Origin of the sequence: Shimia sediminis (genome assembly GCF_003990645.1) — a bacterium.
Taxonomy (GTDB): domain Bacteria; phylum Pseudomonadota; class Alphaproteobacteria; order Rhodobacterales; family Rhodobacteraceae; genus Shimia; species Shimia sediminis.
On sequence record NZ_RYZK01000001.1, the window covers coordinates 1 to 226,169 of the forward strand.

Sequence of the window (226,169 nt, forward strand, 5' to 3'; positions counted from 1 at the left end):
GCGGGGGTGAATCGTCTCTTCGTCATAGGGCTCATCCTTTGAGTGTTTTACTCTCCGGTAAACCCGGGGCGGTTCATAGAGAGCTACATTCAGAGCTTTTCCACCGACGCCCGTGAAATCTTTGAACACTTCAAGTTTGGAGAATTCATCACCCAGCTTGATGACGCAAACCTACTCTATAAGGCGGTGCAGCAAGTAAAAGGAGCCGATCTACGCCCGGAGGTCATTTCTAATCACGACATGGGCTTAGTGTTTGAAGAGCTAATTCGGCGTTTCGCAGAAGGTTCCAATGAAACCGCAGGTGAGCACTTCACACCAAGAGACATCGTCGATTTGACCACCTCCCTTGTTTTCATGGAAGACGATGAAGCCCTTACCAAGGAAGGCATCATCCGCACCATATACGACCCCACTGCGGGCACAGGGGGCTTTCTGTCTGCGGGTATGGAATATGTCCTCAAACTCAATCCCGCAGCCGTCATGCGGGCCTTTGGGCAGGAGTTAAACCCGGAAAGCTATGCCATCTGTAAGGCAGATATGCTGATCAAAGGGCAGGATGTCAGTAACATCAAACTGGGCAACACCCTGTCTCAGGACCAACTGGTCAATGATCGCTTCGATTATATGCTCTCCAACCCGCCATTTGGGGTGGATTGGAAAAAGATCGAAAAAGACATCAAAGACGAACACGCCATCAAGGGCTTCGATGGTCGGTTCGGGCCAGGTTTACCTCGTGTGTCTGACGGCTCGTTGCTGTTCCTGATGCACCTGATTTCCAAACTTCGTGACACCGACGAAGGGGGAGGGCGCATTGGCATCATTCTGAACGGCTCTCCACTATTCACAGGTGGGGCAGGGTCGGGCGAAAGCTAGATCCGTCGGCATATTCTGGAATCCGATTTGCTTGAGGCGATCATCGCCTTGCCAACGGACATGTTCTACAACACGGGCATTGCCACCTATGTCTGGGTGCTGACCAACAAGAAAGATCCGACGCGCAAGGGCAAGGTGCAGCTGATCAACGGCGTCGATTTGTTTGGCAAGATGCGGAAATCCCTTGGCTCTAAACGCAAACGCCTTGAGGACGATCACATTGCTACGATCACCCGATGCTTTGGAGCGTTTCAGGAGGTTTCGGCGGACGAGGGTGACACTTTTGCCTCCAAGATCTTTGACACACATGAATTTGGCTATCGCCGCCTGACCATCGAACGGCCTTTGCGCGAGAGCTACCAGTTCGGTGATGAGAGGATCGAAACCTTACGGTTTGCGCCCAAACCGCTGAACGCGATCACCCGATGGATCTATGACACCTATGGCAAAAACTGGGATGAAGAGGGCACGGAGTACGGCGTTCTTGATGCCCATGTGGATGAGATCCGCACCCATATCAAGGCCGAGTTCACTGAGCTAAAGGAAAATCAGATCAAGGATGCGTTGGATCCGGCCACATGGCGCCAGCAATTGGAGATCTTGAAAACTGCTCGGGCGTTGCAGGCCAAAATCGGGACGGACCAGCATGATGACATGAACCTCTATGATAAGGCGCTCAAGGTAACAGGGGTGAAAATGGATGCGCCGACCAAGAAACAGATCACTGCGGCGGTCAGCCGGAAAAACCCCAAGGCTGAGAAGGTCATCAAGAAAGTGCACAAAGACACCGCGCCGAACCCGACCTATGGTCTGTTTGACGTGAACGGTCAGACCGTTGAGTACAAACCCGATGGCGATCTGCGGGATAATGAGAACGTGCCGCTCGATCCCTCGCAAAGCGTGAATGCCGTGAATGAGGCCTATTTCGCGGCCGAGGTGACACCTCATGTGCCGGAAGCCTGGATTGATGGCAGCAAGGTCGATGCGATTGACGAAGAGATCGGGATTGTTGGCTATGAAATCCCGTTCAACCGCCATTTCTATACCTACACCCCGCCGCGTGAACTGGCCGAGATTGATGCCGATCTGGATGCAGTTAGCGCCGAGATCATGGCCTTGCTGCAAGAGGTGCACGAGTGATGCTAGGAGCCGTTAAGGGGTTTGAACCCTATCCTAACTACAAGTCGTCGAATGTTGAATGGATACCAACCTTGCCCGCCGGTTGGACGATCAAGCGGCTCAAACAAATTGTCGATACCGCTAGGCAGATCACTTACGGCATTGTTCAAGCCGGGCCAAATCTAGAGAAAGGTATTCCCTACATTCGCCCGGCCGATATGGAAGACGAAAAGGGTGTAAAAGACTTTGACAACTTGATGAAAACATCACCAGCTATCGCCTCCGACTACGAGAGGAGTGCGATCAAGGAAGGTGACATTGTCTGCTCTATTGGTCCAAGTTTCGGCAAGCTTATGATCGTGCCCAAAGAACTTGAGGGCGGAAACCTTACACAGGGTACTGCAAGGGTTGCAATCGATAGTGAAAACAATACCCGTTTTGTATTCTGGCTGCTGCGGTCATCCGAGAGTTTTCAGCAATGGGAAAGCAGCGTTGGTGGTGCGACCTTCAGAGCACTAAACTTGGGTCCCCTCTCAGAGACCTTTTTGCCAGTTCCACCTCTCCCAGAACAAACCCAAATCGCGGCCTTTCTCGATCACGAAACGGCCAGGATTGATGACTTGATTGCCAAGCAGCAGCGGTTGATTGCGCTTTTGGAGGAGAAACGTCAGGCGGTGATCAGCCATGCGGTGACCAAGGGCCTGAACCCCGACGCGCCCATGCGCCCCTCGGGCATAGACTGGCTCGGCGACGTGCCGGCGCATTGGGAAACACGCAAAATATCCAAGTTGACCAACAAAATCACCAACGGCTACGTCGGACCTACTCGTGACATATTGGTTGATGAAGGGTTGCCGTACATCCAAGCTACCCACGTCAAGAAGGGCAAAGTGAATTTTGATAACGCTTACTTTGTGCGCCGCAAATGGAGTGATGCCCATGCAAAATCTATTCTTGCTGAAGGTGACGTATTAGTCGTCCAAACTGGTGCGGGAACAGGTGACGTAGCATGTGTTTCAAAAGCTGAAGAAGGTTACAACTGTCACGCCTTGATAATTTTGAGCGCCATCAAGGAAGTCATTCAGGGACAGTTTCTTTCTTTGGCTCTCAGGTCAACTTTCGGTCAAGCGGTACTCTATTCAATCCGTACAGGAGGCATGCACCCTCACTTGAATTGCAGTGAAGTAAAGTTTGTCGACCTTCCCGTGCCACCACTCAACGAACAGTCTGAAATCGTAGACTACGTAAGGAACCAAACAGACAAGTTCGATGACTTAGACCAAAAAGCCCAATCGGCCATCCTTCTCCTCCAAGAACGTCGCACTGCTCTGATCTCTGCCGCCGTCACCGGCAAAATCGATGTGCGTGACTGGCGGTCACCAACCGACACCACCCATGGAGAAGCCGCATGAGTATCTCAACCGGCACCTCCAGAGAAATCGTGTTTCAGGACGAGATGATCCAGCAGCTGATTGCAGCAGGGTGGCAGTTGGGATCGCCTGCCAACTATGATCGTGAACGGGCGCAATATCCCGAAGACCTGCTGGGCTTTGTCAAAGATACGCAGGATGCCGAATGGCAGAAGCATGCGAAGAACTATCCTACGGATCCTGAGGGCAAACTGCTCGACCGGGTGGTCAGCCAGTTGCAAAGGGCCGATCCAAATGCGCTTAACACCCAACTGCGCACCTTTGGCACCCTCGGTGTGCTGCGCCACGGCATCAAAGACCGTAACGCTAAGTTCAAACTGTGCCAGTTCAAACCCGAACACGACCTCAACCCAGATACGCTCGCCCGCTATAAACAAAACCGCCTGCGCGTGGTGCCGGAACTGGTGTATTCCCCCTATGCGACCGACGAACATCTGGAAGAGACCGGCACGCAAGCCAAGAAGTGGCGCATTGATCTGGTGCTGTTTGTGAACGGCTTGCCGATTGCCACACTGGAACTGAAATCCGAGTTCAAACAATCGGTTCAGAACGCCATCAGTCAGTATAAGAAGACCCGCCTACCTGTTGATCCTGCTACGAAAAAGCCAGAACCGCTATTGACCTTCAAACGTGGTGCCTTGGTGCATTTCGCGGTTAGCCAGTACGAGGTCTATATGACCACCCGTCTGGATGGCTCTGACACCTTCTTTCTGCCCTTCAACAAAGGCACCAAAGAGGGGGGCGCCGGCAATGACGTTCCCGAGGATCAGAATGAATATTCCACCGGTTATCTGTGGCAAGAGGTGCTGCAACCCGACAATCTGCTGAACATCCTCGCCCGTTTTATGCATTTGCAGATCGAAGAAAAAGAGGACTGGCAGGGGAAGAAGTACAAGAAGGAAACCATGATCTTCCCGCGGTATCATCAGTGGGATGTTGTTGGGAAACTGATTGGGGCCGCCAAGAATGAGGGGCCGGGGAACAAGTACCTGATCCAGCATAGTGCGGGCTCGGGCAAGTCCAACTCGATTGCCTGGACAGCGCACCAGCTTGCGTCGCTTTATGACGAGAAGGGCAACAAGACCTTCAACTCGGTTATCATCGTGACGGATCGGACTGTGCTGGACGACCAGTTGCAGGAAACAATCTATCAGTTTGAACATGCGGACGGTGTGGTTGGCCGGATCAATCGCCAGGAAGGGGACGGGTCAAAGTCCGAAAAGCTCGCGAAGGCGCTTGAGGCGTCGCAACCCATCATAATCGTGACGATCCAGACGTTTCCTTATGTTCTGAAGGCGATTGAGAACAGCACGAGCCTGAAAGAGCGCCGCTATGCCATCATCGCCGACGAGGCGCATTCTTCGCAGTCAGGATCAACAGCAAGACAGTTGAAAGAGGTATTGTCGGTTGAAGCGAAGGAAGATGGTGAGGAGATGACCTCTGAGGACATTCTGGACGCGGCCGTGGCATCGCGTCGTGCATCGCCCAACTTGAGCTATTTCGCATTCACTGCGACACCAAAGACGAAAACCCTTGAGCTATTTGGCCGTGTGCCCAATCCTGCGGAACCTCCGTCGAAAACGAACTTGCCTCAGGCCTATCACGTTTATTCTATGCGCCAGGCCATCGAGGAAGAGTTCATCCTCGATGTTCTGAAGAATTACACCAGCTACAAGGTGGCCTATAACCTCGCGCTGAAGATGCAGAAGGCCGATGAGGAGGTCGATGCCAAGAAGGCCAAGGTCAAGCTAAACCAATGGGTGCGCCTGCATGACTACAACATCGCCCAGAAAGTTCGGGTGATCGTAGAACACTTCAAAGCCAACATCATGGGCCTGTTGGGTGGACAAGCGAAGGCGATGGTTGTCACAAGCTCACGCAAGGAAGCTGTGCGCTATAAGTTATTGTTCGACAAGTATATTCAGGACAAGGGCTACGACAAAATACACGCAATGGTCGCGTTTTCGGGTGAGGTAGAGTTTAAGTCAAGTGATCCGAACACATCTGGCTTGCTTGGTGAGAAATTCACTGAGCAAAGCATGAACCCCGGCCTGAAGGGCCGCGACATGCGTAAAGCCTTTGACACAGACGAATACCAGGTGATGATCGTTGCCAATAAATTTCAGACGGGTTTTGACCAACCAAAGCTTTGCGCGATGTATGTCGACAAGAAGTTGGCCGGCGTGGAGTGTGTGCAAACCCTGTCGAGGCTCAACCGTATTTATCCTGGTAAAAAGGTCAGTGGAACCTACGTGCTGGACTTTTTTAATGAACCGGAAGACATCTTGAGCGCTTTCCAGGAGTATTATCAGACCGCCGAACTCATAGACGTATCCAATCCTAATCTGGTTTACGACCTGTCGGACAAGCTTCGAGCGTTCGGAATTTTCAAATGGTCCGAAGTCGAACAGTTTTGCGAGGCGTACTTGCAGCAAAACAAGAGCAATGCTGCCATATCGAACATTTGCAAACCAGCGGTCGAGAGATGGACGAGCAGATACAAGTCTGCGGTCGAGGCCCATAAAACCGCCTATGAGACATTCGAACGGGCCAAGAAATCTGGCGATGCCGTTCTCATCGCGAACACAGAGAAAACCTTTAAAGAATGCAAAGAAGAAAAGGACGCTCTGGAACTCTTCAAGAAGGATCTGGGGACATTTGTCCGGTTCTACGAATTTATCTCACAGATCGTAGATTATGACGATAAGGAGCTAGAAAAACTAAGTCTTTTCGCTCGCAATCTGGCGCCACTTTTGCGTGAGGCGAGTGTCAATGACGATTTCATCGATCTGGAGGATGTGGCCTTAAGTCATTACCGATTGTCAAAATTGAAACAGCAAAATCTGTCCTTGTCCGTTGGCGGGCACGAGGGGTTAGAACCAGGATCTGGGCTTGGTAGCGGTGTGGCCAAGGATAAGTCTGAAGAGTTCCTTTCACAGATCATTGCGCGTTTGAACGATCTATTTGCAGGCGATGGGCTCACTGATGAAGACATGGTCAATTATGCTCAGACAATCAGCGACAAGGTTCGCGAAAACAGTCGAGTGATGACGCAGATTGCGAACAATACAAAAGAACAAGCAATGCTCGGGGATTTCCAGAAGGCAGTCGAAGACGCAATTCTGGACAGTAGTGTGGTTCATCAGAAGCAGATGACAAAACTTTTGTCGATGCCAGACAAAGGCGGTGTTTTTGCGGACATTATTTACGAGTTGTTGAATCGGTCACGGTAATGAGACCAGACGAAGACAATTGATTGGTTCCGTTAGAATTTCGAAGGCAGGAACTTTGATTTTTCCAACCGACCACTCCTATTGGTTGAAGGTTGTGTTTGAATCCAATTTTTTGAAATTTTTTTCATCTGCCTTGAATGAAAATACAGGCACGCTGAGTGCACTTACGTTTTTAACGCGTACGGTGGCCCTAGGATTTTCAGTTGGGATGCTCTCAGAGGCGTTCTAGACCGTTTTAAGGGCGTTCCATTTCTCTTTGTGCCCATTTTTCAATCTCTGCGAGAGTCCGTTTTTGTCTGCGTTGATCGGGGTTGTTTCGAACCGTGCTCTACGTAAGTTTAGTATTAAGCAGAGGCTGAAATCACAAAGATGGAAGCCAAAAGCGTCAAGAAAAACAAAAAGGAAGAGCGCATGCAGACAATTTTCATGCTTATGAGCAGATACGACACCCGTGTCATGGTTCCACTCGAGTTAGTTCGTAAAGACTTCTTTCCCGAATTAAGCCTAAACTTGCTTAAGACAAAGACGGAAAGCGGTGAGATACCACTGGTCGTAACCAGGTTGGGCCCGTCGCAAAAATCAAGCCGCATGGTGCATGTCAAAGACTTGGCTGATTTCATAGATGATCAAGCGAAGAGAGCCCGAACAGAGGCGCGAAGAAAGGTCGCGTGAGAACGCTTGTAAGCCAAGCTAGAGATAGGCGTCGAATTGCTCTTTTTTAAAAAACGCATTCGGTCTCAAAGAAATTGGTTAAGCTCTAAACCCTGTCCAACTTTCGGTGGGCAGGGTCTTTTTCTCATTGGAGCAATTTCCTTTATTAGGGTTCTCCGTTGTTTTTCCGACTTCACACTCCGATTTTAGCGAGCCAGCTCCAGTTTTCATACTTGTCACCAACTGACTTAAGGTGGGAGTAGCGCTGCAAGCTAGACCAGCTTTTGTGCCCCGTTACAGACATTGCTTGAGGTAGGGTACGGCCGGTTTCGATCAGCCATGATGCTGCTTCATGGCGCAAATCATGAAAGCAAAGATTTCGAATTTCCAAGAACTTGCAAGTTCCCGTGAATTGACGCCCAACGACGTCTTTATGGTATGGAAAAATTCGGTCGCAAACGCGAGGCATACTTTCAATAATTCGAATTGCTTGCGGGGGGAGTTCGCAAACAACATCGTTGCCTACCTTCTCGCCAGGATCTTTCATATCTCGAACTAGAATAGTCGAATGCTCTTTTGAGTAGTCGTCCCACAGAATGCGTGTGATCTCAGATTGGCGCCGGGCCGAAAAGAATGCGAAAGGAACAATTTTGCTCATCGGGATTGCTCTGCTGTCACGTTCTTCACGGTCAACAAAGGCTTCCATAATTGAATCCAATTCGGCAACGCTGGGGCGCCGTGTTCGCTTTTTGGATTTACCGGTGATCCCTAGGATTGTTGTGGTTTCTCGAGCTTGTTGCATGACCTGTTTGTCAAAGGGCACGTCGAAGGCAGGACGGGCGAGATTGAGACATCCAGACAGGTGGCTCATGTAGTTAGCGGTTGTTGCAGGTGACCGGTTGGCAGGGCCGTGTTGGCCTTCAGCCACTTGAGTGGCAAACTCAACAAGGTCAGATGGACGAAGCGAAGCAACTTCGAAGTCCGCCACCTCAAAATGTTTGATTGTCTTTAGAACTTGGGTTTTGGTCTTACCCATGTCTTTGTGATGCTTTTCAACTACCCTATCGATTAGCTCGCCGACTGTTGTACGTTCACGATCACTAGTTAACGTCCCTTTGTCATACGCGGCTTCAATGCGCTTGATCCAAGCTGTGGCTGCTGTCTTTCTGGAGAATGTGGCCGAGTTCCTGTAGACCACTTTTCCATCTTTCTTTTTGATGACTTGTGCTCGATGTTTGATACCCGATTTGGTGTTGCGTTCGACGATAGTGCCCATTATTTCTCACTTCTTATTTTTGGCATACCGGAGACATAAGGATGCGGTATGCCAAGCGCCAAGTGGGTATGCCAAAAGGTATGCCAAAAACTCAAAACGTTGCAAAACCCAGCAAAATAAGGCCAAAAAAGAACTGTAGGAATTCCATAAATGGTAGCCAAAATGACAGATAAGCCCTTAATTTCAAAGGCCGCGAGGCTGTCAGTTGCCCCTATGATGGACTGGACTGACCGCCATTGCCGGTATCTGCACCGGCTGCTGTCGCGCGAAACGCTGCTTTATACCGAGATGGTCACCGCACCGGCGCTGGTGCGTGGTGGGGCTGTGCATCTTCTCGACTTCAACACCGAAGAACATCCCGTGGCGCTGCAACTGGGCGGGTCTGATCCACAAGAGCTGGCGGAAGCAACCCGCATTGGTGCGGCCCATGGCTATGATGAGATCAACCTCAATGTCGGCTGCCCCTCGGACCGGGTGCAATCGGGAACCTTTGGTGCGGTGTTGATGAAAACCCCCGACTTGGTGGCCGAGTGCCTTTCGGCCATGCGCGCGGCCAGCCCGGTTGAAGTCACCGTCAAATGCCGCATCGGTGTTGACGATCAGGACCCTCACGAGGTTTTGCCGGCGTTTCTGGACCGTGTTGCCGCGACCGGTGTGCGGCGTATCACCATTCATGCCCGCAAAGCCTGGCTGCAAGGTCTCAGCCCCAAGGAAAACCGCGAGATCCCGCCGCTGGACTATCCCTTGGTGCACGAGATGAAGGCCGCCTTTCCCCATCTGCACATTTCGGTCAACGGCGGTATCTCGTCGTTGGATCAGGCCAAAGCGTTCCTGGATGCCGGTCTGGACGGTGTGATGATCGGGCGCGCGGCTTATCACAACCCGGCGGATATCCTGCTTGGGGCGGATACGCAGATCTTTGGCGCGGGCCATATGACGACAGCGGAACAGGCGGTACTGGACATGTTGCCCTATATCGATCGGCACCTTGCCAATGGGGGCAAAGTGCACCAGATCACCCGCCATATGCTGGGTCTCTTCACGGGGCGTCCCGGCGCGCGCATGTGGCGCCGCGTGCTCTCCGAAGGGGCGTCGCGCCCCGGAGCGGGCACCCGCCTGGTGCTGGACGCGCTGGCACATGTGAGTGATATTGCCGCCTGATGGCTGAAACGGGGAAGGGGCACCATGCCTGAAATGTCTGTACTGCTGCCGCTGGTGGCCATGTTGATGGTGATCGGTGCTTTTGCCGGTGTGCTGGCCGGGCTTCTTGGTGTGGGTGGAGGGATCATCCTGGTGCCTGCATTCTTCTATGCCTTTCAGGTGCTTGGCTATGGCGGCGATCAGCTCATGCAGGTCTGCCTCGCCACCTCTCTGGCGACGATCATCGTGACCTCGGTGCGTTCGGTCCTGAGCCACAACAAGAAAGACGCGGTGGATTGGGACGTCCTGCGGACATGGGCGCCGGGCATTGCTGTCGGCGCCATTCTTGGCGTGCTGGTCGCGGCCTCTCTGCGCTCGGTCACCCTGCAGGCCATTTTTGGCTGTCTTGGTATTGTCATCGGCCTTTATCTTGGGTTTGGCAAACAGGAATGGCGGCTGGCTGATGACATGCCCAAAGGCATCAAACGCGCGCTTTACAGCCCTGCGGTCGGCTTCATGTCGGTCCTCATGGGGATCGGAGGCGGCAGCTTTGGCGTGCCGCTCATGGCGCTGCATAACGTGGCCATTCACCGGGCCGTCGCCACTGCCGCGGGCTTTGGGGTCCTGATTGCGGTGCCCTCGGTCGCAGGCTTCCTTTTGCTTGAGATATCAGAGCCTTCTCGCCCGCCTTTCACAGTCGGCGCGGTCAATGTCCCGGCCTTCCTGCTGATCATCGCCATGACTCTTTTGACGGCGCCCCTGGGCGTGAAAATCGCCCATGCGATGGATCCGAAACCCCTGAAACGGGTCTTTGCCTTTTTCCTGATCCTTGTTGCCCTCAACATGCTGCGCAAGGCTTTTGGATGGTAAATGACCTCGCCAATCGGGGGTGGATCCGCTTTCCTTACGACCCAGAGGTCGAAGCCTGGTCCCGGGCGACAAACCACCTTGCCGAGGCCGCCATGGCAGACCCGGCGCTGGCCCATTGGTGGGTCTGCGAGGACACATGGTTCGTCGGGGTCGATGCGCTGGACAACGACGCCCATGGGCACTTGCCTGACGGAACCCCACTGCCGGACGGCCTCATGGCGCCACTCCATGACAGCTTTGGCCGCTATCCTCTTCACAAGGCACAGGTTTCTGTCATCCGGCCCGGCTATCCCAGACCGCGCGAGACCGAATCCGCAGCAGGGTATCGCTATCGCCTCAAGCGCGACGCCGCCCATGTGGACGGGCTGAAACCCGAAGGCCCGGACCGTCAGCGCATGGTCAAGGAACCACATGCCTACATCCTCGGTCTGCCATTGAACGACACAGCCCCCGAGGCCGCGCCGCTGGTGATCTGGGAGGGCAGCCACGAGATCATCCGCCGCGCCCTGCAGCGCGCCTTTGCGCCCCACCCACCTGACACGTGGGATTGCGTTGACGTGACCGGGATTTATCAGGCCGCCCGGCGCGAGGTGTTCGACACCTGCAAGCGTGTGACCCTCCACGCCCGTCCGGGCGAAGCCTATCTCTTGCACCGCCTGTCTTTGCACGGGGTTGCGCCCTGGGCGGGCCCAGACCAAGGCGACCGTCGCATCGCCTATTTCCGCCCCGACATGGGGTCGGTGCAAAAGTGGTTAGAAATGCCCTGACGATGCGCAGTCAATAGAGACGGCCGAAACGAAAGCTTACCGCGCCACCCGCGATGCCCGCCCGCCGCGCCGTTTGCGCAACTTTGGTGCTCGGGTCGGCAGCTCGTCCAGGATCGCGCTGCGTTCGTCGTTGTCCATCTTGGACCACCGGGTGATTTCGTCGATGGACCGGTAGCAGCCTGTGCAGATCCGTTCTTCGGGATGCACCACGCAGATCTGGATACAGGGGCTCTCGACCTCCTGCCGTTTCCAGACCTGATCCTTTTGTGCTTTTTCGCTCACGTCGCGCTCCTCAGATGCCCAAAACGATCCAATGCTCCCTGCAGGATATAAGAGGCTGCAACGTGATCGATTACCTCTGAGCGACGCTTGCGAGTCGTATCCGCCTCCAAAAGCGCTCTTTCGGCGGCCACGGTGGACAATCGTTCGTCCCAGAACCCGATGGGAATCGCCGTCAGAGTCGCCAGATTGCGGGCAAAGGCACGGGTCGATTGTGCGCGCGGGCCTTCCGTGCCGTCCATGTTGCGGGGCAACCCGAGGATGATGCCGCCTATGCTGCGCTTGTCGATGATATCCAGCAGCCGCGCGGCATCGACGCCAAACTTCTTGCGCTTGATGGTCTCAAGCGGGGTCGCGACGGACTGAAAACTGTCTGACACCGCCACCCCGATGGTCTTGGTCCCAAGATCCAGACCGATCAGGGCCTGCGTCCGCGGCAGGGCCTCGGCCAGCGCCTCGATCTCTTCGTAGATGTGGATCATTTGATCAGGCCAGCCTGCTCAGCCGCTGCGCGCACCACGGCCAGTGCCTCGGCATCTGCGTCAAAGACCTGCTGTGCCTCGGCCCAGATCGCCGCGGCCTGCTCGCCTTCGCCAAGAACACCATAGGCCCCGATCAGCCGCGCCCATTCGTTGGGGGTGCCACCTTCGGTCGCCAGGCGGTCGCTCAGGTTTGCCACCATGCCGCGGATCATTTCGTCGCGATCTTCGGCACTCATGTCTCCGGCGGCTTCCATGTCTTCCGCCGTTGGCCCGGACAGGGCAGGGGCCTCAACAGCGGGCATCTGGAACTTCACTCCGGCTTCCCAGGCCAGCCGCTCGATATTGGCGCGGATCGGGCCCAACCAAGGCGCGTCATGCGGCCCTTCGTACAACAGTTGCTCCCACAGCCGGAACGCCAGATCCTGACGGTCGTTCTGGATCAGCATCAAGCCCCAGTAATAGCGCGCGACCGGGTGGTTGGGCTGAATTTCGATCGCTTGGCGCAAGGAGGCCTCGGCCTCTGGCGACACATAGCCCTGGGCCGAGGAAATCATCAACTCGGCGTGGAACACGTAGTCACCCGGCGTGGCCTCAGCGGCTTTCAGGCGCAGCACGTGCCCCTGCGCCTCATAGGCAGCCTTGTCATTGCCCAGGTTCGCCTCGTTGCGCGCCAACAGCTGATGGCCCTGCAAATCGTCGGGCCGCTCGGCCACTGTCGTGCGCAGCTTTTGGATCAGCTCGGCATAGTCGCCTTCTGCCGCCAGCGGAGTCTGCACCGGCAAAGTTGCCTCATACTCGGACTGGCTGGCGCGATTGGCGTGCTTTTCCTTGGCCGCGTCGATCCGCACCTCAAGCGGGAAATCCGCGTAGCCCGGCGCGCCGATCTTCCAGTAAATCCCCAGACCGCCCCCAATCAGGATCAGCGCCATGAACGCCGCCATGACCAGACCAACCTGACGCGGTTGCCCGCCGGTGTCGCCGCCTTCTTTCAACTGTGCGTCCGCCGCCAGAATGCGGCGCGACACCTCGGCGCGCAGCCGTTCGGCGTCTTCCTTGCCAATGACACCGCGCGCCAGATCACGGTCCACATCCTTCAACTGATCGCGATACACCCGCAGGTCATAAGCCGCCGGAGGCTCTTCTTCCGGGCGGACCCGCAACAGGGCCAGAACCAAAAGGCCGGTGATGGCCAATGCGATCACGGTGACGACGACCCAGAATGTCATGTTGCCTCCTGCAAAACTTGCCCACCATGTATATCGAGTGAGGCCCGGGCAAAAGGGCAAATGATCGTGAGCGACATACATGTCGCAACCAGTCCGCAAAGGGACGGTTTAAACCGGACCCACGCCAGCGCATCCGGTAAACACTTTCCAGACCTTTTCCGCATCAGGAATCACGGACATGAGACGCTATTCTGCTTTTGCCATCGCCCGCGAAGCCGCCCGGTACCACACCGGCTGGGAGCGCGCCTGGCGTTCGCCGCAACCAAAAAAGAAATACGATGTGATCATCGTGGGCGCCGGGGGGCATGGGCTTGCCACCGCGTTTTACCTGGGCAAGAACTTTGGGATCACCAATGTGGCGATCATCGAAAAGGGCTGGCTGGGCGGCGGCAACACCGGTCGCAACACCACGATCATCCGCTCGAACTATCTTCAGGATCCCTCGGCGGCGATCTATGAAAAGGCCCGCTCGCTTTACGAGACCATGTCTCAGGACCTGAACTACAACGTCATGTTCTCCCCCCGCGGCGTCATCATGCTGGCCCAGACCCAGTCCGAAATTCGCGGCTACGAACGCACCGCCCACGCCAACGCGCTGCAGGGCGTCAAGACCGAATTCATCGGCCCCGAGCGGGTCAAGGAACTGGTGCCGATCATCAACATCGACGGACCACGCTATCCGGTTCTGGGCGGTCTCTGGCAGGAACGCGGCGGCACCGGACGTCACGATGCCGTGGCCTGGGGCTATGCGCGGGCATGCTCGGACATGGGCATGGACATCATCCAGAAATGCGAAGTCACCGGCGTGCGTCAGGCGGACGGCAAGGTCACCGGCGTCGACACCACTAAAGGGCCAATCGACTGTGACAAGCTGGGCCTCGTGGTTGCGGGCAACTCGGGCGATCTGGCCAATATGGCGGGCTTCCGTCTGCCGATGGAAAGCGTCGCGCTGCAAGCTTTGGTCTCAGAGCCGATCAAACCCTGCATGGACGTGGTCGTCATGGCCAACACCGTGCACGGCTACATGTCGCAATCAGACAAGGGCGAGATGGTCATCGGTGGCGGCACCGACGGGTTCAACAACTACACCCAGCGTGGATCGTTCCACCACATTGAGGAAACCGTGCGCGCCCTCTGCGAAACCTTCCCCATCGTGTCGCGCCTGAAAATGCTGCGCCAATGGGGTGGCATCGTCGATGTGACCGGCGACCGCTCGCCCGTCATCGGCAAAACACCCTTGGGCAACTGCTTTATCAACGCAGGCTGGGGCACCGGCGGCTTCAAGGCCATCCCCGGCGGCGGCTGGGCCACAGCCGAACTGATCGCCAAAGGCGAACCCGGCCCCTTGAGCGCCGAGTTCGGCATGGACCGCTTTATCGAAGGCCGCTTCATCGACGAAAGCGTGGCTGCGGGAGTGGCTCACTGATGGATCGGCGCCAATACCTAATTTACGGGAAATCAGGCAATCGGTTGATTCTGGCAATTTCGGCGCTCATTTTTTTCGTTGCATTCACTGCCGAATTTATGTCCAAAGCTGCTGATGAATTGGACACATTTCAGCGAAGTGGTGCGTTAGTTCTTGCATTGTCTTTCGCTTGGTTGGCTAAGACTTCTGACGCCCTTGTAGAAGCAAGAATCAAAGTCCAAACAGACAAGGTAAGAATTGAATACCGTGAAACGCTACATGGTTTGATCGAAGGCCTATATGCTAAGAGAGTCGGCCAAGATCACATTGATAAGCTTGCTGAAATTCTGAAAATTATGCCTCTCCAACAGGATGCCGAGTCCAGAGAAGAAAGCCTAGCCAAGTTGACACCGCGAAATGCTCGATCGGTTGTCATGATTTCAGTGGCGGCGACAGGCGTTTGGGGTTTCGGCGATACAGCGACAAATCTTGCAAAGTGCTGGAGTGTAATATGCTAACCCTTCAATGCCCCTACTGCGGCGTTCACGCCGAGGAAACCGAACTGCATGCCGAAGGCGAAGCGCACCTCAAACGCTTCGGCCCCGGCTCGTCGGATGACGAGTTCGAGACCTACCTCTTCATGCGCGAGAACCCCAAGGGCGTGCATTTTGAGCGCTGGCGCCATGCCTCGGGCTGCGGCAAGTTCTTTCACGCCGCCCGCTCGACCACCACACTCGAAGTCTTTGGCACTTATAGCGCGCAGACGCTGGAGCCGCCGCAAGACATCAAAGACAAGATTTCGGCCAAATACCCCGGCTGGTCCTGGAGGGACTTCTCATGAGCACACGTCTCGCCACAGGTGGCCGTTTGCTGAACAAAGGCAAACAGCTGCATTTCACCTTTAACGGCAAGCGCTTCACTGGCTTTGAGGGCGACACGCTTGCCTCGGCGCTTCTGGCCAATGACCAGATGATGATGGGCCGCTCGTTCAAATACCACCGCCCGCGTGGCGTGGTCGCGTCTGGCGCCGAAGAACCCAACGCCCTGATGAACATGGGCGAGGGCGGCAAGTTTGAACCCAACCAGCGCGCCACCACGACCGAGCTGTTCGACGGGCTGACCTGCGCCAGCCAGAACCACTGGCCCAGCCTCGAATTCGACGTTGGCGCGGTCAACAACTACATGACCCGCTTCTTCCCGGCGGGGTTCTACTACAAAACCTTCATGTTCCCGAAATTTGCGTGGAAACATGTCTTTGAACCCATCGTGCGTCAGTCGGCGGGCCTCGGCAAAGTGCCCAAAGACCGCGATGTCGACACCTACGAACACTTCTACGCCTATGTCGACGTGGTGGTGATCGGCGGCGGTGTTGCCGGTCTTGAGGCCGCGCATAAGGCCGGTAAATCCGGCGCCAAGGTGCTGTTGATGGAGCAGACCCCCCATTGGGGCGGTCGCGCGGCTGTCGATGGCGGCGAGGTCAACGGCGCACCCGTGGCAGACTATATCGCCACGCTGCTGGCGGAACTGGACGCCATGGACAACGTCACCATACGCACCCGCATGATGGGGGCAGGGGTCTATGACCACGGCTACGTGCTGGGCTACGAGCGTGTGAACGACCATACGCCGCTGAGCACCGGCCCACGTCACCGCCTGTGGCGTATCCGCACCAAGCAGATCGTGACCGCCACCGGTGCGATCGAACGCCCCTTGTCCTTTGCGGGCAACGACATTCCCGGCGTCATGCTGGCCTCGGCCGTGCGCGACTATGCGGTGGATTATGGCGTGTCCTCGGGCGACCGCACCGTGGTTGTGACCAACAACGACGACGCCTATCGCACGGCGATTGCGCTCAAGAACGCCGGTCTCGAAGTGCCGGTGATCCTTGATGCCCGCGCCTCTGGCGGCGGCGCTCTGGCCGACGAGGCCCGTGCGCTGGGTATCCGCGTTGAGAACGGCAAAGCCATCGCCAAGGTCAAAGGCGGCAAGCGCGTCACCGGCGTTGCGATCTGTGCCCAGGCCGGCGAAGGCGCTGTGCTGGAAGAGATCAAATGCGACGCCGTTGCCATGTCCGGCGGTTGGTCGCCTGTTGTGCACCTCTGGTCGCACTGTGGTGGCAAACTGACCTGGGACGAGACCCAGTCGCATTTCCGCCCCGATCCCGAGCGCGCACCAACCAATCAGGACGGTGTTGGCTTTGTGGTGACCGCAGGCGTTGCCAGCGGCCCGCTGACGCTGGATGGCGTTCTGGCAGACGCGGCCAATGCCGGGGCGAAAGCCGCTGAGGCCGCAGGTTTCAAGGCAGCTGACACAGCGGCCCCCACCGTCACAGCAACAGCCGAAGCAGCGATGGAACCGGTCTGGATGATGCCACAGGGGGCGGGTCCTGCTCTCCGCATCAAGTCATGGCTGGACTATCAGAACGACGTCAAGGTGTCCGACGTGCGGCTGGCCGCCCAAGAAGGCTATGAGAGCGTTGAGCATACCAAGCGTTACACCACGCTCGGCATGGCGACGGATCAGGGAAAGCTCAGCAACATCAACGGACTGGCAACACTTGCCGGTCAACTGAACGCGCCCATTCCCGCCGTTGGCACCACCACCTTTCGCCCGCCTTATACGCCGATTTCTTTCGGCGCGATTGCAGGCGAAGCGCGTGACGCCGTGTTCCAGCCCCTGCGCCGGACCACCATTCACCAGTACCACGAGGACCAAAAGGCCTTTTTTGAGCCCGTCGGCCAATGGCGCCGCCCTTATTGCTTCCCGCAAGCTGGTGAAAGCCATGCGGACGCCGTGAAACGCGAGATCAATCAGACCCGCGCCAGCGTTGGCCTGCTCGATGCCTCGACCCTCGGCAAGATCATCGTCAAGGGCCCCGACGCGGGTAAGTTCCTGGACATGCTCTACACCAACATGATGTCCACCCTGAAACCCGGCAAATGCCGCTATGGGCTGATGTGTTCCGAGAATGGCTTCCTCAGCGATGACGGCGTGGTTGCCCGCATCGACGAAGACACCTTCCTCTGCCACACCACGACCGGCGGCGCAGATCGTATCCACGGCTGGATGGAAGACTGGCTGCAATGCGAATGGTGGGACTGGAAGGTCTACACCGCCAACGTCACCGAGCAATATGCCCAGGTCGCCGTTGTCGGCCCCAACGCCCGCAAGGTGATCGAAAAGCTTGGCGGTGACATGGATGTCTCCAAAGAGGGCCTCGCCTTTATGGAATGGAAAGACGGTAAGATCGGCGAGTTTGACGCCCGTGCCTACCGGATCTCCTTCTCTGGCGAGCTGTCTTACGAAATCGCCGTACCTGCCAGCCAGGGCCGTGCCTTTTGGGATGCGTTGATGGAGGCAGGTGCCGAATTCAACATCATGCCCTACGGCACCGAAGCGCTGCACGTGATGCGCGCCGAAAAGGGCTTCATCATGATCGGGGACGAGACTGACGGGACCATCATCCCGCAGGATCTGGGCCTCAACTGGGCGATCTCCAAGAAGAAAGAGGATTTCCTGGGCAAACGCGCCCAGCAGCGCGCCCACATGACCGATCCCAACCGTTGGAAACTGGTCGGCCTGAAAACCGTTGACGGCTCGGTGATCCCGGATGGCTCATACGCCATTGCCGAGGGCACCAATGCCAACGGTCAGCGCAACACCCAAGGCCGGGTCACCTCGACCTACTACTCGCCAACGCTCGATTGCGGCATTGCCATGGGGCTGGTGCACAATGGCCCCGACCGCATGGGTGAAGTGATCGAATTCAACAAGGTCGACGGCACAACCGTCAAAGCCGAGATCTGTGATCCGGTTTTCTATGACAAGGATGGGGAGAAGCAGAATGTCTAATGCAGTCAGCGCCCTGAACGCGGCAAGCTTTGAAGGGTTTGCCAAGGTTTCGGAAACCGGCCTGCGCGGCATGGTCACCCTGCGCGGTGACCTGTCCGGCAAGGGTGTCAAGCAGGCGGTCAAGGCGGCCACCGGCGCAGATGTCCCGGACGCGCGCCGTGTCACCCGTGGGACCTCGGGCGATGTGGCCTGGATGTCGCCGGATGAACTGCTGATCATCTGCGATTATCAGGCGGCCAATGACGTGGTTGCGGCCCTAACCGGTAAGCTGTCCGGTGAACATGCTCTGGCCGTCAACGTGTCTGACGCCCGTGCCGTGTTCCGCATCGAAGGGAACGCAGCCCGCGAAGTGCTGGCCAAGGTTGCACCTGTCGATCTCTCTGCGGATGCCTTTCAGGCCGGTGATTTCCGCCGCTCCCGCATCGCGCAGGTCGCCGCGGCCTTTTGGCTGAACGATGATGGCAGTTTTGAGCTGGTCTGCTTCCGATCCGTGGCGCAATACGTCTTTGACGTCTTGAAAGTCTCGGCAGAAAACGGCGGCGAAGTCGGCTTCCTCTGATCGGGATCGGATCGCGACATATTTGCAAATTGTCGCGATCAACACACTTATCGGTTGTGACGCTATTAAGTGTCATCTAGAAAGCTCCCAAGATGGACCTTGGGGGCTTTTTCGTGTTTGTTCGTTCCTTTTTAATGGCTTGTACTCTTTTTGCGGCAACTGCAGCACTGTCCGACCAGACCTTTGATTGCAAAATCACCGACACAGGGCGCGGCGGCTGGGTGACGGAACGCTATATATTTAAGGTTGATCTGGCCAAGGGCAAAGCGACGGCATTGGATGGGTTGATCCATTATGTCTATGAGAACCCGATAGCGGCCAAGATTTCAGACACCAACGACCGCACAACACGGCTCAAATGGCACGTCAAAGGCGTGCCTTCCGTGAATCGGGCAACCGGATCAAGTTCGGGCAACATCAACCTGACCTACACGGCAGTTCTCAACACCAAAACCCAAGAGGTCAACGTGCGAGGGACTGTCACTTCGGGGGGCGGTGCGGGCAGCAGCGGCACCAGCGGTCGCGGCACGTGCAACGTCAGTGATCGTTAGGATTACTTGGATACCAGCAGCCCGGGCAAGTCAGAACCCGCTCCGGAAAGGTCGAAAAAAAACGATGAAAACCAGCGCAACCTTTGCCCCCTCAAGGCGCCATGACCGTCGCGAAAAACCGCAGCCCCTTGTCCTTTCCAACGGTCAAAAGCACGAAAGAGGATATCAATAAATGAAGTTTCCCGGTTTTGTTCTTGCAGCCCTTATCGTCGTGTACCCCGCCGCCCCCCGGGCAGAAACTCTCCTTTGTCAGGTTCGCAAACACGGCCCATACTTTGTGATCGCTGACAAGATCGTTCTGGATGTCGATGCAAAATCCAAGCGGGTCATGGTGGCCGATGGGGTCCTCGCCCACTATGGGCAAATGCCGACCACCGGTAGACTCAAGCGCAACACCGGCTCGCAGATGATCACAACCTGGACGTTGCAGCGGGTCAGCGCCACCGAACATCACGATGGGTTGTCTGAAAACGTCCATTACAAGGCCATCCTGAACCGAAAAACCATGAATGTGTCGGTCTCGGCCTGGATTGACCCGGTTCTCACCATAACGGGCTCGGGTAAATGCATGGAAACCACGCTCAAAGACATCCGGGCCAAGGGGGCAGCCAATATCAACCTGATCCCCAAGTGGAAATGGACGCCAGAGACCAAAGAGGAAGAGCAAGCCCGGAAAGAGAAATGCCAGTCTCACAGTGCACCGCCGGCGACGTGGAACTGTTATGGGGAGTGATGCGGCGCGAGATTCTTTTGCTGCTATACAACAGTTGAATTGCGCTTCGGGCAGGCTCGACTAGATTGGAACAGACGCAGAATTGCCCGCGTCGCGCCAACAATGGAAAATACCCATGACACGCCTCGCCACCATCTTCGCCTTGACTTTGCTTCCGGTCACCTCGGCATTTGCCGAGAACTGGCTCTGCACCTTTCCAAATCAGTCGGTTGACGGCTGGCTGCGCGGGCAGGTTTTCATCAACGTCACCGGCCAGAACGCCACGGTGTTCGATTCGCTGATCAATCAGGAACATGGTGGCCCCATTGCCGCCACGGTTGCCACCAACAATGACAAACGCCTCACCCTGCGCTGGGATCTCAAACGGGTCGAGTTGCGCCATGGCTATGCGCCGCGCATCCGCTATACGCTGAGCTACATCAAGGACACCAAACGCGCCAACTTCACCGCGCTTGCCGCCGAACTGCAGGATTATCGCAACTCGGACCGGGCGGGCGGAAACTTTAACGCCGGTGGGACTTGCACCAGAAAGTAACGATTTTTCGGTGATTCTGAGGGAATTCGTCGGGTTTGCACTTGACCTTACCCGTCGGCTTGCCACATCTCTGAAACAGACAACCGCACGAACATGATAAAAAGGAGCCCGATCATGGCTTTCGAACTTCCCGATCTTCCCTATGCCCACGACGCCCTTGCCGCCAAAGGCATGAGCGCCGAGACACTGGAATTCCACCACGACCTGCACCACAACGCCTATGTCACCAACGGCAACGCGGCGATTGCGGGCACCGAGTGGGACGGCAAGTCGCTGGAAGACATCATCACCGGCACCTATGACGCCAATGCCGTGGCTCAAAACGGCATCTTCAACAACATCTCGCAGCTGTGGAACCACAACCAGTTCTGGGAGATGATGGGCCCGGGCGACAATGCCATGCCGGGCGAACTGGAAAAGGCTCTGGTTGAAAACTTTGGCTCGGTTGACGAGTTCAAATCGCAGTTTTCCGCGGCTGGTGCGGGTCAATTCGGCTCGGGCTGGTGCTGGCTGGTGAAAAACGCCGACGGTTCGCTGGCTGTGACCAAGACCGAAAACGGCGTGAACCCCCTGTGCTTCGGCCAGACCGCTCTGCTGGGTTGCGATGTGTGGGAACACTCCTACTACATCGATTTCCGCAACAAGCGCCCTGTGTATCTCACCAACTTCCTCGACAACCTGGTGAACTGGGAAAACGTCGCCTCGCGCATGTAAGTGCATTTTGCGCCGCAAATTTCTCTGGGATGCCGGGCCTGAAGGGTCCGGCATTCTTGTTTCTTAGGAACGTCATGGACGATCGCAAATCCATTCTGGCCGAGTTCATCCAAAAGACCTGGAATGACGGGGACGTCTCAGCTGTTCCCGATTTCCTGGCTCGCCGCTATACCATCCACTCGGATCCCGGTGACCCCTGGGAGGGACAAACCCTGGACATTCCCGGGTTTCAGGACCGTCTGGTCAAATCCCGCGCAGCGGCTCCTGATCAACGGTTTGAGTGTGTCGACATGATTGCCGAAGGTGATCGCATTGCCATGACGTGGCGCTGGAGCGGCACACATCTGGGGGATTTGCCGGGGCTACCAGCCAGTGGCGCGCCGATCCGCATGACAGGCATCACCGTCTACTATTTCCAGGGCAACCGGCTTTGCGGGCATTGGCAAAATGCCGATCGTCTCAGCGTCTACCAGCAGATCCTCGCGGCCGGGCAGGGCGCATGACCCGGCGCGGCTTCTTGCGCGGCCTTCTGGCGGTTGTTGTCACGGCACTGCTCTCCGGCATCTACACTTTTTTCATCGAACCGGCCCTGCGTCTGCGCGTCAAACGCTGGCGCATTCGCCGCAGCGACTGGACCGCGCCGCCCCTGAAAATTGCCGTGCTCGCAGACCTGCATGTTGGCGAGCCGCACGTTGGTCTTGATCGCATCCGTCGTATCGTGGAACGCACCAATGCGCTGGGGGCGGACGTGATCCTGTTGCTCGGGGACTTTGCCGCGGGTCACCGGTTTATCAGCACCCCGGTCAGGATCGCCGATCTCGCGCCGGTGCTTGGCGAGTTGGCGGCACCAAACGGGGTTTTCGGCGTTCTGGGCAATCACGACTGGTGGGACGATCTCTCTGCGCAAAGACGCGGCGGCGGACCAAACCTCTATGCCAAGGCGCTGGAAGCGCACGGCATCCCGATTTTGTCCAACAGCGCCCTGAAACTGCATCAGGCTGGCATCTGGCTCGCCGGTCTCGAGGATCAACTGGCCCTGAGCAAAGGGGCAGGGCGCTTTACCGGGCTGGACGATCTGCCCGCCACATTGGCCCAGATCACCGACGATGCGCCGGTTGTCCTGATGGCCCACGAACCCGACATCTTTCCGCAGGTGCCTGCCCGCGTGGCGCTGACCCTCTCGGGCCACACCCACGGCGGACAGGTGCGGTTGTTTGGATGGTCCCCCATCGTGCCCTCGCGCTTTGGCAACCGCTTTGCCTATGGCCATGTGCACGAAGAGGGGCGCGACCTTGTTGTCTCGGGCGGCATCGGCTGCTCGATCATGCCCGTACGGCTCGGCGTGGTGCCCGAGATCACCGTGATCGAGATTTCGGCCTGACACAGGCCGTTTGACAGCGCGAAACAGGCCCGACACAGTTGACCCTCAAGTTCATGGAACGGGTGATCTGGTGCAGTTTCGCGTGGTTGGTTTTGCTTTCTTGGGTCTGGCCGCTGGTCTGATACTCTGGCTGGCGTGGCAGTTTGCCCTTGTTGTCCCAAAGCAAGAGATCGCAACACGGCTTCAGGTGTCCCATTACGATGTTGATGGTCGCACGCTGCAAGAGATCCGCGACCAGCTGCGCGCCCGCGGGCCCGCTGGGTTTGCGGCGCGGACAGACTGGCAAATCACCACGGGACTTACATGCAGGGTCACCCTCGAGACGCAGATACGCCTGCCGCGCCACACCGATGTCGCGTCCCTTGCGCGTGCACTCAAAGGCCGGTGGCTGTCATTCGAGCGTAGCCTGCGGCTGCACGAACACACGCACCAGTTCCACGGGCTTTCCGCCGCGCGCGACATTGCGAAACACCGATGTTTTGGAACTGGGCGCATCATCGCGGACTGGGCGCAACAAGACCGGCTCCTGGATGAAAGTACCGGGCACGGCTGGTCAGAGGGCGTGCGCTTTTAGGCTGCCCGGCGCTGCATGTCCCGCAACGACACGGGTTTTACGCGACGTTCCCGCACGCCAACGCGCGCCAAAATGACAATGCCGACATCTTTTGATTGCCTGCCTGGGAAGGGTTGGCCAATGTCCTGACGAGGAGGAGACCACCATGACCGAAGCGCTAGTCACCGAAACCCTCGACGCGGGCGTACTGACGCTGACCCTTGGTGCGGGCAAGGCCCATGCGCTCTCCAGCGCCATGCTGGGGGCGCTGAACGATGCCCTGCGGCGCGCGGGCGAGGACGATGCGACCAAGGTCATCGTGATCCACGGCCCCGGCCATATCTTTTGCGCCGGACACGACCTCAAGGAAATCGCGCAGCATCGCGGGGATGCCGATGATGGCGAGGCTTACCTGCGCCAGCTCTTTGACGATTGCGCGGAGATGATGCAGCGCCTGACCACCGGTCCCAAACCCACCATCGCCATGGTCGACGGCATCGCCACCGCCGCCGGGGCCCAGATCGTCGCCGCCTGCGACCTCGCCTTTGCCTCGGAACGGGCCACCTTCAGCCTGCCGGGGGTCAACAACGGCGGCTTCTGCTCCACGCCGCTGGTTGCCGTGGGCCGCGCGCTTTCGCGCAAACACGCCATGGAGATGGCCCTTTCGGGCGGGACCTATGATGCCTCTTGGGCGCTGGGTGCCGGCCTTATCAATCGCATCGTGCCCTCCAACAGCCTGGCGGATGAGGTACACGCCTTTGCCGCCACCCTGGCCACCCGCCATGCCCCTGCCATCAGCAGCGGCAAGGCGACGTTCTATGAGCAGATCGAACAGCCCCTTGCCACGGCCTACCAAAGCGCCGGTGAGACCATGCTCGGCCACTTCATGGACCCGTTCCGCATCGACGAAGAACGTGCCACCTGGGCCAAGAAGTAACGCATCGGATCAAACAGTATGAGAGAGTCCACCAAAGGTATTCTGGCGATGGTCATCGCCTGCACCATCTGGGGTGTCGCGCCGCTGTATTGGGTGCATCTTTCGCATGTGCCCGCGCTCGAGATCATTGCCCACCGCACGCTGTGGTCTGCCGTGACCTTTCTTGTTGTGCTGGCGCTCCAGGGGCGATTGCGGGACCTCATCGCCGCCCTGTCCCGCCTGCGCAACATCGCCATCCTGCTGCTGGCCGCGCTCATGGTGTCGCTCAACTGGCTAACCTTTGTCTGGGCCGTCGGGCAGGGGCAGGCGACCGAGGCCTCCCTTGGGTACTTCCTCTTCCCGCTGGTCGCCGTGCTGGCGGGCCGCGTGATCTACAAGGAACGCCTCGGGGCGCTGCAATGGGGCGCTGTGGCGCTCGCGGCCGGGGCCGTGGTGCTGCTTACCTATGGATTGGGTGTTGCGCCCTGGATCGCGCTGATCCTTGCCGGAAGCTTTGGTCTCTATGGCGTTATCAAAAAGGCGCTCGATCTGGGCCCGGTGATTTCCGTCATCGCCGAAGTTGTGCTGATCGCGCCCGCAGCACTTGTGCTGATCCTGAACGCCTCGCATCCCGCCACGCAACTTGTGGGCAGCGCCTTGGAAACCGGCCTGCTGATGTTTTCCGGTGTGCTGACAGCCGTACCGCTGATCCTGTTTTCCTATGCCGCCCGCCGCGCACCGCTGTCGACCGTGGGTCTCGTGCAATACCTGAACCCCACGCTACAGTTCTTTTGCGCCGTGGTGATCCTGTCCGAACCCTTCAGCCTCTGGCACGGGCTCAGCTTCCCGCTGATCTGGATCGCACTGGCGCTTTATACCTTTGCCAGCTGGCGTCAGGACAGGGCGTCGACAAGGGCGGCCTCCAGCGCCGCCTCATCGTCCACAACCTGAACAAAAGCCTTTACCGAAGCATCTGCAAAGCCCTCGGCGATCACGTGATCCAAAAGCCCGATCAACGGGTCCCAATAGCCGTCGATATTGGCCAGAAGGATGGGTTTCTCGTGCAGCTGCAACTGCCGCCATGTCAGCACTTCAAAGAACTCGTCCAGAGACCCGGCACCCCCCGGCAGCACCACGATGGCATGCGAGTTCATGAACATCACCTTCTTGCGCTCGTGCATGTTCTCGGTCACCACGTAGCTCGTCAGGTCCGTCTTGCCGACCTCCCAGCGCACCAGATGTTCGGGAATGACACCAAAGGTATCGCCCCCCGCATCCTGCGTGGCATTGGCCACAGCCCCCATCAACCCGACATCGCCCGCGCCGTAAACCAGCTGCCAGCCCCGCTCGGCGATCATGGTCCCCAACCACTTGGCAACGGCCTCATATTTCGGATTTTGACCCGAACGTGAGCCGCAAAAGACACAGATTGAATGTTGTGGCATGGAATTTCCCAATATTGTCAGAGCAGTTTTGACCAGTGTTAGACAGGTTGATATGGTCGCTCAACCGTTAAGACGGGCGGAATTTGGGGAAATGCTGCCATGAGTAAATTTGCGTCTTTCCTAAGTGGAAACGCGGTGGTTGTTGGCGGCGGTGCCGCAGCGGTCGTTGCCGTTGTGGCTGTTGTCGCCACCGGCGTCTTCCGCACGCCCGAGCCCAGCCCACAACCCGAGCCCACTCCGGTCGCGCAACCCGTACCAGAGCCCGAGGCGACCCCGGCTCCGGTCGACTCCACCCCCGAAACAACGGCTGAGGTCGCGCCTGAAACAACGACCGAGGTCGCGCCCGAAACCGGCGAAGAGACCCAAGCACCGGCTCCCACACCCGCAGGCCCCGCCTTTGACATTGTGCGCGTGGAACCCAATGGCAGCACGCTGATTGCCGGAAGCGGCGCGCAGGGCGCTGAAATCATTGTGCTTCTTGATAACGACGTGGTGGCCAACACCAGCACGGATCAGGCTGGCAAGTTTGCTGTTTTCCTCGACATTCCCTCCGCAGATCAGGCCCGTGTGCTCAGCCTCGTGCAGCGTCTGGATGGTCAGGAGTATGCCTCGGACGCCACGGTCATCCTCGCGCCCACCCCGGTTGTTGTGGCTGAATCGGCTGTTGAACCCACGGAATCGCCTGACGCGACTGACACTCCCGAAACAACTGTTGCCGAGGCACCGGCTTCGTCTGCCGAGACGTCCGAAGACACCACTCCGGCCGAAACCACCGCAACCGAGGCCCCTGCCGAAGAAACCGCGCCCACCGTCCTCATGGCGGATGAACAGGGCGTCACCGTTCTGCAGGGCCCCTGGGAACAATCACCCGAGGTCATGTCCTCTGTCGCGCTGGACGCCATCACCTATTCCCCCGAAGGCGACGTGGAACTGTCGGGCCGCTCGGGTCAGGAGGGCTTCGTTCGGGTCTATCTCGACAACGCGCCCATCACCACGTCGCGCATCACCGAGGATGGCAACTGGCGCACCGAATTGCCGGATGTGGACACGGGCGTCTATACCCTGCGCGTCGACGAGGTGAACCAGGACGGCGATGTGGTCAGCCGCGTTGAAACCCCGTTCAAGAAAGAAGAACAAGAGGTTCTCGAAGCCTCGCGTGCCACCGACAGCGCGGCCACGGTCGTGACCGTGCAACCGGGGTCAACCCTCTGGGCGATTGCCACAGACCGCTACGGCGAGGGCGTTCTCTACGTGCGCGTTTTTGAGGCCAACCGCGACCGTATCCGTGATCCCGACCTGATCTATCCCGGCCAGATCTTCAACCTGCCACAAGACTGATCCCGTCTTCTCCGTCAGGCGTTGTCGCCCGTGACCCAGGACGCCATGTCTGCCCCGATCTGGATCAATCCTGCACCGCCGCACTGCTAATTGGCCGACCCCTCTGGTCATTCCCGTTGTCCGTGCTTAATTCATAAGCCGACGAACGGGACAGCATCATGGCAAAATGGCACACGGCCTCGGAAGAGGAATTGGCACGCAACGAACAGCGCTCGGGCTGGCGCACGGTGCGCAGGGTCGCGCCCTACCTGTGGCCTGCGGACAAGCCTTGGGTGAAAATCCGCGTGGTGTTGGCGATGCTGGCGCTTCTGGCGTCCAAGCTGGTCGCCGTCGGCACGCCGCTCCTCTACAAGGCCGCCGTGGATTCGCTGGCTGGCGAAGGAGTGCCCCCTCTGGCCCTTGGCGCCATTGGCCTGACCGTGGCCTACGGCATGGCCCGCCTGATGGCCAACGGCTTTCAGCAGCTGCGCGATGCGGTCTTTGCCAAGGTCGCCCAACGGGCGCTGCGGACACTGGCGCTGGAGACGTTTGAACACATCCACCGCCTGTCCATGCGTTACCACATCACCCGCAAGACCGGGGGCCTTAGCCGCATCATCGAACGCGGCGTCAAGGGGGTCGAGTTTCTGCTGCGCTTCATGCTGTTCTCGATCGGCCCCCTGATGCTGGAACTTCTGATGATCGCTGCCGTGCTGTTCTGGCTGTTTGACATCTGGTACCTCTCCGTGGTCGCGCTCACCATCGCCGTCTATATCTGGTTCACCTTCAAGGTCACCGAATGGCGTGTGAAACTGCGCCGCGTGATGAACGATCAGGACACCGACGCCAACCAAAAGGCCATCGACAGCCTGTTGAATTTTGAGACGGTCAAGTACTTCGGCGCCGAACAACGCGAGGCCGCGCGTTATGACGGCGCCATGAAGGGCTACGAGGCCGCGGCCCTCAAGACATCCTATTCGCTGGCGTTTCTCAACTTTGGTCAGTCCTTCCTGATCACCTCGGGCCTTGTCGGGGTCATGGTTCTGGCCGCCATCGGTGTGCAGAACGGCACGCTCACCGTGGGCGATTTCGTCATGGTCAACGCCTATATGATCCAGATCACCATGCCTTTGAATTTCCTTGGCACGGTCTATCGCGAAATCCGCCAAAGCCTTGTGGACATGGGGGAAATGTTTGATCTGCTCGAACAACCACCCGAGGTGTCCGACAAACCCAAAGCACCGGCTCTGACGGTGACGGGTGGTGAGATTTCGCTCGAAGATGTGCACTTTGGCTACGAACCCGAACGCCCGATCCTGCAGGGCGTCAGCCTGACGGTGCCCGCGGGCCACAACATCGCCATCGTTGGCGCGTCCGGCTCGGGCAAATCCACCATCGGGCGGCTGCTGTTCCGGTTTTACGACGTGCAGAAAGGGGCGCTGAAAATCGACGGCCAGGACCTGCGCGACGTGACGCAAACCAGCCTGCATGACGCCATCGGCGTGGTGCCGCAGGACACGGTGCTGTTCAACGACACCATCCGCTACAACATCGCCTATGGCCGCGACGGTGCCACGATGACCGAGATCGAGGATGCCGCCCGCGCCGCCCAGATCCACGACTTCATCATTTCCCTTCCCGACGGCTATGAAACCGCGGTGGGCGAACGTGGGCTGAAATTGTCGGGCGGTGAGAAACAGCGCGTCGGTATCGCCCGCACGCTCCTGAAGAACCCGCCGATCCTGCTTCTGGACGAGGCCACCTCGGCGCTCGACACCGAAACCGAACAGGGCATCAAGGATGCGCTGTCGCGGGCGGGTGAGGGGCGCACGGTGATCACCATCGCCCACCGCCTCTCGACCATTGCCGAGGCCGACCGCATCATCGTTCTGGAAAAGGGCCAGATTGTCGAGGAGGGCACCCATGCGGCCCTGCTGGAAAAAGAAGGCCGCTATGCGCAGCTTTGGAGCAAACAACAGTCCGAGGATGATCTGGCCGCCTGACCGCGTAGGCCGAACAATTTGACCTGAGACGCGATACCGTCGACACTGGCCGTCTTTGCATCGGGGATAGCTGGTCATGACTGAGATGGTTACCTGTACGCGTCTTTACGCGGACGAGGCTGGCGAAAGCCATTTTGAGGATGTTAAGATTCCGATGTCCTCGGTGCAATATGCGCCCCCGGCGCCCGCACTGGACATCTCCGCACCTCAGGAAGCCGACGCCTATTTCTGGTTTCGATTCCCGCAAGGATGGGAAGACGCGGCGCACCCATCTCCCCGGCGACAATTGTTCGTCTTGCTCGAAGGTCAGGTCGAAGGCTGGACCAGCCTCGGTGAAACACGAGTGTTTTCAGTAGGAGACCGGCTGTTAATGGAAGACACCTCCGGCAAGGGGCACGGCGCACGCCCCATTGGCGGCGAGGCACTGGCCGTTGTGATTGCCCTCGCGGATTAACCGGTAGGTCGGACAATCTTGTCCGACCTACGACTGCGGCGTGCGGCCTGCCTCAATCTCAATCTAAAACCTCAGTTTGCCACTTGGCCGGACACGCAGCCATCTTTCGGATCAAAGGCGGTTCGGACATTGTCCATTTGCTTGCGTGTCACCAATCGCTCCGCGTCATGAAACGTCGCGCAGATCAGATACTTCCGGTTCCCAAGCCTTTTGTAGGTATGAGGCTGACCAGTCTCATTGTCGATCAATGCGTCTTCCTGAATGAACACTTTTTCGCAACGGTTGTTTAGCGTCGCGACGTCCAAGGTGACTGGCAAGTCGGCGCTGACGCCCATTAGCTTGTCTTTGCATCGCAGCGAACTCACGACCTGTAAAAGGTCCTTGGCGCGCAGGTCATCGAAACGATCTTCACGTGCTGTCCGGGGACTCCCCACTATGGAAATTCCCACAGCGATGGCGGCACCAACCCCAATCACGATGGCAATTGAAACAACTCTAGTGCTCATCGGAATCCGCCTCGGCATCGCGCAAGTATACTGCAATTACGCCACTTGATACGCAGGCCACCACGAGCGCTTTGAGAAGGAAACGGAACGTCGCCTCGCCTTCTAAAAAACTGTAAATCACATAAACTGCGTCACCAAAGAGAAACAACGCCGCCACAAAAAGGGCGAGATACGTCAACCACTTCCGCATGAGAGAGCGGCGTTGTCCTGGGTCCTGAGCAATCCTTTGGCGTGTAGATCGGGACATCCAAAGAAAAACCGGCGTGGCGACCAGCAGAACGGCAATAGACCACCGGGCGCTGTTTGTGGCCTGGCGTTCGCGCCAGTTGTGATCGTCAGACATTGGGATAGAAAGATCAAGAATGCTGTGCATCAAGGTGACAAAGTAAACTGAAACAAAGGTCAGTGTCGTGAAATAGACAATGTAGAAAAAAGCGTCGCGCGCCGTCAATTGCGGGCGCGGCTTGGGAACGGGAGGGCTGAATTCGATTGTAGAAAAGGCCTTCAACGCGCTTGAGGTCTCTTGGGGAGACCATCCGGCAGCGCCAAGCGCATTGGTGATCTCGTCACGTGTGTGGCCTGCAGATAACGCGTCGCGCACAAATTGGTTCAGGGTTTCGTTGTTGTTCATGGCCCGTTTCTTCCTGTATTCGTGTGCTGGCACCGTTGTAGTGTACGATTGCAAACAGGCAAGTGGAATTCAACCCACCGGTGTGTCCGATCTGAATTTATTCGCCTAGAGGACCAGTCATGACATCCAAGAAAACCCTCCTCAAGACCCTTCTTAAGGGCATCGAAACCGGCGATCCGGCCTCGGCGGCCGTGGTCAACGAAGACAAGTACATCCAGCACAACCCCCAGACCCACGAAGGCAGCGAAGGGCTGGCTGTGCTGTTTGCCCGACTGGCCAAGACCAACCCCAAGGTCACCTTCGTGCGGGTCTTTGAAGACGGGGACTTTGCCTTTGCCCATAACGAATATGACTTTTCATCCCTGCGCGTGGCCTTTGAAGTCTTTCGTTTCGAGAACGGGCAGGCGGTTGAGCATTGGGATAACATTCAACCCATGAAAGGCCCCAACCCCTCGGGGCGTACCATGCTGGGTGGTATGACAGACATCACCGACACGGACAGGACAGAAGACAACCGGCAGACCGTGCGCGATTATGTCGACACCGTGCTGATACCCCGTGATTTCAGCCGCTTGCAGGATTTCGTTGATGCGGATCTGATACAGCACAGCCCCGAGATTGCAGACGGCATTGTCCCTTTGCGTGCGGCTCTGGAAGAGCCGTCAGGCGATGGGCCGCGCATCGGCTACACCCATCTCCACCGGGTGCTGGCAGAGGGCAACTTCGTGCTCGCCATGTGCGAAGGTGAAAAGGATAGGGCCCACACCAGTTTCTACGATCTCTACCGTCTTCAGGATGGCAAAATCGTGGAACATTGGGACACGGTGGAAACCATTGCGCCCCGCAGTGAGTGGAAAAACGCCAACGGCAAGTTCTGAGACGGTCGGGGTAGGTCGGACAATCTTGTCCGACCTACGCGCCGATCTGCAGGGTGCGCGCTACTCTGCGGCGCGCAATCCGCTATCGTCAGGGTCCGCCGCTGCAGGCGTGTCCTCGACCTCAACCACAATCGGGTCTTCGGGGGCTTCTGGCTCATCCCACAGCAACACAGGTGAGGTGACCTTCTTTGCGGCCCGGCGCAAGGCCCAGTCGCGCGCGGCACGGCTGCTGCGTCCCATCGACAGCGCCGCCATCGCGCGCGCCATCCACAACACATAGGTCGAGAACCAGACCCGCAGCGCCAGGAGCGACGGGGTAAAGACCAGCGTCAGCACTGTCGCAATTCCCAGGCCAAAGACCACCGCCGTCGCCAGCTGTTTCCACCACAGCGAGGTCGGCGAGTCGATAGAGTAGCCGCCATTCACAAAGTCCAGGCTCAGTCCGAACATCATCGGCGCCAGACCCGCCATCGTGGTGATCGTGGTCAGCAGAACCGGGCGAATCCGGCTTTGCGCCGTGCGCACGATGGCCTCGATCCGCGGCATGTATTTTGAATACTCCTGATAGGTGTCGATCAGAACAATGTTGTTGTTCACCACAATCCCTGCCAGCGCCACGATGCCGGTGCCGGTCATGATGATCGAAAACGCCTGATCCATCACCAGCATGCCAATCAGCACACCCGCTGTCGACAACACCACCGCCAGCAGAACCAGGATCGAGTTGTAGAACGAGTTGAACTGCGCCAGCAGAATGATGAACATCAGGAAAAGCGCCCCGGTAAAGGCCGAGGCGAGAAAGGCCTGACTCTCCGCCTCTTCCTCGGCATCCCCGGTCCAGACCCATTCCACGCCAGCAGGCAGCGGATCGGTCTCGAGCCATTCCGTCAGCGCCGCAATGCGTTCGTTGGCGTTCAGAACCGAAGCCGTGAAACCACGCTCGGTATAGTCCGCCCGTATCAGGTCATCTGCCGCCCAGACGTCGCTGTCGATCACGTCGCGCTCGCCGGTCTCGGCATTGGTCAGCACCGTCAGGCCACTGTCCACACCCGCCTTGATGTCAAACACCCGTTTCCGGTCGATCCGGTTGATCTCGGCCAGTTTCTTGACCGGCTCGCGGGTGATGAAATTCGACAGGGGCACCAGACCGTCGCGGGTGCGCACCTTGAGCGTGTCCAGAGTTGACAGCACCCGGTCCGCATCGGGCAGGCGCACGCGAATCTCGATCTCTTCGTCCGAGGTGACAACCCGCATGGTGTCGAGCAGGATACCGCGTGTCACCAACTGCACCATGCCGCCAACCGTGGCAACATCGGCGCCATACCGGCCTGCCTTGGCCACGTCCACATTGATCTGCCAGTCGATGCCGGGCAGGGGGCGCGTGTCCTCGATCAGGGTCAGACCGGGGGTGATGTCAAATTGCTCGCGCGCAATGGTGGTGGCCTCGATCAGCGTTTCCCAGTCCTCACCGTTCAACTGCAGATGCACCGGCTTGGCCGAGGCCGGACCACGGTCGGCGGACAGGATCTCGATCTGCGCGCCGGGAATGCGCTCCAGGTCCACCTCAAGCTCTTTCAGCACGGTGTCGCCGTCAAAGGCTTCGTCCTTCACCGTGCGGGTCAGCTCGTAGTTGATGAGCGGCACGGTAAACAGCGTTTCCCTGCGGTTGGGTCGATCCTCCCACGGGATGGTTTCCAACTGGATCTGACCAATGGTGTCCTTCGGAGCCTGCGCCCCGCCCGTGTTCTGGTCCAACCCGCCTTCACCGGCAAAGGCAAAGGCCGTCTGCACGCCGGGATGCGCCAGCACGATCTCTTCGGCCTGCATCAGCAGCTGGTCTTTTTGCTCCAGCGACAGGTTGCCCCGCGCCTTGACATAGACAATCGCCTGCTCCGGTTCGGAATCCACAAAGAACTCCACACCGTTGTTGTTGGCGCCGAAATAGGTGAACACGGACACCACAAAGGCCAGCACCGCGGCGATGGTCACGATCGGCATGATCGGGTTGCCGGCGATAAACTTGATGAACCAGCCAAAGGCCGACAGCGGGCGTCCTGCCTTGATCCGCTTCTTGCGGCGTTCAAAAGTGGCGGCACCCATGGTGACCGAGGCCGCAAAGGCCCCGAGGATGAACAGCACAAAGCCGATGATAAAGCCGACATTGCCTTCGCCGGGGGCTTCGCCGCCAAACAGATAACCGGGGTTCAGGCTCTGCATCGCGCCGATGAACATGATCCACAGCGCCACCGGCACCAGGGCCACACGCACAGCCCAATGGGCATGGGCCTTCAGCCAATCCGACATGGTGTTGAACATCCGGCTCAACCGGCCGGTCACACCGCCCATCACCGGCAGGTAGATCAGCGCCACCACCAACGAGGCCGACAGAACAAAGATCAGCGTGACGGGCAGCATGCCCATGAACTGCCCCGGCACACCCGGCCAGAACAGCATCGGCAGGAATGCACAAAGCGTTGTCGCCGTTGACGACACAATCGGCCAGAACATGCGCTTGGCCGCCTCGACATAGGCGTGCATCGGGCCGGTGCCCTCTTTGATGCGCTTGTCGGCGTATTCCACGACCACGATGGCCCCATCCACCAGCATCCCCACGGCCAGGATCAACCCGAACATTACGATGTTCGAAATCGTCACCTCCATCGCCGCCAGCAATGCAAAGCACAGCAGGAACGAGGTCGGAATGGCAAAACCCACCAACAGCGCGGCACGCGATCCCAGCGCAGCCAGAACCACGATCATCACCAGCGCGATGGCGGTCAGAACCGAGCCCTCAAGCTGGCTCACCATCGAGCCGACAATGCGCGACTGGTCGTTCGAGGTGCCCACCTCAACTGCGGCGCGCAGCTCTGGCGGCCAGTCGGCGCTGGCCTTTTCGACCTCTTGCTTGACCAGTTCCGCAGTGCCGATCAGGTTAAAGCCTTTGCGCTTGACGACCTGCAGGGCCACGGTGTTTTCGCCGTTGAACCGCGCGGTTCCTACACGGTCTTCAAAGGTCAGGTTGATTTCTGCCAGATCACCCAGCGTGACAATACGGTCACCATTGGTCTTGACCGGCAGGTTGTAGATGTCGCGTGGCTCGTCAAAAGACGAGGGGATCTTGACCGAGAACGTGCCCTGGGCACTTTCGATTTCACCGGCCGCGATCAGCTGGTTGTTGTTGACCACAACGTTGATCAACTCACCTGCGGTCACGTTGTAACTCTCCAGACGCAGCGGATCGATGATCACCTCGACCATCTCGTCGCGCCCACCGGCCAGACCGGCCTCGAGAACCGCATCCAGCCCTTCCAGCCGGTCCTGCAGACGGTTGGCCACCTGTGACATGGTCCGTTCCGGAACGTCTCCGGTCAGGTTGACGATGATGATCGGGAATTCGGAAAAGTTGATCTCGTGGATCGAGTATTTTTCTGCACCCTCAGGGAACTGCCCCTCGGCAGTGTTCATCGCATCGCGCACCTCGGCGAGCGTTTCGGCCTTGTTCCAGCCGAAGTCGAACTCCAGGAAAATCCCCGCATAGTTTTCAGCCGCTGTGGCCGACATCTTGTCCAGCCCGTCGAGATCCGACAATTCGGTCTCCATCGGCTTGATCAGCAGCGCCTCGCTGTCCGAGGCGGAAATGCCGGGGAATTGCACCGACACGAACAGGCCCGGAATCTGGATGTCCGGCTCGCCCTCTTTCGGCAGGGTGGAATAGGCATAGCCGCCCACGATGAGCGACAATGCGATAAAGGCCATGATCATGCGGGCGCGCGAGGCGGCCCAGTCGACGACTCCCGTCATTGGTCAAGCTCCTGGAACACCGGGTCGACCTTGACGCCCTCGATCACATATTCTTGGCCGATGATGATGACATTCGCCTCTTTGGGCAGGCCGGTGACCCAGATGCCCTTGGTCGAATCGCGCAGGATCTTGATCGGAATGAACTTCACGATGTTGCCTTCGCCAGCCACCCGGACACCAAGGGTTCCATGGTCATTCAGCGTCAGTGACGATTGCGGAATCAGATGTGCATCCGCGCCGTAGCTGGCAATCACGATTTCAGCGGTCTGTCCGTCGCGAATGCTGAGATCCCCGTTCGGCACGTCGATTTCCACCCGAAAGGTGCGGGTGGTTTCATCTGCGGACCGCGACAGGAAGGTCACAAGGCCGGTGACCTCTTGCCCGGTGGTCAGCCGCGCCCCGGCCAATGCGCCCGGCTGGATACGCGCGACGGCGGTCTCCGGCACAAAACCGACAAACTTGATCGGATCCAGACGGATCACGGTGCCGCACAGGGCGCCGGGCTGCAACAGGGTGCCCAGCTCGGCGGTGTCGGATTCCAACAGGCCCGAGAAGGGCGCGCTGATGGTCAGTCGCTCGATCTCGCGTTCGGCGGCAGCCACGGCGGCTTCGGCCGACTGGATGCCGGCCTGGGTTGTTTCCAGCCCCGACTTGGCCGATTGCACACCGGCTTCGGCGGCGCGTACCGAGGCTTCGGCGGACGCCACGCGGGTTTCCGAGGCAAAGCCGCCCTCGATCAGTTTCGACGCGGCGTTAAAGGTGATCTGCGCCTCTATCAGGCGGGCTTCGGCCTCACTCAGGCGGGCCTGGGTTTCGGGCACACGGGCGTGGGCTTCGGTCAGCCGCGCCCGGGCCTCTGCCAGGCTGGCTTCGCGGGTGCCGGGATCAAGCTGACACAGGGTGTCGCCTTCTTCTACATGGGCACCGCGCCGCAGGGGGGCTGACACGACCTGCGCCGAGGTTTCGGCACGCACCTCAACCTGGCGATCTGCTTCGGTCTGACCGCGCAGGATCACGGCGCTGTCCACCTCGGCGGCCTTGGACCGTATGGCCACAACCCGCACCAGCTGCGTCTCATCGGTCTCGCCCGAGACCTCTTCGACCTGCGCGGCTTCGGTGTTCTCGCCCGCGTCGTCCGACGGACCCGCCCCGGCAAAAGCCAGCAGCGCCTCTCGTTCCACGACGATGAAAAAAAGAAAGGCAACCACCAAGACGGCGGTGATCATGGGCACGATACGCATCGGATAGGTCCCTGTTCTAGTCCTGTTTTGACGCGACATAATGGCATTAACCGCAATTGCAAGCGCGCAATGCAAGTCTCTGAACTGATCGGTTCAGTTTAGCCGCACCCCTCTGGTGTTACAAGCATGCCATTGCCGCCGCGTCCGGCGGGCCTTGGCACTGTAGCAGCAACGCTGTAAGAGGGGGCAAATCAGGGGAGTAGCGGTCTTGAGCGATACCGACAGTTTCATCGAAGAAGTCACCGAAGAGGTCAAACGCGACCGCCTGTTTGCGTTGATGCGCAAATACGGCTGGATTGCCGTGCTTGGCGTGGTGCTGATCGTCGGTGGCGCCACCTTTAACGAGATTCGCAAGGCAGGCGCGCGCAGTGATGCGCAGGATACAGGTGACGCGATCTTTGCCGCGGTGAACAACTCTGGCGACCCGGCGCGCATTGCCGCGTTGCAGGCTGTCGAGCCCGCATCGCCGCAGGCACAGCTTGTGATCGACTCGCTTCTGGCGTCCTCGCAGCTCAACATCGGTGAAAACGAGGCCGCCGCCGATACCTTTGATGGTGTCGCCAACTCCGGCGACAGCGACATGCCCGAGATTTACCGGCAGATCGCCCTGTTCAAATCCGTCACCGCGCGGGGCACCGACATGGACCCGGCCAGCCGCCGCACGGCGCTCGAAGCGCTCGCCGCACCGGGGGCGCCCCTGTCGCTTCTGGCACAGGAACAATTGGCGCTGCTAGAGATCGAACAGGGCAATACCGACGCCGCCATTGCGCTGCTCGAGGCAATTTCCGTCGATTCCGCTGTGACAGCGGGCTTGCTTCGTCGCGCAAGTCAGTTGATTGTAGCACTGGGCGGGACACCGCCGGCGGTCGAAAACATGATCGCCAATCAATAAAAACAGCACCGTGGGGGCCCGGGCAGTGAAAACGCGAAACTGGATCTTTAGTGCAGTCGGCGCAGCAGTCTTGCTCGGTGCCTGCAACACCAAGGAAGTCATCCTGCCGGGCAAACGCGAGAACCTGCGGGGGGGCGACGAGATCGTCGAGATCGAGAACCAGGCCCGCTCGATCAGCCTGCCGGGGCAAAAGCAAAACGCCTCATGGACCCATCGCCCCGGATCCGCCACCTATCGCACCACCCACGCGGCCCTGTCGCCCACACCCAAACTGTTGTGGAGCGCCGAGATCGGCCAGGGCAATGCGCGCAAGCAGCGTCTGACGGCTGATCCGGTTGTTGCCGACGGCAAGATCTTTACCATGGACTCCAAGGGCAACCTCTCGGCCTTTTCCCTCAGCGGGGCACAGGTCTGGACCCGCAACCTCACGCCGCCCCGGGACAAAGAGGATGACGCCGCAGGCGGTGGTCTGGCCTATGCCAACAAGAAGCTTTTCGTGACCACAGGCTTTGGCCGCCTCGAGGCGGTCAATCCCGCAACCGGCGCGACCCTCTGGGAACAGCGCCTTGGCGCGATCGGCAGCGGGTCTCCGACAGTGTATGGCAACCTCGTCTACCTGGTTTCCGGGGATGAAAAGGGCTGGGCCGTCAATGTCGACACAGGCAAGACCGAATGGCAGATCGATTCCGTGCCCTCGGTGGCCAATATCCAAAGCCCCTCGGCGCCTGCCGTGAATGACCGCCTCGTGGTCTTCCCCTTTGGCTCGGGTGAGCTGCAGGCCGCGTTCCGTCGCGGCGGTCTGCGCCTCTGGGACGCGGGCATTGCCGGCGAACGCCAGGGCCGCGCCCTGAACAAGGTGGGCGATATCTCGAGCGATCCGGTGATTTCCGGCAATACCGTCTATGCCGCCAACCACTCTGGACGTCTCGTGGCATTGGACGTCGAAACCGGCGAACGCAAATGGACCGCGGAAGAGGGCGCGCTCAGCCCGGTCTGGCCTGTGGGTGGTTCGGTCTTTCTGGTCAGCGACCTCAACCGGCTGGTCCGCCTTGACGGCAGCACAGGTCAGCCGATCTGGTCCGTCGAGTTGCCGCTCTTTACCGAAAACAAGCCCAAGAAACAAAGCTCGCTCTATTCGCACTACGGCCCCATCCTGGCCGGAGGCCGCCTGATCGTGGCCTCTTCGGACGGGCTGTTGCGCAGCTTTGATCCGGTGGACGGCAAGATGATTTATTCGGTCCAGGTGCCGGATGGCGCCTCGTCCAACCCGGTTGTCGCCAATGGCACGCTCTATGTTCTGGGTGGCAAGGGGCAATTGCACGCTTTCCGTTGACGCGGAAATGATATATCGGCATCGCTTCAGACGTGTCGGAGACATCAGATGAGTTTTACGCTCGCCATCGTGGGCCGCCCCAATGTGGGCAAATCCACGCTCTTTAATCGCCTAGTCGGCAAGAAACTGGCCCTGGTCGATGACCAGCCGGGGGTCACCCGTGACCTGCGCGAAGGCGAAGCCCGCCTTGGCGACCTGCGCTTTACGGTGATCGACACCGCGGGCCTTGAGGATGCCACCGACGACAGCCTGCAGGGGCGTATGCGTCGCCTGACCGAACGCGCCGTCGATATGGCCGATATCTGCCTCTTCATGATCGACGCGCGGGCAGGGGTGACGCCCACTGACATGATCTTTGCCGAGATCCTGCGCAAAAAGTCTGCCCATGTGATCCTCGCAGGCAACAAGGCCGAGGGCTCTGCCGCCGATGCGGGCATGATCGACGCCTACAGCCTCGGGCTGGGCGAACCGATCCGCCTGTCTGCCGAACATGGCGAAGGGCTCAACGATCTCTATGCGCAACTCATGCCGCTGGCGGATGAGTTTGAAAAACGCGCCAAGGATGACGCGCCCGAGGTCGAAGTCGATATTGACGTCGACGACACCGACGAAGAGGGCGCGACCCCCAAGCCAACCGACGCCAAACCGCTGCAAATCGCCGTGGTCGGCCGCCCCAACGCGGGCAAATCGACCCTGATCAACAAGATCATCGGCGAAGACCGCCTGCTGACCGGCCCCGAGGCTGGCATCACCCGCGACGCCATCTCCTTGCGCACCAACTGGTCCGGCACGCCGGTGCGCATCTTTGACACCGCAGGTATGCGCAAAAAGGCCAAGGTGCAGGACAAGGTCGAAAGGCTCTCGGTCTCTGACGGGTTGCGCGCCGTGAAATTCGCCGAAGTGGTGGTGGTCCTGCTCGACGCCGCCATACCGTTTGAACAGCAGGACCTGCGCATTGCCGATCTCGCCGAACGCGAAGGCCGTGCCGTGGTCGTGGCCGTGAACAAGTGGGACATCGAAGACGAAAAACAACAGAAACTCAAAGACTTGAAAGAGTCCTTTGAACGTCTTCTGCCGCAGCTGCGCGGCGCTCCGCTGATCACCGTATCGGCCAAGACGGGCCGCGGTCTCGAGCGGCTGAATGACGCGATCCTGCGCGCCTATGACATCTGGAACCGCCGGGTGACCACCGCGCATCTGAACCGCTGGCTGACCGGCATGCTGGAACAGCACCCGCCCCCCGCGCCCCAGGGCAAACGGATCAAGCTGCGCTATATGACCCAGGCCAAGACCCGGCCTCCGGGGTTCGTGGTGATGTGTTCGCACCCCGACAAGATGCCCGAAAGCTATTCGCGCTATCTGGTCAATGGCCTGCGCGAGGATTTTGACATGCCGGGCACCCCGATCCGCCTGCACATGCGCGGTCAAAGCGACAAGAACCCCTACAAGGGTCGCAAGAAATCCACGCCGTCCCGCCTGCGCAAGCACCTCAAAGGCCCCAGCCGCGACTGACCTTTGCAACCGGTGGTTTTGCCTTTGCAGAAAACACGCTATATTTTGCGCGAGCCACAGGGAACGCGCAGCCAGCAGTGATTCACCTCTGATTTATCGAAGGGCAGCGAAATGGAAATTCGCGAACGTTTAAAACCATTTACCGTAAAAGACGACCGCATCGGGGCGCTCGCCTTTTTTCCCACATTCGTGGTCTACTTTGCCTCGCTTTACCTTGCGATCACCTATGTGGACACCTGGGTCATCCTGATCCCGATGATGCTGGTGAACGGTGCCTCTGCGGTGCGACTTTACGTCCTGCAGCACGATTGCGGCCATGCCTCTCTGTTCAAATCGCGCAAAGCAAACGATCTCGCGGGTGAGGCGCTGTCGATCCTGACCTTCGCGCCCTATGCCGCGATGCGCCACAATCACAACATGCACCATTTGCACCTCAGCAATCTCGAAGCGCGCGAAACCGGCGAGATTCACACCATGACGGTGCGCGAATGGGCCGAGGCCGGGTTCTGGGACCGCTTGGTCTATCGCCTTTATCGCAACCCCTTCATCCTGATCCCGGCGGGCAGTCTCTTCACCTATTTCATCCGCTACCGCTGGCCCAAGAACGCCCGCGACATGCTGGGCAGCGTGATCCTGCACAACATTGCCATCGCGCTCTATATGCTTGGGATTTATGCGCTTTTCGGCTGGACCGGTGTGCTGATCTGGTTCCTGTCGTCTTTCCTCGGCGGAATGCTCGGCGTCTTCATGGTCTACCTGCAGCACAATTTCGAAGACACCTATTGGGACCGCAAACCCGATCTTGATCCGCGCATTGCCGCGCTGCAGGGGTCCTCGGCGCTGGATCTGGGATGGTGGATGGACATCATCTCGGCCAATATCGCCTATCACGACATCCACCACTACAACGCCCGCATCCCGCACTATAACTTACGCAAATGCCACCAGATGATCCGCGCGGAATATGACCTGCCGACGATCAAATGGCCCGAGGCGCTGCGCTCGTTCACGCTGAAACTCTGGGACGAAGATCAGGAACGGCTGGTGCCTTTCCCCAAAGGTCAGCCCATCGCCACCCCGGCAGAATAGGGGGCGCTGCCCCCTCAGCCTGCGGCTTCACCCCCGGAGTATTTCTGGCAATACGAAGTCCCCGGGCTTCATTTCGCCAAAAATACTCAAAGAAAAAGCCGCGCCCGAAGGTGCGGCTTTTCAATGGGTTGGATGCGAAAGCTCAGACCAACACGCCATCCGCGCCCAGCGTGGTCTTGCCGCCCAGATAGGAGGCGAGAACGTCCGGCAGGACGACCGAGCCATCTGCGCGTTGGCCGTTTTCCAGAACCGCGATCAGGCAACGCCCCACCGCCAGGCCCGAGCCGTTCAGCGTGTGCAGGAACTCTGGCTTGCCGCCTCCCGCAGGCTTGAACCGCGCGTTCATGCGCCGCGCCTGAAAATCGCCGGTGGTCGAAACCGAGGAAATCTCGCGATAGGTGTTCTGACCCGGCACCCAGGCCTCGATGTCATAGGTGCGGCGCGCGCCAAACCCCATGTCGCCAGTGCACAGGATCACCGTGCGATAGGGGATGCCCAGTTTCTCCAGAATACCCTCGGCGCAGCCCAGCATGCGTTTCTGTTCGTCATCTGATTTCTCCGGATGCACCACAGACACCATCTCGACCTTTTCAAACTGGTGCTGGCGCAGCATGCCGGTGGTGTCCTTGCCGGCCGAGCCGGCTTCCGAGCGGAAGCACAGGGTATGCGCCGTCATGCGAATGGGCAGGGCGCTTTCCTCCAGCGTGTCACCGGCCACCGTATAGGTCAGCGGAACCTCGGACGTTGGCACCAGCCACCAGCCATTGGTGGTCTGATAGCTGTCATCGCCGAATTTTGGCAACTTATCCGTGCCATACATCGCCTCGTCCCGCACCAGCACCGGGCTGTTCATTTCCGTCAGACCGTTTTCATCCACATGGGTGTCGATCATGAACTGTGCCAGCGCCCGGTGAATGCGCGCCACGGCGCCTTTCAGCATGACAAACCGCGCGCCCGAGATCTTGGCGGCCAGCTCAAAGTCCATCGACTTGGCGACACCGGCAATCTCGAAGTGTTCCTTGGGGTCGAACTCAAAGGCGGGCAGGGTGCCCCATGTCCGGACTTCAACGTTGTCGGCCTCATCGCTACCCTCGGGCACATCCTCGGCAGGCGAATTGGGGATGCGCGCCAGCATGTCTGTCAGTCTGGCGTCCAGCGCCTTGGCCTCGTTTTGCATATCGGCAACTTCGGCCTTTTTCTCGCCCACAAGGGCGCGCAGGCGCTCGAACTCGGCCTCGTCTCCCTTGGCCTTGGCCGCGCCAACCTCTTTGGCGGCTTTCTTCTGCTCGGACTGCGCGGCCTCGGCGGCGGCAATCTTGGCACGGCGCTCAGCATCCAGCGACAGGATATCTGACGACATGGCATCTTCTCCACGACGGGCGAGGGCGGCGTCCAATACGCCGGGATTTTCGCGGATCGCACGGATGTCATGCATGGCTTGGGTTCCTTGGGTCTGGTGATTCACTTACCCGCCAGCTTATGGCGCATTTTTTCGCGGATCGTAAGCGGCACCGTGCGGTCACGCTTCAAATCTGTTGCAAAGGCGTCCAATCCCCCCATTCCCGTCTTGCAACCGGCCCGAATGCCCCATAGGTTCCCTGCGACTTTGCGGGTGCATCCCGCGGCACGAAAAAAGGAAAGACCGACATGGAAGCCATCGGCCAGTTTATGCCCCTCATCCTGATCTTTGCGATCATGTATTTCCTGCTGATCCGTCCGCAGCAGAAAAAAGTGAAAGAGCATGCCGCCATGGTGGATGCGGTGAAACGCGGCGACCGGATCGTGACTCAGGGCGGCATGATCGCCAAGGTCTCGAAGGTCAAAGAAGACAACGAGGTTGAGATCGAGATCGCAGAAGGCGTCAAGGTGCGCATCGTGAAATCGACCATCGCCCAGGTTCTGGCCAAGACCGAACCCGCCGCCAACGGCTAAACGCACATAACAGGGCCAGACGGGACACCGCGCTGGCCCTTGTCGTGTCATAGAACAACCTGGGACCTGTCCGACACGGGCACGTCGCACCAACAGCACAAGGCCGCTCTCGATGCTGCAAATCGACCTTTGGAAACGGATTCTGATCTGGGCCGTGGTGGTGATCGGTCTCTTGATGGCCACGCCAAACGGGTTTTACGAACGGGTCGAGGCGCGCAATGACGCCGTGGCCGCGCTCGACCTGGGATACTCCGGCAACGGGCTGGAAGAGCAGGCCGCGCTGTGGCCGTCGTGGATGCCCTCGTCGCTGGTCAACCTCGGGCTTGATCTGCGCGGTGGCGCGCATCTTCTGGCCGAGGTTCAGGTCGAAGATGTCTACGAGACGCGCATCAAATCCATGTGGCCGGAAATCCGCGACATGCTGCGCGAAGAGCGCGCAACCATCGGCACCATCCGCCTTCAGCCGTCGGACCCGGACAAGCTGGTCGTCAAGATTTCGAAACCCGAACAGATCGACCGCGCGGCGTCGCTGGTGCGCGGCCTTGCACGGCCGGTGATCTCGGTCACCGCCGCCGGTCAGAACGATATCGTGGTCTCCACCAATGGCGACACCTTTACCGTGCAACTCTCCGAGGCCGAGAAACTTGCCACCGACGAACGCACCGTGCAGCAGTCGCTGGAAATCATCCGCCGCCGCATTGACGAGGTCGGCACCCGCGAACCCACCATCCAACGTCAGGGCTCGGATCGTATTCTGATCCAGGTCCCCGGCATCGGGTCTGCAGCTGAGCTGAAAGAGATCATCGGCACCACTGCGCAGCTGACCTTTCACCCGGTTGTGGGCCGTGGCTCCAACCCCGAGGCCAACCCCGGACCGGGCAACTTCCTTGTGCCGGACATGGAGAACTCGACGGATGTGAGCGATTCTTCCAACGTCTATTACACGCTGGAATCCGCCCCCGTTGTCACCGGCGAAGAACTGGTCGACGCGCAGCCCTCGTTTGACCAGAACAACACCCCCGCCGTGTCGTTCCGCTTTAACCCCACCGGCGCGCGCAAATTCGGCCAGTACACAGCCGAAAACATCGGCTCACCCTTTGCCATCGTGCTGGATGACGAGGTCGTCTCGGCCCCGGTCATTCAGGCGCACATCCCCGGCGGCTCGGGCATCATCACCGGGCGCTTCAGCGTCGAGGAAAGCACAAACCTCGCCATCCTGCTGCGCGCGGGCGCCCTGCCTGCGGGGCTCGAGTTCCTCGAAGAGCGCACCATCGGCCCGGAACTGGGGCAGGACAGCATCGACGCAGGCCGCATCGCCTGTATCGTCGCCTTTGCCGCCGTGCTCGTGTTCATGGTGCTCAGTTATGGCCTGTTTGGCATCTTTGCCAATGTCGCGCTAATCATCAACGTCGGCCTGATCTTTGGCCTGCTCAGCATGATCGGCGCCACGCTGACCCTGCCGGGCATTGCGGGTATCGTTCTGACCATCGGCATGGCGGTGGACGCCAACGTGCTGGTGTTTGAACGCATCCGCGAAGAGCTGAAAACCGCCAAAGGGCCTGCCCGCGCTATCGAATTGGGCTATGAAAAAGCCCTCAGCGCCATTCTCGACGCCAACATCACCACCATGATCACCGCCGTGATCCTGCTGGTCATGGGCTCGGGGCCTGTTCAGGGTTTTGCCTGGACGCTGATGATCGGCATCGCCACATCCGTCTTCACCGCGATCTTCGTGACGCGCCTGATGATCGTGACGTGGTTTGAACGCCGCCGTCCCAAGACAATCGAGGTTTGATCCATGCGTCTGAGACTTGTTCCTAAAGACACCAAGTGGGATTTCTTCTCGCGACCGACCCTCTGGCTTGGCATCTCCGGACTGCTGATCGTGCTGGCGCTTGTGTCCTTCTTCCTGCAAGGGCTGAACTTTGGCATCGACTTCCGGGGCGGGACAACCATCCGCACCGAAAGCACGCAAGAGGTGGTGGTCGCCGACTATCGCGCGGCCATCCAACCGCTCGAGCTGGGCGACATTTCGATCACCGAGGTGTTCGACCCGAACTTTGAAGACAACCAGTTCGTCACCATGATCCGCATCCAGGCCCAGGAAGGGCAAGAGGCCGTGACCGGCGACGTGATCCGCCAGATCGAAGCGGCCCTGCAGACCGTGGCCCCGGACATCTCGTTTGTTTCGGTCGAATCCGTTGGCCCCAAGGTCTCGGGCGAGCTGATCCAGACCGCCGTGATCGCGGTGATCCTGGCCATCGCTGCGGTTCTGATCTACATCTGGCTGCGCTTTGAATGGCAGTTTGCACTGGGGGCCGTGGCCGCGCTGGTGCATGACGTGATCCTGACCATCGGGGTCTTCTCGGAACTGCAAATCCGCTTTGACCTCGCGATTATCGCAGCACTTCTCACAATCGTCGGCTATTCGCTGAACGATACCGTGGTTGTCTTTGACCGCGTCCGCGAGAACCTGCGCAAGTACAAGAAACTGGATCTCAAGGCCGTTCTGAACCTGTCGATCAACGAGACCCTCAGCCGTACGGTGATGACCTCGGTCACCACGCTTCTGGCGCTGATCTCGCTGTTTGTACTGGGCGGCGACGTGATCCGGGGCTTTGTCTTTGCGATGATCTGGGGCGTGATTGTCGGCACCTACTCGTCGATCTTTGTCGCCTCAGCCGTGCTCTTGAAGCTCGGCGTGAAACGCGACTGGTCGAAACCCTCGAACACCTCCGGCAACCAGTTCGCCAATATCGATGCCTGATCTCTGGGCCGGGATCCTCGCGACCGAGGGTCTGCCCTGGATCATTGCCGCTGCCTTTGTCGCCAGCATGGTGCGTGGCTTTTCCGGCTTTGGAACGGCGATGATCTACCTGCCGGTCGCCGGTCAGTTCCTGCCGCCGGTCTGGGCGCTGGTGACACTGACCGTGATGGACCTGGTCGGGCCGCTGCCAGTGCTGCCCAAAGTCTGGAAAGACGTGCACAAACGCGATCTTGGTCGTTTGTTCCTGGGCGTCGTGGTGACCCTGCCAATTGGTGTCGCCGTGCTGCTGGCCATTGACCCCCAGATCTTTCGCTATGCCGTGTCCTTTGTGGCGCTGGCGCTCTTGGTGGTGCTGGTGGGTGGGTTCCGCTACAGCGGGACGGTCCGTGGCTCGGCGGTGATCGGCATCGGCGGCGCCTCAGGGTTTCTCGGCGGGGTCGCGGGTCTGCCCGGCCCACCGGTCATCCTGTTCTACATGGCCAGCCCACACGGACCGGCCACCATCCGCGCCAACACCATGGTGTTCCTCTTGGGCTTTGACGTCCTGCTGCTGGGCATCCTGGGCCTCGAAGGCAGCCTGACCCTCACGCCCATCGCCCTCGGCCTCGTGCTGATCGTGCCGACAATGCTTGGCGTGCTGGTCGGCGGCGCTATATTCCGCCCTGAATATGAGAAATCCTACCGCGCGGTGGCCTATGTGATCATCGCGGTCTCGGCCATCTCCGGCCTGCCATTCTGGTCCTGAACGAGGTCTGCCATGAACCTGACCGAAGTGCTCTATACCTCAGCCGTGCCCATCGAAAGCTATGGTCCCGGCTTTTTCCGCATTGCCGGTCAGGTGATCGAAGGCGGCGCGCTGATCCACGCAGGTGGCGCCCGCAGCTGGGGTGGCTACGAGGACACGGAAACCGTGACCGCCATGGCGGGCGAAATCGACTTTATCCTCCTGGGCACCGGCGACACCATGACGCCAGTGCCCGCCGCGTTCCGCGCCACCCTGCAAGAGGCCGGAATAGGCATCGAACCCATGGCCACGCCCTCGGCCTGCCGCACCTACAACGTGCTGGTCTCCGAAGGTCGCCGCGTCGCGGCTGTGCTGGTGCCGGTGACGGCCTAGTCCGGCAACCCGGCCTGTCGCAACCCCTCTGCCAGCCGGTCCCAATCCGCCTGCCGTCGCCACATCGCCCTGAACCCACCGGCAAGCTCGGACAGCCTGTGTCCGGGCACCGCCAGCCCGCGCGTGGCAAACTCACGCCCGCGATGCTCGACAAAGTCGCGCAGGGCCGCCTCGGCATCCTCCTGTCGCCCGGACTGCGCATAGGCCGCCACAAGCACCGCATCGGCAAGCGAATTCAACCGCGCCTCACCGATCAGTTTAGAGACCGCATCGTCATAGCGACCCAGAAAGAAATAGATCTGCCCCATGATCCAGTCCAGCGACGGCGGGTGTAATGGGTCCAGCCGCATGGCCTCGACCACAACGTCACGGGCCTTGTCCGGCTGACCCAGCAGCAGAAAGCCATAGCCGCACCAGGCCATCGACTCCGCCTCGTTTTCAATCAACGACAGGGTCTTCTGAAACTGCGCGTCCGCCTGATCCCACTGGCCGGCACACAGGTACGCATACCCCAACTGGTCCTGAATATAGACGTCCCGATTGTCCAGCGCCGCCCCCTTGCGGGCGATCTCCAGCGCATATGTCGGCGCATCCCTGTCCGCCAGACCCAGCCACAGATCCACCACATAGGTATCCGCCAGATACATGTAGACGCGGGCATAGTCGGGATCGATCTCCAGCGCCTTTTCAAAAAACCCCTTGGCCCGCGCATTGTCGACGGCGTTCAGCCCGTCCCGCAGGGCCTTGCCCTTCAACAACAACTCATAGGCTCGCATCTTGTCCGTGGGTTTGTGCGTGGCATTATCGGCCACATCGCTCTGCACCAGCCCCGGCAGCACGGCGACAATGCTCTGGGTCACTTCATCCTGAACCGCAAAGATATCCTCAAGTTCGCGGTCATAGCGATCCGCCCAAAGGTTCTTGCCCGTATCCACCGCAATCAGCCGCGCCGAGACCCGCACCCGGTTGCCGACCTTTCGCACACTGCCCTCGACCAGATACTGCACCCCCAGCTTGTCCGCGATCTCGGCTTCGGTCAGATCCGCAGTGCGAAACCGGAACGACGAATTGCGCGACACGACAAACAGGGTCCGGAACCGGGACAATCCGGTGATGATATCCTCCGAGATACCATCACTGAAAAACTGTTGCTCGCTGTCGCCGCTGACATTGGAAAACGGCAAGACCGCAATCGAGGGCTTTTCCCGCCCTTTCGCTCTGGGCAGCGCCTTGGAAACCGACTTTGGATGCCATTTGAACAGGGTGACCGGCCCCGAGATGTTTTTCAGCTGCGCCGCCCCTGCGTCCTTGAACTGCGCGTCAATCAGGTTGCCAAGACTTTCGTGCACGATGGACGAGATACAGACCCCGCCGGTGTCCGCCGCCGCCTCAAGCCGCGCGGCAATGTTCACCCCATGGCCATAGACGTCGTCGTCATCAATGATCACATCACCCAGATGCACGCCGATCCGCAGCGCAATCCCTGACGGCAGGTCGGCCAGCGCCCTTTGAATGCCGATGGCACAGCGCACGGCATCCACGACCGAGGCAAACTCGACCAGCGTGCCGTCCCCGATCAGCTTGATTAGGCGCCCGTTGTGCTGCGCCACCTGCGGATCAAAAACCTGTTCCCGGTGTGCCTTCAGCGCACGCAGCGCGCCCACTTCGTCCTCGGCCATCATCGCAGAATAGCCCACGACATCTGCGGCGAGTATGGCGGCCAGTCTGCGTTCCAAGATGTCCCCTCTGATCAGGGTTTCATCATTGCGTGGGCGAGGGCGCTCGACAACATGTTTCTGTGCTGAGCCCCCACCGCGGCGTGACCTTGTCCAGGCTTTGACGGCCTCAGGCCTGCATGATCTCTCCACGGACCGGCCCCGGGCCACCGCGACACCATCGGTGCTGCCAGAGTAAGCGGTCCAGGTAAGTGGGGCTATTCCCCCTCGCCATCACAACCTCCCAATGGGTCCGTCAGGCGCACGATCAACGCACCGCCACACCCTTCAATTGGAAAGGCGTCTTCATCTAAACCGCTCTCATGTAGACCGATGACGATGTTTATGGTCTGACCTGCATCCATTTCGTCTTTGACCCGGACCGGTTGTTTTGGGCAGATAGCACCCCATTCCCAAGTCTCAAGAGGAGGCTCTTCTACCCACGCCAGAGACCTGTGGCTACTGGCACGATCGTACAGAGCGCAGCCTAAGACAGCTGCGGGAACGTGCGTTCAAGATTGGTTCCGGAAAAGGTAATCCCGGCAATCTTTGCATCCACACAGGTGGCTCTGAACCAACTGCCTCCGACGACGGTGGCATTCGTGAAATTGGCGTTGTCGAGGTTTGCCTTGGTGAAATCCACATTGTTTAGAATTGCCCCAGAGAAATCTGCGCCGCCTAGGTTCGCGCCGTAGAAATCCACGTTTTGCAAGGTCATGCCGGAAAAACTAGAACCCGGAATCACTGCCCCTGCTAGACTGCGATCCTCAAGATGCAAACCTCGAAAATCTAAACCAGATTCTTCCAGGAATGTCCCAAGCTCACGGTTCTGTCCCTGCCCATTGCTAAAGGCATCTATGCGCTGCTGTAAATCACGTGTTGTCATGGCCAATATACCACCCTCTCTGAGATTCCTCGACGTTCAATTTCGATTCTCAAGGCCGCGAGATCAGCTTCGCTTAGGTTTTCGGTATCTATGATCACATTATGACCCGACGCCAACTCCCGCTCAACCTTTGCAACGTCTTTTTCAACGTCAAATCCGCCTGTTTTGGCTGGGAAGTCGCTGCGAAAGCCCTTCACATCCCATGCCTGACCATCAGCATCAATGAACTCAGCGCCGCCAGAAGGATCTCTCACAATTGGACCAGGTAGTAGTCCATCTTGCTCCGCACCAAGTCCTATCCTACGCTCTTGCTCACCCTTCTCATTAATAACACCTCCTCTAGCGGGATCGGCTGCCAAGGCTTCAAACTCCTCAGCCGAGCGTTCGGTGGCAACAATATTCGGCCCCGCTTCCTCCTGGACCGGCGTCGAAATGATGTTGCCACCTGGATCATCGGGAACCGGAGTCCCTGTGTGGCTTGGCAGCCCAAGGTCTTCGGCGGGATAGTTCTCAAGCCATTGGTCAATCCGCTCGGGCGTGAAACCCGGCAACTACCCCAACCGGCGCTCGTCGTCCGTCAACTCGGGAAACACCTCGACCCAGCCTTCCGCGAATGACCCTCCCCGAAGCTGCAACTTGCCTTGGGCAAATGCTTCTCCGGCAGCCTCGATAGAGTCCTGCAAGCCGCGCTGTTTGACAGGGTCTCCTCCAACACCTGTTTGCAGAATGCGCACCAGCCGCAACGACCTGCAGCAGTGGTCATTCCCGGCTCACCCCCGTCACTTTCTGCGCGGTGTCCAAACCTCCGGGTTGGGCCGTCAGGCCCGCGTGTTGACCGGATGGTCACAATTGACCGATTGCCGGGGCATTTTAACCCTTTGGTGACACTTAACCATTTTGTACAAAACGGTCAGGGGCCCCGGAAAATGTTGTACAAAATGGATATTCGGCCTGAAAAAAGTTGTACAACATGGTCATTTTCCGCCTTTCACATGCTTCCTGAACAATTGGTTAACGCCTTGATACATCTCAAGGCGGGACCGGGCAGGGGGGCGATACACAGCGATGCACGGCAATTGATGCTTTTGCCGAAGACCCCTTTGCGCTAAGGCATGACGCATGACTTTGACCGTAAAAGACCTCACCATTTCCCGCGGCGGTATTCCCGTGCTGGAAGGGTTGAACTTCTCGCTCGAACCGGGCCACGCCCTGATCTTGCGGGGGCCAAACGGGGTGGGCAAAACCACGCTGCTGCGCACCGTCGCGGGCCTGCAACCGCCGGTCATGGGTGAGGTGCACGCCGCCCCAGAATCCTTTGCCTACGCGGCCCACTCGGATGGTCTGAAAGCCACGCTAAGTGTCTCGGAAAACTTGCATTTCTGGGCTGACGTCTTTGGCACCAAGGGCATTCAACACGCGTTGGATGGCTTTGATCTGAACGCTCTGGCGGACCGGCCTGCGGGTGCTTTGTCGGCTGGCCAGAAACGCCGACTGGGCCTGGCGCGGCTCTTGGTGACGGGGCGTCCGGTCTGGATCCTGGACGAGCCCACGGTGTCGCTCGACGTGGCCTCGGTTGAGCTTTTCGCCAACGCCGTGCGCGCCCATCTGGCCGAGGGCGGCGCGGCCCTTATCGCCACGCACATCGACCTTGGGCTGGATGCCGAGGTTTTGGACGTTGGCCCTTTCCGCGCCAAGCCCAAATCCGGCACCGGCGGCTTTGATGGTCTGGACGAGAGTTTCCTATGATTTCACTTCTCCTCCGCGATCTTCGACTGGCCATGCGCGCCGGGGGCGGCTTTGGCCTCGGGTTGTCTTTTTTTCTTATAGTAACGGTACTTGTGCCATTTGGCGTCGGTCCGGGAAGCGCGCTTTTGGCCAAGATTGCGCCGGGGATTCTGTGGCTGGGCGCGCTGCTGGCCTGCCTGCTTTCGCTCGACAGAATCTTTGCACTGGACTGGGAGGACGGCTCTCTCGATCTGCTTGCCACATCCCCCCTCCCGATGGAGGGCGTGGTCACCGTCAAAGCCCTCGCACACTGGCTCACGACCGGCCTGCCGCTCTGCATTGCCTCGCCGGTCTTTGCCTTGCTGCTCAGCCTGCCACCCGAAGGATATCAATGGCTTATCCTGTCTTTGGTGCTCGGCACACCCGCCCTTTCAGTCATCGGAACCTTTGGTGCCGCGCTGACCGTGGGCCTGAAACGCGGCGGTCTGCTCTTGTCGCTTCTGGTGCTGCCACTCTACGTCCCAACCCTGATCTTCGGAGCCGAAGTCGCCCGCCGCGGCGCTGAAGGCCTCGCCACCACGACCCCGATCCTGATGCTCGCAGGCATTTCCGCAGGCACAATTGCGTTACTTCCCTTCGCATCCGCCTTGGTGCTACGAGTGAACCTGCGATAGGACGACCGGATTAACCCATGTCAAAGACAGGTTGGATGCCATGCTGCAAAAGACCCCGAAAGGCTAGGAAACGAGACGAATAATGAACTTGAATGCACTTTGGGAATACGCGAACCCTGTGAAATTCAGCCGCACCGTGAGCCTGGTTTTGCCATGGGTTTCCGTGCTCGCGCTGGTGTCGCTTGTCGTCGGGCTGGTCTGGGGGTTCTTCTTTACCCCGGATGACTACCGCCAGGGATCGACTGTCAAGATCATCTTCCTGCACGTGCCCTCGGCCATGATGGCGATTTCGGCCTGGTTCATGATGCTGGTGACCTCGTTGATCTGGCTCATTCGCCGCCACCATGTCTCGGCCCTTGCAGCCAAGGCGGCAGCGCCAATTGGCATCGTGATGACCCTTATTGCCTTGGCCACGGGCGCGATCTGGGGTCAGCCGATGTGGGGCACCTGGTGGGCCTGGGATCCGCGCCTGACATCTTTCCTGATCCTTTTTCTGTTCTATCTTGGCTATGTCGCCCTGTGGGAGGCGATCGAGAATCCGGATACGGCGGCGGACCTGACCGCCGTCCTGTGCATCGTGGGCTCAGTCTTTGCCTTTCTCAGCCGCTATGCGGTGAACTTCTGGAACCAGGGCCTGCATCAGGGCGCGTCGCTGTCTCTCGACAAGGAAGAGAACGTCGCTGACGTTTTCTCGACACCGCTATACGTATGCATCGCTGGGTTCGTGTTGTTGTTCGTGGCCCTTGTTTTCTTACGCACCCGCACCGAAATTCATAAGCGCCGCACCAAGGCGTTGCTCGCACGGGAGAGACTGGGATGATACCTGATCTGGGAAAATACGCTGACACGGTTTTGTCGTCTTACGCGGTGTCGATCCTTTTGTTGGTGCTGCTTGTTGCGGTGAGCATTCGCGCCGCGCGCAAGGCGCGGATCGAGTTGGAACAGGTGGAGGGCCGTCGCAATGGCTAAGGTCTCACCCCTGATGATCGCGCCGCCTTTGGTTTTTGCCGGGCTTGCTGCGCTGTTCTTTGTTGGCATGCAACGGGAAAATCCGGATGAATTGCCGACGACACTGGCAGGCAAACCCGCGCCAGAGTTGCCGGTCACGCAATTGGGCTCGCTTGAGGGTTTTGACTCATCGGTTCTGACAAATGGTGAGATCAAGCTGGTGAACTTCTGGGCCAGCTGGTGTGGTCCGTGCCGCGTGGAACACCCAACTCTGATGAAGCTCGAAGCTGAGGGCATGCCGGTTTACGGTGTGAACTACAAAGATGATCCCAACAACGCCTTGGCGTTTCTCGCAGAGTTGGGGGACCCCTATATCGCTGCCGGCGCTGACAGAACCGGACGGATTGGCATCGACTGGGGTGTCTACGGCGTGCCCGAGACGTTCCTTGTCGATGGTGAAGGCAAGATCATCACGCGCATCGCTGGTCCGGTGACAGAGCGTAAATTACAGGAACGCCTGCAGCCCAAAATCGATGAGTTGGCCGCAGGCTCCTGATCTTACAGTGAAAACCTGAGTGACATGCAGGACAGGCCGCCATCTACCAGGGCGGCTTGGGTCGTGGGAAGCTGCACAACTTTGTAGCCTGCCTGATCCAGGGTTTCCGCCGTGCGTGGGTTGCCCGAAGACAGGAACACCGTGTCATTGAAGCGGATCGCATTGGCTGCGGCCTCTTCACCCTCAGCGGTGTGAATCACGCGGTACTGATCGAAACATCCCGAAGCCGCGAGTTTCGGCGTGGCAAGCATTGTCTCGGCATCCAGCAGGCTGCTCTCGGTCTTGAAATGCAGGATGTCCGCAGGTGTCTCGACGATGCGCAGCGCATACCCAAGGTCTGCAACAATCGGCGTCAGGTCTTCGGCACCCTGTCGGGTGGTGCGTGCCGACAGGCCAACCATGACCTCGGTATCCGAACAAAGGATATCGCCGCCATCAACAAATCCAGCGGTTTCAAGATCGATCACACCGTTCATGAGTTTCACGAGGTCGGGGCGCAGGGCTGCAGATTCGCCCAATCGGGTTTCCGTGCCGGGACGCAGCATGATGGCCTGCCCTTTGAGGCAAAGGGCGGCGTCTTCGATGAACACGCTGTCGGGAAACGCCTCGTCCGGTGCCAGTACGGTAACCTCGGCGCCGGTGGCGCGCAGGGCCGCGACATAGGCCTCGTGCTCTTGGCGGAAAACTTCGGCGCTGGGGTCTCCCTGATCCTCGGCGCGAAGTCCGTCTGCGACGGAATTCGATGGCGTGCGGCAAAGCGCGTGCGAAAAGAGATAGCTGTGATTGGCCATGTGCGGTTTCCTGTTTTTTGACGGAGTCAAACTGACGGAACTTGGGCGGAGGAGCAAGTGCCCATCAAGGCGGTGTCGAAAATCCTCTTGGCAATCGCTTGTGGTCCTGTCTTGCTGCCCAGAGAACGAGATTGGGGAGAGAGCCGTGCTGACAGACACTGAGGCCGTGAACCGATGGGAGGCGCTGTTTGCGCCTGCGGACATAGATCAGACCTTTCGAACCTTCTGGCGGGACTGGTCTTCTGTCACGGTTTCGCGGTCTGGCCCTGTCTTACCCCTCGCGACAGGAGAACGGATCGCTCTCCCCGAGGTTTTTCGGGTTGGTCGGCGCACGCTGGGGACGAGCGATCACCTAAGAGTGATGCGTATGAGTGGCCTTGCCGTGCTGCACAAGGGGCGGCTGGTGCACGAAGCTTATGGCCAAGGACGCGGCGCCGAGGACGTGGCGATCCTGTGGTCGGTCAGCAAGGCGATAACGGCCCTGCTGCTGGGCATTGCCCATGGTGAAGGTGCGATCCCCGACTTCAACGTCGCGGTCACCGACTATGTGCCAGAGCTGTTGGGCACCGGTTACGACGGCGTGACCGTGCAGCAGGTCATGGACATGCTGAGCGGTATTCGCTGGCGTGAAGTTTACGATGACCCCTCTAGCGAAGTTGTGCGTTCGGTCACCTCGTTTCAGACAGGCTCGCAAGACGATTTCGCCCGCGAAATGGTCAATCAGAGACCCCCCGGAAGCTTCAACCAATACGCCAGTATCGAGACCCATGTTCTGGGTTGGGTTCTGCGCCGCGCAACAGGAGAGCGGATCACGGATTACCTGTCATCCCGTCTGTGGTCACGGTTGGGGGTTGAAGGGGACATGCATATCCTGACAGATCAGAGTGGCGAACCCGTGGTCTTTGGCGGGATGTTCATGCGGTTGCGAGACCTTGCGCGGATTGGCCAGATGGTGATGGACCGGGGCAGGGCGCTGGATGGCACACAGATTGTGCCAGAGACCTGGCTATCCAGAATGGCGGTGCCTGATCTGCACCCGCTCATGCCGGGCGTGGGGCCGCCCCATGCCGAGAGCACGTATGGCTACAAGAACCAATGGTGGATTCCCATGCGACCGGACAGAGGAGACTTTTGCGCCATTGGGATCTATGGCCAGTTTCTATATGTGAATCCGGCCCGGCAGGTGGTGATTGCCATGAACGGGGCCTATCCGGAGTATACGCAGGATGGGCCGATGAGGACCCTGGAAACACTCTGCCTGTTTCAGACACTTGCGCGCCAGCTGAGCCCGCAGCAATTGCCCCGGCGGATGCGCCGGGACCTGTTTCTGAAGAAGTGTCGCCGTTAGCCCTTGGCGAGATTGCGCAGCACGTAATGCAGCACGCCACCGTGTTCGATGTATTCGATCTCGGGGGCGGTATCGATCCGGCATTTCAGCGTGATCGTTCTGGTCGTGCCATCACCATAGGTGATGTCGCAGGGCACCTCTTGCAGGGGTTCCACGCCCTCCAGCCCTGTGATCGAAACAGTCTCGTCTCCGGTGAGTTTCAAAGTCTTGCGCGTGTCACCGCCGGTGAATTCAAACGGGATCACCCCCATGCCCACCAGGTTCGAACGGTGGATGCGCTCAAAACTCTCGGCGATCACGGCCTTGACGCCCAAAAGCGCGGTGCCTTTGGCCGCCCAGTCCCGCGATGAGCCCGCACCATATTGTTCGCCGCCGAAGACCACCAAAGGCGTTCCTTGGTCCTGATAGGCCATGGAGGCGTCGAAAACAGATGTCTGCGCGCCGTCCGGTCCTTTGGTGTAGCCGCCTTCAACCCCCTCCAGCATCTCGTTCTTGATGCGGATGTTGGCAAACGTGCCTCGCATCATGACCTCGTGATTGCCCCGGCGCGAGCCGTAAGAGTTGAAGTCGCGCGGCGCCACCTGGCGTTCGGTCAGGTACTGTCCGGCAGGGCTGGATTGCGTGAAAGACCCGGCAGGCGAAATATGGTCGGTGGTGATCATGTCACCCAGCATCAACAGCACCTTGGCATTCACCACGTCAGAGATCGTGCCCGGCTCTGGTCCCATGCCCTGAAAATAGGGCGGGTTCTGGATATAGGTCGAATTGGCGGGCCAGTCATAGGTTTCCTGATCCGGCACCTCGACACCTTGCCATTTGTCGTCGCCTTTGAAGACGTCAGCGTATTTCGACACAAAGGCCTCGCGCGTCACGGTTTTCTGCACCAGATCCGCGATTTCCTGAGTGCTGGGCCAGATGTCTTTCAGATAGACGTCGTTGCCATCCTTGTCCTGCCCAAGGGCGTCAGTTGTGAGGTTGATGTCGAGCGTTCCGGCCAACGCATAGGCCACGACCAACGGCGGGGACGCCAGATAGTTGGCGCGGACATCAGGGCTGATGCGGCCCTCAAAGTTGCGGTTGCCGGAGAGCACCGAAGTTGCCACCAAGTCACCTTGGTGAATGGCCTCGGAAATCTCTTTCTGGATGGGACCCGAGTTACCGATACAGGTGGTGCAGCCATAACCGACAAGGTTAAAGCCAATGGCATCGAGATCCTTTTGCAGGTCTGCTGCCTCGAGATAGGCGGACACCACCTGAGACCCCGGTGCGAGCGAGGTCTTGACCCAAGGCTTGCGATTGAGACCCAGTTCCGCGGCCTTGCGTGCCACGAGACCGGCCCCGATCATCACATAGGGGTTCGAGGTGTTGGTGCAGGAGGTGATCGAGGCAATCACCACCTTGCCGCTCTCCATGGTATAGGCTTCGCCCTGGACGTCCACTTCTTTGCCCATAGGGCGCTTGAACGTCTCTTCCATTTCCCTGCGGAACGCGGTTTGCCCGTCGCTGAGCGCCACAAAGTCCTGCGGACGTTTTGGTCCTGAAATCGCCGGAACGATGGTGCCCATGTCGAGATGCAGCGTGTCGGTATAGATCGGAAGGTAGTTCGCATCCCGCCAAAAGCCGTTTTCCTTGGCGTAAGCTTCCACCAAAGCAATACGATCCTCATCCCGGCCCGTGTTGTGCATGTAGCGCAGGGTCTCGCCGTCGATCGGGAAGAAGCCACAAGTCGCGCCGTATTCAGGCGCCATGTTCGCGATTGTCGCCCGGTCAGCAAGCGGCAGACGGTCCAGTCCGTCGCCAAAGAACTCGACGAATTTGCCGACGACGCCCTTTTCACGCAGCATCTCAACGACCTTGAGCACAAGATCGGTGCCCGTGGTGCCTTCGAGCATTTCGCCGGTCAGTTCAAACCCAATGACTTCTGGGATCAGCATGGAGATTGGTTGCCCCAGCATGGCGGCCTCAGCCTCGATTCCGCCAACGCCCCAACCCAGAACAGCCGCGCCGTTGACCATGGTGGTGTGGCTGTCGGTTCCGACAAGGGTGTCAGGATAGGCAACCATGTCACCGTTCTGGTCGGTGTCGGTCCAGACGGTTTGCGACAGGTATTCAAGGTTCACCTGATGGCAAATGCCGGTGCCCGGCGGCACGACGCGGAAGTTGTCAAAGGCGGTCTGGCCCCACTTCAGGAAGGTGTACCGCTCCATATTGCGTTCGTATTCGCGGTCGACGTTCATCTGAAAGGCACGCGGGTTGCCAAATTCGTCGATCATGACCGAGTGGTCGATCACCAGATCCACGGGCACCAATGGATTGATCTTGGCCGCTGACCCCTTGAGATCAACAATACCGTCCCGCATGGCTGCCAGATCCACCACCGCTGGCACACCGGTAAAATCCTGCATCAGGACACGGGCCGGGCGATAGGCGATCTCGCGCGGATTCTTACCACCGTTGGCACCCCACTCGGCAAAGGCGCGGATGTCATCCGTTGACACCGAAAACCCGCCATCTTCAAATCGCAGCAGGTTTTCCAGGACCACTTTCAAAGATGCCGGCAGGTTGGAAAAGTCCCCAAGTCCCGCCGCCTGTGCAGCGGGAATCGAGTAATAGGACACGGATGCATCACCAACTGTAAGGGTTTGGCGTGCCTTGGCGCTGTCTTGTCCAACGGTAATGGGCATAATGGCGAACCTCTGATCTGTAACTGGGGGTCATCTTGGTCCAAGTTTTGACCGAACGACCCATAACGTTCAAGGTAGTGCCATTGCCGCCCGAAACAATCCGAGGTCGTTTCGTTATCACCATTGGCTCGCAAAGGCTTGATTGGTCATTACAATGGTCTCGTCATAGAACTCAGGTTAACTGGAATATCTGCAACCACCAAAGAGGCAGCCACATGATCAGAGCGACAGGTCTCATAATCGCACTATGGCTGAGTCTGGTCTCTGCTGCCGCGGCACAAGACAACCCGGTGGTCGTCGAGTTTTTTACCTCGCAGGGGTGTTCATCTTGTCCTCCGGCGGATGCCTATTTTCATGAAAGCCTATCTGGGCGTGATGATATCATCGCGCTGGCGTTGCACGTGGACTATTGGGATTACCTGGGTTGGAAAGACCATTTCGCCAGCCCGGCCTTTTCCAAGCGTCAAAGGGACTATGCCCGCGCGGCGGGGCATCGGTCGGTCTATACCCCGCAGATGATTATCGGCGGCCAGGATCACGTGGTGGGCAACCACCCCTATGAGGTCAAGGATCTTATTAAGGCCCACAAGCGCAACCCACTGCCGGTGAACGTATCCATCGCAAAGAAGGGCGGGCGTTTCGTTATTGAGGCCGAAACCAAGGGGGCAACGGGTCCTATGGTTGTCCAGGTGGTGCGCTATCGCCCCTTGGAAACCGTGTCGATCAAACGCGGTGAAAACGCCGGTCGCGACCTTGCCTATAGCAATATCGTGGAAAGTTGGGACGTGGTGGCGGAATGGGATGGGCAAAAGCCGATCCGCATTCGAACCCCCGCCAAGGGTGATTTGCCAGTGGTTGCCATCGTGCAGGGCCGTGATCACGGTCCCATTCTGGGCGCGGCGCGCCTGCGTTAGGGGTGTGCCTGATCTGTAACCACAGGTGGCTTGTACTTCCAGCGGCGGTGAATCCAGAACCATTGCTCTGGATGCGCGCGCACAAGGTCCGAAAGACCATCATTGACGGCTTGTGTCATGGTTTTGGCATCGCTGTGCGGGATTTCGTCCTGTGCAACAATGCGAAAGCTCAACCCGTCCGGTTCGCGCAACCCGTAAACCGGGATTAACGCGGCATTGAACTTGAGCGCCAACTCGGCGGTTACCAGTGAGGTGCGCGCGGGTTCACCCAAGAAATCCAGTGGCTCGCCACGGGTCGTATGCAGGTCGGTGAGAATGCCGAGGATGCCGCCAGACTTGATGTGGCGGACCATTTCGATCATGCCTTTGCGACCCTGTTCAAACAGCGGCGTGCCAATTTTCGAAATCGACTCGACATAGTGGGCGTTGAAATAGGGGTTCGACATGCGCCGGTAGAGCGCGCCCATGTTGTAGCCGCGATGGATCAGGTTGGCGCGCACGGCATCGTAGTTGCCCATGTGTCCTGTCACGAGAATGACCGGGCGCCCTTCGGCACGTGCGGCCTCAAGCCGTGCCAGCCCCGGACCTTCGATCGGTGCCTTGATCGCGCGTTTCACAAAGTCTGCGCCAGAGTAGATCTCGATCAACGTGCGCCCGGCATTGTTTGGCACGGCGCGGCAGAGTCTGCGCACCTCAGCTTCGGGCATCTCCGGCATGATTTTCGCGAGATTTGTGCGCACCCTTTTTCGAAAGCCGGCAATCGGGGAAAAAACATTGGCCGTCAGCCAGCCCATCGCGCGGACGCGGGGCTCGTAGGGCAAGAGCAAAGCCAGACCAATAGCCCCTTTCAGGACCAGATTGATCACATAGTTTCTGGCTTTGCTGGCGCGTGTCTCTGCTTTCCGGCTCATGGTTTTCTGGCACAAGTTTTTTCGTTGCCACACATAGGCCTGTGCTGCGTCAATCACAAGCACGGCGATGTGGTTGGACACTAGGGTCGTGGAATGGCGGGCATCAATGCTCTGGCGACCAATTGGTCAGACAGGATGGCGATGCAGAATGTGTGACAACACGCATCTATCCGTCTGGGTCTTCTTCCGGATCCTTGAGTTTGATATCACCGGCTTCGGCCATTTCGCGGATAACACCCACCACCTGAGTTTGTGCTGCTTCTCCGTCTTTGGCCGAGACAGCCCCGCGTTCTTCGACTTCTTCCCGGATTTGATCTGCCAGCCGTCCCGATATGTTTTCAAGTAGAAACGCGACGGTTCTGGCCGTCGTATCTTCGGTTGCGCCGGCCAGTGCTGTGACCAGCACATCCTGGGGCACGTCGCGCAGGATCGCAGGGACATCGCGCGCGACGAGACGTGCGGGAACGTCGGCAAAGGTGAAAATGGCTTTGCGCACGGCCATGGCAAACTGTTCGTCGGTTTCGTCCAGCCCGGTCAGGACGTCCTCGCGAATGGTGGCCGCAGAGTAGTTGAGGATTTCGCCAACCCGCGAATCCGGGCCCTTTTCGAAGGCGCGCGCTGGTGTGTCCTCCAGCTGGCTGGCAAGGGTAAGGCCGATCCTTTCAACAGCGTCCGGCGTGATGCCACCGGTCAGAGACACGGCGTAGGTGATACGCCGCGCCCGTTCGCCGGGTAGCACGCCCAGCAGCTCAGCCGCCTTGGACACGTCGAGTTTCGACATCAGGACTGCGGCAACTTCAGTGCTTTCGCGGTCTACAAGGTCCAGAAGGGTTTCGACCGGCAGGCGACGCAAGCGGTCCCAAGGATCACCTGCCAGGCGCACACCGGCCTCTTTGCGCAGGCGTTGGGCGGTCAGAGGGCTGATTTTGCCTTCCAGAGCGGACAATGCACCAGAGAGGCCGCGTGGGAAAACCAGGCCGACAGCCTCAAGTTCGGCGGCGAACTCCATCACAACACTGGCCAGGGTCCTGCGGTCCACGTGGCGCATGTTACCCATCACCTGCGTGAGATCCGCCTGCAGATCGTCAGGCAGGTCAGACAGGCTCAGCTCTGCGCCCTCGTTCAGCAGGAATCTCACGATGATCGCCGCCTTTTCGCGCCGCGTCAGGCGCAGTGGCGGCGCAGCAGGGGGCGATGGCAGTGACACCGCCCCGACGCGCTCTGACATAGCCGGTCTCCTTCAATTTGGGCCAGATAATCACCCAATAATGAAGAAAGGCTTAGTAGCTGTAGGTCTCGCCCGTGCGAATGGCTTCGGCCAGGGACTGTTCCGGCCAGCCGCCGGTGCCGCCCCGGGTGCGGATTTCCTGCAACTGGACCCAGGCGAGGTATGTTTCGCCCGCTTCGACATGCGCCTGACCCATATAGGAACGCACCAGAAGGTTGTCTGGATTTTCAGTCAGCGCACGCTGGTAAAAGGCCATGCCCAGTTCAACGTCGCCCATTTTGCGATGGGTAAAGCCCCAGTATGTAAGAACGCGATCATCGTTCGGGTTCTGCATCGTTTGCAAAATGTTCTGAGCGTTCTCGTACTGCCCGGCGTAGGCGTATTCGCGCACCGCATCATAACGGGTGTCGTCATCCAAGGCCGCATTGCCGGGTTTTACGCAGCGTTTCTTTTTCTCGCTCCAGATTTTCCCATTTTTGCATTCCTTGGTGGTTTGCGTGGGTTTCGGCACCATCGTGTCCTCATCCCCGGCAGCAAACACCGCGTTGGACCCGAGTGTCAGGGCTGCGACAATAGCTAAATGTTTTGCGAACATGAAAAATCTCCGTTCAAATGCCTGAGTTAGTGGTCATGATTTCAGAGTTACGTCTGGCCTGCAAATGCCAACAGGATCCAGGGAAACATTTTCGAAGGCGAGTTGCTGCAAGACCGACGATGTGGTCGACAGACAGCGCTTTTGACGTTTCATGAACATGACCTTGCCTCCTGAATCAAGCTTATACGAAAACCTGAATGTGTGTAACGTGTATTGTTGCCTGGTGGGTTCACCTTTGCGTCAGCCGCGTCGAAGTATTTGGCTTTCCCTCAGAGAGGAAAATCAAATCCAGTTGGCCGCAATACACAGGCCCGAAGGCGTCTCAAAATAAAACCCCGGGGCACATTTTGTGCTGGTCTTGTCGTCTCGGTTCGTTTTGATGTTTGCCCCGCCAGCAAGCGCAAAAGCTGGTAAAGCGGCAATCAGACCTACGATTAGTAGCATTTTCATTGACCTTCTCCCTATCGGCCTGAATCCGCCAGACACATCTTGTCGGTCGCATCCCATGTGTAACCATCATTACAGTATTTGCGGTTTTCCTCGCTGTGAATGATCAGGGAATGGGCGGGCTGGGCATTGACGATCACCGGCGTGGTCAATCCCACGACCAGTGAAATTAGGCTAATGCGAAAGAACATCGGTCGGCTTCCTGTTGTTGGTGAACATGAAACCAATACGCCGCACGTCCCAAATCGGATCACTTGCGGCTCAAAAGAAGCGGTTCACAAAATCGTCAGAGGCGGACGTCTTTGCGGGCGAGAACAAAGGTGTGGATCGAGAACACCACTGCATCGGTTTTGGGCAGCCGAAGAATACTCTGCTTTTCGCTTCGGAAATAGGGGGCAGAGTTACGGTCCGCTGGTGGCCTACGCTCGTTTGCAGACCGTGGCTGATGCAGCTCTGCATCCGCATACCAAAGCGCGTTGAACCGCCACAGCGGCCTGTCGGCTCGTACCCCGTCAAACAATCGTTGCACACGTTTGGCAATGTCTCCGGTGTATCTGTCGACAGGGATGTGGATGCCGATCAAAGGCTTGCCGAGTTTTTCCGACAACAGCCAACTTGCCGGAAAGCACAGCACGGCGCCGGTCAGCACATGTTCCGAACCGTGCTTTTGCAGGATGCAGAAATCCTCTTGCGCGAGACGGCCCAGGGTCGCCAGCGGATCGGTGTCATCCAAGGCAACCGAGGCACCATCTGGACGTATGATCACATTGCCGTCCCGCACAAAATCGCGCTGGGGGCGGTGCAACAGGGCGTTGACAGCCATCTCTAGCAGCTCTTGGGCGGCGGCCTGTGCCTGTGCTTCAAGATCAATGACCAACGGTCGTTGGGTTGTGATCAGGGCGTCGCGCTGGGCCATCTGTCCGGCATAGGCCTCGTCCACGATTAACCAGTCCGCCGGATCAAGCGGCGCGATCCCAGGAAGCGACCTGGGCGTCAGGGCGTCATAGGGCAGGGCGGTTTGCAAAGGTGTGGTCATCCCCCTGCTTTACCCCCTTTGCGTGCCAGGAACAGGCAAAAAAGACATGACCGGCGTCGGTTTCAGACAGGACGCAGCGCCAGAGAGACGCCCAGAATTGGGGCAAGAGACCGAGGAGTGCCCCAATGCGAGACCATTATCGCGATATCCGCAAGATCGACCCAACACGCGGCGATCGAACCGCTGACAACACGCCCAATGATCAGGATCGGGTCGAGATCGGTCCGACTCAGCTGGCCTTTGGTGAATGGGCAAAAGCGGGACTGCAATTGCCTGACCTGCAGGCGATGCGCCGCTATCGCTGGGAGCGTTTGACGCAGCATATTGTGGATCGCGGGTATGGAGGATTGTTGATGTTCGATCCGTTGAACATCCGTTACGCAACAGATTCCACCAACATGCAGCTTTGGAACACGCACAACCCCTTCCGCGCGCTCTTGCTGTGTGCTGATGGGTACATGGTAATCTGGGACTACAAGCAGTCGCCTTTTCTGAGCGAGTTCAATCCTCTTGTCCGCGAGCAGCGCGCCGGGGCTGATCTGTTCTATTTCGACCGTGGCGACAAAGTCGATGTGCAGGCTGATATCTTCTCGAACGAAGTACGCAAGCTGATGGAAGAGCATGCACCGGGCAACAAACGCCTTGCCGTGGACAAGATCATGATCCACGGGCTACGTGCGCTCGAGGCGCAGGGCTTCAAGATCATGGAAGGTGAAGAAGTCACCGAGAAAAGCCGCTCGGTCAAGGGTGTCGATGAAATCCTCGCCATGCGCTGTGCGAACCATGCCTGTGAAACGGCCGTCGCCGAGATGGAGCGCGCCGCGCGGGCAGGGGTGCCCAAGGGCGACATGAGCGAGGATGATATCTGGGCGGTTCTGCATGCCGAGAACATCCGCCGTGGCGGCGAGTGGATCGAAACCCGGCTCCTGACGTCGGGGCGGCGCACCAACCCCTGGTTTCAGGAGTGTGGCCCGCGTATTGTCCAGAACAATGAAATCGTGAGCTTTGATACCGACCTTGTTGGGTCATACGGTATTTGCATCGACATCTCGCGCAGCTGGTGGATTGGCGACGAAAAGCCTCCGGCAGACATGGTGTATGCCATGCAGCACGCACATGAGCATATCACCGCCAATATGGAATTGCTGAAGCCTGGCGTGAACATGCAGGACATCAGCCGCAAGTGTCATAAATTGGACGACAACTTTCAGGCCCAGAAATACGGCTGCATGATGCATGGTGTTGGGCTCTGTGATGAATGGCCCCTGATCGCCTATCCCGATGCCATGGTCGAAGGCGCGTTTGATTACGAGCTGGAACCGGGCATGGTGCTATGCGTCGAAGCGCTTGTCAGCCCTGAAAAAGGGGCGTTCTCGATCAAGCTGGAAGATCAGGTGCTGATCACCGAGGATGGCTATGAAAATCTGACAACCTACCCATTCGACCCACGTTTGATGGGAGAGGCCTAGGTTTCAGAAACGATAGGCGACGGAAATCTCGACAAACGGATACCCATCGTCAACGTCCGCCTCGGCCTCGAGGCGTTCCTTGATCAGGTCCGATGGCAGGATGCCGGCTGACCCATCAAGCTTGACGTCGATGCCTCCAGTGTAAATGTAACCAAGGCTTCCGCTTAGGGTCCAGTGGGTCGAAATGGGATGATCGTAGCCAAGTGCGATGATCGGCGAGAACCGATTTTCAAACTTGGCTTCGGCATCCAGAGTGGCGCCGGGATAGAGGGTATCGCCAATCTGCAAGTTTCCCGTTGCGGTGCCTTTGGCACTGGATTCAGACAGGAACCCGCCAAAGGTCAGCCGCCAGTTGCTGTTGCCAAGGCGCCGGTCCGCAAGCAGGGACAGTCCGCGCAGTTTACCGACGGCATCATAGGTGATGCCGCCCAGTTCTTCTCCGGACCGGTAGTTCGGTGCGCCACTGATCATGGCGCGCAGGCGCCAGTTTTCATTTGCCTGGTAAGAGACTTCACCGGTCAAGCCGACGCTCGCGACCCCCAGGCTAAAGCCGAAATCGCCAACCTCCTGCGCGTTTGAAATCGCAGGGATCAGGCACAGGCCAAGGAGCGAAAGAGGTGCTGCATACTTCATGCCTGTCATGGTATGTGGGGTAGGCTCAGACGGCAATACTGGCTGGAAATAGCTCAGGTGGTTGTTGCAAAAAGCCCCGTAAAGTCGGCACCTCAGGAGAAGACCGGGGTGTTCATCAATGCTTCGGCCTCAAAGCGGCGCAGGGTTTGGCGATAGGAACCGCCATGGGCGCGCAGGTCGCTGACAAGCTCTGGAAAAAGACCCAGAATTTCGTCACGCGCTTCGGGGCTGAGCGCCCCTGTGCCCAGCGCATCCACAAAAAGCGATTCACATTCCAACCCTTCGGCGTAGATCGTGTGATGTTCGTCCAGAAGGATGTGGAAATACTCGACCTCATGACAGTCCGTGTCCGGACGAATGCTGAAGTCGTTGACCAGGTGCTTGGCGGGGACAATCACTTCATGGTCGCCAAACAGCAGCTCTGCGCGCCAATCCCGCAGCAAGACGCCGTGTTGCGGGGATAGGCTCAGGCTGCGGCTCGGCTGGCCGTCGCCCATGGCCCCGGCCTGAAACTTGATCGGGTACCAGTTGGGATTGTTCTCCAGATCCTCGGTGTCCAGCTTGCGTGACCCGATCCAACAGATTGGACGCAGTTGCCCGTCTCCGCATTTGACCAGATCACCCTCGCGCAGGTCCTGAATGGGGACCTGGCCGTTTTGCGTGTCGATCAACGTGTCGCGGGTAAAACAGACGAGCGTCACATCATAACCACTTGCCAGAACCTGTACCACGTCTACGCCGTCGTTGCCGTTCTGGGACTGTGCATCAATGACGAATGTGTGCTCGAGGCCGTCAGTGCCAGTGTAAGTGAACGTGTACACCGTTCCGGACACATCAACACTGTCCCAACCGGTGATGTCAAAGATGTCGCCAGCGTCCATGCTCTTGACGGTGAACGAGAAATCATCTTCGAACAGCGAGACGTCCATGTTGAAAATGTCGTCGCCGCCCGGACCTGCGCCCGGTTCGGTCGGAGTGCTTTTACCCCAAAACGCAAACTCAAGGCTGTTGTTGTCGATCCCATCGGGGTCGGGCAGGATGGTCACGATCTGGTTGTTGTCTTCATCGGCAACAAAATCTGTGCCTTTAACGTTGCTGTTATCGCCGATGTAGAGTGTCAGAGTGTCAGTTGCCATGGCTCAAGTCCTCTTCAATCACAAACGCATTGGCGCGCAGGCACAGGATCAACCGTGCGACGGTGCAAAGCTCTTCTATCAGCAGCGCTCCGCGGTGCTCGCTGGCGAAACCTTCGGCAAGAGCCGCAAGGATTTCTTCGGCCTGGTCCGGCATACGCTCGACCAGAGAGATGAAATACATGGCAAAATCCCAGCCACGTGGTCGAAAGCGGGCCTGTTCGAAATCAACACCAACAACTGAGCCGTCGGGGCGGAAAATCACGTTTCCGAGTGAAGCGTCGCACTGTGCCAAGGACTGACCACAAAGCGGAATGCGGCTCAGGATATCCTGTGCAACGGGGGCATTTTCCAAGCAGAGCTGATCGGTGTACCGCGACAGGTACGTCGCCCAGTTGCCATGGGCGGGCCGACCAGGGGCCGCGCGATCAATGCGCCCCAACCAGGCGCCAATTTCCCGCGCAAACCCGAGCCACCCCAATCTAGCCTGCGCCTGGGCGTGCTCGAGTGTGGGGACGGCCTGCATCATCAGGAAATGACGCTGATCGCAAAAACCAATGAGACGTGGAGCGACCCCACGACCCCGCAACGCCATCAGCGCGCCTTTTTCACGTTGATAATACAGTTCGGATTGCAAGCCCTCGCGGGCAAAGAGTTTGAGAATGAATGTACGGGTGCCCAAAAGTGCACGGGTGGTCACACTGGTGCGGTTGGCCTTGACCAACTCAATGTCGATGCGATCAGGCAGAGGTTCACCTTCCAGGGCAGCGGCAATCATCCGCTCCTGGCCCGCAAGCGCGGCCATCACATCCTCTTTCCAGTTTTCCTTCCGCAGGCACGTGTCCTGTGGGTCGAATTGATCGAACATTGGAACCTGCCTCATCACACTTGCACCGGGAATTTCCAAAAAACAGACGGAGTGGTGCAGAGACGAAGCTGCCATCCAATCATGTGCGGATGAGGGTGTGTTTGGGGCAATTTAACGAAAGATTAAGGCTTCTTTGAGCCAAATGTTTCCAAACTGGCACAAACAAAACGCTCCAACCGTAAGACTGGAGCGTTCATCTTTGTGTTTTGTTTCAGAAGCTTGACCGGCTTTACCGTGGTCTTGGCCTGTGGATTGGCGGAGTTGGCCGTGCCGGTGGCGCAGGGGCAATGGGATGCACTGGACGGCCGGGAGGTGGATTGGTTGTCGGAGGGCGTGGCCGGTAGTAATCGTTCCACATCATCGAGTCGTAGTAGACACCATAACTGACATGCCCGCTTGTGGTGGTGTTGCACCCCGCCAGGGCCAGACCCGACAAGGCAAGCGAACCCAGGAATAGTTTCGAGCCGGATATCTTGTGCATCGCCTTATCCTCCTTGTCCGATGGCCCGGAAAGACGCGTAGACGTCATTGACGTCCTCCAGAACCGCCGCATCGAACCCATTCTCAAGAACCGTCACAGAAAAGGCGACACGATTGCGCGGCAGGTCGATCAACACTGCCGTAAACTGCACCTGCTTGCCATTGCGTCGGCCCTTGCCCGTAAATGTCACGGCCTGACGCCCCCCAATCGTGCGGGTGCGCCGTTCGCTTACCTCGGGATCATGCACAAGATGCGGCCCAAACTCGCGCATGTAGTCCACGCCTTGGTCTATAGTCGAAATGCCAATGGGGACGACAAACCCCATCCAGATCCCTTGGGACCCTTCCGGTGACAATCCGATCACCCGCGCCACTTCTCGCGGCGCGTCCTCGCCGGGAGGGGTCAGGGTGCGAGGTCCGCCGATGCGCACGTTCCAGAAATCGGGAACATCTATGCGAAACAGGGCCTTGCCGTGTTCGGTGTAGCCCATGGGGGTGTCAGCAAAGAGGGGTGCAGCCGACAGGCTGAGGCATGCTGCCAGACATTTTACAGTTCGTTTCACGCCCATCGCTCTCTCCTTGTCAGCCGTTCAACGGTCACTCTAGCAGCCAAGGTGAGGGCGTCCAGTGCGACAATCCTTACTCGCGCAGGGTGCCGTCGGTGGCGTCACCACTCTCGCCGACAAAGCGGATCTGGGTCCCGCGCTGCAAGACATTATAACAGGCCCAGCCGTCAGCTGGCGGCCATTGGCTGCAATACTGATTGTCGCGCGCTTCCCAGTAGCCCCAGCTATCGCGGCCTGAATTGTAGAGTGTGCGGCCCGAAGGAAGGAACTCTTGCCAGGCCGCGTCATAGTCGATGGTGCGACCGCTCAGCGCGGTAGTGATCTCTTTGGTGGTCAGTGTCTGCCAGTCTTCTGCATGGCCCGCGTTCGCCAAAAGCATAAAAATCAGGGCAATCCGTCTCACTTGCGCTCTCCTGTCTTGCCGCCACGTGCCCAGCAGTCTAAACCGCGCGCAAACCCACATGAATAACAAGGCCGTGACATGATCCCTCGCTATGCCCGCAAAGAAATGACCGACATCTGGGAACCCGCCACCAAGTTCCGCATCTGGTACGAAATCGAGGCGCATGCCTGTGATGCCATGGCCAAGTTGGGCGTGATCCCGCAGGAAAACGCGGACGCGGTCTGGAAGGCCAAGGATGTCGAGTTCGATGTGGCGCGCATTGATGAGATTGAGGCCGTGACCAAGCATGACGTCATCGCCTTTCTGACTCACCTGGCCGAACACGTTGGCAGCGAAGAGGCGCGGTTTGTGCATCAGGGCATGACCTCGTCTGATGTGCTGGACACCTGCCTGAACGTACAGCTGGTGCGCGCGGCGGATATCCTGCTGGCCGATATGGACCGGGTGCTGGCCGCGCTGAAAACCCGCGCGCTTGAGCACAAGGACACAGTTCGTGTAGGTCGTAGCCACGGCATTCACGCCGAGCCAACCACCATGGGTCTGACCTTTGCCCGTTTCTACGCCGAGATGGACCGCAACAAGGCGCGGTTGCAAGCGGCGCGGGAAGAGGTGGCCACCGGTGCGATCTCGGGCGCTGTCGGAACCTTTGCCAATATTGATCCGGCCGTGGAAGAGCATGTCTGCGCCGAGCTGGGCCTGAGCCCCGAACCGATTTCTACGCAAGTCATTCCGCGTGACCGTCATGCGATGTTCTTTGCCGTCCTCGGTGTGATTGCCTCGTCGATCGAAAACGTCGCCATCGAAATTCGCCACATGCAACGCACCGAAGTGCTTGAAGGCGCTGAGTTTTTCTCGATGGGGCAAAAGGGTTCGTCGGCGATGCCGCACAAGAAGAACCCGGTGTTGACCGAGAATCTGACCGGTCTGGCGCGTCTGGTGCGCATGACCGTGATTCCGGCGATGGAGAACGTTGCCCTGTGGCACGAACGGGATATTTCGCATTCGTCCGTTGAGCGTGGCATTGGCCCCGACGCCACTGTGACGCTGGACTTTGCCCTGAACCGTCTGGCGGGCGTGGTCGAGAAGATGCTGATCTTCCCCGACAACATGCTGGACAACATGAACAAGTTCCCCGGCCTCGTGATGTCGCAGCGTGTGCTGCTGGCATTGACCCAAGCCGGTGTCAGCCGCGAAGACGCCTATTCCATGGTGCAGCGTAACGCGTTGAAAGTATGGGAAGAACGCCTGGACTTCCGCGAGCTACTGTTGGCAGATGCCGAGGTGGTTGCCGCGCTGGGCGTGGATGGCATCAACGAGAAATTCGACATGGGCTATCACACCAAACATGTCGACACGATTTTCCGCCGGGTGTTTGGCGAATAAGCTGATACTCTGACGAAAAGATATGAACCGGTCCTTAAGGGGCCGGTTCTTTTGCTTTTGGGGGGCGTGAGTGTCTTGGCCTTGGCCCGCGCATCTGCGAATGTGAGCGCGAATTTGAGAGCAGGCCCGCGATGAGCATTCAAGAGCAGTACGACACATACCCTTATCCCGCCCGCAACCCCAAGGACGAGCGCAAGCGGCTGGTGCGTGGGTCGCCTTCGCACCCCGTGGAAATGGATACTTATCTGTGGGGGGGCAAGCGCAACTGGCGCGAGCCGATCCGTATTCTGGTGGCGGGGGGCGGCACAGGCGATGCGCTGGTGCAGCTGGCGCAGGTGCTGACCACGGCGAAGCGGGCCTATGAGATCACCTATCTCGACCTCTCGACCACGGCGCGCGAAATTGCCGAGGCGCGCATTGCCGAACGCAAGTTGCAGAACGTGACGTTCCATACCGCGAGCCTGTTGGATGCGCCGGACTATGGCACGTTTGATTACATCGACTGCTGCGGCGTGCTGCACCACTTGCCCGAGCCGGACCTGGGGTTTCAGGCGCTGTCCAAGGCGCTGGCGCCTGAGGGTGGGCTGGGCATGATGGTCTATGCCCCGTATGGGCGCAGCGGGGTCTATGCGTTGCAGGATGCCTTTGGCGCGCTGACACGAGGAATGACGGCCAAGGATCGGTTAAGGTTGGGAAAATCCGGTTTGCGTAACGTTCCCGATGCGCATCCGTTCAAACGCAATCAGGTTTTGGTGGATCACAAGCAGAGCGACGCAGGATTTTACGATTTGCTGCTGCATTCGCAGGATCGACCCTACTCGGTGGGGCAATTGAACGAGGCCCTGAAAGGCGCAGGAATGCGACCTGTGAGCTTTCTGCCCGCGGCGCAATACGATCTGCAATCCTTGCTGCCGGATGGTGCTGAGGTGCCTGAAGACATGGATTGGATCGAGGCGATGGATGTGGCGGAAAAGCTGCGGGGCACGATCAAGACCCACATCGTCTATGCCGTGCCCGAGGGGCGGGAGGTGCCGGAGGTCGATGTAACCGACCCCTGGGCGGTGCCGCATCTGAAGAGCCTCGCGGGGCCGCAGCTGGCGAGCCTGGTGGCCAAGAAGGGGCGCATTGTGCTGGACTTTCAGACCGAGAGTGCGACGCTGAAGATCCCGAAAGAGGCGGCACCGATCCTGACGGCGATCGACGGTCAAACGCCGCTCAAGATGCTGCGCGAAAAGTCGGGATTGGATGAGTTTGCCTTTGCCAGCCTGTGGCGGCAGGTGCATGATGCCTTGGTGCCGTGGAATGAGCTGAATTACTCAAAGCTTTACAGACCGTGACGATGGCTTTCTGCGCCTTCGCAGGGAATCATAGGTTAATGGCCTGAAAACACTCAAAAACCCGCTTTCGGTATTGCGTCGGTATCACGTCGGTATTGCGTCGGTGTTTGTATCTGCAAGCTCCGGGGGATATGCCGGGTTAACGCACCGTACGCCTTGGGGCAGTGGGGACATGCGCATCCGAAAACGAAAAAGAGCGCCCCGAGAGGCGCCCTTCAATTTCACTGTCTCTAAGCTGCTTTAGCAGCTGTAGTACATGCCGAACTCGACGGGGTGTGGGGTGTGTTCGTAGAGTTGCACCTCTTCCATCTTGAGTTCGATGTAGCCTTGGATCTGGTCCTTGGTGAAGACGTCACCGGCCAAGAGGAAGTCGTGATCGGCTTCCAGGGCGTCCAGAGCTTCGCGAAGCGAACCACAAACGGTCGGGATGCCGGCCAGTTCTTCGGCGGGCAGATCGTAGAGGTTCTTGTCCATGGCTTCGCCGGGATCGATCTTGTTCAGGATACCGTCGAGGCCAGCCATCAGAAGCGCTGCGAAGCAGAGGTAGGGGTTCGCCGACGGATCGGGGAAACGGGCCTCAACACGCTTGGCTTTGGGCGATTCAGTCCACGGAATACGGACACAACCCGAACGGTTACGTGCCGAATAGGCGCGCAGAACAGGTGCCTCGAAGCCCGGGATCAGACGCTTGTAGCTGTTGGTCGACGGGTTGGTGAAGGCGTTCAGGGTCTTGGCGTGCTTCAGGATGCCGCCGATGAAGTACAGCGCTTCCTGAGACAGGTCGGCGTATTGGTCGCCAGCAAACAGCGGCTTGCCGTCTTTCCAGATCGACATGTTCACGTGCATGCCGGTGCCGTTGTCGCCATAGATCGGCTTCGGCATGAAGGTGGCCGATTTGCCGTAGGACTGGGCGACGTTGTGGATGATGTACTTGTACTTTTGCAGCTCATCCGCCTGTTTGGTCAGCGTGTCAAAGATCAGACCCAGCTCGTGCTGACACGAAGCCACCTCGTGGTGGTGTTTGTCGGTTTTCATGCCCAGACGTTTCATGGTCGAGAGCATTTCCGAGCGGATGTCTTGTGCATCGTCGGTGGGGTTGACGGGGAAGTAGCCGCCCTTGAGGCCCGGACGGTGGCCCGTGTTGCCCATTTCGTATTCGGTGTCGGTGTTCCACGAAGCGTCGATGGCGTCGACTTCGTAGGACACTTTGTTGATGGTGTTCGAGAAACGCACGTCGTCAAACAGGAAGAATTCCGCTTCTGGGCCCATGTAAGCCACATCACCGACGCCGGATGCTTTCAGGTAAGCCTCGGCCTTTTCGGCGGTGCCGCGGGGGTCGCGTTCGTATTTTTCGCCGGTGTCGGGTTCGACGATCGAGCAGTGAATGCAGATGGTTTTCTCGGCGTAGAACGGATCCACATAGGCCGAGGTGGTGTCGGCCATCAGTTTCATGTCCGAGTTTTCGATCGACTTCCAGCCGGCAATCGACGACCCGTCGAACATGAAGCCTTCTTCGAGGAAGTCTTCGTCAACCAGGTCCACGTCCACGGTCACGTGCTGCAGCTTGCCGCGTGTGTCGGTGAAGCGGATGTCGACATAAGCCGCATCCTCGTCTTTGATCATCTGGAGAACTGCGTCTGCGCTCATTCTCTAATTCCTTCTGTTACGGAAAAGGTTGGATTTACAGGGCGTCCGAACCGGATTCACCGGTGCGGATGCGGATGGCTTGTTCGACGGGGCTGACAAAGATTTTGCCGTCGCCGATTTTATCTGTCTTGGCGGCGTCCACGATCGCCTCAATGGCGGCGTCGACCTGATCGTCGTCCAGAACAACTTCGATCTTCACTTTGGGCAGGAAGTCCACGACGTATTCCGCGCCGCGATACAGCTCGGTGTGGCCCTTTTGACGGCCAAAGCCTTTGACTTCGATGACGCTGAGACCCTGGATGCCGGTGTCCTGCAGCGCTTCTTTCACTTCATCCAGCTTGAACGGCTTGATGATCGCCTCGATCTTTTTCATCTCGGGAATCTCCCTCCTCAGGTTCTTGAATTGCAGAGACCACTTTCGCCCGGGTGGCTCAATTGGCTAAGGTGACGCGGGGCATGTTGCGCAAGGGATTCCGAGGGGAGTGCCTAAAATTTAGGCAACATGCACGGATTTCGCGCTGAATTGAATCGCAAGGGGTTACAACGTGAGCGAATTACTGACCGCTGCGCAAATGCGCGCCATCGAAATGGCAGCCATCGAGTCGGGTGAAGTGACGGGTCTGGAGCTGATGGAGCGGGCTGGGCGCGGGGTGGTTGAGGCGATCTTTGAGGAGTGGCCGGAACTGGCGGAAGAGCACCATGGGCTGACCCCAGAGGAAGCGGTTGATTGGGGGCCAGCCCCCAAGCCCCCGGAGTATTTTGAGCAAGATGAAGGGGCTTTGCGGGCCGTGGTTTTGTGCGGGCCGGGGAATAATGGCGGCGACGGGTTTGTGGTGGCGCGGTTGTTGAAGGAGCGCGGCTGGAGCGTGGAGGTGTTTCTGTATGGGAACGCCGAGAAACTACCGCCGGATGCGCGGGTGAATTATGAGCGGTGGCGGGAGATGGGGGAGGTTGCGCCAATGAGCGCAGAGCAACCCTGGTACGCGACACTCTATTTGGATGCCGGGTTTGGAACCGGGGTCACGCGCGCGATGCCCGAGGATCTGTATTGGGCTTTAAGCGTTGCCCATCAATCAAGGCTGAAAGGAAGCAAGCTGGTTGCGATTGACCAGCCTTCGTCCGTGTGTACGGACAGCGGGACGTATTTTCGCCCTTGCTACGATGAGCCATATGACCTGACGGTTTGCTTCCATCGGAAAAAGTTGTGTCACTATTTGGCGGATGGTCCGGAGGCTTCAGGGACGGTGCGAATTGTCGACATTGGACTGGCTGGCAAAGATGATCCCGATTGGGTTGAAGCTGTGTCCTATAGCCAATCCAGCGCTCAGGCTTTTTCGAAATTTCACGAGCAGTACAAATACTCCCACGGCCATGCGCTGATCCTCTCGGGTGGTGCAGGCAAGTCCGGCGCGGCGCGGTTGACGGCGCGGGGGGCGCTCAGGATCGGGGCAGGGCTGGTGACGCTGGGGGTGCCGCATGAGGCGCAAGGAGAGGTGGCGGCGCAGATCACGGCGGTGATGATGCGCGAGGTGGGGGATGCCGGGGCCTTGGCGAAGACCTTGGAAGACGAGCGGCTGAACGCACTCTGTCTTGGGCCGGGCTTGGGAATTGAGACTGCGCGCGCGCTTGTGTCCGTTGCCTTGGAAACATGCCGTGCCACGGTTTTGGATGCGGATGCGTTGTCAGCCTTTGCAGATGCACCGGATGATTTGTTTGAGATGCTGCACGAGACCTGTGTGCTGACGCCGCATGAGGGCGAGTTCAAGCGGCTGTTCCCGGATATTCATGCCAAGCTGGTAGAGGTGCCGACCACGGGGCCGGCCTATTCCAAGGTGGATGCGACGCGGGAGGCGGCCAAGCAGGCAGGCTGCGTGGTGCTGTTCAAGGGGCCGGACACGGTGATTGCAGACCCTACGGGGCGGTGCAGCATCAACTCGGCGCATTACGACAGGTCGGCGCCCTGGTTGGCGACAGCGGGGTCGGGGGATGTGCTGGCGGGGTTCATCACAGGGCTTCTGGCGCGGGGCTTTGCCCCTATGCAGGCGGCAGAAACTGCGGCCTGGCTGCACGTGGAATGCGCGCTGGAGTTTGGGCCGGGGTTGATCGCCGAAGACCTGCCCGAGATGTTGCCTGCCGTGTTCCGAAAACTCGGCCTCTAGGCACATTTTCCGCTCGCATCCTGCATTGAGCTTTGTTATTCAGCCGCGCAGTGCGGGTGTGGCGGAATTGGTAGACGCACCAGATTTAGGTTCTGGCGCCGCGAGGCGTGGGGGTTCGAGTCCCTTCACCCGCACCAATCTATCCTATTGAAATAAAAGAAAACCCTTGCAAACAAGGGCTTGTGTCCATTTGTATGTTACAAAATACGTTACAAATGAGTTCCCAATGCCGCGCAATCCTCGTTATCTTCTAAACCGTGATGGCAGATACTTTGCTAGACTCACGGTGCCCGAACACTTGCGGAAAGTCGTCGGAAAGCGAGAGTTTCGGGAGCCACTCGGGCCGGATCGCAGAGAAGCCCTGAAATTACTTCACGGCGCAGTTGCCAAGATTCAGCACGAGATTGCCCAAGCTGAGCGGCAAATCGGGGTAGGGCAGGCGCAAGCCGTCTCGGTGCGCTATCCGCTGACACCGGCCCAGATCGCCCAGAGCCACTACATGCAGCGGCTGGCCTTTGACGATGAGCTTCGCAACGATCCGCGTTATGCGGCGGTGGGTATTGATGACCTTCTTGTCAGCCGGTATCGCGAAGCCGTGGCAGGTCGGGCCGACGATGTAGAGCTAGGCGCACTGGTGGGTGCGCAGATCGAACGCTTCCGGGCCGCTGGTAATTTGGACGCGGAGGCGGGAAGCCCAGAGTGGCGAGAAATTGCACGTGCCGTATGTCATGCCGAGTTAGAGTCGCTGGCACGGGCTGTAGAGCGCGACGAAGGCGATTTCAGCGGCACACCAAGCTCACCGATTATCAGGGATACCCAGCCGCCAGAGAACGCGCCCGAGCCGGTTAGCCTCAAAAAACTCTGGGCTGACTACATTGAAAGCCGGGTGCAAGCTGGGTTCATGCGCGATAAGGGCAAGCGGTTGCGGCCAGTTGCAGAGAGCCTGCGCAAGTTTCTAAAGCATGATGATGCGCGGCGGGTGACGAAAAAGGACTTGCTGGCGTGGCGCGACCACCTGATGAAATCCCTATCCGCCAAAACCGTAAACGACATTTATCTGTCTGGTGTTAGGTCACTGTTTGCTTGGGCCACCGATAACGACCGCATTCCTGAGAACGTCGCCGCGAACGTCAAGCAGCCCAAACCTAAGAAGGTTTACGGCAGGGAACGCGGCTACACTGACCCAGAGGCCAGGAAGGTGCTGAAAGCCTCACGCAACTATCAGCCGAAGGCAGATGAATTCGGACGGGTTCGGGAATCTGACAAAATGGCAAACATGAAGCGCTGGGTGCCGATCATCTGCGCTTTCACAGGGGCGCGTGTCTCTGAGATCACACAGCTTCGAAAAGAGGATATTCGCAAAGCAGACGGGCAGTGGGTGGCGCGGATCACGCCTGATGCCGGGACCGTTAAGGCAGGGGGCTATCGCGATGTTCCTCTGCATCCGCAGATCGTAGATGAGGGGTTCCTAGAATTCGTCAAGGACGCTGCAATCGGCCCATTGTTCCACAATTCCACTGAACCAGAGAAGTTCCAAAGAGCGGCGGTTATTGTATCTAACAAGTTGTCGGATTGGCTTCGCGAAAGTGAGTTGACCCCGACCGGGCTGCAACCCAACCACGCTTGGCGGCACCGGCTCAAGACGCAGTGCCGTGAACTGGGGATTTCAGATCGTGTAGTCGATGCCATTCAGGGGCATGCTGGGAAGACGGCAGGCGACAACTATGGCGACGTGACGCTCAAGACCAAGATCGACGCGATCAATAAACTGCCCGAATACCTTCTTGAATAGAGGTCTCGTCGCACGTTTTTCTGTTCCGCTACAATCCGATGAAGGACTTGAAGGCTAAGAGTCCAGCAGGTGCAGCTGAAATCCCGTATGAAATGGCTTTCTCACCAACTGCCTTTATGGCTTCAGCGGGCATGGCTTTGACGGCAGCGATCATTTGCGACTTCATATCTGGGTCGCCGTCCCCATTTTGAATTTTTTCGAGAAGCAGTGCCCTAAGAGTTTCATCATCAAACCGGATTGTCACAACTCCAAGGATAGAAGAGAGACCACCATCGTCCGCCAGAAAATCCAGACCTGCGGCAGTGATCGTTCCTGAAGTGGGCAAGGGGTAGGGGTCATCCAACGTTGGATGCCAGTTGCAAGCGATCAAACCGTGTTCGTGCAAGTATGCCAAATTCACTTTTAGCATGTTGTCACTTTGCTCGCCGAATGTAGCTTTGATGCGGCTCGCTGCGGGGTAGTCGTTGGCCATTTCTTGCAGAATGTGATGTTGAAAGCCTCTATCAAGTAGTTCGCCCATCTGTGTTCCTCCGAATTTCCTCTTTGGATCAAAGCTATGTTGGAACACTGGAAACTAAAAGGGTGTCCTCGGGTGCCGGACATCAAAGTTGCTCCGGTGCGGCTATCAATAAGTTTTGTTATAAAGTAACATTCCCCTTTCGCTGTAAACATAAGTGTGGTATTTGTGCAACACTTACGATTTCGCAGTGGAACACATGGCCTTTCAGAAGATCAAAAATGCACTTGGGCTTGGCACCGAAGAAAAGGCGCTGACCCTGACCGACCCCGACACCCTGAGCTTGTTTGGGGTGCTACCCACCGCGTCCGGCGTTTCCATCGATCCCGGCAACGCTATGCGCGTTCCGGCCGTAGCCTGCGCAGTCGGGCTTATCTCTGAGACCATCGGCGCGCTGCCGGTCAAACTCTATGAGCGGGACAGTAAATCGGCGCTCACTGACCACCCGGCCTATCGCCTTGTGCATGACGAGGCAAACGAGTGGACAAGTGCCGCAGAGCTGCGCCGTGATCTGACCCTTGATGCCCTTTTGCACGGGGCAGGGCATGCACAGGTGATCCGCACCGGCGACGGCACCCCCTATGAGCTGCACCGGCTGGAACCCGGCTCTGTTCAGCCCGACAAAGAAACAGACGGCGAACCCTTCTACCGTGTCACCACAGACGCCGGGCAGGTTCGTCTTTCCTATCGAGATGTGCTGCGCATTGAGGCGATTGGCGGTGTGTCACCGATCACGCTGGGCAAGAACGCAATCGCCCTGGCGTCCGGCTTCGAAAACCATATCAGCACGTTCTTCAAGAATGGTGGCCGCCCCTCTGGTGTTATTAAAACACTGAAATCCATGACGCCCGAGACTAAGAAGGCATTAGCCGAGAATTTTTCCAAGTCACATAGCGGCGACAATTCCGGAAGCGTTGCTATTTTTGACGAAGGGATGGAATACATCCCGCTTACCGTTTCCCCCGCCGATGCCCAGTTCGCCGAAAACCGGCTAGAACAGATCAGGGAGATCGCACGTGTATTCCGGGTGCCACCCACCATGCTTTTCGAGCTGTCGCGTGGCACATGGTCGAACACCGAGGAAATGGCCCGGCAGTTCATGCAGATCACGCTTAAGCCGTGGCTGACCAATTGGAGCTGGGCCTATGCCCGGTGCCTGTTGACCCCCGAGGAACGCAAAGAAGCCTACCTTGAGGCCGTTACGGATGACCTGCTGACCACCGACACGGCAGCCCGTGCCGCTGCATACGGCCAGTATCGCAGCATGGGCTCTATCACCGCCAACGAGGTGCGCGCCGGGCTGAACCTTCCGCCCATGCCCGGCGGCGACACGCTGGACAATCCACACATCACAACCCCCGACAACCGCAGCAAGGACAACGCAGCATGAAGTTGACGCACACCGCCTTTTTTGGTGACGGCGAACACACGTTCGCGCTCACCGATGACATGATCACCGAACTTGAGCGCATTGCCGATCTGGGCTTTGGCGCGTTCTATCTGCGCTCAATCAACATGCAGTTCAAGCTTTCCGATTTGGTTGAGGTGATCCGCCTTGGCCTGATCGGTGGCGGCACCACCCCGGAGAGGGCCGCGCAGCTCACTGACACTTACGCCCGGAACCGCCCGATTGACGAGCTGTATCCGTTGGCGTTCGACATTTTAGATGCGCGTTGGGGGTGGTGCCGCTGAAGATGAGGAAGTCCCGATTGCGTAAGGTCTATCTGCATGGCGCTCTGACGCAGCACGGCGAGTGTCACAGCTTTGACGTTCTGACGGCAGGCGATGCGATTGCTGCGCTTGTCGCTAACTTCCCACCTATCATGGAAGACCTGCGTAAAGGCTCATGGGTGATCCTGCGCGGTGATCCTGAAACGGGTATCGCTCTGGATGAAGACGCGGTGGCCGGGATGCAGCTTGGTGATGCCGATCTGCACATCATGCCGGAAATCGTAGGTGCAAAGAACGGCAACGGTGCCCTGAAAGCAATTCTTGGCGTTGCTCTGATCGCTATTACTGCCGGTGGCGCAGCGCCTTTTCTCGCAAATCCTATCATGGCTGGTGCTGGTGCAACATGGAGCAACGCAGTCGGTCAGATGGGCGTCGCGATGGCCCTGACTGGCGTCTCTCAGATGCTCGCCCCTGAGCATGAGAGCGCAGACGAAGAAAAGAGCTACACGTTCACTGGCCCTGTATCGAGCCACGGGCAGGGCCAGCCAATCCCAGTCGTTTACGGCGAAGTGATCACCGGCGGTGTTCTCGTCTCCGGCGGCATTGATGCCGATGGGTTGGAGTCCGTCACCGAAGCTCCGGTCGAGAGCAGAGACCCCTCCGACATCTTCGGAGGTAGATTTAACTGGAGTTCTGGACCGCAACAACATGACTGACCGTATTGAAATCAAGGCGGCGCTGGCCGTCACTGACGACGCAGGCACCGTAAGTGGTGTCGCATGGCCCTTTTCGCCCGACTCGGTAGGGGACGTGATTGAGAAGGGCGCATTCACCTTCCCGGCTTCCCTGCCGATCTGCATGGAGCATGATCAGGGGCAGGTTGTCGGTATCTGGGAAGACTTCACTGAGACCGAGCGCGGTCTTGAGGTGAAGGGCCGTTTGTTTGTCGAAGGCATTGACCCGGCACAGAAGGCGCACCGCCACCTTAAAGCCGGTGTAATCACCGGCCTTTCCATCGGCTTCAAGCATGGCGGTTATGAAAAGCGTCCGGAAGGCGGGCGCACATTCAAGGCCGTCACCGTCACTGAAATCTCCCTCTGCAAACGCCCGGTTCATCCCGCCGCGCGTGTCACAGAGGTGAAAGCAACCCCCAAGCCCCTCAAGGAGACCCCCAACGTGGAAAACGAGAAAATCGAAAACGAAACCGAACCGAAGGCCGCACCCCCGGCCAATGACACGCCGCAGGTACCCCAGATCGACACCAAAGCGTTCACCGAGATCAAAGACCGGCTGGACCGGCTGGAAGCCAAAGGCAACCGTCCTCAGATCACCGGCGCTGCCAACCCGGTCATGCCTGCCGAAGAGGTCAAGGCATTCACCCACTACCTGTCCACCGGCGAGAAGAAAGCGCTGACCACGGCCAGCGATACCGCAAACCACATCCTTGCCCCCGAGGACGTGAGCGGCGAGTTCATTCGCAATCTGGTGGAATACAGCCCCATTCGCGGCATTGCTGATGTGCGCACCACCGGCGCAGCAAACATCATCCTGCCGAAACGCACCGGGATCACCAATGCCGCATGGGTGGGTGAAACCGACGCCCGGACGGGCAGCGAACCGACCTTCGATCAGTCGGAAATCGCGGTGAAAGAAATCGCCACCTTTGTGGATATGTCTCTTCAGCTCGCTGAAGACAGCGCCAACGTTCTGAGCGAAGTAAATCTCGCCCTGGCTGAAGACTTCGGCCAGAAGGAAAACGTGTCGTTTGTCAGCGGCAACACCGCCCTTGAGCCTTCAGGGTTCATGGTAGATGCCAACATCGGCGAGACTGTCGCGGCTGCCGCTGCCGCAATCGACGCGGATGAGCTGATCGCGCTCATGTATGCGCTGCCGGCCACTTACCGGAATGCAGGCACTTGGGTCATGAACGGCCAGACCCTTGCCGCCATTCGCACGCTGAAAGACGGCCACGGCAACTATCTGTGGCAGCCGTCATATCAGGCAGGTCAGCCAGAAACCATTCTGGGCCGCCCGGTGGTTGAAGCCGTGGACATGCCGGACATTGGAGCAGGCGCAGAGCCGATCATGTTTGGCGACTTCAAGCGCGGCTACCGCATCTATGACCGCCTGTCGCTGGCTGTTCTGGCTGACCCTTACACTCAGCGTGCAAACGGCCTGATGCGTTACCATGCGCGCCGTCGTGTCGGTGCTGGTGTGGTGCGTCCTGACGCCTTCCGCAAGTTGCAGATGGCAGCCGCGTAACCATGAAACCGCAGCTCGCATGTGATGCAATCGCACTGGAATACGGCGGCAACGCCGTGTTCTTGCGTCCGTCTTTGCGGGCTGCACTCCACCTTGAGCGCTTGCATGGTGGCTTCCCGGAGCTGCTGCGCAAGATCGAGGAATTCGACACACTGACAGTTTGGCAGGTGATCACCGCCACAGCCGGGAAAGAAGCCGCTGACAAGCTGTTCAGCTACGCGGCCACTCAGCCCTTGTCAGGTTTCTATCACGTTGCCCAGAAACCGCTTCATGATCTGGTTTGGGCGTTTATCCCCAAATCCCCGGAAGATGAAAGCGCTGCAACAGCGGAAGCTGACCGGACGCCGTGGTCTGAGGTCTTCAAAGAGCTGTATGGTTTCGCTACCGGGTGGCTGGGCTGGACGCCGGAAACTGCATGGAACGCCACGCCGCAGGAAATCACCGACGCCTTCAATGCCCATATTGCCAAGCTCAAGGCCATTCACGGTGAGGCAGAGGAAACCAACCCCGGCCAGAGCGAAGAACAGCGCAAACAGAACGCCGAGCTGGGCCTTGATCCTGAGTTTGATCGAGCAGGGCTTGCGGCGCTGAAAGAGCTGTCAGCAATGCGTGAGGGGATGGCTGCCTAATGCCGAAACCACCCCATATCTGCACATGCGGTCAGATCGTGCCCCATGGTGAACGCTGCGCCTGTCAGATCAAGCGCACCCGTGAACGCAACAAACGCCATGACGCCAAGCGCCCCAGTGCCGCCCGGCGCGGCTACAATCGTGCGTGGCGCAAAGCCCGTGACGCCTTTCTCAAGATCAATGATCGCTGTGCTTGGCCCGGCTGTGGCGCACCTGCGACCACCGTTGACCACATCAAGCCCCACCGTGGCGATGATCGGCTGTTCTGGGATCGCACCAACTGGCAGCCCCTTTGTGTGCCCTGTCACAATCGACACAAGCAACGGCAGGAACGCAGCACATGAGTATCAATTCTGAAAAGGCTCTGTGGCAAGAGGTTCTTCTCTTGCAGGTTGATGATGCTCTACTGGGTGCGACCGGTGCGAACACGCGCAAGCATCGTATTGTTCTGATCGACAAGGCACGCGCCTATCTCACCACTCCGTCGTCTGATCTTGAAACAGTGTGCACACTTGCCGGTATAGACATGGCCGCACTGATTGAGGCCATGCGCGCGAAGATCGCCAATGCCCCCAGCCCAACCGAATTGGCTAGCCGCCGCAAGGCAAATGCTGCCACGCTACGCAAGCGCCCTAAGCAACCTCAGCCGAAACGCGTAAAGATCGCAGACAGGCCGATAACCTTCAACGGAACCACGTTGACAATCCAGCAATGGGCAGACCGCACCGGCCTGACTGCCATGCAAATCTATTCGCGCTTGCGCCAAGGCTTCACTGTTGAACGCGCACTTACCCAACCGATGAACAAGCGCAATCGCGGATGGGGTGCGACTGGTGCAGCCAACGTCACACATGCACCGGGGGTGGGTTCCAACTTTGGGCGCTTAGAGGGGACCGGCGGGGGGAGGTCCGCACAAGACAGACCGAAAATAAGTTTTTCATCGAATGAGAAGGTTGAAGCATGACCGCAACAACATCCCTTAGCCTGCTGAAATCGCAGCTTAACCTTGACCATGATCTTGATGACGCCCTGCTTGCGCACAAGCTGGACGCCGCCGAAATCTGGATCGGCCACCACACCGGTACAGCCTTTGTAGCTGGTAACGCCGTGCTGACAGAGGCCGCATTACAGCTCGCCGCCTACTGGTATGAACAGCGCGAAACGGCCAGTGACGTGACCATGCGCCCGGTGCCGTTCGGCGTCTATGAGCTGCTTGCCCCGTATCGTGAACAGGTGACAGGTTATGTCGAAGCATAAGAGCCTTACCCAGCAATCCAAAGAACTTGAAAAGCGCCTTTTGGCTATCCCGGAAGTCGTTCGTAAGGGTGTGCAACCGGCGCTGATCAAAGGCGCAGAAGAAACCGCTGCAATCGCGCGCGCATTGGTGCCCGTGGAAGAAGGCGACCTGAAAGAGTCCATCACCGTGACTGAACCCGGCCACACCACCCCGGCTTACGCAGAGGGCGGCGGTAAACGCACGGCTAGCAGCAATCAGGCGCTGGTGACTGCCGGAAATGAAAACGTGCGCCACGGCCACTTGCAGGAGTTCGGCACCGTCAAGCAGGAGGCCCAGCCCTTCATGCGTCCGGCTGCCCGGCTGGTAAAACCGAAAGCGCAGCGCCGTATCAGTCGCGCCATTGGGCAGGCAATCAAGAAAGCCGCAGAGGGGAAGGCATGATCGACCCCAGCCTTGAGTTTCAGACCGCAATCCGGTCGCAACTGATTACAAATCAGTCTGTGAGCGCCCTTGTGCCTGCCGATCATATCCGGGCTGGTTCGACGCGTCCGGATAAACTGCCTACCATCATCATGGCAGAACCACAGCTCATCAATCTGGGTCGCGTAAGCAGCGACCAGTATCTCACGCGCGTTTATGTCGACCTGCATATCTGGGCACTGGAAGACGGGGCAGACATGGCCCGGCAGATCGGTGCAGCGGCGTCGGTCGCGCTTTGGGATGCCCCGAACAGCGACACGGTAGGCATTGATGCCTATGAGCGCCCCAGCTTCGCGTTTACGCGCGACCCTGACCCGGAGCGGGCCTACTGCCACGGCGTCGGCACCGTGGAAGGTGTGATCAGGTGGAGGGTGTGAGCATGATGAAAGCAGGTAAGCTTGATCGGCAGATCACCATCACGCGTGAAACTGAGACCGTGGCAGCGTCCGGTGCCGTGTCGAAAGCATGGGCCACCGTGGCGACTGTCCGCGCAGAGCTAGTGCAGCGTAGTGCCGACGAATACCTGGCTGGCTTCGGTGAAGCCGATACGCGCGGTGCGGTGTTCCGCATACGGTATCTGGCCGGGATCACCACCGCAGACCGTGTGACCTTTGATGGCGCGACATATGACATTGACGAAATCGCGGAGCTGGGCCGAAGACGCGGCCTTGAGCTGCGCTGTTCACAGGTGGCGGCATGAGCGTGCATTCGCGCGGCGTAAAGCCGCCCCTTTGCCCTGACAATGACGCCCTGACCAAAGCGCCGCCGGTGCCGAAATACCTTTCAGCCCACGCCAAGGCTGAGTGGAAGCGGATCATGCCGCAGCTTATCGGGCGCAGGATCATTACCAAGGCCGATCTGGCCGGTGTGGAGAACTACTGCGCGGCGGTAGGTGCAGCACGCACAATCGCTGACACTATGAGCGCTGGGGCCTTGCCTGATCTGAAAATGGGTGGCCTGCAAATCCGCTACATGCAGACTGCGCGTCAGCTTGCCGCCGAATACGGCCTGACCCCGACAAGCCGCGCCCGGATTGGTGCTGGACTGCCGGATGATGACGACGAAGTGAACCCCCTGAAAATCTGAAAATGACCGAGCCTAGCACATATCCGCATTGGTTGTTTGATGGCAGCACAATCCCTGATCCGCTTGGTCATGGTGAACGTGCGGTTCAGTTCTTGCGTGCGCTCAAACACCCAGCCAGTAAAGCGCCTAAGCGCGCATTGCAGCTTGCCGACTGGCAGGAAAGAATCGTGCGGCGCATCTATGGCCCTGTTGATGCTGATGGCGAGCGGATGGTGCGCGAGGTTTTTCTGATGATACCGCGCGGCAACCGCAAGACTTCGCTGGCAGCGGCGCTTTCCATTCTGCACCTGCTTGGGCCGCAGCGTGTGCCCGGTGGGCAGATCATTTTTGCCGCTGCCGATCGCAAGCAATCCTCCATCGGCTTCGCGGAAGCCGCGAAGATCGTGCGTGAAGACCGGCACCTTGTTCAGGCCACCAAGATTTATGATCCAACGAACGCGCCCAAGACCATCAAGTCCATGATTGACGGATCTACCTTGGAGGCAGCATCCAGCGATGGCAAGGCGATGCACGGCACAACACCGACATTCACCTTGATAGATGAAATCCACGCATGGCGCAGTTCTGGCCGTGATCTTTGGGAAGCGTTGCAATCAGGCATGGCGAAGCGCCCCGGTGGTTTAACCGTAATTGCCACCACTGCGGGAAGGGGCCGCGAAGGTTTGGCGGCGGAGCGTTACGCATACGCGCGGAAGGTTGCGCTGGGTGAGATAGACAATCCGTCATTTCTTCCGGTCATCTTCGAACCTGAGAAGGATGACGACTGGCAGGACGAAGCACTTTGGCACAAAGTTAACCCCGGTTTGTCGCTGGGTTTTCACGACTTCAAGAAGCTGCGAAACGACGCCAAAGAAGCACTGGACAACCCGTCAAAGCGCTACGAGTTTCAGCAATACAACCTGAACATTTGGCACGGGAACAGCCGTGATCCGCTGTTCAATTTCGAGACATATGACGCACACAGGTTTCCTGATGAGGAAACCGACCTTGAAGCGCTGCCTTGCTATGTGGGTGTTGACTATGCCCAGAGCGGCGACCTTGCCGCCGTTGTGGCAGCATGGCGTTTCCGGGATGGCCAGATTGCAATCAAACCGTGGTTCTTTGTCGCCGGAGAGGGATTGCAGGAACGCGAGCGGTTGGAGGGCGTGCCCTATCAGCGCTGGATTGATGACGGATATATCACTGCAACTGAAGGGCCAGTAATCCCACAACAGGAAGTGCAAGACCTGATCCGTGAAATCTGTGCCAGGCACAGCGTTGAACAGATCGCTTATGACCCGTGGAAATTTCAGGTGGCGGCGATGGAGCTGCACGACGAAGGTTTGCCGATGGTCGAGATGAGACAGGGACCGGCCACAATGGGGCCTGCCGCCGGTGAACTGGTGCGTGCCGTGAATGGCCGCTTGATCCGGCATGACGGCAACCCGGTGCTGCGCAATCATTTTGCCAGTGTGGCGGCTGTGACAGGCGATACAGGCAATATCCGCATGACCAAGGCCGACCCGAAGCACGACCACATCGACGGGGCTTTTGCAGCGACAATGGCAGTCAGTCGTGCGGTGGCCGGTGAAACAAACCGCAGTCAGTATTCCGGCGAGTGCGCCGAAATCTTCGTATTCCAATGAGGTAAGAGCAATGAATGAAGCAGACCTTCCCGGACTCATTACGGTCCTAGAGGCCCGAGTAGACAAGTTCGAAAAGGGCTTCGCTCGCGCTAACCGGGTGCAGCGCAGATCGGCTGCACAGATGGAACGCCGGGCCAAGCAGTCGGCAGACCGGTTGCGCAATACATATGGTAAAATGGGTGATGGAGTAGCGGCGGCGTTCAAGAAACTGGCCCTGCCGGTTCTTGGTGCCGCTGGTCTGGGCGGCCTCACCAGAGAAGCATTTCAGGCAACAAAATCCATCGCGCAGCTTGGCGACGAAGCCAAACGGGCAGGGGTGCCGCTCGAGGATTTTCAGGAATGGAAATTCGTCGCGGAACAGAACCGCATCGGCATTGATGCAATGGTTGATGGCTTGAAAGAGCTGAACCTGCGCGCAGACGAATTTGTTGTCACCGGAAAGGGACCGGCTGCCGAGGCCTTTGCCACTTTGGGCTATGGCGCTGACGAACTTCGCGAGAAGCTAAAAGACCCGTCTGACCTGCTTTTGGAAATCTTCGAGCGTTCGCGGCGTTTGAGCCGGGCAGGGCGCATTCGTGTGGCAGATGAGATATTCGGCGGCACCGCTGGCGAGCGCTTTGTTGAACTCATGGGCCGCAGTGACGAACAGTTGCGCCAGACCATCGACCGGGCGCATGAGCTGGGCCTTGTGCTGGGTGACGATGTAGTTGCCAGCGCTGACGAGGTTAGCCGCAAATTCGACGAGCTGACGACGCGCATATCCACATTCGGAAAGAAGGTGGCCGTCGCCGTCGCGGACGGGATTGCCGAAGCTGCCGATCTGCGCGCCAAGCTGGATGAGATTTTCAAAGATGAAGCGCAGGGCCGCGCCGTTCTGGGTGATGAGCTATACGACGCATTTGCCGCGAACCGCGATGCCGTTGACGAGACAGCCGACGATATTGCCCGGCTGAATGCCGCACACAATGGCCTTGTCGAAAGCACAGACAAGACCGCAGCCGCAATGCTGAGTGCATCAAATCTGGCTCGCTCATATGGCTACGATGAAGTTGCAACTGATCTGGCAGGCACCGCGGCTGAAATGGTGGTGCTTGCTGACGAATTCAGCAATGGCAGCCTTTCCAGTGAAGACTTCGCGACCAAGCTGGACGAAGTGCAGAAATCGGCGTCTGGTGCGTTCGACAAGTTGGATGAGGCCGACAAGGTAGATTTCAGCTTGGCTATCTCGGAAGTGGCCCGGCTGGGTGGTGCCTTGCAGACCGTTATCGGGCTTGCATCGTCGCTTAAGGGTGCACTAGCCGAAGCCGCTGGGGGTGACGTCGCGAAAACACCTATGCAGACCTTCCGGGAAGCTGACGCGGAATCCATGCGCAACTGGGAAGCCGAAAAGGCGGCGCTGGACAGCTTTCTTGCCAGTGAGGCGGAACGCAATGGTATGTCGCGTGAACGCCTGACTCTTGAGCGTGAAATCGCATCCGTGATGAAGCGCGCCGCCACCGATGGCGTAACGCTGACACGCGCACAGGCAGAGGCAGCCGCAGTCGCTAAGGTCGCAGCCGATGCAGCGCGCAATGACGTCGGGAAGGGTGGTGGTTCGCGCCCCGACGAATTCACCCGTGCTGTGCAGTCGATCAAAGACGAAACGATTGCTCTTGAGCTTGAAGCAACGGCGATGATCGCAACGGCCAGCGCCAGCCGGGACTTGGCGGGAAGCATCGAAGCCGCGCGCCGGGAAGCTGAGTTACTGCATTCGGCCCAGATGCAGGGCCTTGAGCTGACACCGGCATTGCGGGCAGAAATTAAACAGCTCGCCTTGGACTACGCCAGCGCCTCAGAGGCAGCCGAACAGGCAGAGAACGGCCTTGATAGCTTGAAGAGCGCAAAGGAACAGGTGCGCGGAAGCCTAAGCGGGGCGTTCGGTGATCTGGTGACAGGTGCGCGTGACTTCGACAGCGTGTTGCAGTCGGTGCTTGGGCGTCTTGCCGAGATGGCGGCCAGCCGCGCCTTTGAGAATATCCTTACCGGGATGGGTGGCCTTAGTGGCGGTGGTGGTATCCTTGGCACGTTTCTTTCATTGCTGGGTTTTGCAAACGGCGGCTACACCGGCGACGGTGGCAAGTTCGAACCTGCCGGGGTGGTGCATCGCGGTGAATACGTGATGAGCAAAGAGGCCACCCGGAAGATTGGCGTCGGTAATCTGGAAGCGCTGCACAGCGCCGCTAAGAGGGGTTATTCCTCTGGCGGGTATGTGGGTGGCCGGGCACCCCTTAGACCGGCCTCAGCGACTCGCAGAGAGTCCCTGAGCGATGCCGCGCCCGTGGTAAACATCTCTGCACCTGTGACCGTGAATGCAAATGGCGGGACGCCGGAACAGAACAATGATCTTGCGACGAAACTGGCAAAGCAGATGGAAGGCACTATGCGGGGCGTGATAGTAGATGAAGTGCGACGTCAGATGCGGCCCGGAAACATTTTGGGAAAACGTGGCCGTAGTTGATTTTAGGTGAAAGACATGGCGAGAAAAGATGCAAAACCAGAAATGCAACACGTTGTCCCCAAAGCAGCGCTGTTAAACAACTTTGCGTTTCAAAAAACTGGCCAGAAATCACGACATGTATTTTTGTTTGACCGAATAAGAGGCAAACTGGTTACAGGCGCGCCAAGCGTAAACAACGTGTTGGGTCAGCGCAATTTTTACTCTGCGACGGTTGGCGATAGCATTTACTCGATTGAGCAAGGCTTAACCGATTTAGAAGATGCTGCGGCACCGATTATTTCTGGTATTGTGTCGGATGAAAGCTTGAAAAACTTGTCTGATGAGCATCGGGCTTACCTATCCACTTTTGTGGCAGCCCAATGGCTGCGTTCACCAAGAGTTCGTGCGTCACAAGGCGCTTTGAGTGAGGCTATAGCAAGAAAGAGCGCAGTAATTGCGCCAGATGCATCCAACCTTCCTGAGATTGAGGCGTTTGCAACAAAGGTCGGAGTGAAAGTAACCTCAATCAAGTTGATCGCCGATATGACGTCAAATCTTGCTGAGCGACTTTACTCGTATAGGTGGCTGCTTCACCGCGCTCCTAAAGACCAAGGATTTTGGGTATCTGATTGCCCTGTAGTAATGCACAATGAGCATGATTTTGGTCCCTATAGCAACGTTGGATTTGGTGTCTCCGGTGTCCAAATTACGATGCCTTTGAGTTCCGAGATAGCACTCTCGATCTGGCATCCTCGGGTGGTTGTCGATCTTGAGGACGGAAAGAAGGAACTGATAAAATCTCGCGGGCAGATGAAAGCTACAAGTGTGCTCAGTTCAAGAATTGACCACGATGAAGTGGCAGACTTAATCGAGAGCATTGAGCAGAAAATTTCAGGTGTAGAATCCATATTGAACAGCCTGGACAACGGAGCCGCCTTGGTCGCTACTCCTGAGAACATGGATCACTTCAATTCGTTGCAATACGAATGGTCGCAGAGATTTATCGCTAGCAAGAGGAACGACTTTTCTCTCGCAAAAAGAATGTTTGATGACAACCCAGATGGAGGTGTGAAGTTCCGGGTTGATTAGTCGACTTGGGTAAATTTTCCGCAACGTGCATCTGGATGTATCTGCTTGAAGCAGGTGCTCGCCTCGAGTATACTGTCGAAGCCTACGCGGCAGCACAAAGCATCAGCCTACAAAGCAGTCAAAGAAGAGCCACATCCGCTCTTAGACGCCCATACCAGCTCTACTAACAACGCCAGCACCCGGAACATGACGGGGCAGCGAGTCGCCTAGCTGGAAGGTGCAGGAAAGATCGCTTTGGATCGCTCCCCGATGGAAATCATCGGACGCCCCGAACGGTTGCCGCCGGTCACAGACGAAATGGCACAGAAAGACGGTTGCAATGTGCGGTGAGCTTCGGCTCTGGGCCACAACAACCGATCACGTCTAGGTTGGAGGAAAGCCGGGCGTGATGCTCAGTCGAAAGGCTGTAACCGCTTGGCCGTGAGGCCGGGATCGGAGCGCTGCTAGGTCAATGGAAGCCACCTAGTGTTAGTAGCTCTTCACCACCTGTTATATGCAGAACATCCCCCTAGGACATCACAGATTAGGTTGTGTGTTGTCCTAGGGGGAAAGTCCTATGACTGCAGGTATTATTGTTAATTGCTAAAAATTCATTCTGTGCATTTCATATGATCTTCCGGCTGAAAGAACAGAAATGGTGGGCGCGAAGCGCCCGAAAGCGAGCTTTAGCGAGCGCGCAGGAGTGATGATGAATATGAAGGCACGAACTCTGCTTGTAGCACTTACAGGAACTTGGCCGAAGCTGTCCCGGATAGGTGCTGGGAAGGCTGGTTTGAAAACGCCGCCTCCGGAGCTGCGCGCTCTGGCAGAAAAAGCTCATGCGCGCGACGAATTGCTTGAGCATCTCAGCGCGAATATGTTATATTATAACAATTAGGGGCTGGCTTCCAACTTCGCCCCGAGTAGACCTCGCGCCGGATCATCGTTTCGATGTAAGTCAATCGGCGCGGGGTCTTCATTTTCTGAACGTAAGTAAGCACTTAAGCGCGACAATTTGAATGCGTCAGAAGGCATTATCGCGGCTTGATAGGTGGATTCCACCCATGCGAGTCTGGCCGCATAAATCACCTGAGAGGAACATATCATGCAGGCACCCACCGACATCTACATTGACAATGAAACCTATACAGCGCTCCGAGCAGAGCTGGCACACCTGATTACCACGCCCTTTGTGAATGACGCGGATACCAAGGTTGTTGAAGCTCTTGGCGAGATCGGCGGTATCTGGCCCAAGAACGTCATGGATGATGCTGAAATATCTGGAAATTCGCAGGTTTCTGAAGTGGACATTTCAGAAGCTGCCTAACATCAACGACTTACAGGGCCGAATTTTCCTACATTTTCCTACGTAAGTAGAGCTTCGTATTTGCTATAATATGCGAAGTGGCGCGGTCCATCGCCAAACAGACCCGCGCCACGTTCTTTACAATCGACACTAACTTGGAGGCCAATCATGGCAGAAGATTACACGACCCCGAATAACATCGCAAATGATACCGCAGAACACGGTGGCATGCTCATTCATGATTTGGATCAGATGGTTGAACGTGCGGCGCAGGATTGTGCAGCATGAACCCGGTTGCAAACGCCATCCCGCCCAAACCCATTCGGCTTGAAAAATTTCGCATCCCGGCTGGTCTGTTCGAAACTGAGATTGCAGGGTCATGCAATCTCGATGCTGAACACGTCGCCAGCGACAAAGCTGTTTCCGGGCTTTCACATCTGGAAGTTTATGACGGTGGCGAAATGATTGTTCTTTATGGGGCTAGCGACCCGGACCACGTTACAGTGCTGACAAAGACACCGACTGCGGCCTTACTGTGTGTTGCGGCGGGACTTCTGGCGGAGGAAGCCGACTAAACCGGTATTGATTCACCAACACGACAACAACAGACCCGCCGGTGCGAACTGGCGGGTTTCTTTATGTCAAGACTGTTCGACCAATATCTTTCCCGATAGCACATTCGCACATCGAGTAATTCAGGAGAGCAAAATGAAAGTAAGCGTGAGAATTTGGGACACCTCACTTGAGGGCGATTACGGAGACATCCCCGCCTTAGAAGGTGAATGTGATCGGTGCGGTCATACCGTTGAAGTCTACGGTGACAGTGAGAGTTCCGAATTGGCCCTATGCGCGAAAATGCGTGAAGAATGCCCTAATGGCGAAAACAACTTCTATGTGCCAGACCGATGACGCCACGTCATGTGGTCCATTTTAGTGTCCGTTACATCGTTACAAATCACACTGTAAGTCATTGAAAACATTAGCGACAGTGGGGGTTCGAGTCCCTTCACCCGCACCACTTTTCTCTCTGACATGAATATCCGTGCCCAAGGCGATGCGCAGCCCCTGCCCACGGGATCATCCAGCCGCTCGCGGGACGCTTGTCGTGATCCGCGCGCTCTGGCATCTTCGCGGGATGAAGCCCGTTTGGTCATTCTTGTTGCGTGTCGTACCGCTTGCCTGTGCAGGCGGGGTGATGGCGTTGTCGAATGCACTCTGGGCAGAAGAGGATCGGCCCCGGCATTTCCGGTTCTACGGGCACTTTTCGCCGACCATTCTGGGGGTCGATGACGGTGTGGATACCTACGGCAATGCGGCAGACAACTCGAACTCCGGGGGGCGTATCGGGCTGTGGTTTACCAATCCGGTCGGCCAGAACACTTTGAAGTTCAATCTAGAAGTGGGTCTTGGGGTGCGCCAATCCGCGTCGATCAACCAAATCTACGAACCACCTCTGATCGATTTTGACTCGCAGACCCTGCGCAAGGCCGAGGTGATCTATGAGACGCCCCGCTGGGGTACGTTTTCGATCGGGCAGGGCAACATGGGATCGGATGGGGTGGCAGAGTCGGACCTGTCAGGCACGGGCTTGGCCAGCTATGTCGGGATTGCAGACACAGCCGGTGGCTTTCTGTTTCGCACCAAGGCAGGCACGCTGTCGTCGGTCAGTATCCGACAGGCCTTTCCAACCTTTGACGGGGGGCGGTCTCAGCGCATTCGCTGGGACAGTCCCGAGATCAAGTTCGGGGTTCTGGGCAGCCTGAGGTTTGCGGGCTCCATTGGGCAGGAAGATATCGACCGCAACGTCGCCCTGAACGAAGCGCTGCAGGATATGGGGCTGTTCTATCGCAACAGCGTTGGACAGTTTGCGCTTGCGGGGAGTGCCGGTTTGTCCGCCGTGGATGATCCCTTGGCGGGGACGGTGCCCCAGGTCGCAGGTTCCTTCAGCCTGTTGCACCATCCGACCGGTATCAATGGCACCGTGGCGGCGGGATCGCGAGATGGTGCGGGGGAGTACGCCTATTTCAAGCTGGGTGTGAAACGTGATTTCTTTGGCATTGGCAACTCGGCCTTTGCGCTGGATCTCTACGAGTCCTTTGACACGGTAGGGGCCGGATCGCGCGCCGAGTCCGTGGGCTTTGGTCTTGTTCAGACCGTGGATCGTTGGAACACGGATTTCTTCGTCGGATTTCGCAAACATCGCTACTGGGACAGCGGTGCGGTGCGCTACAGGGACGTCGATTCGATCATGTTCGGAGTGCGCTGGCAATTCCGCCGTCTCGAGCAACATCGCAGCGTTTTTGAGGGATTGTGGGAATCCTGAGCGAAAACCGCGTTTGCGGCGCGAAAAGCCGCGTTCCGCCCCTTGCACAGCCCGCCGCCTGCCAATAGAAGGGCAAAAATTTTCGCCCGCGCGCGGGGTCCGCGCGCCGTTAACCCATGGGGAACCGACATGCAGGTCACCGAGACGCTGAACGAAGGTCTGAAGCGCGGCTACGACATCACTGTCACTGCTGCTGAGCTGGACGAGAAAGTGAACGAAAAGCTGGCCGAGGCGCAGCCGGAAATCGAAATGAAGGGTTTCCGCAAAGGCAAGGTGCCGATGCCGCTGTTGAAGAAGCAGTTTGGCCAGCGTCTCATGGGCGAAGCCATGCAGGAAGCCATCGACGGTGCGATGAATAAGCACTTTGAAGACTCGGGCGACAAGCCTGCCTTGCAGCCGAAAATCGAGATGAAGAACGGCGAAGAGTGGAAAGAGGGCGACGACGTTGAGGTCGCGATGTCCTATGAAGCGCTGCCCGAGATTCCCGAAGTTGAGCTGAAGGGCATCAGCCTGGAAAAGATGGTTGTCAAAGCGGATGACGCCGCCGTGGACGAAGCCCTGGGCAACCTGGCCGAGACCGCGCAAGACTTTAAGGCCCGCCGCAAGGGCTCCAAGGCCAAAGACGGCGACCAGGTCGTCATGGATTTTGTTGGCAAGGTTGACGGCGAAGCCTTTGAAGGTGGGTCCGCAGAAGACTTTCCGCTGGTGCTGGGGTCGAACCAGTTCATTCCCGGTTTCGAAGAGCAGCTGGTTGGCGTGAAAGCCGAGGAAGAAAAGGAAGTGACCGTTTCTTTCCCCGAAGAGTACCAGGCCGAGCATCTGGCAGGCAAAGAAGCTGTCTTCACCTGCAACGTGAAAGAAGTGAAAGAGCCGGTTGCGGCCGAGATCAACGACGATCTGGCGCAGAAATTCGGCGCCGAAGATCTGGAAGGTCTGAAGGCACAGATCAGCGAACGTCTGGAAGCCGAATACGCCGGCGCGGCCCGTGCCGTGATGAAACGCGCGCTGCTGGATGAGCTGGACAAGCTGGTGTCGTTCGATCTGCCTCCGTCGCTGGTCGAAGCCGAAGCGGGTCAGATTGCGCACCAGCTGTGGCATGACGAGAACCCAGAGGTCGAAGGCCACGATCACCCCGAGATCGAAGCCAGCGACGAGCACACCAAGCTGGCCGAACGCCGCGTGCGTCTGGGCCTGTTGCTGGCCGAACTGGGTCAGAAAGCCGAAGTGCAAGTCTCGGACGCCGAGATGACCCAGGCCATCATGAACCAGGCACGTCAATACCCCGGTCAAGAGCGTGAGTTCTTTGAATTCGTGCAACAGAACGCACAGATGCAGCAGCAGCTGCGTGCGCCTCTGTTTGAAGACAAGGTTGTCGACTACATCTTCGAATTGGCAGAAGTGGCCGACAAAGAGGTCTCGAAAGATGACCTTGAGAAAGCCATCGAAGCGCTCGACGACGAGTAATTTCGGGTCAGAACAGATTGAAAAGGGCCGTCCAGAGGGGCGGCCTTTTTTGTTGCGCGTGGCGGAAAGCCCACAGGCCCAAACCAGCCCGATGCTTCACCTTAGCCTGCTAACAAGCTTTGCAAGCGGGGTTTTTGGTGCCGTCGTGCCTGATTACACGTGCTCAAACAGGGAGAGGTAAACGCCCTCCAGTGTCCCACACCAAGGGATTTCGTCAGGATGTGATACTGTGCCGACATTTCATCGTGATGGAGGCAGTGATGAGCAAGAAGCTATTGGCCGAGTTCTTTGGAACGTTCTGGTTGGTTTTTGGAGGCTGTGGCAGCGCCGTTCTGGCCGCCGGTGTGGCGGATGTGGGCATAGGATGGCTGGGGGTCAGTCTGGCCTTTGGTCTCACGGTTTTGACCATGGCTTATACGGTCGGGCATATTTCCGGTGGGCATTTTAACCCGGCTGTGACCTTGGGTCTGGTGCTTGGCGGGCGACATGACGCCAAAGAGATGGTGCCCTACTGGGTCGCACAGGTGCTTGGCGCCATTGCAGCAGCGGTCGTGCTTTATGTCATCGTCATGGGGCAGTCCGGGGCGACGGGCGTGGGTGGTTTTGCCTCGAACGGCTACGGCGAGGCGTCTCCACAGGGCTATTCCATGATGGCCGGGCTGGTGACCGAAGTTGTGCTGACGGCCTTTTTCTTGATCATCATCCTCGGAGCAACCTCGAGCGGCGCGCCGGCGGGTTTTGCGCCCATCGCAATCGGTCTGGGGCTGACGCTGATCCACCTGATCTCGATCCCGGTCACCAACACTTCCGTGAACCCGGCAAGATCGACAGGTGTTGCGTTGTTTGCCGATGGCCCGGCTCTGGGACAGCTATGGTTGTTCTGGGTCGCGCCGCTGATCGGGGCCGCGCTGGGTGCGATGATCTGGAAGATGATGTCCGACGACTAGGCGGTATCAGATCGGAACAAAGGGCCGTGACGTCACGGCCCTTTTCTTTTGCAAAGCCAAATGGCGTGGCTAGGCTGAGCCAAAAAGGGGAGCACGCCATGAACCATACGGCCTTTGACAAACAACGATTTGAGGCGTTTGCCAGTCTTGACCGGCCCGGTCCCATTCACATGCTGAACCTTGTGAGGCTGCGCGAGAATGCCGCCTACGAAGACGGGCGTATCGCAACCGGGGCCAACGCCTATGCAGCCTATGGGCGCGAAACAGCGCCGATTTTTCAACGTCTTGGGGGACGGATCGTCTGGCGTGGCCAGATGGAGATGATGCTGATTGGGCCGGAAGAAAAGCAATGGGATCTGTGCTTTATTGCTGAATACCCGGACGTGCAGGCCTTCCTGGCCATGATCCGTGATCCTGAGTATCGCAAAGCGATGGTGCACCGGCAGGCCGCCGTCGAAGACAGCCGGTTGATCCGGATGGAGCCACAGGATGTTGGCGCAAACTTTGGCGATTAGTCCGCGCCGGTGAGGTGCCAGCTGCGGTGAAACAAAAAAACCGGCGCTCAGGGGCGCCGGTTTTCTTTTTCATCAGGTAGAGGTCAGGATTACTCCTTAACTTCTTCCTCTTGCGCAGGGGCGTCATCGTCCGATCCGATCAGGTCGTCGTCGTCCGAAGCGGCAGCGCCGATATCGTCGAACAGTTCGGCGATTTCAAACTCTGCTTCGGCTTCGGCTTCGGCGGCCAGTTCCTGGATCGATTTGCCCGAGGCTTGCAGTTCGGCTTCTTCTGCCGAGCGAGCCACGTTCAGCTGGATCGTGATGTCGACCTCGGGGTGCAGGATCACGTGCACATCGTGCAGACCCAGGTCCTTGATCGGCTGTGCCAGTGCAACCTGTTTCTTGTCGACCGAGAACCCACCGTCGGTGGCAGCCTCTGCGGCGTCACGCGGGGTGACCGAGCCATACAGAGCACCGGCGTCCGATGCCGAGCGAATCACGATGAACTGTTGACCGGCGAGACGTTCGCCCAGTTCTTCGGCTTCTTTCTTGGTTTCCAGGTTGCGGGCTTCGAGCTGAGCTTTCTGTGCTTCGAAAGAGGCCACGTTGGCGTCCGAAGCGGTCAGAGCTTTGCCCTGAGGCAGCAGGAAGTTGCGTGCGTAACCGGGTTTGACGTCAACAACGTCACCCATTTGGCCCAGTTTGGCCACGCGTTCGAGAAGGATTACTTGCATGATGCTCTCCTTACTTCACGGCGTAGGGCAGAAGGGCGAGGAAGCGGGCGCGTTTGATAGCACGGGCCAGTTCACGCTGCTTCTTGGCCGAAACGGCGGTGATACGCGACGGCACGATCTTGCCACGCTCAGAGATGTAGCGTTGCAGCAGTTTCGTGTCTTTGTAGTCGATCTTGGGTGCGTTGTCGCCCGAGAAGGGGCAGACTTTGCGACGACGGAAAAATGGTTTTGCAGCCATAACTTAGTGTCCTTTCTTCAAGCTAGATCAGCGGCGCTCGCGACGGGTGTCGCGTTCGTCACGTTTCTGCATTTGGATCGAGGGACCCTCGGCGTGCTCGTCGACCTTGATGGTCAGAACGCGCATCACGTCATCATGCAGGCGCATCAGGCGTTCCATTTCCTGTACGGCCGTTGCCGGAGCATCGGTGCGCAGGAAGGCATAGTGGCCTTTGCGGTTTTTGTTGATCTTGTAGGCCATCGTCTTGACGCCCCAGTATTCGCTGTTGAGGACGTTGCCGCCATTGTCTGCGAGGACTGTGCTAAAGTGTTCGACGAGGCTTTCGGCTTGCGCGTTGGACAGGTCCTGGCGCGAGATGAATACATGCTCATAGAGGGGCATGTGTGCTCCATTCATTTTCAGGCGCATTTCAAAGAGCGGGGCGTCACACCTTTCGCGCCCCACCCACGAGAGACTGCGCGGTTCAGATTCATTGCGAAAGGATGGCGCTGTATAGCCGAATTGCAGGCTGTTGCAAGCCCTTGTTTTGCGGGTTTCAGAGCATTCGAACCGCACCATCGCCGTATTACCCAACTGCTGCCCCAATCCTGCCCCAATTCCCGGAAAAACTAACTAAAGCTAGAGCTATTTTGGGAGACAGGCCATGGCCGTCGCAAAGTCCATGACAATCACCGCAGATCACACCGCGCATGGGTTCGCCCGCGGTCATTCGGTTCCGGTGCGCGCCGCCTCGGTGTTCTTTGGCTTTGCGTTTATCTGGGCCGGAGCAGGTCTGTGGCTGATGCCGGGACCAGAGCTTGACCCGTCGATCCTGTTGGCCAAGATGTTCATCTCGATCCTCTTGGTGACCGCGGGTGTTGGGATGACCCAGATCGCCACGGAAAAACCAAGCAGCGAGTTGCATTTCGATTCCCGTCACCGTCAGGTTCATATGGTTGAAAGCCTGCCGCGCGGGCGCAGCCACGTGGTCAAGACCATCAACTACGAAGATATCGCCCGTGTTGATGTGACCGACGCCGAACTGGTGATGCTGAACGATGCTGGCAAGATTTTGGTCGAGCTACCGCTGGATGGCCCGCATGCGCGTCTGGATGCAATTGCTCATCTGCGCAGCCAATCCTTGATGACGGGCTGATCACGGGTTTTCACAGTTTTTCACTGTTCGAAATTTCACAGTCTTTGTGGGTTTCTATGCAGTTGCTGCGCGTCCGTGCAGCACAATATTGGAACGGCATATTTTGTTCCAATGGAGAGACTTAGATGAAAACTGCACTCCTGGCTGCTGGCCTGGCCACTGTCGTCACCGCCGCATCTGCCGCGCCTGAAAAATACCTGCTGGACCCGTCGCACAGCCAGATCGTATTCTCTTACAACCACCTTGGGTATTCGACCAATTGGGGCATGTTCTCGGGCTTTGAAGGCGAGATCATGTTCGATCAGGAAGATCCGTCCGCGTCATCGGTGCAGGTCTCCATGCCTGTCATGTCGATGATCACCGGCTGGGAAGAACGGTTCCAGCATTTCATGGCTGATGACTTTTTTGGCGCGACCGAGGCGGATGTGGTGACATTCACTTCGACCGGGATTGAAATGACCGGCGAAAACACAGCGAAAATCACCGGTGATCTGTCGATGAACGGCCACACCAAGTCGGTGGAGCTGGACGCGGTTCTCAATCAGGCCGGAAATCACCCGATGGCGGGCAAGCCCTGGGCCGGCTTCTCGGCGACCACAACCCTGCTGCGCAGCGACTATGGCGTGGATCAGTTCGCACCCTTCGTCAGCAACGAAGTGGACGTGATGATCTCGATTGAGGCGATGAAGGCAGAGTAACGGGCTTTCACGATAGTACGAAAAAAAAGGCCGCCAGAGAGGATCTGGCGGCCTTTTTTGCTGGCGGGTAAGAGTGCGGCCCTGCTTGGCGCCAATGTTCGAAGCGCCCCGGAGTGCTTTCCAAAACATGAATTGGGGGTCAGCTGCCTTGGGCGCGGGTGGCAGTCAGGGCCACGGTGACCGTCACGGCAAACCCCAGAGAGCTTTCATCCGGCATCGAGGCACCAACAGCAAAATCGCGGCGATCGAGGGTGGTTTGCCCGGTCATTTGCGCCTGATTGTCGTTAAGGCTGAGGGTAAAGGGCAGATCCAGAGGCACAGTGCTCTCCTTGAGGGTCAGCGTGCCAGAGGCCACATAGCCCTCGTCCGCAGGCAGGATATCGGCCTTGAACGTGGCGGTTGGGAAATTGGTCGCGTCAAAGAAATCGGCCCCCAGCGCCTGTTTGGTGACCGATCCCAGGGTGAGTGATCCGATGGCGATGGTCACTTCGACAGAGCCGTGCTTGCCGTCAGGGGCGGTCTCATCAAAGACAATGGCGGCTTGCCAGTCGGCAAAGTGGCCGGTGACGTCGGATCCGAACTGGCGTACGCCGATGGCAAGTTCCCCCGAGGTGACCTGCCAATCCGTGGGCACAGCGGCAAGAGTGTCGGTGGCCGAGGGGGCATGATGCCCGGAGAACAGACCGGCATAGGTGCCAGTCCCCAGAACAGAAACCCAGATCATCAGCGCGGCAACAAGCGGTCTGAGGCTGCGTTGTTCCGCAGGTGGGGTTGGCGCGCTGTGTGGGCCGGGCAGCATGCGTTGCAGGGTCTGGTCGCGGTCGATGACAAAGTGCTTCAGGGCACCTCCGACATGGGCCAGGATCGCCCCGGCCAGCACCAGCATGAACAGATAGTGCAGCGTCGAGGTAAGCGCGGCCAGCGCCTCGGATTTGGGCACGAAGGGCAGGGATTGACCAAAGGGCCAGAGAATCGGAGCAAACCCCGTGGTGGCCGCGTGGTGAACCCACCCCGTCAGGGGAACCAGAACCATCGAGCCATAGAGCAACCAGTGTGCAGTGTGTGCGGCCAGCGCCTCTAACCGGTGTTCGGCGTTCAACAGGGCGGGGCGGATTTGGCTCAGACTCCAGAAAATGCGCAAAAGCCCAAGGAAAAAGGCCGAGATGCCCACGGTTTTGTGCAAAGAAAACAGCCAGGCTTTTTGGGCGATCTCTTCCCCTGTTCCCATCGGTGCCTGCTGGGCGACGTATCCAAGTGGCAGGGCGCTCAGGATCAGAAGAGCCGTGAGCCAGTGAAAGGTTTTTGTAACGCTGCCGTAGGCGCGGTCTGTGTTGATGGCGGGCATTGGGGTCTCCGGGGCCAGATCTTTGCCACTAGATAGGCTGAAAGCCTGCCCGCCAAAACGGTTTTGCGCGCACAAGGCTTGTTTGTCTGTGCGCAAGGCCGTTGCACCGGCGGGTTGAGCAGGGTATTCCGGCTGAAACACTTGAAACATAGGGGGCAGCATGAGCCGCGCATTCGTTTTTCCCGGTCAGGGCGCACAAACCATCGGAATGGGTAAAGCGCTTGCAGACGCTTATCCCGAGGCCAAGGCGGTCTTTGACGAAGTGGATGAGGCGCTGGGAGAAAGCCTGAGCGCGTTGATCTGGGAGGGCGAGCAGGATCAGCTGACGCTCACGCAGAATGCCCAACCTGCGCTGATGGCGACATCTCTGGCGGCCATGAAGGCTCTGGAGGCCGAGGGGGTGACCATCGAAGCCGCGTCTTACGTGGCCGGGCACTCATTGGGAGAGTACTCGGCGTTGGCCGCAGCCGGGGCAATCAGCATTTCTGATACCGCGCGCCTGTTGCGGACACGGGGCGAAGCCATGCAGGCCGCCGTTCCGGTAGGGGTTGGCGCGATGGCGGCTCTTCTGGGGCTGGATTTCGAGACTGCGCGCAACGTGGCGGCAGCGGCGGCCGTAGGCGAGATCTGCCAGGCCGCCAACGACAATGATCCGGGCCAGGTAGTGGTGTCGGGCCACAAGGGGGCCGTGGAGCGTGCCGTGGAGCTGGCCAAAGAGCAGGGTGCCAAGCGGGCGGTTCTGTTGCCGGTCAGCGCGCCTTTCCATTGCGCGCTGATGAAGCCCGCCGCCGAAGCCATGGCCGAGGCACTCAGTGGCGTGGACATGGAAGCGCCAAAGGTGCCGGTGGTGGCCAATGTGATTGCCGAGCCTGTGAATACCTCGGCGACGATCCGCGCCCTGTTGGTTGATCAGGTCACCGGCTCGGTGCGCTGGCGCGAATCGGTGATGTGGATGGCGCAGAACGGTGTGACCGAAGCCTGGGAAATTGGCGCAGGCAAAGCACTGTCCGGCATGATCCGCCGCATCGACCGTTCGATCGCCTGCAAGGCCGTCGGCACGCCGGACGATGTAAAGGCGGCGGCAGAGAGTTTGAACGGCTGAGGCCGGAGCGGAAAACAAGGATAGAGAGATGTTTGATCTGACAGGAAAATGCGCGCTGGTGACTGGCGCGTCGGGTGGCATCGGTGGCGAGATCGCCAAGGCGCTGCATGCTGCAGGCGCGACCGTGGGCCTTTCTGGCACACGCGTAGAGCCGCTCGAGGCACTGGCCGCCGAACTGGGTGAGCGCGCGCATGTGCTGCCCTGTAACCTCAGTGACCCAGAGGCCGTGGACGCGCTGCCAAAGCAGGCGGCCGAGGCGATGGGGTCGGTCGATATTCTGGTCAATAACGCCGGGATCACCCGCGACCAGATTTTCATGCGCATGAGCGACGATGAATGGCAAAGCGTTCTGGATGTGAACCTGACCTCGACCATGCGCCTGTGCCGTGGTGTGATGCGTCCTATGATGAAGGCACGCTGGGGGCGGATCATCAACATCTCGTCCATCGTGGGCGCCACCGGCAACCCCGGTCAGGCGAACTATGCGGCCTCTAAGGCGGGCATGGTCGGTCTGACCAAGTCGATTGCCTATGAAGTGGCCAGCCGTGGGATCACTGCCAACGCCGTGGCGCCGGGCTTTATCGCCACCGCAATGACCGACAAGCTGACGGACGATCAAAAGGGCAAGATCAACGCGCAGATTCCCGCCAATCGCATGGGCATGCCGGAAGAAATCGCCGCTGCGGTTCTGTACCTTGCCAGCTCTGAGGCGGGCTATGTCACCGGTTCGACCTTGCATGTGAACGGCGGTATGGCCATGTTGTAACCCAGCCGGCCCGGGCTGCTTGCACATTCCGGGCCTGCCGGACCTTTTGCCGCTAACATGCGAAAGCGTTTGCCTTGGCAGGCGGATATGCTATAGGCGGCGAAGATTTTCCGAGGGTGCCGTCTGGTTCCCACGAACATCCGGGCAACCGGAGACAAGAGCCGCCCCTCGGGGCACCAACCAATGCCTGCCTCGTGGGGTGGGTCATCAAAAGGGTCGATTGGCCCATGACGAATGAGGAAATGACATGAGCGACGTCGCAGACCGCGTGAAAAAGATCGTTGTAGAGCACCTGGGTGTTGAAGAGGACAAGGTTGTTGAAAACGCCTCGTTCATCGACGATCTGGGCGCAGACAGCCTGGACACCGTGGAACTGGTAATGGCTTTCGAAGAAGAGTTCGGCATCGAGATCCCCGATGACGCAGCCGAGACCATCCAGACCTTTGGCGACGCGGTGAAGTTCATCACTGAAGCTTCCTGAGTTTCCGCGCCTCTCAAGGCGTGAGATTGGCCCCTGCCGCAAGGTGGGGGCCTTTTTCTTTGCCAAATTGCCCCAGATTCGTGACCTGTGACGGAAACGACGCGAATTCTGCCGATTTGGGGATATCTCCGAAGGATGTTAGGCTTTCAACCTGCGCTGAACGGTGCCGGTGTGCCCGGTTTTTCCTTGGAGGTCAAAATGATCGTTTTCCCAACTATTGAACTGCAGGGGGGCAAGTGTGTCTCGCTGACCCGCGGACGTCTTGAAGAGCCGTCGATTTGGCACGTGGACCCTGTTCAAACGGCGCAAAGCTATGCCAGTGCCGGGGCGTCGTTCATCCACATCACCGACCTGGATGCGGTTGCGGGTGAGGGCAACAACGATGAGCTGATACAGGAGATCGTGCAAAAGGCCGGAAGTTCGGTGCAACTGGGCGGCGGGTTTCGCACCCGTCAACGTGTGGAAGAGTGGATCGACAAGGGCGCTGGCCGCGTGGTGATCGGCACTCTGGCGGTGCAGGACCCGACCACGGTGCAGGAGCTGGCCACGCGCTATCCGGATCAGATTGTTCTGGCCGTGGACGTGTTTCAGGGCAAGTTGATGACCGAAGGCTGGCGCAATGCCGGAGCAATGGACCCTGCGGACTTTGTGCGGGCCTATGACAGTGCACCGCTGGCGGGGGTGGTCGTCACCGATATCGACGCCGACATCGGCGATCAGGAAGGCCAGCTGGGCGTGATCTCGGGCGTGGCCGCAGCGACGCGGCATCCGGTGATCGCACGCGGTACGGTGCGCAGCCTGGATGACATCTCGCGCCTGAAGTACGTGGCCAATATCAGTGGCACGCTGGTAGGGCGCGCGCTGCACGCCAAGGACATCGATCTGGCCGAAGCGCTGGACGTGGCCCAGCCGGTGCCGGAACCAAAAGCAGAGTTTCAATAAAACCTTCTGAGAATTGAGTGACAGCGCCCAACTTTGGTGGGGCGCTGTTTCTTTTGGAGGATGGCCGCCGATAGGGTCGGTTGCACTTGCCCCCGGTGGGTAAGGCACGGTATTAGCGGACAAGAACTTGAGGAAAGGGCAGCAATATGCGTCGTGTCGTCGTTACTGGGCTTGGTCTGGTCACTCCGCTGGCTTGTGGAGTCGATGAGAGCTGGGAACGTATTCTGGATGGGCAATCCGGGGCAGGTCCGATCACCCGATTTGATACCGAGCGTGTGACCACGAAATACGCTTGCGAAGTGCCCTATGGGGACGGGTCGGATGGCACGTTCAATCCTGACGATTGGATGGCGCCGAAAGAGCGTCGCAAGGTGGATGACTTTATCCTCTATGGCATTGCAGCCGCCAAACAGGCGGTCGAGGATTCGGGCTGGAAGCCGGAAGACACTGAAAGCCGCGAGCGCACGGGCGTCATGATTGGCTCGGGCATCGGCGGACTGCAATCAATTGAACAGACCACGCTTTTGATGGCGGAACGCGGCCCACGCCGTGTGTCTCCGTTCTTTATTCCAGGGGCGCTGATCAACCTGATCTCGGGGCAGGTGGGCATTGAATATGGTTTCAAAGGCCCCAACCACGCAGTTGTCACCGCCTGTTCGACCGGGGCCCATGCCATCGGAGATGCAGCGCGTCTGATCATGTTTGGCGACGCTGACGTGATGGTGGCCGGTGGCGCCGAGGCCGCGATTTGTGAAATCGGTATCGCCGGGTTCAACGCTTGCAAGGCGCTCTCGACCTCGCGCGGGGAAGACCCGAAATCGGCCAGCCGCCCTTATGATGCAGACCGTGATGGCTTTGTCATGGGTGAGGGCGCAGGCGTGGTTGTGCTGGAAGAATACGAACACGCCAAGGCACGTGGTGCCAAGATCTATGCCGAAGTGCTGGGCTATGGCCTGTCGGGCGACGCCTATCACATCACCGCACCGTCGGAAGACGGTGAAGGCGGTGAACGCTCGATGCGCGCAGCGCTGAAGAACGCAGGTCTTGAGCCCAAGGACGTCGATTACATCAACGCCCACGGTACTTCGACCATGGCGGATGTGATCGAGCTGGGCGCGGTCGAGCGCATGATGGGGGATGCGGCAGGCAAGGTGACCATGTCGTCGACCAAGTCGATGACCGGGCACCTGTTGGGCGCGGCTGGAGCGATCGAGGCGATCTTCTCGATCCTTGCGATCCGCGATCAGGTGGCGCCGCCGACGATCAACCTCGACACACCTGCAGTGGAGACACAGGTTGATCTCGCGCCGAACAAAAAGGTGGAACGCGAGATCAATGTGGCGCTGTCGAACTCGTTTGGCTTTGGCGGCACCAACGCCTCGGTGATCTTCGGAAAGGTTCGCTGATGTGGCGACATATCGCCTCTAACGCGATTACATTGCTGATCGTGGTCGTGTTTCTGTTGGGCGGCGTGATCCTCTGGGGGCAGTCACAGTACCGCGCCGAGGGGCCGCTGGACAGCGCGATCTGCCTGAGGGTAGACCGCGGATCAAACATGAGCCGCGTGTCGCAAGAGCTTGAAAAGCAAGGCGCAATCACGAACGGGTCGATCTTTCGGATCGGCTCGGACTATGCCGATAAATCCGACAAGCTGAAGGCGGGATCGTTCCTGGTGCCGCCCGGCGCGTCGATGGAAGAGATCGCCGACATCGTGACCCGTGGCGGGGCGAGCACCTGTGGGACCGAGATTGTCTATCGTGTGGGTGTGACCCGGCAAGGGGTGCAGGTGCGCGAGCTGGATCCGGAGACGGGGCGGTTTGTCGAGGTGGCGGCGTTCAACCCGGCTGAAGATGAAGTGCCGGCGGTCTTTACCCAGGTCAACCAACAGCCCGACACGCGCTATCGCATCTCGGTTGCAGAAGGTGTGACCAGCTGGCAAGTGGTTGATGCACTTAAGAAAATCGAACTTCTCTCGGGTGAGGTTAACGTGCCGGAAGAAGGCACGCTGGCGCCGGACAGCTACGAAGTGCGCGCCGGGGATGCCCGCAGCGATGTTGTGCAGCGCATGCAAGCCGCGCAAACCGTGCTGGTGGATGCGGCGTGGGAGTCGCGTTCAGACGATACGCCATTGAAAACAAAAGAAGAAATGCTGATCCTGGCCTCGATCATCGAGAAGGAAACCGGCGTGGCCGAAGAACGGCGTCAGGTGGCGAGCGTGTTCACCAACCGGTTGGATCGCGGCATGAAACTGCAGACCGACCCGACCGTAATCTATGGCATCACCAAGGGTGAAGGCGTGCTGGGTCGTGGGCTGCGGCAGAGTGAATTGCGCCGCGAAACCCCTTGGAATACTTATGTAATTACCGGGTTGCCGCCGACACCCATTGCCAACCCGGGACGTGCCAGCCTGGAGGCTGCGGTCAATCCCGATGAGACCGAGTACCTGTTCTTTGTGGCCGATGGCACCGGGGGGCATGCCTTTGCCACCACGCTGTCCGAGCACAACGCAAATGTGCGCAAGTGGCGCCAGATCGAGGCAGAGCGCGCCAATCAGTAGGGTGGCGGCTCAGTCCTTGCCAAAGGGTTAACTGACCAATTTGTACAACATTTTTGGGGGCGTTTCTCCATGTTGTACAACTTGATTATTAACCATCCAGAAAGGTTTTCTGCACGATTTTGGTCGTGATCTGTCGTGACTTTGAACCCTGTCTTTCAAAAGTCTCTCTAAACCTCCCAGATCAAAAAAAATGGCCGCACGCACACATCCTGCGGCGGCCATTTTTTGGCTGGGGTCATTCTCAGAGGTTAGTTGACGAGGACGTCTTCATCCTCTTCTTCTGCTTCGGTCACCTCATCATCGACAGTTTCGGTTTCCAGCGATGCAAGGTCGGACAGGCGTTCGTCCAGCGCCGCCTCGAAGTGTTCGCGCGCCTCGGGCGTGACGTCCCGATCGCCCGCCAGCTCCGCAAAAGCCGCGTCCGCGGCCGCCTGCGCGGCCTCGACGTCGGTGGAATCGATCGTGTCTTGCGCCGTGTTGTAATCGGCGGTCAGATCGTCGTTCACAGCCATGACATCGGTATCTTCGTCGGAGGGGGTGTAAACTTCGAAGCTTTGGGTGTCCTCGTTGAAGACAACTTCGACTCCGGGGGTGTTGGTGATCCCGTCGATTGTGGCCGTTGCCCCGGCAACCGCCGCCAATGCGTCAGCGTAGCCATTGCGGGCGTCGGACTGCGCATAGGCCGCGATACGGCCAACCATGCTGGTGGGAGAAGCATTTGCCCAGGCATTTGCGCTGGCATGATAGGCGTTCAGCCCCTTGAGTGACGAGGCGATTTGCCCGTTCACGCTGCCTTTGGTGCTGCTTTTGGTGGTTTTGGCGGCGGCCTGTTGTGGGGCCTTGGCCTTAGCGGTTGTCGTGGTCGATTTGGCCACGGCCGCTGTATGCCTGGTGGTGTTGATACCGAACAGGGCCGCCATGCTTTTGCCAAAGCCGCCGCCTTTGCCACCACTGTGACCATTGCCGCCACCGTGACCGTTGCCGCCGCCATTTCCACCGCCGTTGCCGCCGCCATTTCCACCACCGTTGCCGCCGCCATTTCCGCCACCGTTACCGCCGCCGTTGCCGCCACCATTTCCACCGCCGTTGCCCCCGCCGGCGATGGCAGGTTCAGCGGTAAAGACGATTACTGACGCCGAGACCGCCCCAATCAGGGAGAGGGTCAGCGCGGTTGTTTTGAGCAGGGAATTTAGGTGGCCCATGATAGTTCTCCTTGGGTATTTGCGGCCAAATTAGCCCCGCATTGGGGCGGAAATACGGCAAAATCCGGACATGTTCATTGCTTGCGCAACAACCTGCGAACGGTGGGTTAAGCGGCTGGTGATCTGGTTGGGTCAGGGTGTGTCTTGCCGGTCGGGGCGTGATGTTCCGGCTATCGCGGAGGGGTCAACCACGCGTGAGAGGCAAGACCATACATGAGCAAATTCACAGCGCCTTTGGGCGGGTCGCCACTGGATGAGGATGTGGCGGAGGTGAGGCACCAGTTGAAGAGTCTGAGAGGCGGGCTCGCCCTGTTGCGGGACAAGCTGGAGCAGGATGAGGACATTGCGGGCGGGCCGTTTGGCAAGGTTCTGATGGAACTGCGCCAATTGCTGCGCACCACTATGGAGACGGAGCAGAAACTTGAAGAACGTCGAAAGAAAAAGGAAGGAATCGTCCACGACTATCGGCTCGACCTCGAGGACGCGCGGACTTCGATCGGGCGCCGCCTGGATCGCCTGCGCGCCGCTGAAGACGCGCGAGGCTTTTCTGGACGGGTTGAGTGAGGGCGAGCTGCTGGCGCTGCCCTATCTGTTTGAGTTCTGGGCGTTTGATCATCAGTTGCCCCCCGAGGGTGACTGGAAAACCTGGGTGATCCTGGGCGGGCGCGGCGCGGGCAAGACCCGCGCCGGGGCCGAGTGGGTGCGCGCCATGGTCGAGGGCAATGGCCCGATGGACAAGGGGCGCGCCCGGCGCGTGGCACTGGTCGGCGAAACGGTCGATCAGGTGCGCGAGGTGATGGTCTATGGCGAAAGCGGCATTCTGGCGTGCTCGCCCTCGGATCGCCGGCCCAGGTGGGAGGCCGGTCGCAAGCGGCTGGTCTGGCCCAATGGCGCCGTGGCGCAGGTGTTTTCTGCGCATGAACCCGAGGCGCTGCGGGGGCCGCAGTTTGATGCGGCCTGGGTGGATGAGCTGGCCAAGTGGAAAAAGGCGCAGGACACCTGGGATATGCTGCAGTTCGGCCTGCGGCTGGGAGAGCACCCGCAGGTCTGTGTGACCACCACGCCGCGCAATGTGGGGCTGTTGAAGGCGCTGTTGGCGCAGGGTTCAACCGTGTCGACCCATGCGCCGACCGAGGTGAACCGCGCCAATCTGGCGGACAGTTTCCTGGCGGAGGTCAAGGCGCGCTATGCGGGCACGCGGATGGGACGGCAGGAGCTGGAGGGCGTGGTGCTGGACGATGTCGAGGGCGCGCTCTGGACCACGCGGATGCTGGAGAAGCTGCGGCGCAAGCGGTTGCCAAAGCTGGATCGCATCGTGGTGGCGGTGGACCCGCCGGTGACAAGCCATGCGGGGTCGGATGAATGCGGCATCGTCGTGGCCGGTGTGTCGATGCAGGGCGAGGTCGGAGACTGGCGCGCCTATGTGCTGGACGATGTGACGGTGCGGGCCAAGAGCCCGCTGGGCTGGGCGCGTGTGGCGGTCACGGCGATGGAGACCTGGGGCGCGGACCGGCTGGTGGCCGAGGTCAACCAGGGCGGCGATCTGGTGAGCGAAGTGGTGCGGCAGGTGGACCCTCTGGTGCCGATCAAGCCGGTACATGCGGCGCGCGGCAAGGCGGCGCGGGCCGAGCCTGTGGCGGCGCTTTATGAGCAGGGGCGGGTGTTTCACGTCGGCGGCTTTGGGGCGCTTGAGGATCAGATGTGCCGGATGACGGTGCAGGGATACGAGGGGCAGGGCAGCCCGGATCGGCTGGATGCTTTGGTCTGGGCGCTGCACGAGTTGGTGATCGAACCGTCTTCGCAGTGGCGGCGTCCACGTATGCGCAGCCTGTGAGGGCACCGAACGGTCGCCTGAGAGCGAATTAACACATTTAGGGGACAGTGCCCCAAGTCCAAAGCGCAAGGCTTGGGCCCGGGGCCACCCCGAAGAGGCAGAAAAACAGGAGCGAACACAAGATGGTTTTTGACGTCTTCCGGCGGCCCAAGGCCGAAGCACCCGAGCAGAAAGCCAGCGCCACAGGGCCGGTCGTTGCCTGGCACGGGGCGGGCCGCGTGGCCTGGAGCCCGCGCGATACGGTGTCGCTGACGCGGTCGGGGTTTACCGGCAACCCGGTTGGGTATCGCTCGGTCAAGCTGATTGCAGAGAGCGCGGCGGCCCTGCCACTGGTGCTGCAGGGCGAGGTGGAGCGGTACGCCGAACACCCGGTGTTGCAGCTGTTGGCGGCGCCGAACCCGGTGCAGGGGCGGGCAGAGCTGATGGAGACGCTTTATGGTCAGCTGCTGTTGTCCGGCAACGGCTATGTCGAAGGTGTGCCGGGGGAAGATGGCATGCCGATCGAGCTGCACGTCTTGCGGTCGGACCGGATGTCGGTGGTGCCCGGAGCAGATGGCTGGCCGATTGCCTATGAGTACAAGGTCGGGGCGAAAAAGCATCGGTTTGACCTGAATGCCGGGGCGGCGGTGTGCCATGTAAAGAACTTTCACCCGCAGGATGACCACTATGGGTTCTCGCCGATGCAAGCGGCGGCGATGGCGGTGGATGTGCACAATGCGGCCTCGCGCTGGTCCAAGGGGCTTTTGGACAATGCAGCGCGGCCCTCGGGGGCGATTGTCTATCGGGGCGCGGACGGTGGCGGTGGCATGACCACCGATCAGTATGACCGCCTGGTGGGAGAGATGGAGAGCCACCATCAGGGTGCGCGCAACGCCGGTCGCCCAATGCTGCTGGAGGGGGGGCTGGACTGGAAACCCATGGGGTTCTCGCCCAGTGACATGGAGTTCCAGAAGACCAAGGAGGCCGCTGCGCGCGAGATTGCGCTGGCCTTTGGGGTGCCTCCGATGCTCCTGGGCATTCCCGGAGATGCGACCTATGCCAATTACCAAGAGGCGAACCGGGCGTTCTATCGCCTGACGGTTCTGCCGATGGTGGGGCGTGTTACGGCCATACTGGGCAACTGGTTGGCAGGGTTCACGGGCGAACGGCTGGAGCTGAAACCGGATCTGGACCAGGTGCCTGCATTGTCAGCCGAACGCGATGCGCAATGGACGCGGGTGTTGAACGCCGAGTTCCTGAGCGAGGCCGAAAAGCGCCACATGCTGGGTCTGCCTGCGAAGCTGGTCGATGAGCCTGCCGATGGGTGAGCCGAGATATGGGTTTGAGCAGTTCGACTGCGCCCCTGCCTTGCGGCTGGAAGCGCATGAGAGGGTCGCAAAGTTGCAGTTCGACAGTCTGAACCGACGGCTGGACAAGATCGAGGCTTTGATCGAGCGGCTGGAAAAACGGTTGTGGCTGACGGTTTACGGCGTGGTGGGTGTGATCCTGGCGCAGGCCTTTCAAGGCTTGCTGAATGCGGCACCTTAGGGCGCGAAGAAAGGGTGAATGATGGATTATGACAACGGTTTGGAACGCAAATTTGCGCGGTTCGGAGACGGCTTGCTGGTGCAGGACGGCACCGTGATCGAAGGCTACGCCAGCTTGTTTGGCGCCAAGGATCAGGGCGGCGACATTGTGCAGAAGGGGGCCTATGGCAGCTCTTTGGGCAAGCTTGCCAAGGCCGGGCGTGGGGTGAAAATGCTGTGGCAGCATGATCCGAGCCAGCCGATCGGGATCTGGGACGTGGTGCGCGAAGACGCCCGCGGCCTGTGGGTCAAGGGGCGGCTGTTGACCGACGTCGAGAAGGGGCGCGAAGCGGCGGCCCTGATTGCAGCCGGTGCGATTGATGGCCTGTCCATCGGCTATCGCACGGTGAAAGCCACAAAGAACGACAAGGGCCAGCGGCTCTTGCAGGAACTGGAGCTGTGGGAGGTGTCGCTTGTCACCTTTCCGATGCTGCCCAGTGCGCGCGTGTCGGCCAAGGGCGAAAGCCCGGACAGTGACATGTTGCGGGAGTTGGCGGCGGCCCTTGAGGACGCCCGTCAGGAGCTGCGGCGACCCTAGGGGCGCCGGGCAACAACCTTAGATCGAGGACCATGTTGATGGGTAACACCGAGACCAAGTCTCGGGGCGGAGAGGCTTTGTCTCCTGCTGCCGAGGTGAAGTCGGCCGTGACGGGTTTCATGAACGACTTCAGGGACTTCAAAGATGAACTTAACCAACGATTTCAAAAACAGGAAGAGCGACTGACCATGCTTGATCGTAAATCGCACACCCCCCAGCGTCCGGCGCTGGCCACTGCAATGGATGCGGAAGCCCCGCATCAAAAGGCCTTTAACGCCTATCTGCGTACCGGCGAGGATGATGGCCTGCGCGGGCTGGAGATCGAAGGGAAATCGATGTCGACCGCTGTGAACAGCGACGGCGGTTACCTGGTGGATCCACAAACCGCGGACACCATCAAGTCGGTGCTGCATACGACAGCGTCGATCCGGGCCATTGCCAATGTGGTCAACGTTGAGGCGACCTCGTTTGACGTGCTGTTTGACTCGGCTGAAATGGGTGCAGGCTGGGCCGACGAGACCTCGGCCACCACGGAGACCGGCACCTCGAACATCGAGCGCATCACCATTCCGCTGCACGAGTTGTCGGCGCTGCCCAAGGCCTCGCAACGTCTGTTGGATGACAGCGCGTTTGACATTGAGGGCTGGCTGGCCGGGCGCATTGCCGACAAGTTTGCCCGCGCCGAGGCCTCGGCCTTTGTCAGCGGTGATGGTGTCGACAAGCCCAAGGGTTTCCTGACCTACACCAGTGCCGATGCCGGAACCGAGGTCTGGGGCGAGCTGGGCCATGTGCGTTCGGGTGCGGATGGTGCTTTTGATGCCGCCAATCCGGCGGATGCCATTGTGGACCTGGTCTATGCGCTGGGGGCGGAGTTCCGCGCCAATGCAACCTTCGTGATGAACTCGAAGACCGCAGGGGCTGTACGCAAGCTGAAGGATGCCGATGGCCGTTTCCTGTGGTCGGATGGTCTGGCGGCGGGTGAGCCTGCGCGTCTGATGGGCTATCCGGTGCTGATTGCCGAGGACATGCCTGACATTGCCAGCTGGGCTCCGGCGATTGCCTTTGGTGACTTTGCCGCCGGTTACACCGTGGCTGAGCGCCCGGATCTGCGCGTGCTGCGCGACCCGTTCAGCGCCAAGCCGCATGTCCTGTTCTATGCCACCAAGCGTGTGGGCGGGGATGTCAGCGACTTTAATGCGATCAAGCTGCTGAAGTTCGCAGTCTGAGGGCTGTGAAGGGTGTGGGGTGGTCCTGAACCGCCCCATGCCGGGCGTGCGTCCAGTATTTGCGTTGTCTGGCTGTCCCCTCCGTTCGAGCGGCGCAAGGACGCGCGCCCGAACCGGCGGAGGGGCCGCAATTTTCGGAGTTTTCTCATGATGTTAGTCGAAGAGACCTCGGTGCCGACAGCGGCCCTGCCGGTCGCTGAGTTCAAAGAGCACCTGCGGCTGGGGAGTGGATTTGACAATGATGATGTTCAAGACAGTGTCCTGGTGAGTTTCTTGCGGGCCGCGATGGCCGCGATTGAGCTGCGCACCGGCAAGATGCTGTTGGAGCGCGAGTTTGCCTGGTCGGTGGCGATGTGGCGGGATGCGGCGGGGCAGGGTCTGCCGGCCGCACCGGTGAGTGCGATATCGGCGGTGACGCTGGAGGACCGGCTGGGGGATACGGCGGTTGTTGCGCCCAGTGCGTACCGGCTGTTTCCTGACCAGCACCGGCCCGAGCTGCGTCCCACAGGTGCCTGTCTGCCGTCGATCCCCAGCGAGGGGCAGGCGCAGGTGCAGTTCCTGGCGGGATACGGGCCGGACTGGTCGGACATTCCGGCGGACCTGCGCCAGGCGGTGATGCTGCTGGCGGCGCATTACTACGAATACCGCGATGAGACGGCGTTGAGTTCGGGGTGCATGCCGTTTGGTGTGACCAGCCTGATCGAACGCTATCGCCCGCTGCGGTTGGGGGCGATGAGATGAGCCGGGTGCATCTGTCTCGGATGCTGGTGCTGGAGGCGCCGGAGCGGCTTGCCGATGGTGCGGGTGGCTACACCGAGAGCTGGGTCGCCAAGGGCACGTTATGGGCGGACGTACAGGCGCGCGCAGGCCGTGAACGCGATGGCGGTGAGGTGTCGCTGGCGCGGATGGGCTATCGCATCATCGTGCGTGGGGCGCCGCAGGGTGCGGCATCCAGACCGGTGCCGGGGATGCGGTTTCGCGAGGGCACGCGGTTCTTTCGGATTGAGGCGGTGTCGGAGCGTGATCCGCAGGGGCGCACTCTGACCTGCTTTGCAAGTGAAGAGGTGGCGCTATGAGCTATGCAATGGCCGAAGCGCTGCAGGGCGCGATTTACACACACCTGCAAGGCGATGCCGCTGTCGCGGCCCTGATTGGGGACGCGGTTTACGACGAGGTTCCACCGGGCGATCTGCCGGGAACCTATGTGAGCCTCGGGACCGAGACCGTGCTGGATCGCTCGGACAAGAGCGGCGCGGGGGCAGAGCATCGCCTGACAATCTCGGTGATCTCCGAGGCGGCGGGGTTTGCAGTCTCGAAGGCGGTTGCCGTCGCGATCAGCGATGCGCTGGAGGGGGCGGATCTGACGCTGGCCCGTGGACGGCTGGTGTTTCTGAAGTTCGACCGCGCCACGGCGCGACGCGCAGGCAGTGCGAATACACGCAGGATCGACCTGCGGTTTCGCGCCCGCGTGGAAGACAATGTTTAACAAGGCGGAGTAGGCAATATGGGTGCCCAGAACGGCAAGGATCTGTTGATCAAGGTGGACCTGACCGGAGACGGTCAGTTCGAAACAATCGCGGGCCTGCGCGCCACGCGCATCAGCTTTAACGCGGAGAGTGTCGATGTGACCTCGCTGGAGAGCCAGGGGGGATGGCGCGAGCTGTTGTCCGGGGCCGGTGTGAAGTCGGCGGCAATCTCTGGCTCGGGCGTGTTCCGTGACGAAAGCACCGATGAACGTGCGCGCCAGATCTTTTTTGACGGCGAGACACCGGACTTTCAGGTGATCATCCCGGATTTTGGCGTGGTTGAGGGGGCTTTTCAGGTCACAGCCATCGAATATGCGGGCAGCCACAATGGCGAGGCAACCTATGAGCTGTCGATGTCGTCAGCTGGGGCGCTGACCTTTGTGGCGCTGTGATCATGGCGAACCCTTGGGCAGGCCAAGTGGCGCTGACGTTAGACGGTGAGCGCCACGTGCTGAAGCTGACCCTGGGGGCGCTGGCCGAGCTGGAAGCGGGGCTGGAAAGTGACTCGCTGGTGGCTTTGGTCGAGCGCTTTGAGAGCGGTGGATACTCGGCACGCGACGTGCTGGCGCTGATCGTGGCGGGGCTGCGCGGCGGCGGTTGGCAGGGTCAGGCAAGTGACCTGATGCGTGCCGAGATTGCCGGTGGGCCGATGCAGGCGGCCAAGATCGCCGCGGAACTGTTGGCGCGGGCATTTGCCCTGCCGGAGAGCACAGGGTGAGCGGGTTCGACTGGCCCGCCCTGATGCAGGCCGGGCTGGTCGGGTTGCGGTTGAAACCGGATGAGTTCTGGGCGCTGTCCCCGGCCGAGTTGCGGCTGATGCTGGGTCAGGGTGGGGCGGCGCCTGCGCTGACACGCAAAGGATTGGACGCGCTGTTGGCGGCCTATCCGGACAAGAAAGAGGAACGTGAAGATGGCTGAAGGTGACGCGCTGGACGGCTTTGACGCGCAGGTCGATGCGCTGGAGGAAAGCCTGGCTGGGGCCACGGCAGTGGCCGCCAATTTTGACACGGAGCTGCGCAACATGCGTCAGGCTCTGTCCGCGACGGGGCAGGACGTCAAGACGCTGGAGCGGGGTCTGAGCCGCGGTCTGAGGCGGGCGTTTGATGGCGTGGTGTTTGACGGGCAAAAGCTGTCGGATGCGCTGGAGGACGTGGCACGATCCCTGATGAACACCGCATATAACGCGGCGCTAAAGCCGGTGACGGATGGAATTGGCGGCGCGGTGGCCAATGGCATCGGCACATTGGTGCAGGGCATCCTGCCTTTTGCCGATGGGGCCGGCTTTGCGCAGGGGCGCGTCATGCCGTTCGCAAGTGGCGGCGTGGTTTCGTCTCCGACCTATTTTCCGATGCGCGGCGGCACCGGGCTGATGGGTGAAGCGGGACCAGAGGCGATCATGCCGCTGGCCCGCGGTGCGGACGGCAAGCTGGGCGTGCGCGGCGGCGCAGGCGGCAGTGTCAATGTCGTGATGAACATCCAGACGCCGGATGCAGAGAGTTTCCGCCGCTCGCAGGGTCAGATCGCGGCACAGATGAGCCGCGCTTTGGGGCGCGGGCAACGCAACCGTTAACAGGAGGGCAGGCACATGGGATTTCACGAGGTCCGGTTTCCGGCAAAGCTGAGTTTCGGCTCGATCGGGGGGCCAGAGCGGCGCACCGACGTGGTGACGCTGGCCAATGGGTTCGAAGAACGCAACACGCCCTGGGCGCATTCGCGCAGACGCTATGACGCGGGGCTGGGAATGCGGTCGCTGGATGATGTCGAGACGCTGATCTCGTTCTTCGAGGCGCGGCGCGGGCAGCTTTTTGGGTTTCGCTGGAAGGATTGGTCGGATTTCAAATCCTGTGTTCCGTCAAAAGAGGTGACCTATCGCGATCAGGTGATCGCGGTTGCGGATGGCGAAAGCACGGTTTTTGCATTGCGCAAGGTCTATGTCTCGGGTGAGGCGCGCTATGAGCGTCCCATCACCAAGCCTGTTGCAGGCACGGTGCGCGTGGGCGTCGAAGGCGATGAGATGTTTGAGGGCGTGCACTACGAGGTGAACCTGGAAGAGGGTGAGATCCACTTTGTCACCGCGCCTGACAAGGATCGCGAGGTCACCGCGGGTTTCGAGTTTGACGTCCCGGTGCGGTTCGACACGGACCGCATCCAGACCAGTGTGGCGTCGTTCAAGGCGGGCGATGTGCCCAATGTTCCTGTGGTGGAGGTCCGGGTCTGATGGCGTTGCAAGAGCAGCTTGCGGCCCATCTGAAGAGCGGGCTGACCACGGTGGCGCGGTGCTGGAGCATCACGCGCAGGGATGGGGTGTACTACGGGTTTACCGATCACGATGTGGATCTGGCTTTTGAGGGGTTTCAGTTTCGGGCTGACACCGGTCTGTCCGCGATGGCGTTGGAGCAGACCACGGGGCTTTCCGTGGACAATACCGAGGCCCTGGGCGCGCTGAGCGACGCGAGCCTGAGCGAAGCGGATATCGAGGCCGGGCGGTTCGATGGGGCCGAGGTAAAGTGCTGGTTGGTGAACTGGGCCGATGTGGCCATGCGCAGCCTTTTGTTTCGCGGCTCGTTGGGGGAATTGCAACGCGCGGGCGGCGCATTTCGCGCCGAGCTGCGGGGCTTGACCGAGGCGCTGAACCGGCCGTTGGGGCGGGTCTATCAGAAACCCTGCACGGCGGTTCTGGGCGACATGTCGTGTAAGTTTGACCTGAGCGCTGCAGGCTATGTGGCGACGGTTGCGATTGAGACTGTCGAAGAGGCGCGGGTGTTTCGCTGGCAGGATCTTGCCGGGTTTGAGCCTGGGTGGTTCACCCGAGGCGCCTTGCGGGTGACCAGCGGCGCGGCGGCGGGATTGAGCGGGATCATCAAGCGGGACGAATTTCGCGATGGCAGCCGGGTGGTCGAGCTGTGGGAGCCGATCCGCGCTGCGGTGGGGGCCGGTGACGAAATCCGGCTGGAGGCGGGGTGTGACAAGCGGTTTGAGACTTGCCGTTTGAAATTCGCCAATCTCCTGAACTTTCAGGGATTTCCAGACATTCCCGGAGACGACTGGATGCTCAGCACCCCACGACAAGGTGGCAACAATACCGGTGGGAGCCTGCGTGGATGAGTGCGGTGGTGGAAACCGCGCGCGGCTGGCTTGGCACGCCATATGTGCATCAGGCCGCGCGGAGGGGCGCAGGATGTGACTGTCTGGGACTGGTGCTGGGTGTCTGGCGCGAGATTTGCGGCGACCTGCCTGAAAAGGTCCCGGCCTATAGCATGGATTGGTCCGAGCCACAGGGTGACGAGCGCCTGTGGCGCGCGGCGCAGCGCTGGTTGCTGCCCAAGCCGGTCTCGGATGAAGCCACTGGCGACGTGCTGTTGTTCCGTATGCGCGCGCGCGGTGTGGCGAAACATCTGGGTATTGCGGCGCGGACGGGCGAGGCCGCCAGCTTTATCCATGCCTATTCGGGGCATGCGGTGACGGAAAGCCCACTCAGCCAACCCTGGCGCCGCAGGATCGTGGCGCGATTTGAATTTCCCATGGAGGGTTAAACATGGCGACTTTGGTTTTGTCGGCTGTAGGCGCAGCTGTTGGTGGCGCGGTTGGGGGTGGCCTGGCGGGCGTCTCTTCGGTGGCGATTGGACGGCTTGTCGGAGCCACGCTGGGGCGGGCGATTGACCAAAGCATTCTGGGCAGCGGCTCTGAGGCGGTCGACGTGGGCCGCGTGGATCGCTTTCGGATCACGGGAGCCGCCGAAGGCGCTGCCATCCCGCAGCTGTTCGGGCGGATGCGCATCGGGGGACAGGTGATCTGGGCGACAGAGTTTGTCGAGACAGTCACGCGGTCTGGCGGTGGCGGCAAGGGGTTGGCCCCGCAGCCGGTGTCAAGGGAATACAGCTATTCCGTGTCACTGGCGATTGCGCTTTGCGAAGGTGAAATCACCAGTGTGGGCCGCGTGTGGGCGGATGGTGTCGAGATATCCCCCGACGATATCAACATGCGGGTTTACAAGGGCACGCAGGATCAGCTGCCCGACGCGCTGATGGAAGCGGTAGAAGGCGAAGGTATGGTGCCGGCCTATCGTGGCACGGCCTATGTGGTGATGGAGGCCATGCCGCTGGAGCAATTCAGCAACCGGGTGCCGCAGTTTACGTTTGAGGTGTGTCGCCCCACTCCGGCACATCAGGAGGACGCAGAAGGCGACATCGCCCATGCGGTTCAGGCGGTGGCGATGATGCCGGGGTCGGGAGAGTACGCCCTGGCGACAACGCCGGTACATGTCTCGGGCGCGCCGGGGCAATCGCAGAATACCAACCAGAACACACCCTCGGGCAAAACCGATTTCGTGACTTCTGTGGAAGCGCTGCAGGACGAGTTGCCCAATTGCGGATCGGTGTCGCTGATCGTGAGTTGGTTTGGTGATGACCTGCGGTGTGGTGACTGTAACATCCGGCCCAAGGTCGAGCGCAAAAACGCTGATGGGCGCAAAATGAAGTGGGGGGTTTTTGGTTTTGGGCGTGCTCAGGCAGAAGAAATCCCCCAGGTTGATGGCCGACCGGTCTATGGCGGGACGCCAACGGACCAATCGGTGATAGAAGCGATCCAGCATCTGCGTGAGCAGGGCAAAGACGTCATGTACTATCCGTTCATTCTCATGGACCAGTTAGAGGGCAATGGGCTGCCCGATCCGTGGAGTGACGCCAGCGATCAACCGGCTCTGCCTTGGCGCGGGCGGATTACCTCCTCCAAGGCGGCGGGGCAGGTCGGGTCTCCGGATGGGACGGCTGCAGCCGCGGACGAAGTGGCGGATTTCTTTGGCACCGCAACGGCGTCGGATTTCAACGTCGGTAACGAGACGGTGTCTTATAGCGGGCCATCTGAGTGGCGCTATCGTCGCTTTGTGCTGCATCAGGCGGCCTTGTGTGCCGCTGCCGGGGGTGTGGATGCGTTTTGTATTGGCTCAGAGATGCGTGGCCTGACGCAGATTCGTGGTGCCGGAAACAGTTTCCCAGCCGTAGAGGCGCTGCGGGATCTGTTGGTCGAGGTGCGTGCGATCCTGGGACCGGACACCAGGATCGGCTACGCCGCCGACTGGACCGAGTATTTTGGCTATCATCCGCAGGATGGCTCGGGGGATGTGTATTTTCACCTTGACCCATTGTGGTCGGATGAGGGCATCGATTTTGTCGGGATCGACAATTACATGCCATTGTCGGATTGGCGTGAGGGTGAGGACCATGCCGACGCGGATTGGGGCAGCATTTACAACCCGGCCTATCTGAAGGCCAATGTCGCAGGCGGGGAGGGGTACGACTGGTACTACCATTCCTCGGCAGCCCGCGAGGCACAGATCCGTACGCCGATCACCGATGGGGCTCATGGCGAGCCGTGGGTCTTTCGCTATAAGGACATTCGCGGCTGGTGGGAAAATGCACACCACAATCGGGTTGGCGGGACAAGAGAGGCGTCGCCAACTGCGTGGGAGCCGGGGTCAAAGCCAATTGTCTTTGCCGAAATGGGCTGTGCTGCGATCGACAAGGGCACAAACCAGCCCAACAAGTTCCTGGATGAGAAATCTTCGGAATCCGCCTTGCCACGCTATTCGAACGGGCGACGGGATGAATACATTCAGCAACAGTACATACGGGCGATGACCTCGTACTGGTGCGACACAGAGAACAATCCGGTCTCTGCCGAGTATGGCGCGCCGATGGTCGACATGAGCCGCGCCCATGTCTGGGCCTGGGATGCGCGGCCATACCCGGCCTTTCCCAACAACCGTGAGCTCTGGAGTGATGGTGGGAATTACGCACGTGGGCATTGGCTAACCGGGCGCACGGCGACGCGGTCTCTGGCTTCGGTGGTGCGCGAAATCTGTGAGCGGGCGGGCGTTCTGGCGTTCGATGTGAGCGATCTGAGGGGCATCGTCCGGGGATATGTTGTGGATGAGGTCAGCGAGGCGCGGGCGGCCTTGCAGCCGCTGATGTTGCAGCACGGGTTTGACGCGGTAGAGCGTGACGGCACCCTGTATTTCGTGATGCGGGACGGGCGCGAAGCTGTTGCCCTGGACGAGAGCCGGCTGGCTGTGTCTCAGGACATAGAAGGTGACATCGAGAAGTCGCGACAGAGCGAGGCCGAGATTGCCGGGCGCGTGCGCGTGCAATTTGTCGAGGCAGATGGGGACTTTGATATCCTCGCCGAAGAGGCGGTACTGCCGGACGAGGCCACGCATGCGGTGTCGTCATCACAGTTGCCCGTGTCGCTGACCCGATCCGAGGGACACCAGGTGGTCGAGCGCTGGTTGACTGAGGCGCGTGTTTCGCGGGATGGGGCCCGCTTTGCGCTGCCGCCTTCGGCGCTGACTGTTGGGGCAGGGGATGTGGTCTCTTTGCCCGGTGAGAGTGGCGAGGTGTTCTATCGGGTCGACCGGGTTGAGCAGGGGGCGATGCAGATTGTCGAGGCGGTGCGCATTGAGAGCGCGGTTTACGAGCCGTCGGCATATGCCGAAGACACGCCGACCCAACGTGCCTTTGTCGCGCCTGTGCCGGTTCTGCCGCTGTTCATGGACCTGCCGTTGCTGACCGGTGACGAAGACCCGATAGCACCGCATCTTGCCATCACGGCCAATCCCTGGCCCGGCAGTGTTGCGGTATACGATAGCGGGTCGGACAGTGACTATGCGCTGAATCTGTTGGAAAACCGTCGTGCCACCATTGGTGTGACAGAGACCGCATTGCTGCGGGCACCTGCGGGACAGTATGACCGCGGCGACGGATTGCAGGTCAAGTTGATCACCGGCGCATTTGAATCGATCAGTGAGGAACGTCTGCTGAACGGCGACAACCTGGCGATGATCGGTGATGGCAGCTCGGGTAACTGGGAAGTCTTCCAATTCCGCGATGCCGAGCTGATCGCAACCAACACCTGGTGGTTGAGCCATCGTTTGCGGGGGCAGCTGGGATCAGACAGGCTGATGCCGGATGTCTGGCCCACGGGGTCGTATGTCGTGTTGTTCGACGGAGAAATTGACCAGATCAAGCTGGCCAGCAACATGCGCAATATCGCGCGGCATTACCGGATTGGCCCGGCGTTACGCGGCTATGATGATCCGGCGTATGAGCATCTGGTCGAAGCCTTTGCAGGCAATGGTCTGCGGCCCTACAGCCCCTGCCATCTGAAAGCAGCGCCAGATGGGGCCGGGTCATTGGAAGTCAGCTGGGTGCGCCGAACACGGATTGACGGGGACAGCTGGGAGTTGGCTGACGTCCCCTTGGGCGAAGAGAGCGAACAGTACCATGTACGTGTAAAACAGGGGGCCACTGTGGTTCGTGAGGTCACGCGCAGCACATCGGACTGGAGCTACAGCGCGTCCGAGCAGACCTCGGATGGCGTTGTGGCCCCCTACGAGATCGAGGTGGCGCAGGTGTCGGCGCGGTTTGGTCCAGGGCTGTATGCCAGCCTGACGGTTGGGGCCTGAACCACATGCGCCGGGTGATGCATGGGGACGTTGTGGCGGCGGCGCGGGTGCTTCTGGGGCTTCCCGAAGCATGCCGCCGTCCGATATGCCGTCGGATGATCCAGGAAGCCCATGCCGCGCACCACTATTTTCGCCGCTTTGGGCGGGCGCATCTGTTGTGGGGGGACGGGTCACTGATGGCAACGGCGCACAAGCGGGTTCTGCAACCGGAACCTGGATTTTCGGACAGCAGGTATTGCGGCTGTGTGGAAATGGTGTTGCATGAATTGATCGAATGGCGCGCTGGGCGGCAAGCTAACCGCGCGCGCAGCTGATGCATCGGGTGACCGAAGGGTCAAACGCCAGCCGCTTGGGCGCGATGTCTTCACCGCATTCTTCGCAATAGCCGAATTCACCTTGATCGAGGCGTCCAAGTGATTGAAGGAGTGCGGTTTTCTTGGCGTCACGACGCAGCTGATTTGCCTTGGCCATGGCCTGGGACTGCAAGGCATCCATACGGCTGAGGCGGCCCACCGCCTGTTGATCCAGCGTGACCACGGATTGGCCTTGTTGCCCAAGGCGATCCTCTTCCTCCAGCGCGGCCAGGTGGCTGAGGATCAGGTTCCGATATTCTTCTGCGCTCTTCACATTCACGTTGCTGATCCTGGGGATCATCCCTTTGAATTTGCCGCCAATCGACTATGTAGTGTAGTCTAAGGGCAAGAGAGGACGATTTGCCATGGCTGAAACGCGCACGAAAATCACTGAGATTGACCCAACCTGGCAGAGAATTACTGCCGAGGCGGAGCAGGCAGTTCGCGAAGAACCGCTGATGGGTGGCCTGGTGCACGCCTGTGTTCTGCATCACAAAACCATCGAACGCGCGCTGAGCTATCGTTTTGCAGCCAAACTGGCGTCAAACGAGATGTCCATGGTGGTTCTGCGGGAAATTGCCGACGAAGCCTTTGCGATGGACCCGGCACTTGCCGAGGCTGCTCGGGCGGATCTGATGGCGATTTATGATCGCGATCCGGCAAGCCACCGGTTGTTGCAGCCGATCCTGTATTTCAAAGGGTATCAGGCTGTTCAGGCCTATCGCATCGGCAATTGGCTGTGGCGTCAGGGCCGTAAGGACCTGGCCTATTTCATTCAAATGCGCACGTCCGAGATATTTGGCATCGATATTCACCCCGGCGCAAAAATTGGCAAAGGGATCATGATCGACCATGCCCATTCGATCGTGATTGGAGAGACGGCTGTTGTGGGGGACAATGTCTCGATGTTGCACTCGGTGACGTTGGGTGGAACCGGCAAAGAGGAAGAGGATCGTCACCCGAAGATTGGCGATGGTGTTCTGATTGGGGCCGGCGCCAAGGTTCTGGGCAACATCAAGGTTGGCCATTGCAGCCGCATCGCGGCAGGCTCGGTGGTGCTGGAAGAGGTGCCCCCATGCAAAACAGTCGCGGGCGTTCCGGCAAAGATCGTTGGTGAGGCCGGGTGCGACCAGCCTTCGGTCGCTATGGACCAAATCCTTGAACACTGACGTCGGACTGATCTGACAAAACAAAAGCGCCGCAAGAAGTTGCGGCGCTTTCTTTATGTAATACGCTTTACGTCAGACCAGCATGGTCATCGGGTTTTCCAGGTTGTCGACGATGTGTTTCAACACTTCGGCTCCGAGTGCGCCATCGATGACCCTGTGGTCGACCGAGAGCGTCACGGACATGACTGTTGCGACTTCGAGAGCACCGTCTTTGCCAACAACCGGTTTTTTCACGCCCGACCCCACGGCAAGGATTGCGCCATGAGGCGGATTGATGACTGCATCAAAATTGTCGATGCCGAACATACCGAGGTTCGAGATCGCGAAACTGCCGCCCTGGTATTCGTGCGGCGCAAGTTTGCGATCACGGGCCCGGGTTGCCAGATCTTTCATCTCGGCTGACAAGGCAGACAGAGATTTAGCTTCTGCATCTTTCAGGACCGGTGTGAACAAGCCACCTTCGATGGCGACAGCCACCGCCACGTCAGACGGTGTCAGTTTCAGAACGCGATCTCCTGCCCAAACGGCGTTGGCGTCCGGAACCGATTGCAGCGCCAGGGCACAGGCCTTGATGATGAAATCGTTGACCGAGAGTTTGACGCCACGTGTCTCAAGCTGGGCATTCAATTCGGACCGGAACTTTAACAAGGCATCCAGACGGATGTCCCGGCGCAGGTAGAAGTGCGGAATGGTCTGTTTCGCTTCGGTCAGGCGGGCCGCAATGGTCTTGCGCATGCCATCAAGCGGCACTTCGACATAATCGCGCCCCTCGTACATACGGGCGACGCTGGCTGCGTCCGCGCTTTGTGGCAGGGGTGCAGGGGCCGAAGGTGTTGCGGCGCTGGTGGCGGCCACCGAGGCGGGCGCGGCGCCAGGTTTTGCGTTTTCCACGTCCGCCTTGACGATGCGTCCACGCGGGCCTGAGCCTTGGAGCGTTGCCAGATCAAGACTTTTGTCCGCGGCGATGCGGCGGGCGAGCGGTGACGCAAAAATACGACTGCCATCACTGGTCTTAGAACTGGGCGGCGCAGGCGTGGCAGGGGCCTCGGCAGTCCCTTGCGGGGCTTTCTCGGCCGCTGGAACCGATGGCTCTGTACCTGCCGGGGCCGAGGATGGGGCTGCGACGCTGCCCGCGTCTTCGCCGTCCTCCAGCATCATGGCGATGACAGTGTTGACCAAGACGCCTTCGGTGCCTTCCGCGATCAGGATCGGACCCATGATACCTTCGTCCACGGCCTCGAACTCCATGGTGGCCTTGTCCGTTTCGATCTCGGCAATGATGTCGCCGGACTGTACTTCGTCGCCCTCTTTGACCAGCCATTTGGCCAAAGTGCCTTCTTCCATCGTGGGGGAAAGCGCGGGCATGAGGATTTCAATAGCCATTGTCGTGTCCTCCCTTAGCGATACGTGACTTGTTTGACGGCAGTGATCACGTCATCCGTCGTCACAAGCGCCAGTTTCTCAAGGTTCGCCGCATATGGCATGGGCACATCCTTGCCGGTGCAGTTGATCACCGGCGCGTCGAGGTAGTCAAAGGCGCGTTGCATGATCGTGGCAGAGATGTGGTTGCCAATGGACCCTACGGGCCAGCCCTCTTCGACGGTGACGCAACGGTTGGTTTTCATGACCGAGTTGATGACAGTGTCGTAGTCGATGGGGCGCAGGGTGCGCAGGTCGATGACTTCGGCGCTGATGCCGTCCTGAGCCAGCTTTTCCGCAGCCTCCAGCGCATACTGCATACCGATGCCAAAGCTGACGAGGGTGACATCCGTGCCTTCGCGCCAGACACGTGCTTTGCCGAAGGGAATGGTGAAGTCGTCCAGAACCGGCACATCAAAGGCGCGACCATAGAGGATTTCGTTTTCAAGGAAGATCACTGGGTTGGGATCGCGGATGGCGGTTTTCAGCAGACCTTTGGCGTCAGATGCGGAATAGGGCATCACAACCTTCAGCCCGGGGATCTGCGCATACCACGCGGCATAGTCCTGTGAGTGCTGTGCCCCCACGCGGGCCGCTGCGCCATTTGCGCCGCGAAACACCATGGGCGCGCCCATTTGGCCGCCGGACATATAGAGTGTTTTTGCTGCCGAATTGATAATATGGTCAATGGCCTGCATGGCGAAGTTGAATGTCATGAATTCAACGATCGGTCGCAGACCGCCAAAGGCCGCACCGGTGGCAATCCCGGCAAACCCATGTTCCGTGATGGGGGTGTCGATCACCCGTTTCGAGCCAAACTCGTCCAGCAAACCCTGGCTTACCTTGTAGGCGCCCTGATATTCGGCAACCTCTTCGCCCATCAGGAACACGTCCTCATCAGCCCGCATTTCTTCGGCCATGGCGTCGCGCAGTGCTTCGCGCACGGTTTGCTGCTTCATCGCCGTGCCTTCGGGCCAATCTGGTGTCAGATCAGCCGGAGCCGCCATGGGGGCCTCTACCGCGGCGGGGGCGGCAGCCTGAGCCGGTATCGGCTCTTGCGGGGCGGCGGTTGTGGGCGTGGGCGTTGCGCCTGCCTCTTCTCCGTCTTCCAGCAAGGTGGCAATGGCCGTGTTGACGGCGACGTTTTCCGTGCCTTCCGCCACAAGGATGTGACCAATCACGCCGTCATCCACGGCCTCGAATTCCATCGTGGCCTTGTCGGTTTCAATTTCAGCGATGATGTCACCGGACGAGACCGTGTCGCCCTCTTTCACCAGCCATTTGGCGAGCGTGCCTTCTTCCATCGTGGGGGACAGGGCGGGCATCAGAATTTCAATAGCCATCTTTTCTATTCTCCTCTGTCAGATCACGCGTAGATATCTGTCCACAGCTCTTCGGCTGCGGGTAGGGGGCTTTCTTTGGCGAAATCGGCACTTTCGTTCACGACGGCCTTGATCTCTTTGTCGATCGCCTTGAGGTCCTCTTCTGAGGCGTGTTTGCCTTCGAGGATCATGGCGCGCACGTGTTCGATGGCATCCCGTTCTTCGCGCATCTTTTGCACTTCTTCACGGGTGCGATACTTGGCCGGATCCGACATTGAGTGGCCGCGGTAGCGATAGGTTTTGACCTCGAGAATATAGGGGCCTTTGCCTTTGCGACAGTGCGCAACGGCGCGTTCACCAGCATCTTTTACCGCCAGCACATCCATGCCGTCCACCATCTCACCGGGGATGCCAAAGGCCTCGCCGCGGTGATAGATATCCTTGGTCGAGGTCGACCGGGTTTGCGCGGTTCCCATGGCGTACTGATTGTTTTCAATCACAAAAATCACTGGCAAATCCCAGATCGCGGCCATGTTGAAGGTTTCATAAACCTGACCCTGGTTGGCGGCGCCATCCCCGAAATAGGTAAAGGTCACGCGGCCGTTGCCCTTGTACTTGTCTGCAAAGGCCAGCCCGGCACCCAGCGGCACCTGCGCCCCCACAATGCCGTGGCCGCCATAGAAATGCTTTTCTTTCGAGAACATGTGCATCGAGCCGCCCTTGCCCCGGGAATACCCTCCGGCGCGGCCTGTCAGTTCGGCCATCACGCCCTTGGCATCCATGCCACAGGCCAGCATATGACCGTGGTCGCGGTACGATGTGATACGCTTGTCACCCTCTTCAGCGGCAGCTTCCAGACCCACGACAACGGCCTCTTGACCGATATAGAGGTGGCAAAAGCCCCCGATCAGGCCCATGCCGTACAACTGACCCGCTTTTTCTTCAAAGCGGCGGATCAACAACATTTCGCGATAGTATTTCTTGAGTTCGTCGCCAGACACGTTGGTCTTTTTGGCGGGCTTTTTGGCAGCCATCCCGAGCCTCCCAGCAGATGGAATAGTTTAGTGTTAAACAAAATGGTAGCCGATCCGCCCCAGCGTGGCGAGTGGAAAGTTGTCGCGATGATCGTGGAAGATGAATTGTTATTCCGGAACGACGGGACTGTCGACAAGACCGAATTTGGCCCATTTCTCAGGGATCATCACACGCTAGAGGCGCTGAATTACGGGATGCGCAAAGCTCTTGAGTAAGCAGAAACAGCTCAGCGAATGACAATCTCGTCAGCCCGGATCATGCCAAGCACATCGCGGGCCTGCTGATCCAGAAGGTCCAGATCGAGATAGTCGTCACTCAGGCGCTGGGTCAGGTTTTCCATCCGCGCGACCTCTGATTGCAGCTGGGCCAGTTCGGCCGACAACGCCGCGCGATCTGCGTCGATCTCTACCCGGCGAAACACACCATAGTCGCCTTGAACGGCGGCAAATGTAAAAATGATGCCAAGCGCAAAACACACGCCGAAAAACAAGAGCGCACCTAGGGCTGGTCTGGTCTTTTGTGATGTCATGCTCTGCCTCAATCGCGCCCTTTGCGGGCGTCTTCCAACACTATGCCACAGGTGATTCGCGCTGTGAATCCCTTTTGAGTCAGTATGTTGGTTTTTTTGGTGATTTCTGACGCCACGGATTTCTGGTCAGAGTACGGACGCGACAGCTAGGCTGTTCATCAACAAGGGAGAGAACAGTATGACCCAGTCAGAGCCAGCCACCGTTTTGGGAACGCATGATGTCTTTAATCAGCCCGGTCTGCGTGGCGCGCGGGATCTTTGGGCGGATGACAGGCCCTTGCGGGAGGCCGCAATAGCTGCCGGGGCGCAACAAGACGTGCTGGCCTCCGCCGGGCAGGTTTACGGGTCGGAAACCATTCTGCAGGCTGCCGAAGATGCGCAGCGGGATTTGCCGCGTCTGAAGCTGTTTGATCGCGGTGGCAGGCGATTGGATGAGGTCGAGTTTCATCCCGGCTATCACGCCGTGATGCAGGCCGGGTTGGGGGCAGGATTTGCGCGCGTGGCCTGGGACGGAACCCCGGGGGGGCACGCAACCCATGCCGCGTTGGTCTACATGCAGATGCAGACCGAACCGGGGGCAGGGTGTCCTATGACGATGACCTATGCCGCCGTTCCGGCCTTGCGTCATGACAAGACACTCTATGAGACCTGGGCGCCAAAACTCATGTCCGGCATCTATGACCCGTCCACCCGGCCCATTGCGCAGAAACAGGGCGCAACTCTGGGAATGGCGATGACCGAGAAGCAGGGCGGGTCAGACGTCCGCGCCAACACCACGCGCGCGGTGCGAGATGGCGAGGCCTATCGCCTGACGGGTCACAAATGGTTTTGCTCGGCGCCGATGTGTGACGGCTTTCTCACATTGGCCCAGGCCGAAGGAGGGCTGACCTGTTTTCTTGTCCCCCGATGGCTCGAAGGCGAGCGGAATGGCATCCGGTTGCAGCGGCTCAAAAACAAGCTGGGCAATCACGCCAATGCGAGTTCTGAAATCGAATACCACAATGCGCTGGCCTACCGTCTGGGCGAAGAAGGGGCCGGTGTGCGCACCATCATCGAGATGGTGCACCATACACGGCTGGATACGGCGATTGCGCCTGCGGCATTGATGCGGGCCGCAATCGCCGAAGCGCACCATTGGGTTTCGCACCGATCGGTGTTTCAGCGGCGCCTGATCGACCAGCCCTTGATGCGCGAAGTTCTTGCGGATCTGACACTGGATATGGAGGGCGCTCTGGCGGTGTCCATGTTCCTCGCAAGTGCTTATGACCGCGATGATAAAGAGTCCCGGGCCTTGGCTCGGATCGGTGTGGCACTGGCCAAGTATCTCTCAAACAAACGCTGTATACCTGTGGTTGGCGAAGCTTTGGAGGTGCTTGGGGGCGTGGGCTATGTCGAAGACACGCCGATGCCGATGCTGTATCGCGAAGCGCCGTTGAATTCGATTTGGGAAGGGTCCGGCAACGTCATTTGCCTCGATATTCTGCGCACATTGGCCCGCGAGCCGCTTGCGGCAGAGGTCCTTGCCGAAGTTCTGGACACCGCGCGTGGGCGCGACAGCCGCTATGACGCTGCGCTGGAGGCGCATCGCCAACGGTGGCCTGCAAGCCCGACCGAGGCAGAGGCCCGTTGGTTTGCGGAAAGCCTGGGCAATCTTCTGACGTCGGCCGCATTGATGCAGACGGCACCTGATGCAGTGGTCTCTGGCTACGTCACCAGCCGCGTCGCGCAGGATCGCGGCCAGATGGCGGGTACTGTTGCCGGATTGGATGCCGCCGCTATCCTGTCGCGTCTGGACCCTTGACCGCAGGCTGGGGTAGGGTCCGGCAAACGACCTTTGTGCCGGATCCATCATGCCAGATTATGCTCTATTGATTTCACCTGCCGCGCGCGGGGCCTACTTCGGCGAAACCCAATCCGTTGCTCTGGCCGAGATTGCGGGTGTCGGGGGTGTTGAAATCGGCGCATTTGAGATGCACGGAGGCATGGATTTTCTGCGCATCGCCTGTGCAGATGATCTCACACGCGAGGTGATGCGTCTGTCGTTTGTCCAAGGCCTTTTTCTGGTGGATCAGCAAGGGTGGCATCCTGTCGAAGGGGCCAAAGGTTTTGGTCTTCACGAAGATTTTGTCTCTGGCGAGAAGTACCGGGGCAAAACCAACGAAACCCTGACACAGCTGTTGGTGAACCTTGCGTTGCAAGAGGTTGAAACCGGCCACACCGATTTGCGGTTGCTTGATCCGATGTGCGGGCGCGGAACTTCTTTGTTCTGGGCCATGCGCTATGGGATGTCAGCCACAGGAGTGGAGCAGGATCTCTCGGCCCTCAATGAAATTCGTCGCGGGCTGAAGAAATGGACCAAGCTGCACCGTCAGAAACACAAACTGGCAGAAGGCTGGGTGCAAAAGGCCAATAAGAAGGGCACTGGCAAGTTTCTGGACTTCAAGTCAGAAGGCCAAACAGCGCGTGTCGTGATCGGCGATACCGTTGACGCGCGTGCATTGGTTGGCCGCGCGCCTTTTGATCTCTTGGTCACTGACATTCCCTATGGGGTGCAACATATGGGCGGGCCGGATGGGGCAAGAAGCCCCTTGGCGGTCATTCAAAAGGCAGCCCAGGGTTGGGCCGATTGCTTGGCTCCCGGAGGAGTGATGGCGATTGCCTATAACTGCAACATTCCAAAGCGCGCCGATATGATCGCGGCCTTTGAGGGTTTGAACCTCGAGGTGGTTGAGAGAAACGTCGCGCATAGAATGAGCGAGTCAATCCTGCGCGACGTTCTTGTGTTGCGTAAAGCGGCTTGAGAACGAAAAGCCTGAAGCAACACGCTTTCGACACCACATTTGGGACAAGACAGCGCCGAAAGTGTCATCCGAAGGTTAGTTCGGATGGGACGGAGTGGTGGCAGCTGCAGTTCTCTTCAAAGTCGTCGGGCGGTTAAAGGTGCCGCCGTCGGGGGCATCATCATCGTCAATCAGAGCGGTCTTGAGTTCGCTGATGTCCCGACTTTGAAAAAGCGGCTGGGGGTTATGGAACCCAAAGTGTTTCATGCGAGGCCTCCCTGTCTGGCGGCGATGTGGCCTGCGATGGGTTTCAGCTTGGCGAGTCTTAGCTCTTGCCGGCGCAGAAGATCACGAAGCGCAAGTTTGCGTGTTTTCAGCCGACGCAGACGCAGTGTGTCTGGCAATGGGCGCGCTTGTTCGGCGTCAATCTTGAACTCCAGTTGTGACTTGCGGCTTTTCAACGCTTTGACGTGTGCAACCAAGGCAGCTGTGCGGTTGAGGATAGAATCTGACATGTGGCCTCCCAATTCGTTGGAACGGTCGTATCGCCGTTCTGCTAACAATATGGGGCGTGCTGGCGGCATTGGGACGGGGTGGGGCCATTCCTTTTGATAGGAAAAACCAATTGCATTTATTAAACACAGAGGAACTTCCGTAAGTTTAGCACACCCCAAAAAGAAACCGCGCTTTGACTTGTTGGGTCAAAGCGCGGTGGAAAAGTTGTGTCGTCAGGTTTGGAAAACGTCTCACATGGGTGAGAATGGGTAGAGCGGTGGCCTCTCCGGTGCTTCTGAATAGGGGCGTTCTGCGGCGGTTGTGTGGGTGGCCACATAGGTGTCGCGGGTGAGTGATTTCATCAACTGGTCTAGTGTTGGTGCAGCATTCAACCAGGACGGGGTCATGTAGCGATAGAGTTCGGTCATGTCAGGGCAGCCTTTCCGGAACTGCTGTTCAGCAGGGCCTCTTTGAGTTTGTGAAGGATCGCGTCGTAGCGCTGTATCTGGTCCGCTACCATCAGGCGGCGCACCTTGAGCCAGTGCAGGTGCTGATAGTTTGAATCCAGACGATTTTGTTCAAGAGCGATTTCACCGTCGAGTTGGCTTTGACGTTTTCGCAGGGTTTTCATGTGTGTGAGAACAACGGCGATGCGTGGAAAGAGAGTGTTGGGCATTTGGAAACCTGTGGATGTATCGGGATGACCGGGACCTTGCCCGTGACATCGCAGATATGGGGGTTGTAGAAATAGAAAACAGAAATAGATTCCAAATAGATTGATAGGAAAAACCAAACGAAACCTGTTGTATGTCACATCCTCTGCCAACCATTCGCCAGCTCCGGTATTTCGTGACCCTGGCTCAGACCGGACAATATCGCCGTGCCGCAGAAAGACTGGGGCTCAGCCAACCGTCGCTAAGCCAGCAAATCGCGGCACTCGAAGATGTTCTGGGCTTGCGGCTTGTTGAACGTGGGCGGCGTGGTGCACAGCTTACTCCGGGGGGGCGGGACGTTCTGGAACGCGCTCAAAAAGTTCTTGATGATGTCGAAGGATTGATGGAGGCCGCCAATGCCATGGGACGCGGAGGGGCAGGCACGCTGCATCTAGGTGCAACTGTCACGATTGGCCCGTATTTCCTTCCACGATTCCTGCAACATCTCCACATCAAGAACCCGGATATGAAACTCGTGGCGCGTGATGGGGTGCCAAAGGATTTGCTCGAAGAATTGCTTGCTGGCACGCATGACATCATTCTCACACAAATGCCGGTGGCGGCCTCTGATTTCAGCACGCACCCGCTTTATCGCGAACCCATGCTCTTGGCGGTTGCGCGCGATCACCCCCTGGCCACGCAAAACCAAGTGGCCCGCGAAGACCTAAAAGGACAGGACGTGCTGACGCTCGGGGCCAAGCTGACATTGCACGCGCCGCTTACGCAGTTGTGTGCAGATGTCGGCGCCAGGCTGCGCGACGACTATATCGGAACCAGCCTGGATGCTTTGCGGCAAATGGTGGCCATGAATATGGGGGTGACGTTTTTGCCCGCGCTCTACGCGCAGTCCGAGGTGCCAAAAACCGCGGGCGACGTTGTGTTGATCCCGGTGCGCGGCGGGTTTTACCGGCAGGTCGGCTTGGTTTGGCGCAAATCTTCAGGCAAGCCGCGTTTGATCGCGCAGTTTGCCGAGGTTGCCGAAAGGGTCGTCAGGGACGAATTTGCCCGCCAGGTGCAACCGGCGGGCTAAGGGGTGTCAGCCCGCCACCGAGGCGTCGTAGATCGTGCCGATGGACTGTGCGATGGTCGCGTTGAACTCATCGTCGCTTTGTTGTGCAGAAAGACCTTCGGTCAGCGCGCGGCTGAAGGATGCGATCATGCCTGCGTTGTTGGACAGACGGTCGTTGGCCTCTTCGCGGCTATAGCCGCCGGACAGGGCGACGACGCGCATCACCTTGGGGTGGTTGACCAGCGATTGATAGTGATTGGCGGTTTCCGGCAGGGTCAGTTTCAGCATGATCTTCTGATCGTCAGGCAATGCATCAAGCTGTTTGGTGATTTCCGCCAGCAGGATATCCTCTGCCGCGGCCTTGTCGGAAATGGAAATCGTCACTTCCGGTTCAATGATCGGCATCAGGCCATGGCCGAGGATCTGCTTGCCGATGTCAAACTGTTGCGCCACGACGGCAGCGATGCCCTGGGCATTGGCCGCGTTGATGACCGAGCGCATCTTGGTGCCAAAAACACCGGCTTTCACGGCACGTTCGCACAAGGCATCCAAGTCTGGCATCGGCTTCATGACCTGTGCGCCGTTTTCTTCGTCAGCCAATCCCTTGTCGACTTTCAAAAAAGGCACGACGCCGCGTTCTTCCCACATGTATGTGGCGGTAGGTTTTCCGTCGATCTGACGATCCATGGTCATTTCAAACAGGATCGCCCCCACGACTTTTTCACCGGTGAAAGCAGGTGCCGTGGCAATGCGGGCGCGCATGGCGTGGATCAGATCGAACATTTCTTCTTCTGAGCCATAGGCGTCTTCTTCGACGCCATAAAGGCGCAACGCTTTGGGGGTCGAGCCGCCGGATTGGTCGAGAGCCGCAATAAAGCCCGCGCCCGAGGTCATCTGGTCGATTTGTGCTTGGTTGGCCATGAAGATATCCGCCCTGAAAATATGGAGTTTGCCGCTGAAATCCGCGTTTGACCCGCTTCTATGCGAGCCCTGCCTTGGTTGCAATCATGGTGGCGCTAACGACGTTCAGATCGCGCGTAGGTCGGACAATTTTGTCCGACCTACGAGGTCGTTTGGTTTACTCTTCCAGCGCGGCGACACCTGGCAGAACCTTGCCTTCCATCCATTCCAGGAAAGCGCCGCCTGCAGTTGAGATGTAGCTGAAATCCCGCGCCGCGCCGGATGCATTGAGGGCTGAGACCGTGTCCCCGCCACCCGCGACCGAGGTCAACTGGCCAGATCGTGTCAACGCGGCGGCCTTAAGGGCCGCAGCATTGGTCGCAGCATCAAAGGGTTCGATCTCGAACGCGCCGAGAGGGCCGTTCCAGATCAGGGTTTTGCTGGCTTGAAGAACGTCGGTGATGGCCGCAACGCTTTCAGGACCGGCATCCAGAATCATCGCGTCCGACGGGCAGGCGTCAAGTGCGACGGTTTCATTGTCTGCATGGGCTTCGAACTTGCGTGCCACGACAATGTCGCGCGGCAACAGGATGGCACAGCCGGTGTCCTTGGCCTTGGCCATGATCTCTTTGGCGGTATCTGTCATCAGACGCTCGGCCAGCGAGACGCCAATGTCATATCCCTGTGCTGCCAGGAACGTGTTGGCCATGCCGCCGCCAATGACCAGAGTGTCCACCTTTTCAATGAGGTTCGACAGGAGTTCCAGCTTTGTTGACACCTTTGCGCCGCCAACGACTGCGGTCACCGGACGTTCCGGTTTGCTGAGCGCACTTTCCAATGCTTCGAGTTCTGCCTGCATCAAACGTCCCGCACAGGCGGGGAGGAGACGGGCGAGACCTTCGGTCGAGCTGTGCGCGCGGTGTGCGGCCGAAAACGCATCGTTGCAATAAACGTCCCCGAGCCTGGCCATTCCCGCAGCCAGATCGGGATCGTTCTTGGTTTCACCGGCGTGAAAGCGCGTGTTTTCCAACAACAGAATCTGACCCGGTTGCAGGGTTTCTGCAGCCAGTTCGGCCTCGGTCCCGACGCAATCGGCAGCAAAAACAACCGGCGCTTCAAAAGCTTGCTCCAGGGTTGGCACAAGCTGTTTCAACGACAGGTTTTCGCGGCGCTCACCACCCGGACGGCCAAAGTGGGCCAGCAGAACCGGACGCCCGCCAGAGGCCAGGATGTGCTTGACGGTTGGGGCGATCCGCAAAATGCGTGTCGCATCCGTGACAACGCCATCGAGAGTCGGAACATTGATATCCACGCGTGTCAGAACGCGTTTGCCGTCCAATTCCATCTGGTCAAGGGTTTTCCAGCTCATAATCGTCTCCGTCAGCAAATCTTTGCCCTGTTCTCTATAGGAAACACCGTCCTCGTCAATGCGATCTCTTGGCTTTACCGCCCCACATGATTAACTAGCGCGCAAAGATATGACAGGAGGGCCCCATGGCCGAGATCAAAGACCCCGAAAACACCATCGTGATGGAGCTGAAAGACGGCAATGTCGTGATCGAACTGATGCCGGATATTGCGCCGGGACATTGTGAGCGCATGAAAGAGCTTGCCCGCTCGGGCCAGTATGACAACGTGTGCTTTCACCGCGTGATCGACGGGTTCATGGCGCAATCCGGGGATGTCGCCAATGGCAACATGGAGAATAATTTCAACCTGCGCAGCGCGGGCACCGGTGGGTCGGATCTTCCCAACCTCAAGGCCGAGTTCAGCCGCATTCCGCATGATCGCGGAACCCTGGGTGCCGCACGCAGCCAAATGCCTGACAGCGCAAACTCGCAGTTCTTCATCAACTTCAGCGACAATCACTTTCTGAACGGCCAATATACTGTTTACGGCCGGGTGATCGAGGGCATGGAACATGTCGATGCCATCACTCGCGGTGAGCCGCCAGCGAGCCCTGACCGTATGATCTCGGTGAAAGTGGCCGCAGATGTCGCGGAGTAAAAAACTTCTTTCCCTGATCCTTGTGGCCGTTGCGATTGCAGCGGCCGTCGCTTGGTGGCTGAACAGCGGCGACGAACCTGCGCCAGCGGTTGAAGACACCAGCACAACCGAAACGACCGAAACCAGCGGTGAGTTGGTGGTGCCGGACGGGGCGGACATTGCCATCGCGATCTCAGGCGAGGCAAATGGGGTCGTTGCGATCGATCTGTTCGAGGACATCGCGCCGCAACACGCCGAGCGCATCAAGACATTGGCGGCGGCTGGTGCCTATGACAACGTGGTCTTTCACCGTGTTATCGAAGGATTCATGGCGCAGACCGGCGATGTGGAGTTCGGCAAGGTAGGCGGCGACATGCGGCGCGCGGGCATGGGGGCATCGCAGCACCCTGATCTGCCTGCGGAGTTTTCTGACAAGCCGTTTGACCGTGGCATTGTCGGCATGGCCCGTTCGCAGAACCCAAATTCCGCCAACTCGCAGTTCTTCATCATGTTTGCACCTGGTCATTTCCTGAATGGCCAATACACCGTTGTTGGCAAAGTGGTTGCAGGCATGGAGGTTGTGGATGCGATCAAGTTGGGCAAGGGGCCAAATGGCGCCGTGATTGGCCAGCCAGACGTCATGCAGAAGCTGATTGTCGCGGAGTAAGGCACGTCACCAAGCATCAAACTGTTGTGAGGGGGGCTATCCGGCCCCCCTTATTTTTTGCGAGCCTTCCCTGTGGTCACAGGAGGGCACAATCATGATCCGCTTGCTTTTAGCCTTGTTCAGCCTCATGTCGTGGGTTTCAGCCGTACAGGCAAACCCCGACTTCTGGAAACACGAGTGGCCTGAGACGGATTTTGCAAAGACCACGGTCAGCAGTTGGACCGAAGTCTTGTCAGGTGGCCCTCCCAAAGATGGCATTCCCGCCTTGAGTGATCCGCAGTTCATTCGGGCCTCGGACGAGACGCGCATCGGCAAGATTGAACCGGTGATTACGGTTGAGATCCCGGGAGCTGCGCCGCGTGCCTATCCTCTGCGGTACCTGACGTGGCATGAGATTGTGAATGACACGGTGGCGGGCGTACCTGTTGCCGTCACGTTTTGCCCTTTGTGCAACTCGGCACTTACCTTTGACCGACGGGCTGGGGGTCAGGTCCTGACCTTTGGCGTGTCTGGCAAGCTGCGCAATTCAGACATGATCATGTACGACCGTGAAACCCAAAGCTGGTGGCAGCAGGCCATCGGAACCGCCATCGTCGGCGACCTTACGGGCACCGAGTTGACCCTGGTGGTCAGCTGGATGGAAGGTTGGGATCAGTTTCGCACGCGCAACCCGGATGGGCTGGTGATGGCTGAGCCGCCTCATAACCGCCGGTATGGGCGCAATCCCTACGAGAGTTACGACAGTTCAAAACGTCCATTCCTCTACAATGGCGAACTGCCGCCGCATGGGATTGCGGCCTTATCGCGGGTGGTTCGGGTTGGGGATCGTGCCTGGCCCATGCAGCGGCTGCGTGACAAAGGCGTCGTGCGCGAGGCCGGGTTGGAAATCAGCTGGCAACCGGGGCAGGCCTCAGCTTTGGATGCGGGAACGATGTCACGAGGGCGGGATGTCGGTTCGATCCGTGTGCGTGACAGTCAAGGACGCGATGTGGCCCATGACGTCATGTTTGCCTTTGCCTACCATGCTTTCTGGCCAGATGGGGCGTGGATGCTGGGCCAGTAAGCGATCCACCTGCCGCGATGCCGTCCCGGTGAGACAAAGAAAAAGAGCGCCCGGACAGGACGCTCTTTCCAAAAATTCGCTTGGTAAACCGATCAGGCGTCGGCCTTGGGCGCGGCTGCTTGGGCAGGGGCGGCGGCTTTCTTCTTGGTCAGCGGGTCGTCCTGACGCTGGACCGAACCTTCGAAATGCGCGCCGCTCTCGATCGCGATGGTCTTGTGGATGATGTCACCCTCAACACGAGCCGTCGATGTCAGGCGAACCTTGAGGCCACGCACGCGGCCAACAATTCGGCCATTGACGACGACATCATCAGCAATCACTTCGCCTTTGATGGTGGCGCTCTCGCCCACGGTCAGCAGGTGCGCACGAATGTCGCCTTCGACGGTGCCTTCAACCTGGATATCGCCTGTGGTCTTCAGATTGCCGGAAATGTGCAGATCCGAAGACAGGATCGATGCCGGTGGCTTGGCCTTTGGGGCGGTCGACGCTTTGAAGTCTGTCGTCGGCTTTGGCGGCACGGCAGAAGGTGTTTCGGGCGCAGCAGGCTTAGCCATATCAGCTGATTTCGGTGCGGGTTCGTTGATTTTGCTCTTAGAAAACATTTCTTCCAGCCTTGATAAATTTCATCGGGTTCTGGGCGCGACCATTCATCCGGATTTCATAGTGCAGGTGCGTCCCGGTCGACCGTCCAGAGTTGCCCATATCACCAATATGATCCCCACGCGAGACCCTTTGTCCAACCTTCACGCGGATTTTCGCCAAGTGGGCGTAGCGGGTTTCGATTCCGAATTCGTGCTTGATCTTGATCAGGCGGCCATATCCCGACAGCCAGTCGGCGTGAATCACGACGCCATCTGCGGTTGAAAGGATCGGTGTGCCGTGTTTTCCAGCAAAATCGGTGCCGTTATGCATCCGGCCCCAGCGCATGCCAAAGCCACTGGTGTAGCGAAAGGCGCTCTTGATCGGGATATCAAACGGCGCAGTTTCCGCCGCGATCCGATACATGTTCAACTCGTCCATCTGATCCAGAAGGCGGTTGGCGCGGACAGTTTCCTTGGTCAATTGGCCGCCCTTGGTCGAGAATGACATCGGCATCAAGGGACCACCCTGGCCATTGTACCCACGGCGTACCTGCTCCAGCATCGACTTGGTGTCCATACCTGCGGCCTGGAACATTTTTTCCAGCGGATCGACCGAGATGGTCATGGCGTCTTCAAGCTGACGGAAGATCTGATCGTTCTTCTCTTCCATCAGGGCCAGTTCCAGCTGCATCTCTTTTGCCGCGTCCAGTGCCGCCTTGGCATCCGCCAGAACCTGGTCGCGCTCGGCGGCAGTTTCGGCCAGGACCGTCGACAGCGTGTCGAGCATGTCATTGCCCAGGGGCGAGGCACCAGCATCAGCGAGTGCGTTTTGCGAGGCATCCTGACTCAGCGATTTGGCCTCTGCCAAGGCCAGCTCGCGCTCTTTCATGGTGCGCCGCAAGGTGGACTGAATCACTTCGATCCCGGTTTCCAACTCGCGGCGGCGGGCTTCCGACGCCAGCAGTTCTGACTGCATGTCAGAGATTTGGCTCAGTGCCGAGTTGAACCGCTGCTGCGCAGCCAATGCTTCCTCGGTGCGCGCGTCGCGCTCTTCCGAGAGATCATTCAGGCGTTGTTCATAGGTTTGTTGATCGCGACGTGCCTGTTCGCGAAAATTGCCCGAGCCAATCGAATCCATCAACAGGATTGCTGTCGCCACGATGGTCCATGCAACGATGACCGATCCACCCGCGAAAGCGATGAGTTGGGTTGCCGGGCGCAGACGGATAAAGCGCGTGTCTTCCTCTGAGCGCAGAAACAGCCGCCGCTCGGGAAACCAGCGCTCGAGAAGCGCGTGAACTTTAATAGCCAGACGTGAACGCACGTGAATTTGTCCTTAGTCCCATCCCAACAATCCGGACTTCTGATGTCCCGGCCCGGATTTCTTAACGATTGCTTACCTTTGGGGCAAGGATTTTGCTACACCATACAGAGCGGCATGGACGCGCACTGAAAAAACAGGCAAGGAATTGCTTGCCAAATCCTAGGATCCGCGTTGTTTAAGGGGCGTTTCTTCGGCCAAAGGCCAATAGAAATCAGGGGGCAAGCCCGCTTCGGCCCGTTTCTCTTCGTTGAAGGGCGGTTTCAGTGCCGAGTGAAAATACCGACGTACAAGACCATGAAAGGTGTCTTTGGGATCTTTCTCGTGCCGTCCACACAGGAAATGGAACCACTTTGATCCATAAGCCACGTGGCCGACTTCTTCGGAGTAGATGATCTCGAGCGCTTCAACCGTGGCGTTTTGCTTGGCTTTGCGAAAAATCTCGATCATGCCCGGAGTCACATCCAAACCACGCGCTTCCAGCACCATGGGCACCACTGCCAATCGCCCCATAAAGTCCTCGGCCGTGTCTTCGGCGGCGCGCCACATACCGGCATGGGCGGGCAGGGCGCCATAATAGCTGTCCATGTCTTCCAGGCAGTCACAAACAAGATTGAAGTGTTTGGATTCCTCATCCGCAGCCTTCACCCAGTCATCATAGAACCCCATCGGCATCGGGTGGTCAGAAAACCGAGCAATAATGTCCCAGTGCAGGTCAACGGCGTTCAATTCGATGTGCGCCACGGCGTGTAACAGCGCGATGCGTCCTTGCGGGCTACCGGGGCGCCGACGGGGGACATCGCGGGGGGACAACAACTCGGGCCTGTCGGGTCGGGACGGGCGCAAGGGCGGTTGCGCATTGCCAATCGCAAGTGGCGCACCCGCATCGCGCGCGGCGAACCAGTCTGCTGCATATCTGTGGCTCAGCGCGGTCTTGGCGCGCCCGTCAGCGGTGGTCAGAACCTCCACTGCCATTTGGGAAAGTGTTTTTGTGGTCACAGCGCCTGTGCGGCCTCCAGAACTTGGGCCACGTGGCCGTCAACTTTGACTTTGCGCCAGATACCAGCAATCCGACCCTCGGCGTCAATCAGAAAAGTGGACCGCTCAATCCCCATAAAGGTCTTGCCGTACATCTTCTTTTCCTTCCAGACGCCATAGTCCTCGCAGGTGGTGTTGTGTTCGTCTGACAAGAGCGGCATGCCAAGGTCTTTCTTGGCAACAAATTTCTCATGCGAGGTGATACTGTCCTTTGAAATGCCAAAAACTTTTGTGTTGGCTGCGTCAAAGGCACCCAAAGCCTCGGTGAAACCGATTGCCTCTTTTGTGCAGCCCGCCGTGTTGTCGCGGGGATAGAAGAATAGGACTACATTTTGTCCCTTTAAATCAGCGAGTTTGATAGTTGATCCATCAGAGGCAGGCAAAATAAAGCCGGGAGCGGGGTCGGAAAGGTCAAACATCTTGAGAATCCTGTATTATGGCAGGCATAAGGTATTGCGCATATGTGCACGGGCAAGTGCCTTGTGAGCAAAGTGGCCATTGAGGCGGCAGAAACGAAAGAAAGTTGAGGTCCCCCTGTCCCACCCGGACATCACCCCGGAGACACCCCAAGAAGAGCCGCCCCGCCGTCCGCGCCGTGGGCGCAAGGTGGGCTTGTGGCTGATTGCCAGCGTGATGGCTCTGGTTGGTGTGGTTGCACTGACCTTGTTCATGCTCACCGGTCGCCCGATCACCATTCCATCCTGGATTTCAAACCGGGCTGAGCTGTTGCTCGCGGAACAGCTGCCGCATCTGGACATCTCGCTGGGCCGCTTGGGGCTGGTGATCGAGGACGGTTTCCACCCCCGATTACGGGCCGAGAACCTGGAGCTGCGCGAGAGCAACAGGTCGAGCGCCATTCAGTTGGACGAGGTGGATGTTTCTCTGTCTTTTGACAGCCTTCTGAAACGGCAGATAGCGCCCAAGTCCATCAAGATTTCCGGAGTGTCCTTGAGCTTGCGTCGCCTGAACGACGGTTCGTTCAACCTCACACTGGGCGAAGGCGACCAAAGCAGTGCAATCGATCTGCGCGCCTCACTTGCCAATCTGGGCAGTCTCATGACCGAAGTGCTGGACCAACCCTTGCTGCATGCGTTGCAGGACGTTCAGGTTCAGGGGCTCAGCATGCGGTTTGAAGATATCCGTGCCGGTCAGGGATGGACCATCGATGGTGGTCAGGCGCGTCTTAGCCGGCAGGACAACAATGTGTCCTTTCGCGCAAATCTGGTGGCGCTGGGGGCACGGGCCTATGTCTCGTCGGTGGAAACCTCGATTGACCTGGATCTCGACACCAATGTGGCACAGTTCGGCCTGACATTCGAAGACATGCCGTCGCGGGAAATCGCATCGCAAAGTCCTGCACTCTCATGGTTGGAGGTGCTGAACGCGCCGATTTCGGGGTCTTTGCGCACGTCAACGGATGAAAATGGCGTGTTGGGCCTGACTGCCGTGGCGCTGCAGATTGGCGAGGGTGCCCTCCAACCCAATGATCAGGTTCTTCCCATTCCGTTCAAATCGGCAAACACCTACCTCACTTATGATCCCAAAGGTCAGATACTGTCGCTTGACCAATTCTCGATTCAAGCTGACCGGGTGGCGGCAACAGCACAGGGCACTGTAGCACTGCGCCGCCCGGATCAGGGCATTCCCCAGGAGCTGATCGCACAGCTCGAGTTCACCCAGTTCGAGATTAATCCCAACTTTCTGGAAAACAGCCCCGTTGCGCTCGACAGCGGATTTGCCGACTTTCGGCTTCGGTTGGATCCTTTTGAATTGACCCTGGGCCAGCTGGTCCTGTCTCAGGGCGGGCAGCGGCTCAGATTTTCTGGATCGCTGAAACCTGAATCCCGCCATTGGAAATTTGCTGTTGACGGCAGCATGACCCAATTGGAACGTGACGCTCTGCTGGGGGTCTGGCCCGAAGGGGCCAAGGAGGGGCTGCGCAACTTCATTGCGACCCGCATTCACAACGTTGAGGTGCGCGACATCAATCTGGCGATACGATCCCGGGGAAGTGAAGCCCCAGAGATCTACGCGGATTTTCAGTTCCATGACCTCGACCTGACTTTCCTGAAGACGTTGCCACCTTTGCGCGCAGCCAAAGGCGTGGCGACATTCTCTCGCAATCAGTTCCTTGTAGGCGCAGAAGCGGGTTACGTCGAAGCGGATGAGGGCGGGCGACTGGATATTGCCGGCACCGGCTTTGTTGTCCGGAATACACAGGTCAAGCAATCCCCGGCTCTGGTTCGTTTGGTTGCAAAAGGACCAGTCACCGCGGCGCTATCTCTGCTCAATCGCCCACCGCTTTCGGTGATGGACAATGCCAATCTACCCGTGGATCTGGCGACGGGTACAGTGCATGCTGTTGGAGAAATCGACCTCACGCTCAAGCCAAAACTCCAACCAGAGGAAGTGACGTTTGTTGCAAACCTCGCCCTGGACGACGTTGTAACCACACATTTCATTCCCGGTAAGGTGATCGCGGGCAACATGACCGGTTTTGTCGACAACGACAAAGTCATGATCGAAGGCGACGGAACTGTCGGGAAGCTACCCGTTCATGCGCGTTGGGAGGCCCCGATCGGCCCGAAAAGCAATGGCGGCAGTGTGCTGACAGGTCAGGCCGAACTCAGCCGTCTCGCGGTGGAAGAATTCGACATCGGCTTTCCCTTGGAGAGCTTTTCAGGTGCCGCGCCAGCAGAGTTTCAGCTCGACATCCAAAAAGGCAAAGCACCCGATCTGTCACTCAAGTCCGATCTGGTTGGATTGGGTGTGTCTTACCCGCCGCTTGGGTTTGCCAAGGCGCCAGAAATTCCCGGGATTCTCGACGTGAACATTTCTCTGGAAAAGCTGGTCAGGGTCGACGACTTCGCCTTCGAAGCACCGGGTTTGGCGGTCAATGGCGCAGTGTCGTTGCGCCCCGAAGGCGGTCTGGACCGGGCCACGCTGGAGCAATTCGAAGTCGGAAGCTGGTTGAGCGGGCAGGGCGCTTTGGTCGGACGGGGCGAGGGACTCGCCCCGGGTATCGTTCTGACGGATGGCAGTTTTGACATTCGTGGCCTGCCGTCGGGTTCAGGCAACGCGTCCGATGGGGATCCGATGGGACCGATCGAAGCGCGTTTGCAACGGGTTCAGGTGTCGGAAAGCTATTACCTCAGCAACTTTGAAGGGCGATTTGTGGATCAGGGCGGATTGACCGGCACATTTTCCGGGCGCTTCAACGGAGGTGCACCGGTGACTGGCGAAATGTTACCCGGTAAAAATGGGCCCCTTTTCCGCGTGGAGTCATCCCGTGGCGGAGACATCATGAGTGAAATCGGACTGGCCAGAACCAGCGGGCCAGGGCGTTTCACTTTGCGATTGGAGCAAGCCGCCGAAGACGGTGTATTTGATGGGCGCGTGACCATCCGCAATGTCCGGGTCCTTGATGCACCGGCTTTTGCCGAGCTTTTGAACGCGGTCAGTTTGATTGGCCTCTTGGATCAGTTGAATGGTCCCGGCATCTCGTTGACCGAAGTGTCGTCGCGCTTTCGGGTTACGCCGTCGACCCTCATCGTGACCCAAGGCAGCGCTGTTGGCCCCGGAATGGGCATTTCGCTTGATGGCACCATGGATATGGCCAGCAATGTGATGAAGTTTCAGGGCGTCTTTTCACCGGTCTACGTGCTGAATGCTGTCGGGCGGGTGATTTCCAAAAAAGGCGAAGGGCTGGTTGGCTTTAACTATTTCCTAGATGGTACACCTGATGACTACAACATCACGGTTAATCCGCTCTCGGCCTTGACGCCCGGTTTTTTACGAGAGATTTTCCGCGTCCCGAACGAGGCCATGCCCGACACAAACACATCCGAGCCTGTGCAACATGACTTGGGCGAAGATCAGACTGGCGAAAACAGATGAACCTTTCAGATTTTGACTTTGATCTGCCCGAGGCGTTGATTGCGACCCGGCCTGCCAATCCACGGTCTTCTGCACGGCTTTTGGTGGCCGAGGGTGACAGGATTACCGACGATGTGGTCTCTGACTTGCCCCAATGGCTGCGTCCCGGTGACCGGTTGGTGCTGAACGATACCCGCGTGATCCCGGCGCGGCTCAGCGGGTTTCGAAAGCGGCAGGGTGCCGAAGGCGAAACCAGGGCCCGGATCGAGGTCACCCTGCTTGAACCCGGCGCTGATGGGCAGTGGAGCGCCCTTGTCAAACCGCTGAAGAAGGTCCGCGAAGGTGAAACCATCGTCTTTTCGGAGCGGTTGAGCGCGCGGCTATTGAACAAGAACGATGGGCAGGCGTCTTTGCAATTTGATCTGAGCGGCGAAGACTTTGATGCAGCTCTGGCAGATGCCGGCGCCATGCCTCTGCCGCCATACATTGCTGCCAAACGTGCAGCAGATGAGCAGGACAAGACAGACTATCAGACCGTTTGGGCACGGCACTCCGGAGCAGTCGCTGCGCCAACGGCTTCGCTGCACTTTGATGACGTGCTTCTGGAAGCGCTCAAAGCGCGGGGCGTGGAGTTTACCTATGTCACGTTACATGTCGGCGCAGGCACCTTTCTACCGGTCAAGGTCGAGGACGTTACCCAGCACAAGATGCACTCGGAATGGGGGCAGGTCACGGAAAAAGCCGCCGCCGAGATTGCCGCAACCAAGGCAGCCGGAAGACGGGTGATCCCCGTTGGTACAACCGCATTGCGCCTGATCGAAAGCGCAGGCAGGTCGGGCACCATTTCTCCTTGGGAGGGCGGGACAGATATCTTCATCTATCCGGGTTTTACCTTTCACGTGGCCGACGCACTCATGACCAATTTCCACCTGCCAAAATCCACGTTGATGATGTTGGTCTCTGCTCTGATGGGGCAAGAGCGTATCCAAAACATCTACGACCATGCAGTGAGAGAAGAATACAGGTTCTTTTCCTACGGCGACGCCTCTCTTTTGCTTCCATGAAGACTCTGCCGCAAATGTGTTAAGTTGGTCGCGGACAGACCATACATCATCCCCCTGCCATGTGAGGTGGGGGAAACACCCAGTCGGAAACGCGCGAGGAGACCCCGATGTTCCAATTCCTGTCAGGTGCCTGGGCGTTGTTGCTGGGCATGTTGCTGTTGACCCTTGGCAACGGTGTTCAATCGACGCTCCTCGGGATCCGCGGAGAAATCGAGGGCTTTTCGACCTTTGAGATGTCTTTGGTGATGGCCGGATACTTTGTGGGTTTCCTGGGGGGATCGCGCATGACACCCGAGATGATCCGCCGTGTCGGACATGTTCGGGTCTTTGCGGCGCTGGCCTCGTTCATTTCGGCCGTTATCATCATCTATCCCACCTTTACCAATCCGGTCGTTTGGTTCTTTTGCCGGGTGCTGATCGGTTTCTGTTTCTCTGGCGTGTATGTGACTGCGGAAAGCTGGCTCAACAACGCGGCCACCAATGAAACCCGTGGTCAGGCCCTGTCGCTTTACGTGATCGTGCAGATGATCGGCGTGATTGCCGCCCAGGCCATAATGGTGACGGCGGATCCGTCTGGTTTCGTGCTGTTCGTCATCCCCTCGGTGCTGGTCTCGATCTCGTTTGCGCCCATTCTTCTGAGCATTTCGCCCACCCCTGCCTTTGAGGCGACCAAACCGATGAGCCTGCGGGAACTGGTCAGAATCTCACCCTTGGGAACAGTGGGCATGTTCCTGCTGGGAGGCGTCTTTGCCGCCCAATTTGGCATGTCTGCGGTCTATGCAGCTTCGATCGGGATGTCGGTCAAGGACATCTCGATCTTTGTCGCCTCGTTCTACGTTGGCGGTATGCTGGTTCAGTATCCACTGGGCTGGCTCTCGGACCGCATGGATCGTCGGGTTCTGATCCTGTTTGCCGGGCTGATCGGAGGCGCAGGTGCCCTGATTGGGATGGTCTTTGGCACATCCTTTGCCATGCTTCTGGTCGCCGCGGCTTTGATTGGCGGGTTCTCCAACCCGCTGTATTCGCTCTTGATTGCCCACGCCAATGACTATCTGGAGCACGAAGACATGGCCGCCGCCTCTGGCGGAATGGTGTTCATCAACGGTCTTGGCGCCATTGCCGGGCCGGTTCTGACCGGCTGGCTGATGGGTTTGGCAGGCCCGTCGGGCTACTTTCTGTTTCTGGCCTTTCTCATGCTGGCGATCAGCGCCTATGCGGCCTTCCGCATGACACGTCGCGCCGCAGTGGCCATTGAGGATACCGGCACCTATGCCCCCGTCCTGCCGACATCTTCTCCTGTCGCCGTCGAAGCTGCGCAGGAATTCGCCATCGAACTGGCCCTGGAAGAGGAAGAGGCAGAAAACGCCATGTAATATGTCGTTGATGTCGCAATTTGTTACTTAAAAAAGTCTTAATTTCCTGTGTAACATTTTTATGTCACCGTGGTGGGTGACTCATACAAGGAGTTTGGGCGATGGCAGGGCCCGAAGAAATCTTGAACTTCTGGCTGGACGAGGTCGGCCCCGAAGGGTGGTACGCGGTCTCGGACGAGTTGGATCAACAGATCCGTGACAGGTTCATGGACACATGGAAGAGCGCACAAGAGGGCAGCTTTGCGCAGTGGTTGACATATCCCAGCGGTGCGCTGGCCTATATCATCCTCAACGACCAATTCCCGCGCAACATGTTCCGTGGCACGTCTAAGGCCTTTTGCTCGGATCGTGCAGCACTCGCAGCGGCCAAGGCAGCCATTCATCAGAAATGGGACCTGAAAATCGACGAGCCCGCGCGCCAGTTCTTCTATCTTCCGCTGATGCATTCTGAAAACCTGTGTGATCAGGAACGCTGTGTGCGGATGATGTTGCAGCGTATGCCCGAAACCGGCGCATCCAATATGCTGCACGCCAAGGCGCATCGCGAAGTGATCCGCCAGTTTGGCCGCTTTCCGTATCGCAACGATGCTCTGGCGCGCCACTACACTGGCCCCGAGAAAGAGTACATTGATCTCGGCGGGTATGGGCACACGGTGCAGGAACTGCAACGCGCCAGCTAGTCGCTTTGTTTTTCTAGCTGGCGGCGTCTTCGGCTTTGCAGCTGCGAAGCTGCAAAAGCACGTCTGTCGCACTTTCGGCAGTGGCACGTATAGATGTCTGCATGACCCGTTCCGGCGTTTTGGAGATATTGGTCAATACATCGTTGAGCCTTTGTGCCTCGGATTCGATCTTGGACAGTTTCAACTGAAGGTCTGCACCTGGAGAGCGTTGGCTCACCTCTGTGCGCAATGCCACCACTTCCTGTGTCAAGGTGTCGATCCGGGTCTTAACTGGCGCCAACACACTCAGGTTGCTTGAAAACTCCGCCGTGACACGTTCGACCGTGCCGGACAGCTGCCAGAGCAAGAACAGGCACAGCGCAACAAGAACCAGCGTGGCGTTCACACAGGCAAGCAACAAGTCTTTTAGAATCTTCATCACCAAATTCCCTAAGTCTCTTTGGGACCAAAGTGGTCGAATTTCCAAAAGATGCCCAGCCCGAGTTTTCAGATGGCCCATGGGGCAGGGGCAAGTTGAAGTGCTTTGGCAACTCCTCTAGGCTCGCAGTAACGTGCAATGAATGAGGGTCTCCAATGTCATCTAACTTCGATCTGATCGTGATCGGCGCTGGTCCCGGTGGCTATGTGGCGGCTATCCGTGGCGCACAGCTGGGGCTCAGGGTTGCGATTGTCGAGCGCGAGCATCTGGGGGGCATATGCCTCAATTGGGGCTGCATTCCGACCAAGGCGCTTTTGCGCTCGTCAGAGGTGTTTCACCTGATGGAACGCGCCAGCGAGTTTGGGCTCAAGGCTGAAAAGATCAGCTACGATCTCGACGCTGTGGTCAAACGCTCGCGCGGGGTTGCGAAACAACTCTCGGGTGGCATCGGCCACTTGATGAAGAAGAACAAGATCACGGTCGTGATGGGCGAGGCGACGCTGCCTGCCAAGGGCAAGGTTAGTGTTAAAACGGGCAAAGGCACCGAAGACCTGACCGCCAAGAACATTGTGCTCGCCACAGGCGCCCGGGCGCGTGAATTGCCGGGGCTCGAGGCCGACGGTGATCTCGTCTGGACCTACAAGCACGCGCTGCAACCGCCCCGTATGCCCAAGAAGCTCTTGGTCATCGGATCAGGCGCCATCGGCATTGAATTCGCCAGTTTTTACAATACCCTCGGGGCAGATACGACCGTGGTCGAGGTGATGGACCGTGTGTTGCCCGTGGAAGATGCTGAAATCTCGGCCTTCGCCAAGAAGCAATTCATCAAACAGGGCATGACCATCATGGAAAAGGCCATGGTCAAGCAGCTGGATCGTGCCAAGGGCAAGGTGACCGCGCACATTGAAGTAAAGGGCAAGGTAGAAAAGCACGACTTTGACACGGTGATTTCCGCCGTTGGTATTGTCGGCAACGTCGAGGGGCTGGGGCTGGAAGGTCTGGGCGTCAAGGTGGACCGCACCCACGTTGTGACGGATGAGTATTGTCGAACCGGTGTCGATGGCCTTTTTGCCATAGGTGATATTGCTGGCGCGCCCTGGCTTGCGCATAAGGCGTCTCACGAGGGTGTCATGGTCGCCGAGCTGATTGCGGGCCAAAATCCGCACCCCGTCAAACCTGAAAGCATCGCAGGCTGCACCTATTGCCATCCACAGGTGGCCTCGGTCGGCTATTCCGAGGCCAAGGCCAAGGAGCTGGGTTATGAGATCAAGGTGGGCCGCTTTCCCTTTATCGGCAACGGCAAGGCGATCGCTCTGGGCGAGGCCGAAGGCATGGTAAAAACCGTGTTTGACGCCAAAACCGGAGAACTCCTGGGCGCGCATATGGTCGGTGCCGAGGTGACAGAGATGATCCAGGGATACGTGGTCGGGCGCACCTTGGAAACGACCGAGGTCGAACTCATGAACACGGTTTTCCCGCATCCGACCCTCTCGGAAATGATGCACGAAAGTGTGCTCGACGCCTATGGGCGTGTGATCCATATGTAAGCGCCAAGATCTTCGCAGACCGACCACAATCCCAGCCAAATGAAAGAGGCAGAATGCCCAGCCTGAACCGCATTGTCATGGCCAAGTCCAGTCGGCAAATGATCCGATCCCTTGGACCTAAAAAGCTGAATGTTGCAGAGATTTCAGGGCATTGGGGGCAAATGTTCGACTTTAAGTCCTACCAGCAATACCGCTATCCCGAGTATGACGTCTGCGCCGGGCCCTTTACGGATGAAGACGGCAAACCGCTTAAGTTTGACCTGATCCTCGCCAATCAGGTCTGGGAGCATCTGGACCGCCCTTATATGGCCACCAAAAACATCCGAAAGATGCTGCGCAAGGGTGGTCATTTCTGGCTGGCGGTGCCGTTTTACATTCCCTTCCACGCGGCCCCAACCGACTGTTCGCGTTGGTCTGCGCGGGGTCTCAAGAACCTGCTGATCGAATGTGGGTTCAAAGAAGAAGACATTCAGGCAGATCAATGGGGCAACCGCAACGCGGCCCTGCGCAACTTGGAACCCAAATGGCCGCCAGAGTATGACGAGGTCAACGATCCGTTGGACAACGACCCGGATATGCCAATCTGTGCCTGGGCTCTTGCACAGAAAACCTGATAATCCACGGTTCAATCGTTACAGACAATGTACACGAACCTTCGGTGGACGCCTCCTGAAGTATTCTGTCAGTAGGGCATGATATTGAATTTGCACAGATTTGTACTCCCAGCATGCAGTTTGGCCGGTTTAGCACGCAATAGTTCCTGTTTCGTTCTCATTTTTTGGTTGGCGTCGGGGTGGGATTAACCTATCTCTAGGGAACAGGTTTGGGGGCATTGATGGCTGAACTGAAGAACATCGAAGTGCGCGGCGCACGCGAGCACAATCTCAAGAACATCGACGTGGACATTCCCCGCGATCAGTTGGTGGTGATCACTGGTCTTAGTGGCTCTGGCAAGTCGTCATTGGCCTTTGACACAATCTACGCCGAAGGTCAGCGCCGGTATGTCGAAAGCCTGTCGGCCTATGCCCGCCAGTTTCTGGATATGATGGAAAAGCCGGATGTCGACCATATCAGCGGTCTCAGCCCGGCGATTTCGATCGAACAGAAAACCACATCGAAGAACCCCCGGTCCACCGTTGGCACGGTGACCGAGATCTACGACTATTTGCGTCTCTTGTTCGCGCGGGTCGGCACACCCTATAGCCCGGCCACGGGCCTGCCCATCGAGGCGCAACAGGTGCAGGATATGGTTGACCGGATCATGACGCTGGAGGAGGGCATGCGTGGCTATCTTCTGGCGCCGATCGTGCGCGACAGAAAAGGCGAATATCGCAAGGAATTCCTCGAGTTACGCAAGCAGGGCTTTCAGCGTGTCAAAGTGGACGGCGCGTTTTATGAACTGGATGAACCGCCCACGCTCGACAAGAAATTCCGCCATGACATCGACGTGGTGGTCGACCGTCTGGTGATCCGCGAGGGGTTGGAAACCCGTCTGGCGGACTCATTGCGCACAGCGCTTGATCTGGCTGACGGCATCGCCATTCTTGAAACCGCTCCGAAAGAGGGTGAGCCCGAGCGGATCACCTTTTCCGAGAACTTTGCCTGCCCAGTCAGCGGTTTCACCATCCCAGAGATTGAGCCGCGGATGTTTTCCTTTAACGCGCCATTCGGGGCCTGCCCGGATTGTGATGGTCTGGGGATGGAACTGTTCTTTGACGAACGTCTTGTGGTTCCGGATCAGACGCTCAAGGTTTACGATGGCGCATTGGCCCCTTGGCGCAAGGGCAAATCTCCGTATTTCCTGCAAACGATTGAAGCCATCGCCAAGCATTTTGAGTTCGACAAGAACACACCGTGGAAAAGCCTGCCCAAGAAAGTGCAGCAGGTGTTTCTCTATGGATCGGGCGACGAGGAAATCGAGTTCCGCTATGACGAAGGGGGCCGTGTCTATCAGGTCACCCGTGTGTTCGAAGGGGTCATCCCCAACATGGAGCGCCGTTACCGCGAGACTGACTCGAACTGGATTCGCGAAGAGTTCGAGCGCTACCAGAACAACCGCCCCTGCGGCACCTGTCGCGGTCACCGCCTGCGCGAAGAGGCTCTGGCAGTGCGCATCGGCCGTGGCGATGACCTGCGTCATGTGGGGCATGTTGTGCAAATGTCGATCCGCGAGGCGCTTGCCTGGATCGACGACGTGCCGAATCAGCTGACGCCCCAGAAACAAGAGATCGCGCGGGCCATCGTCAAAGAGATTCGCGAACGACTTGGCTTCCTGAATAATGTGGGATTAGAATACCTTACGCTCTCACGTTCAAGTGGGACCCTGTCGGGGGGCGAAAGCCAACGTATCCGTTTGGCGAGCCAGATTGGCTCAGGCCTGACGGGGGTTCTCTACGTGCTGGATGAACCTTCGATTGGTCTTCACCAACGCGACAATGACCGCCTGCTGGGCACGCTCAAAAACCTGCGTGATCAAGGCAACACCGTGATTGTGGTGGAGCATGACGAAGAGGCCATCCGCGAGGCTGACTACGTGTTCGACATCGGCCCGGGTGCCGGTGTTCACGGTGGTCAGGTGGTTTCTCAGGGTGTTCCGGCAGAGATCGCCGCAGACGCGGCCTCGCTCACCGGGCAATATCTCTCGGGCCAGCGCGAGATTGGAATTCCTGTTGACCGGCGCGATGGCAACGGCAAAAAAGTGAGCGTTGTCAAAGCCACCGGCAACAACCTACAGAAGGTCACAGCCGATTTCCCGCTGGGCAAATTCGTCTGTGTCACCGGTGTGTCCGGTGGGGGGAAATCGACCCTGACCATCGAAACCCTTTTCAAAACCGCCTCGATGCGCCTGAACGGTGCGCGCCAGACACCGGCGCCCTGCGAAACCATCAAGGGGCTGGAGCATCTGGACAAGGTCATCGACATCGACCAGCGCCCCATCGGGCGCACACCGCGGTCCAACCCGGCCACCTATACCGGCGCTTTCACGCCGATCCGTGACTGGTTCGCGGGCCTGCCCGAGGCCAAGGCGCGGGGCTACAAGCCGGGCCGCTTTAGCTTTAACGTCAAGGGCGGTCGCTGCGAGGCCTGTCAGGGCGACGGTGTCATCAAGATCGAGATGCATTTCCTGCCGGATGTCTACGTGACCTGCGAGACCTGTCAGGGCGCACGCTACAACCGCGAAACTCTGGAAATTCGCTTTAAAGGCAAGAGCATAGCGGACGTTCTTGATATGACTGTCGAGGACGCGCAAGACTTCTTCAAGGCGGTGCCAGCCATTCGGGACAAGATGGACGCCCTGGCGCGTGTGGGTCTTGGCTACATCAAGGTCGGCCAACAGGCGACCACGCTTTCCGGTGGCGAAGCCCAGCGGGTGAAACTGTCAAAAGAGTTGGCCAAACGGTCCACGGGGCGGACGCTCTATATCCTCGATGAGCCGACCACAGGCCTGCATTTCGAGGATGTGCGCAAGCTGCTCGAAGTGCTGCATGAGTTGGTTGATCAGGGCAACACGGTGATCGTGATCGAGCATAACCTTGATGTTGTGAAAACCGCGGACCACATCATTGATATCGGCCCCGAGGGCGGCGACGGTGGTGGAGAAATCGTTGCCATTGGCACGCCCGAAGAGGTGGCCGAAGAGGGGCGCAGCCACACAGGCCGCTATCTGAAAGAGATGCTGAATGCCAAGCGGGTTGCCGCGGAATAGAAAGAGCGACAGGGTCAGCCCCTGTCACTCTTTTGGGTTTTAGTCTTTGGACATCGGGCAGGTGCGGATGCCAAAGATTGAATAAAGCGGGCAGGACGACATCAACCCTGTCGCCAGTGGAATGACGCCGATCCACATCCAGACCCCGTATCCCATCACAGCCCCGAGGATCAAAAGGGCCCCAATGACAATGCGGGCGATCCGGTCGAGGTTTCCTACGTTTTTGGACAGCATGGTTTTTCCTTTCTTTGCAATGGATTGCCTGCTGTCTAACCGGATTCGCAATGTGCGTCTGTGACCGCGGTCACATAGCGCCACGTTCCGCAAGGGCAGCGGCGCGCAACCCTTCAGAATCGCGGATCGTAACTGTGCCACGGCCGGTTTCCACGAGGCCGCGTCTGGCCCAGGCCTCGAGTCTGCGGGATACCACTTCGCGCGCGGTGCCCAGCTGTGCTGCCAGTTCGGCCTGCGTGATGTGTATCGGCGCGTCGGGCTTGGCCTCCAACTTCAGCAGTCTTTCGGCCAAACGTGCTTCAACAGTTTGAAAGGCGAGCTTTTCCAGCATCTCCATCATCAGTTGCATCCGCCCGGCAAAGGCATTGAATACAACGCCACGAAAGGCTTGAGAGGTGGCCATCAACTCGGAAAACAACGCGCGCGGCAACAAGACCAACTTTGTGGCCTCGGTGGTTTCGGCCTGCGCGCTGTAATCCGTGTCGCCCCCCATCAGCCCCAGCGTGGACTGAATGCAGGACTGACCGGGGACCACCGAATAAATCAGGATTTCGCGGCCTGAAGCCGTTGCCAGGGTCACATCGACTCGGCCCGCCAGAACAATCGCATAGCCCTGAACGGGATCACCCGGCTGAAACAGCCGGGCACCTTTGGGGAGCTGAATGGGCTTCAGGCGCGATAACTGCGCCTTGTCGTGGTCGGGCAGGGCAGCAAGTGTCGTGTCCTCGCCAACCCAGGTCATCAGCCGCGCCCGCGCTTTTCGAACCGGGGCAGCATGGCTGAGAAATCCATACCCGCGCCGTCTTCGCTTTCGACGAACTGCGCATAAAGATCGCGTGCCATCTGACCCATCGGGGTATCTGCATCGGCTGCTTCGGCGGCCTGTTGTGACAGGCGCAGGTCTTTCAGCATCAGGTCAGCGGCAAAGCCGGGTTTGTAGTCATTGTCCGACGGAGATTGCGGACCAACGCCGGGCGCGGGACAATAGGCATTCATGGTCCAGCTATAGCCGGATGAGGTGCTGACCACGTCGAACATTTTTTCCCGGCTCAGGCCCAGTTTGTCAGCCAAAGCAAAGGCTTCGCAGGTGGCGATCATGGTCACACCAAGGATCATGTTGTTGCAGATCTTGGCCGCCTGACCTGCGCCTGCCTCGCCACAATGCACCGCTTTCTGGCCCATGATGTCGAACAAAGGTTTCGCTTTGGTAAAGGCATCGTCGCTGCCGCCCGCCATAAAGGTGAGCGTGCCGCCAGCAGCGCCGCCCACGCCGCCCGAAACGGGGGCGTCGACTGACAACAGGCCTGCCGCGGCGGCCTGTTCGGCGACAGCACGGGCGCTTTCCACATCGACGGTTGAGCAATCCACAAGCGCTGCGCCCCGGTCCATGGCCGGGATCAGCTCATTGGCGACGGCACGCAGGATGGCGCCGTTGGGGAGCATGGTGATCACGACGTCTGCGCCCTTGGCGGCCTCAGCGCCCGAGGGTGCCATGCTGACCCCTTCGATCGCAACGTCTGCCATGTCAAAGCCGGTGACATCATGGCCTGCCTTGGCCAGATTGGCGGCCATCGGACCGCCCATGTTTCCCAAACCTATGAAACCGATTTTCATGGCTTATTCTCCCTTTTCAAATGTCAGTGCCGCGTCTCCCAAAGGCATGAGCATTTGGCTGACCGCCATGACGGGCAGTTTATCAAGCTCATGTTTCCATTGGGGATTTCGGTCTTTGTCGATGATCTGCGCGCGAATACCTTCGAGGAAATCCCCGTGCTCCATCGCGCGATAGGTAAAGCGGTATTCCTGATCCAGCGCACCATGAATGGTGCCATTGGTGCGGACGCGGTGGATGATCTCCAACGCACAGCCCATGGCGAGTGGCGAGTTGCGCGACAGCTTTTTCAGCGTGTCACGGGCAAAGCCGCTGTCGGCGGCGTTCAGCGCGTTGACGATGTCCAGAAGGGTCTCGCCACCGAACTCTGCATCGATCTCGGCCGCCTGCGCGGCGATGGGGCCGGGATCGATGTGTTTTGCGGCCTCGTCAACTAGGGACCAATCGCCGGTTTCCTCGATTTTCTCAATGAGATCAGGCCATTGGGCCTCGGGGATGTAATAGTCGGCGAAGCCTGCGTGAATGGCATCTCCGGCGTTCAGGCGGGCCGCGGTGAGGCCGAGGTACTCGCCCAGCCGTCCTGGCGCATGGGCGAGGATGTAGGAACCGCCCACGTCCGGAACCAACCCAATGCCGCATTCCGGCATGGCGATCTGGCTCGTGTCTCCGACCACGCGGTGGCTGCCATGACAGCCCACACCAACGCCGCCACCCATGGTAAAGCCTTGCATAAAGGCCGCGACCGGTTTGGGAAATTCGAACATTTTGGCGTTCATTCGGTACTCATCAGCCCAAAATTTTTGTCCAAATGCGTAATTTCCGTTGGTTCCGGTCTCGTAAAGCTCCGCGATATCACCGCCCGCGCAAAAGGCTTTTTCACCTTCGGCGTCGATCACGATCATCTGTACATCGTCATCCGTGGCCCACTGATCCAGTGCCTCTTCGATGGCAATGCACATCTCGTAGGACATCGCATTCAGCGCTTTGGGGCGGGTGAATGTGATGCGGCCGGTCTTGCCGGACTTGCGGATATTGATGTCACTCATGGACCAAAAATCCCTGTCTGTATCGCGTCGGTATCACGTCGGTATTACGTCGGTATTTTGCTAACGCTTTTGTAACCTATTGGACGTCAGGCCGCATCCGCGATCATCTGGCGCGAGATGATCAGGCGCATGATCTCGTTGGTACCTTCGAGGATCTGGTGCACGCGCAAATCGCGCACGATCTTTTCGATGCCGTAGTCCGCCAGATAGCCATAGCCGCCGTGCAGCTGCAGGCAGCCATTGGCCACGTCAAAGGCCGCGTCGGTCACCATCAGTTTGGCCATGGCGCAGAACTTGCTGGCATCATGCGCGCCGTTATCCAGTTTCCAGGCGGCCTGACGCAGAAAGGTGCGGGCGGCTTGCAGCTTGGTTTCATACTCGGCCAGGCGAAACTGCAACGCTTGGAATTGATTGATGGATTTGCCAAATGCCTTACGCTCAGACATGTACTGCATGGTGAGGTCCAGCGCGTTTTGAGCGCCACCAAGGGCCGAAGCCGAGATGTTCAGACGTCCACCGTCCAGACCAGCCATGGCATAGGTAAAGCCTTTGCCCTCTTCGCCGAGCATGTTCTCGTGCGGGACAAGGCAATCGTCGAACTGCACCTGGCTGGTTGGCTGCGCCTTCCAGCCCATTTTTTGCTCATTGGCGCCAAAGCTGAGGCCCGCCATGCCGGTCTCCACGACCATGGTGGAGATCCCCTTGGGGCCGTCTTCGCCGGTGCGGCACATGGTGACATAAACGTCGGAATAGTTGCCGCCCGAGATGAACGCCTTGGTGCCGTTCATGTTGTAGCCTTCGTTGGTTTTGTCGGCGCGGGTGCGCAGGGCGGCTGCATCCGAGCCGGAACCCGGCTCGGTCAGGCAGTAGGAGAACACTTTCTCCATTGTGCAGAGGTCAGGCAGCCATTTCTGCTTGTTTTCCTCAGTGCCGAACTTGTCGATCATGCCGCCGCACATGTTGTGGATCGACAAAAAGGCGCCAACGGCAGGGCAGGACATGGCAAGGGCTTCGAACACCAACGTCGCATCAAGGCGCGAGAGACCCGAGCCGCCATATTCTTCCGAGACATAAAGCCCGCCAAAACCCAGTTCCGCCAGCTGCGGCCATAGCTCTTTGGGGATGGTGCCCTCGGCTTCCCAATCTCGCGCGTTGGGCGCGATGTGCTCCTCGGCAAAGCCCTTGGCCATGTCAAAAATCAGGGTTTGTTCTTCGGAAAGTGCGAAGTCCATCAGGTTCCTCCCAAAACGCGCAATTGAACAGTTGTTAAATTATACAATTCTTGCACCAATGTGTCAGCGCGCAATTTTGCAAAACGGGTCCGCAGAATTACAAATCCGCGTGGAATTCCTCGGTCAGGTGGCGCACGACGGCGCGCAGGGCTTCATCGTGGCTGTAATCGGCCTGAATGGCGTCCGCATACACCGCGCGCTGGCGGTCGGATGAGTTGCCGTCGCGCAGAATGTTCATCGCGTTTTCAATCTCTTGCATGGACCCGAGCGCCTCACCGTCCTCTTGTACCAGGTCGATCATTTCCTGTAGCAGATCCGCAAAGGGCACAATTTCCCGCAACCCCCAGTCGACCAACCCTTCGGACATGCCATAGCGCTGCGCCCGCCAGCGGTTTTCCTCGATCAGGAAGCGATCATAAAGCCGCCAGCGCTGGTTGTGAGTCGACAGCCGCCAGAGCATACGGGTCAATCCCTGGATAAGCGCCGCCAATGTCACCGTGTGTTCGAGCCGGGGCATCACGTCACAGATGCGGGTTTCCAGCGTCGGGAAGCGCGAGGAGGGGCGCAGATCCCACCAGACCTTGGAACTGTCCTCGATGACGCCAACATCGGTCATCGCCTGAACCGAGCGTTCAAAGGTGCTCCACGAATCCATATTGGGGGGAAGGCCGGTGCGCGGCAGGTTGTCGAAGACGGTCAGGCGGTAACAGCTCAGGCCGGTGTCTTCGCCCTGCCAATAGGGGGACGAGCAGCTCAGCGCCAGAAGATGCGGCAGGAAATACCGAAGCTGGTTCATCAGGTCGATGCGGCGGTCAGGTTCGTTGATGCCGACATGCACATGCATGCCACAGATCAACATGCGGCGCACAACCCCGGCCAGATCGTCGCGCAACGCGTTGTAGCGATCCTTGTCCGTGTGGTGCTGGTCGCGCCAATCGGAAACCGGGTGGCAAGAGGCTGCGATAGGGGCAAGGTTATAGTCGCTTGCCACCCGCGCAACGGTAGAGCGCAGTCGTTTCAGATCGTCTCGGGCGTCTGCAACAGTGCGGCACACGGTGGTGCCAATTTCAATCTGGCAATTCAGGAACTCAGGGCTGACCTGGCTTTGCAGCTCGGCCATGCAGGCATCCATCATGGCTTCGGGGGCAGGGGCGAGGTCGAGGCTGTCTTTGTCGACAAGCAGATATTCTTCTTCCACTCCAATGGTGAAATCCGGTTCTTTCAATGACATGGCCGTCCTCCCAAACGGGTATGCGCCAAGTTCAGCAGGAATTTGCCGCGATTACAAGTTTGTGCCCGCGGGGGTGTGACAAGAAAACATTCCAGCGGGGGAATGTTTTACCTTGAATCGAATTCCAAACTCAGAATATGTAAAGCCGAACGCGCATACCCATGGAGAGATGACATGAAAACAGTCCTGAAGCAGCTGCTGCTTGCTATCAGCCTTTTGCTGGCCCCGCTGACGGCCTCGGCCGAGCAATCAGAGATGCGGTTGTTCGTCAATTTGACCACCGATGACACCTGGGCTGCGGCCAAGGCGATCATGTTCGCCCACCAAAAGGCGCAAAATGCCGGCCACGAGGCCGCGATCTGGCTGAATGTGCGCGGCGTCTACCTGGCCGACAAAAAACGCCCCAGCCACGTGCACGGCCTGATGGCCGAGAACGGCACCTCCATTCAGGACATGCTGCAGGCCTTTATTGCGGATGGTGGCACGGTCATCATGTGCGGTGCCTGTTCCAAGGCGGCTGGCCTGACCAAGGCTGACTATATTGACGGCGTCGTCATGGGGAGCACGGACCTTGTGGCGGGATGGTTGTTTGATCCCAACACCCAAACGCTGGCCTGGTAGGCCAGAAAAACGGACCCGGCCGGATCAGGCCGGGTTCTCTCAAACTGTCGGCGAAAGTACTTCGGCGATACTGTTTTCACGCAGACCAAGCACGGCAAGCGCCTCGGCTTCTTCTTCGATGACCATGGGGACAACCGAGGGGAACGGCTCCCACGATCGCAACACCAGCTGCGCCAGTGCCTTGGTGTCAGGCTTGTCGGCCAGATAGACAATCAGGGTTTCCGCAGGGCCGCCCATGAACACGTCAGCCTTGGTGGCCTGCATCTGCATCATCTTGGGAAAGTCGTACTGGATCTCGATAACAGGCCGCAGATCGACAAGTTGTTTCAGGCCGGGACGACAATCGGGATGTTTGGCATAGTCCGCAAAGGTCGCCATCGTTTCGTCCATTGTCGCGGTGCCCTCGTAGCGGACATAGACAAGGCCATGATTTTTCAGGATTTTATACGATACTGGCATGCACTACTTACAGATATGAAAACGGGGCAACCGTGGCTGCCCCGTACACAAAATCAGATTTTGACCAAAGGATCAATCCATCGGTTTAAAGTTGAACTCGCCGCCCACGCGGATGCCCGAGGGCCAGCGCGAGGTGATGGTCTTGGTGCGGGTGTAGAACTTGAACGCGTCGGGACCGTGCTGATTCAGGTCGCCAAAGGCGGACTTCTTCCAGCCACCAAAGGTGTGATAGGCCAACGGAACCGGGATCGGAACGTTGATACCGATCATGCCGATGTTGATCCGGTTGGCAAAGTCACGCGCGGTGTCACCGTCACGGGTAAAGATCGCGGTGCCGTTTCCGTACTCGTGATCCATCGCCAGACCCAGCGCCTCTTCGTAGTCGTTGGCACGTACCATCGACAGGACGGGGCCGAAGATCTCGGTGGTGTAGATGTCCATGTCCTTGGTCACGTTGTCAAAGAGGTGCGGACCGACAAAGAAGCCATCCTCATAGCCTTGCAGGTTAAAGTCGCGGCCATCGACCACCAGATCGGCGCCTTGCTCAACACCGGTCTCGATCAGACGCAGGATGTTGGCCTTGGCGGCGGCTGTCACAACCGGACCATAGTCTACGTCGTCGCCTGCGGTGTAGGGACCAACCTTCAGCGCTTCGATGCGCGGGATCAGCTTGTCACGCAGCTGGTTGGCGGTTTCTTCGCCAACAGGCACGGCAACCGAGATCGCCATGCAGCGTTCGCCAGCCGCGCCATAACCTGCGCCGATCAGCGCGTCAGCGGCTTGGTCGAGGTCGGCGTCGGGCATGATGATCATGTGGTTCTTGGCGCCACCGAAGCACTGAACGCGCTTACCCTGGGCACAGCCGGTGCCGTAGATGTATTCGGCAATCGGGGTCGAGCCGACAAAGCCAACAGATTGGATGATCGGATCATAAAGGATCGCATCCACGGCTTCCTTGTCGCCGTTCACCACCTGAATGATGCCCTTGGGCAGGCCTGCTTCTTCCAGCAGCTCTGCCAGCATCAGCGGCACAGAGGGGTCACGCTCGGAGGGTTTCAGGATAAAGGCGTTGCCACAGGCGATGGCGGGCGCAAACATCCACATCGGGATCATGGCGGGGAAGTTGAACGGGGTGATGCCCGCGGTCACACCCAGGGCCTGACGCATCGAGTACATGTCGATGCCGGGGCCGGCGCTGTCGGTGAATTCACCTTTCAGCATCTGCGGCGCGCCGATGCAGTATTCCACCACTTCCAGACCACGCTGAACGTCGCCCTTGGCGTCGGGGAAGGTTTTGCCGTGCTCGCGGCTCAGCGCTTCGGCCAGCTTGTCCATGTCGCGGTTCAGAAGGTCGACGAACTTCATCAGAACGCGGGCGCGGCGCTGCGGGTTGGTCGCAGCCCATGCGGGTTGCGCGGCGGCTGCGATGGCTACGGCCTGATCCATCTCTTCCTTGGAAGCCAGCGGGCACTTGGCCTGAACTTCGCCGGTAGCCGGGTTGAAGACGTCGGAAAAACGGCCCGATGTCCCTTTGACATGTTCGCCGTTGATATAGTGAGTCAGTTCTTGCATGGGGAGTTCCTCCAGATTTCCCGCAGAGAATAGGCTTGCAAAAATCATTGGAAAAGAGGCAAGATTTCAAAACAGTTTTGCAAAAATTCATAGGGGCCCAAAATATGCAGCCACAGTGGGATGATTTGCGGATATTTCTGGCCGTCGCCCGGGAAGAGAGCCTTTCGGCTGCCGGACGTCGTTTGAGCGTTGATCCTGCCACCGTGGGCCGCCGGGTCTCGCGGCTGGAAGAGGCTTTTGCAACACCGCTGTTTGTCAAATCACCCAGTGGCTATGCGCTCACGGACGCGGGGCAGCGGTTGATGACCCATGCCATGCGCGTTGAACAATCCTTGGAAATGGCGGCAGAGGACCTGAGCGGCGACCCCGGCGGGCTTTCGGGGCAAATTCGCATTGGCGCGCCGGACGGGGCGGCAAATTACCTGTTACCTCAGGTCTGTCACAAGATCGCTCAGGACAACCCGGATCTCGAAATCCAGATTGTTGCCTTGCCACGGGTCTTCAATCTGACCAAACGCGAGGCCGATATGGTGGTCGCCGTAAGCCCACCGACCGCGGGACGGCTGATGGTGCAAAAGATCACCGATTACAAACTGCACCTTGCCGCCGCGCGCTGGTATCTCAGGCGCGCGCCGGATCTGAAGTCGCTCGAAGACCTGAAGAACCATCAGATCATCGGCTATATTCCCGACATGATCTTTGACAAGGAACTCGACTATCTCAGCCTGATCGGCATCGAGACCCCCACCATCGCGTCAAATTCGGTCGCGGTGCAGGTCAATTGCGTGCGCATGGGCGCAGGCGTGGGAATCGTGCATGATTTTTCGATTCCCTTTCAACGCGGCATTCGCAAGGTGCTGACGGACGAATTCAGCCTGACGCGGGGATTTTACCTCGTTCGTCATGAAGATGACAAACGTCTGGAACGGCTCAACCGGTTTTCCGAGGCGCTGTGTCAGGGAATCCGCGATGAAGTGACCCGGTTGGAAGCGGAAACTTGACATAAGCGTTTCTTGCGGCGACGCTTGAAATTAAGCAATATTCTTAAGGAGGTTCCGCCAATGCTCGTAAGCCAGATTCTCAAGTCCAAAGGGGACCAGGGCGTCGTAACCGTAAAGCCCGGTACGCTGGTATCTGACGTAGCAAAGATTCTGGCGGAAAAGCGGATCGGCACCGTGGTTGTGTCGCCTGACGGCACCTCGGCGCAGGGCATCCTGTCGGAACGCGACATCGTGCGGGAACTGGCCAACTCGGGGTCCGGCTGCCTTGGCAAATCCGTCGACGCCTATATGACGACCGAGCTGGTGACCTGCGGCATGGGGGATGACGCCGTTCAGGTGATGGAAAAGATGACCGAAGGCCGTTTTCGCCACATGCCGGTGATGGATGGCGACACTCTGATCGGCCTGATCACGCTGGGCGACACGGTCAAGGCGCGCCTGAGCGAGCTGGCCATGGAAAAAGACGCGCTCGAAGGCATGATCATGGGGCATTGACCCCTCTGAAAGCCCAAGCAACAAAGCACGGCTCTGGCCGTGCTTTTTTTTTGCGCTGACGCGACGTTGTAAAAGACTCGGCCCAGCAGTTTCTGTCAGCCTCCTCGTCAGAGATACATCGGAGGCGACTTCATGAAGAAAATTCTGCTGACCGCTGGCCTGTCGCTTTTGGCGACCCAGGGCCTGAGTGACAGTATCGACATCCAGGAAGCCTTTGATCCAATGGGTCCCGAGGTTTTGAACTATGCGCTCTCGTCGGGCAAGAATGTCGGCTACTTTGACGAAGGGCCACGCGATGGCCAGCCGGTTCTGTTCATCGGCGGCAGCGGCACCTCGGCCTATGCCTATGCCCTGACTGGATTTCTCCGCACCCTGAGCAACGACCTCAATCTGCGGTTTGTCGGGGTGGAACGCGATGGCTACGGCGCGACGGGCCTGACCGAGGGTTATACCTATGAGATGTACGCCGCAGAGGTCGGTGAAGTGCTGCAAAGCCTTGGAATCAATGAATTTTCCGTGGTCGCAATCTCAGGTGGCGGTCCCTATGCCTCGGCGGTGGCTGCGGAGCACAAGGATCGTCTGGCGTCCTTGCACTTTTTGGCGGCCTTCTCTCAGTATGACCCCGACAATCCAGATACCAGCGGTCTTTGTGGTCTGGGAGAAGAGCGTATCACCGGGGCTGCGGCCTATTATGCGGCCAATCCGGCGGCCTGGTGGGATCTGGGTGAGAACCCGCCAACAGCGCGCATTCACGGCTTTCAGACGGTCGCCCAGAATGACGGCGCCCGCACGTTCACCATGGGCGGGCAGGCAACCAGCGGTGCCGCATTGCTGGCGGAGTTCACGCGCTATTGCACCCTGCCTGCAGCCCCATCCGAGGGAGTCACCGCGCCGGTCTACATCTATGAAGGCACCGAGGACACTTCGGTGAAATCCGTGCACGGCGATTTCTGGGCCGGGCACTACGGCAATGTCGCGGCACGGCGCACCTATGAAGGTGTCGGCCACACGGTTCAATACCGCCACTGGGATCAGGTCCTGCTGGATGTTGCGGGCATGGCCGACACATCCGTGGTCTGTGTCGATGGCACATCGACTCTGATGGCCAGCGCGGATGCGGTGGCGGCGGTTTCCGACGGCGCGACCGCCGGGATCTGTGCCTGGGCTGACTAAAACAACAGGGCAGGGGGCCGCATGAGGCCCTTTGCCATACGTAAGACTACCCACGCGTCATTGAACCCCTTGCATTTCCCGGCGCAATATTGTTGCGTGCGCCCAGACGTTTGATTGCGGAGTATTTCCATGCGTGTTGGACTTTATCCCGGAACCTTTGATCCCATCACCATGGGTCATATCGATATTATCCGCCGGGCCTCGATGCTGGTGGATAAGCTGGTGATCGGCGTGGCGATCAACCGCGACAAGGGACCGTTGTTCAATCTCGAGGAACGCGTGGCGATGATCGAGGCGGAATGCGCCAAGCTCAGCGCCGAAACCGGGACCGAGATTGTCGCCCACCCCTTTGAAAACCTACTGATCGATTGTGCCAAGGATGTTGGTGCGCAGGTCATCGTACGGGGTCTGCGGGCTGTTGCGGATTTTGAGTACGAGTTCCAGATGGTCGGCATGAACCGCGCCTTGGACTCATCCGTTGAGACGGTGTTCCTGATGGCCGAAGCCCGGCATCAGGCGATTGCTTCGAAACTGGTCAAGGAAATCGCGCGGCTGGGTGGGGACGTGTCAAAATTCGTCACCCCCATGGTCAACGAAGCCCTGCTGGAGCGTTTCGGCTAATCCACGCCTGGAAACAAGGTGTTGAAACCCCGCCACCTGGTGGGGTTTTTCCGTGTGACCCTTGCCCGTATCCATGGATCGGGTAGGGTGCCATCAAGCGAACAACAGGAGCGCGGGTATGAGTGGTTTGTTGGCCCTTCTGGATGATGTTGCGGGCATTGCCAAGGTTGCAGCGGCGTCGATCGACGATGTGGCGGCCGGAGCGGCCAAGGCCAGCGCCAAGGCCGCGGGTGCGGTGATCGACGATGCCGCCGTCACGCCGAAATATGTGCACGGGTTCGAAGCCAAGCGCGAACTGCCGATCATCTGGAAAATCGCCAAGGGGTCGATCAAGAACAAGCTGCTGATCCTGCTGCCCGCCGCGCTGATCCTTGCCAATTTTGCTCCTTGGCTGATCTCGCCGCTGTTGATGCTGGGCGGGGCCTATCTGTGCTTTGAAGGTGCCGAGAAAATCTATCACGCGCTGGTTCCGCATGACGAACACCACGTCTTTGAAGAAGACGCCCCCGGCGATCCGGCGCATCTGGAAGAGAAAAAGGCCGCAGGCGCCATCAAGACCGACTTTATTCTGTCGGCTGAAATCATGACCATCATCCTGTCGGGCATCCCGGAAAGCAATTTCTGGATGGAGGCCTCGACCCTTGCCGTTGCCGGGGTCGGTATCACGGTCGCGGTATACGGCTCGGTGGCGCTGATCGTGAAGATGGATGATGTGGGTCTCGCGATGTACGCGGGCGGAGACTATGGCTTTGTGCGTGCCATCGGCCGTGCTCTGGTGCGCGGCATGCCCTATTTCATGAAGCTTCTGACCCTGATTGGCACCGCTGCCATGCTCTGGGTCGGCGGCTCAATCGTGATCCATGGACTGGAAGAGCTGGGGTTTGGCTGGCTTGGCCATCACATCCACGACTGGGCTTATGCGCTTGGCCACATGGTCCCGGTCGCGTGGCAGGGTTTTGTCGAATGGACCTCCAAGGCTGCGATGGATGGCGTCTTTGGCGTGGCTTTGGGGCTGGTTCTGATCCCTGTGGCCACCAAGGTGCTGGCCCCGGCCTGGGGCGCCGTATTTGGCAAGGACGGATCGGCGCACTGACGCAAATCTGAGCCAAATCCCGCCGGGTGACGCCTCGTTACGGGTGACCTGTTCACGCCGCGCGCCTAGGCTTGGGGCAACAGGAGGACACCCAATGGACAGCGCGACACTGAGTGAGGTCCTTGCGGACATGCGCGAGGACGGGGGCGGGGTGACGGCCCCGGTTCCGGGCAACTGGAAACAGGGTCGCACGGCCTATGGCGGGTTTTCTGCTGCCTTGCAGCTTGCCGCAGCGCGCAGGGCTTTTCCCGACCTGCCGCCGCTGCGGTCGACCATGGTGAACTTTACCGGACCGATCTCGGTGCCGCCCAGCATCACAACCGAGATGCTGCGTCAGGGGCGCAACATCACCACATTGCGTGTGGTTTCCACGACCGAAGGCAAAACCGCAGCTTCGGCGATTTTCTCGTTTGGCAAGGCACAGGACAGCCACGTGTCCGCGACTTGCCCCGCGCCCAAGGCGAATGCGCCAGAGGACACCGAGTCGTTTTTTCCGGAAAACATGCCCAAGCTGCCGATCGGGTTTTTCAGCAACTTCGATGTGCGCCTGATCGAGGGGCATCGCCCCTTCATGGGCGCAGATCGCGGCTATACGCGAGTCTGGGCACGGCACCGGGACGCAAACCTGCACGGCACACCAGAAGGTCTGATCAGTATCGCGGATGTCTTGCCGCCCGCCGCCTTTGCCCTCTCAACCAAGATGGGTCCGAACTCGTCGGTAAACTGGATCTGCAACGTCCTGAGCGAGGACCTGTCGACACGGGACGGCTGGTGGATGATCGAAAGCAACCTGACCGCCGGGCACGACGGCTACAGCAGTCAGGTCATGCGCATGTGGAACACGCGCGGAGAGCTGGTGGTCGACGGGATGCAATCCGTGGTGATCTTTGTCTGATCAGCCCAGGATTCCCGGCCAGTTCGCTTGTCCCTTGGCAATATTTCCGGGCACGTCCTGCAACCACAACTCGCGCGCGCGAAGATTGGCGTTGAGGTAAAGCTTACCCTCGTGAATCGTCCAGGCTTCGGGCACGGTGGGCGCGAGATACCCCTTGGAAGCAGCAAAGGCGCAATAGCCGCCAAAGACGGGCGCATAGGCTTCGGGGTTGGCTTCAAAAGTTTTTGCGTTGGCGGCAGAGGCAAATTGCCAGTCCGCCCCGTTCCAGCTCACCTTGTGCGCGGCCGATCCGGCAACGGGCCTGCCGTCGGTGAAATAGGCCACGGGATCGGTGCCATTGATGGCGATGGGGTTCTGGAAAACCTGCGGTTCCGCGGCAAGAGCGGTGCGGGATGCCAGCGCAAAAGCCACCGGAGCGGCAGCAATCAGTCCAAGGGCGGTGCGGCGTGTCAGCATGGTTTTTCCTTCTGCGTTTCCTTCAACATACGCATTGCGGACCCTTGCGTAAGTCCCCCTGACACGGGTGTGATAATACCGTGAGCTGCGGGACGTAACCCGCTGAAAACAAAAGGGCACCCGCGCGGGGTGCCCTTGAAAAGTTGTTTCAGAAGTGTCTGGCTCAGAGCAGCGCTTTGGCCTTGGCCACAACGTTCTCGGCGGTGATGCCGAATTTCTCGAACAATTCACCCGCCGGGGCCGACGCGCCGAAACGGTCCATGCCGACAAAGTCCGACTTGCCGGGGCGGGCGCGTTCCCCCAACAGCCACTGATCCCAGCCCTGACGCACGGCGGCCTCGATCCCGATCCGCACAGCACTGCCTGCTGGCAGGACCTTGCGGCGATAGGCTTCGTCCTGCTGGGCAAACAGCTCCATGCAGGGCATGGACACCACGCGTGTGCCGATGCCTTCGGCTTCCAGGGCGTCACGCGCGGCCATGGCCAGCGAAACTTCGGAACCGGTGGCCATCAGGATGACCTGGCGCTTGCCGGTTGCCTCAGCCAGCACATAAGCACCTTTTGAGGTCAGGTTGGCCAGCTTGTGTTCGGTGCGCACGGTGGGCAGGTTCTGACGGGTCAGCGCCATGACCGAGGGCGTGTCCTTGGACGACAGCGCGATTTCCCAGGCTTCGGCGGTTTCCACGGTGTCCGCGGGGCGGAACACATAGGTGTTCGGTGTCGCGCGGCAAATGGCGAGGTGTTCGACCGGCTGGTGGGTCGGTCCGTCTTCGCCAACACCAATCGAGTCATGGGTCATGACAAAGACCGATGGCACCTTCATCAGCGCGGCCAGACGCATCGCGGGGCGCGCATAGTCGGTAAAGCAAAAGAACGTGCCCGAATAGGGGCGGATACCGCCGTGCAGCGCCATGCCGTTCATCGCGGCGGCCATGCCATGTTCGCGAATGCCCCAATAGACGTAGCGGCCCTTGCGGTTGTCGGTGTCAAACACGCCGAGATCCGCGGTCTTGGTGTTGTTCGAGCCAGTCAGGTCAGCCGAACCGCCCACGGTTTCCGGCATGATCGGGTTGATCGCGGCCAGTGCCATTTCGCTGGATTTGCGGGTGGCAACCGATGGTTTGTCCTCGGAGACCTGCTTTTTCAGCGCTTTGACAACGGCGGACAGCTTTTTCGGCGCGTCCAGCGCATAGGCGCGGGTAAAGCGATCCTGCTTCTGCTTGGAAATCTCGGCAAAGCGGCCTTCCCAGGCCTCACGCTCGGTCGCGCCGCGCGCACCAATGGCTTCCCACTGGGCTTTGACGTCGGCGGGCACCTCAAAGGCCCCTCCGGTCACGCCATAAGCGGCCTTGGCCGCGGCCAGTTGGTCCGCGTCGGTCAGTGCGCCGTGCCCCTTGGAAGTGTCCTGCGCCGCGTGACCCAGAGCGATGTGGGTCTTGCAGGCAATCATCGAAGGTTTCTTGGACTTCTTCGCGGCCTCGATGGCCGCATCGATGGCTTGCGGATCATGGCCGTCGATTTCCTGCACGTGCCAGCCCGACGCCTTGAAGCGTTTGACCTGATCGGTGCGATCCGACAGCTCGACAGTGCCGTCGATGGTGATGTTGTTGTTGTCCCAGAAGACAACCAGCTTGCCCAGGGAATGACGCCCGGCAAGGCCAATGGCCTCCTGGCTGATGCCCTCCATCAGGCAGCCGTCGCCCGCAATCACATAGGTGTTGTGATCGACAACCTTGCGCCCGTACTGCGCGCGCTGGATTTCCTCGGCCATGGCGAAACCAACGGCGTTGGCGATACCCTGACCCAAGGGGCCGGTGGTGGTCTCGACCGCGTCGATCAGAAAGTTCTCCGGGTGCCCTGCGGTCAGCGCGCCCATCTGGCGAAAGTTCTTGATCTGCTCAAAACTCACCTGCTTGTCGCCGCAAAGATACAGGAGCGAATAGATCAGCATCGAGCCGTGGCCCGCCGACAGGATAAACCGGTCACGGTCCGGCCACTGCGGGTTTGCCGCATCGAACTTCAGGTGTTTCTCAAACAGAACCGTCGCCACATCGGCCATGCCCATCGGCATACCTGAGTGACCGGAATTGGCGGCAGCCACGGCATCCAGCGTCAGGGTGCGGATGGCGGCAGCTTTCATCCAGTGTTCGGGGTTCTTTTCACGAAGAGCAGCGATATCCACGGGCTGTTTCCTTTGACAAGTCGCTTAAGGGTCAGCGCTCAATAGCAGGCTGATTGTGAAGATCAAGCACGTGGGCCAAGTGTCTGATTGCAAAGGGGGCGCAATTTGCCATTTCATTGGCTAATATCGGCAAAACACGGCCATTTGGCGATTCGGAGATTGCCGGGACAGGGCAGGCTCGGGTAACAGCCTAGGCGACAGACAAAGGGCCCCCGCAGAAAGGCCCGCGAGAAAGGGAAAGAGGCCCATGAGTGAAATCAGTGATCTTGAAAGCAGGATCAGCGCCGCGATGGACCGCATCAGCCGTGGTCTCGAGACGCTGCCCGCAACGCCCGTGGCCATGGACACCGGGGATGCCGAGGCGCTGGAGGCCGCGCAGGCCGAACTGGAGAACGAAAAGCTTGCCAATACCCAGCTTCAGGAACGTGTGAAAACCCTGAATGCCAAGGTCGAGGAAGTTGAGACCGCGCTTGCCGATGCCACCGATGCCGTCGAAAAGGCGGCCGAGGCCCGCGAGGCTGCCGTAACGGAACTGCGTGACGCACAGGCCGCGCACGAGGCCGCCATGGCCGAGGCCAAGGATCAAACGCCCGCCGAGCCAACCGCCGCGGTGATCGACCTCGACAGCCAGCGTGACACCATTGCGCAATTGGCCAATCGCCTGAAGCGCCTTCGCCAAACCAGCCGACAGGTGCGTGGCGCCAACCAACAACTGCGCGATGCAGCCCAAAAGAACCTGTCTGACCCGGCGCTGATCAATCAGTCACTGGCGGCTGAACTGGAAAATCTCAAAGCCATGCGCGCCGCGGAGCTGGCCGAGATGGAGGTCATCATGGCCGCCCTGCGCCCGATGCTGGGCGACACGACCACACCGACCCCCGACGATAAGGAGCAATCCTGATGCCCGAAGTAGAAATTCACATCGGTGGACGCTCGTTTGAGGTGGCCTGTCAGGAAGGCGAACAGCATTTCCTGACCTCTGCCGCCAAGATGCTGGACGACGAAGCCCAGGTTCTGGCCAGCCAGATCGGTCACATCCCCGAAGCGCGGATGCTTCTGATGGCGGGGCTGATGCTGGCCGACAAAACCGCCGGTGTCGAAGACCGCCTGCGCGAACTCGAGGCCAAGCTGGCCGAAACCGAAGGTATGCTGCAATCCCTGCAAAGCGCCGAACCGGAAAAGGTCGAAGTGGCCGTGATCCCGAACGAGGTCACCGACACTCTCGCCGAACTGGCCGCCCGTGCCGAGGCACTTGCCGCTGAGGTCGAGGAAAAGGCCGGCTGAGGCCAACATTGGCAGCCCCTGTCACGCCTCCGGGCACGATGACAGGGGCGCTCCATTAACAGTCTCAGTGCGACTGATAATGTCTGTTCAGGAAATCGGCGATCTCGGCCAGAGATGCCCTGGCTTCGGGCGTTTGTGTATAAAATTCAAAGACATGCCACATGCCTTCCCAGACCCTCAGCGTCGCATCAACCCCTGCTTCGCGCAGAGCCCGCTCAAGCCGCACACAAATTGACAGGAACAGATCGCGGGTGCCCGTGGTGATAAACACCGGTGGAAATCCTGCGTTAAAATTTCCATAGATCGGTGAAACATCCGGATGACGGCGGTCCACTTCAGCCGGTAGGTAATTGCTCTCAAAGAATGCGGTGTCTTCGGCAATCAGAAATGGGTCGCGCTTTGCAGCGAAACTGTCCCCTTTTGACCCCAGATCGGCAGCTGGTGACAGCAGTGCCAGGGCTCTTGGACCTAGGGTGCCCTCGGCACGCAGGCGCAGGGCGGTCGCCAGGGCAAAGTTGCCGCCTGCCGACTCTCCCACGATGCAGGTGTCCGGGTCCTCTTCCAGCACCGCCCGCGCCACGGCAGTGCAGGCGTCCAGACCGGCAGGAAAGGGATTTTCCGGCGCCAGAGGGTATATTGGTGCGATGACCTGTGCGCCGGTTTGTACTGCCAATGCCGCACTGATCGGGATGTCTTCAAAGGGACTGCCCAGCGCAAAGCCCCCGCCAAAGAAATAGACGATCTTGCGCGTGCCGTGTTTGCGGGGTGGGTCGATCACCATCGACGGAACACCGGCAATCACCCTGTCCGACAGTGTGACACCGGTGTCGGCAATCACGGCTTCGCAGGCTGGTGTGAAAGCCTCCCGCACCCGTGCGCGAATTTCGGACACTGGCCCTGTCAAATCTCTTGCAGGGCCAGCAAGTGTCTCAGCCACAAGGGCCTCTGCCTCGGGGCTGATCCCTGCAGGCGGCGCCAACTTTTGCTCAGGCGTTGGCTTCACGAATTTTGTCCGCCGCGTCCTTGTCATAGCCGACACCGTTCTGTTCGAACATCGTGTCCAGTTCCCCCGACAGGGTCATCTCGGTGATGATGTCGCAACCGCCGACAAATTCACCTTTGATATAAAGCTGCGGAATGGTCGGCCAGTCGGAATACTCTTTGATGCCCTGACGCACATCTTCGTCGGCCAGCACATTCACGTCAGAATAGTCTACGCCCATGTAGTTCAGCACACCGGCCACTCGGCTGGAAAAGCCACATTGCGGCATCTCTTTGGTGCCTTTCATGAACAGCACAACATCGTTGGCTTTGACGGTCTCGTCGATCCGGGTTTTTACGTCGCTCATCTGCGCGTTTCCTTTTGCATATGCGCCGCTTTGAGGCGCTGTCTTTCATCCAACAGGTCCTGAAGGATGCTGGTCGTGGTGGCATCCTGACCAAGTGCCCGTGGCGCAACCCCTTTGGGGCGGCTTTGGGACAGGGGTTTTCGTGTCTGACTTCTGAAATAGGCCTCTGCCACGGTGGCGGCAACCACCAAAAGCATCAAAACGCCTATGATCAGAAGGGCTGTGTTCATCGATCCGGCTTCTTTTTCGGCATCATTGCCTTGGTATAGGTGGATGGGTCCTTGGCGACACGCCATGACTTGCGTCGAACCACACCTTGCCGGTCACTATGTGTCTCAACGTCTATGGTGGTGTGGGTTTGCGCTTTGTTGGTGGTGGGATCGTCCCATCTGCGTTTTTGAACCGCAGACCGTGATAACGGTCTGTGCCGCTTGCTTTTGAAATAGGCTTCGGCCCCAGCTGCGACAATGATCACAAGTACCAGAGCGCCAACAATCCAAAGCGTGGTGTTCATCAATCCGGCGCTTTGGTGGTCAGTGCCAGTGCGTGCAGCGCACCGCTGTCGATGGCGGATTTCACGGTGGCGTTCACCGCGCGTTGCTGGGCGACGCGGCTCATGCCACGAAAGCTTTCGTCGATGACTTCGGCAGAGAAATGCGCGCCGTCATCGCCCATGACGGTGATTTTGGCTTCGGGAAAGCCTGTCCGGATCATCGCTTCGATATCAGATGCCAAGATGGCCATCAGTGGGAATCCTTGTAAATGCGTTGTCTTATGAATTTAGTCGCGCAGGCCGGGGGCTTCAAGCCGATGCCGGTCGCAACTGGTGAAACACCAACAACTCGACCGTTGTGCCATCGGGCTTGTGCCACAGGCTGGTGCCTTCCGGGGCAGGGGTGAACCCGGCCCGCTCATAGCTGCGGATGGCGCGCGCGTTGTGCGGGACCACGTCCAGCCAGACCCGTGGCTTGTCCAGCGCCTCAAAGGCATAGGCCACCAGGTCACGCAGGAAAGGCTGCCCCAATCCGCGATCCGTTTCATCCAGCGCCAATCGGCGCAGCTCAGCCTGATTGTCGGGGTGTGTCAGCTGGTGAAACATGGCAAATCCGGCTGGCTGGCCGTCATGCTCCCAGATCACAAAGGCTGCGTCCGGATCTGCCAGCAGTGCTGCCAGCGCCGCCTCAGGCGCATCTTCGATAAAGGCCGCGTTCTCGGGGCGTCCGGCAACGCTGCGCACAAAGGCAAAATCCGCCTCAGATGCGGGGCGCAATTTCGATTGTGTCATGGCGTGCTCCTTAACGGGACCGACAGGTAGACACCAAATTCAGTGCCGATATCGGCGCTGACCCGGGCATGCACGGCGCCCTGGCGGTCGAGAAACCGCTGCTGGTCGGTGACCGGAAAAATGCCTTCGTGCCAGATGTTTGCGTGGATATAGAGCCCTTTGGAGCCGTCACACCAAAAGGCCACAACCTTGTCCGGTGTCAGGTCATCGCCGGGCAGGGCCAAAGGCACCACAAAGGGCTTTTGATCCAGTGGGAAAAACAGCTGCCCGCCATCGGGGTGATAGTTCATATGCCACAGCAGCACCTTGGTGCGTGGCTCTGTCCGGGCCTCGGCGCTGGCCCTCTGCGGGTCCGTGGACCAGCCCAGCACGTATTCGCCGTTCACCGCCTCGTTCTCACCGTAAAGCACATCGCCCTTCCAATCGCAGCGAAAGGTGCCCTCGACAAACCCACCCTCATCCCCGGTGCCTGTGTCCACGGGCCGCCAGCCCTGCGCCGGCCACTGGGTGATCTCGATTTCAAAAGTATCGGGATCATCGACAAGGCAGCCATAGCCCCTGACGCTCTCCTCAGTGGCCACAACCAGCGGCACCTCGTGCAAGGGCAGGCTGGGCTTTTCGCTGGCATCAAACATGTAGTTGGGGCTGCTCATGACCTCTCCTCCAAGACCGACTCGAAACAACGCCCCGACTTGATGCCAGAACATCAAAAAAGGCAAGTGCTGCCGCACCTGCCTTCGTATTGCCGAAAATACTCCGGGGTGAATTGGCCGCCATGCAGCCAAGAGGGGCAGCGCCCCTCCGACCTGTTCAGCCCTTAGGCCACAGCCTCAGCAAATGCGCCCCGGAACAGCGCCGACAGTTCGCTCAATGGCGCGCCAGAGTTGCCGAACCACACGTGATCCCCGGTGAACTTGCCGACGCTGGAGACCGTAACACCGGCCCGACCGGCGTTGATCATCAGCGCCTCGGCCTGATCAAAGTTGCAGGCGACAAGGTAACGCGCCTGATCTTCACCAAACAGCTCAGCGGTATTGTCACTGTCAAGTTGAACGCCCACGCCCGCGGCCTCGGCCATTTCAAAAGCGGCCAGCGCCAGACCGCCATCGGCGATATCGGTGCAAGCCTTGATGAAATCACGGTTGTTCCGGATGAACTCGCCGTTTTTCTTCTCGGCGTCCAGATCCACATGCGGCGCGTCGCCGTCTTCGCGGTTAAAGACCTCGGCCAAGAGCGCCGACTGGCCCAGATGGCCAGAGCCTTCGCCAACCATCAACAACACATGGCCGTCACGGGCCTCGCCGTTGATCGGCTCTTCATCCGCAGCAATCAGGCCCACGGCACCGATGGTCGGGGTAGGCAGGATCGCGTTGCCGTCAGTCTCGTTGTAAAGCGACACGTTGCCTGACACGATCGGCATGTCCAGCGCGGCAACGGCTTCGCCGATACCTTTGATAGCACCGACGAACTGGCCCATGATCTCGGGCTTTTCCGGGTTGCCAAAGTTCAGGTTGTCGGTGGTGGCCAGCGGCTTGGCGCCCACGGCACAGAGGTTGCGATAGGCTTCGGCGACCGCCTGTTTGCCGCCCTCAACCGGGTTGGCCTTGACGTACCGCGGGGTCACGTCGCTGGTGAAGGCCAGCTTCTTGTTGGTGCCATGCACACGGATCATGCCCGCGCCCTGGCCGGGCAGGCGGGCGCTGTCGGCCATGACCATGGTGTCATATTGCTCATAGACCCACTGCTTGCCGGCATAATTGGGCGAGCCGATGATGGCTTTCAGCGCGTCGATGGGATCAATCTGCGGCACGCTGTCGGCGTCGAGCTCTTCGGCCTGCGGAGTCGGCACCCAGGGGCGGTCATACTCTGGCGCAGTCGACGACAGCTTGGACAGGGGCAGGTCGGCCTTGACCTCGCCATTGTGCAGAATGAGAAAACGGTCTTCTTCCATGGTTTCGCCCACGATGGCGAAATCCAGATCCCACTTCACAAACACCGCGCGCGCTTCTTCCTCCAGCTCGGGGTTCAGTACCATGAGCATGCGTTCCTGAGACTCGGACAGCATCATTTCGTAAGCCGTCATATTGTCTTCGCGCTGCGGCACGTCTTCGAGGTTCAGCTTGACGCCCAAGCCCCCCTTGTCGCCCATTTCCACGGCGGAACAGGTCAGACCAGCAGCACCCATATCCTGAATGGAGATCACCGCACCGGTCTGCATCAGCTCCAGCGTCGCCTCCATCAGGCGCTTTTCGGTAAAGGGGTCTCCGACCTGCACCGTGGGGCGTTTTTCTTCGATGGTGTCGTCAAATTCGGCCGAGGCCATGGTCGCGCCACCAACGCCGTCACGGCCGGTTTTGGCACCAAGATACACCACCGGCATGCCGACGCCCGAGGCCGCCGAATAGAAAATACTGTCAGTCTTGGCGATGCCCGCGGCAAAGGCGTTCACAAGGCAGTTGCCGTTATAGGCGGGGTGAAAACGCACTTCGCCGCCCACGGTCGGCACGCCAAAACAGTTGCCATAGCCGCCGATGCCCTCAACCACACCATTGACCAGCTGGCGGGTCTTGTGGTGGTCGGGTTCGCCAAACGACAGCGAGTTCATCGCCGCAATGGGGCGCGCGCCCATGGTGAATACATCGCGCAGGATGCCGCCCACGCCGGTTGCCGCGCCCTGATAGGGTTCGATGTAAGACGGGTGGTTGTGGCTCTCCATCTTGAAGACCACGGCGTCACCATCGCCAATGTCCACGATCCCGGCGTTTTCACCGGGGCCACAGATCACTTGCGGGCCGTCCGTCGGCAGGGTGCGCAGGTGGATTTTCGAGGACTTGTAAGAACAGTGCTCGTTCCACATGGCCGAGAAAATGCCCATCTCGGTGAACGTCGGGTCCCGTCCCAGGATGTTGATCACTTCGGCGTATTCGTCAGGCGTGAAACCATGGGCTGCGATGACCTCATCGGTGATAACCGGATCTTGCATGTCGAGAGATTCCCCAAGTGTGGCGTGTTACGGGGCTTTTAGGTCAGTCGCGCCTTAAGGGAAAGGGTAAACGCGTCGCAGTCAGAACCTCTGGCCGACATAGATATAGATGGTCTCGTCATCTTCGTCGTTATAGGCCACATCCACCGAGAAATCGGCGTCGAACTTTCTGCTGAGTTTAAAGCGCAGCCCCACACCCCCGGCCACATGCACGCCATCCGAGCTGAAATCACCAAAGTCGGCACCGGTCACCCCAATCCCGGCAAAGGCCACGGCGCGGAACCGGTCACTCAGCTGCTGGCGCACCTCGATCTGGCCCGAGGCCAGCGCCTCGTCGTAATACTGCGTCGCCGGAAAGCCGCGAAACCCGTCCGTTCCACCCAGCGAGCACAGGTCGAAAAACGGCGTCTCGTCGCTGGCAACACAGGCCGAAGCCCGCGCGGCCAACACGGTACGTTCCGAGATCGAATGATAGTGCGAGTAATTCACGAAGCTTTTGGAGTAATCGCGCGACGGGCCGCTGACTTCGGTGCCGCCGATGATCTCAAAATCCAAAAGGTGCCCGTCACGCGGATACAAGGAATCCGATCGTGTGTCCCACTTGGCCACCAACCCGAAATTGGCGATCTCCAGCGCCAGAGCTGACCTGATACCCGGCGGCAGGACTGCGCCGCTCAATTCCGTGATCCTGGTATCAAAATAGCGAAAACTGACCCCGAACGACAATTCCGAGGTCACCCCGTACAGAAAACTGCCGCTGGCCACCGTGCCGGTTTGACGGACGGGCAGGGGGATGCCCGCGACATAGAGGTCATAGTTCAGGTCCCCCTCCATCGCCAAAAGGTTCAGCTGCCAGCGATTGTTGTCCCAGGCCAGCGAAGCCGAGGCACCATAGCCCTCGGTCCCGTTGTCACTGCCAAGCGCACCAACCCCGAGGATCGACGTGTTGCTGTTTTCGTCCGTTTGATAGAGATAGCCCAACCCCAGCGCGAGACCGGTGCCAAAGATCGGGTTTCTAAAGGGGATCGGCGCGACGACAAAGCTGCCCTCGCGAATGCCAAAATCCGTTTCGGTCACCTCTTCGAGGTCCTCAAGGATATCAAGCGCTTCGTTCCCGGCATTGTCTGCCAAAGAAAAAGTGGGGCCAAACCCGATCAGGCTGGCCACCACCAATGTGCGTCCCGCGGCCAGGGCTGATGCCGGGCAAAGCCGCGAGAGAGTTTCAGGCCGCCATAGCCTCATGGTTCATACCTCTATGGCTGCCCCTCAGGCCCTGATCAATCAGGACCCTTCGGCGGGGCAGAGGGGCCACCTTCCTGTTGCTGCGAGGCCGCCGCAGCAGCACCTGCGGCTGCCAGCTGCTTCTTCTCGTCGTCACTCATGTCCTCGGCATGCTCCATACCCGGAATGGCAACACGCACTTCGCGGCGGGCAAAGTCGATGCCTGCGGCCTCGAACTCGGATTTGACCTTGTTGTAGATCTCCTTGCGGATCATGAACTGTTTGCCCGGCTTGGCCATGAACTTGCCGCGCATCACCATGCCGACATCGTCGATGTCAAACACACCCTGCGATTTGAAGGGTTGCAGGAAGTCGTCCTTGAACAGCTCGTTCTCCATCATTTCCTGACCGATCTTCTTGAAGATCTTCTTGACCTTGTTGGGATCGGTGTCAAAGGGCACGGTGAACTTGAGCTTCATGATCACCCAGTCGCGGCTGTAGTTGGTCAGCTGCGGGATCTCGCCATAGGGGATGGTGTGGACCGGGCCACGGTGGTGACGCAGCTGCATGGACCGGATCGAGATTTTCTCGACCGCGCCCATGGTCCCTGCGATTTCCACGTATTCCCCCACGCGGAACGCGTCATCCACCAGGAAGAACACGCCCGAAACCACGTCGCTGACCAGCTTCTGCGCGCCAAAGCCGATGGCCAGGCCAATCACCCCGGCACCAGCCAGGAGCGGCGTGATGTCAACGCCGAGATTGCCAATGGCCAGCAGGCCAAAGACCACGATGATCGCAGTGCGGGCACTGAGCAGCATCAGCGGCAGAACCGTCGACAAACGCGAGCCACTGGCCCCGCCCATCTCGGCGTCAGCGTCTTCCTGGCTCATGCCGGCGGCGGTCATTTCCTTGGCCAGCCGACGGTTGATCCACAGCGAGACACCTTCATAGACCACGTAGCCAACGACAGCCGTCATGGCAAAGCCGAACAGGTTGTCCGCGATACCCGAGGATTCATGCACAAGAGTGCGGAAATCCGCATCCCAGGCGTTGGCGATCATGATGATGATGATGCCAAACGCCAGCACGCGCCCAATGCGGATATAGCCGCGTTTGGTGGCACGATAGGCGTCTTCCGCCACGGGGCCTTCGCCCAGCATCGGCGGCACCACGTGGCGCACGACGCCGCGAATGGCGGTGTCGATGACCGGAGCCGCAAGCAGGATCGCCAGCGTGAAGTAATGCGCGCCTCCCAGCAGCAGGTTGGTCATGCGCAGGCCGACAATGGTGCTGACCAAGAGGAAGGTAAACACCGCGACACCCATCGCGAAGAACGGGTAATAGTGCGATACTTTACGGTCGAACTCGGTGACATCCGGGTCTGTACCCAGCATCATCTGGCGCAGACCATCGCGGGCCGTCCAGGCGATGAAGATCACATAGAGGTAGACAGCTGAATCCAGCCAGAACCCGATCCGGGTTTCGCCAATACCGATCCCGTTGCGCGCGTTAAAGCCCACGATAAACAGGGTAAAGCCGGACAACAGGAAAATTCCCACCACGTTGCGGTGCAGGAAGCCTGCGGTGCTGTCATCGACGTTCACCAGCCGCCGGTCAGCCCGTGCAGGTGCCAACAGGAACCGCGAGAACGCCGCCGCAACACGGGGCATCCAGATCATCGAGGTCACGAAAGGCGCGGCAAAGCTCAGTTGCAATGGCGACAACAGGGGGCGACCCACCAGACGGATCGTCACATAGAAAATGATAAGACCCAGGATCTCGCGCAGGAACCGGCGGAACAGGAACTTGACTGCGGACCACAGGCTGTCCTGATTGTCCTGATCGTTTTCGCCTTCCAGTTTAAAGCGGTGGTTGATCGCGGCGCGCAAAACACGTTCCACGGCATAGGCCACCGCCAGCACAAAGGCGATCAATCCAAACAGGGTCAACACGCCAGAGCCGCCGCCAAACTTCTGGGCGAACGCGGCAAAGGCCTCGCCCTGCCTTTCAAACAGGATCGGCAGTTTCTTGACGGCGCCGATCGAGGGGCTGGTGACCGCAGACCACAGTATGGCCAGACGATCTGAGAGCGGTGGCTTGGCCTGTGCGGCCCCGGATTCGGCGGCCACGGCATCCATTTGCTGCAACAGGAATGCGCGCACCTCGTCGTCGGACATTCGCGCCACCATCGCGTCGATGGCCTCTTTGGTCATCTCTTCGGGAATGGGAGGAGCGGCGGACTCGGCGTCAGCCCCTCCGGTTGCTGCGGTTAGCGGCAGGGTCTGCGCCTGACCCGTCGACGGTGTAACCGCCGCGAGGCCGCAGACAATCGCAAGTGTCAGCAGGATACGATACATGAAAAGCGCCCTTGTTAAATCGAAATACAGGGCGACAATAACAAGCTTGGCTCTATTTGCACCCGGTTTTTGTTGCGCAACATCGTGGCATTTTTGGCCGGACGTGGTGCAAAGGCGGGCGGCAAAAAAAAGGGCCGAGCACTAAGCTCGGCCGAAGTCCAACAGGGAGGTATAAAGATGATGCGCTTTTAAGCAATCACCGTCTTCATGAGGTCAATTAGGCATCAGTTTTGAATCGTTCAAGAAAAACTAGACTGCTTTCGCAGCATGCCCGCTATGCATTTTTTGCATAGCTTACAGTTTTCCCTTTTCTCTCAATTGCTTGCGGTGTGAAATGATTTCTTCCTGCACAAAGTCCCGGAACGCCGCAATCCGCTTGGATTGGCGCAATTCCTCCGGATAGGCCAGAAAAACCGGGATTTCACCGGAATCAACTTCCGGCAGAATCCGGACCAATTGCGGGAAGTCTTCGGTCACATAGTCCGGCAGAACCCCAACGCCCAGGTCATGCAGAACCGCCTGCAGCACCCCGAAATAATTGTTCACATACAGAACCGAGGGAATGTCGTTGCTCAGCAACGTCTGCACCAGATTCGCCCCGGCGCCAACCTGGGCCGAGCCGACATTCTGACAAATCAGCCGGTGATTGCCGAGATCCGAAGGCGTTTCCGGTTTGCCATGGGCCTCGATATACTTTGGCGTCGCAAACAACCGCATGTGCACGCTCATCAACCGCTTGCGGATCAGATCGGCCTGGCTGGGTTCTTTCATGCGGATCGCCACGTCAGCTTCGCGCATCGGCAGGTCCAGCACCTTTTCCTCCAGCATCAGGTCGATGTTGAGATCCGGGTACTTCTCGTAAAGCTTGGGCAGGCGCGGGGCCAGCCAAAGGGTGCCGAACCCGATGGTCGTGGTGACGCGCAGCTCACCAAACACTTCTTCTTCACTGTCACGGATGCGCGCCGCCGCCGCATCCAGACGCTTGGTCATGGATTTTGTGGCATCAAACAGCAACTCACCCTGTTCAGTGAGAATCAGTCCCCGCGCATGGCGGTGAAACAGGGTGGCATTCAGGCTCTCTTCCAGCGCGCGGATCTGCCGGGACACGGCGGATTGCGACAAATGCAGCGTGTCCCCCGCATGGGTCAGGCTGCCCGCATCCGCAACCGCGTGAAAGATTCTGAGTTTGTCCCAATCCATATCCGCAACTTTCGTTATCCCAACGCATGTCTAGGCGAAACAGACCAAAAACGGAACCGCCCTTGCGGTCAGGATGTGTGAAGATCACAGAATTTTGTTGTTAGGTCATAATTTATGACCTAAAATAGACCTATATTAAACATTGAGAAAATCATGCGAGGGGAGGCGTGGGATGAGTATCCAGAGTGTATCGCTGAACGACAGGTTCGACCTGGAAAAGACCAATGTGCTGTTGAATGGCACGCAGGCGCTGGTGCGGCTCATGCTGATGCAAAAGGTACGCGATGCCGCTGCCGGGCTGAACACCGCCGGGTATGTCACCGGCTATCGCGGCTCGCCTTTGGGCGCGGTCGACAGCCAGATGATGCGCGCCGAACGGGAACTGAAAGAGCATGACGTGCTGTTTCAGTCCGGCCTGAACGAAGATCTTGCGGCCACGGCGCTCTGGGGTGCGCAACAGGCCGAACTGCGCGGCGAGGGCAAGTTCGACGGCGTCTATGGCCTCTGGTACGGCAAGGGCCCGGGCGTGGACCGCACCGGTGACGTCATGCGTCATGCCAACATGGCGGGAACATCGACCAATGGCGGCGTGCTGATGGCCATGGGCGACGACCACACCGGCGAAAGCTCGACCGTGCTGCACCAGTCCGAATGGGCGCTGGTGGATGCCTATATGCCCATCGTCTCTCCTGCAGGTGTGCAGGAGATCATGGACTACGGCCTCTATGGCATTGCTCTGTCGCGCTTTGCCGGGGTCTGGGTGGGTCTCAAGACCATGAAGGACACGATCGAGGCGACATCGGTGGTCAACGGCGATCCCCACCGCCTGTCCTTTGTGAACCCAGATTTCGACATGCCCGAGGGCGGGCTGAATATCCGTCTTGTCGACACGCCCCACGCGCAAGAAGCGCGGATGATCGACTATAAACGCTTTGCCGCCGAGGCGTTTTCCCGCGCCAACAAGATGGACAAACGTGTCTGGGGCAAACCCGGTGCCAAGATCGGCTTTGTTGCGGCTGGCAAGAACTGGCTCGACCTGGAACATGCCCTGGCGCTGCTTGGCATTGACGAAGGCGAAGCCGAGCGTCTTGGCATCACCACCTACAAGATCGGCCAGACCTTCCCGCTCGACATGAAAGGGTTCAGCGACTGGGCCGAAGGGCTTGATCTGGTTGTTATCGTTGAAGAAAAACGCAAACTGATCGAGGTGCAGGTCAAAGAGGCCATCTTTGATGACCGCCGTGGCCGCCGGGTTTACGGCTGGCACAAAGGTGGTGGCGCAGGGTCCATGCATGGGCCAGAGCTGTTCCCGACCCGTGGTGCGCTCGATCCGATCATGATTGCCGCCAAGCTGGGGGAAATCCTGATCGAAGAGGGGCGCGGCACCGAAGGCGTCAAGGCCGGGATGCAATCCCTGGACGATGCCCGCCGCGCCGACAACGCCGAAGACATCGCCACGCGCACGCCGTGGTTCTGTTCGGGTTGTCCGCACAACTCGTCCACCAAATTGCCCGAGGGCAGCCGCGCCTATGCCGGGATCGGCTGTCACTACATGGTGCAGTGGATGGACCGCGAGACCACCGGCTTTACCCATATGGGGGGCGAGGGCGCGAACTGGATCGGCGAGGCGCCGTTTTCCAACCGTGACCACGTGTTCCAGAACCTCGGCGATGGCACCTACAACCACTCTGGCGTTCAGGCCATCCGCGCAGCCCTCGCCGCGGGCACCAACATCACCTACAAAATCCTGTTCAACGACGCCGTCGCCATGACCGGCGGTCAGGCCAATGACGGTGATCTCTCGCCCCAGCGTATCGCCAATGAGGTGATGGCCATGGGCGTCGAACACCTTGCCGTGGTCTATGATGACAAAGAAGATCTCGACAAATCCGGCTTTCCACAGGGGGTCCAGTTCCACGAACGTGAATACCTCATGCCGGTTCAGGAAGAGTTCAGCAAAATCAAAGGTGTGTCTGCCATTGTTTATGTGCAGACCTGCGCCTCGGAAAAACGCCGCCGTCGCAAGCGGGGACTGTTTCCTGATCCAGACAAGCGGGTCTTTATCAATACCGACGTCTGCGAGGGCTGCGGCGATTGCGGGGTACAGTCGAACTGTATCTCGATCGAACCGGTGGAAACCGAACTGGGTCGCAAACGCGCCATCAACCAATCCTCCTGCAACAAGGATTTCTCCTGCGTCAACGGCTTCTGTCCGTCGTTCCTGACCATCGAAGGCGGCAGCATTCGCAAAGAGGCCACCGCCAGCCTTGATCTGCCCGACATGCCCGAGCCTCAGATCAACACCATCGACGGCACCCACAACGTGGTCATCACCGGCGTCGGCGGCACCGGCGTTGTGACCATCGGCGCGGTGCTGGCACAGGCCGCGCAGATCGACGGCAAGGCCGCAGGCATGATGGAGATGGCAGGCCTCGCGCAAAAGGGCGGCGCCGTGCACATCCACTGCCGTCTGGCCGAAACCCCCGAAGACATCAGCGCCATCCGCGTTGCCACCGGGGAATGTGACACGCTGATCGGCGGCGATCTGGTGGTAAGTGCGGGGGCCAAGACCCTTGGCCTGACCTCCACGGGCCGCACAGGGGCTGTGGTGAACAGTCACGAGATCATCACCGGCAACTTTACCCAGGACACCGAATTTACCTTACCCACCAACCGCTTGGAGGTCGCTCTTGAGGCGCGTCTGCGCGAGGGTCTGGCGCTGTTTGATGCCTCTGAGCTGGCCCGCGTCGTGCTGGGGGACTCGATCTTTTCCAACATGATGATCTTTGGCGGTGCCTGGCAAAAGGGTCTGATCCCTGTCAGCCTCGAGGCGATCCGTCAGGCCATCACCGTCAACGGCGCCGCCGTGGAACGCAACCTGCGGGCCTTTGAAATCGGTCGCTGGGCCGTGCTCTACCCCGAGGATGCCGCAAAGATGCTGTCGCCCACCGTGGTGCAACTGCCCAAGTCGCTGGACGAGAAAATCACCTTCCGCGCCGACCATCTGGTGAAGTACCAGGGCAAGGGGCTGGCCAAACGTTACCGCAAGCTGGTCGATCAGGCCGCCGATCCCAAGCTGAAAGAGGCCATCGCCCTCGGCTATCACAAGCTCCTGTCTTACAAGGACGAATACGAGGTCGCGCGCCTGCATCTGGAAAGCCGCGCCAAGGCGGCCGAGGTTTTCGACGGCGATTTCACCGTCAAATACCACCTCGCCCCGCCCATGCTGACCTCCGAAGGCCCCAATGGCCGTCCGCGCAAGAAAGAATATGGGCCAAGCATGGAACGCTGGTTCCGCCTGCTGGCCCGCATGAAATCCTTGCGCGGCACGCCGTTTGACATCTTTGGCCGCACCGCGGAACGCAAGATGGAGCGCGCGCTGATCAAGCAATACGAAAGCGACATGCGCGCTATCCTGCGTGATCACGCCACCAACGCCCCGGATGCCGCCATTGCCCTGGCCGAACTGCCCCTGCAGATCCGCGGCTTTGGCCCGGTCAAGCAAGCCAATGAGGCCAAGGCCGCCAAACGCCGCGAGGAATGCCTCGCCGCGCTGCGCGGGGGCGACGCACAGCCCAAGGCCGCGGAATAGTGTCCGGCTTGTAACGCTTTTGTCATAGCGTCACTTTAGGCTCTTCTCAGGCGCGCCGTTCCTTCTTATACGGCGCGCCTGAGGAACATGCCGGCCCAGGACAGATGCACAGCAACGTCACACGCGAAATCAGCTATGCCCATTCCGCCACCACGCGGGGCGGGCGTACGGTCATTCGGGCGCTGGAAAACGCCACCGGACGCCTTGGCCTGATCAAACGCGCGGCAGGTTACGAAGTTGAGGTGGCGGGCGGCCGCGATTTCTGGTGCGTCATGATGGAGCGCTACGGGCTGTCGCTGAACGTCATCGGTGGCACGCTCGACAATATCCCCAAAACCGGCCCGCTCTTGCTGGTGGCCAATCACCCCTTTGGCATCCTCGACGGCATGATGATGGGCCATATGCTCAGCCAGGTGCGCGGCGATTTTCGCATTCTCGCCAACAACGTCTTTCAAAAGGCGGATGAGGTCAGCCGCATCGTCCTGCCGATTTCCTTCGACGACACCAAAGAGGCGGTGCGCCTGAACCTGCAGACCCGCAAGGTGGCGCTGGACTATCTGGGGCAGGGCGGGGCGATTGGCATCTTTCCCGGTGGCACCGTGTCAACTGCCGCCAAACCCTTTGGCCGCCCGCTGGATCCCGGCTGGCGCAGCTTTACCGCGCGCATGATCGCCAAGTCCAACGCGCAGGTGGTGCCGGTCTATTTCGAAGGCCACACCAGCCGCCTGTTTCAGGTTGCCAGCCACCTGCACAGCACCCTGCGGCTGGGCCTCTTGATCAAGGAATTCGGCAAACGCGTGGATGAACCGGTCGAGGCCGCGATCGGCACACCGATCCCAGCAAGCGAAATTCAGCAATTTGCGGGCGACTCCAAAGGGCTGATGGACTTCCTGCGCCAACGGACCTATGACTTGTCGCCAAGACCCTTGCCTGCCAATGGCTATGGGTTTGAGTTCGAGGAAAAGCACCGGGCCTGAAGGCTATAGGCAACGACAATGGCAGTAGGCATTTTTGACAGTGGATTGGGCGGTCTGACCGTTCTTGATGCGGTGACCAAGAGGTTGCCGGATTTGCCGACCGTGTATTTTGGTGACAATGCACATGCGCCTTATGGCGTGCGCGATGCCGATGACATCTACAACCTGACCACGGCCGCCGTGGAACGCATGTGGGATGCGGGCTGTGACCTGATCATCCTGGCCTGCAACACCGCCAGCGCCGCCGCCCTGCGCCGGATGCAGGAAAGCTGGATTCCCACCGACAAGCGCGTGCTTGGTGTCTTTGTACCTCTGATCGAGGCATTGACCGAACGCAGCTGGGGCGACAACTCGCCGCCCCGCGAGGTCGAGGTCAAACATGTGGCGCTCTTTGCCACGCCTGCCACCGTGTCCAGCCGGGCGTTTCAACGTGAACTGGCGTTCCGGGCCATCGGCGTCGACGTCGAGGCACAGGCCTGCGGGGGCGTGGTGGATGCCATCGAAGAGGGTGACCTGATCCTTGCCGAAGCGCTGGTGCGGTCGCATGTCGATGCTCTCAAACGCAAGATGCCGGACCCACAGGCGGCCATCCTCGGGTGCACACACTACCCGCTGATGCATGACACCTTTCAGGATGCTCTGGGCCACGACGTCCAGGTCTACAGTCAGGCCAATCTCGTGGCCGAGTCGCTGGCAGATTACCTGCAGCGCCACCCCAACATGATCGGGGCCGGGACCGAATCACTGTTCCTGACGACGGGGGACGCGGCCCGCGTTTCGGACCGTGCGACGCAATTCTTGCGACGAAAGATCACCTTTCAGTCGGCGTGACACTCACGCCCCTCGCAATTTCATGAATCAAAGCTTAAGTTCTGCGCCGAGCAAACTGGTGCGGTTCTGCGTCAAATCATAACGAATGACCCGAGATGGGTTAACGAAGTTGTACAACAAAGTTGTACAACTTGGACAAAAGGGGTCCGAAAAGATGTACAACATGCACAAAATCGCCATTTTGGGCGCCTCCGGCTACACCGGGGCCGAGCTGGTCCGGCTGATCGCCACGCACCCGAAAATGGACATTGTTGCCCTGTCTGCCGACCGTAAAGCAGGCATGGAAATGGCCGCCGTTTTCCCTCATCTGCGCCACCTCGATCTGCCCACGCTCTGCAAGATTGACGAGATCGATTTTGCCGAGGTCGATCTGTGTTTCTGTGCCCTGCCGCACGCCACCTCTCAGAAGGTGATCAAGGCGCTGCCGAAGTCGCTGAAAGTGGTTGATCTGTCTGCCGATTTCCGGCTGCGCGACCCGGAAGAATACGCCAAATGGTATGGCGGTCAGCACGATGCTTTGGAGTGTCAGGCCGAGGCGGTTTATGGGCTGACCGAGTTCTACCGCGACGACATCAAAACTGCGCGTCTGGTGGCGGGAACGGGCTGTAACGCGGCCACGGGCCAGTACATGCTGTCACCCCTGATCAAGGCCGGGGTAATTGACTTTGATCATATCATTCTGGATCTCAAATGTGCAGTCTCCGGCGCAGGTCGGTCGCTCAAGGAAAACCTTTTGCATGCCGAGCTGAGCGAAGGCTATCACGCCTATGCCGTGGGTGGAAAACACCGGCATCTGGGCGAGTTTGACCAGGAGTTCAGCAAGATTGCCGGGCGTGAGGTGCGCATTCAGTTCACCCCGCATCTGGTGCCTGCAAACCGGGGTATCCTGGGGACGGCCTATGTGCATGGGAATGCGCAGGAAGTGTATGAAACTCTTGAAAAGGCTTATGAAAATGAGCCGTTTGTTGAGGTTCTGCCTTTCGGTGAAGCCCCCAGCACGAAACATATCCGGGCGTCGAACTTCTGCCATGTCGGCGTGGTTGCGGACCGGATCGAAGGCCGCGTGATCGTGATCGCGGCGCTGGACAATTTGACCAAGGGCTCGAGCGGGCAGGCGCTGCAAAATGCGAACCTCATGCTCGGGGAAGAGGAAACAGAGGGCCTGATGTTGGCGCCGGTCTTCCCGTAGTTCTTGAGAGAGAGGAGTGAGGATGAAAAACCTCAAAAAGAAACGCCGCGTACAGGTCATTCTCTTGGCCTTTGTCGCGCTTGCGGTGTCGACCGCGCTGATTGGCTATGCCATGCGCGACGGCATCAACTTTTTCCGCTCGCCGAGCGAGGTGGCCGAGGCACCTCCGGGACCGACCGAAGTGTTCCGCATTGGCGGCCTCGTCGAAGAGGGCACTCTTGTGCGCGGCGAGGGCGAGACCGTGACCTTCAGCGTGACCGACGGTGGGGCGTCGATTCCGGTGGCCTTTACCGGCGTGCTGCCCGACCTCTTTGAAGAGAACCAGGGCATGGTCGGAACAGGGCGCTACATGAACGGGGTTTTTGTCGCCGATGAGATCCTCGCCAAACACGACGAGACCTACATGCCCAAAGAGGTCGTCGACGCACTGAAAGAACAAGGCGTCTACGTCGAACCCGACCCCGAAAGCTAATCCAAACCCAACCAAAACGCTCCGGAGACCATTCCGGGGCGTTTTGCGTTTTCGGGCCTGCGTACGTTGGTCTGAGGCGCTGTTAACCGTTTCTCGTCAGCCTAAGCTTCGAATCTTTCGGCGAGGTGAATAATGCAGACGGTGCGGGAAATTGCTGAAGCCATCGTGGCCCGCGAGGGTGGCTACGTGAACGATCCGGATGATCCCGGCGGGGCGACCAATCACGGTGTGACCATTCACACCATGCGACGCCTTGGGCTGGATCTGGATAAAAACGGCAAAGTGGACGCGCGCGACGTCAAGCGTCTGAGCCGCGCGCAAGCGATTGAGATTTATCTGAAACACTATTTTGAGGCACCTCGGATCGGACAGCTGCCACAAAGCCTGCAGGCCAGTGTGTTCGACATGTATGTCAACGCCGGCGGCAACGCGGTGAAGATTCTGCAGCGTCTGTTGGGTGACATGGGGCATGCCGTCGATGTCGACGGCGTGATCGGCCCGAAAACCGTCGAGGCATGCTGGCTGGCCGCCCAGGCGGCACCAGAGCACCTGGGGGATGCCTATGGGATCGCGCGCCGAAACTACTATTTCCGCCTTGCGGATCGCCGCCCCGCGTCACGCAAGTACGCGCGCAGCAGGCGGGGCGGCAAAGGCGGGTGGATCACGCGGGCCGAGGAGTTCATTTCGCCGCGCTACCATCTGAGTGACGCGGCATTTCAGGCGAGGGTGGCGACATGGGGTTGATTGGGCAGGTTCTGAGCCTGATTTTTGGTGGCGGCCGCAATGCGGTCAAGGAAACCGCCGAGGTTTTTCGTGAAAACGCAGAAGCAGGCGCTGAACGCGGCAAGGACGTGCAACTGGCGGCCATGGCGGCCCATGGGGCCGAGTTCTATCCACAGGGTCGCGGACTGTTTGATCGCGCCATGGATGCCATAAACCGGCTGCCCCGACCTTTGATGGCGTTGGGGTGCCTTGGGCTTATCATGTCGGCCATGATCGATCCGGTGTGGTTTGCGGCCCGCATGGCGGGGATCGCCCTTGTGCCCGAACCTTTGTGGTGGTTGCTGGGGGTCATCGTCAGTTTCTACTTTGGCGCGCGCCATCAGGCCAAGGGACAAGAGTTCCAGCGATCCATAGCTGCAAGCATGGCGCAGGTGCCTACTGTGGTTGAGAACCTGAAGCTGTTGCAGACGGTTGAGACACGCGATACCAATCCAGCCCTCGAGGATTGGCGCAAGGCAAATTCACAAACCGCGACAAAGTGATCGGGCAAACATGACGAAAGTCATTGGCCACCTTCTGTGGGCGAAGTATATGTTTGCTCATGATTACAGAACTTGGCCATTTCGCCCTGATCCTCGCCGCCCTGACCGCATTGGTTCAAGGCATTGTTCCCCTTATCGGCGCGCACAAACGGTGGCCAGGCTGGATGGCCGTGGCGGAACCCGCAGCAGGTATGCAATTCTTGCTGACGATGTTCTCATTTCTCGCGCTCACCTATGCCTTTGTGGTGTCGGACTTTTCAGTGCGCCTGGTGACGCTGAACTCGCATTCGGCCAAACCGATGATCTACAAGATCAGTGGTGTTTGGGGCAACCACGAAGGGTCGATGCTTTTGTGGGTGCTGATCCTGACGATCTTTGGCGCAACACTGGCCTGGTTCGGAGGCAACCTGCCGCCCACATTGCGGGCCCGTGCGCTGTCGGTTCAGGCCTGGGTTGCTGTGGCGTTCTTTGCGTTCATTCTGTTTACGTCGAACCCGTTCCTGCGGATTTCCGCGCCGCCGTTTGACGGCGACGACCTGAACCCGCTGTTGCAGGATGTCGGCCTCGCGCTGCACCCGCCGTTCCTGTACCTCGGCTATGTGGGGCTTTCGATGGCGTTTTCTTTTGCCGTTGCAGCCCTGATCGAGGGGCGTGTGGATGCCGCTTGGGCACGTTGGGTGCGTCCTTGGACACTCGCGGCTTGGATCTTTCTGACCATTGGTATCGCACTGGGGTCCTGGTGGGCCTATTACGAACTCGGTTGGGGCGGGTTCTGGTTCTGGGATCCGGTTGAAAACGCGTCCTTCATGCCCTGGCTTCTGGCGGCGGCGCTGTTGCACTCGTCCGTTGTGGTCGAAAAACGCGAGGCTTTGAAAAGCTGGACAATCCTGTTGGCCATCCTTGCCTTTGGGTTCTCGTTGATCGGGACGTTCATCGTGCGCTCGGGCGTCATCACGTCGGTGCACGCCTTTGCCAATGACCCGGAGCGGGGTGTGTTTATCCTCGCGATTCTGCTGGTCTTCATGGGGGGCGCGCTGATGCTGTTTGCGGCCCGTGCCAGCGCGATGGAAGCCAAAGGTGTTTTCAGCATGGTCAGCCGTGAAAGCGTGCTGGTGTTGAACAACATTCTTTTGGCAGTGGCCTGTTTTGTTGTTTTTGTTGGCACCATCTGGCCGCTGGTCTCCGAAATCTTTTTTACCCGTAAGTTGAGTGTCGGACCGCCGTTCTTCAACATGGCCTTTACGCCCTTCATGGTGCTTCTGGGCATTGTGTTGCCGGTCGGGGCCATGTTGCCCTGGAAACGGGCCAATCTGGCTCGTGTCGCCAAACCCTTGCTACCAGCATTTGTGCTGGCACTGGCGCTTGCCGGGCTGGTCTGGGCCATGCAGACCGGGCGCAGTCTCTTGGGTCCTGTTGGCTTGTTCCTCGGGGCGTGGCTGGTTTTTGGAGCGATCACAGACCTGACCAGTCGTACAGGCCGGGGTGCTTTCGGGCAACGTTTCCAGCGCTTGCGCCGTTTGCCTCGGGCGGACTGGGGCAAGGCGGTGGCCCATGCCGGGTTTGGCGTGACCATCTTTGGCATTGCCGGACTGACGGCTTGGGAAATGGAAGATATCCGCGTGGCCTATAAGGGCGAGCCTTATACCGTTGGCGCCTTTGAGTTTACGCTGCAGGATGTGCGGGCGGTGCAGGGGCCAAACTATATGTCGACCATGGCCGACGTGACCGTGCACAGAAACGGCAAATTCGTTGCCTTGGTGCACCCGGAAAAGCGTGTCTATCCGGTCAGTTCCATGCCCACGACCGAAGCGGCGATTGACTATCGCTTCCTGCGTGACGTCTATGTCGTGGTTGGCGATCCGCAATCGGATGGTGGCTTTACCATGCGCACCTATATCAAGCCGCTGACCAACTGGATCTGGTTTGGCTGCGCTATGATGTCTTTCGGGGGCTTTCTCAGCCTGAGTGATCGACGTTTCCGCGTGGCTGCAGGGGCCCGCAAAGCCCCCTCGGCAGGAGTGCCAGCAGAATGATACGGATGATCCTGGTCCTGATGTTGATGGCCGCCCCGGTCTGGGCGGTTCAACCAGACGAAGTTTTGGATGACCCGGTGCTGGAAGAGCGCGCCCGTGAAATGTCCAAGGACCTGCGGTGTTTGGTGTGTCGGAACGAAAGCATCGACGAATCCAACGCCGAACTTGCTCGTGAATTGCGCATACTCGTGCGTGAACGTCTGGTTGCCGGAGACACGAACGAGCAAGCGATGAACTATATCGTGGATCGTTACGGCGAATACGTGTTGCTGCGCCCCCAAACCGGTGGGTCCAATTTGGTGCTGTGGCTGGCGGGCCCGGCGATGTTGTTCCTGGCATTGTTGACCGCAGTGTTTTATTTGCGTGGTCGCGCCAAGGCACCTCGCACGGCCGAAAAGAAACTGAGTGAAGACGAGCAGGCGCGACTAAAGGAAATCCTGGACGAATAACGTCAGGTTGCGCTTGTGGTCACCTATGCTGCACCCTAGGTTCCATTTGAATCAAGGAGGATGCGCGCATGGACTATCAGACAATCGATTACCGTCTTGAGGACGGTATTTCCGTGGTGACGCTGAACCGTCCCGAGGTGATGAATGCTCTGACCCAGCAGATGCGCGCCGAGATTACGGATGCGGTGATCACCGGGGGCCGAGAGGCCCGGGTGGTCGTGTTGACCGGTGAGGGTCGGGCCTTTTGTTCCGGGCAGGACCTGGGCGATGGTGGCAGTGCGGCGAGCATGGATCTCGAACGCGGTTTGCGCGATGAATATGCACCGATGATCCGCGCGATCACCAATTGCCCGGTACCGGTGATATCCGCCGTGAACGGCGCCGCCGCCGGGGCAGGGGCAAACCTGGCGCTTGCGGCGGATGTGGTGATCGCTGCTGAAAGCGCATACTTCATGCAGGCGTTCTCGCGCATTGGTCTGATCCCGGACGCAGGTGGCACCTATGTTCTGCCCCGTGTGGCCGGTCATGCACGCGCCATGGGCATGTCGCTCTTTGCCGAAAAGATCGAAGCCCGCAAAGCCGAGAGCTGGGGCATGATCTGGGAGGCCGTGGCCGACGCGGAGTTTGAGGAAACCTGGAAAGCCCGCGCCCGACATCTGGCCGAAGGCCCCACCGTGGCATATGCCCATATCAAGCAGGCGTTGCAGGCGTCTGATGGCAATGAGCTGGAAGAGCAATTGGCGCTTGAGGCCCAATTGCAAGGCAAATGCGGCAAAACACGCGACTTCCAAGAGGGTGTTGTCGCCTTTCTTGAAAAGCGCCCCGCAACCTATGAGGGGCGCTGATCTCGGGCGTTAGCGGCCCTTTATGTGGGCCATGAGGGCCAGGGCCTCGGGCGTCGGTTTACGCTCAACACGGCGATAGGCGCTGCCGTCCGTTTCTCTGGTGGCAAGACCGTGATCAATCAGCGACCTGCGCAACAGGACATGGTCGTCAAACGCCATGCCCTCTTGCAAAACTGCATTCACCTCGGCCTCTTTCATGTCCTGATGGGCCGGAAGCCGTGCCCAAAATGGCCACAGGCACAGCCCTTGGACCTTGGTCTGTTTGGGCCAGCGGGTCATGCGACCAGAGGCGTCAAACACGCGGCGTGCGCGCTTGAGGGCCAAGGTGTCCAGCGCATTGTCCACAGGCAAGCTGCGCAGGTGCTGATGATTGCGGTATCCCGCCGACTTGGCGATCAGGGCCAGCATGGCGGCGTGACCGGGCAGGCTGTCTTCAACCGCGAGAAATTTGCGCAGGGATTTGGTAAATGCCGACACGTCGGCAATGAAGAGGGGGGTTACCTCTTTGGTCATGGAATGCATCCTTTGGCGATCCGTGCCTCCCGGTGGTCGGGGTCGATGGCCGCCCTTGTCGACAGCACGGCAAAAGCATGCAGTCGGTACATCTCGCAGGTTTAGCGTGGTCAGGTGACCGGCGGCGCCTCGGTGAACTGCGGACCGTGCCCAAGACGTAGTTCAGGCCGTTCGGCTTTGCAATCCCCTGAACCAGACAGAAATGGGGCGCGATGAATGTTCATCACGCCCCCGCATCCAAGAGTTAGGTGACTGTGGCTCAGGCCGCCACCAGAGTGACATTGTCAGCGTTAAAGGTTGGTCCGGCAGCCAAAACAATCATGACCTCGTCACCATCAGCAAAAACCGTGGCGTCGCCAGTGGTGCCGTCAACAGAGGTCGTGATGGTCGGCTCAGGACTGCTGTCATCATAGGAATAGATTATGGCGTCTTCCGAGGCATCATAGTCTTCTATGATCGCCGGTTCGCCCGGTGTGATCCAGTCCCCTCCCGCAAAGAGGTCTGATCCGGAACCGCCGGAGACCGAGTCCATGCTGCCCATGATGATTTGGTCATCACCGCCACGTCCCTCGATCACATCGCCGTCGTCAGTGTCTGGATCGCTGGAAAGAGAGTAGGTCAGATCATCGATGGTCGCCGCGGTTTCAGCGGAAGCCTGCAGCGCGTCTTCGTCCAGTTGCGAGGTACCGTCGATCACGTCATCGCCGCTGTTGCCGATCAGCGTATCGCTGCCATCGCCCCCAACCAGGACGTCGTCTCCGCTGCCGCCCTGAACAAGGTCATTGTCCTGTCCGCCCAAAAGCAGGTCGTCTTCGGAGCCACCTGCCAGAGTGTCTTCGCCTTCAAGCCCAAAGGCGATATCATAGCCCGTTCCACCGTCCAGCGCGTCTTCGCCTTCGGTGCCGATCAGCAGGTCATTGTCGCCTTCATCCACAAGGATATCGTCAGAGACCTCTGCGGTTTCCAACTCTGACTCCGACGAGGATGAAGTGTCATCGTCGTCGTCAGTGACCTCATCAATCACCCAAACCCAGAACGCGACCCCCAACAGAACACTCAATGCGATCAGCATGTTTTGAAACCTCGTGCCTAAAAATCGCCACAAAGTTGGCTGGGTTTTGTCAAAAAGTCAATAAATTCAATATATTGTATCGTTTTCGTTAACAATTCCATGTCGCCTGATAGGAATAGTTACTGAATCGTTAACAAAAAACGCGCCCCGGATGGTGCCGGAGCGCGTTGTAATTTGGGTAACTCGGTGGATTTACCGGTCTTCGATGTCCACATAGTTGCGCTCTGTCTCGCCTTGGTACAGCTGACGAGGACGGCCGATTTTGTGGGCCGGATCCGACAGTTGCTCTTTCCATTGCGAGATCCAGCCAACCGTGCGCGACAAGGCAAAGATCGGGGTGAACATCGAGGTCGGAAAGCCCATCGCTTCGAGAATGATGCCCGAATAGAAATCGACGTTCGGGAACAGTTTTTTCTCGGAGAAGTATGGGTCCGCCAGCGCAGCCTCTTCCAGCGCCTTGGCGGTGGCGAGAACCGGGTTGTCTTCAACACCCAGAAGGTCAAGCACTTCGTCAGCCGACTGCTTCATCACAGTCGCGCGCGGGTCAAAGTTCTTGTAGACGCGGTGACCAAAGCCCATAAGCCGGAATGGATCGTTCTTGTCCTTGGCGCGTGCGATGAACTCGGGGATGCGGTCCGGAGTGCCGATCTCTTTCAGCATTTCCAGACAGGCCTGGTTGGCGCCACCGTGCGCGGGGCCCCAGAGACAGGCGACACCGGCAGCGATGCAGGCAAACGGGTTGGCACCCGAGGACGAGGCCAGACGCACAGTTGAGGTCGACGCATTCTGTTCGTGATCTGCATGCAGGGTAAAGATGCGGTCCATGGCACGGGCCAGGATCGGGTTCACCTCATAATCTTCGCAAGGTACTGCAAAACACATGCGCAGGAAGTTGGACGCATAATCCAGATCGTTGCGCGGATACACAAAGGGCTGACCAATTGTGTATTTATAGGCCATCGCGGCGATTGTCGGCATCTTTGCAATCAAGCGGTGCGAGGCGATCTCGCGTTGCAGCGGATCATTGATGTCGGTCGAATCGTGGTAGAATGCCGACATCGCCCCGACAACACCCACGATAATAGCCATCGGGTGCGCGTCACGGCGGAAACCGCGGAAGAAGTTGATCATCTGCTCATGCACCATGGTGTGGCGCGTGATCGTGGTTTCGAATTCATCCAGCTCCTTGGCCGACGGCAGATAGCCGTAGAGCAAGAGGAAACACACTTCGAGGTAATGCGATTTGCCGGCCAGCTCATCGATGGGGTAGCCACGGTGCAAAAGGACACCTTTTTCACCATCAATGTAGGTGATGGTCGAGTCGCAGGACGCGGTAGAGGTAAAGCCGGGGTCATAGGTGAACACACCAGCCTGGCCATAAAGCTTGCGGATATCCAGCACGTCTGGGCCTGCGGTTGGCGAATAGATGGGCAGCTCGTATGAGTTGCCGTCAATCGTCAGTGTGGCTTTCTTTTCAGTCTCGGACATACTGTTTCTTCCTCTCGTGCCCCATGCGCGGACCGCCGGGGAGGTTTCCATTAGGGGGCCGGACTGCCAAGTTGGCGTCAGGTCCCGTCTTTTTGTTGTGATGCTTCCTCGATCCGCGCAACTGTTTCGTCGCGTCCAAGGACGAGCATCATGTCAAACACGCTGGGGGTCGCGGCGCGTCCTGCAAGGGCTGCCCGCAGCGGACCGGCCATCTTGCCAAACTTGATTTCCTTCGCATCAGCGAAGGCGCCCGTGACAGCCTCCAAACCGTCTCGGGTCCAGCTAGCATTTTGCAGCTGCGGCGTCAATTCATTCAGTATACAACGGGATACCGTATCGAGGTTTTTGGCGGCTTTCTCATCCGGTTCAATTGGGCGACTTGCGAGAACAAACTCTGCTTTATCAAGGAGTTCTGGAAAAGTCTTGGCCCGCTCTTTGAGGCAATACATCGCACGTTGCATCAATGCGGACTTTTCGTCGCTGAGGGGGTGGGACCCGGTCGCAGCGAGAAAATCACCCAGCTCATGCAGCAGTGCGGCGTCATCGCTAACAGCGATATGTTGACCACAAAGGTTTTCCAGCTTTTTTGTATCAAACCGTGCAGGGCTTTTGCCGATTCCGTCCAGATCGAACCAGTCCTGTGCCTGCGCGTCCGAAAAGAATTCATCGTCCCCGTGGCTCCAGCCCAAGCGCGCGAGGTAATTGCGCATGCCGGCGGCAGGATAGCCCATCTTCTGATATTCTTCGGCCCCAAGTGCGCCATGACGTTTGGACAATTTCTTGCCATCCGGCCCGTGGATCAGTGGAATATGAGCCCAAACCGGAACAGTCCACCCCATCGCCTGATAGATCATCATCTGGCGTGCGGCATTGTTCAGGTGGTCATCGCCGCGGATCACATGGGTCACGCCCATGTCGTGATCATCCACAACAACCGCCAGCATGTAGACGGGCGTACCATCCGAGCGCAGCAGGATCATATCGTCCAGCTGGTCGTTGCGAATGGTCACGTCGCCCTGAACTTCGTCGCGAATGACGGTAGTGCCTTCGTTTGGTGCCTTGATCCGGATGGCAAAGGGGGCGTCCGGGTGTGTGCTGGCATTGGCCTCCCGCCAGGGGCTGCGAAAAAGGGTGGACTTGCCTTCGGCGCGGGCCTGTTCGCGAAATGCCTGGATTTCTTCCTGTGTGGAAAAGCACTTATAGGCTTTGCCCTCGGCCAAGAGCTGGCGTGCCACTTCAGCATGCCGTGCCGCCCCTTCGAACTGGCTGACCACGTCGCCGTCATGGTCCAGCCCCAGCCAGCTTAGGCCCTGCAGGATAGCCTCGGTTGCTTCGGGGGTTGAACGGGCGCGGTCGGTGTCTTCGATGCGCAGCAGGAACTTGCCGTCGCGGCCCCGGGCATAAAGCCAATTGAACAGCGCGGTGCGCGCACCGCCAATATGCAGATAACCGGTGGGCGAGGGGGCAAAGCGGGTGACGACCTGGTCTGTCATGACGGTCTTAACCTTTCCGTAACCAAAATGGAGCTAGCGTTGGCGCCTGTCTAACGACCCTCCGGAATGAGGACAAGGCTTGCGCTTGTTTGCCCTGATTGCCGCGGCTGTACAAGGCCAGCGGGGGCATCTGTTCCCCTGGGTTCCGGTTTGCATCGCAACCGGGATCGGGGGGTACTTCATGTTGCCGCGCGAACCCCATGACTGGGAGTTGATCAGCTGCGGAATGGTTTCAGTCGCTTGCGTTCTGATCGCAGCCCGCTCGCACGAAGGGCTGGCTCCGGTGTTTGTTGGTCTCAGCTTTGTGGCATTCGGCATCGTCCTCGCCAATTTCCGCGCGGTACACGTGGCCGCCCCGGTTCTGGAGTTTCGCTACTACGGCGCCATCGAGGGCGAGGTTGTGGGGTTGGACCGTTCTGGATCGGACAAGCTGCGGATGACGCTTGGTGATGTGGTGCTCGACAATGTTCCGCCCACACGCACCCCCCATCTGGTGCGCGTTTCGTTGCACGGAGAGCAGGCTTATGTGACCCCCATGCCGGGGATGCGGGTGATCATGGCAGGACACCTTTCGCCGCCATCGGGCGCGGTCGAGCCGGGGGGCTTTGATTTTCAGCGCCATGCCTGGTTTCAGCGGATCGGCGCGGTCGGCTACACCCGGACACCTGTGCTTGCTCTGCAGAATCCGGTATCAGGACAGGGCGTGTTTGGCCTGCGGATGGCCATGTCACACCACATTCAGACTTATCTGCCCGGAGATGTGGGTGGGTTTGCTGCGGCCGTGTCGACCGGGGATCGCAGTGGTATCGGGCGGTCCACAGTCGACGCACTCCGAGGATCCAATCTCGCGCATTTACTGGCGATCTCGGGGCTGCATCTGGGGCTGTTGGCCGGGTTCGTATTCGCTGTGGTGCGCTTTGGCATTTCGCTTGTGCCTGCGATTGGCTTACGCGTGTCAGCCAAAAAGATCGCTGCAGTAACCGCTCTGGGAGCTTCGGCGGTTTATCTGGCGCTGTCGGGCGGCAATGTGGCCACCCAGCGGGCCTTTATCATGGCGGCGGTTGCCCTTGTTGCGGTGATGTTAGATCGCCGAGCGCTGAGCCTACGGGCCGTTGCCCTGGCTGCCATCATCGTCATGCTGTTGCGCCCCGAGACGATCCTGGGGCCTGGGTTCCAGATGTCCTTTGCCGCGACAACGGCGCTGGTGGCAGTGTTCGGCGTCTTGCGGGACCATGAGGGGTTCAGATTGCCGCGATGGTTACGTCCGGTGGCCGCAGTGTTCATCTCATCCTTGGTTGCAGGGCTGGCCACAGCACCGATTGCAGCGGCCCATTTCAACGTGATCTCGCACTATGGGTTGCCAGCGAACCTCTTGGCGGTGCCGGTCATGGGCATGCTTGTTGTCCCTTCGGCGGTACTGGCCTTGTGTCTGGCCCCGTTTGGGCTGGAGGGCATTGGCCTCTGGGCGATGGGGTTGGGGCTCGAATGGATTCTGACTGTCGCACATGTCTTTGCCGATCGTCCTGACGCACGGGGGTATGTGCTCAGTCCGCCGGGGCTGGTGCTCCCCTTGTTTGCGATGGGCATGTTGGTTCTGATGATGTGGCAGGGACGTCTCAGGGCACTTGGGTTGGTTGTGGCCCTTGCGGCGCTGACCCTGTGGCAAAGGTCAGAACGTCCTGATGTCCTGATCGCTGATACGGGTGGGTTGGTGGGCGTCATGACCCCCGACGGGCGGGCATTGAGCAAACCACGCGGTGCGGGCTTTATCGCCTCCAACTGGCTCGAGAATGACGGCGACTCGGCGGATCAGGAACAGGCCGCCGCGCGATTCATTGGCGGTTCGGGGGATGTGTCCCAAACAGCGATTGGTGACAGCCGTGTGCTGCATGTCAAAGGCAAAACCGCGTCGCTGGCGTTTCGAGATTGTGGGCAGGGCGATATCGTTGTCTTCACCCATGAGGCAGTCAGTGATTTGCCATGCACTGTCTTCACGCCGTCAGTCCTGAAATCGACGGGCGCCATTTCCCTGCATGCCGACAAGGGGGGGCTAAAAATGAAAACAGCCCGCGAGGTCAGCGGGCTGCGTCTTTGGAACCAGGCGAAATAGGCGTCAGTAGGTGCGGATCAATCCGACCAGACAGCCCTGAACCTTAACCTTGTCCTCGGGGTAGACCCGGGTTTCATAGGCCGCATTGGCGGCTTCGAGGGCAATCGAGCTGCCGTTGTGATGGAACCGCTTCAGCGTCGCCTCCTGATCTTCGACCAAGGCCACAACAATATCGCCGTTATCCGCAGTCGTGGTTTCGCGGATGATCACGACATCACCATTGTTGATGCCCGCTTCGATCATCGAGTCGCCCTTGACCTCCAGCGCATAGTGGCTGCCAGCGTTGCGCAACATGGCACCGGGAACGGCAATGTGGTGATCCACGTGGCTGATGGCTTCAATCGGAACCCCGGCTGCGATCTTACCCATGACAGGCAGTTCACGGGCATGCAGAATAACCTCGTCCGGTGTCACATTCGCCGGTTGTGACGGCGACGGATGCGGGCCGTTGATCACACGTGGTTCAAACCCGGATGTGGTTGGCGCAGAAGGAACGCCGCCAAGCGATTCCGGCAGCTTTACAATCTCAATGGCCCGGGCCCGGTGAGCCAGTCGCCGGATAAAGCCACGCTCTTCTAGGGCGGTGATCAACCTGTGGATGCCGGATTTTGAGCGTAGGTCCAACGCATCTTTCATTTCATCAAAGCTCGGCGGGACGCCATCCCGTTGCAAACGAATGTGAATGAATTCGAGCAGGTCCAGTTGCTTTTTGGTCAGCATGAGGGGCCTCTTTTGCGGCTGCATATGCTTTTGTTCTACGCATGTTCCTGTTTTGTGTCAACGAATTTGGGAACAGGCCGTGAACATAATCCGCAAAGCCCTAGATTGGCAGGAACCCAAGAACCTCGCCCGCCTCGCGTGTCTCATCATTCGGCGGGCGGATTGCAAGGGCATTGGCCTCGGCCAGAACCGTCAAGAGAGAGCTGTCCTGACGCTCAAAGATGGTCATTGTCCCGTTCTCAACCCGCGCGCGCATATAGTGCTGACGGGGTCCATTGGCCGGAACCGATGCCGCCAGCGGGGCGCTGCGTTCCGGCGCGGGCGCGGCGCCCAGGCCCAGCATGGCACGCACGACCGGTGTCACAAAGACATGCCCGCAAACCATGGCCGAGACCGGATTGCCGGGCAGTCCGATCATCATGGCACCACCAGCAAGCCTGCCTGCCATCAACGGTTTTCCGGGGCGCATCAGGATTTTGTAAAAGCTGCGATCCATGCCGAGGTCCGCGGCCACATCCCCCACCAGATCATGATCCCCAACCGATGCACCCCCTATGGTCAGCACAAGGTCCGCGTCATCCACAAGAGAAAATGCGGTCTCTAAGGACTCGCGCGTGTCGCGTGCGATCGGCAAAAGTCGGGCTTCTGCCCCAAGATCACGCAGCATGGCCTGCAACCCAAAAGAGTTCGAGGCAATGATCTGATCGGGGCCGGGGTTTTCACCTGGCATCACCAATTCATCGCCGGTCGACAGGATCGCGACGCGCGGGCGGCGTGTGACCGGCACTTCGGCAATGTTCATCGCTGCCAAAAGCGCAATGTCAGAAGGGCACAAAAGCCGCGGTGCGGAAAACTCTTGCCCGTCGGTGAAATCTGCGCCCGCGGGGCGAATGTGAAATCCCTGGTCGAGGGTTTCGCGCAGCGTGATGGTGTCACCGTCGCGGGTCACATCCTCTTGAATGACCACGCGGGTGGCCCCGTCAGGCACAGGCGCACCGGTGAAAATGCGCACGCATTGACCAGACCGGACCTTGCCCTCAAAGGCATGCCCGGCAGCGGCCTCTCCGATCACGTCAAAGCGGACGCCCGGCGTGACCTCTTGTGCGATCATCGCGTAGCCGTCCATGGCGGACCCAGCAAAGGGGGGCTGATTTCGCGTTGCTCTGACGCTCTTTGCCAGAACGCGGCCGTTGGCTTGTGACAAGGGGACGGTCTCAACATCCAAGGGTGAGGCCAGTGCGAACAGATGATCGAGAGCTTCTGAAACCGTGATCATTCCGCCTCGTATCTCCCTGATTTTCCGCCATCCTTCAGGACCACGCGGATACCGCCGATCTCCATCGCTTTATCCACGGCCTTGGACATGTCATAGACCGTCAGCGCCGCGACATTGACAGCTGTCAGCGCCTCCATCTCAACACCCGTTTGACCCGTGGTTTTCACGGTGGCCTCAATCCGCACTCCCGGCAGGGCAGCGTCCGGTGTCAGTTCCACGGCAACTTTGGTGATGGGCAGGGGGTGACACAGGGGGATCAGCGTTGAGCACTGTTTTGCACCCATGATCCCGGCGAGACGCGCAACGCCCAGAACATCCCCCTTTTTGGCGCGACCTTCCTGAATAATATCAAAGGTTTCCCGCGCCATCCTGATCCAGCCTTCGGCCACGGCGACGCGCGATGTGACGGCCTTGTCGGAGACATCCACCATGTGGGCGTCGCCCTTGCCATCAAAATGGGTCAGACCGGTATCCGTTGCCATCAGAAACCTCCGGGGCGCAGGGGATTGGCCAACAGGCTGCGCGTTGCGACTTCGACATCATCCTGACGCATCAGGCTTTCGCCGATCAGGAAGATGCGCGCCCCGTAACGGGCCATGTCCGCCAGATCTTCTGAGCTGTTCAGACCGCTTTCAGACACCAGCATCCGATCCGCGGGGACCAGTTTTGACAGGGTGCGCGTGGTGTCGAGTGTGGTCTCAAAGGTTTTGAGATTGCGGTTGTTGATGCCCATCAACGGCGACTTCAGGTGACAGGCGCGCTCAAGCTCGGCGGCATCATGCACTTCAATCAGCACATCCATGCCCCAGCCAAAGGCGGCGTCTTCGAGTTCCTGGGCCTGGGCATCGCTGACCGACGCCATGATGATCAGGATACAATCCGCGCCAAGGGCACGGGCTTCGGCAACCTGATAGGTGTCGTACATGAAATCCTTGCGCAGCGCTGGCAGGCTAGTCGCTTCGCGCGCGGCGGTCAAATAGTCCTTGGCCCCCTGAAAGCTCGGCGTATCCGTCAGCACGGACAGACAGGCAGCCCCTCCGGCCTCATAGGCCTGCGCGAGCGATGGCGGGTCAAAATCGGGCCGGATCAACCCCTTGGAAGGCGAAGCTTTTTTGACTTCGGCGATCAACCCATAGCCCTCACGTGCTTTCAGCCGCAAGGCTTCGGCAAAGCCGCGGACAGGGCTTGCCTCTCGGGCTTCGGCTTCGAGTGCTTCGAGTGGCTTGGCGGCCTTGTCAGCGGCCACTTCGTCGAGCTTGTAAGCCTTGATCTTGTCGAGAACAGTCTCAGTCATGCAGTCGTCCAGTCGATTTGCGGCTCACCTCGGGCGACGAGCCACGTGTTGATCCGTGAAAACGGACGCGAGCCGAAAAATCCGCGCCGCGCCGACAATGGTGACGGATGCGCAGATTCGATCAGCAGATGGTCGCCGCCATTTTTAGGCGTTGAGATGTGAGGCGCAAGGGCCTGCGCCTGTTTGCCCCAAAGAACAAAGGCCGTGGGTCTCTGCGAGACCTCGCGCAGCACCTGTTGCGCAAGGGGTTGCCACCCAAGCTTTGCGTGGCCGTTGGCCTGACCGGACGGCACGGTCAGAACTGTATTGAGCAACAGGACGCCCTGATCGGCCCAAAACCGCAGGTCGCCGGTAAGAGGCGCTGCGCCAAGGTCATCGATCATTTCCTTGAAGATGTTGTTCAGCGATCTTGGCAACGGCAGCACGTGGGGCTCAACCGAAAACGACAGCCCATGCGCATGGCCGGGTGTCGGATAAGGATCCTGGCCCAGGATGACAACGCGCGTCGCTTGCGGGGCGCAGCGTTCGAACGCTGCGAACACCTGATCCTCGGGGGGCAGAATGTCTCTTGTGTCCTGCGCAAGCGTTTTGGAAATCGCCGGGTAGTCCGAGGTAAAGAACGGCAGATGAGCCCAGGTGTCAGGGTAGTGCATAAGCGATCTTTCCGGGTCGGGACCAAGCGGTTTCGAAACCGCTTGGCTGCGATTGCCTCAGGTGGCCGAGGTTGCCTTGGCCAAAGCTTCGATCTTGGCCTTTGCCGCACCACTGTCGATACTTTCGCGTGCTTTTTCAACGCCTTCTCGCAGATCGCTCGCAGCGTCTGCCACCACAAGGGCAGCCGCCGAATTCAAAAGCACCGCATCGCGATAGGCATTCTGCGCGCCGCCAAGCAGGTTGCGGAATTCAATGGCGTTTTGTTCCGGTGTGCCGCCAAGAATGTCCTCAAACCGATGCACAGGCAGCCCGGCATCTTCCGGGTGCAGTTCGATGTCTTTCACCGTTCCGTCCGTCTCTAGCGCTGACACCCAGCTCACGCCGGAGATGGCCAGTTCGTCCGTACCGTCCGACCCATGCACCAGCCATGCGCGTTCACTGCCCAGCTGTGCCAAGGTTTCGGCCATAGGGCGGATCAGATCGCGGGAAAAGGCGCCGGTGAGCTGACGTTTGGCACCTGCCGGGTTGGTCAAAGGGCCAAGGATGTTGAAGATCGTGCGGGTGCCCAGCTCTTGCCGGGTTGGCATTACATGGGCGATGGCCGGGTGGTGCATCGGCGCCATCATAAAGGCGATGCCGCATTCTGCCAGCGCCCGTTCCACCACCGCAGGCCCGACCATGACGTTGATGCCCATCTGCCCGAGGGCATCTGCCGCGCCGGATTTCGACGACAGGTTGCGGTTGCCGTGTTTCGCGACGGGCACGCCTGCGCCGGCCACCACAAAGGCTGTGGCGGTCGAGATGTTCAGCGTGCCCTTGCCGTCACCACCGGTGCCGACGATGTCCATCGCACCTTTGGGGGCTTTCACAGCGTTACACTTGGCGCGCATCACGGCAGCGGCTGCCGCATATTCGTCAACTGTCTCACCACGCGTTCGCATGGCCATCAACAGGCCACCACACTGGCTGGGCGTGGCTTCGCCTTCGAACAGGATCTCAAAGGCCTGTTCAGCCTCATCCCGGGTCAGCGGGCGTTCGGCGGCGGCACCGATAAGGGGCTTGATCGCGTCACTCATGCCGGTTCCCCTTCTGTGGCGGGCATCATGTCGAGAAATGTCTTGAGCATCGCGTGACCGTGCTCTGAGGCGATGGATTCGGGGTGGAACTGTACGCCCTGAATAGGCAGTTCCCTGTGCTGCAGACCCATGATCGTGCCGTCCTCGAGCCAGGCGGTGACCTCGAGACAGTCCGGCAGGCTTTCACGATCCACCACCAGCGAATGGTACCGCGTGGCGTCAAAGGGCGAGGGCAGCCCGGCAAAGACACCGCCACCGTTGTGGTGCATCTTGCCCATCTTGCCGTGTACGATCTCGTGACAGCGCACCACCTCGCCGCCAAAGGCCTGACCGATGGTCTGATGCCCCAGACATACGCCCATCAGTGGTGTTTTTGTTTCTGCCGCGGCTTCGGTCAGGGCAAGACAGATACCGGCCTGATCCGGATCACAGGGGCCCGGAGACAGCAGAATCCCCGCCGGGTTCATGCCCATGGCGTCCTGCACGGTCAGAGCGTCGTTGCGATAAACGCTGACATCTGCGCCCAATTCACCCAGGTAATGCACCAGATTGTAGGTAAAGCTGTCGTAATTATCGATCAGGAGCAGCATTTTGCACTTCTTCGTCTTAAGTGTGAAAACAGGGTAGAGACCCTGCCCATGGTCGCGGTATACATGTTCAGGCTTGACGCGCAGGGTCAAGGGGGGCGCGAGCAGGAACGCCCTCAGAAACAGCACTTCGTGGCGCGATAGGCGCGATCGGAGACAACAAAGGGGCAAAGCAGATGTTGCGAGGGTTTCTTTCCGGCATTCTCTGGGGCGGGGTTGTGGTTTTGGTGGTGACGGGGTTTGCGTCGCTGTTGGCGCCTTTGCCGGCGACGGTGGATCCGCAGCAGAGTGCGGCTGAGACGACGACCGGGTCGGACAAAGAGGGCAGCGGTGATATAGGCTCGACGTCGCAGGCCGACAGCGCGCTGGAAGAGGGCAGCAACGTTGCCGTGGCAACCCCCGGAGGCGAAGATGCGGCCCCGCTGGCGGACACGGAAAGTGCACCACAGCCGCAAACCGAGACACCCGATGTGTCGCTGAACGCACCCGAAGCGGGTGAGAATGGCGGCGAACTGTCCGGGGCGGGCAGTGACGCGCCGGTGATGACCAGCCCCTCTGCGCCCACACCGGATGCACCCGACGCACCCGAACTCGCCCCCGATTCGATTGCCACCAACCCGGCCCAGCCGATGGCACCGCCGGTCACCGAGGAAAGCGCCTTTGCGCCGCAGGCTGAGCCTGAAATAACCGAGGACTCCGAGCAGGCAGACATGTCGCCCGCAGCCGAGGCCGATGAGGCCGTGGCGCAGACGGAAAGCCTGTTGAAACCGACTGGCGACCTCAAGGAAAAGTTCCCGCAACTCGACTCGTCGCGCCTGCCAACGGTGAGTGACGACACAGAAGAAAACGCCGCCCCTGCGCCATTGCCCCCCTTTGAGGCTAATGCCGTGGCTTTTGAAGCGGCAGGAGATAAGCCTTTGATGTCCATCGTTTTAATCGACGATGGCGCGCCCGAGTTTGCACCCGAAGCGCTGGCGGATTTCCCATACCCTTTGAGCATTGCCATCAACACGCTGGCCCCGGATGTGACCGAACGGGTCGCGACCTATCGCAACATGGGTTTTGAGGTGCTGGCCATGGTGGACCTGCCCGCATCCGCCGCACCGACAGACGTGGAAGTGGCGCTGGAGGTGCACCTTGAGGTGATGCCCGAAGCCGTGGCGGTCATGGAGGGCATCGGGGACGGGCTGCAGGGCAGCAAACCCCTGTCGGATCAGGTCACGGCGGTGCTGCAAAGCTCGGGCCACGGGCTGGTGATGTTTCAAAAAGGTTTGGACACCGCACGCAAGCTGGCGAGCCGCGAAGGCGTGCCCGCCGCAACCGTGTTCCGTGACTTTGATGGCAAGGGCCAGAGCGCGTCGGTGATCCGGCGGTTCCTGGATCAGGCCGCGTTCAAGGCCGACCAGGAAGGCGGCGTCATCATGGTGGGCCGTTTGCGCGAGGAAACCCTGTCGGCGCTGTTGGTTTGGGGGCTGCAGGACCGGGCCGGATCGGTGGCCCTGGCCCCGATCTCAACGGTGATCGCCGCCAAGCAACCCTGAGCGGCAAGGGGCGGGTTTTTCGTTAAAAACTGGTAAACTGACCAAGTTGTACATCTTTTTTCGCCCCGACTCTCCATGTTGTACAACATGGGTATTAACCGGATTTTAGCCTTTTTGGCGGGTTTTTCGGACTTTGCTGACCCGAGACCGCGCCGCCGGTTGAACACCAAATGGTGATCGTCGACAGACTGCGGATCGGTTGAAATGATGACAGAGGCTGCGCATGGTTCCGGGCATGCGACGCGCGCTTTTGACATTGGCCCTTGGGATTGGGGTCGCCGTACCTGCGGCTCGGGCCTGTGAGCTGGCCCTGGTGCTGGCGGTCGACGTTTCGGGGTCTGTCAGCCCCGAGGAATATCGCATTCAGATGGATGGGCTTGCCGCCGGGCTGCGTGATGGGGTGGTGACCGATGCGCTGGTTGCGGCCAAGGCCGAGGTCATGCTGGTGCAGTGGACCGGCAGCAACCGGCAGGACACTTCGATCCCGTGGCAGAGTATCGCGTCGCCCGAGGATGTCGCGGCGCTGGCGCGCAGGATCGAGACGGTGCCGCGGGTCTGGAAGAATTATTCGACGGCAATTGGCGAGGCGCTGGAATACAGCATGTCAGAATTCGCGCTGACCACGGCCTGTCGGCGCCGCGTGATTGATGTCTCTGGTGATGGACGCTCGAACGAGGGGCTGCTGCCCGAGGTGATGCACGCTGACCTGCGGCGGGCCGGGATCACGGTGAATGCGCTGGTGATCGAAACCGATGACACGGACCTGACCGGGTATTTCCAGCGACATGTGATTGTCGGGGCAGGGGCCTTTGTCATGACGGCCAACGGGTTTCAGGAATACCCCGACCGTATCCGCAGAAAGCTGGTGCGCGAGACCGGAAAGAAACTGGCCTTTAAGTCGGGCCAGTAATCGCGGATCATTTCCCATTTGGCGGCTATTGGCGCCGGGATTTCGTGCTAGGCTGATCCTGAGCAAGCTTTGCCGCAGGAGACATGAGTGATGCCCTATGCCGATCTGAATGGTGCGCATATCCACTATACCGACACGGGCGGTGACGGTGCGCCAATTGTGTTTTCGCACGGGCTGTTGTTCAGCGGTGAGATGTTCGAAGCGCAGGTCGCGCATTTTTCGGCGCAGGGCTATCGCTGCATCACCTTTGACCATCGCGGGCAGGGCCAGAGTGGCGTGACCGAGGATGGCTATGACATGGACACGCTGACCGAAGATGCAGCGCAATTGATCGCGCACTTGGGTGTCAGCCCATGCCATTTTGCCGGGTTGTCCATGGGGGGATTTGTTGGCATGCGGCTGGCAGTGCGGCGGTCCGAGGTTTTGAAGTCTCTGATTTTGCTGGAAACATCGGCGGACCCGGAGCCGGAAGAAAACCGGTCAAAATACCTCAAGCTGAACTTTGTCGCCCGTTGGATCGGGCTGTGGGCGGTGATCAACAAGGTGATGCCGATCATGTTCAGCCAGTCTTATCTGAACGATCCCAATAAGGCCGTGGAACGGGACCGCTGGAAGAAGCTGCTCGTGGGCAACCACAAGATCGGCATCACCCGCGCGGTTCTGGGGGTGACACATCGCGAGCCGGTTTTTGAGGAGTTGGGCGGGATTGATCTGCCGACCCTGGTGGTTGTGGGGGATGAGGATGTGGCGACGGTGCCTGCCAAGTCCGAGCGTATTCACGGGGCGATCAGGGGGTCGGAGCTGGTTGTTATCCCGAAAGCCGGGCACAGTTCGACCGTGGAACAGCCCGACGCGGTGAATGCGGTGCTGGAGAGGTTTTTGGGCGTGCAGGCTGAGGGTTAACGACCGGGTAAGGCTGCGTGCGACGCTGCGCGTCGTGAAGGGACGCGAATCGGGGTTAACGCCTTTGTTTTCTGGGAAATCCGCGTTCGGTATTGCGTCGGTATCACGTCGGTATTGCGTCGGTGTAGAGGGCGGCGTTTTGCGGGATTAACGGCGCGTGCGGTGTAAAATTCTTCGAAGAATTTTGGCAAGAAAATTCGAATTTTCTTGGCCCTAGAGGAGAAGGGCTACGGTGTTGGGGGTGGTGCGCAGCGAGTGCACCCCCTACGGCGCGGTCTCGGATTGCGGACTCTCTGTTTTGGTGGGGCTAAGGTCTGCTATGCGGACTTTTCCGGCATTCGTTTTTCGGTATTTGCTGATGCAGCATCTTCTCGTAGGTGCGGCACACTCATCGCTGCGCCGCAGCCGGTGTCGCCAGACCGGTCATTCAAAGCCGCCCCTTAGGCGCGAACTTTGCCACCGTAGTTCTTCAGTGTGTTTGCTGATGCGGGCTCATCGCTGGGGTGATGCGGATATCGTCTGGCGGGCCATTCTGAGTGAGCTTGAAGCGGTCCGTTGGCTGCGGTCAGGCAGAGGAGGCGCAGTCGTCAAAGACCCTCTCTCGCGCGACGTTCACCGATGTATTGTATCCATGCTGGAGTGTTCGCTTACTCATGGCAAGGCCCATATATGGCGGCCTCACGCGTGCCACCACCTATCAGATGTTTGACGTATTGATGCATTTGGTTGCCCCAGTCGAAGTGCCAGAATTCCATCGGATGGTTCGTAAAGCCCTCGGTGGCCATCACATGGACCAGAAGACGGCGGTTGAGCAGCCTTGGGTCATCGCCTGAAATGCCACCCTGACCCAATTCGTCCTCAAAATGCTCGGTGTTGGCGATGTCGTCCATCTGGTCGAACGCCGCCCCCATATCGAGGTGGGTTTTGCTGACAACGATGCGAAGCGTCAGGTCCACCGATCCGCCAGTCAAATGGTTTGGGCAGGTCAACGCCTCGCCATCATTGGCCAGGTTGGGGTCCGCGACGTAAGTACGGATCATGGTATCCAGCGTTGATGGGCTGGCATCCGGAAACTGGGCGCGTAAATTTGCCTCAAAGTGGTTCCACAGCGCCGCCTGCACCGCGATCGGGCGGTAGGCGTCCCAGACGAACAGTTCTAGCCCCAAAGGGGCAAGCCGCCCGTTCACCGCGCGCAGTTTTTCCGCGATAGTCTTTCGCAACCGCAAGGCCGGCGTGCCACCCGGCAGTCGTTTGCAATAGGGGACATTCTTTCCATCAACGCGGTGGTAGTAGGACTCCCCCGCGATCCCGTAGTCGCGGATATCGACCAGGGCTTCGCCGCTCAGGGGATGGGCCTTGTCCAGCGGGACATCAACATGCCCAGTGGCGCAGAATTGCGAGCGCAGAAGCGGAACGGGCATCTCGAATTCCGCGATATCCGCCGTGCTGAGAGGCGTCTGTGTCACCGTTTTGCGCTCGCCCATTCCGTTGAGGCCGTCCCCTAAGCGGAGTTGGCATTGTCCCGCCACGCGAGGTCTTCGAGCGGCACGAATGGTTCCTTGATGCGGAACGCACTGGGGCCGATGATCGGCAAGGCCGCTTCTGATCGCATGACCGGGGGCGCGGCGATGCCCAGCACTTTCACCCGCTGCCCATATCGCAGACCTTCGGTCGTGATCGCCTCGCCGGTTTCACGATCGAGCACGACGATCAGATCGGGGACGATCGCGGCGAGCTGACCGTTGCGCATGGCATAGGAATATTCGTTCTGGAACGAGATTTTCATCTCGTCAGCGCCTGTCTCGCTGAGCAGGGACACTTCGCCAATGGTCCAGCCGTCCTTGGTTTCGCGCAGTACATCCTGCACTTTGCCGTCGAACAAGATGCGCGAAAACCGTGGCGGGTTGGAATGTTCGAAATAATTGACCAGCCCTGTGCAGACGTCCGTCTCGCCCGCGATGCGCGTTTCGCGCACCGTGCGCCCAATCTCAACCGCCAATGAAACAGTACCGGGCACGCAGGAGCGGCGGATTTCCTCGCCCGTCATGGCATAGCTTGCCACCTGCGCGATGCCGCCCATCTGAACGCAGACCGGACGGCCATAACGTTCGGCCCGCAGGGCGGTATCGGCGCGAATGATGATCGAGTTATTCCCATCATCGGTGATCACGAAAGGAGAACTGTCCACGCCATAGACGTTAAAGGTCGTCATCTGAAACTCTGGAAAGGCGCGGCCCATGCCGTCACCGTCGATCACCGGCAACCCTAACCGGGCGGCAACGACAAGCGGAAGAGTGGCGTTGATGCCGCCCGCTTCCAGCGGGATGATCGCGTTGAAGGACTTGGCAATCTCCCGCTCGGAGATCCGCAGCCCCTCAATCGCCGAGTTTGCATTTGGCAGTTTTTCAACAAAAACCGTCGGCGCCCCCATGCAGGCCACGCTGACCGCCAGCGTGTCGTCGGTGACGTCATCGGGGTCGATAATGTTAATGGACCCGCATTTTTCCAGCTCCTGTTGCAGCATCAGCCGACCGACATAAGGGTCGCCACCCCCGCCTGTGCCCAAAATGGCGGTGCCGCGGATGAAATCGGGCAGGTTTTCGAGTGTAATCTGTTTCAAGACGCTTCTCCCGCTGGTGCCAGATCGCCGATGGCCTTCACCTTGATGCGCACGGCGCCGGCGGGAAGGTAGGTCAGGGGCATTTCCTCAAGGCTCACGATCTTGGTTGTATCAGGCGAGGCACCGGCATCGACAGCGCGCTCGATGGCGCTTTGCCGGGCCTCTTCCATGGCTTCTTCGCGGCCGATCTTGTCGTAAGAAAACACTTTGTCGACCTCACCGCCAACCTGCGCAAGGGCAGCCCCGATGGCATTGGCCACGCCTGATTTTTCAGGGCGGATCACCTGGGATGCACCGCGAATATCCCGGTTGATCAATACGCTGCCGCCGCCGACCAGAATGACCGGAACCTCGCCTTGCGTGGATTTCACGCGGTCGGTGGCCTCTTCCACCATGGCATGCATGCGGTCAACGGCGCGGTTCACAAGGGCTTTGTCCAGATGTTTGACGAGGCTCGAGTCGCCAACATCCGCATAGCCTGCGGCCACTGCAATGTCCGTGGTTGTCAACGTCTGCCCGCCAAAGACCATCGCCTCGGTCAGAAGATCAAGTGCGACGCTGTCCGGCCCGATCCGGTTCCCATCGTCGCGCACATGGCTGCCTCCGCCCAGACCGGCGGCCAGAACATCAGGCATTCGGAAATTGGTGCGCACCGAGCCGATATCGACCGAAATGGCGGATTCGCGGGGGAAGCCGCCGATGAGCACACCGGTGTCGGTGGTTGTCCCGCCGATATCCGCCACAATCGCATCGCTTTCCCCCGACAGGAACGCGGCCCCCCGCATTGAATTGGTCGGCCCCGATGCAAAGGTCAGCACCGGGTATTTTTCGGCGAATTCCGCGGTCATCAAAGTGCCATCGTTTTGCGACACGAACAGAGGACAGATGATGTTGAGTTCACGCAAGGCATCGCGGAACGCGTTGACCACAATATGCGACAGATCGCACAGGGAGGCATTCATGATGGCGGCATTTTCCCGTTCGATCAGGCCAATGCGGCCAATCTCGCCGGAGGCTGTCAGGACGGTGTCGGGTGCCTCGTTCAGAATGATCTCGGCCATCCGGTCTTCCATCGCCGAATTGATCGGGGTGAAGACGCCGGACAGGACCGCCGATTTGATGCCCTTCGCCTTCATGTCCTTTGCGCCAGCGGCCACGGCCTTTTCGTCAAGCGGCGCAATAATGCGGCCATCAAATTCATAACCGCCGTTTACAAGATAGGATTGCGTCCCGATCTGCCGGGTCAGGTGATCCGGAAACTCGACCATCGGACGCACGCTTTCGGTCGCTGGCAGGGCCGCGCGAAACACTGCGACGGGGACAAGTTTCTTACCCTCTACGAACGCATTGGTGAATTGGGTCGTGCCGATCATCACACTTTCAATGCGCGCGGCATCGGTACCGCTTTGCTCAAGAATGGTCTTGATCGCGCTGACAACGCCTGACCCCACATCATCGGTCGTTGGCGATTTCACAAAAGCCAATACATCCGTGCCGTCCAACAGAACCGCGTCGGTGTTTGTGCCGCCCACATCTACGCCAATGTGCATCCAGAAAGCCCTCTTTCGTTCCATCTCAACAATCGCAACTGGACCAAGCGGGCCGCAACCTTTCGGACGGCTAGGCGCGGAGACGATATGGATAGGTTGTCTTTGGGGGCTTTGCGCAAGCTGGCATCACCCAGCGATCAATCCGTGCTGTCGGGCCACTTCTGCGGCGAGTTTGCGGGAGTTGACGCCCAGCTTGCGATAGATGTTTTGGGCGTGGAACTTGATGGTGGCTTCGCTCACATCCATGTCGCGGGCGATCACCTTGTTGGCGCGCCCTTCGGCAATCCCGCGCAGCACGTCTTGTTCTTTTTGGGACAGCAGCTCGGTCAGGATGCTTGTTTCCTGCCCCTGATTGGCCCCAAGCGCCCAGAGGATTTTGGCCAGTGTCGACAAACCCGCGCTGTCAAAGGCGCTGATGCCGCATTCCCGGATAGTCCACCGTGCCGCCGCGCTATACCTGTCGCCCACGCGCTTGAGCGCGCCGATAAATGCGCCTTGCTCTGACAACGCAACAGTCTGGATCAAGGCCATGACGGCTTCGGTTTTATCCTCGCGCGCAGCAGCGTTGATCAAAAGCAACGCTTGGGCGCGCGCCAAATACCGCAAAAGCCCGCAGGCCTGAAAGTCTGCAATCAGCTTCTGAAGCAACGCCCTTGCGAGGGACAGATCGCCAAACCGCGTTTCATAATGGGCTAGGGCCAGCTTGCCCAGATTTCTGCCACGCCAGCGCAGATGGGTTTCACCATTATCGGTCCCCATCACACGCCGCAGACCTGCTGCAAGGCGCTTTGCATCCGCTTCCTCATCGACCTGTATCGCCAACTCAAGCTCCAGGATCCTGATTTGGCGGGAAAATCTGGGAAGATCACGACGGGTGATCATTTTTTCCGCCTGCTCAAGGATATCAATGGCCCGCGCATATCCTTCATCACGAGCGACGACGGCAAAGGCGGTTTCGTAGCCTGCAAGGTAAAGTTCGCTCCACCCCTCCCGCCCGTCGGCGGCTTCAAGCGCGCCTTTCAATTGGGCCGCAAGGGTTTCAGGCTCCTCGCCCTCAAACTTGATTTCCGCGTCAAAGATATCCGCGATGGCCTTTAGCCCCGGATCATTGGTGAAATATCTGCGCTGAAGATGAATGGCCGCGCTGCGTAGCTTTTGCGCGTCCGTGTATTTCCCTTCGTCGAGATCAATCGCGCTGAGGTGCAGATGCATGAAAAACTGCAAATGCCTGTCACCGAGTTCCTGATAGAGGTCAATCGCCTTGTTCGCGAAATGGCGAGCGCGCTCCATGCCGCCTGCCTGATGATGAAACAGGCACAGAAAATTATAGAGGATGCCGCGCGTCAAAAGATCGCCTGGCGGGGTCGAGGCGGCGGTGAATTCCAACGCGGAAACTTGCGCCTCGGTCAGATGTTGATCGCGGTAAAGACGCAAATGCGCTTCGACAAAAACGATGTCCCGCCCCAGCTCGACATTTGTGGCATCAAGATCGGATCTGACATCATCAATCAGCAAAGCGGCTTCGTGATGACGGCCATTTTTCAGATGCAGATAGGCCCGCGCGAGACTGAGGCGCGGCGAGGCATAGACAGTCGCGTTTGGAATTTGTTCCAAAAGGGCGGCCAGTCGCAATGACCCTTCGCGCATGCCAATCTGCAATCCGCCTGCGTTCAGAAGGGTCTCTTCTGCCAGTTCAGGATCGCCCGCGTGGATGGCATGACGTATCGCGCCCAATGTGCGACCACTGCGCGCCAGCCAGACAGCGGACCGGCGATGCAGTAAACGAATGCGCGTTTCGCCAAGCTCTTTCTGTTTCCAGATCAGATAGTCGCGCATCAACTGATGGCAGCGGAACCAGATGCTATCCTCACGGGCATGTTCAAACACCAAAGAGTGCCCCGACGCCAGCTCCGTCAGCATGGCCCAACTGCCGTCCTTTTCCCGGATGTGATCCGCCAGATCGCCGTTGAATTCGCTCAGATGGGCGAGTTCAATCAACAGTTTCTGCACGTCCGGGGGCAGCCCTGCAAGGAATTGTTCGTTCAGGTAATCGGCCAGATCAGGGCGACCAGAACGGTCTGCGACAGGTTGGGACAGACCGTGAGACGCGATCAAAGAGCGCCGCATCATATTCAGCGCCGCCGCCCATCCTTCGGAGTATTCAAAGTATTCATCGGCAACGTCGGGGCTGACGACATCGCCCAGCAACAACATGGCCTCCTCATGCGAGAATTTCAGATCCTCGACACTGAAATCAGACACCTCATTGGACAGGCGCATCCGGGCCAGCGGCAAATCACCCGCATCCCGCGTTCCCAGAACAATGTGGAAGGATCGCGCGCCCTGAACAAGGCGCAACAGCAGGTCCTTTTCCGGTTTCCCGGCCTCCTGAAGATCATCCAGAAACAAACAGGCCTTTGCGTCATCGCCCGGCCCCCCGCCGGGGATCTGCCCGGACACATAGGCGTCAAGCGCCTTCAGGGCACCTTCATTGGAGGTTTCCAGCGAAATCCAGTCGGTCGCATGTCCTTCGGCTTCCACCGTGGCCTGCCAGGACCGCATCACGGTTGTTTTGCCAAATCCGGCAGGGGCTTCCACGACAGTGACGCGGGCGGCTAACCCGTCCAGGAACCGTTGTCGCAATTCCGGTCTGTCGATGTGAACCGACTTCATGAAGCCTCCTCAGGATGCGCCGCGTACCGGTGCAATCAAACGGCTTTGGAAATTGTTGTGCAACAAGGAACGCTTTTGAGCAACCCATCGCCGCAGGTCAGACGTTACACAGGCAAAAGCCACGCATGGTCGACATGCCACATGACGTTCACGGTCTGACCATTGGCCAATTCGGGCGTGTCAGGGCCAATCGCTGACTCGCTGATGATGGTCTGATCGCCAACGGCTAATTCATAGCGCAACGTCGCACCCTGATAGCTTATCGAGGTGACGGTTCCGCTTGCGCCGTTCCAATCCTCTCCGGGTGCATCGTCGCTGACCAGCACCTGTTCGGGGCGCAGCACAAGGGCTGCCGCATCGCCGACCTTAAGGTCCGGCCGCATCATCGCTTTGAAGGACTGCCCGGCAGCCGTGAAGGTGCAGCCGGTTTCGGAGGCATCCGTGACCTTCCCCTGCAAGAGGCTGGATTCACCGATGAATTTGGCGACAAAGACGTCCTTGGGACGCTGGTAAATATCCCGCGGCGTGCCAAGCTGCGCGATCTTGCCGCCTTTCATTACGGCAATGCGATCCGACATAGTCAGGGCTTCGCCCTGATCATGGGTGACGTAAATCGTGGTGATGCCGAGGTTTGACTGAAGGTTCTTGATCCAGAACTTCATTTCCTCGCGCAGGTTCTTGTCGAGCGCCGACAGGGGTTCGTCCAGCAACAGAATACGCGGTTCGGTCACAAGGACACGCGCCAGTGCGACGCGCTGTTGCTGACCGCCGGACATTTCATTCTGCAACCGCGCCTCAAGCCCGCTCATGCCGACTTGCTCAAGGGCGGCTGTGACCCGTTTTTTGATGTCTTCTGCGGGAAATTTGCGCAGCCGCAACCCGAAAGCAATATTGTCGAATACATTCATATGCGGGAAAATCGCATAGTTCTGGAACACGAACCCGATGTCGCGTTTTTCCGGCGGCAGGGCCGAGACCCCGCGACCATCCAGTTCAATTTCGCCCGACGAAATGCTCTCAAATCCGGCGATCATCCGCAGGGTTGTGGACTTGCCGCAGCCTGACGGCCCAAGCAGCGAAAAGAACTCACCTTCGGCAATGTCGACCGAGACGTCATCAACAGCGGTCGTGCTGCCGTAAGTCTTCACAAGCTGTTTCAAAGAGACGTTGGACATGGGCGCATTTCTCAAAAGCGCCCCGACACCAAGAGGCATCGGGGCAGAGGTTACTTGGCGTCGGTTTTAGCTTGAGAAGATTTCGTTGACGGTTTCAACGATGTCGTCCTCATTGTCGAGATACCAGTTCCAATCCGGGATCCACAGACCATCAAGCGCGTCGCCGCTGTTCTTGACACCTTTGTTCGTCAGCAACTCAGGCAGCACCGATTTCTTGTTGGTTGGACGCAGATAGAATGTCTCGGCCATTTTTGTCTGATACTCAGGATCAAGCTTGGCATTGACGTAAGCCAGGGCCAGCTTTTTCTCTACCGGATCGGAATAGCGTGACACGGACAATGTCTGGGTTAGGATCGGTTTGCGTTCCCAGGTGAATGGCGCAACCGGAATACCTTTGTCCATCTGAAGGAAGATCTCGCCTTCCCACTGAACGCCCATTTCGACCTCGCCACGCTCAACCAGCGTCTGCATGTTCCCGGTGAAGTCGGAAATCTTCATGGGCATTGCACTGCGCATCGCCTCGAACCCGGCTTCCATATCGTATTGGTCTTTGCCCCACTCAGCGGCGGCTGTCATGAAGAACACCTGCTGCAACCCGTTCGAGGTGATATAGGTGGCGCGTTTGCCTGCCAGTTCAGGACGCCAGAAATCCTTGAAGGATGTCGGGGCCGGATTGACCAGATCGGTCCGATAGGCATAGGCGTATTGGCCAAAGCCCCATGTCGCCCCCAACCCGGACCCAAAGGCAAAATCCCAAAGGTCGGCGGCATTCGGGATGCTTTCTTTCATCTCATCCACCGTCAGGAAGAAATCCCCGATCCGGTTGAGCTTGATGATCTCGTTCAGGTTCCAGTTCCCGACGTTGTGCGACGGGTTCTGGGGGCCGCCCGCCACGTATTTGGGAAACCACGGAAAGGCGCTGTCATAGGCGACCGTACAGTTGAACGTCTTTTCAAACTCGTTGATGATCGCTTCGCGTTGCGCCTCTTCCCAGAAGCCGCCCCATTCGTTCAAGCGCAGCGTGGCACCGCCCGCGTCAAACGGTTCTCCGTCCCAAACCACATCCTGTGCCCAGGCGTGATTGATAAAGAACGAATTGACCCCGGCAGCACCTGCAACACCAGCGGCGCTGGTTTTCAGAAAAGACCGGCGGGACAGATCATTTGGTTTACGTGGTTTTGACATAGCAAGCTCCCATGCGTTGGCGTTAATTATAGTTGGCCGCTGTGATGCGGCGCAGGTTGGTTATCTTGGCGGTGATCACCATTGAAACGACCACCAGAAAGATCGCGAAAATCCCTGCCGCCGCCGCCGTAGGTTCGAACGTGTAACGCAGCGACGTATAAAGCGCGATTGGCAGCGGCGTGTTGTTGGGCGGTGTCAGGAAAAGCGAGACATCGAACTGCCCGAACGACACGATAAAGGCAAAGACTCCGCCGGCAATCAGGGCAGGCGAGATCAGGGGTATGGTGATCTTGCGGAAGGTTTCCCAGCGGCTGGCACCCAGACTACGGGCGGCTTCCTCAAGCGAGCGGTCAAAGCCCACAAGGGCCGCACTGACCATGCCGATGACGTAAGGGCAGGTCACCAGAACATGCCCGATGACCAGACCCGCCTGAGTGCGGGCCAGCCCGATATCGAACGAGATATAGAACAGATACAGCGACAGCCCGATCACAATGCCCGGCAGCATGATCGGAGACATGACAACCGCGCGCAACAGGGCTCGCCCGGCGAATGCGCTGCGCACCAGCAGCAGGCTGATCAAGGTCCCCAGAATAAGCGAAATCACCATGGCCGTCAGCGCAATGATCAGGCTGTAAAGATAGGCTGGCAGATAGCTGTCCGATTCGAAGAACGCTTTGATCCAGCGCAGGCTCAGCCCTTCTGGCGGGAAGGTAAGGAAATCACCGGAATTCAGCCCCGCGAGGAAGACCACAAAAATGGGCACCAGCAGAATAAACAGCGCCAGCCCCGCGATCCATTTGAACGCGCCGGGCACCAGGGCTTCTTGATATGGTTTGTTAGCCATCAGATTCGCCCCCCCGCCAATCGGCTGGCCGAACGTTGATAGACCAGCATGGCCGCGATGCTGATCAGGAACATGATGACAGCCACCGTCGCGCCAAACTGCCATTTTGCCAGTTCGGAAATTTGCTGGAAGATATGGATCGGAAGCACGACAACCTTCCATCCACCCATTAACGTGGGCACCACGTAGGACGAAATCGCCAGAGCAAAGACCAGCAACATTCCCGACAGGATGCCGGGCATGCTCATCGGGACTGTCACTTTCCAGAAGGCTTTCCACCGGCTGGCACCCAGGCTGCGTGCGGCTTCTTCCAGCGAAGGGTGAATGCCCTGGATGACGCCGACAAGCGACAGGATCATGAAAGGCAGCGTGAATTGTACCAAACCAACCACGACCCCGAAAAAGTTGTACATCAGCGGGATCGGCGTGCCGTCCGTCCACCCCGCCCAGGCCGCGGCCTGATTGATCAATCCCTTGTCGCCCATCAAGACCATCAGGCCAAAGAGGCGGATCACCATATCAAGCTGCATCGCACTCAGGACAAGGATCATCAGGAAGGTATTGCGTGCAGGATCGGTGGTTTTTGCGATCAGGAACGCAAGCGGATACCCCAAAAACAGCGCAATGATGGAAACAAGCATCGCAAGGCCAACAGAGCGCAAAGCCGCCTCGTAATAAATCGCGCGCGAGAAGAAGCGTTCATAGTTTCCAAGGTCAAACATCCAGCGGATGTCAACGATCCCGGTGGAGGATTTATCAAAAGAGATCAGGAAAAGAGCAGAGACCGGGATTAGGAAAAAGATCAGGAAAAACAACAGGCCGGGCGTGGCCAGCAGCCAAAGTCGCCTGTTTTCTTGCGTGTCCTGCATGTGTATGTGCTTCCCTGTGTACGCATCTGAGCAGACATCAGGATGGTATGAGACCTCAAGTGTAAATGCGTATAGTTCTTAGGGCGAAATGGTTAGGCAGCGCGCACTGGCAATAGGTTGGAGCCAACAGGCGTTGTGGAAGTAAAAGCACCAAGTCACCCACTGATGCGCAGCGCATGAGCCGCAGATGCATCACCGTGCAGACTCGTAACCTTGTCCTCCGATCCTCCCTCCATCTCCAGACATCAGCACCGCGGTGACAATGTCATCGTACAAGCGAATTGAATGCCTGTTCTCGGAAGTCAGCCGGTAACACCATTTCTACCGATGCATTCGGCGGCAGTATTCCCACATCGCCTCCCAAACCGCTACGTGCCGGGACAACCCCTGTCGCGGGATGGCGATCTACGGCCCGTTCTCTGCCACTTGATGGCCACCCTTGCGATGAACCACCCAGCCTCGCCAAAGCGCCGTCCCGTGGGAGGGGGCGGCGCTGCGCGGTGGTCGCAAGCGACCTTGATTCCGGGCGGGTGCCAAAATCAGATGACAGCTATGTCCGCGACTCGTTCATTTCCTGAATAAGTCTCGCTGCGCCTGGAACGAATGGCAGCACTTCTCGCTGCATTGTTATACTAAAGATGATGCGTGCGCGGCAAATTCTGTGCTGCGAGCGCGTGTAGCAAGAAAGTCGAATTCACAGTACGGGCTCAGCACCGACCAGCGCCGCAAAAGGGACAGGCACCCGCTTCGGAATGGCGAACGGCAGGGCTCGTTCGCCAAGGTAGTTCAGATATCGATACGCTCAGCGATGCTTAGGGCATCTTCAAGTTCGACTCCAAGATAACGAACAGTGCTATCGACCTTGGTATGGCCGAGCAACAATTGGACCGCGCGGAGGTTGCCGGTCTTTCGATAAATCTCAGCTGCTTTTGTTCGCCGAAGTGAATGGGTGCCGTAACCACTCGGTTCAAGGCCAATTGCCGTCACCCAGCCGCGCACAGGCCTTCCATACTGGCGGGTTGAGATGTGTGGGCGGTCATGGAACCTGCTTGGGAACATGAACCGACACGCAAACATCTCAGGTGCTTTGACCCAGGCCAAGACGGTTTCACGCGTGTTTTCCGTCAGTTCAAACTGAACCGGTCGCTTGGTTTTGCTCTGGATGACCGATACACGTTCCCGGACGCGGTCATCTTTGACGAGGTCGGACACGCCCAGTTTGACCAGATCACAGCCACGCAGCTTGCTGTCGATTGCGACGTTGAATAACGCCAGATCGCGTAGATAACCCGCCAATTCAAGCCGCGCCCGGATCGCCCAGACCTGTTTTGGCAACAGCGGCCTCTTCTGACCTATGATGCGTCCTTTGTTCCAAGCTTTGCGCTTTGGGGTGACAGCGGGAAGTTGGACTCTTGGCATAATATGCCCTCCGGTCCTCCCTCCACACCCAATCATCAGCACAGCGCTGACGGGACAACTCTACAGTCTGAATGAATGGCAGGTGTCAGAGACGCACGACGTTGGTCGTTGCCGCGCAAGCGTTGGGCGGCTCTGAGCCCTTTTTCCAGGATGCTGCGCTATCGACCAATGGCGGCTTCTAGGCTCCAAGCTTGATGCGCGTTGCACCGTTTGTTGTGTCAAGTCGTATGCGGCAGTCTGTAAGACGTGACCGATCGCCAAGAAGTTCAGAAATTCGTTCTGCAAGCTGGGTGTCGCGCGCTCCCGCGCACGGATAAACGCCAAGGCCCCCGACGGTGACAGCATCGAAACCATGATCTTTTACTGGTGCAAGGATCATTGCCCCCAACTGATTATCACCCGTGAGAGGCACGAGATGGTCTTCATCGGATGAAAGATGTGATGTTCATAGGTCGGGGACATGGGTGGTGCCGGCAGGTATCTCGGGCAAATACGTGCTGTCCGGCTTTCGGGGACCAGCGCAGCGCGAAGTTCGCTAAAGTCCAATGCCGTCCGGCAAAACCTCACTGTCGGCTGGGCTGGGATCGCAACTCGCGGATCACTTCTTCCATAAAAATGAAAAAGGCCGTCCGGGTCTTTTCATGGGCAGCCAGATCGCCGGGCTGCGTTTCATTCGTCAGGCAGAAAACCTTGTCGTACTTCTGTACAAGCGACAGGTTGTACTCTTCAAGCACCAGCGCCACAGTTGCGCCTTTCGCTTTTGTCGCACTGTAGATATCTTCAAATGACCGGAATGCGCCGGTGACCGTGAAAATCAGCAGAAGCGAGTTTTTGTCAATCACGGATGCTACGAGCAGATCGTCCGGCGCAGCGATGGTGACTATATTGGTGCAAGTCTTAAGCCGGTATTCAACGTATTGCGCGCACTGGAACGACGGACCAGCCCCCAGGAGCACCAGCTTATCGCACGCTGAGATTAGGCGGACCATCTTGTCAACCATTCCCGTGTCAAAGCCATTCAGAAAATTACTCAGCCTTTCCAACTCTCCCGAAGACCCGGGCGGAGAAACGCTGTTGCCGTTCAGGAAATCCAGGTATTGCCTGAAATTTGCAAAGCCGAGTTTTTTGACAAACTTGGAAATCTTGGAGGTCGAGCAACCGCAAAGTTCTGCCGCCTCGGTGATTCGGATTGTCCGATCAGCGCAGCCCTTCCCTTCAAGTGTGGCGTGGATCTTCTGTTCCAGCGCATTCAGGCTTTCAAAATCAAGGTGAATCATGGAGTTTTCCTGCCAAATTTTGACAAGTTTTTAGCGAATTGAACGTCATTTTGCCAGATAATTTGGAAAATTTTCCAGAAAAACACTAAATTTCTCCAGTTTCTGACGAAGTTTTCCGTTTTTTCTTGAACAATCCGGCCATGGCCGTAAAGACTGCTCAAATCAAATTCAGCTATCCTGTTTGGAGTACCCGCCGTGGAAGCCGCTCAAATTCTCGACCAACTGACAACCATTCTCAGCTCTGATCAGATTAACACCAATCCGGATGATCTTTATGTGGCTTCGGCCGATCGCTACAAGAAATACGCGGTTGCCAAGAAGGTACTGGACGTTCCGGCGCCGATCGCCATCGTCTATCCTGCAACCGCCAGGGAGGTCGCCACGCTGCTGTCGTTCTGCAACGAGAACGGCATCAACGTTATCCCGCGCGCTGGTATGACCGCCACCGAGGGTGGGCTGGAAAACTGGAAAGAAACCACGCTGGTGATCGACACGCTGAAGCTGGACAAGATCATCAGGATCGATCCCTACAACAGCCAGGCCACGGTGCAGGCAGGCGTGCCACTGCAAAATCTTGAAGACGAGCTGCGCAAGATCGGCTTTACCACCGGCCACAGCCCGCAATCCAAGCCTGTTGCCAAACTCGGGGGTCTTGTCGCCACGCGCAGCATTGGCCAGTTTTCGACGCTTTATGGCGGGATCGAGGACATGGTGGTGGGGCTGGAATGCGTGTTCCCCGACGGGCACATCTCGCGGATCAAGAACGTCTCGCGCCGCGCCGGCGGCCCCGACATTCGCCATGTCGTAATCGGAAATGAGGGCGCGCTGTGTTACATCACCGAAGTGACGGTGAAGATCTTCCGCTACTATCCGGAAAACAACGCCTACTTTGGGTATCTGATCAAGGACGTTGCCAGCGGGATCGAAATCCTGCGCGAGGTCATGGTGGCGGGTTACCGCCCGTCCGTGGCCCGGGTCTATTCCGAAGAAGATGCGGCCCAGCATTTCGAAGATTTCTATGACGGTAAATGTGTGCTCTTGTTCATGGCCGAAGGCCCGAAAGGCATGGTCGAGGCTATCAGAGAGGGCATCAACGAGGCGGTCGCCAGGTTCAAAGACAATATCCTTGAGACGGTCGACCCAAAGCATATCGAAAACTGGTTCAACCATCTGAACTGGTCGCAGAAGCAGATCGACGACGAATATGCCGAAATGCGCGAGCACGGCTCGCACGCCGGTTACACCACAGAAATCTCTGCCGACTGGGAAACCATTCCGGTGATCTATGACGCGGTGATCAGGCGGGTGCGCACAGAGTTTGACCGAGCTGACGAACTGACCATGCTTGGCGGTCATTCCTCGCACAGCTACATCAACGGCACTAACATGTATTTCGTCTACAACTACACCATCAACTGCACACCAGAGGACGAACTGCTAGAATATCACCACCCGATCCAGAAGATCATCGTCGAAGAAACACTCGCCCATGGCGGGTCAATGTGCCACCACCACGGCATTGGCAAATACCGCAGCGAATGGACCGAGGCCGAACATGGCAGCGCCTTCTACATGCTGGAGAAGCTGAAACAGGCTTTCGATCCGAACGGCATCATGAATCACGGCACGATCTATCCGGCGGACGAGATCCGCAAGTACATTTACCGGGAAGAAATCGACGGCTGATCCCCCGACAGGCAGGAGGCACTATATGGAACTCTCGGATTTCAACATGGATTTCTTCTCGCTCAAAGGGAAGAACGCGATTGTGACCGGTGGCAACGGCGGTCTTGGGCAGGCGTTTTCGACCGCTCTGGCCACGGCCGGCGCCAATGTCATGGTGCCCAGCCTGATGGATGATGACGGCGCGACGCGAAAACTGGTTGAAGACGCCGGTGCCGAATACCATTTCATCGAGGCGGACATCACGGCCGAAGGCGAGTGCAAACGTGTTGTCGATGCCTGTCTGGATGTTTGGGGCCGGATCGACATTCTGGTCAATTGCGCCGGGATCGGCATCAACGTGAAAGACGTGACCAGGTTTGGCCGTGCTGAATGGGACAAGATGGTGGCGGTCAATCAGACCGCCGCATTTGAGATGATCCACGAGGTTTGCCCACATATGATCGCGCAGAGAAGCGGCAAGATCATCAACATCGGCTCGCTGTTTTCCTACCTCGGCGGCCGATGGTCCCCTGCCTATGCCGCCACCAAACATGGCATTGTTGGCCTGACCAAGGCAATGTGCGACGAGCTGGCCGGGTTCAACATTCAGGTCAACGCGCTGGCGCCGGGCTATTTTGCCACCGCCCTGACCGAAGCGACCCGTAAGGACGAGGCGCGCAATGCAGAGATCCTCAACCATATCCCGGCCAACCGCTGGGGCTGGACCTCGGACCTGATGGGCGCAACGGTCTTTCTGGCCAGCGCGGCGTCGGACTATGTCAATGGCACGGTCCTGACCGTCGATGGCGGCTATCTGGTACGCTAAAGCCAATGCGGGATTGGGTCATGGGACAAAAGGACAGCTATATCCTTGCCATTGACGGCGGGACTCAAAGCACCAAGGTTTCGCTTTTTGACCTGTCAGGCCGACAGGTCTGCGCGCATTCGGTCAGGCTGCGGCCCATGGAACTCTACGCAGACGGCCGCGCCGAACATCCCGACGATGACTTGTGGGAGAGTCTGATTGCGGCCTGCCGGGCGATGTTTGATTGTTTCACCGGTGACAAAGCGGCCATAATCGGCGTCGGGCTGGGCTCGATCCGCTGTTGCCGGGCGCTGATCGGCGCGGAAGGTAAACTTGCCGCACCGGTTCAGAGCTGGATGGATTCGCGCCTTTCCAGGCCGTATGCGCACGAAGATGACGCGGTTCGCTATGTGACCACTGCCACCGGCTATCTAACCCACCGGTTGACAGGTGAATGTCGCGACACGCGCGCCAATTATGTCGGCCCCTGGCCCATTGACCCGGTCACGCTCGACTGGATCGAAGACCGCGCACAATTCGATGCCTTTACCACACCGCGCAAGATGCTGTTCGATTTGGTCGATCCGGCCACCGTTCTGGGAAGGATCACCGATTTCGCCAGTGCCGCCACCGGCATCCCAAGGGATTTGCCCGTCGTTGCCACCGCCAATGACAAGGCGGTCGAGGCGCTTGGTGCCGGGTTGAGCGATGATGGCACCATTCTGGTCTCTCTGGGCACCTATATCACCTCGATGATGATGGGCGCGGAAAACCGGTTCGACGCTTCCGCCTATTTCAGCAATCCAGGCGCCCTGCCTGGCGAATTTCTCTATGAAAGCGGTGGTATTCGCCGGGGCATGTCAACAGTCACCTGGATCAGGGACCTGATGGGCAGCGATCTGGTCAAGGCGGCCGAGGCGGCGGGCCTGTCACCCGAAGCCTACCTGAACCAGCTGGCTGAAGCGGAGGTCCCGCCGGGGTGCGACGGTCTTTACACCGTGCTCAACTGGCTGGCGCGACCGACACACACGCATGAACGCGGGATGATGATCGGCTTCAACGGCGCTCATAAAGGGCCGCATATGTTCCGCTCGGTGCTGGAAGGCATCGCCATGACCATGAAGAACCACGCGCAAGCCATGTGCGACGAGCTTGGCGCGGTGCCATCCCGACTTATTGTCAGTGGCGGTGGATCAAACGGCGATCTGTTCATGCAGATCTTCGCCGATGTGTTTGGCATTCCCGCTCAGCGCAACGAGGTGAACGGCTCTGCCAGTCTCGGCGCGGCGATCTGTACCGCGCTGGCGCTGGGTGTCTACACAGACCGGCAACAGGCTGTTGCCAACATGGTCCGGCCCCGCGACCAGTTCGCCCCGATCCCCGAAAACGTGGCGCTTTATCAGGCGATTAACCGCGAT

227 protein-coding genes, 1 tRNA gene and 1 pseudogene (1 of these 229 running past the window's edge) are annotated in these 226,169 nt (G+C 58.9%); 136 read left to right on the forward strand and 93 right to left on the reverse strand.

Annotated features, from left to right (window positions below; translation table 11 throughout):
* Window positions 1-240 precede the first annotated feature (240 nt).
* The 4 genes and pseudogenes from EK369_RS22090 (at window position 241) to EK369_RS22360 (ending at window position 7,327) form a co-directional block, all read left to right on the forward strand.
* A pseudogene (locus tag EK369_RS22090) lies at window positions 241-2,013 on the forward strand (HsdM family class I SAM-dependent methyltransferase).
* Complete coding sequence (locus tag EK369_RS00010) at window positions 2,013-3,404, forward strand: restriction endonuclease subunit S (RefSeq protein ID WP_127111641.1); 1,392 nt, start codon at window positions 2,013-2,015, stop codon at window positions 3,402-3,404. Before EK369_RS22090 ends, EK369_RS00010 begins: the two are co-directional and overlap by 1 nt.
* Window positions 3,401-6,655, forward strand: coding sequence for a type I restriction endonuclease subunit R (locus EK369_RS00015; RefSeq protein ID WP_127111642.1), 3,255 nt, complete (start codon window positions 3,401-3,403; stop codon window positions 6,653-6,655). The genes EK369_RS00010 and EK369_RS00015 overlap by 4 nt, the downstream gene beginning before the upstream one ends.
* A gap of 426 nt (window positions 6,656-7,081) precedes the next feature.
* Window positions 7,082-7,327: a pyocin activator PrtN family protein gene (locus tag EK369_RS22360; protein WP_368731910.1), complete on the forward strand. Its 246-nt coding sequence runs from the start codon at window positions 7,082-7,084 to the stop codon at window positions 7,325-7,327.
* A 172-nt stretch (window positions 7,328-7,499) separates the two neighbouring features.
* Here the strand turns inward: EK369_RS22360 and EK369_RS00025 are convergent, their stop codons facing one another.
* Window positions 7,500-8,582 carry a tyrosine-type recombinase/integrase gene (locus tag EK369_RS00025; RefSeq protein WP_127111644.1) on the reverse strand — a complete coding sequence of 361 codons (1,083 nt, stop codon included), beginning with the start codon at window positions 8,580-8,582 and terminating at the stop codon, window positions 7,500-7,502.
* 162 nt (window positions 8,583-8,744) lie between these two features.
* On the opposite strand from EK369_RS00025, the gene dusA reads away from it, so the two are divergent.
* From dusA to EK369_RS00040, 3 genes are read left to right on the forward strand one after another with little or no spacing between them, the layout of a single operon-like run.
* A complete protein-coding gene (dusA, locus tag EK369_RS00030; protein WP_127111645.1) occupies window positions 8,745-9,743 on the forward strand; it encodes a tRNA dihydrouridine(20/20a) synthase DusA in 999 nt (332 codons plus the stop codon).
* Between the two features lie 24 nt (window positions 9,744-9,767).
* Complete coding sequence (locus tag EK369_RS00035) at window positions 9,768-10,592, forward strand: sulfite exporter TauE/SafE family protein (protein ID WP_127111646.1); 825 nt, start codon at window positions 9,768-9,770, stop codon at window positions 10,590-10,592.
* Window positions 10,586-11,359, forward strand: coding sequence for a hypothetical protein (locus EK369_RS00040; protein WP_127111647.1), 774 nt, complete (start codon window positions 10,586-10,588; stop codon window positions 11,357-11,359). The genes EK369_RS00035 and EK369_RS00040 overlap by 7 nt, the downstream gene beginning before the upstream one ends.
* Window positions 11,360-11,395: 36 nt before the next feature.
* Here the strand turns inward: EK369_RS00040 and EK369_RS00045 are convergent, their stop codons facing one another.
* Genes EK369_RS00045 through ccmI form a run of 3 tightly spaced genes read right to left on the reverse strand, consistent with a single transcriptional unit; the run spans window position 11,396 to window position 13,346 of the window.
* Window positions 11,396-11,641, reverse strand: a complete 246-nt coding sequence (locus tag EK369_RS00045) for a DUF1289 domain-containing protein (protein WP_127111648.1) — start codon at window positions 11,639-11,641, stop codon at window positions 11,396-11,398.
* Window positions 11,638-12,120, reverse strand: coding sequence for a Holliday junction resolvase RuvX (gene ruvX, locus EK369_RS00050; RefSeq protein ID WP_127111649.1), 483 nt, complete (start codon window positions 12,118-12,120; stop codon window positions 11,638-11,640). Before ruvX ends, EK369_RS00045 begins: the two co-directional genes overlap by 4 nt.
* Window positions 12,117-13,346: a c-type cytochrome biogenesis protein CcmI gene (ccmI, locus tag EK369_RS00055; protein WP_127111650.1), complete on the reverse strand. Its 1,230-nt coding sequence runs from the start codon at window positions 13,344-13,346 to the stop codon at window positions 12,117-12,119. The genes ruvX and ccmI overlap by 4 nt, the downstream gene beginning before the upstream one ends.
* Before the next feature lie 178 nt (window positions 13,347-13,524).
* Here ccmI and EK369_RS00060 point away from each other — a divergent pair, with 178 nt between their 5' ends.
* From EK369_RS00060 to rarD, 14 genes are all read left to right on the forward strand, one after another.
* On the forward strand, window positions 13,525-14,772 hold the full coding sequence (locus tag EK369_RS00060; RefSeq protein ID WP_127111651.1) for a sarcosine oxidase subunit beta family protein: 1,248 nt from the start codon (window positions 13,525-13,527) through the stop codon (window positions 14,770-14,772).
* Window positions 14,772-15,269, forward strand: a complete 498-nt coding sequence (locus EK369_RS00065; RefSeq protein WP_127111652.1) for a hypothetical protein — start codon at window positions 14,772-14,774, stop codon at window positions 15,267-15,269. Before EK369_RS00060 ends, EK369_RS00065 begins: the two co-directional genes overlap by 1 nt.
* Complete coding sequence (locus EK369_RS00070) at window positions 15,263-15,592, forward strand: sarcosine oxidase subunit delta (RefSeq protein ID WP_127111653.1); 330 nt, start codon at window positions 15,263-15,265, stop codon at window positions 15,590-15,592. The genes EK369_RS00065 and EK369_RS00070 overlap by 7 nt, the downstream gene beginning before the upstream one ends.
* On the forward strand, window positions 15,589-18,603 hold the full coding sequence (locus EK369_RS00075; protein WP_127111654.1) for a sarcosine oxidase subunit alpha family protein: 3,015 nt from the start codon (window positions 15,589-15,591) through the stop codon (window positions 18,601-18,603). The genes EK369_RS00070 and EK369_RS00075 overlap by 4 nt, the downstream gene beginning before the upstream one ends.
* Complete coding sequence (locus tag EK369_RS00080; RefSeq protein ID WP_127111655.1) at window positions 18,596-19,162, forward strand: sarcosine oxidase subunit gamma; 567 nt, start codon at window positions 18,596-18,598, stop codon at window positions 19,160-19,162. Before EK369_RS00075 ends, EK369_RS00080 begins: the two co-directional genes overlap by 8 nt.
* Before the next feature lie 134 nt (window positions 19,163-19,296).
* The gene (locus EK369_RS00085; protein WP_127111656.1) at window positions 19,297-19,713 is read left to right on the forward strand and encodes a hypothetical protein; all 417 of its coding nucleotides are present in this window, start codon (window positions 19,297-19,299) and stop codon (window positions 19,711-19,713) included.
* Window positions 19,714-19,885: 172 nt separating this feature from the next.
* Window positions 19,886-20,446 carry a hypothetical protein gene (locus EK369_RS00090; protein ID WP_127111657.1) on the forward strand — a complete coding sequence of 187 codons (561 nt, stop codon included), beginning with the start codon at window positions 19,886-19,888 and terminating at the stop codon, window positions 20,444-20,446.
* A gap of 115 nt (window positions 20,447-20,561) precedes the next feature.
* Window positions 20,562-20,981 (forward strand): hypothetical protein, encoded by a 420-nt coding sequence (locus tag EK369_RS00095; protein ID WP_127111658.1) that lies wholly within the window; start codon window positions 20,562-20,564, stop codon window positions 20,979-20,981.
* A gap of 114 nt (window positions 20,982-21,095) precedes the next feature.
* Complete coding sequence (locus tag EK369_RS00100; RefSeq protein WP_127111659.1) at window positions 21,096-21,695, forward strand: superoxide dismutase; 600 nt, start codon at window positions 21,096-21,098, stop codon at window positions 21,693-21,695.
* Between the two features lie 74 nt (window positions 21,696-21,769).
* On the forward strand, window positions 21,770-22,198 hold the full coding sequence (locus EK369_RS00105) for an ester cyclase (protein ID WP_127111660.1): 429 nt from the start codon (window positions 21,770-21,772) through the stop codon (window positions 22,196-22,198).
* Window positions 22,195-23,076, forward strand: a complete 882-nt coding sequence (locus EK369_RS00110; RefSeq protein ID WP_127111661.1) for a metallophosphoesterase — start codon at window positions 22,195-22,197, stop codon at window positions 23,074-23,076. The genes EK369_RS00105 and EK369_RS00110 overlap by 4 nt, the downstream gene beginning before the upstream one ends.
* A gap of 70 nt (window positions 23,077-23,146) precedes the next feature.
* Entirely contained in the window at window positions 23,147-23,650 is a 504-nt protein-coding gene (locus tag EK369_RS00115) for a DUF922 domain-containing protein (protein WP_164726759.1), read from the forward strand.
* Window positions 23,651-23,795: 145 nt separating this feature from the next.
* On the forward strand, window positions 23,796-24,566 hold the full coding sequence (locus EK369_RS00120; protein ID WP_127111663.1) for an enoyl-CoA hydratase-related protein: 771 nt from the start codon (window positions 23,796-23,798) through the stop codon (window positions 24,564-24,566).
* Between the two features lie 18 nt (window positions 24,567-24,584).
* On the forward strand, window positions 24,585-25,496 hold the full coding sequence (gene rarD, locus EK369_RS00125) for an EamA family transporter RarD (RefSeq protein ID WP_127111664.1): 912 nt from the start codon (window positions 24,585-24,587) through the stop codon (window positions 25,494-25,496).
* Here rarD and EK369_RS00130 read toward each other — a convergent pair.
* A complete protein-coding gene (locus EK369_RS00130) occupies window positions 25,439-25,990 on the reverse strand; it encodes an LOG family protein (protein ID WP_127111665.1) in 552 nt (183 codons plus the stop codon). The two genes, rarD and EK369_RS00130, sit on opposite strands and share 58 nt — an antisense overlap.
* A 99-nt stretch (window positions 25,991-26,089) precedes the next feature.
* Here EK369_RS00130 and EK369_RS00135 point away from each other — a divergent pair, with 99 nt between their 5' ends.
* The 3 genes from EK369_RS00135 (at window position 26,090) to EK369_RS00145 (ending at window position 29,764) form a co-directional block, all read left to right on the forward strand.
* On the forward strand, window positions 26,090-27,328 hold the full coding sequence (locus tag EK369_RS00135) for a LysM peptidoglycan-binding domain-containing protein (RefSeq protein ID WP_127111666.1): 1,239 nt from the start codon (window positions 26,090-26,092) through the stop codon (window positions 27,326-27,328).
* A 158-nt stretch (window positions 27,329-27,486) separates the two neighbouring features.
* The gene (locus EK369_RS00140) at window positions 27,487-29,310 is read left to right on the forward strand and encodes an ABCB family ABC transporter ATP-binding protein/permease (protein WP_127111667.1); all 1,824 of its coding nucleotides are present in this window, start codon (window positions 27,487-27,489) and stop codon (window positions 29,308-29,310) included.
* Between the two features lie 76 nt (window positions 29,311-29,386).
* Window positions 29,387-29,764, forward strand: a complete 378-nt coding sequence (locus tag EK369_RS00145) for a cupin domain-containing protein (RefSeq protein ID WP_127111668.1) — start codon at window positions 29,387-29,389, stop codon at window positions 29,762-29,764.
* 71 nt (window positions 29,765-29,835) lie between these two features.
* Here the strand turns inward: EK369_RS00145 and EK369_RS00150 are convergent, their stop codons facing one another.
* Both EK369_RS00150 and EK369_RS00155 read right to left on the reverse strand, forming a co-directional pair.
* On the reverse strand, window positions 29,836-30,270 hold the full coding sequence (locus EK369_RS00150) for a hypothetical protein (protein WP_127111669.1): 435 nt from the start codon (window positions 30,268-30,270) through the stop codon (window positions 29,836-29,838).
* Window positions 30,260-30,901: a DUF5671 domain-containing protein gene (locus EK369_RS00155; RefSeq protein ID WP_127111670.1), complete on the reverse strand. Its 642-nt coding sequence runs from the start codon at window positions 30,899-30,901 to the stop codon at window positions 30,260-30,262. The genes EK369_RS00150 and EK369_RS00155 overlap by 11 nt, the downstream gene beginning before the upstream one ends.
* A 119-nt stretch (window positions 30,902-31,020) precedes the next feature.
* Here EK369_RS00155 and EK369_RS00160 point away from each other — a divergent pair, with 119 nt between their 5' ends.
* The gene (locus EK369_RS00160; protein WP_127111671.1) at window positions 31,021-31,779 is read left to right on the forward strand and encodes a nuclear transport factor 2 family protein; all 759 of its coding nucleotides are present in this window, start codon (window positions 31,021-31,023) and stop codon (window positions 31,777-31,779) included.
* A 60-nt stretch (window positions 31,780-31,839) separates the two neighbouring features.
* On the opposite strand, the gene EK369_RS00165 is transcribed toward EK369_RS00160, so the two are convergent.
* Window positions 31,840-35,580: an efflux RND transporter permease subunit gene (locus EK369_RS00165; protein ID WP_127111672.1), complete on the reverse strand. Its 3,741-nt coding sequence runs from the start codon at window positions 35,578-35,580 to the stop codon at window positions 31,840-31,842.
* Window positions 35,577-36,821 carry an efflux RND transporter periplasmic adaptor subunit gene (locus tag EK369_RS00170; protein WP_127111673.1) on the reverse strand — a complete coding sequence of 415 codons (1,245 nt, stop codon included), beginning with the start codon at window positions 36,819-36,821 and terminating at the stop codon, window positions 35,577-35,579. Before EK369_RS00170 ends, EK369_RS00165 begins: the two co-directional genes overlap by 4 nt.
* Window positions 36,822-37,029: 208 nt before the next feature.
* Between EK369_RS00170 and EK369_RS00175 the strand changes: the two genes are divergently transcribed.
* The 4 genes from EK369_RS00175 (at window position 37,030) to EK369_RS00190 (ending at window position 41,647) form a co-directional block, all read left to right on the forward strand.
* Window positions 37,030-37,713 (forward strand): hypothetical protein, encoded by a 684-nt coding sequence (locus EK369_RS00175; RefSeq protein ID WP_127111674.1) that lies wholly within the window; start codon window positions 37,030-37,032, stop codon window positions 37,711-37,713.
* A gap of 25 nt (window positions 37,714-37,738) precedes the next feature.
* The gene (locus EK369_RS00180) at window positions 37,739-39,046 is read left to right on the forward strand and encodes a PQQ-like beta-propeller repeat protein (RefSeq protein WP_235871307.1); all 1,308 of its coding nucleotides are present in this window, start codon (window positions 37,739-37,741) and stop codon (window positions 39,044-39,046) included.
* Window positions 39,047-39,094: 48 nt separating this feature from the next.
* On the forward strand, window positions 39,095-40,558 hold the full coding sequence (gene der, locus EK369_RS00185) for a ribosome biogenesis GTPase Der (RefSeq protein ID WP_127111675.1): 1,464 nt from the start codon (window positions 39,095-39,097) through the stop codon (window positions 40,556-40,558).
* A gap of 111 nt (window positions 40,559-40,669) precedes the next feature.
* Window positions 40,670-41,647 carry a fatty acid desaturase gene (locus EK369_RS00190; RefSeq protein WP_127111676.1) on the forward strand — a complete coding sequence of 326 codons (978 nt, stop codon included), beginning with the start codon at window positions 40,670-40,672 and terminating at the stop codon, window positions 41,645-41,647.
* Window positions 41,648-41,789: 142 nt separating this feature from the next.
* On the opposite strand, the gene serS is transcribed toward EK369_RS00190, so the two are convergent.
* Window positions 41,790-43,082 carry a serine--tRNA ligase gene (serS, locus tag EK369_RS00195; RefSeq protein ID WP_127111677.1) on the reverse strand — a complete coding sequence of 431 codons (1,293 nt, stop codon included), beginning with the start codon at window positions 43,080-43,082 and terminating at the stop codon, window positions 41,790-41,792.
* A 212-nt stretch (window positions 43,083-43,294) separates the two neighbouring features.
* Between serS and yajC the strand changes: the two genes are divergently transcribed.
* The 5 genes from yajC to EK369_RS00220 all read left to right on the forward strand — a co-directional run bounded on the left by yajC (window position 43,295) and on the right by EK369_RS00220 (window position 47,463).
* Window positions 43,295-43,579, forward strand: a complete 285-nt coding sequence (yajC, locus tag EK369_RS00200; protein ID WP_127111678.1) for a preprotein translocase subunit YajC — start codon at window positions 43,295-43,297, stop codon at window positions 43,577-43,579.
* A gap of 112 nt (window positions 43,580-43,691) precedes the next feature.
* A complete protein-coding gene (gene secD, locus EK369_RS00205; protein WP_127111679.1) occupies window positions 43,692-45,374 on the forward strand; it encodes a protein translocase subunit SecD in 1,683 nt (560 codons plus the stop codon).
* A 3-nt stretch (window positions 45,375-45,377) separates the two neighbouring features.
* Entirely contained in the window at window positions 45,378-46,346 is a 969-nt protein-coding gene (gene secF / locus EK369_RS00210; protein ID WP_127111680.1) for a protein translocase subunit SecF, read from the forward strand.
* A complete protein-coding gene (locus tag EK369_RS00215; protein WP_127111681.1) occupies window positions 46,339-47,091 on the forward strand; it encodes a sulfite exporter TauE/SafE family protein in 753 nt (250 codons plus the stop codon). Before secF ends, EK369_RS00215 begins: the two co-directional genes overlap by 8 nt.
* Before the next feature lie 12 nt (window positions 47,092-47,103).
* Window positions 47,104-47,463, forward strand: coding sequence for an Mth938-like domain-containing protein (locus EK369_RS00220; protein WP_127111682.1), 360 nt, complete (start codon window positions 47,104-47,106; stop codon window positions 47,461-47,463).
* On the opposite strand, the gene EK369_RS00225 is transcribed toward EK369_RS00220, so the two are convergent.
* From EK369_RS00225 to EK369_RS00240, 4 genes are all read right to left on the reverse strand, one after another.
* Entirely contained in the window at window positions 47,460-49,199 is a 1,740-nt protein-coding gene (locus tag EK369_RS00225) for an adenylate/guanylate cyclase domain-containing protein (RefSeq protein ID WP_127111683.1), read from the reverse strand. The two genes, EK369_RS00220 and EK369_RS00225, sit on opposite strands and share 4 nt — an antisense overlap.
* A gap of 466 nt (window positions 49,200-49,665) precedes the next feature.
* On the reverse strand, window positions 49,666-50,064 hold the full coding sequence (locus tag EK369_RS00230; RefSeq protein WP_127111684.1) for a pentapeptide repeat-containing protein: 399 nt from the start codon (window positions 50,062-50,064) through the stop codon (window positions 49,666-49,668).
* Window positions 50,061-50,615 carry a hypothetical protein gene (locus tag EK369_RS00235; RefSeq protein WP_127111685.1) on the reverse strand — a complete coding sequence of 185 codons (555 nt, stop codon included), beginning with the start codon at window positions 50,613-50,615 and terminating at the stop codon, window positions 50,061-50,063. The genes EK369_RS00230 and EK369_RS00235 overlap by 4 nt, the downstream gene beginning before the upstream one ends.
* Entirely contained in the window at window positions 50,616-50,798 is a 183-nt protein-coding gene (locus EK369_RS00240) for a hypothetical protein (RefSeq protein ID WP_127111686.1), read from the reverse strand. It abuts the gene before it with no gap.
* A 385-nt stretch (window positions 50,799-51,183) separates the two neighbouring features.
* Between EK369_RS00240 and ccmA the strand changes: the two genes are divergently transcribed.
* The 5 genes from ccmA to EK369_RS00265 all read left to right on the forward strand — a co-directional run bounded on the left by ccmA (window position 51,184) and on the right by EK369_RS00265 (window position 53,967).
* Window positions 51,184-51,810, forward strand: coding sequence for a heme ABC exporter ATP-binding protein CcmA (gene ccmA / locus EK369_RS00245; protein ID WP_127111687.1), 627 nt, complete (start codon window positions 51,184-51,186; stop codon window positions 51,808-51,810).
* On the forward strand, window positions 51,807-52,463 hold the full coding sequence (gene ccmB / locus EK369_RS00250) for a heme exporter protein CcmB (RefSeq protein ID WP_127111688.1): 657 nt from the start codon (window positions 51,807-51,809) through the stop codon (window positions 52,461-52,463). Before ccmA ends, ccmB begins: the two co-directional genes overlap by 4 nt.
* An 82-nt stretch (window positions 52,464-52,545) precedes the next feature.
* A complete protein-coding gene (locus EK369_RS00255) occupies window positions 52,546-53,283 on the forward strand; it encodes a heme ABC transporter permease (RefSeq protein ID WP_127111689.1) in 738 nt (245 codons plus the stop codon).
* A complete protein-coding gene (ccmD, locus tag EK369_RS00260; RefSeq protein ID WP_206198000.1) occupies window positions 53,280-53,432 on the forward strand; it encodes a heme exporter protein CcmD in 153 nt (50 codons plus the stop codon). The genes EK369_RS00255 and ccmD overlap by 4 nt, the downstream gene beginning before the upstream one ends.
* A complete protein-coding gene (locus EK369_RS00265) occupies window positions 53,425-53,967 on the forward strand; it encodes a DsbE family thiol:disulfide interchange protein (protein ID WP_127111690.1) in 543 nt (180 codons plus the stop codon). The genes ccmD and EK369_RS00265 overlap by 8 nt, the downstream gene beginning before the upstream one ends.
* Window positions 53,968-53,969: 2 nt before the next feature.
* Here the strand turns inward: EK369_RS00265 and EK369_RS00270 are convergent, their stop codons facing one another.
* The gene (locus EK369_RS00270) at window positions 53,970-54,758 is read right to left on the reverse strand and encodes an arginine deiminase family protein (RefSeq protein ID WP_127111691.1); all 789 of its coding nucleotides are present in this window, start codon (window positions 54,756-54,758) and stop codon (window positions 53,970-53,972) included.
* A gap of 145 nt (window positions 54,759-54,903) precedes the next feature.
* On the opposite strand from EK369_RS00270, the gene EK369_RS00275 reads away from it, so the two are divergent.
* Complete coding sequence (locus tag EK369_RS00275) at window positions 54,904-56,106, forward strand: serine hydrolase domain-containing protein (RefSeq protein ID WP_164726761.1); 1,203 nt, start codon at window positions 54,904-54,906, stop codon at window positions 56,104-56,106.
* On the opposite strand, the gene acnA is transcribed toward EK369_RS00275, so the two are convergent.
* Entirely contained in the window at window positions 56,103-58,790 is a 2,688-nt protein-coding gene (acnA, locus tag EK369_RS00280) for an aconitate hydratase AcnA (RefSeq protein WP_127111693.1), read from the reverse strand. The two genes, EK369_RS00275 and acnA, sit on opposite strands and share 4 nt — an antisense overlap.
* A gap of 215 nt (window positions 58,791-59,005) precedes the next feature.
* Here acnA and EK369_RS00285 point away from each other — a divergent pair, with 215 nt between their 5' ends.
* Window positions 59,006-59,704, forward strand: a complete 699-nt coding sequence (locus EK369_RS00285) for a DUF1223 domain-containing protein (protein ID WP_127111694.1) — start codon at window positions 59,006-59,008, stop codon at window positions 59,702-59,704.
* Here EK369_RS00285 and EK369_RS00290 read toward each other — a convergent pair.
* The 5 genes from EK369_RS00290 to EK369_RS00305 all read right to left on the reverse strand — a co-directional run bounded on the left by EK369_RS00290 (window position 59,701) and on the right by EK369_RS00305 (window position 63,921).
* Entirely contained in the window at window positions 59,701-60,615 is a 915-nt protein-coding gene (locus EK369_RS00290) for a lysophospholipid acyltransferase family protein (RefSeq protein ID WP_127111695.1), read from the reverse strand. The two genes, EK369_RS00285 and EK369_RS00290, sit on opposite strands and share 4 nt — an antisense overlap.
* Window positions 60,616-60,781: 166 nt before the next feature.
* Window positions 60,782-61,843 (reverse strand): flagellar motor switch protein FliG, encoded by a 1,062-nt coding sequence (locus EK369_RS00295; protein WP_127111696.1) that lies wholly within the window; start codon window positions 61,841-61,843, stop codon window positions 60,782-60,784.
* Between the two features lie 52 nt (window positions 61,844-61,895).
* Window positions 61,896-62,438, reverse strand: coding sequence for a tetratricopeptide repeat protein (locus EK369_RS00300; protein WP_127111697.1), 543 nt, complete (start codon window positions 62,436-62,438; stop codon window positions 61,896-61,898).
* Between the two features lie 461 nt (window positions 62,439-62,899).
* Window positions 62,900-63,076, reverse strand: a complete 177-nt coding sequence (locus tag EK369_RS21690) for a hypothetical protein (RefSeq protein WP_164726762.1) — start codon at window positions 63,074-63,076, stop codon at window positions 62,900-62,902.
* A 95-nt stretch (window positions 63,077-63,171) separates the two neighbouring features.
* Window positions 63,172-63,921, reverse strand: a complete 750-nt coding sequence (locus tag EK369_RS00305; RefSeq protein ID WP_127111698.1) for a heme-dependent oxidative N-demethylase family protein — start codon at window positions 63,919-63,921, stop codon at window positions 63,172-63,174.
* A 125-nt stretch (window positions 63,922-64,046) separates the two neighbouring features.
* Here EK369_RS00305 and dddP point away from each other — a divergent pair, with 125 nt between their 5' ends.
* Window positions 64,047-65,390, forward strand: coding sequence for a dimethylsulfonioproprionate lyase DddP (gene dddP, locus EK369_RS00310; RefSeq protein ID WP_127111699.1), 1,344 nt, complete (start codon window positions 64,047-64,049; stop codon window positions 65,388-65,390).
* A 3-nt stretch (window positions 65,391-65,393) separates the two neighbouring features.
* On the opposite strand, the gene EK369_RS00315 is transcribed toward dddP, so the two are convergent.
* From EK369_RS00315 to EK369_RS00340, 6 genes are all read right to left on the reverse strand, one after another.
* The gene (locus tag EK369_RS00315) at window positions 65,394-66,023 is read right to left on the reverse strand and encodes a hypothetical protein (protein ID WP_127111700.1); all 630 of its coding nucleotides are present in this window, start codon (window positions 66,021-66,023) and stop codon (window positions 65,394-65,396) included.
* A gap of 92 nt (window positions 66,024-66,115) precedes the next feature.
* Window positions 66,116-67,159: a Hint domain-containing protein gene (locus tag EK369_RS00320; RefSeq protein ID WP_127111701.1), complete on the reverse strand. Its 1,044-nt coding sequence runs from the start codon at window positions 67,157-67,159 to the stop codon at window positions 66,116-66,118.
* On the reverse strand, window positions 67,149-68,024 hold the full coding sequence (locus EK369_RS00325; protein ID WP_164726764.1) for an aminoglycoside phosphotransferase family protein: 876 nt from the start codon (window positions 68,022-68,024) through the stop codon (window positions 67,149-67,151). Before EK369_RS00325 ends, EK369_RS00320 begins: the two co-directional genes overlap by 11 nt.
* 229 nt (window positions 68,025-68,253) lie before the next feature.
* Window positions 68,254-68,505, reverse strand: coding sequence for a hypothetical protein (locus tag EK369_RS00330; RefSeq protein ID WP_127111703.1), 252 nt, complete (start codon window positions 68,503-68,505; stop codon window positions 68,254-68,256).
* Window positions 68,506-68,509: 4 nt separating this feature from the next.
* Window positions 68,510-69,073 (reverse strand): hypothetical protein, encoded by a 564-nt coding sequence (locus tag EK369_RS00335; protein ID WP_127111704.1) that lies wholly within the window; start codon window positions 69,071-69,073, stop codon window positions 68,510-68,512.
* A 70-nt stretch (window positions 69,074-69,143) separates the two neighbouring features.
* Window positions 69,144-69,473, reverse strand: a complete 330-nt coding sequence (locus EK369_RS00340) for a hypothetical protein (RefSeq protein WP_235871308.1) — start codon at window positions 69,471-69,473, stop codon at window positions 69,144-69,146.
* 78 nt (window positions 69,474-69,551) lie between these two features.
* Here EK369_RS00340 and purB point away from each other — a divergent pair, with 78 nt between their 5' ends.
* Window positions 69,552-70,856 carry an adenylosuccinate lyase gene (gene purB / locus EK369_RS00345; RefSeq protein ID WP_127111705.1) on the forward strand — a complete coding sequence of 435 codons (1,305 nt, stop codon included), beginning with the start codon at window positions 69,552-69,554 and terminating at the stop codon, window positions 70,854-70,856.
* A gap of 131 nt (window positions 70,857-70,987) precedes the next feature.
* Entirely contained in the window at window positions 70,988-72,193 is a 1,206-nt protein-coding gene (locus tag EK369_RS00350) for a class I SAM-dependent methyltransferase (RefSeq protein WP_127111706.1), read from the forward strand.
* Window positions 72,194-72,433: 240 nt separating this feature from the next.
* Here EK369_RS00350 and glnA read toward each other — a convergent pair whose 3' ends face one another.
* A complete protein-coding gene (glnA, locus tag EK369_RS00355) occupies window positions 72,434-73,840 on the reverse strand; it encodes a type I glutamate--ammonia ligase (RefSeq protein ID WP_127111707.1) in 1,407 nt (468 codons plus the stop codon).
* Window positions 73,841-73,874: 34 nt separating this feature from the next.
* On the reverse strand, window positions 73,875-74,213 hold the full coding sequence (locus EK369_RS00360) for a P-II family nitrogen regulator (protein WP_127111708.1): 339 nt from the start codon (window positions 74,211-74,213) through the stop codon (window positions 73,875-73,877).
* A 172-nt stretch (window positions 74,214-74,385) separates the two neighbouring features.
* Between EK369_RS00360 and EK369_RS00365 the strand changes: the two genes are divergently transcribed.
* The 3 genes from EK369_RS00365 (at window position 74,386) to EK369_RS00375 (ending at window position 77,791) form a co-directional block, all read left to right on the forward strand.
* Window positions 74,386-75,999 carry an NAD(P)H-hydrate dehydratase gene (locus tag EK369_RS00365; protein WP_127111709.1) on the forward strand — a complete coding sequence of 538 codons (1,614 nt, stop codon included), beginning with the start codon at window positions 74,386-74,388 and terminating at the stop codon, window positions 75,997-75,999.
* A gap of 52 nt (window positions 76,000-76,051) precedes the next feature.
* Window positions 76,052-76,136 (forward strand) — tRNA-Leu (locus tag EK369_RS00370).
* 89 nt (window positions 76,137-76,225) lie between these two features.
* Window positions 76,226-77,791 (forward strand): DUF6538 domain-containing protein, encoded by a 1,566-nt coding sequence (locus tag EK369_RS00375; protein ID WP_127111710.1) that lies wholly within the window; start codon window positions 76,226-76,228, stop codon window positions 77,789-77,791.
* Between the two features lie 28 nt (window positions 77,792-77,819).
* Here EK369_RS00375 and EK369_RS00380 read toward each other — a convergent pair whose 3' ends face one another.
* Complete coding sequence (locus EK369_RS00380; RefSeq protein ID WP_127111711.1) at window positions 77,820-78,311, reverse strand: hypothetical protein; 492 nt, start codon at window positions 78,309-78,311, stop codon at window positions 77,820-77,822.
* Between the two features lie 196 nt (window positions 78,312-78,507).
* Here EK369_RS00380 and EK369_RS00385 point away from each other — a divergent pair, with 196 nt between their 5' ends.
* The 22 genes from EK369_RS00385 to EK369_RS00485 all read left to right on the forward strand — a co-directional run bounded on the left by EK369_RS00385 (window position 78,508) and on the right by EK369_RS00485 (window position 97,397).
* Window positions 78,508-79,698: a phage portal protein gene (locus tag EK369_RS00385; RefSeq protein ID WP_127111712.1), complete on the forward strand. Its 1,191-nt coding sequence runs from the start codon at window positions 78,508-78,510 to the stop codon at window positions 79,696-79,698.
* Window positions 79,695-80,000, forward strand: coding sequence for a gene transfer agent family protein (locus EK369_RS00390; RefSeq protein ID WP_127111713.1), 306 nt, complete (start codon window positions 79,695-79,697; stop codon window positions 79,998-80,000). Before EK369_RS00385 ends, EK369_RS00390 begins: the two co-directional genes overlap by 4 nt.
* A gap of 17 nt (window positions 80,001-80,017) precedes the next feature.
* Window positions 80,018-80,695, forward strand: a complete 678-nt coding sequence (locus EK369_RS00395) for a tail assembly protein (RefSeq protein ID WP_127111714.1) — start codon at window positions 80,018-80,020, stop codon at window positions 80,693-80,695.
* Window positions 80,688-82,241 (forward strand): phage major capsid protein, encoded by a 1,554-nt coding sequence (locus EK369_RS00400; protein WP_127111715.1) that lies wholly within the window; start codon window positions 80,688-80,690, stop codon window positions 82,239-82,241. Before EK369_RS00395 ends, EK369_RS00400 begins: the two co-directional genes overlap by 8 nt.
* A gap of 2 nt (window positions 82,242-82,243) precedes the next feature.
* Complete coding sequence (locus tag EK369_RS00405; protein ID WP_127111716.1) at window positions 82,244-82,870, forward strand: hypothetical protein; 627 nt, start codon at window positions 82,244-82,246, stop codon at window positions 82,868-82,870.
* A complete protein-coding gene (locus EK369_RS00410) occupies window positions 82,870-83,214 on the forward strand; it encodes an HNH endonuclease signature motif containing protein (RefSeq protein ID WP_127111717.1) in 345 nt (114 codons plus the stop codon). Before EK369_RS00405 ends, EK369_RS00410 begins: the two co-directional genes overlap by 1 nt.
* Complete coding sequence (locus EK369_RS00415; protein ID WP_127111718.1) at window positions 83,211-83,834, forward strand: hypothetical protein; 624 nt, start codon at window positions 83,211-83,213, stop codon at window positions 83,832-83,834. Before EK369_RS00410 ends, EK369_RS00415 begins: the two co-directional genes overlap by 4 nt.
* Window positions 83,831-84,127 carry a head-tail connector protein gene (locus EK369_RS00420; protein WP_127111719.1) on the forward strand — a complete coding sequence of 99 codons (297 nt, stop codon included), beginning with the start codon at window positions 83,831-83,833 and terminating at the stop codon, window positions 84,125-84,127. The genes EK369_RS00415 and EK369_RS00420 overlap by 4 nt, the downstream gene beginning before the upstream one ends.
* On the forward strand, window positions 84,114-84,548 hold the full coding sequence (locus EK369_RS00425) for an HK97-gp10 family putative phage morphogenesis protein (RefSeq protein ID WP_127111720.1): 435 nt from the start codon (window positions 84,114-84,116) through the stop codon (window positions 84,546-84,548). Before EK369_RS00420 ends, EK369_RS00425 begins: the two co-directional genes overlap by 14 nt.
* Complete coding sequence (gp17, locus tag EK369_RS00430; RefSeq protein WP_127111721.1) at window positions 84,545-84,964, forward strand: tail completion protein gp17; 420 nt, start codon at window positions 84,545-84,547, stop codon at window positions 84,962-84,964. Before EK369_RS00425 ends, gp17 begins: the two co-directional genes overlap by 4 nt.
* Before the next feature lie 2 nt (window positions 84,965-84,966).
* Window positions 84,967-85,287: a phage head closure protein gene (locus EK369_RS00435; protein ID WP_127112480.1), complete on the forward strand. Its 321-nt coding sequence runs from the start codon at window positions 84,967-84,969 to the stop codon at window positions 85,285-85,287.
* On the forward strand, window positions 85,284-85,673 hold the full coding sequence (locus EK369_RS00440; RefSeq protein WP_127111722.1) for a phage terminase small subunit P27 family: 390 nt from the start codon (window positions 85,284-85,286) through the stop codon (window positions 85,671-85,673). Before EK369_RS00435 ends, EK369_RS00440 begins: the two co-directional genes overlap by 4 nt.
* 2 nt (window positions 85,674-85,675) lie before the next feature.
* The gene (locus tag EK369_RS00445; protein ID WP_127111723.1) at window positions 85,676-87,298 is read left to right on the forward strand and encodes a terminase large subunit; all 1,623 of its coding nucleotides are present in this window, start codon (window positions 85,676-85,678) and stop codon (window positions 87,296-87,298) included.
* 10 nt (window positions 87,299-87,308) lie between these two features.
* A complete protein-coding gene (locus tag EK369_RS00450; RefSeq protein WP_164726766.1) occupies window positions 87,309-89,795 on the forward strand; it encodes a phage tail tape measure protein in 2,487 nt (828 codons plus the stop codon).
* Between the two features lie 15 nt (window positions 89,796-89,810).
* Complete coding sequence (locus EK369_RS00455) at window positions 89,811-90,863, forward strand: DUF4238 domain-containing protein (protein WP_127111725.1); 1,053 nt, start codon at window positions 89,811-89,813, stop codon at window positions 90,861-90,863.
* A 688-nt stretch (window positions 90,864-91,551) separates the two neighbouring features.
* On the forward strand, window positions 91,552-91,740 hold the full coding sequence (locus EK369_RS21945; protein ID WP_206198001.1) for a hypothetical protein: 189 nt from the start codon (window positions 91,552-91,554) through the stop codon (window positions 91,738-91,740).
* A gap of 207 nt (window positions 91,741-91,947) precedes the next feature.
* Complete coding sequence (locus EK369_RS00460; RefSeq protein ID WP_127111726.1) at window positions 91,948-92,169, forward strand: hypothetical protein; 222 nt, start codon at window positions 91,948-91,950, stop codon at window positions 92,167-92,169.
* A gap of 263 nt (window positions 92,170-92,432) precedes the next feature.
* Entirely contained in the window at window positions 92,433-92,723 is a 291-nt protein-coding gene (locus tag EK369_RS00465; protein WP_127111727.1) for a hypothetical protein, read from the forward strand.
* 530 nt (window positions 92,724-93,253) lie between these two features.
* Window positions 93,254-94,471: a porin gene (locus tag EK369_RS00470; RefSeq protein ID WP_206198002.1), complete on the forward strand. Its 1,218-nt coding sequence runs from the start codon at window positions 93,254-93,256 to the stop codon at window positions 94,469-94,471.
* 129 nt (window positions 94,472-94,600) lie between these two features.
* Window positions 94,601-95,935, forward strand: a complete 1,335-nt coding sequence (gene tig / locus EK369_RS00475) for a trigger factor (protein WP_127111729.1) — start codon at window positions 94,601-94,603, stop codon at window positions 95,933-95,935.
* A gap of 260 nt (window positions 95,936-96,195) precedes the next feature.
* Window positions 96,196-96,882: an aquaporin Z gene (gene aqpZ, locus EK369_RS00480; RefSeq protein WP_127111730.1), complete on the forward strand. Its 687-nt coding sequence runs from the start codon at window positions 96,196-96,198 to the stop codon at window positions 96,880-96,882.
* Between the two features lie 98 nt (window positions 96,883-96,980).
* Window positions 96,981-97,397, forward strand: coding sequence for a DUF1330 domain-containing protein (locus EK369_RS00485; RefSeq protein ID WP_127111731.1), 417 nt, complete (start codon window positions 96,981-96,983; stop codon window positions 97,395-97,397).
* Window positions 97,398-97,486: 89 nt separating this feature from the next.
* On the opposite strand, the gene rplI is transcribed toward EK369_RS00485, so the two are convergent.
* From rplI to rpsF, 3 genes are read right to left on the reverse strand one after another with little or no spacing between them, the layout of a single operon-like run.
* The gene (gene rplI / locus EK369_RS00490; RefSeq protein WP_127111732.1) at window positions 97,487-98,113 is read right to left on the reverse strand and encodes a 50S ribosomal protein L9; all 627 of its coding nucleotides are present in this window, start codon (window positions 98,111-98,113) and stop codon (window positions 97,487-97,489) included.
* Window positions 98,114-98,123: 10 nt separating this feature from the next.
* Window positions 98,124-98,351: a 30S ribosomal protein S18 gene (gene rpsR / locus EK369_RS00495; protein WP_008328567.1), complete on the reverse strand. Its 228-nt coding sequence runs from the start codon at window positions 98,349-98,351 to the stop codon at window positions 98,124-98,126.
* A gap of 27 nt (window positions 98,352-98,378) precedes the next feature.
* Complete coding sequence (gene rpsF / locus EK369_RS00500; RefSeq protein ID WP_127111733.1) at window positions 98,379-98,732, reverse strand: 30S ribosomal protein S6; 354 nt, start codon at window positions 98,730-98,732, stop codon at window positions 98,379-98,381.
* Window positions 98,733-98,994: 262 nt separating this feature from the next.
* Here rpsF and EK369_RS00505 point away from each other — a divergent pair, with 262 nt between their 5' ends.
* Both EK369_RS00505 and EK369_RS00510 read left to right on the forward strand, forming a co-directional pair.
* Entirely contained in the window at window positions 98,995-99,486 is a 492-nt protein-coding gene (locus EK369_RS00505; RefSeq protein ID WP_127111734.1) for a hypothetical protein, read from the forward strand.
* A gap of 125 nt (window positions 99,487-99,611) precedes the next feature.
* Entirely contained in the window at window positions 99,612-100,184 is a 573-nt protein-coding gene (locus EK369_RS00510; protein WP_127111735.1) for a YceI family protein, read from the forward strand.
* Window positions 100,185-100,323: 139 nt separating this feature from the next.
* Here EK369_RS00510 and EK369_RS00515 read toward each other — a convergent pair whose 3' ends face one another.
* Window positions 100,324-101,529 carry a cytochrome b/b6 domain-containing protein gene (locus EK369_RS00515; protein WP_127111736.1) on the reverse strand — a complete coding sequence of 402 codons (1,206 nt, stop codon included), beginning with the start codon at window positions 101,527-101,529 and terminating at the stop codon, window positions 100,324-100,326.
* 160 nt (window positions 101,530-101,689) lie between these two features.
* On the opposite strand from EK369_RS00515, the gene fabD reads away from it, so the two are divergent.
* From fabD to mltG, 6 genes are all read left to right on the forward strand, one after another.
* Complete coding sequence (gene fabD / locus EK369_RS00520; RefSeq protein WP_127111737.1) at window positions 101,690-102,631, forward strand: ACP S-malonyltransferase; 942 nt, start codon at window positions 101,690-101,692, stop codon at window positions 102,629-102,631.
* 28 nt (window positions 102,632-102,659) lie between these two features.
* Window positions 102,660-103,397, forward strand: a complete 738-nt coding sequence (fabG, locus tag EK369_RS00525) for a 3-oxoacyl-[acyl-carrier-protein] reductase (protein WP_127111738.1) — start codon at window positions 102,660-102,662, stop codon at window positions 103,395-103,397.
* Between the two features lie 247 nt (window positions 103,398-103,644).
* Window positions 103,645-103,878 (forward strand): acyl carrier protein, encoded by a 234-nt coding sequence (locus EK369_RS00530; protein ID WP_073249626.1) that lies wholly within the window; start codon window positions 103,645-103,647, stop codon window positions 103,876-103,878.
* 198 nt (window positions 103,879-104,076) lie between these two features.
* Window positions 104,077-104,820 carry a 1-(5-phosphoribosyl)-5-[(5-phosphoribosylamino)methylideneamino]imidazole-4-carboxamide isomerase gene (locus EK369_RS00535; protein ID WP_127111739.1) on the forward strand — a complete coding sequence of 248 codons (744 nt, stop codon included), beginning with the start codon at window positions 104,077-104,079 and terminating at the stop codon, window positions 104,818-104,820.
* Between the two features lie 146 nt (window positions 104,821-104,966).
* Entirely contained in the window at window positions 104,967-106,226 is a 1,260-nt protein-coding gene (gene fabF / locus EK369_RS00540; RefSeq protein ID WP_127111740.1) for a beta-ketoacyl-ACP synthase II, read from the forward strand.
* Window positions 106,226-107,377 carry an endolytic transglycosylase MltG gene (gene mltG / locus EK369_RS00545; protein ID WP_127111741.1) on the forward strand — a complete coding sequence of 384 codons (1,152 nt, stop codon included), beginning with the start codon at window positions 106,226-106,228 and terminating at the stop codon, window positions 107,375-107,377. Before fabF ends, mltG begins: the two co-directional genes overlap by 1 nt.
* A gap of 248 nt (window positions 107,378-107,625) precedes the next feature.
* Here the strand turns inward: mltG and EK369_RS21950 are convergent, their stop codons facing one another.
* On the reverse strand, window positions 107,626-108,579 hold the full coding sequence (locus EK369_RS21950) for a hypothetical protein (RefSeq protein WP_206198003.1): 954 nt from the start codon (window positions 108,577-108,579) through the stop codon (window positions 107,626-107,628).
* Window positions 108,580-108,792: 213 nt separating this feature from the next.
* Between EK369_RS21950 and EK369_RS00555 the strand changes: the two genes are divergently transcribed.
* The 18 genes from EK369_RS00555 (at window position 108,793) to EK369_RS00640 (ending at window position 123,041) form a co-directional block, all read left to right on the forward strand.
* Window positions 108,793-109,143 (forward strand): hypothetical protein, encoded by a 351-nt coding sequence (locus EK369_RS00555; protein WP_127111742.1) that lies wholly within the window; start codon window positions 108,793-108,795, stop codon window positions 109,141-109,143.
* Window positions 109,043-110,413 carry a DNA-packaging protein gene (locus EK369_RS00560; RefSeq protein ID WP_438672155.1) on the forward strand — a complete coding sequence of 457 codons (1,371 nt, stop codon included), beginning with the start codon at window positions 109,043-109,045 and terminating at the stop codon, window positions 110,411-110,413. Before EK369_RS00555 ends, EK369_RS00560 begins: the two co-directional genes overlap by 101 nt.
* A 122-nt stretch (window positions 110,414-110,535) precedes the next feature.
* Window positions 110,536-111,720, forward strand: coding sequence for a phage portal protein (locus EK369_RS00565; RefSeq protein WP_127111743.1), 1,185 nt, complete (start codon window positions 110,536-110,538; stop codon window positions 111,718-111,720).
* Window positions 111,713-111,940 (forward strand): GTA head formation protein, RCAP_rcc01685 family, encoded by a 228-nt coding sequence (locus EK369_RS00570; RefSeq protein WP_127111744.1) that lies wholly within the window; start codon window positions 111,713-111,715, stop codon window positions 111,938-111,940. The genes EK369_RS00565 and EK369_RS00570 overlap by 8 nt, the downstream gene beginning before the upstream one ends.
* 21 nt (window positions 111,941-111,961) lie before the next feature.
* Window positions 111,962-112,516 (forward strand): HK97 family phage prohead protease, encoded by a 555-nt coding sequence (locus tag EK369_RS00575; RefSeq protein WP_127112482.1) that lies wholly within the window; start codon window positions 111,962-111,964, stop codon window positions 112,514-112,516.
* Window positions 112,517-112,554: 38 nt separating this feature from the next.
* Complete coding sequence (locus EK369_RS00580; RefSeq protein ID WP_127111745.1) at window positions 112,555-113,742, forward strand: phage major capsid protein; 1,188 nt, start codon at window positions 112,555-112,557, stop codon at window positions 113,740-113,742.
* Between the two features lie 147 nt (window positions 113,743-113,889).
* On the forward strand, window positions 113,890-114,483 hold the full coding sequence (locus EK369_RS00585; RefSeq protein WP_127111746.1) for a head-tail connector protein: 594 nt from the start codon (window positions 113,890-113,892) through the stop codon (window positions 114,481-114,483).
* The gene (locus tag EK369_RS00590) at window positions 114,480-114,818 is read left to right on the forward strand and encodes a head-tail adaptor protein (RefSeq protein WP_127111747.1); all 339 of its coding nucleotides are present in this window, start codon (window positions 114,480-114,482) and stop codon (window positions 114,816-114,818) included. Before EK369_RS00585 ends, EK369_RS00590 begins: the two co-directional genes overlap by 4 nt.
* The gene (locus EK369_RS00595) at window positions 114,815-115,228 is read left to right on the forward strand and encodes a DUF3168 domain-containing protein (protein WP_127111748.1); all 414 of its coding nucleotides are present in this window, start codon (window positions 114,815-114,817) and stop codon (window positions 115,226-115,228) included. Before EK369_RS00590 ends, EK369_RS00595 begins: the two co-directional genes overlap by 4 nt.
* A gap of 18 nt (window positions 115,229-115,246) precedes the next feature.
* Window positions 115,247-115,660 (forward strand): phage major tail protein, TP901-1 family, encoded by a 414-nt coding sequence (locus EK369_RS00600; RefSeq protein WP_127111749.1) that lies wholly within the window; start codon window positions 115,247-115,249, stop codon window positions 115,658-115,660.
* A 2-nt stretch (window positions 115,661-115,662) separates the two neighbouring features.
* Window positions 115,663-115,986: a gene transfer agent family protein gene (locus EK369_RS00605; RefSeq protein ID WP_127111750.1), complete on the forward strand. Its 324-nt coding sequence runs from the start codon at window positions 115,663-115,665 to the stop codon at window positions 115,984-115,986.
* Window positions 115,983-116,186, forward strand: a complete 204-nt coding sequence (locus tag EK369_RS00610; protein WP_127111751.1) for a rcc01693 family protein — start codon at window positions 115,983-115,985, stop codon at window positions 116,184-116,186. The genes EK369_RS00605 and EK369_RS00610 overlap by 4 nt, the downstream gene beginning before the upstream one ends.
* Entirely contained in the window at window positions 116,179-116,838 is a 660-nt protein-coding gene (locus EK369_RS00615; RefSeq protein ID WP_127111752.1) for an RcGTA-type gene transfer agent tail tape measure protein, read from the forward strand. The genes EK369_RS00610 and EK369_RS00615 overlap by 8 nt, the downstream gene beginning before the upstream one ends.
* A 15-nt stretch (window positions 116,839-116,853) precedes the next feature.
* Window positions 116,854-117,486: a DUF2460 domain-containing protein gene (locus EK369_RS00620; protein ID WP_127111753.1), complete on the forward strand. Its 633-nt coding sequence runs from the start codon at window positions 116,854-116,856 to the stop codon at window positions 117,484-117,486.
* Window positions 117,486-118,373: a phage/gene transfer agent baseplate hub protein gene (locus EK369_RS00625; protein ID WP_127111754.1), complete on the forward strand. Its 888-nt coding sequence runs from the start codon at window positions 117,486-117,488 to the stop codon at window positions 118,371-118,373. Before EK369_RS00620 ends, EK369_RS00625 begins: the two co-directional genes overlap by 1 nt.
* Entirely contained in the window at window positions 118,370-118,801 is a 432-nt protein-coding gene (locus EK369_RS00630) for an NlpC/P60 family protein (protein WP_127111755.1), read from the forward strand. Before EK369_RS00625 ends, EK369_RS00630 begins: the two co-directional genes overlap by 4 nt.
* 2 nt (window positions 118,802-118,803) lie before the next feature.
* On the forward strand, window positions 118,804-122,727 hold the full coding sequence (locus EK369_RS00635; protein WP_127111756.1) for a baseplate multidomain protein megatron: 3,924 nt from the start codon (window positions 118,804-118,806) through the stop codon (window positions 122,725-122,727).
* Window positions 122,728-122,732: 5 nt separating this feature from the next.
* Complete coding sequence (locus EK369_RS00640) at window positions 122,733-123,041, forward strand: DUF7742 family protein (RefSeq protein ID WP_127111757.1); 309 nt, start codon at window positions 122,733-122,735, stop codon at window positions 123,039-123,041.
* On the opposite strand, the gene EK369_RS00645 is transcribed toward EK369_RS00640, so the two are convergent.
* Window positions 123,022-123,360, reverse strand: coding sequence for a TraR/DksA family transcriptional regulator (locus EK369_RS00645; protein WP_235871309.1), 339 nt, complete (start codon window positions 123,358-123,360; stop codon window positions 123,022-123,024). The genes EK369_RS00640 and EK369_RS00645 overlap by 20 nt on opposite strands.
* An 85-nt stretch (window positions 123,361-123,445) precedes the next feature.
* Here EK369_RS00645 and cysE point away from each other — a divergent pair, with 85 nt between their 5' ends.
* Entirely contained in the window at window positions 123,446-124,249 is an 804-nt protein-coding gene (gene cysE, locus EK369_RS00650) for a serine O-acetyltransferase (protein ID WP_127111759.1), read from the forward strand.
* Window positions 124,250-124,321: 72 nt separating this feature from the next.
* On the opposite strand, the gene EK369_RS00655 is transcribed toward cysE, so the two are convergent.
* The 3 genes from EK369_RS00655 to pdhA are packed head-to-tail and all read right to left on the reverse strand — an operon-like array spanning window position 124,322 to window position 128,024.
* Complete coding sequence (locus tag EK369_RS00655; RefSeq protein WP_127111760.1) at window positions 124,322-125,632, reverse strand: pyruvate dehydrogenase complex dihydrolipoamide acetyltransferase; 1,311 nt, start codon at window positions 125,630-125,632, stop codon at window positions 124,322-124,324.
* A gap of 14 nt (window positions 125,633-125,646) precedes the next feature.
* Entirely contained in the window at window positions 125,647-127,011 is a 1,365-nt protein-coding gene (locus EK369_RS00660) for a pyruvate dehydrogenase complex E1 component subunit beta (protein WP_127111761.1), read from the reverse strand.
* Between the two features lie 23 nt (window positions 127,012-127,034).
* Window positions 127,035-128,024, reverse strand: coding sequence for a pyruvate dehydrogenase (acetyl-transferring) E1 component subunit alpha (gene pdhA / locus EK369_RS00665; RefSeq protein WP_127111762.1), 990 nt, complete (start codon window positions 128,022-128,024; stop codon window positions 127,035-127,037).
* A 42-nt stretch (window positions 128,025-128,066) separates the two neighbouring features.
* On the opposite strand from pdhA, the gene EK369_RS21695 reads away from it, so the two are divergent.
* A complete protein-coding gene (locus tag EK369_RS21695) occupies window positions 128,067-128,240 on the forward strand; it encodes a hypothetical protein (protein ID WP_164726770.1) in 174 nt (57 codons plus the stop codon).
* 11 nt (window positions 128,241-128,251) lie between these two features.
* On the opposite strand, the gene EK369_RS00670 is transcribed toward EK369_RS21695, so the two are convergent.
* Window positions 128,252-128,554, reverse strand: coding sequence for an FtsB family cell division protein (locus EK369_RS00670; protein ID WP_127111763.1), 303 nt, complete (start codon window positions 128,552-128,554; stop codon window positions 128,252-128,254).
* 178 nt (window positions 128,555-128,732) lie between these two features.
* Here EK369_RS00670 and EK369_RS00675 point away from each other — a divergent pair, with 178 nt between their 5' ends.
* Both EK369_RS00675 and EK369_RS00680 read left to right on the forward strand, forming a co-directional pair.
* Window positions 128,733-130,355 carry an acyl-CoA dehydrogenase family protein gene (locus EK369_RS00675; RefSeq protein ID WP_127111764.1) on the forward strand — a complete coding sequence of 541 codons (1,623 nt, stop codon included), beginning with the start codon at window positions 128,733-128,735 and terminating at the stop codon, window positions 130,353-130,355.
* 49 nt (window positions 130,356-130,404) lie between these two features.
* Window positions 130,405-131,355 (forward strand): TRM11 family SAM-dependent methyltransferase, encoded by a 951-nt coding sequence (locus tag EK369_RS00680; RefSeq protein ID WP_127111765.1) that lies wholly within the window; start codon window positions 130,405-130,407, stop codon window positions 131,353-131,355.
* A gap of 75 nt (window positions 131,356-131,430) precedes the next feature.
* Here EK369_RS00680 and EK369_RS21700 read toward each other — a convergent pair whose 3' ends face one another.
* The 4 genes from EK369_RS21700 to EK369_RS00690 all read right to left on the reverse strand — a co-directional run bounded on the left by EK369_RS21700 (window position 131,431) and on the right by EK369_RS00690 (window position 132,460).
* Window positions 131,431-131,601 carry a hypothetical protein gene (locus EK369_RS21700; protein ID WP_164726772.1) on the reverse strand — a complete coding sequence of 57 codons (171 nt, stop codon included), beginning with the start codon at window positions 131,599-131,601 and terminating at the stop codon, window positions 131,431-131,433.
* Entirely contained in the window at window positions 131,598-131,849 is a 252-nt protein-coding gene (locus EK369_RS00685) for a YdcH family protein (RefSeq protein WP_164726774.1), read from the reverse strand. The genes EK369_RS21700 and EK369_RS00685 overlap by 4 nt, the downstream gene beginning before the upstream one ends.
* A gap of 231 nt (window positions 131,850-132,080) precedes the next feature.
* Complete coding sequence (locus tag EK369_RS21705) at window positions 132,081-132,257, reverse strand: hypothetical protein (RefSeq protein WP_164726776.1); 177 nt, start codon at window positions 132,255-132,257, stop codon at window positions 132,081-132,083.
* Entirely contained in the window at window positions 132,254-132,460 is a 207-nt protein-coding gene (locus EK369_RS00690; protein ID WP_127111767.1) for a hypothetical protein, read from the reverse strand. The genes EK369_RS21705 and EK369_RS00690 overlap by 4 nt, the downstream gene beginning before the upstream one ends.
* Before the next feature lie 176 nt (window positions 132,461-132,636).
* On the opposite strand from EK369_RS00690, the gene EK369_RS00695 reads away from it, so the two are divergent.
* Window positions 132,637-133,572, forward strand: a complete 936-nt coding sequence (locus EK369_RS00695; protein WP_127111768.1) for a hydrogen peroxide-inducible genes activator — start codon at window positions 132,637-132,639, stop codon at window positions 133,570-133,572.
* A 6-nt stretch (window positions 133,573-133,578) separates the two neighbouring features.
* On the opposite strand, the gene EK369_RS00700 is transcribed toward EK369_RS00695, so the two are convergent.
* On the reverse strand, window positions 133,579-134,472 hold the full coding sequence (locus EK369_RS00700) for a fructose bisphosphate aldolase (protein WP_127111769.1): 894 nt from the start codon (window positions 134,470-134,472) through the stop codon (window positions 133,579-133,581).
* A 157-nt stretch (window positions 134,473-134,629) separates the two neighbouring features.
* Entirely contained in the window at window positions 134,630-135,820 is a 1,191-nt protein-coding gene (locus EK369_RS00705; protein ID WP_127111770.1) for a phosphoglycerate kinase, read from the reverse strand.
* A 125-nt stretch (window positions 135,821-135,945) separates the two neighbouring features.
* Here EK369_RS00705 and EK369_RS00710 point away from each other — a divergent pair, with 125 nt between their 5' ends.
* From EK369_RS00710 to EK369_RS00720, 3 genes are all read left to right on the forward strand, one after another.
* Window positions 135,946-136,458, forward strand: coding sequence for a peptidylprolyl isomerase (locus EK369_RS00710; protein WP_127111771.1), 513 nt, complete (start codon window positions 135,946-135,948; stop codon window positions 136,456-136,458).
* On the forward strand, window positions 136,445-137,104 hold the full coding sequence (locus EK369_RS00715; protein ID WP_127111772.1) for a peptidylprolyl isomerase: 660 nt from the start codon (window positions 136,445-136,447) through the stop codon (window positions 137,102-137,104). The genes EK369_RS00710 and EK369_RS00715 overlap by 14 nt, the downstream gene beginning before the upstream one ends.
* 94 nt (window positions 137,105-137,198) lie before the next feature.
* Window positions 137,199-138,167, forward strand: coding sequence for a DUF3179 domain-containing protein (locus EK369_RS00720; protein WP_127111773.1), 969 nt, complete (start codon window positions 137,199-137,201; stop codon window positions 138,165-138,167).
* Between the two features lie 92 nt (window positions 138,168-138,259).
* Here the strand turns inward: EK369_RS00720 and EK369_RS00725 are convergent, their stop codons facing one another.
* The 4 genes from EK369_RS00725 to EK369_RS00740 form a co-directional block, all read right to left on the reverse strand.
* Entirely contained in the window at window positions 138,260-138,769 is a 510-nt protein-coding gene (locus tag EK369_RS00725; protein ID WP_127111774.1) for a bactofilin family protein, read from the reverse strand.
* Window positions 138,759-140,072: a M23 family metallopeptidase gene (locus tag EK369_RS00730; protein ID WP_127111775.1), complete on the reverse strand. Its 1,314-nt coding sequence runs from the start codon at window positions 140,070-140,072 to the stop codon at window positions 138,759-138,761. Before EK369_RS00730 ends, EK369_RS00725 begins: the two co-directional genes overlap by 11 nt.
* 159 nt (window positions 140,073-140,231) lie before the next feature.
* Window positions 140,232-141,044: a ferritin-like domain-containing protein gene (locus tag EK369_RS00735; protein WP_127111776.1), complete on the reverse strand. Its 813-nt coding sequence runs from the start codon at window positions 141,042-141,044 to the stop codon at window positions 140,232-140,234.
* A 20-nt stretch (window positions 141,045-141,064) separates the two neighbouring features.
* Window positions 141,065-141,526 carry a peroxiredoxin gene (locus EK369_RS00740; protein WP_127111777.1) on the reverse strand — a complete coding sequence of 154 codons (462 nt, stop codon included), beginning with the start codon at window positions 141,524-141,526 and terminating at the stop codon, window positions 141,065-141,067.
* Window positions 141,527-141,605: 79 nt separating this feature from the next.
* Here EK369_RS00740 and EK369_RS00745 point away from each other — a divergent pair, with 79 nt between their 5' ends.
* The 4 genes from EK369_RS00745 (at window position 141,606) to EK369_RS00760 (ending at window position 148,100) form a co-directional block, all read left to right on the forward strand.
* Entirely contained in the window at window positions 141,606-145,004 is a 3,399-nt protein-coding gene (locus tag EK369_RS00745) for an AsmA family protein (protein ID WP_127111778.1), read from the forward strand.
* Window positions 145,001-146,047 (forward strand): tRNA preQ1(34) S-adenosylmethionine ribosyltransferase-isomerase QueA, encoded by a 1,047-nt coding sequence (gene queA / locus EK369_RS00750; RefSeq protein ID WP_127111779.1) that lies wholly within the window; start codon window positions 145,001-145,003, stop codon window positions 146,045-146,047. Before EK369_RS00745 ends, queA begins: the two co-directional genes overlap by 4 nt.
* Window positions 146,048-146,154: 107 nt before the next feature.
* The gene (locus EK369_RS00755) at window positions 146,155-147,420 is read left to right on the forward strand and encodes an MFS transporter (protein WP_127111780.1); all 1,266 of its coding nucleotides are present in this window, start codon (window positions 146,155-146,157) and stop codon (window positions 147,418-147,420) included.
* A 101-nt stretch (window positions 147,421-147,521) separates the two neighbouring features.
* Entirely contained in the window at window positions 147,522-148,100 is a 579-nt protein-coding gene (locus EK369_RS00760; protein ID WP_127111781.1) for a DUF924 family protein, read from the forward strand.
* 13 nt (window positions 148,101-148,113) lie between these two features.
* On the opposite strand, the gene EK369_RS00765 is transcribed toward EK369_RS00760, so the two are convergent.
* Window positions 148,114-148,518 (reverse strand): hypothetical protein, encoded by a 405-nt coding sequence (locus tag EK369_RS00765; protein WP_127111782.1) that lies wholly within the window; start codon window positions 148,516-148,518, stop codon window positions 148,114-148,116.
* A gap of 155 nt (window positions 148,519-148,673) precedes the next feature.
* Between EK369_RS00765 and lpdA the strand changes: the two genes are divergently transcribed.
* The 3 genes from lpdA (at window position 148,674) to uvrA (ending at window position 153,771) form a co-directional block, all read left to right on the forward strand.
* The gene (lpdA, locus tag EK369_RS00770) at window positions 148,674-150,065 is read left to right on the forward strand and encodes a dihydrolipoyl dehydrogenase (protein ID WP_127111783.1); all 1,392 of its coding nucleotides are present in this window, start codon (window positions 148,674-148,676) and stop codon (window positions 150,063-150,065) included.
* 53 nt (window positions 150,066-150,118) lie between these two features.
* On the forward strand, window positions 150,119-150,679 hold the full coding sequence (locus EK369_RS00775) for a methyltransferase domain-containing protein (protein ID WP_127111784.1): 561 nt from the start codon (window positions 150,119-150,121) through the stop codon (window positions 150,677-150,679).
* Between the two features lie 221 nt (window positions 150,680-150,900).
* Window positions 150,901-153,771 carry an excinuclease ABC subunit UvrA gene (uvrA, locus tag EK369_RS00780; RefSeq protein WP_127111785.1) on the forward strand — a complete coding sequence of 957 codons (2,871 nt, stop codon included), beginning with the start codon at window positions 150,901-150,903 and terminating at the stop codon, window positions 153,769-153,771.
* Window positions 153,772-153,810: 39 nt separating this feature from the next.
* Here the strand turns inward: uvrA and EK369_RS00785 are convergent, their stop codons facing one another.
* From EK369_RS00785 to EK369_RS00810, 6 genes are all read right to left on the reverse strand, one after another.
* A complete protein-coding gene (locus tag EK369_RS00785) occupies window positions 153,811-154,005 on the reverse strand; it encodes a YgaP family membrane protein (RefSeq protein ID WP_206198004.1) in 195 nt (64 codons plus the stop codon).
* A gap of 70 nt (window positions 154,006-154,075) precedes the next feature.
* Entirely contained in the window at window positions 154,076-154,747 is a 672-nt protein-coding gene (locus tag EK369_RS00790; RefSeq protein ID WP_127111786.1) for a Crp/Fnr family transcriptional regulator, read from the reverse strand.
* Window positions 154,747-155,619 (reverse strand): 3-hydroxyisobutyrate dehydrogenase, encoded by an 873-nt coding sequence (gene mmsB, locus EK369_RS00795; protein WP_127111787.1) that lies wholly within the window; start codon window positions 155,617-155,619, stop codon window positions 154,747-154,749. The genes EK369_RS00790 and mmsB overlap by 1 nt, the downstream gene beginning before the upstream one ends.
* Window positions 155,620-155,622: 3 nt before the next feature.
* Window positions 155,623-156,663 carry an enoyl-CoA hydratase/isomerase family protein gene (locus tag EK369_RS00800; RefSeq protein WP_127111788.1) on the reverse strand — a complete coding sequence of 347 codons (1,041 nt, stop codon included), beginning with the start codon at window positions 156,661-156,663 and terminating at the stop codon, window positions 155,623-155,625.
* Window positions 156,664-156,749: 86 nt separating this feature from the next.
* A complete protein-coding gene (locus EK369_RS00805; protein WP_127111789.1) occupies window positions 156,750-157,895 on the reverse strand; it encodes an acyl-CoA dehydrogenase family protein in 1,146 nt (381 codons plus the stop codon).
* Between the two features lie 97 nt (window positions 157,896-157,992).
* Window positions 157,993-159,126 (reverse strand): carboxylate-amine ligase, encoded by a 1,134-nt coding sequence (locus EK369_RS00810; RefSeq protein ID WP_127111790.1) that lies wholly within the window; start codon window positions 159,124-159,126, stop codon window positions 157,993-157,995.
* A gap of 174 nt (window positions 159,127-159,300) precedes the next feature.
* Between EK369_RS00810 and EK369_RS00815 the strand changes: the two genes are divergently transcribed.
* Window positions 159,301-159,747, forward strand: a complete 447-nt coding sequence (locus EK369_RS00815) for a DsrE family protein (protein WP_127111791.1) — start codon at window positions 159,301-159,303, stop codon at window positions 159,745-159,747.
* Between the two features lie 39 nt (window positions 159,748-159,786).
* Here the strand turns inward: EK369_RS00815 and EK369_RS00820 are convergent, their stop codons facing one another.
* Both EK369_RS00820 and EK369_RS00825 read right to left on the reverse strand, forming a co-directional pair.
* Window positions 159,787-160,206, reverse strand: a complete 420-nt coding sequence (locus EK369_RS00820) for a hypothetical protein (protein WP_127111792.1) — start codon at window positions 160,204-160,206, stop codon at window positions 159,787-159,789.
* A 72-nt stretch (window positions 160,207-160,278) separates the two neighbouring features.
* Entirely contained in the window at window positions 160,279-161,778 is a 1,500-nt protein-coding gene (locus EK369_RS00825; RefSeq protein ID WP_127111793.1) for a CoA-acylating methylmalonate-semialdehyde dehydrogenase, read from the reverse strand.
* Window positions 161,779-161,882: 104 nt separating this feature from the next.
* Here EK369_RS00825 and EK369_RS00830 point away from each other — a divergent pair, with 104 nt between their 5' ends.
* The 6 genes from EK369_RS00830 to EK369_RS00855 all read left to right on the forward strand — a co-directional run bounded on the left by EK369_RS00830 (window position 161,883) and on the right by EK369_RS00855 (window position 167,056).
* On the forward strand, window positions 161,883-162,779 hold the full coding sequence (locus tag EK369_RS00830; RefSeq protein WP_127111794.1) for a LysR family transcriptional regulator: 897 nt from the start codon (window positions 161,883-161,885) through the stop codon (window positions 162,777-162,779).
* Window positions 162,780-162,839: 60 nt separating this feature from the next.
* On the forward strand, window positions 162,840-163,274 hold the full coding sequence (locus EK369_RS00835; protein ID WP_127111795.1) for a CBS domain-containing protein: 435 nt from the start codon (window positions 162,840-162,842) through the stop codon (window positions 163,272-163,274).
* Window positions 163,275-163,406: 132 nt separating this feature from the next.
* Window positions 163,407-164,447 carry an alpha/beta fold hydrolase gene (locus tag EK369_RS00840; RefSeq protein WP_127111796.1) on the forward strand — a complete coding sequence of 347 codons (1,041 nt, stop codon included), beginning with the start codon at window positions 163,407-163,409 and terminating at the stop codon, window positions 164,445-164,447.
* Window positions 164,448-164,576: 129 nt separating this feature from the next.
* A complete protein-coding gene (gene coaD / locus EK369_RS00845; protein WP_127111797.1) occupies window positions 164,577-165,068 on the forward strand; it encodes a pantetheine-phosphate adenylyltransferase in 492 nt (163 codons plus the stop codon).
* A gap of 118 nt (window positions 165,069-165,186) precedes the next feature.
* Window positions 165,187-166,161 (forward strand): DUF808 domain-containing protein, encoded by a 975-nt coding sequence (locus EK369_RS00850; protein WP_127111798.1) that lies wholly within the window; start codon window positions 165,187-165,189, stop codon window positions 166,159-166,161.
* A gap of 94 nt (window positions 166,162-166,255) precedes the next feature.
* The gene (locus tag EK369_RS00855; protein ID WP_127111799.1) at window positions 166,256-167,056 is read left to right on the forward strand and encodes an acyl-CoA thioesterase; all 801 of its coding nucleotides are present in this window, start codon (window positions 166,256-166,258) and stop codon (window positions 167,054-167,056) included.
* Here EK369_RS00855 and EK369_RS00860 read toward each other — a convergent pair whose 3' ends face one another.
* Both EK369_RS00860 and tkt read right to left on the reverse strand, forming a co-directional pair.
* Entirely contained in the window at window positions 167,057-167,512 is a 456-nt protein-coding gene (locus EK369_RS00860) for a YHS domain-containing (seleno)protein (RefSeq protein WP_127111800.1), read from the reverse strand.
* A gap of 163 nt (window positions 167,513-167,675) precedes the next feature.
* A complete protein-coding gene (gene tkt / locus EK369_RS00865) occupies window positions 167,676-169,694 on the reverse strand; it encodes a transketolase (RefSeq protein ID WP_127111801.1) in 2,019 nt (672 codons plus the stop codon).
* 247 nt (window positions 169,695-169,941) lie between these two features.
* Between tkt and EK369_RS00870 the strand changes: the two genes are divergently transcribed.
* Together EK369_RS00870 and EK369_RS00875 are read left to right on the forward strand one after the other, a co-directional pair.
* Window positions 169,942-170,595 (forward strand): hypothetical protein, encoded by a 654-nt coding sequence (locus EK369_RS00870; protein ID WP_127111802.1) that lies wholly within the window; start codon window positions 169,942-169,944, stop codon window positions 170,593-170,595.
* On the forward strand, window positions 170,595-170,978 hold the full coding sequence (locus EK369_RS00875; RefSeq protein WP_127111803.1) for a cell division protein ZapA: 384 nt from the start codon (window positions 170,595-170,597) through the stop codon (window positions 170,976-170,978). Before EK369_RS00870 ends, EK369_RS00875 begins: the two co-directional genes overlap by 1 nt.
* A gap of 64 nt (window positions 170,979-171,042) precedes the next feature.
* On the opposite strand, the gene EK369_RS00880 is transcribed toward EK369_RS00875, so the two are convergent.
* The 11 genes from EK369_RS00880 to EK369_RS00930 all read right to left on the reverse strand — a co-directional run bounded on the left by EK369_RS00880 (window position 171,043) and on the right by EK369_RS00930 (window position 181,376).
* On the reverse strand, window positions 171,043-171,981 hold the full coding sequence (locus tag EK369_RS00880) for an alpha/beta hydrolase (protein ID WP_164726778.1): 939 nt from the start codon (window positions 171,979-171,981) through the stop codon (window positions 171,043-171,045).
* The gene (gene grxD / locus EK369_RS00885) at window positions 171,965-172,327 is read right to left on the reverse strand and encodes a Grx4 family monothiol glutaredoxin (protein WP_127111805.1); all 363 of its coding nucleotides are present in this window, start codon (window positions 172,325-172,327) and stop codon (window positions 171,965-171,967) included. The genes EK369_RS00880 and grxD overlap by 17 nt, the downstream gene beginning before the upstream one ends.
* Complete coding sequence (locus tag EK369_RS00890; RefSeq protein ID WP_127111806.1) at window positions 172,324-172,557, reverse strand: hypothetical protein; 234 nt, start codon at window positions 172,555-172,557, stop codon at window positions 172,324-172,326. The genes grxD and EK369_RS00890 overlap by 4 nt, the downstream gene beginning before the upstream one ends.
* Window positions 172,554-172,841 (reverse strand): hypothetical protein, encoded by a 288-nt coding sequence (locus EK369_RS00895; RefSeq protein WP_127111807.1) that lies wholly within the window; start codon window positions 172,839-172,841, stop codon window positions 172,554-172,556. The genes EK369_RS00890 and EK369_RS00895 overlap by 4 nt, the downstream gene beginning before the upstream one ends.
* Entirely contained in the window at window positions 172,841-173,071 is a 231-nt protein-coding gene (locus tag EK369_RS00900; protein ID WP_127111808.1) for a BolA/IbaG family iron-sulfur metabolism protein, read from the reverse strand. Before EK369_RS00900 ends, EK369_RS00895 begins: the two co-directional genes overlap by 1 nt.
* A 58-nt stretch (window positions 173,072-173,129) precedes the next feature.
* Entirely contained in the window at window positions 173,130-173,612 is a 483-nt protein-coding gene (locus EK369_RS00905; RefSeq protein WP_127111809.1) for a GNAT family N-acetyltransferase, read from the reverse strand.
* The gene (locus EK369_RS00910; RefSeq protein WP_127111810.1) at window positions 173,609-174,265 is read right to left on the reverse strand and encodes an ureidoglycolate lyase; all 657 of its coding nucleotides are present in this window, start codon (window positions 174,263-174,265) and stop codon (window positions 173,609-173,611) included. The genes EK369_RS00905 and EK369_RS00910 overlap by 4 nt, the downstream gene beginning before the upstream one ends.
* A 164-nt stretch (window positions 174,266-174,429) precedes the next feature.
* Window positions 174,430-176,595 carry a phosphoribosylformylglycinamidine synthase subunit PurL gene (gene purL, locus EK369_RS00915; protein WP_127111811.1) on the reverse strand — a complete coding sequence of 722 codons (2,166 nt, stop codon included), beginning with the start codon at window positions 176,593-176,595 and terminating at the stop codon, window positions 174,430-174,432.
* Between the two features lie 81 nt (window positions 176,596-176,676).
* Window positions 176,677-177,837, reverse strand: a complete 1,161-nt coding sequence (locus tag EK369_RS00920; RefSeq protein WP_127111812.1) for a BamA/TamA family outer membrane protein — start codon at window positions 177,835-177,837, stop codon at window positions 176,677-176,679.
* A gap of 35 nt (window positions 177,838-177,872) precedes the next feature.
* Window positions 177,873-180,176 (reverse strand): mechanosensitive ion channel family protein, encoded by a 2,304-nt coding sequence (locus EK369_RS00925; RefSeq protein ID WP_127111813.1) that lies wholly within the window; start codon window positions 180,174-180,176, stop codon window positions 177,873-177,875.
* Between the two features lie 294 nt (window positions 180,177-180,470).
* On the reverse strand, window positions 180,471-181,376 hold the full coding sequence (locus EK369_RS00930) for a LysR family transcriptional regulator (RefSeq protein ID WP_127111814.1): 906 nt from the start codon (window positions 181,374-181,376) through the stop codon (window positions 180,471-180,473).
* Window positions 181,377-181,548: 172 nt separating this feature from the next.
* Here EK369_RS00930 and EK369_RS00935 point away from each other — a divergent pair, with 172 nt between their 5' ends.
* The 10 genes from EK369_RS00935 to EK369_RS00980 all read left to right on the forward strand — a co-directional run bounded on the left by EK369_RS00935 (window position 181,549) and on the right by EK369_RS00980 (window position 193,029).
* On the forward strand, window positions 181,549-184,968 hold the full coding sequence (locus tag EK369_RS00935) for an indolepyruvate ferredoxin oxidoreductase family protein (protein ID WP_127111815.1): 3,420 nt from the start codon (window positions 181,549-181,551) through the stop codon (window positions 184,966-184,968).
* Between the two features lie 104 nt (window positions 184,969-185,072).
* Entirely contained in the window at window positions 185,073-185,945 is an 873-nt protein-coding gene (locus tag EK369_RS00940; RefSeq protein ID WP_127111816.1) for a lysophospholipid acyltransferase family protein, read from the forward strand.
* A gap of 18 nt (window positions 185,946-185,963) precedes the next feature.
* Entirely contained in the window at window positions 185,964-186,776 is an 813-nt protein-coding gene (locus EK369_RS00945; protein ID WP_127111817.1) for a glutamate racemase, read from the forward strand.
* A gap of 163 nt (window positions 186,777-186,939) precedes the next feature.
* Window positions 186,940-187,965 (forward strand): N-acetyl-gamma-glutamyl-phosphate reductase, encoded by a 1,026-nt coding sequence (gene argC, locus EK369_RS00950; RefSeq protein WP_127111818.1) that lies wholly within the window; start codon window positions 186,940-186,942, stop codon window positions 187,963-187,965.
* Between the two features lie 22 nt (window positions 187,966-187,987).
* Complete coding sequence (gene ccmE / locus EK369_RS00955; protein WP_127111819.1) at window positions 187,988-188,437, forward strand: cytochrome c maturation protein CcmE; 450 nt, start codon at window positions 187,988-187,990, stop codon at window positions 188,435-188,437.
* A 132-nt stretch (window positions 188,438-188,569) separates the two neighbouring features.
* Complete coding sequence (locus EK369_RS00960) at window positions 188,570-189,181, forward strand: holin-associated N-acetylmuramidase (protein WP_127111820.1); 612 nt, start codon at window positions 188,570-188,572, stop codon at window positions 189,179-189,181.
* Window positions 189,172-189,702, forward strand: coding sequence for a holin family protein (locus EK369_RS00965; protein ID WP_127111821.1), 531 nt, complete (start codon window positions 189,172-189,174; stop codon window positions 189,700-189,702). The genes EK369_RS00960 and EK369_RS00965 overlap by 10 nt, the downstream gene beginning before the upstream one ends.
* A gap of 59 nt (window positions 189,703-189,761) precedes the next feature.
* Complete coding sequence (locus EK369_RS00970; protein WP_127111822.1) at window positions 189,762-191,735, forward strand: heme lyase CcmF/NrfE family subunit; 1,974 nt, start codon at window positions 189,762-189,764, stop codon at window positions 191,733-191,735.
* Entirely contained in the window at window positions 191,732-192,184 is a 453-nt protein-coding gene (locus EK369_RS00975) for a cytochrome c-type biogenesis protein (RefSeq protein ID WP_127111823.1), read from the forward strand. Before EK369_RS00970 ends, EK369_RS00975 begins: the two co-directional genes overlap by 4 nt.
* 68 nt (window positions 192,185-192,252) lie before the next feature.
* On the forward strand, window positions 192,253-193,029 hold the full coding sequence (locus tag EK369_RS00980; RefSeq protein ID WP_127111824.1) for an enoyl-CoA hydratase-related protein: 777 nt from the start codon (window positions 192,253-192,255) through the stop codon (window positions 193,027-193,029).
* Between the two features lie 9 nt (window positions 193,030-193,038).
* Here EK369_RS00980 and EK369_RS00985 read toward each other — a convergent pair whose 3' ends face one another.
* From EK369_RS00985 to gltX, 4 genes are all read right to left on the reverse strand, one after another.
* A complete protein-coding gene (locus tag EK369_RS00985; protein ID WP_127111825.1) occupies window positions 193,039-193,542 on the reverse strand; it encodes a DUF2087 domain-containing protein in 504 nt (167 codons plus the stop codon).
* A 259-nt stretch (window positions 193,543-193,801) separates the two neighbouring features.
* Window positions 193,802-194,614, reverse strand: a complete 813-nt coding sequence (locus tag EK369_RS00990) for a calcium-binding protein (protein ID WP_127111826.1) — start codon at window positions 194,612-194,614, stop codon at window positions 193,802-193,804.
* Window positions 194,615-194,806: 192 nt separating this feature from the next.
* A complete protein-coding gene (gene gltA, locus EK369_RS00995) occupies window positions 194,807-196,102 on the reverse strand; it encodes a citrate synthase (protein WP_127111827.1) in 1,296 nt (431 codons plus the stop codon).
* 77 nt (window positions 196,103-196,179) lie between these two features.
* Entirely contained in the window at window positions 196,180-197,595 is a 1,416-nt protein-coding gene (gene gltX / locus EK369_RS01000; RefSeq protein ID WP_127111828.1) for a glutamate--tRNA ligase, read from the reverse strand.
* Between the two features lie 79 nt (window positions 197,596-197,674).
* Between gltX and EK369_RS01005 the strand changes: the two genes are divergently transcribed.
* Window positions 197,675-199,705 carry a ComEC/Rec2 family competence protein gene (locus EK369_RS01005; RefSeq protein ID WP_127111829.1) on the forward strand — a complete coding sequence of 677 codons (2,031 nt, stop codon included), beginning with the start codon at window positions 197,675-197,677 and terminating at the stop codon, window positions 199,703-199,705.
* 3 nt (window positions 199,706-199,708) lie between these two features.
* Here EK369_RS01005 and lexA read toward each other — a convergent pair whose 3' ends face one another.
* The 7 genes from lexA to EK369_RS01040 all read right to left on the reverse strand — a co-directional run bounded on the left by lexA (window position 199,709) and on the right by EK369_RS01040 (window position 205,315).
* The gene (gene lexA, locus EK369_RS01010) at window positions 199,709-200,425 is read right to left on the reverse strand and encodes a transcriptional repressor LexA (protein WP_127111830.1); all 717 of its coding nucleotides are present in this window, start codon (window positions 200,423-200,425) and stop codon (window positions 199,709-199,711) included.
* 100 nt (window positions 200,426-200,525) lie between these two features.
* Window positions 200,526-201,701, reverse strand: coding sequence for a molybdopterin molybdotransferase MoeA (locus EK369_RS01015; RefSeq protein WP_127111831.1), 1,176 nt, complete (start codon window positions 201,699-201,701; stop codon window positions 200,526-200,528).
* Entirely contained in the window at window positions 201,698-202,183 is a 486-nt protein-coding gene (moaC, locus tag EK369_RS01020) for a cyclic pyranopterin monophosphate synthase MoaC (protein WP_127111832.1), read from the reverse strand. Before moaC ends, EK369_RS01015 begins: the two co-directional genes overlap by 4 nt.
* Window positions 202,183-202,995, reverse strand: coding sequence for an indole-3-glycerol phosphate synthase TrpC (gene trpC / locus EK369_RS01025; RefSeq protein ID WP_127111833.1), 813 nt, complete (start codon window positions 202,993-202,995; stop codon window positions 202,183-202,185). The genes moaC and trpC overlap by 1 nt, the downstream gene beginning before the upstream one ends.
* On the reverse strand, window positions 202,992-203,648 hold the full coding sequence (locus EK369_RS01030) for a uracil-DNA glycosylase (protein ID WP_127111834.1): 657 nt from the start codon (window positions 203,646-203,648) through the stop codon (window positions 202,992-202,994). The genes trpC and EK369_RS01030 overlap by 4 nt, the downstream gene beginning before the upstream one ends.
* A 57-nt stretch (window positions 203,649-203,705) precedes the next feature.
* On the reverse strand, window positions 203,706-204,725 hold the full coding sequence (gene trpD, locus EK369_RS01035) for an anthranilate phosphoribosyltransferase (protein ID WP_127111835.1): 1,020 nt from the start codon (window positions 204,723-204,725) through the stop codon (window positions 203,706-203,708).
* Window positions 204,722-205,315, reverse strand: a complete 594-nt coding sequence (locus EK369_RS01040; protein ID WP_127111836.1) for an aminodeoxychorismate/anthranilate synthase component II — start codon at window positions 205,313-205,315, stop codon at window positions 204,722-204,724. The genes trpD and EK369_RS01040 overlap by 4 nt, the downstream gene beginning before the upstream one ends.
* Window positions 205,316-205,488: 173 nt before the next feature.
* On the opposite strand from EK369_RS01040, the gene EK369_RS01045 reads away from it, so the two are divergent.
* The 3 genes from EK369_RS01045 (at window position 205,489) to EK369_RS01055 (ending at window position 208,666) form a co-directional block, all read left to right on the forward strand.
* Window positions 205,489-206,853, forward strand: a complete 1,365-nt coding sequence (locus tag EK369_RS01045) for a divergent polysaccharide deacteylase family protein (protein ID WP_127111837.1) — start codon at window positions 205,489-205,491, stop codon at window positions 206,851-206,853.
* Between the two features lie 235 nt (window positions 206,854-207,088).
* Window positions 207,089-207,763 (forward strand): DUF1194 domain-containing protein, encoded by a 675-nt coding sequence (locus EK369_RS01050; RefSeq protein ID WP_127111838.1) that lies wholly within the window; start codon window positions 207,089-207,091, stop codon window positions 207,761-207,763.
* A 90-nt stretch (window positions 207,764-207,853) separates the two neighbouring features.
* Window positions 207,854-208,666: an alpha/beta fold hydrolase gene (locus EK369_RS01055; RefSeq protein WP_127111839.1), complete on the forward strand. Its 813-nt coding sequence runs from the start codon at window positions 207,854-207,856 to the stop codon at window positions 208,664-208,666.
* Window positions 208,667-209,313: 647 nt separating this feature from the next.
* Here the strand turns inward: EK369_RS01055 and EK369_RS01060 are convergent.
* The 10 genes from EK369_RS01060 to EK369_RS01105 form a co-directional block, all read right to left on the reverse strand.
* Window positions 209,314-210,150: a M15 family metallopeptidase gene (locus EK369_RS01060; RefSeq protein ID WP_127111840.1), complete on the reverse strand. Its 837-nt coding sequence runs from the start codon at window positions 210,148-210,150 to the stop codon at window positions 209,314-209,316.
* Window positions 210,151-210,167: 17 nt separating this feature from the next.
* On the reverse strand, window positions 210,168-211,286 hold the full coding sequence (locus EK369_RS01065) for an S-methyl thiohydantoin desulfurase family protein (protein WP_206198005.1): 1,119 nt from the start codon (window positions 211,284-211,286) through the stop codon (window positions 210,168-210,170).
* On the reverse strand, window positions 211,283-212,860 hold the full coding sequence (locus EK369_RS01070; RefSeq protein WP_235871310.1) for a hydantoinase/oxoprolinase N-terminal domain-containing protein: 1,578 nt from the start codon (window positions 212,858-212,860) through the stop codon (window positions 211,283-211,285). Before EK369_RS01070 ends, EK369_RS01065 begins: the two co-directional genes overlap by 4 nt.
* A gap of 102 nt (window positions 212,861-212,962) precedes the next feature.
* Window positions 212,963-215,509 (reverse strand): LuxR C-terminal-related transcriptional regulator, encoded by a 2,547-nt coding sequence (locus EK369_RS01075; protein WP_127111841.1) that lies wholly within the window; start codon window positions 215,507-215,509, stop codon window positions 212,963-212,965.
* Window positions 215,510-215,613: 104 nt separating this feature from the next.
* Window positions 215,614-216,684: an ABC transporter ATP-binding protein gene (locus tag EK369_RS01080; protein WP_127111842.1), complete on the reverse strand. Its 1,071-nt coding sequence runs from the start codon at window positions 216,682-216,684 to the stop codon at window positions 215,614-215,616.
* Window positions 216,685-216,750: 66 nt separating this feature from the next.
* A complete protein-coding gene (locus tag EK369_RS01085) occupies window positions 216,751-217,869 on the reverse strand; it encodes an ABC transporter substrate-binding protein (RefSeq protein ID WP_127111843.1) in 1,119 nt (372 codons plus the stop codon).
* Window positions 217,870-217,891: 22 nt separating this feature from the next.
* Window positions 217,892-218,716: an ABC transporter permease gene (locus EK369_RS01090; RefSeq protein ID WP_127111844.1), complete on the reverse strand. Its 825-nt coding sequence runs from the start codon at window positions 218,714-218,716 to the stop codon at window positions 217,892-217,894.
* Window positions 218,716-219,585, reverse strand: coding sequence for an ABC transporter permease (locus EK369_RS01095; protein WP_127111845.1), 870 nt, complete (start codon window positions 219,583-219,585; stop codon window positions 218,716-218,718). The genes EK369_RS01090 and EK369_RS01095 overlap by 1 nt, the downstream gene beginning before the upstream one ends.
* 786 nt (window positions 219,586-220,371) lie before the next feature.
* A complete protein-coding gene (locus EK369_RS01100) occupies window positions 220,372-221,004 on the reverse strand; it encodes a tyrosine-type recombinase/integrase (protein WP_127112486.1) in 633 nt (210 codons plus the stop codon).
* Between the two features lie 563 nt (window positions 221,005-221,567).
* Window positions 221,568-222,281: a MurR/RpiR family transcriptional regulator gene (locus EK369_RS01105; RefSeq protein WP_127111846.1), complete on the reverse strand. Its 714-nt coding sequence runs from the start codon at window positions 222,279-222,281 to the stop codon at window positions 221,568-221,570.
* A 195-nt stretch (window positions 222,282-222,476) separates the two neighbouring features.
* On the opposite strand from EK369_RS01105, the gene EK369_RS01110 reads away from it, so the two are divergent.
* The 3 genes in view from EK369_RS01110 to EK369_RS01120 are tightly spaced (at most 25 nt apart) and all read left to right on the forward strand, a layout consistent with a single transcriptional unit that may run on beyond the window.
* A complete protein-coding gene (locus EK369_RS01110) occupies window positions 222,477-223,967 on the forward strand; it encodes an FAD-binding oxidoreductase (protein ID WP_127111847.1) in 1,491 nt (496 codons plus the stop codon).
* A gap of 25 nt (window positions 223,968-223,992) precedes the next feature.
* Window positions 223,993-224,772, forward strand: a complete 780-nt coding sequence (locus tag EK369_RS01115; RefSeq protein WP_127111848.1) for an SDR family NAD(P)-dependent oxidoreductase — start codon at window positions 223,993-223,995, stop codon at window positions 224,770-224,772.
* Window positions 224,773-224,792: 20 nt separating this feature from the next.
* Window positions 224,793-226,169, forward strand: the 5' portion of a protein-coding gene (locus EK369_RS01120) for an FGGY-family carbohydrate kinase (RefSeq protein ID WP_127111849.1). Its footprint extends 87 nt past the window's final position; the window shows 1,377 of its 1,464 coding nt (coding positions 1-1,377); its start codon is at window positions 224,793-224,795; the stop codon falls past the right edge of the window.

Bases quoted from the DNA above. Each gene is read 5' to 3' on its own strand.
- EK369_RS00010 (WP_127111641.1), top strand. From the start codon at position 2,013: ATGCTAGGAGCCGTTAAGGGGTTTGAACCCTATCCTAACTACAAGTCG.
- EK369_RS00015 (WP_127111642.1), top strand. From the start codon at position 3,401: ATGAGTATCTCAACCGGCACCTCCAGAGAAATCGTGTTTCAGGACGAG.
- EK369_RS22360 (WP_368731910.1), top strand. From the start codon at position 7,082: ATGCTTATGAGCAGATACGACACCCGTGTCATGGTTCCACTCGAGTTA.
- EK369_RS00025 (WP_127111644.1), bottom strand. From the start codon at position 8,582: ATGGGCACTATCGTCGAACGCAACACCAAATCGGGTATCAAACATCGA.
- dusA (WP_127111645.1), top strand. From the start codon at position 8,745: ATGACAGATAAGCCCTTAATTTCAAAGGCCGCGAGGCTGTCAGTTGCC.
- EK369_RS00035 (WP_127111646.1), top strand. From the start codon at position 9,768: ATGCCTGAAATGTCTGTACTGCTGCCGCTGGTGGCCATGTTGATGGTG.
- EK369_RS00040 (WP_127111647.1), top strand. From the start codon at position 10,586: ATGGTAAATGACCTCGCCAATCGGGGGTGGATCCGCTTTCCTTACGAC.
- ruvX (WP_127111649.1), bottom strand. From the start codon at position 12,120: ATGATCCACATCTACGAAGAGATCGAGGCGCTGGCCGAGGCCCTGCCG.
- ccmI (WP_127111650.1), bottom strand. From the start codon at position 13,346: ATGACATTCTGGGTCGTCGTCACCGTGATCGCATTGGCCATCACCGGC.
- EK369_RS00060 (WP_127111651.1), top strand. From the start codon at position 13,525: ATGAGACGCTATTCTGCTTTTGCCATCGCCCGCGAAGCCGCCCGGTAC.
- EK369_RS00065 (WP_127111652.1), top strand. From the start codon at position 14,772: ATGGATCGGCGCCAATACCTAATTTACGGGAAATCAGGCAATCGGTTG.
- EK369_RS00070 (WP_127111653.1), top strand. From the start codon at position 15,263: ATGCTAACCCTTCAATGCCCCTACTGCGGCGTTCACGCCGAGGAAACC.
- EK369_RS00075 (WP_127111654.1), top strand. From the start codon at position 15,589: ATGAGCACACGTCTCGCCACAGGTGGCCGTTTGCTGAACAAAGGCAAA.
- EK369_RS00080 (WP_127111655.1), top strand. From the start codon at position 18,596: ATGTCTAATGCAGTCAGCGCCCTGAACGCGGCAAGCTTTGAAGGGTTT.
- EK369_RS00085 (WP_127111656.1), top strand. From the start codon at position 19,297: ATGGCTTGTACTCTTTTTGCGGCAACTGCAGCACTGTCCGACCAGACC.
- EK369_RS00090 (WP_127111657.1), top strand. From the start codon at position 19,886: ATGAAGTTTCCCGGTTTTGTTCTTGCAGCCCTTATCGTCGTGTACCCC.
- EK369_RS00095 (WP_127111658.1), top strand. From the start codon at position 20,562: ATGACACGCCTCGCCACCATCTTCGCCTTGACTTTGCTTCCGGTCACC.
- EK369_RS00100 (WP_127111659.1), top strand. From the start codon at position 21,096: ATGGCTTTCGAACTTCCCGATCTTCCCTATGCCCACGACGCCCTTGCC.
- EK369_RS00105 (WP_127111660.1), top strand. From the start codon at position 21,770: ATGGACGATCGCAAATCCATTCTGGCCGAGTTCATCCAAAAGACCTGG.
- EK369_RS00110 (WP_127111661.1), top strand. From the start codon at position 22,195: ATGACCCGGCGCGGCTTCTTGCGCGGCCTTCTGGCGGTTGTTGTCACG.
- EK369_RS00120 (WP_127111663.1), top strand. From the start codon at position 23,796: ATGACCGAAGCGCTAGTCACCGAAACCCTCGACGCGGGCGTACTGACG.
- rarD (WP_127111664.1), top strand. From the start codon at position 24,585: ATGAGAGAGTCCACCAAAGGTATTCTGGCGATGGTCATCGCCTGCACC.
- EK369_RS00130 (WP_127111665.1), bottom strand. From the start codon at position 25,990: ATGCCACAACATTCAATCTGTGTCTTTTGCGGCTCACGTTCGGGTCAA.
- EK369_RS00135 (WP_127111666.1), top strand. From the start codon at position 26,090: ATGAGTAAATTTGCGTCTTTCCTAAGTGGAAACGCGGTGGTTGTTGGC.
- EK369_RS00140 (WP_127111667.1), top strand. From the start codon at position 27,487: ATGGCAAAATGGCACACGGCCTCGGAAGAGGAATTGGCACGCAACGAA.
- EK369_RS00145 (WP_127111668.1), top strand. From the start codon at position 29,387: ATGACTGAGATGGTTACCTGTACGCGTCTTTACGCGGACGAGGCTGGC.
- EK369_RS00150 (WP_127111669.1), bottom strand. From the start codon at position 30,270: ATGAGCACTAGAGTTGTTTCAATTGCCATCGTGATTGGGGTTGGTGCC.
- EK369_RS00155 (WP_127111670.1), bottom strand. From the start codon at position 30,901: ATGAACAACAACGAAACCCTGAACCAATTTGTGCGCGACGCGTTATCT.
- EK369_RS00160 (WP_127111671.1), top strand. From the start codon at position 31,021: ATGACATCCAAGAAAACCCTCCTCAAGACCCTTCTTAAGGGCATCGAA.
- EK369_RS00165 (WP_127111672.1), bottom strand. From the start codon at position 35,580: ATGACGGGAGTCGTCGACTGGGCCGCCTCGCGCGCCCGCATGATCATG.
- EK369_RS00170 (WP_127111673.1), bottom strand. From the start codon at position 36,821: ATGCGTATCGTGCCCATGATCACCGCCGTCTTGGTGGTTGCCTTTCTT.
- der (WP_127111675.1), top strand. From the start codon at position 39,095: ATGAGTTTTACGCTCGCCATCGTGGGCCGCCCCAATGTGGGCAAATCC.
- EK369_RS00190 (WP_127111676.1), top strand. From the start codon at position 40,670: ATGGAAATTCGCGAACGTTTAAAACCATTTACCGTAAAAGACGACCGC.
- serS (WP_127111677.1), bottom strand. From the start codon at position 43,082: ATGCATGACATCCGTGCGATCCGCGAAAATCCCGGCGTATTGGACGCC.
- yajC (WP_127111678.1), top strand. From the start codon at position 43,295: ATGGAAGCCATCGGCCAGTTTATGCCCCTCATCCTGATCTTTGCGATC.
- secD (WP_127111679.1), top strand. From the start codon at position 43,692: ATGCTGCAAATCGACCTTTGGAAACGGATTCTGATCTGGGCCGTGGTG.
- secF (WP_127111680.1), top strand. From the start codon at position 45,378: ATGCGTCTGAGACTTGTTCCTAAAGACACCAAGTGGGATTTCTTCTCG.
- EK369_RS00215 (WP_127111681.1), top strand. From the start codon at position 46,339: ATGCCTGATCTCTGGGCCGGGATCCTCGCGACCGAGGGTCTGCCCTGG.
- EK369_RS00220 (WP_127111682.1), top strand. From the start codon at position 47,104: ATGAACCTGACCGAAGTGCTCTATACCTCAGCCGTGCCCATCGAAAGC.
- EK369_RS00230 (WP_127111684.1), bottom strand. From the start codon at position 50,064: ATGACAACACGTGATTTACAGCAGCGCATAGATGCCTTTAGCAATGGG.
- ccmA (WP_127111687.1), top strand. From the start codon at position 51,184: ATGACTTTGACCGTAAAAGACCTCACCATTTCCCGCGGCGGTATTCCC.
- ccmB (WP_127111688.1), top strand. From the start codon at position 51,807: ATGATTTCACTTCTCCTCCGCGATCTTCGACTGGCCATGCGCGCCGGG.
- EK369_RS00255 (WP_127111689.1), top strand. From the start codon at position 52,546: ATGAACTTGAATGCACTTTGGGAATACGCGAACCCTGTGAAATTCAGC.
- ccmD (WP_206198000.1), top strand. From the start codon at position 53,280: ATGATACCTGATCTGGGAAAATACGCTGACACGGTTTTGTCGTCTTAC.
- EK369_RS00265 (WP_127111690.1), top strand. From the start codon at position 53,425: ATGGCTAAGGTCTCACCCCTGATGATCGCGCCGCCTTTGGTTTTTGCC.
- EK369_RS00270 (WP_127111691.1), bottom strand. From the start codon at position 54,758: ATGGCCAATCACAGCTATCTCTTTTCGCACGCGCTTTGCCGCACGCCA.
- acnA (WP_127111693.1), bottom strand. From the start codon at position 58,790: ATGCCCATTACCGTTGGACAAGACAGCGCCAAGGCACGCCAAACCCTT.
- EK369_RS00285 (WP_127111694.1), top strand. From the start codon at position 59,006: ATGATCAGAGCGACAGGTCTCATAATCGCACTATGGCTGAGTCTGGTC.
- EK369_RS00290 (WP_127111695.1), bottom strand. From the start codon at position 60,615: ATGAGCCGGAAAGCAGAGACACGCGCCAGCAAAGCCAGAAACTATGTG.
- EK369_RS00295 (WP_127111696.1), bottom strand. From the start codon at position 61,843: ATGTCAGAGCGCGTCGGGGCGGTGTCACTGCCATCGCCCCCTGCTGCG.
- EK369_RS00300 (WP_127111697.1), bottom strand. From the start codon at position 62,438: ATGTTCGCAAAACATTTAGCTATTGTCGCAGCCCTGACACTCGGGTCC.
- EK369_RS21690 (WP_164726762.1), bottom strand. From the start codon at position 63,076: ATGTTCTTTCGCATTAGCCTAATTTCACTGGTCGTGGGATTGACCACG.
- EK369_RS00305 (WP_127111698.1), bottom strand. From the start codon at position 63,921: ATGACCACACCTTTGCAAACCGCCCTGCCCTATGACGCCCTGACGCCC.
- dddP (WP_127111699.1), top strand. From the start codon at position 64,047: ATGCGAGACCATTATCGCGATATCCGCAAGATCGACCCAACACGCGGC.
- EK369_RS00315 (WP_127111700.1), bottom strand. From the start codon at position 66,023: ATGAAGTATGCAGCACCTCTTTCGCTCCTTGGCCTGTGCCTGATCCCT.
- EK369_RS00320 (WP_127111701.1), bottom strand. From the start codon at position 67,159: ATGGCAACTGACACTCTGACACTCTACATCGGCGATAACAGCAACGTT.
- EK369_RS00325 (WP_164726764.1), bottom strand. From the start codon at position 68,024: ATGTTCGATCAATTCGACCCACAGGACACGTGCCTGCGGAAGGAAAAC.
- EK369_RS00330 (WP_127111703.1), bottom strand. From the start codon at position 68,505: ATGCACAAGATATCCGGCTCGAAACTATTCCTGGGTTCGCTTGCCTTG.
- EK369_RS00335 (WP_127111704.1), bottom strand. From the start codon at position 69,073: ATGGGCGTGAAACGAACTGTAAAATGTCTGGCAGCATGCCTCAGCCTG.
- purB (WP_127111705.1), top strand. From the start codon at position 69,552: ATGATCCCTCGCTATGCCCGCAAAGAAATGACCGACATCTGGGAACCC.
- EK369_RS00350 (WP_127111706.1), top strand. From the start codon at position 70,988: ATGAGCATTCAAGAGCAGTACGACACATACCCTTATCCCGCCCGCAAC.
- glnA (WP_127111707.1), bottom strand. From the start codon at position 73,840: ATGAGCGCAGACGCAGTTCTCCAGATGATCAAAGACGAGGATGCGGCT.
- EK369_RS00360 (WP_127111708.1), bottom strand. From the start codon at position 74,213: ATGAAAAAGATCGAGGCGATCATCAAGCCGTTCAAGCTGGATGAAGTG.
- EK369_RS00375 (WP_127111710.1), top strand. From the start codon at position 76,226: ATGCCGCGCAATCCTCGTTATCTTCTAAACCGTGATGGCAGATACTTT.
- EK369_RS00380 (WP_127111711.1), bottom strand. From the start codon at position 78,311: ATGGGCGAACTACTTGATAGAGGCTTTCAACATCACATTCTGCAAGAA.
- EK369_RS00385 (WP_127111712.1), top strand. From the start codon at position 78,508: ATGGCCTTTCAGAAGATCAAAAATGCACTTGGGCTTGGCACCGAAGAA.
- EK369_RS00390 (WP_127111713.1), top strand. From the start codon at position 79,695: ATGAAGTTGACGCACACCGCCTTTTTTGGTGACGGCGAACACACGTTC.
- EK369_RS00400 (WP_127111715.1), top strand. From the start codon at position 80,688: ATGACTGACCGTATTGAAATCAAGGCGGCGCTGGCCGTCACTGACGAC.
- EK369_RS00405 (WP_127111716.1), top strand. From the start codon at position 82,244: ATGAAACCGCAGCTCGCATGTGATGCAATCGCACTGGAATACGGCGGC.
- EK369_RS00410 (WP_127111717.1), top strand. From the start codon at position 82,870: ATGCCGAAACCACCCCATATCTGCACATGCGGTCAGATCGTGCCCCAT.
- EK369_RS00415 (WP_127111718.1), top strand. From the start codon at position 83,211: ATGAGTATCAATTCTGAAAAGGCTCTGTGGCAAGAGGTTCTTCTCTTG.
- EK369_RS00420 (WP_127111719.1), top strand. From the start codon at position 83,831: ATGACCGCAACAACATCCCTTAGCCTGCTGAAATCGCAGCTTAACCTT.
- EK369_RS00425 (WP_127111720.1), top strand. From the start codon at position 84,114: ATGTCGAAGCATAAGAGCCTTACCCAGCAATCCAAAGAACTTGAAAAG.
- gp17 (WP_127111721.1), top strand. From the start codon at position 84,545: ATGATCGACCCCAGCCTTGAGTTTCAGACCGCAATCCGGTCGCAACTG.
- EK369_RS00435 (WP_127112480.1), top strand. From the start codon at position 84,967: ATGATGAAAGCAGGTAAGCTTGATCGGCAGATCACCATCACGCGTGAA.
- EK369_RS00440 (WP_127111722.1), top strand. From the start codon at position 85,284: ATGAGCGTGCATTCGCGCGGCGTAAAGCCGCCCCTTTGCCCTGACAAT.
- EK369_RS00445 (WP_127111723.1), top strand. From the start codon at position 85,676: ATGACCGAGCCTAGCACATATCCGCATTGGTTGTTTGATGGCAGCACA.
- EK369_RS00450 (WP_164726766.1), top strand. From the start codon at position 87,309: ATGAATGAAGCAGACCTTCCCGGACTCATTACGGTCCTAGAGGCCCGA.
- EK369_RS00455 (WP_127111725.1), top strand. From the start codon at position 89,811: ATGGCGAGAAAAGATGCAAAACCAGAAATGCAACACGTTGTCCCCAAA.
- EK369_RS21945 (WP_206198001.1), top strand. From the start codon at position 91,552: ATGAATATGAAGGCACGAACTCTGCTTGTAGCACTTACAGGAACTTGG.
- EK369_RS00460 (WP_127111726.1), top strand. From the start codon at position 91,948: ATGCAGGCACCCACCGACATCTACATTGACAATGAAACCTATACAGCG.
- EK369_RS00465 (WP_127111727.1), top strand. From the start codon at position 92,433: ATGAACCCGGTTGCAAACGCCATCCCGCCCAAACCCATTCGGCTTGAA.
- tig (WP_127111729.1), top strand. From the start codon at position 94,601: ATGCAGGTCACCGAGACGCTGAACGAAGGTCTGAAGCGCGGCTACGAC.
- aqpZ (WP_127111730.1), top strand. From the start codon at position 96,196: ATGAGCAAGAAGCTATTGGCCGAGTTCTTTGGAACGTTCTGGTTGGTT.
- EK369_RS00485 (WP_127111731.1), top strand. From the start codon at position 96,981: ATGAACCATACGGCCTTTGACAAACAACGATTTGAGGCGTTTGCCAGT.
- rplI (WP_127111732.1), bottom strand. From the start codon at position 98,113: ATGCAAGTAATCCTTCTCGAACGCGTGGCCAAACTGGGCCAAATGGGT.
- rpsR (WP_008328567.1), bottom strand. From the start codon at position 98,351: ATGGCTGCAAAACCATTTTTCCGTCGTCGCAAAGTCTGCCCCTTCTCG.
- rpsF (WP_127111733.1), bottom strand. From the start codon at position 98,732: ATGCCCCTCTATGAGCATGTATTCATCTCGCGCCAGGACCTGTCCAAC.
- EK369_RS00505 (WP_127111734.1), top strand. From the start codon at position 98,995: ATGGCCGTCGCAAAGTCCATGACAATCACCGCAGATCACACCGCGCAT.
- EK369_RS00510 (WP_127111735.1), top strand. From the start codon at position 99,612: ATGAAAACTGCACTCCTGGCTGCTGGCCTGGCCACTGTCGTCACCGCC.
- EK369_RS00515 (WP_127111736.1), bottom strand. From the start codon at position 101,529: ATGCCCGCCATCAACACAGACCGCGCCTACGGCAGCGTTACAAAAACC.
- fabD (WP_127111737.1), top strand. From the start codon at position 101,690: ATGAGCCGCGCATTCGTTTTTCCCGGTCAGGGCGCACAAACCATCGGA.
- fabG (WP_127111738.1), top strand. From the start codon at position 102,660: ATGTTTGATCTGACAGGAAAATGCGCGCTGGTGACTGGCGCGTCGGGT.
- EK369_RS00530 (WP_073249626.1), top strand. From the start codon at position 103,645: ATGAGCGACGTCGCAGACCGCGTGAAAAAGATCGTTGTAGAGCACCTG.
- EK369_RS00535 (WP_127111739.1), top strand. From the start codon at position 104,077: ATGATCGTTTTCCCAACTATTGAACTGCAGGGGGGCAAGTGTGTCTCG.
- fabF (WP_127111740.1), top strand. From the start codon at position 104,967: ATGCGTCGTGTCGTCGTTACTGGGCTTGGTCTGGTCACTCCGCTGGCT.
- mltG (WP_127111741.1), top strand. From the start codon at position 106,226: ATGTGGCGACATATCGCCTCTAACGCGATTACATTGCTGATCGTGGTC.
- EK369_RS21950 (WP_206198003.1), bottom strand. From the start codon at position 108,579: ATGGGCCACCTAAATTCCCTGCTCAAAACAACCGCGCTGACCCTCTCC.
- EK369_RS00555 (WP_127111742.1), top strand. From the start codon at position 108,793: ATGAGCAAATTCACAGCGCCTTTGGGCGGGTCGCCACTGGATGAGGAT.
- EK369_RS00565 (WP_127111743.1), top strand. From the start codon at position 110,536: ATGGTTTTTGACGTCTTCCGGCGGCCCAAGGCCGAAGCACCCGAGCAG.
- EK369_RS00570 (WP_127111744.1), top strand. From the start codon at position 111,713: ATGGGTGAGCCGAGATATGGGTTTGAGCAGTTCGACTGCGCCCCTGCC.
- EK369_RS00575 (WP_127112482.1), top strand. From the start codon at position 111,962: ATGGATTATGACAACGGTTTGGAACGCAAATTTGCGCGGTTCGGAGAC.
- EK369_RS00580 (WP_127111745.1), top strand. From the start codon at position 112,555: ATGGGTAACACCGAGACCAAGTCTCGGGGCGGAGAGGCTTTGTCTCCT.
- EK369_RS00585 (WP_127111746.1), top strand. From the start codon at position 113,890: ATGATGTTAGTCGAAGAGACCTCGGTGCCGACAGCGGCCCTGCCGGTC.
- EK369_RS00590 (WP_127111747.1), top strand. From the start codon at position 114,480: ATGAGCCGGGTGCATCTGTCTCGGATGCTGGTGCTGGAGGCGCCGGAG.
- EK369_RS00595 (WP_127111748.1), top strand. From the start codon at position 114,815: ATGAGCTATGCAATGGCCGAAGCGCTGCAGGGCGCGATTTACACACAC.
- EK369_RS00600 (WP_127111749.1), top strand. From the start codon at position 115,247: ATGGGTGCCCAGAACGGCAAGGATCTGTTGATCAAGGTGGACCTGACC.
- EK369_RS00605 (WP_127111750.1), top strand. From the start codon at position 115,663: ATGGCGAACCCTTGGGCAGGCCAAGTGGCGCTGACGTTAGACGGTGAG.
- EK369_RS00615 (WP_127111752.1), top strand. From the start codon at position 116,179: ATGGCTGAAGGTGACGCGCTGGACGGCTTTGACGCGCAGGTCGATGCG.
- EK369_RS00620 (WP_127111753.1), top strand. From the start codon at position 116,854: ATGGGATTTCACGAGGTCCGGTTTCCGGCAAAGCTGAGTTTCGGCTCG.
- EK369_RS00625 (WP_127111754.1), top strand. From the start codon at position 117,486: ATGGCGTTGCAAGAGCAGCTTGCGGCCCATCTGAAGAGCGGGCTGACC.
- EK369_RS00630 (WP_127111755.1), top strand. From the start codon at position 118,370: ATGAGTGCGGTGGTGGAAACCGCGCGCGGCTGGCTTGGCACGCCATAT.
- EK369_RS00635 (WP_127111756.1), top strand. From the start codon at position 118,804: ATGGCGACTTTGGTTTTGTCGGCTGTAGGCGCAGCTGTTGGTGGCGCG.
- EK369_RS00640 (WP_127111757.1), top strand. From the start codon at position 122,733: ATGCGCCGGGTGATGCATGGGGACGTTGTGGCGGCGGCGCGGGTGCTT.
- cysE (WP_127111759.1), top strand. From the start codon at position 123,446: ATGGCTGAAACGCGCACGAAAATCACTGAGATTGACCCAACCTGGCAG.
- EK369_RS00655 (WP_127111760.1), bottom strand. From the start codon at position 125,632: ATGGCTATTGAAATCCTCATGCCCGCGCTTTCCCCCACGATGGAAGAA.
- EK369_RS00660 (WP_127111761.1), bottom strand. From the start codon at position 127,011: ATGGCTATTGAAATTCTGATGCCCGCCCTGTCCCCCACGATGGAAGAA.
- pdhA (WP_127111762.1), bottom strand. From the start codon at position 128,024: ATGGCTGCCAAAAAGCCCGCCAAAAAGACCAACGTGTCTGGCGACGAA.
- EK369_RS21695 (WP_164726770.1), top strand. From the start codon at position 128,067: ATGGTAGCCGATCCGCCCCAGCGTGGCGAGTGGAAAGTTGTCGCGATG.
- EK369_RS00670 (WP_127111763.1), bottom strand. From the start codon at position 128,554: ATGACATCACAAAAGACCAGACCAGCCCTAGGTGCGCTCTTGTTTTTC.
- EK369_RS00675 (WP_127111764.1), top strand. From the start codon at position 128,733: ATGACCCAGTCAGAGCCAGCCACCGTTTTGGGAACGCATGATGTCTTT.
- EK369_RS00680 (WP_127111765.1), top strand. From the start codon at position 130,405: ATGCCAGATTATGCTCTATTGATTTCACCTGCCGCGCGCGGGGCCTAC.
- EK369_RS21700 (WP_164726772.1), bottom strand. From the start codon at position 131,601: ATGAAACACTTTGGGTTCCATAACCCCCAGCCGCTTTTTCAAAGTCGG.
- EK369_RS00685 (WP_164726774.1), bottom strand. From the start codon at position 131,849: ATGTCAGATTCTATCCTCAACCGCACAGCTGCCTTGGTTGCACACGTC.
- EK369_RS21705 (WP_164726776.1), bottom strand. From the start codon at position 132,257: ATGACCGAACTCTATCGCTACATGACCCCGTCCTGGTTGAATGCTGCA.
- EK369_RS00690 (WP_127111767.1), bottom strand. From the start codon at position 132,460: ATGAAAACCCTGCGAAAACGTCAAAGCCAACTCGACGGTGAAATCGCT.
- EK369_RS00695 (WP_127111768.1), top strand. From the start codon at position 132,637: ATGTCACATCCTCTGCCAACCATTCGCCAGCTCCGGTATTTCGTGACC.
- EK369_RS00700 (WP_127111769.1), bottom strand. From the start codon at position 134,472: ATGGCCAACCAAGCACAAATCGACCAGATGACCTCGGGCGCGGGCTTT.
- EK369_RS00705 (WP_127111770.1), bottom strand. From the start codon at position 135,820: ATGAGCTGGAAAACCCTTGACCAGATGGAATTGGACGGCAAACGCGTT.
- EK369_RS00710 (WP_127111771.1), top strand. From the start codon at position 135,946: ATGGCCGAGATCAAAGACCCCGAAAACACCATCGTGATGGAGCTGAAA.
- EK369_RS00715 (WP_127111772.1), top strand. From the start codon at position 136,445: ATGTCGCGGAGTAAAAAACTTCTTTCCCTGATCCTTGTGGCCGTTGCG.
- EK369_RS00720 (WP_127111773.1), top strand. From the start codon at position 137,199: ATGATCCGCTTGCTTTTAGCCTTGTTCAGCCTCATGTCGTGGGTTTCA.
- EK369_RS00725 (WP_127111774.1), bottom strand. From the start codon at position 138,769: ATGTTTTCTAAGAGCAAAATCAACGAACCCGCACCGAAATCAGCTGAT.
- EK369_RS00735 (WP_127111776.1), bottom strand. From the start codon at position 141,044: ATGGCAGTGGAGGTTCTGACCACCGCTGACGGGCGCGCCAAGACCGCG.
- EK369_RS00740 (WP_127111777.1), bottom strand. From the start codon at position 141,526: ATGTTTGACCTTTCCGACCCCGCTCCCGGCTTTATTTTGCCTGCCTCT.
- queA (WP_127111779.1), top strand. From the start codon at position 145,001: ATGAACCTTTCAGATTTTGACTTTGATCTGCCCGAGGCGTTGATTGCG.
- EK369_RS00755 (WP_127111780.1), top strand. From the start codon at position 146,155: ATGTTCCAATTCCTGTCAGGTGCCTGGGCGTTGTTGCTGGGCATGTTG.
- EK369_RS00760 (WP_127111781.1), top strand. From the start codon at position 147,522: ATGGCAGGGCCCGAAGAAATCTTGAACTTCTGGCTGGACGAGGTCGGC.
- EK369_RS00765 (WP_127111782.1), bottom strand. From the start codon at position 148,518: ATGAAGATTCTAAAAGACTTGTTGCTTGCCTGTGTGAACGCCACGCTG.
- lpdA (WP_127111783.1), top strand. From the start codon at position 148,674: ATGTCATCTAACTTCGATCTGATCGTGATCGGCGCTGGTCCCGGTGGC.
- EK369_RS00775 (WP_127111784.1), top strand. From the start codon at position 150,119: ATGCCCAGCCTGAACCGCATTGTCATGGCCAAGTCCAGTCGGCAAATG.
- uvrA (WP_127111785.1), top strand. From the start codon at position 150,901: ATGGCTGAACTGAAGAACATCGAAGTGCGCGGCGCACGCGAGCACAAT.
- EK369_RS00785 (WP_206198004.1), bottom strand. From the start codon at position 154,005: ATGCTGTCCAAAAACGTAGGAAACCTCGACCGGATCGCCCGCATTGTC.
- EK369_RS00790 (WP_127111786.1), bottom strand. From the start codon at position 154,747: ATGACCTGGGTTGGCGAGGACACGACACTTGCTGCCCTGCCCGACCAC.
- mmsB (WP_127111787.1), bottom strand. From the start codon at position 155,619: ATGAAAATCGGTTTCATAGGTTTGGGAAACATGGGCGGTCCGATGGCC.
- EK369_RS00800 (WP_127111788.1), bottom strand. From the start codon at position 156,663: ATGAGTGACATCAATATCCGCAAGTCCGGCAAGACCGGCCGCATCACA.
- EK369_RS00805 (WP_127111789.1), bottom strand. From the start codon at position 157,895: ATGGACTTCGCACTTTCCGAAGAACAAACCCTGATTTTTGACATGGCC.
- EK369_RS00810 (WP_127111790.1), bottom strand. From the start codon at position 159,126: ATGTCATTGAAAGAACCGGATTTCACCATTGGAGTGGAAGAAGAATAT.
- EK369_RS00815 (WP_127111791.1), top strand. From the start codon at position 159,301: ATGAAAACAGTCCTGAAGCAGCTGCTGCTTGCTATCAGCCTTTTGCTG.
- EK369_RS00820 (WP_127111792.1), bottom strand. From the start codon at position 160,206: ATGCCAGTATCGTATAAAATCCTGAAAAATCATGGCCTTGTCTATGTC.
- EK369_RS00825 (WP_127111793.1), bottom strand. From the start codon at position 161,778: ATGCAAGAACTGACTCACTATATCAACGGCGAACATGTCAAAGGGACA.
- EK369_RS00830 (WP_127111794.1), top strand. From the start codon at position 161,883: ATGCAGCCACAGTGGGATGATTTGCGGATATTTCTGGCCGTCGCCCGG.
- EK369_RS00835 (WP_127111795.1), top strand. From the start codon at position 162,840: ATGCTCGTAAGCCAGATTCTCAAGTCCAAAGGGGACCAGGGCGTCGTA.
- EK369_RS00840 (WP_127111796.1), top strand. From the start codon at position 163,407: ATGAAGAAAATTCTGCTGACCGCTGGCCTGTCGCTTTTGGCGACCCAG.
- coaD (WP_127111797.1), top strand. From the start codon at position 164,577: ATGCGTGTTGGACTTTATCCCGGAACCTTTGATCCCATCACCATGGGT.
- EK369_RS00850 (WP_127111798.1), top strand. From the start codon at position 165,187: ATGAGTGGTTTGTTGGCCCTTCTGGATGATGTTGCGGGCATTGCCAAG.
- EK369_RS00855 (WP_127111799.1), top strand. From the start codon at position 166,256: ATGGACAGCGCGACACTGAGTGAGGTCCTTGCGGACATGCGCGAGGAC.
- EK369_RS00860 (WP_127111800.1), bottom strand. From the start codon at position 167,512: ATGCTGACACGCCGCACCGCCCTTGGACTGATTGCTGCCGCTCCGGTG.
- EK369_RS00870 (WP_127111802.1), top strand. From the start codon at position 169,942: ATGAGTGAAATCAGTGATCTTGAAAGCAGGATCAGCGCCGCGATGGAC.
- EK369_RS00875 (WP_127111803.1), top strand. From the start codon at position 170,595: ATGCCCGAAGTAGAAATTCACATCGGTGGACGCTCGTTTGAGGTGGCC.
- grxD (WP_127111805.1), bottom strand. From the start codon at position 172,327: ATGAGCGACGTAAAAACCCGGATCGACGAGACCGTCAAAGCCAACGAT.
- EK369_RS00890 (WP_127111806.1), bottom strand. From the start codon at position 172,557: ATGAACACAGCCCTTCTGATCATAGGCGTTTTGATGCTTTTGGTGGTT.
- EK369_RS00895 (WP_127111807.1), bottom strand. From the start codon at position 172,841: ATGAACACCACGCTTTGGATTGTTGGCGCTCTGGTACTTGTGATCATT.
- EK369_RS00900 (WP_127111808.1), bottom strand. From the start codon at position 173,071: ATGGCCATCTTGGCATCTGATATCGAAGCGATGATCCGGACAGGCTTT.
- EK369_RS00905 (WP_127111809.1), bottom strand. From the start codon at position 173,612: ATGACACAATCGAAATTGCGCCCCGCATCTGAGGCGGATTTTGCCTTT.
- EK369_RS00910 (WP_127111810.1), bottom strand. From the start codon at position 174,265: ATGAGCAGCCCCAACTACATGTTTGATGCCAGCGAAAAGCCCAGCCTG.
- purL (WP_127111811.1), bottom strand. From the start codon at position 176,595: ATGCAAGATCCGGTTATCACCGATGAGGTCATCGCAGCCCATGGTTTC.
- EK369_RS00920 (WP_127111812.1), bottom strand. From the start codon at position 177,837: ATGAGGCTATGGCGGCCTGAAACTCTCTCGCGGCTTTGCCCGGCATCA.
- EK369_RS00925 (WP_127111813.1), bottom strand. From the start codon at position 180,176: ATGTATCGTATCCTGCTGACACTTGCGATTGTCTGCGGCCTCGCGGCG.
- EK369_RS00930 (WP_127111814.1), bottom strand. From the start codon at position 181,376: ATGGATTGGGACAAACTCAGAATCTTTCACGCGGTTGCGGATGCGGGC.
- EK369_RS00935 (WP_127111815.1), top strand. From the start codon at position 181,549: ATGAGTATCCAGAGTGTATCGCTGAACGACAGGTTCGACCTGGAAAAG.
- EK369_RS00940 (WP_127111816.1), top strand. From the start codon at position 185,073: ATGCACAGCAACGTCACACGCGAAATCAGCTATGCCCATTCCGCCACC.
- EK369_RS00945 (WP_127111817.1), top strand. From the start codon at position 185,964: ATGGCAGTAGGCATTTTTGACAGTGGATTGGGCGGTCTGACCGTTCTT.
- argC (WP_127111818.1), top strand. From the start codon at position 186,940: ATGCACAAAATCGCCATTTTGGGCGCCTCCGGCTACACCGGGGCCGAG.
- ccmE (WP_127111819.1), top strand. From the start codon at position 187,988: ATGAAAAACCTCAAAAAGAAACGCCGCGTACAGGTCATTCTCTTGGCC.
- EK369_RS00960 (WP_127111820.1), top strand. From the start codon at position 188,570: ATGCAGACGGTGCGGGAAATTGCTGAAGCCATCGTGGCCCGCGAGGGT.
- EK369_RS00965 (WP_127111821.1), top strand. From the start codon at position 189,172: ATGGGGTTGATTGGGCAGGTTCTGAGCCTGATTTTTGGTGGCGGCCGC.
- EK369_RS00970 (WP_127111822.1), top strand. From the start codon at position 189,762: ATGATTACAGAACTTGGCCATTTCGCCCTGATCCTCGCCGCCCTGACC.
- EK369_RS00975 (WP_127111823.1), top strand. From the start codon at position 191,732: ATGATACGGATGATCCTGGTCCTGATGTTGATGGCCGCCCCGGTCTGG.
- EK369_RS00980 (WP_127111824.1), top strand. From the start codon at position 192,253: ATGGACTATCAGACAATCGATTACCGTCTTGAGGACGGTATTTCCGTG.
- EK369_RS00985 (WP_127111825.1), bottom strand. From the start codon at position 193,542: ATGACCAAAGAGGTAACCCCCCTCTTCATTGCCGACGTGTCGGCATTT.
- EK369_RS00990 (WP_127111826.1), bottom strand. From the start codon at position 194,614: ATGCTGATCGCATTGAGTGTTCTGTTGGGGGTCGCGTTCTGGGTTTGG.
- gltA (WP_127111827.1), bottom strand. From the start codon at position 196,102: ATGTCCGAGACTGAAAAGAAAGCCACACTGACGATTGACGGCAACTCA.
- gltX (WP_127111828.1), bottom strand. From the start codon at position 197,595: ATGACAGACCAGGTCGTCACCCGCTTTGCCCCCTCGCCCACCGGTTAT.
- lexA (WP_127111830.1), bottom strand. From the start codon at position 200,425: ATGCTGACCAAAAAGCAACTGGACCTGCTCGAATTCATTCACATTCGT.
- EK369_RS01015 (WP_127111831.1), bottom strand. From the start codon at position 201,701: ATGATCACGGTTTCAGAAGCTCTCGATCATCTGTTCGCACTGGCCTCA.
- moaC (WP_127111832.1), bottom strand. From the start codon at position 202,183: ATGGCAACGGATACCGGTCTGACCCATTTTGATGGCAAGGGCGACGCC.
- trpC (WP_127111833.1), bottom strand. From the start codon at position 202,995: ATGACTGAGACTGTTCTCGACAAGATCAAGGCTTACAAGCTCGACGAA.
- EK369_RS01030 (WP_127111834.1), bottom strand. From the start codon at position 203,648: ATGCACTACCCTGACACCTGGGCTCATCTGCCGTTCTTTACCTCGGAC.
- trpD (WP_127111835.1), bottom strand. From the start codon at position 204,725: ATGAGTGACGCGATCAAGCCCCTTATCGGTGCCGCCGCCGAACGCCCG.
- EK369_RS01040 (WP_127111836.1), bottom strand. From the start codon at position 205,315: ATGCTGCTCCTGATCGATAATTACGACAGCTTTACCTACAATCTGGTG.
- EK369_RS01045 (WP_127111837.1), top strand. From the start codon at position 205,489: ATGTTGCGAGGGTTTCTTTCCGGCATTCTCTGGGGCGGGGTTGTGGTT.
- EK369_RS01050 (WP_127111838.1), top strand. From the start codon at position 207,089: ATGCGACGCGCGCTTTTGACATTGGCCCTTGGGATTGGGGTCGCCGTA.
- EK369_RS01055 (WP_127111839.1), top strand. From the start codon at position 207,854: ATGCCCTATGCCGATCTGAATGGTGCGCATATCCACTATACCGACACG.
- EK369_RS01060 (WP_127111840.1), bottom strand. From the start codon at position 210,150: ATGGGCGAGCGCAAAACGGTGACACAGACGCCTCTCAGCACGGCGGAT.
- EK369_RS01070 (WP_235871310.1), bottom strand. From the start codon at position 212,860: ATGGAACGAAAGAGGGCTTTCTGGATGCACATTGGCGTAGATGTGGGC.
- EK369_RS01075 (WP_127111841.1), bottom strand. From the start codon at position 215,509: ATGAAGTCGGTTCACATCGACAGACCGGAATTGCGACAACGGTTCCTG.
- EK369_RS01080 (WP_127111842.1), bottom strand. From the start codon at position 216,684: ATGTCCAACGTCTCTTTGAAACAGCTTGTGAAGACTTACGGCAGCACG.
- EK369_RS01085 (WP_127111843.1), bottom strand. From the start codon at position 217,869: ATGTCAAAACCACGTAAACCAAATGATCTGTCCCGCCGGTCTTTTCTG.
- EK369_RS01090 (WP_127111844.1), bottom strand. From the start codon at position 218,716: ATGGCTAACAAACCATATCAAGAAGCCCTGGTGCCCGGCGCGTTCAAA.
- EK369_RS01095 (WP_127111845.1), bottom strand. From the start codon at position 219,585: ATGCAGGACACGCAAGAAAACAGGCGACTTTGGCTGCTGGCCACGCCC.
- EK369_RS01100 (WP_127112486.1), bottom strand. From the start codon at position 221,004: ATGCCAAGAGTCCAACTTCCCGCTGTCACCCCAAAGCGCAAAGCTTGG.
- EK369_RS01105 (WP_127111846.1), bottom strand. From the start codon at position 222,281: ATGATTCACCTTGATTTTGAAAGCCTGAATGCGCTGGAACAGAAGATC.
- EK369_RS01115 (WP_127111848.1), top strand. From the start codon at position 223,993: ATGGAACTCTCGGATTTCAACATGGATTTCTTCTCGCTCAAAGGGAAG.